Raw genomic sequence first — 225,895 nt, 5'->3', positions numbered from 1 at the left:
AGACACTGCTTGATCCAAAAAGAGCGGCTCCAGCGTTCGTCGGTTGACAGAAGAACAGCACCGTCAGTCTAATGAGGCGCAACCGAGCCGAGTGACCGTCCTTGTATGAAACGCCTCAGAATTGGAACTTCGGATCTACCGCGCGCATTCCGGCTTCTGTGTTTATCCACGATGATGTTGCTGGGAGCGGCTTCATGCGGCCGCCCGCCGGAATTGGTAGGGATCGATAATCCAAGACTTCCTGCATCTGAGGTAAAAGAGGCCAAGCGCCAAACAGTCTTCATTGCCACGACGCGTCAAGCGTCCGGTGCAGAAGGGGTCTTCTTTTCCGGTGACCGCGGTGAGGGTTTGGGCTTGGCTTCAGTAGTCGTCACCATCCCGCCAATTCACAAAGCAGGGAAAATTGAAAGAGCCAGCTCTCTGCCACCTATTGCCTCAAAGCACTTCACCATAGTTGAACCAAAAGTCTATGTTTCGGAAGCCGCCTTTGTTTCTGAAATTGACAATCAATTACTGAACCTCAGCGTTTCCGACAGAAACGTTCTGGTCTTTGTGCACGGCTACAACACGACCCTGAGCGATGCCATCCTTAGATTGGCACAGTTTGTCGAGGATACCGAGTATGACGGGATCCCCGTATTGATGTCATGGGCGTCTGCTGCAGAGACTCTGAAATACGTCTACGATATCAACAGCGCCCTCGCTGCCAGATCAGACTTTTTGAAAGCCGGTGAGATCATTTCGCGATCACAGGCTCAACAATTTGACATACTCGCGTTTTCGATGGGAGCGTTCCTTACGATGGAAGCCATCTCGCAAGCCGAAATTGCTGGCGAGTTCAATCCCAACAAGAAAATTCGAAACATAATTCTGGCAGCACCCGATATCGATTTGGCCGTATTCGAAAGCCAGCTCTCAACTATCACCCACGACAATCAGAAAATCTTTGTTCTCGTATCCTCGGACGACGGAGCCTTGAGTTTTTCGAAGTTCATTTCTGGCGGAGTCGACCGTGTTGGCGCAGCCGATGCAGCCGAACTCGCAAGGTCAGGAGTCACCGTTATTGATCTCAGCCAAGTCCAGGACTCTCAAAGCACAAGTCACTCGAAATTTGCTTCGTCCCCTGAGGTTGTTCGAATTGCTGGGGAAGCAATCCGCACAAGCAGACGGACCGGCAGGCGTTCCACTACAGAACTTCAGGACCTTATTGGCGAAGGTTCAGTGGAAGTTGTAGGCGAACCTTAATTTCTTGATTTCCCAAGCCTGTCGCCAGAACAGTGCCGATCGGCAAAACGCTACCGCGGGCTGCGTTTCGCCAGAATCCGCTGCAAGGTCCGGCGGTGCATGTTCAGGCGACGCGCTGTTTCCGAGACGTTTCGGTCGCACAGCTCATAGACCCGCTGGATATGCTCCCACCGCACGCGATCGGCGCTCATGGGGTTTTCTGGCGGCGGGGGCAGTTCGTCGCCCTTGGCCAGCAGCGCGTTGGTGATGTCGGTGGCGTCGGCGGGTTTCGACAGATAGTCGGTCGCGCCGATTTTCACCGCCGCCACGGCAGTCGCAATTGCACCGTATCCGGTCAGAACCACCACCCGGCTGTCGGGGCGCTTTTCCCGCAGCACCTCGACCACGTCCAGCCCGTTGCCGTCCTCGAGCCGCAGGTCCACCACGGCAAAGGCGGGCGGGCGGGCGGTGGCAATCGCGCGGCCGGCGGCGACGGAACCGGCGGTTTCCACCTCGAACCCGCGCTTTTCCATCGCCCTGGCGAGACGTCTCAGAAACGGCTCGTCATCATCCACCAAAAGCAGGGATTTGTCGGGGCCAATGTCAAGCTGGGCACTGTCTGCCATGGTGTGGTCTTTCTGCTATTTCATGCCGATAGGCTTTGAGATGAGTAATAGCAGCGCCACACCAAAGGTCAAACCGACGGTTACTCTGCCGCCTGGTCCACAAAGCAGGCAACAGTGTCGGCCATCTGCTCGGCCGTCGCGTCGCGTTTGAAAAACTCGAGGAACCCATCCTGCGGCGTAACGAGGTAGGTAAATGTCGAATGGTCGACGAGGTAGTACTCGTCGCTCTTGTCCTGGGCCTTGTAATAGGTCTTGTAGGCCTGGCTCGCGGCCTTGACCTGTTCCGGCGTACCGGTGAGGCCAATCATCTTTTCATGCAGGTTGTAGGCAAAATCACCCACAACGTCGGGGGTGTCCCGGTCCGGGTCCACCGAGATGAAGATCGGAGTGACCGAATAACCGCGCTCGGTCAGCAGGTCGACGGCCTCGGCATTGCGGGTGGTGTCCAGAGGACAGACATCGGGGCAGAAGGTGTAACCGAAATAGATCAGCGAGGGCTCGGTGATCACGTCCTTGTCCGTCACGGTTTCACCCTTGGAGTTGATCAACTCGAACGGGCCGCCGATGGTTGCGGTGCCGCCTGCAATCTGGCTGGACCGGCACTGGGCAAACTTGTCGTCCGAGCCGCCGCCGCGCGTCATCAGCCACATGGCGCCCAGGCCCACGGCCAGCACGACGGTTGCAAGAATGGCATAAAGGCGGGTCATGGCGAAATTCCTGACACATGGGGTTGTTGATCGGTTCGGCCGGGACACCTATCAAGTTGACCAGCGGACGCAACAGGACATAATCGCCCGATGACGGATTCCAACACCAGCCTCTGGCGCGGACAGGAACGCAGCAGCTGGATCCGGTTGCGCACGCTGATCCTGCTGCGTTGGGTCGCAATCATCGGCCAGATCACGGCCATCACCGTGGCCCAGCAGACCTATCACGTCCAGCTGGAGCTTGGGCTGTGCTACCTTGCCATCGGTGTTTCGGTCATGGGCAACCTGACCGCCATCCTGCTGTTCCCGCAGAACAAGCGCCTGTCGGAATTCGAAAACTTCCTCATGGTGATGTTCGACCTGCTGCAGCTAGCTTTCCTGCTGTATCTCACAGGCGGTCTGAACAACCCGTTTGCCCTGCTTTTGCTGGGCCCCGTGACGATTGCGGCCAACGTCATGAGCACCCGGTCGACCCTGATCATCGGAGGCGCCGCAATCGTGCTGGCGACGCTTCTGGCCCAGTTTCACCTGCCGCTGCGCACCGATCTCGGCCTTGTTCTGGACATCCCCGACATCCTGCTGTTCGGCAACTGGGCCGCTATCGTGATCGCGATCGTATTCATCGGTGCCTACTCGCACCGCATCAGCGCCGAAGTTCAGTCGATGTCCGAGGCGCTGGCCGCCACCCATATGGCTCTGGCGCGCGAGCAGAAGCTGACCGACCTCGGCGGCGTTGTCGCCGCCGCAGCGCACGAGTTGGGGACGCCACTGGCCACCATCAAGCTGACCAGCTCAGAACTGATCGAAGAATTGGACGACCGCCCGGACCTGAAGGAAGACGCCGCCCTGATCCGCGAGCAGGCCGACCGATGCCGGGACATTCTGCGCGACATGGGTCGGGCCGGCAAAGATGACCTGCACCTGCGCCAGGCACCTTTGTCCACCGTGATCCACGAGGCGGCCGAGCCCCACATACACAGGGGCAAACAGGTACATTTTGACGAAGGCCCGGGGCCTGACGGGGATGTCCAGCAGCCCTCGATCCTGCGCAAGCCCGAGATCATTCATGGCCTGCGAAACCTGATCCAGAACGCCGTGGACTTTGCTCGCGCACAAGTCTGGGTCGAGGCCGAATGGACGCCGGACCGGATCACCGTCAGCATCATGGATGACGGGCGCGGTTATCCGTCACACATCATCGGCCGTATCGGTGACCCGTTCATGCGCCGCAGACGCGCCGAAAGCGATCTGCGCACACGCCCCGAATACGAGGGTATGGGGTTGGGCCTATTCATCGCAAAAACGCTCTTGGAGCGCAGCGGCGCCGAGTTGAAATTTGCAAATGGGTCTGACCCTTACCAGGCGGTGACGGACCAGGCCGAGCGACGCGGTGCAATCGTGCTGGTGACATGGCCGCGCAAGCTGATCGATGCGCAGACAGGCGACAACCCGGTTCCGTCGGGCGTGAACGAACGGTTTCAGGTCTGAGTTAAGACACCGTTAACCATTTCAGCGCAAATTCGGGTCCGGTTTGTTTTTGGGGTAGGCGGCGCTGTGGCCGACTGGATCATACTTGCGGCGATCAGCCTGGTTTCGTCGGGCTTTGCCCTGCAGTGGCTCATGCCGCGCCGTCCGCGGCGCGGTGACAATTTCGGTTTGTCTGCGCCGGCTTCGTTGCTGGATGCGGTGTTTCTGTTCAACGGAAGCCGCCTGATCAGCCACTCCGACATCGCCCTGTCCGGGTTCGAGGCAGTGAATGACTGGGATGATCTCAGGCGCCTGCTGCAGCGCGACTTTCCGGCCTTCCCCGAGACTTACGAAACCGTCCGCCAGCAGGGCAATATCGTGGTTTCGGCCATAGATTGTACGGTCGAGCGCGAGGTTCGGTGTGAATGGATCGACGGCATCGTCCGGGTGCAGTTGCGTGATTTGACCGGCATCACCGAACCAGCAAGGAGGGATCCGAACGATCCGATCCGCCTGGCCATGGACCGCGCGCCCTACCCCGTGTGGCTTCTGGATCATGCCAACAAGATAAGATGGTGCAACGCCGCCTATGTCGCGCTGGCCCGCAAGGCGCGCGGGCCGGACACGGATCTGACCCAACCCATGTTCCCTGAACTGACCGAAGAAGCGCGGCCCGGCAAGAAGACCCGCGTCTCAATTCCGGTGAAGGATAGCAGCAACAAGCTGTGGTTCGATCTGACGCGTGTGGAACTGGACGAAGGTCACCTGCATTATGCGGTCGACGTAAACGCCATTGTCGAGGCCGAGACCGCCCAGCGCAAATTCGTCCAGACGATGACGAAAACCTTCGCGCAGCTGTCGATCGGCCTGGCAATCTTTGATCGAAACCGCCAGTTGGCACTGTTCAACCCCGCCTTGATCGACCTGACTGCTTTACCGCCCGATTTCCTCAGTTGCCGGCCGAATATCTCAAGCTTTTTTGACCGCCTTCGGGATCAGCACATGATGCCCGAACCTAAGAACTACCGCAGTTGGCGCCGGCAGATGAACGATCTTCTGGAGGCGGCCGAGGACGGAAACTACCAGGAAACCTGGTCACTGCCGTCGGGCTCAGTCTATTCGGTCAGCGGCCGCCCCCATCCCGACGGCGCCGTCGCCTTCCTGTTCGAGGACATTACCGCCGAGATCACCCTGACCCGCCGATTCCGGTCCGAGATGGACCTTATGCAGTCAATCCTCGACAAGCTTGCGGATGCGGTTGCCGTGTTTGCCGATGACGGGACGCTGGCCTTCACCAACTACGCCTACCAACTGCTGTGGGGAGACTCGGACGAGGTCGGCTTTGAACCAGCCACGGTTCTGGACGTCACCCGTCAGTGGCAGTCGCAATGTCAGGCCAATCCAATTCTGGGTGACATTCGGGACTTCGTGGAAATGCGCAACAACCGGGTCGAGTGGAGCTCTGATCTGTACAAGCGCGACGGCACCCGGCTCTTGTGCACGGTCAGCCCAATCCAGAACGGCGCAACCATCGTCCGGTTCACGATCGAACACGCGCTTGGAGAAACGCCGGATATGTTGCAGATCACCGCCTGAACCGGGTTGCAGAGGGTTCGGGCCCCGTTCATTGTGGCGCCATGAATTCGCCCGCTTCGATCACTCTGACATCACCGGAAGAAACCGCCGATCTGGCCAGCCGCCTGTCCGCCCATTTGGCGCCCGGCGACGTTATTTTGCTGGACGGCCCAATCGGCAGTGGCAAAACCCATTTTGCACGCAATCTGATCCAATCAGCACTGCCTGTGCCCGAAGATGTGCCATCGCCCACATTCACGCTGGTTCAGGTTTACGATGGCAAAGCCGGCGAAATCTGGCACTCCGATCTGTACCGGCTGACTTCGGTGGATGAGATCGAGGAATTGGGCCTGACCGAGGCCTTTGACACGGCGATCTGCCTGGTGGAATGGCCTGACAAGCTGGGTCCGCTACAGCCGGCCTCGGCCCTGTTGGTGCAGTTTCATGCCGACCCTGCTGCCGAAGAAACCCGACACCTGACCCTGACGTGGTCCGATCCCAAGTGGACCGACAAATTGAAGAGGATCGCATGACCAACCGCGCAGTTCTGGCCGAGGCGCTGATCGCACGGACCCCTTGGGCCAAAGCCTCTCGCGCACCGCTGGCCGGAGACGCCTCGAACCGCCGGTATGAACGTCTGACCGACCCGGACACGGGGCAAACCGCCGTTTTGATGGACGCGCCCTCGGATAAGGGGGAAGACGTGGAGCCCTTTGTCAGGGTGGCAAAATACCTGCAGTCCGTCGGTCTGAGCGCGCCCGAGATTCTTGCCGAGGACGCCGAGAACGGGTTCCTCCTGCTGGAGGATTTCGGCGACGATCTGTTTGCCCGCCTGATCGAGAAGCAACCGGAGGTCGAGCGTGAATTGTACGAGGCAGGAACCGACGTGCTGGTCCACCTGCACTCTGGGCCCCTGCCCTCGTTGGACAGCTATGACCCGTCCCTCATGGCGGAATTGTCGGCCCTTGCCTTCACCAAATATGCCCAAGGGATACAAGGCGCCTATGACGTAGACGCCCATGATCGTTTTCAGCATCGGTTCGCCGACATATTGCTGCAGGAAACCTCGGGCACGCGGGTGGTGACCCTAAGGGACTACCATGCCGAGAACCTGATCTGGCTGCCTGAGCGCGACGGGGTTCGCCGGGTCGGCCTGCTGGATTTTCAAAGCGCAATGCTGTGCCATCCCGCCTATGACCTGATGTCGTTGCTGCAGGATGTCCGCCGCACTGTCCCGGCCGCAATCGAGATGAGCATGGTCAACCGCTACATCACGGCAACAGGTGTGGATGACCACGATTTCCGCACGGCGTACAGTGTCCTCGGCGCCCAACGCAACCTCCGGATATTGGGCGGATTTGCCCGCCTCGCCACCGACTATGGCAAACCGCATTACGTGGATTTTATCCCGGCGGCCTGGGGTCATCTGATGCGCGATCTCGAGCATCCGGCGCTGGTCTCGGTCGCGGATCTGGTTCGGCAGGCGCTGCCATCCCCAACGCCCGAAAACCTTGCAAGGCTGAGGGCCGGATGACCGATACACCCGAGGCTATCATGCTGTTTGCCGCCGGTTTCGGCACCCGAATGGGCGCGTTGACCCGCACCCGGCCCAAGCCGCTGATCCCGGTGGCCGGGCGGCCGCTGATCGACCATGCGCTGGACCTAACGGATGCGGTGCGGCCGCGACGGGTGGTCGCGAACCTGCATTACCTTGCTGATCAGCTGGCGGATCATTTGGCGCCACGTGGTGTCCTGCTTTCACACGAACAGCCGGACATCCTGGAAACCGGCGGCGGATTGCGGGCGGCCTTGCCGCTGTTGGGTCCGGGTCCGGTTTTCACGATGAACACCGATGCGATCTGGTCCGGGCCCAACCCTTTGGAACTGCTGCAGGCGGCCTGGGACCCGGCGCGGATGGACGCGCTGTTGATCTGCGTGCCGATCGCACAGACGATCGGACATACAGGCCCCGGAGATTTCAGGATCGACCCCCAAGGCCGGCTTGCACGCGGGCCGGGTCACGTCTATGGCGGCATTCAGATCCTCAAGACCGACGGTTTGGCGGACATTCCGGAAAAAGCGTTCTCGCTCAATGTCTTGTGGGACCGGATGCACCGCGATAGCCGGCTGTTCGGTCTGCAATACCCCGGGCGCTGGTGCGATGTGGGCCGCCCCGAAGGCATCGCCCTGGCCGAGGAGATGCTGGCCGATGTTTGACCCCAGCGCCACCCCCCGGGTCTTTGCGGTGCCGCCCGGTGCGGATTTTCCGCAGGCACTGGTGCGTGGGCTGCGGGCGCGCTGCGTCGGCCGCCCGCCCGAGGCGCTGGCCCGCGTGCAACTGGTGCTGAACACCCGCCGCATGGCCCGCCGCGTGCGCGAGCTGTTCGATCAGGGTCCGCCCTGCCTCTTGCCCCGCATTTCGCTGGTCACCGATCTGGGCGAAAGCGTCGATCTTGATCGTGTACCGCCCGCCGTACCGCCCTTGCGTCGCCGGCTGGAACTGACGCAGCTGGTGGCGCGACTGCTGGACCAGCAACCGGACCTGGCCGCGCGGTCATCGCTGTTTGACCTGTCCGACAGCCTCGCCGCCCTGATCGAAGAGATGCAGGGAGAAGGCGTCCCGCCCGAGGCGATCCGGCAGCTGGACGTGACCGACCTGTCGGGCCATTGGGCACGGGCGCAGGCCTTCATCGGCATCGCCGACCAGTTTCTGAAGACCGAGGATGGCAGCCTGGACGTGCAGGCCCGCCAACGCCGCGTGGTCGAGAACCTGATCGCCCGCTGGCAGGACGCGCCGCCGCAACACCCGGTGATCCTGGCCGGGTCCACCGGCTCGCGCGGGACCACGCTGATGCTGATGCAGGCGGTGGCGCGGCTGCCGCAGGGGGCGCTGATCCTGCCGGGGTACGATTTCGACCAGCCCGCCCATGTCTGGGAGCGGCTGGATTCGGCAATGACCTCGGAGGATCATCCGCAATACCGGTTCCGCAAGCTGATGACCGAACTGGGGATCGGGCCGGCCCAGATTGCAACCTGGACCCCGGACCAGCCCCCCTCGCCCGCGCGCAACCGTCTGGTTTCATTGGCATTGCGCCCGGCCCCGATCACCGATGCCTGGATGAGCGAAGGCCCGCAGATGCGCGATCTCGATGCCGCGACTCGCGACATCACCTTGGTCGAAGCGCAATCGCCGCGGGCCGAGGCGCTGGCCATCGCCCTGCGCCTGCGGCAGGCGGTCGAGACCGGCCAGACCGCCGCCCTGATCACCCCCGATCGGATGCTGACCCGCCAGGTCAGCGCCGCGCTGGACCGCTGGAACATCCTGCCCGATGACAGCGCCGGCCTGCCGCTGCAACTGTCGCCACCGGGCCGGTTCCTGCGCCATGTGGCCGGGCTGTTCGCGCGCCGTCTGGATGCCGAGGCGCTGCTGACCCTGCTGAAACACCCCTTGTGTCACAGCGCCGGCGACCGCGGCGCGCATCTGTTGCACAGCCGCGATCTGGAACTGCGCCTGCGTCGCAATGGCCCGCCCTTCCCCGACAGCGCCAGCCTGACCGGCTTTGCCGTTGAAAAAGACATACCCGACGCGTGGGTCCAGTGGTTGATCCGCCATTTCTGCGACCAGCAGATCAGCGGCACTCTGCCCCTGACCGGCTGGGTGCAGCGCCTGCGCGATCTGGCCGAGGCGATTGCCGGTGCCGGAACCGACGGCGCAGGCGAGTTGTGGGAGAAAAACGCTGGCCAAACGGCGCTGGCGGTGATCTCGGGCCTTGCGGACGAGGCCGAGCACGGCGGCGAGATGACGGCGCTGGATTTCGCCGATCTGCTGGGTGCGCTGCTGGCCGGACAAGAGGTCCGCGACCGCGACGCCCCCCAGCCGCGGATCATGATCTGGGGCACGCTCGAAGCGCGGGTTCAGGGTGCCGACCTGCTGATTCTGGGTGGGTTGAACGAAGGCAGCTGGCCCGAGGCTCCCGCGCCAGACCCCTGGCTGAACCGCCAGATGCGCGACCGTGCCGGCCTGCTGCTGCCGGAACGACGCATCGGCCTGTCGGCGCATGATTTCCAGCAGGCCATCGGCGCGCCCGAGGTCTGGCTGACCCGCGCGGTCCGCTCGGATGATGCCGAAACCGTTCCGTCACGCTGGCTGAACCGGTTGACCAACCTGTTGCAGGGCCTGCCGGATCAGGGCGGCCGAGCTGCGCTTGAACAGATGCGCGACCGGGGCAAGACATGGCTGCGCTGGTCCGAGATGCTGGAACAGGCGCCCCGGATCGCCGCCGCACCGCGCCCCTCACCGCGCCCGCCGGTGGCCGCGCGCCCGCGCCGCCTGTCGGTGACCGAGATCAAGCGGCTGATCCGCGACCCCTATGCGATCTATGCCAAGCACGTTCTGCGCCTGAAACCGCTGGACGCGCTGGTACAGGCGCCCGACGCCCTGCTGCGCGGCATCGTGATCCACGAGATCCTGGAACATTTCGTCAAGGACAGCGTGCTGGACGGCGCGCTGCTGACCCGCGACAATTTCCTGAAACGGGCCGAGGCGTTGCTGGATGAGCATGTCGCCTGGCCCACCGCCCGGAAACTTTGGCTGGCGCGGCTCGAGCGGATCGTCGACGACTTTCTGCGCGCCGAGGTCAGCCGCCGCAGCGACGGCGGCCCGATCGCGTTCGAGGCCAAGATGCGCCTGACGCTGGAACCGATTGGGTTCACCCTGAATGGCCGCGCCGACCGGATCGACCGCAACAGCCGCGGCGCGCTGACCATCATCGACTACAAGACCGGCACGCCGCCCTCGGAATCGCAGCAGGCCAAGTTCGACAAACAGCTGCTGATCGAAGCCGCGATGGCCGAGCAGGGCGGGATCGACGGATTTGACCCGATGGCCGTGGCCAGCGCCGTGTTCATCGGTATGGGCGGCACCTACAAAGAGGTCCCGGCACCCTTGGACAAAGAGCCGCCCGACAGGGTTCTGGCCGAGCTGAAAGAGCTGATTTCTTTTTATTTAGAGCCTGATCAGGGGTTTTCGTCGCGCCGGATGATGCACAAGGACAGCGACGTGGGCGACTATGACCACCTGGCGCGGTTCGGCGAATGGGACCGCACCGCCGAAACCAAGCCCGAGGATCTGACATGACCCCGCGCGACGAAGCGACCGAACGGCAGGTTCAGGCGGCGCGGCCCGATGCGTCGACCTGGCTGGCGGCCAATGCGGGCTCGGGCAAGACGCGGGTTCTGACCGACCGCGTGGCGCGGCTGCTGCTGGACGGCGTTCAGCCGCAGCACATCCTGTGCCTGACCTACACCAAGGCCGCCGCCAGCGAGATGCAGAACCGCCTGTTCAAACGGCTGGGCGAGTGGGCGATGCTGGACGACGCCACGTTGCAGCGGCAACTGACCGAACTGGGCGTCGAAGGGGTGATCGACCCCGACCGCCTGGCCCGTGCCCGCACCCTGTTCGCGCGCGCGATCGAAACGCCGGGCGGTTTGAAGATCCAGACGATCCACTCGTTCTGCGCCTCGCTGCTACGGCGGTTCCCGCTCGAGGCCGGGGTCAGCCCGCAATTTTCCGAGATGGAAGACCGTGCCGCGGCCCTGCTGCGCGAGGAAATCGTCGAGGATTTCGCCGAAGGCCCGCAGGCCCGCCTGATCGAGGACGTGGCCCGACACATCACCGATACCGGCTTTGACAAGCTGACCGCCGCGATCGCCCAGAAGCGCACCCTGTTCACGCCCGCGCTGAAATGGCCCGACCTGCTGGCCCGTTTTGGCCTGCCCGAGGGGTTCGACGAGGACGCGCTGCTGGCGCAGGTGTTTCTGGGCGGCGAAGTCGAGCTGATCCGTTCGATCCTTCCGGCGCTGGCGGGCGGCGGCAAGACCGACGCCAAGGCGGCCGAGAAACTGTCGGGCTTCACTGAACCCGCCTTGGGTCAGTTGCCGGTGCTGGAAGATGTGTTCCTGACCGGCAAATCCGCCAAAGAGCCCTTTACCGCCAAGATCAACAGCTTTCCCACCAAGGCGCTACGCGAGGGGGTTCTGGCGGGGCAGATGGATCCGCTCGAGGCATTGATGCGGCGGGTCGAAGCTGCAAGGGAAGGGCGACTGGCGCTGGCAGCCGCACGCAAATCTCTGGTGCTGCACCGCTTCGCGGCGGCCTTCCTGCCGGAATACGAGCGCCGCAAGCAACTGCGCGGCTGGCTGGATTTCGACGACCTGATCCTGCGCGCGCGCCTGTTGCTGAACGATCCGGCGGTGGCCGCTTGGGTTCTGTACCGGCTGGATGGCGGCGTCGACCACATCCTTGTGGACGAGGCGCAGGACACCAGCCCCGATCAATGGGATGTGGTCGAGAAACTGGCGCAGGAATTCACCAGCGGCGAGGGCGCGCGGTCCGGGGTCGAGCGGACGATCTTCGTGGTTGGCGACAAGAAACAGTCGATCTATTCCTTCCAGGGGGCAGACCCGCAGGCCTTTGACCGGATGCAGGCCGAGTTTGGGCGGAAACTAAAGGAATCAGGCTCTAAACTGTGGGATTGGACGCTGGAATACTCGTTCCGCTCCTCCAGCGCCATCCTGTCGCTGGTCGATATCCTGTTCGAAAACCGCGCCGATGCGGGGTTTCAGAAAGAGTCCCAGCACCGCGCCTTCAAGGCCGATCTGCCCGGCCGGGTCGATCTGTGGCCGGTGGTGGAAAAGGTCGAGGACGCGGACGAGGGCGACTGGACCGACCCGGTCGATCGGCCCGCGGCGCAGCATCACACGGTGATCCTGGCCAACCAGATAGCCGCGCGCATCAAGGCCATGATCGACGCCGGCAAAACCATCCCCGAAGACGGCCCCACGCGCGGCACATTCGTGCGCCGCAAGGTGCGGCCGGGGGATTTCCTGATCCTGGTTCAGCGCCGCTCGGACCTGTTCGCCGAGATCATCCGCGCCTGCAAGGCCCAGGGTTTGCCGATCGCAGGGGCCGACAGGCTGAAGGTGGGCGCGGAACTGGCGGTCAAGGATCTGGCCGCGCTGCTGAGCTTTCTCGCCACGCCCGAGGATGACCTGTCACTGGCCACGGTGCTGAAATCGCCGCTGTTCGGCTGGTCCGAGCAGATGCTGTTCGACCTGGCTCATCGTCGGCAGGAAAGGTACCTGTGGGCGGCGCTGCGCCAACGAGCCGGGGATTTTCCCGAAACGCTGGCGGTACTGAACGATCTGCGCGGGCAGGTGGACTTTCTGCGCCCCTATGACCTGATCGAACGGGTGCTGACCCGACATGACGGACGCCGCAAACTTTTGGGCCGTCTGGGTGCCGAGGCCGAGGACGGCATCAACGCGTTGCTGTCGCAGGCACTGGCCTATGAGCGGTCGGACATTCCCAGCCTGACGGGCTTCCTGGTGTGGATGCAGACCGACGACCTTGAGATCAAGCGCCAGATGACCGGCGTGGGCGACATGATCCGGGTGATGACAGTGCATGGCTCGAAAGGGCTGGAGGCGCCGATCGTGATCCTGCCGGACACCGGCAAGCGGCAGCCGCCCCGCGATGCCGAGATCATGGTCGCCGACGGAACGCCGCTGTGGAAGGTGCCCGCCGACCTGTCGCCCGGCCTTGTGGCCCGCGCCCGCGAAGACGCGCGCCAACGCGAGGAGAACGAGCGGCTGCGGTTGCTGTACGTTGCGCTGACCCGGGCCGAGAAATGGCTGATCGTGGCGGCTGCCGGCGATCTGGGCAAGGACGGGTCCAGCTGGTACCAGCTGGTCGAAGAGGCGATGGGCCGGGCAGGGGCCACCGAGATCCCCGGCACCGGCGTCCGCCGTCTGGCGCATGGCGATTGGGAGGATCTGCCACTGGACCATCGCCCGACCCCGGAACCGGTGCAGGATACCCTGCCGGACCTGTTCCACCGGCCCGCGCCCGAGCCGACGCCCGATCCCGAGACGCTCAGCCCGTCCGATCTGGGCGGGGCCAAGGCCCTGCCGGGCGAGACCGGACTTGAGGAAGAGGCCGCCAAACTGCGCGGCACCCGCCTGCACCTTCTGCTCGAACATCTGGCCCAGGCGCCACGCGACCGGTGGGATCAGCTCTGCGCCCGGCTTCTGCCCGATATGCAGGACGGTGACCGCCGCGACCTTCTGGCCGAGGCGGCGGGCGTACTGACCGCGCCGGACCTGGCCCCCGTCTTTGCACCGGCCGCGCTGGCCGAGGTGCCCGTCTCGGCCACTCTGGACGGTCGTCGGATCCACGGGGTGATCGACCGGTTGATCGTGACGGATGACGTGGTGCAAGTCATTGATTTCAAATCGAACGCCACGATTCCCGATCGGGCCGAGACCTGCCCCGAGGGCCTGCTGCGCCAGATGGGCGCCTATGCCGCCGCGCTGTCGCAGATCTATCCTGGCCGCGAGATCCGCACCGCGATTTTGTGGACCCGGACGGCGCGCCTGATGTGGCTGCCACACGATCTTGTGACAGATGCGCTGGTGCGGGCCCAGATATCTTGACCTCCCCAATGGGCGCACCTACGTTCGACTCCCAACCGCATGTCATTCAGGAGACAGAATATGTCGACCGTAGCCGTAACCGACGAAACCTTTGACGCCGAAGTCAAGAACTCGGACGTCCCCGTCGTGGTGGATTTCTGGGCCGAGTGGTGCGGACCCTGCAAGCAGATCGGCCCCGCTCTGGAAGAGCTGGCGGCTGAATATGGCGGCAAGGTCAAGATCGCCAAGGTCGACGTGGACAGCAACCCAAACTCGGCCGCAGCCATGGGCGTACGCGGTATTCCCGCGCTGTTCATCTTCAAGGACGGTCAGGTGGTTTCGAACCGCGCAGGCGCTGCCCCGAAGGCCGCCCTGCAAAGCTGGATCGACGAATCCATCTGATACCGAACGGAACTCAACAAAAAAGGCGCTCCTCATCGGGCGCCTTTTTTTGTGCATGGTCTGCGCAAAAATAAAAAGCCGCCCGGAAATCCAAGCGGCCATTCGTCTTTAGTCGAATTCGGTCTGAATTCAGATCTTGGCGATATCTTCGCGGACCAGACCGATATCTTCCAGCTGGGCATCGCTCAGTTGCGACAGCAGCTTGCGGGTCTTGCGGGCGGTGTTCCATTCGGCGACAGCTTCGAAAGCGTGCGAGATGCCGTCCACTACACGCAGGATGGTAGCTGCTCCGAGCGGCGCATGGATGTTTGCGGTGGTTGCCATTTGCGCATTCCTTTTTTGAAACAGCCGACCCTGTGTCGGTTGTAAGCCTCATCTAGTCTTGCGACAGGCGACTCACAATTGCTGGTCCGACAACCCCGTGATGCACGGATTGCATATCTTTTGGGCAGTTTGAGAACGGGTTGCGCGGATCGCGCCTCCGGCCCATATAGGGCATCAACGGATACGGAGGCTTGAATGGTGGAGAACGACTTTCCCGGTTGGCACGGCACCACGATCATCGGCGTCAAGAAAGGCGGCCAGATCGTCATCGCGGGTGACGGGCAGGTCAGCCTGGGCCAGACCGTGATCAAGGGCACCGCCCGCAAGGTGCGGCGCCTGTCGCCCGGCGGGTTCGAGATCGTCGCCGGATTTGCCGGCTCCACTGCCGATGCCTTCACACTGCTGGAACGGCTGGAAGCCAAGCTGGAGGCCACGCCCGGTCAACTGGCTCGCGCCTCGGTCGAACTGGCCAAGGACTGGCGCACCGACAAGTACCTGCAGAAGCTTGAGGCGATGCTGATCGTCACCGACGGCCGTGACCTGTTCGTGATCACCGGGGCCGGGGACGTGCTCGAACCGGAACATGACGTGGCGGCGATCGGGTCGGGTGGCAACTTTGCCCTGGCAGCCGCGCGCGCGATGATGGACAGCGACAAGTCGGCCGAGGAGGTTGCCCGCGAGGCCATGGCAATTGCCGCCGACATCTGCGTCTACACCAACGGCAACCTGACGGTTGAGAGCATTTCGGGCTAGGGGTCAGGCCAGCAGGGCCGAAATCTCCTTGCCCTTCCACCGGCGGTGCATCCCGATCAGCCCCAGAATGGCCGAGGCGATCACGATGTAATAGGGCAGGCGGATATCGATGCTCATCAACCCGCCGCCGATCAGCGACATGATTCCACCCGCCAGGCAGAACACGGCCGTGGTTACGCCCATGACCCAGCCCTGATCCGCCTCGCTGACCGACGAGGAGAACAGGCCCAGAAGGGTCGGGTAGGCCACGCCGAACAGGAAATAGAACAGGAACACCGGCACGTAGCTGAGCACGCCGCTGGGGCTGAAGGCAAAGGCAAAGCCGCAGATCACCATGACGATCAGCGAAACATATATGATGTTGTGCTTGCTGAACCGTTCCTGCGCGGGTTTCACGAGAAACGTACTGGAGAAGGCCAGCGCCACACCAATGACGACCATGGCCATGCTGCCGCCGATCACGCCGTAACCAAAAGCGCTGGTCAAGAAATTGTCCACAAACACGTAGAAGGTGACGTTCGCGATCATGAAGAACGCGTAGACGGGCAGGATCTTCAGAACCATGGGGTGGCCACGTACGGCGACCAGGCTGTCGGTCACATCGCGGGGGCGAAAGACGAAGGGTTCGCGTTCGGTTCGGGTATCCTTGAAAAAGAACAGCACCAGCAGGATCGCGATAAGCACCAGGACAAACGCGCCGTAGAATGGGGTCTTAAGCGTGGCAACGCTGCCCAACAGCGCCGCATCCGACAGGACCGCTCCGATGATCGGGCCGCCGACCAGGCCAAAGCTGACCCCTGTCACGATATAACCCATGTTCCGGTCACGATCGGCCGCATCCGTGCTGCCGTCGATCATGGCCGCCTGCGCAATGGGTTGGTTTCCTGCCGTGAACCCGGTGATCGACCGGCCCACGATCAACAGGATCAGGCTGTTGAGATACAGCGCCGCAATGGTGATCGCATAGCCGGCCAGCGCGCCGCCCAGGCAGACCAGAAGTGCATTCTTGCGCCCGATGGAGTCCGAAACTTTCGAGACATAGACGACGCCCAGAAACCAGGACAGGAAGAAACACCCGATCACCAGACCGTAGTAGAAGTGACGGCTGCCCATGGACGTGCTTGCCGGCAGAAAGCCCGATTTCGTCTCCATGATCAGCGAGTTGATGATCGGAAAAACCAGCCCTTGGCCGATCAGGTCCACGAACACCACGAACAGCAGGGTAATCTTGGCAATCTTGGTCATTTCACGCTCCGGGTCCCGCGCACATTCCGCCAACCCTATCAGAGGACACCGAAATCTCCCAACACGGAGGTCAGGAAAGAATTGCATTGGCGCCGGGTCATTGTTAACCAACGCGGCCAAATGTGCGGTCTCGGTTGTTTTTGCCGACCCCGTGCTTACCTAAGCCGCAGCTGACTGCCGACCATCGAAAGGACTGCCCTGTGACCGACCTGACCCCGCGCGAGATCGTCTCGGAACTGGATCGTTTCATCATCGGGCAGAAGGATGCCAAGCGCGCTGTCGCCGTGGCCCTGCGCAACCGCTGGCGGCGCAAGCAGTTGGCGGATGACATCCGCGACGAGGTCTATCCCAAGAATATCCTGATGATCGGGCCCACCGGCGTGGGCAAAACCGAGATCAGCCGCCGCCTGGCCAAGCTGGCCCGCGCGCCTTTCATCAAGGTCGAAGCGACCAAATTCACCGAGGTCGGCTATGTTGGCCGCGATGTCGAACAGATTATCCGCGATCTGGCCGATGCCGCGATCATCCAGACCCGTGAATACATGCGCGAAGAGGTCAAAGCCAAGGCGCATCAGGCTGCCGAGGACCGCGTGATCGAGGCCATCGCCGGCTCGGACGCCCGCGAGAGCACCCGAGAGATGTTCCGCAAGAAGCTGAAATCCGGCGAGCTGGACGACACGGTGATCGAACTTGAATTGGCCGATACGTCCAACCCGATGCCGATGTTCGACATTCCCGGCCAGCCGGGTGGACAGATGGGCATGATGAACCTGGGCGACATTTTCGGCAAGGCATTCGGCGGGCGCACCGTCAAGCGCCGCATGAGCGTTGCCGAAAGCTATGACATCCTGATCGGGGAAGAGGCCGACAAGTTGCTGGATGACGAGGCCGTCACCCGCGCGGCGCTGGAATCGGTCGAGCAGAATGGCATCGTATTTTTGGACGAGATCGACAAGGTCTGCGCACGGGCAGAAACCCGCGGAGGGGATGTCAGCCGCGAAGGCGTGCAGCGCGACCTGCTGCCGCTGATCGAAGGCACCACCGTCTCCACCAAGCACGGCCCGGTCAAGACCGACCACATTCTGTTCATCGCCAGCGGCGCGTTCCATATCGCCAAGCCTTCGGACCTGTTGCCGGAACTGCAGGGGCGTCTGCCGATCCGGGTCGAGCTGCGTGCGCTGACCGAAGAGGATTTCGTTCGCATCCTGACCGAGACGGACAACGCGCTGACCCGCCAGTATACGGCTTTGATGGGCACCGAAAACGTTACCGTCAGCTTTACCGAGGACGGGATCGCCGCGCTAGCCCGGATCGCCGCCGAGGTGAACCAGAGCGTCGAGAATATCGGCGCCCGGCGCCTGTACACCGTGATGGAGCGCGTTTTCGAAGATCTGTCCTTTGTCGCGCCGGACCGTGCCGGCGCGGAAATCGTGGTCAACGCGGCCTTTGTGGATGAAAACCTTGGTGAGCTGACCAAATCCACGGACCTGAGCCGTTACGTTCTGTAACATGATCAGCCGGTTTTTGCCGGTTGGTCCTGCGCAATTATCTGGACGCGTCGGCAGGTTACGCTATGCGTAGCACGTAACTGTTGGTCTGGGATCGTTCCGTGCTGCGCTATCTGATCATTTTCGTCACGGTTTCCGTTTTGGGAGGCTGCGTTGACCGATCCATCTCGGTCACCTTGCCCGAAGCGTTGGACGTCGGCACCGCGCAGACCGTGTTCGCGGCGACCACCCGCGCACGCGAGGCCGATGGCTCTTACGGGTATCGTCGTGCTGACCGCCTGCAATTCCTCGAAACCACCGTCTCGATCCCGCCGAACCACCGCCCCGGGACGCTTGAGTTTTCCTATTCGGACCCGAACCCGAGCCGGCAGTTCGTTTTGGCCGGTGTGCGCGAATTTCCGTCCGAGCAGGATCTGAAAGCACGGCTGAACGGCGCCAAGGAAGTCACAATCTTTGTTCATGGCTACAACGCCACCCAGACCGAGACCGTTTTTCGCGCGGCTCAGTTGGCTCACGATATCGGCCTGCCTGGCAAGACGTTGGTCTATTCCTGGCCCAGCCGAGGGTCCGGATCGGGCTATGCCTATGATCTGGACAGCATGCTGTTTGCCCGCGACGGTCTGCAACAAACCATCTCTACGCTGAAATCCCTGGGCGTCCCGCGCGTGCTGATCGTTGCGCACTCGATGGGAGGCGCGCTGACCATGGAGATGATGCGCCAAGCCGAGCTGCGCGAGCCGGGCTGGTCGCGGCGCAATCTGGAAGGTGTGTTGCTGATCTCGCCCGATCTCGACGTTGACGTGTTCCGGTCGCAGATGGCGGTAATCAAATCTCCGCCCGAGCAATTTGTGATCATGGTCTCGCGCAAAGACAAGATCTTGAACGTGTCCGGACGCCTGCGCGGAACTGCCAAGGGTGAGCGGCTGGGCAACATCAGCTCGACCGAGAAGCTGGCGCAGTACCCGGTCAGCATCATTGACACCACGGCCTTCAACAAGGATGCGGAATCCTCGCATTTCGTAGCCGCCACATCTCCGGCACTTCTGTCGATTCTCAACGCGGCGGGCCGGGTCAGCAGGACCTTTGGCCGGGATCAGGGTGGTATTGATCTTCTTGTGCCGCCGGCCGTGCGAAACGATGCCGGCGCGACTGAGGTTGTTCTGACCGAAACCGGGCAGGTGCGGGTCAGCACTCCGTGATTGGGCGCGGGGTCCGCCTTTTCCTTGCGGACAATGCTCCGTGGTTGGGCGCGGGGGTCTTGCTGACCTTTATGTCCAGTTTCGGGCAGACCTTTTTCATTTCGATCTTCGCCGGTCAGATCCGGGCCGAGTTCGGCCTCAGCCACGGCGCATGGGGCGGTCTTTATTCGTTGGGCACGACTGTTTCTGCGATCGTCATGATCTGGGCCGGAGGGCTGACAGACATCTATCGTGTCCGAGTGCTGGGCCCGGCTGTCCTGGTTGGGCTTGCGTGCGCCGCGCTGGCGATGGCGGTCAATCACTGGGTGATCCTGTTGCCCGTAGTCATCTTTCTGCTGCGTCTGTTCGGCCAGGGCATGTGCAGTCACATTGCCATGGTTGCGATGGCCCGGTGGTTCACGGCCACGCGGGGCAGGGCGCTCTCTATCGCAACGCTGGGATTTGCCGTTGGCGAGGCCCTGCTGCCGGTGCTGTTCGTCGCCGCCATGGCCTTTGTCGACTGGCATTTTCTTTGGGCGCTCTCCGCCGCCATCGCGTTGTTGGGAATACCGGCGTTGATGCGAATGCTGCGTCAGGAACGGACACCACAAAGCCTAGCCCGGGAAACCAGCGCGACCGGGATGCTTGGGCGGCACTGGACCCGGCGCGAAACGCTATTGAACCCGCTTTTCTGGTTCATGATGCCGGCGCTCATGGGACCTTCGGCATTCATTACTGCGTTCTTCTTTCACCAGGTCCATCTGGCGCAGACCAAGGGCTGGGCCCACATCCAACTGGTTGCGTTGTTTCCGGTCTACACCGGAGTGTCGATCTTGGCGATGTTCGCCTCGGGCTGGGCGTTGGACAGATGGGGAACGGCGCGGATGATGCCGTTCTATCAGATTCCGATGGCTGCCGGGTTTGCCCTGTTTGCGTTTGTCCAGACAATCCCCGGCGCCGTAATCGGTTTGTCCTGTCTTGCCATTTCGGTCGGCGCCAACAGCACGCTGCCCGCCGCGTTCTGGGCCGAGTTCTACGGCACCCGTCACATCGGCGCGATAAAGGCGATGGCTGCCGCCGTCATGGTGCTGGGGTCTGCTGTCGGGCCCGGCCTGACTGGCGGGCTGATCGATCTGGGCGTGCCACTCAGCACGCAGTTCCTGTGGATCGCCTGGTTTTTCGTGGCAACGTGCGGCATAGTCTGGATCGGTATTCACAGGGCCCGGCGGCTGCTTTAGCGGACCCGCCTCAGATACACGTAGTAAGCCCCATCACCGCCATGGCTGATATGGGCGGGACTGACCTGAAGAACCGCTTGGGCCAGCGGTGGCAAATGCAGCCACTGAGGCACCTGGTTGCGCAGCACGCCGCGGGGCGTCGGGATCGGGCCGGGTTCGTCTCTGTCCTTGCCTTTGCCGGTGACCACCAGAACCAGTCGTTTTCCCGATGCCTGCGCCGACAGGATGAACCGGATCAGAGCAGGATGGGCCGTATCGACCCGCATTCCGTGCAGATCCAGCTTGCCTTCGGGCTTCAGCTTGCCGCGTTTCATCCGCGCAAAGGCCTTGCTGTCCATCTGTACGGGTGCGGCGCGCAGGCTGTCGCCGATTGCGGGCTTCAAGCTGTGGCCGCGCCCATTTGTCGGTGCATTCTGACCCAGTTCAAAGGCGTCTATCCGCGCTTTTGGGGTTTTTCGCGGCTTGGGTTTCGGCAAGGTCGATGGGTGCACGGATTGGGGAATCTCCGGGTGCAGCCGCTCGGTCTGCCGGGTTACCTTGTGCCACAATTCGATCTCGTCTTCGGTCAGCTTGCGGCGGGTCATCAGAACTCATCCGGCAGCATGGCATAGGCGCGCTGGATCGGCAGCAGAACGATCATGCGACCGGGATCCTTGAGCTGGCCCGCCGCCTGTCCCGCGGCGTCCCCGGTTCCGAAAAAGATGTCGGCCCGTTGTGCGCCCTTGATTGCCGAGCCGGTGTCCTGTGCGATCATCAAGCGCCTCAGCGGAGTCTTACCGTCTTTTTCGACCCAGACTGGCGCGCCCAACGGGGTATAGGCCGGGTCAACGGCGATGCTGCGCATTGCGGTGATCGACCGGTTCATTGCGCCCAAAGGACCGCGGTCTGCAGCCACCCGCGAAACCTCGCGGAAAAATACGTAGGACGGGTTGTGCATCAAAAGCTCGGCCCCAATCTCGGGGTTCTTGCGCACCCACGACTGGATCATCCGGGCGCTCACATCATGCGCACCCAGAATACCGCGCCGGACCAGTTCAACCCCAACCGACCGATAGGGGTGGCCGTTGGCCCCGCCATATCCGACACGCACCGAACTTCCATCCGGCAAACGGATGCGCCCCGAGCCTTGAATCTGCAGAAAAAACAACTCGACCGGGTCATCGACCCAGGCGATTTCCAAGCCGCGGCCCTTCATCACGTCACTGGTCAGCAACTCGCGTCGACTGAGCCATTGCCCAGCCGCCCGCGCCTCGGGCGGCATCTTGTAGACCGGGTATCTGTAGGTTTCAGTCCGCGTCCGCGAGCCGTTCAATTCCGGTTCAAAATATCCGGTGAACAGCGGGGCCTTTTCATCCTCGATCAGGATGGGCCGGAAGAACAGTTCGAAAAAGGCGCGCGCGGCATCGGGCTCGTATGTCCGTGCGGCTGCACACAACGAACGCCAGTCCGGATCGTCCAGATCCCCGCAAGTGTCCAGAAAAACGGACAAAGCCGCGCCGTGGTCATCCTCGGCCCAGCCATCAAGGTCAGCAAATGACAGGATGGATCGCGTCGCCTCAGCTCCGGCGGCATTGGCGGCGGTCAGAACCGCCACCAGCATCAGCGACCGGAGCGTTCCGATCATGCGTCCGTTGCGACAAGCAGCCAGTTCGGATCATCCGCGCCCATGACGCGGGCAAAGGTCCAGCTGTCCTTTTGGCGCTTGATCGTGTTGGGGCTGCCTTCGATGATGTCACCGCCCCGGTCACGCACGACCGACGTCAGCTCGCCGACGAACCGCACGGTGATCTCGGCGCGGTTTGAATCCTTATCGAATTGTGCATCCACCAGGCCCATCTCACGCACACCGATGAACTCGGCCTCGATCGTCAGGCCCTTGTCCTCGCGATCGGCGACAACCGAGACGAAGGTTTCGAACACTTCCTCGGACAGGAAGGGCTGGATTTCATCCAGGTTGCCCCGCTCGAACCCCATGACGATCAGCTCATAGGCGCCACGTGCGCCCTGCAGAAACTCGCTGACCGAAAAGCTCGGCTCGACACGCTTCATCGCAGCCAGCGTCTGCGCCAATTCGCTGTCTTCGGGAACATGGTCGGTAATGTCACGATCCGGACCGCCGTCGATCACTTCGAAATCACGACGCGACTTCCCGGTGTCGGGTTGCTGCGGCACCGGTGGTTTTTCAAAGCCTTCGCGCGTGCCCAGCACGCTTCTGAGACGCAGGATCAGGAAGATGGCTATGCCAGCCAGCACCAGAAGCTGGATCAGGGGTGAATTCATTTCGTCCTCTTTTCAGCACCGAGACTTTGTACACGCGGCCTCGTGCCACTATGTAGGTGACAGTTGGTGGCAAGTCCACAGCCCGGCCTATGGGAAAGGATAGCGCATATGTATCTGTTCTTGGCATTTTTATTGGTGCCGATCATCGAAATCGCCCTTTTTATCCAGGTCGGCGGTCTGATCGGCCTGTGGCCGACGCTGGCGATCGTGGTTTTGACCGCCGTTCTGGGTACTGCGATGGTGCGGACACAAGGTCGCATGGCGATGGGTCAGCTGCAGCGCGCCTTTTCCGAACTGGACGACCCGACCGAGCCGCTGGCCAATGGTGCAATGATCCTGCTGTCGGGCGTTCTGCTGATGACTCCTGGGTTCTTCACCGACGCAATCGGCTTTGCGCTGCTGGTTCCCGGGGTGCGGGCCGCGGTTTTTCGGTATCTCAAATCACGGGTCACGATTACCCAGTTCCAGATGGGCCCCGGCCCGCAATACGGGGCGGCGCGCGATCCGTTCGGTGGGGATGACATCATAGACGGAGAGTATTCGGAAGTGCGCACAAAACCCGCACAACCGTCGAAATGGGTGGAAGGGCCGCACCAGCATTGAGGTGCCCGGCCCAACTTGATAAGCAGTGGCGAATTTAAATTTTGGAGCGGATCCATGACCGAAGAAACCGCCGCCGGCACAACCCAGCCCCAGGCAGCCCCCCAAATCCAGATGCGCATTCTGGGACAGTTCATCCGGGACATGTCCTTTGAAAACGTGATGGCGCAAAAAGGCGTCTCGGGCGACGTGCAGCCCGAGATCTCGGTCCAGGTGAACCTGGATGCGAAAAAACGCTCGGCCGACCACCAATACGAGGTGTCGATCAAGCTGAACCTCAAGTCCAAGGCCAAGGGTCTGGAGGACATCCTGTTCCTGTGCGAGATCGATTATTGCGGCCTGTTCCACGTGGAAGGCGTGCCGAATGATCAGTTGCACCCGTTCCTGATGATCGAATGCCCGCGGATGCTGTTCCCTTATCTGCGCCGCATCGTCAGCGACATCACCCGCGACGGTGGCTACCCGCCGGTCAACCTGGACAACATCGATTTCGTCGGTCTGTACCGCAACGAGTTGATGCGCCGTCAGGCCGAGGCGTCCGACAAGGCCGAAGCGTAATCAGGCAACCCGCATCTGACCCGGGTCAGGTGCGGGACCACAGGGCGTTTTCGCCCAGCTTTTCGACAAATGCATCATGCGCAGCACGCTCATCCTCGGTAATCCGGGGCTGCAGTGGGCTGGGCCGTGGACCGGGGCGCCAAATGTCGCCACCGGTTGAGCTTTCGGCAGACGCCGAAGACAGGCCAAAATCTGGTTGGCGTCCGCCGATCAGCTCCAGATAGACTTCTGCCAGGATTTCCGAGTCGAGCAACGCACCGTGCAGAACCCGGTTCGAATTGTCGATGTTGAACCGCCGGCACAGCGCATCCAGCGAGGCGGGCGAGCCGGGAAACCGCTTGCGCGCGATCGCCAGCGTGTCCAGCGCCTGCTCCATCGGAATCGGGGGCAGGCCCATCCATCCCAACTCGGCATTGAGGAACTTCATGTCGAATGAAGCGTTGTGGATCACCAGCCGTGCATCCCCCACGAAATCGCGGAAGGCCTGCCCGACCTTCGCAAAGACAGGTTTGTCCTTCAGGGTGATCTGGCCCGGTTCGGCAGGTTGCGGCGGCTCCAGCAGGTCAGGGCCGATGCCGTGCACGCCGAAGGCCTCGGCCGGCATCGAGCGTTCGGGGTTGATGTAGACGTGATAGGTCTCGCCCGTGGCGACGTGGTTCCACAGCTCGATAGCCCCGATCTCGACGATCCGGTCGCCGCTTTCGGGATCGAATCCGGTGGTTTCCGTATCCAGTACGATTTCACGCATCTGCCAATCCTGCCCTGATCTGCCTGACCACATCCTGCACCTGTGCGCGGGCATGGTCCAGAGTGTCGGTGACGATCACGAACTCCGACCGCGCGCATTTTTCGTCATTCGGCATCTGCTTGGCGCGGATCTGCTCGAACTGCGCCTCGGTCATCGTGCCCCGCGCCATGACGCGGCGCTTCTGCTCGTCTGGGGGAATTGACACACAAGCCACCGCATCCATCTGCGCCTCGCCGCCAGTTTCGAAAAGCAGAGGAATATCAAAGACAAGGATGTCCGACTTGGCCGCCTGTCGAAACGCTTCCCGATCTTGGGCCACCAGCGGGTGGACGATGGATTCGATCCGTTTCAACGCGGTCGGATCGGCGCTGATGATCCGTTTCAGGGCGTCACGGCTGACGGCCCCATCCTCGATCGCGTCGGGAAATGCCGCGCGGATCGGCACGACCGCCGCGCCGCCTTCCGCATACAGCCGATGCACGGCGGCGTCTGCATCCCACACGGCGCAGCCTTCCTGTGCGAACAGGTCGGCGGTGGTGCTTTTGCCCATTCCGATCGACCCGGTCAGACCCAGAGAGAAACTCATGCCAGAACCGCTGCGCGGGTTTCTTCCGTAACCTCGGGGCGCAGGCCGAACCACCGCTCGAACCCGGGCACCGCCTGATGCAGCAACATGCCCAGCCCGTCGACGACCGTGCAGCCCGCAGCCTCGGCCTGTTCCAGAAGGTGGGTCTTCAATGGCGTATAGACCAGATCGGTCACCACCGTTCCCGGCTGCAACCCGTCCAGCGGGACGCGCAGCTCGGGCTGACCCTGCATGCCCAGTGACGTAGTGTTCACCACCAGCTCGGCGTTTTCGATCACGTTTCCGGCCTGGACCCAATCGACCACGGTGATGCGCTGACCAAATTCCTCTTTCAGGTGATCGGCGCGCGACCGCGTGCGGTTGGTCAGCAGGATCTCGGGCACGCCGGCCTCGGCCAGCGCCTGCAGCACCGCCCGCGCGGCCCCGCCCGCGCCGAACACCACCGCCGGGCCATCCTGCGGCACCCAATCCGGCGCGCCCGCGCGCAGGTTCTGCATGAACCCGTACCCGTCGGTATTGTCCGCGTGGATCGAGCCATCGGCCCGGAACATCAGCGTATTCGCCGCCCCGATCACCGAGGCGCGGTCCGACACATGATCCGCCAGACGCATCGCGGCCTCTTTGTGCGGAACGGTGACATTGGCCCCGACGAACCCGGCCTTGGGCAAGCTACGCAGGACCGTTTCAAGATCTGCGGGCGCAACATCCATCGGCACATAATGGCCCGGCAAACCATAGGTCTTCAGCCAATAGCCATGCAGGGCAGGCGATCGGGAATGGGCAATCGGGTGTCCGATGACTCCGGCCAGTGGAATGCGGTTTTCGGTCATTGTTCGATCACCCCTCGGACCGCAAGAAAATTGAGCAGCTCCAGCAGGGGCATACCCAAGACGTTAAAATAGTCGCCGTCAATGCTGGTGAACAGGCGCACGCCTTCTTCTTCCAGCTTGTAGGCCCCGACCGCGTGGCGGATGCTGTCCCAGTTGCGCGCGACATAGCCCTTCAGATAGGCATCCGAACTGGCACGCATCCGCAACCGGACCTGTCCGATATGGCGCCAGACTGGTTCGCCGTTCTGATAGATCACCGCCGCCGATAGCAGCATGTGACGCTTGCCGCGCATCGCCTTCAATTGCGACAGCGCTTCTTCGGGCGTTTCGGGCTTGGACAGCAGACGTCCGTCGAAATCGAGAACCTGGTCACAGCCCAGAACCATCGCGCCGGGCGTCTTGTCACTAACCTTGCGCGCCTTGAGCTCGGCCAGAGCATCGGCGATGTCGCGGGGCGGCGCGCCCTCAGCCAGAAGCGCGCGTTTGGCGGTATCCTCGTCCACGCGGGCGATCTGGACGGAAAACGGCACCCCGGCGTTCCGCAGCAACTGCGCGCGGATCTCGGACCCCGAGGCAAGAATGATGGGGACAGTCATGTGGAAAACCCCGTGGGCAAGTGGATCATTGGTCTTGAACGGTTTGTATGGTTTTCCGGTTGACACGCAAGCCCGCGATTTCGGCCTGAAACTTCCCTGAGTCGCTCAAAGACTGTCCGGTCGGGACAAGGATAACTCAGGATCTTGGGACTTCCTGTTCATCAAAAGATGTCCCTTGAGTTATCCCCAGTCCAGGTCCGCGATGTATAATCTAACTGTTTGTTTTTATTATGTAAAAAATGAAATCACCAGAATCACCCAGTTTTGGAATTTATTCATCCACCTGGGGAAAACTGGCGGACAAGACAATAATCCACGGATTTTGCCCACCCTACAAAACCATCATCCTTTCTCTTTTCTATTTTTTTTATTAGGGAGGGTCCGACCAGTGCCGGGAAACCCGATGACCGATCTTCTCTTCACGCTGTACCCTTGGGTGAAATCGCTGCACATCATGGCGGTGATCTCGTGGATGGCGGGTTTGTTCTATTTGCCTCGTCTGTTCGTCTATCACGTCGAAAAGGCGCAGACCGTCGACGGCGCGCCCGAGATCTTCTTTGAAATGGAAGAAAAGCTGCTGCGCGTGATCATGCGCCCGGCGATGATCGTGGCCTGGGTCTGCGGCCTCATCATGGTGTTCACTCCCGGCATCGTCGGGTGGGACTGGTCCTGGCCCTGGGTCAAGGGCGCCGCGGTGATCGGCATGACCTGGTTCCATCACTGGCTGATGGCCCGGCGCAAGGATTTCGTTGAAGGCCGCAATACGCTCACAGGGCGCCAGTACCGCATGATGAACGAGGTTCCGACCGTTTTGATGGTCATCATCGTTCTGGCGGTCATTCTGAAGTTCTGAGGGTCATTTCCGCACCGGTTTGACTCGGGCGGCGACCGGCCTTATGTAGGGATCAACCCATCCGTCCGGATGGAGCATCTTCCTGTTTGAAATTCAACGCTGTGCCGCACCCTTGCGGCCAAGGTCCGTATCATCATGACAACCGAATCCCTGAATCTGGCCGATCTGAAGGCCAAAAGCCCCAAAGACCTTCTGGCCATGGCCGAAGAGCTCGAGATCGAAAACGCCTCGACCATGCGCAAGGGCGAGATGATGTTCCAGATCCTGCGCGAACGCGCGGATGAGGGCTGGACCGTGGGCGGCGACGGTGTGCTTGAGGTGCTGCAGGACGGCTTCGGCTTTCTGCGCTCGCCCGAGGCGAACTATTTGCCCGGCCCGGACGACATCTATGTCTCGCCAGAGATGATCCGCCAGCACTCACTGCGCACCGGCGACACGGTCGAGGGCGAGATCAAGGCCCCCGAAGAGAACGAGCGATATTTCGCGCTGACGAAGGTGACCAAGATCAACTTCGAAGACCCGGAAAAGGCGAAACACAAGATCGCCTTTGACAACCTGACGCCGCTGTATCCGGACGAGCGGCTGAAGATGGAGATCGAGGACCCGACCATCAAGGACAAGTCGGCCCGGGTGATCGACCTGGTTGCGCCGATCGGTAAGGGCCAGCGGTCGCTGATCGTGGCACCGCCGCGGACCGGTAAAACGGTGATCCTGCAGAACATCGCGCACTCGATCGAGCGCAACCATCCGGAGTGCTACCTGATCGTCCTGCTGATCGACGAGCGCCCCGAAGAGGTGACCGACATGCAGCGCTCGGTGAAGGGCGAGGTGGTATCTTCGACCTTTGATGAACCGGCGACCCGCCACGTGGCCGTGTCCGAGATGGTGATCGAAAAAGCCAAGCGCCTGGTCGAACATAAACGAGATGTTGTTATTCTTCTCGACTCGATCACAAGACTTGGTAGGGCATTCAACACCGTGGTCCCGTCATCCGGCAAAGTTCTGACCGGTGGTGTGGACGCCAACGCACTGCAGCGGCCCAAACGGTTCTTTGGTGCAGCGCGCAACATCGAAGAGGGCGGTTCGCTGACCATCATCGCCACCGCGCTGATCGACACCGGCAGCCGGATGGACGAAGTGATCTTTGAAGAATTCAAGGGCACCGGCAACTCGGAGATCGTTCTGGATCGCAAGATCGCAGACAAGCGGGTGTTCCCGGCGATCGACATCCTCAAGTCCGGCACCCGCAAAGAGGACCTGCTGGTCGACAAGGGCGATCTGGCCAAAACCTTCGTTCTGCGCCGTATCCTCAACCCGATGGGCACAACCGACGCGATCGAGTTCCTGTTGTCCAAGCTGAAACAGACCAAGACCAATTCCGAGTTCTTCGACTCGATGAATACCTAATACGGTCTTGTAACCGACGCGAGGCCTTCGAATGGAAACGATATTCGCCTTGGCCAGCGCGCAAGGCAAGGCAGGGGTTGCTGTGATCCGCCTGTCAGGACCGCAGTCGCACCACGCGGCAAAGGTTCTGTCGGGTGGAGATTTGCCGTTGCGTGGCATGTGCCTGCGTGAGTTACGGGCACCTGACGGGTCGCGTCTGGATGACGGGGTGGTCCTGACCTTCCACGGTCCGTCCAGCTTTACCGGCGAAGATGTGGCCGAGTTGCAGATCCATGGCAGCACGGCTTCGGTCAACGCGGTTCTTCGTGTCCTGTCCGAAATGCCGGATCTGCGACTGGCTGAACCGGGTGAGTTCACCCGGCGAGCTCTTGAAAATGGGAAGATGGACCTTGCCCAGGTCGAAGGCCTGGCCGATCTGATCGACGCAGAGACCGAGGCACAGCGCAAGCAGGCCCAGACAATCCTCGCCGGCGAATTGGGCGACCTGGCGGAACGGTGGCGGCGGGATTTGATCCGGGCGGCCTCGTTGCTGGAGGCCGTCATCGATTTTGCAGATGAAGACGTGCCAACGGATGTGTCACCCGAGGTCCGATCGCTTGTAACTGCTGTCATGGCGGATCTAGAGCGGGAGGCGAAGGGCGTGAGGATTGCCGAGCGAATTCGCTCCGGCTTTGAAGTGGCTATCGTCGGCCCACCGAACGCGGGCAAGTCGACCTTGCTGAATGCGCTTGCGGGCCGAGAGGCGGCAATTACTTCGGAATATGCAGGCACCACCCGCGATATTATCGAGGTGCGGATGGACTTGGCAGGTCTGCCGGTCACGCTGTTAGATACGGCCGGGTTGCGCGAAACCGAGGATCACGTAGAGGGTCTTGGGATCGCTCTGGCTAGAAAGCGGGCGGAAAATGCCGACCTTCGCGTATTTCTGACCGAGGACCCGAAAGCTTTGGGAATCGATATGCAATCCGGCGACATCCAGGTTCTGCCGAAGTCCGACCTTCGTTTAGATGGGACAGAAGGCGTGTCCGGGAAGACAGGTCAGGGAATCGATCGCCTGATTCACAACATATCGGTAGTTTTGAGAGACAGAACCGCAAGTTCTGGTATTGCCACCCGGGAACGCCACCGTGTTGCAATGCTGAAATCCTCGGCCGCTCTCTCCGAAGCACTCAGGGTTCTGGATTCCGGCCCGGACCTGTACGATATTGCAGCAGAAGAGCTGCGGACCGCCATCCGCGCGTTGGGGTCTTTGGTCGGTCGAGTAGATGTGGAAAATCTTCTGGACGAAATATTCGCCAGCTTTTGTTTGGGTAAGTGAGGAGTGTTTCACGTGAAACATTCGGAGTTTGACGTCGTCGTTATCGGAGCGGGGCATGCGGGGGCAGAGGCGGCTCATGCCGCCGCGAGAATGGGCGCGAATACGGCGCTGGTCACGCTGTCCGAGACGGATATCGGCGTCATGTCCTGCAACCCGGCAATTGGAGGGCTGGGCAAGGGTCATCTGGTTCGTGAGATCGACGCGCTGGACGGCGTTATGGGGCGGGTCGCAGACCGGGCAGGTATCCAGTTTCGCCTGCTCAACCGCCGCAAGGGGCCGGCCGTTCAGGGGCCACGCGCTCAGGCTGACCGGGCATTGTACCGGGCCGCCATGCAGGCGGAAACGCGGAAGCGTCAAAACCTGACCGTCGTGACCGGCGAAGTCGTTGATTTTCGGATGGACGGAAAGCGTGTTGCCGGGGTTGTGCTGGGCGATGGTTCGGAGATTCCTGCGAAGGCGGTGATTCTGACGTCAGGTACGTTCCTTCGGGGGGTGATTCATATCGGCGATACCCAACGCCCTGGCGGACGCATGGGTGACCGGCCCTCGGTCAGGTTGGCCGAACGTCTTGACAGTTATGACCTTCCGATGGGCCGTTTGAAGACCGGAACCCCGCCGCGTCTGGATGGGCGTACAATTGACTGGAGTGGTCTGGAGCGCCAGGAAGGGGATGCCGATCCCACCTTGTTTTCTTTCCTGTCGAAGGCGGTAGAAGCGCCTCAGATCGCGTGCGGGATCACCCATACCAACAGCCGCACCCATGACATCATCGAGAAAAACCTGAAGCGCTCGGCCATGTATGGTGGTCATATCGAAGGCGTTGGCCCGCGCTACTGCCCTTCGATCGAAGACAAGATTGTTCGGTTTGCGGACAAGGACTCCCACCAGATTTTCCTGGAGCCTGAAGGGGTTAATGACCACACGGTGTATCCAAACGGGATTTCGACTTCGCTGCCTCAGGATGTACAAGTTGAGTATGTCCGATCCATCAAAGGCCTTGAGGCTGCAGAGATCCTGCAGCCGGGTTATGCTATCGAATACGACTATGTGGACCCACGTGCGTTGAACGCGTCCTTGGCCTTGCCGGAGATCCCAGGACTATATCTTGCGGGGCAGATCAACGGAACCACAGGGTATGAGGAAGCGGCCGCTCAGGGTCTGGTCGCGGGCCTGAATGCGGCGCTGGAAGTTCAGGGGCGAGACGTAATTCATTTTACCCGAGCCAATAGCTATATTGGTGTCATGATCGACGATCTGACCACACGGGGCGTAGCGGAACCTTATCGGATGTTCACCTCGCGCGCCGAGTTCCGTCTGTCCTTACGCGCCGACAATGCGGATCAACGCCTTACGCCGCAAGGCCTGGAAATTGGGTGTATATCGGATCATCGCCGCCTGGCTTTTGAAACAAAAATGGAAAAGCTGGGCGCTGCGAAGTCAGTACTAACCGAAAGGACTTATACCCCCAAGGAAATTCGCGCAGCTGGCATCGAAGTGAATCAGGATGGTAACCGCAGGGACGGAATGGCAATCTTGGCTTTTCCGAACGTGTGCTTCGAGGACCTTGTGCCGCTGATCCAGCAGCTGGAGGATGTCGACCAAGACACCCGTCGGCAGATCGAAAGGGACGCGCTATACACCAACTACATAGCTCGGCAACAACGAGATGTCGAAGCCATGAAGCGCGACGAAACCCATGCCATACCTGCGGATTTTGACTATTCCTCGCTCACAGGCCTTTCGAATGAGTTGAAGCAGAAGCTGTCAACCGCGCGACCAGCAAACATTGCCCAAGCGAGCCGCGTGGAGGGTGTTACACCTGCTGCTTTGACCTTGGTACTGGCGAAACTCAGAAGCAGTCAGAGAGCAAAAAAGGCATGAACGGCGACTCGTGCGCTTCGCCCGATGGCTTGAATGTTTCACGTGAAACATTCGAAAAGCTGTCAATCTTTGTCAATCTACTGCGAAAGTGGAATCCGAAGATAAACTTGGTTTCGCGCAGCACTCTGCCTGAGGTTTGGTCGCGGCACGTAAAGGACTCGATCCAGGTCTTTCATTTGGTTGAGCCAAAGAATCACTGGGTCGATCTGGGTAGCGGTGGCGGATTTCCCGGGCTGGTCTGCGCGATACTGGCCTCTGAAACATCGCCCGAGACGGAATTTACCCTGGTTGAGAGCGATCAGAGAAAATCGGCGTTTTTGCGGACCGTCATTCGAGAAACCAAGGCCAACTGCTCGGTGATTTCAAAGCGGATCGAGGTTGTGGATCCCTTGGGCGCTGATGTCCTGTCCGCAAGGGCGCTCGCGGACCTGACGACCTTATTGTCATTTTGTGACAGGCATTTAAAGGAAGATGGAGTGGCCGTGTTTCCCAAAGGCGCCACCTGGAAAAAAGAAATCGACGCGGCACAACGGGAATGGAGTTTTACCACGGAGCCGGCTAATAGTTTAACTGACCCCCAAGCTGTCATCCTGAAGATCAAAGGAGTCTCACGTGGTTGATCTGTCGCGCCCTGCAGGACCTCGTATCATGGCGGTTGCCAATCAGAAGGGTGGGGTCGGCAAGACTACGACAGCAATCAATCTGGCGGCGGGTTTGGCCGAGGCAGGATGCAAGGTTCTGGTCGTGGATCTGGACCCGCAGGGAAATGCGTCCACCGGGCTTGGGGTCGAGGATCGTGATTGGACCACGTATGATTTGATCCTGGACGAGGCGCCCTTGGAGGCCGTCGTGCAGGAAACCGAAATCGAAAACCTCAGTATCGTTCCGGCCACGGTTGACCTCAGCTCGGCCGATATTGAGCTGATCTCGAATGAAAAACGCAGCTACTTGCTGCACGACGCGCTCAGGCAACCGGCGATCGACAAGTTCGGTTTTGATTTCGTTCTGATCGACTGCCCGCCGTCCCTCAATCTGCTGACAGTCAACGCGATGGTGGCGGCGCACTCGGTGTTGGTTCCGTTGCAAAGCGAGTTCTTTGCGCTGGAAGGCCTGTCGCAACTGATGCTGACGATTCGAGAGGTTCGCCAGTCTGCGAATCCAGACCTCAGAATCGAAGGTATTGTGTTGACCATGTATGACAACCGCAACAACTTGTCCCGGCAGGTCGAAAAGGATGCGCGTGACAATCTGGGAGAGATGGTATTTAAAACCAAGATACCCAGAAATGTCCGGGTCAGCGAAGCGCCGTCATTTGCACTTCCGGTCCTTCAATATGACTCGGGGTCTCTGGGGGCGATGGCGTACCGGCATCTGGCACGCGAAATCATGCAAAAGAACAAAAAAGTGGCTGCCTGAGCGGCTGTCAGGAGGGCGAAGTGAGCGCCAGAAAAGGAAAACCTCGCGGATTGGGGCGCGGCTTGTCCGCCTTGATGGCGGATGTATCACAGGATCCTGAAGGCCGGGTCACAGCTGAACCACGTCGGCCAGACATGAAGGTTCCGATCGAGAAGCTGCGGGCAAACCCGAATCAGCCGCGCCGCACATTTTCACAGGATCAACTGGACGAGCTTGCTGCCTCGGTCAAAGAGAAAGGGATCATCCAGCCCCTGATCGTTCGCCCGGTCGGCGGCGGCGAATATGAAATCGTCGCGGGTGAGCGCCGCTGGCGCGCCGCGCAGATGGCACAGTTGCACGACATTCCGGTCGTCGTGCGCGAATTTGACGACACCGAAGTACTTGAAGTCGCCATCATCGAGAATATCCAGCGCGCTGATCTAAACGCAGTGGAGGAGGCCGCTGGCTACAAGCAGTTGATGGATCGGTTCGGTCACACCCAGGAAAAGCTGGCCGAAGCCCTGGGTAAGAGCCGCAGCCATATTGCCAACCTTCTGAGGCTGCTTTCACTGCCAAGTGACGTTCAAGCCCTTGTTATTGAAGGTAAAATTTCGGCCGGACACGCGCGCGCCCTTATCACGGCGGATAATCCGTCCGAACTGGCGAAAATTGTCGTGAAAGACGGCTTGTCAGTCCGCGCGACCGAGGCGCTGGTCAAGAAGCAACAACAGGGCGACAAGGATCGTCCCGCACCGCGGTCGCGGGACCTCAATGCAGGTAAGGACGCGGATACGCGGGCTTTGGAAAAAGACCTTTCTGCGATTCTGGCGATGAAGGTGGTCATCAACCACAAGCCCGGAACCGAGACCGGGCAGGTGGTGTTGACCTATGAAAACCTGGATCAACTGGATGATCTGTGTGCCAAGCTCAGCCGTTAGGGCGTGACCAGATAAAGATCATCACCGCGCCCAAGGTCACGGCCTGAATAATCAGGACATGGCTGGGCACAGAGACCAAAACCGACAAACCAAAGACGGCGGCAACCGACAGGGTCGCCGCCTTTTTTGCGGCTGGCCGGATAGCGCCCGAGGTTTGCCAATCAAGGATCAACGGGCCGAAGGTTCGGTGAGACATCAGCCAGTTGTGCAGCCGGGAAGAAGAGCGCGCGAAACAGAAGGCGGCCAGCAATAGGAACGGAACGGTGGGAAGCAGGGGCAGGGCAACACCGATCATGGCCAACGCAACGCAGAGCAATCCCAGTGTGGCCCACAAATAGTGCATGTCTAATCCAGCAACTCACGGATCACCGCATTGAGAACCGCGCGGCCGTCAGCAGTTGCGGAAACGCGGGGTCCGTCTTGGGCGATCATTCCGATGTCTTGCAGGTAGTCCAGTTTGGGTTGTGGCAAAGGGTGCCCGGACAGGCGATTGAAACGGTCCATATATAGACCTTCAGTCAAGCGAAGACACATCATGAGGTATTCATTCGCTTGTTCTTCGTCGGTCAGTGGGGTCCGCAGCTTCTCGCCATTTCCCTGCTCGGCGGCATTCAGCCACGCGTTCGGTGCCAGATGGGTTTCGGTTGCGATCCGTTGGCCATCTACTGTGATCCGTCCATGGGCGCCCGGTCCGATGCCGACATAATCGCCATAGCGCCAATAGATCAGGTTGTGCCGCGACTCGGCCCCGGGAACGGCGTGGTTCGACACCTCGTAGGCGGGCATGCCGTGGGCTTCGCAGACCTCTTGCGTGGCCACGTACATGTCGGCGGCGTTGTCGTCCTCGGGCAGGCCACGCAGCTTGCCGACCGAGTAGCGGTCGCCAAAGGCAGTGCCTGCCTCGATGGTCAGCTGGTACAGTGACAGATGGTCGATCGCCATCGACAGCGCCTCGGTCAGCTCGGCGCGCCAGGCTTCAAGCGTCTGGTACTGGCGGGCATAGATCAGGTCGAAGCTGACCCTGTCGAAACAGGTGCGGGCAATGTCGAAGGCGGCGCGTGCCTCGGCCACGCTATGGATGCGGCCCAGCCGCCTTAGATCTTCGTCATTCATCGCCTGAATGCCCATCGAGATCCGGTTCACGCCCGCATCGCGATAGGCGGCGAACCGTCCGGCTTCGACCGAGCCGGGATTGGCCTCGAGCGTGATTTCCATGTCATTGGCGGGTCGCCATAGGCTGCGGGCGGTGTCGATCACGGCGGCGACGGTTTCGGGCGCCATCAGCGATGGGGTGCCGCCGCCAAAGAAGATCGTGTTCAGAACCCGGTCGGGGGTTTCGGTGGCCGAGCGCTTCAGCTCGGACAGATATGCGTCAAGCCATTGTTTTTGATCAATATTTCTGGAAACATGGCTGTTGAAATCGCAATAGGGGCACTTGGCCTCGCAAAAGGGCCAATGCACGTACAGGCCAAAGCCCCCGTTGCGCCAATCATCCGCCAAAACAGCCTTTCACGAACAGCTCCACCGCGCGACCACGGTGGCTGATCTTGTTCTTTTCCCAGCGATCCATCTCGGCAAAGGTAATGTCGAATCCGTCAGGGACGAACATCGGATCATAGCCGAACCCGTCCTTGCCACGGATCGGCCAGACCAGATGACCGGGTGCGACGCCCTCGAACACCTCGTCATGGCCGTCGGGCCAGGCCAGAACCAACGTACAGCGGAACTGAGCGGTGCGTGGATGCGGAGCGTTGCGCGCCTCAAGCTCGGTGTGGGCGCGAGTCATGGCCATCAGGAAATCGCGACCATTTCCGGTTTCGGCCCAGTCGGCGGTGTACACGCCCGGCGCGCCATCCAGCGCATCGATGGTGATTCCGGAATCGTCGGACAGGGCCGGCAGGCCAGTGGCCAGTGCGGCCGCGTGGGCCTTGATGCGCGCGTTGCCGACGAACGTGTCCTCGGTCTCTTCGGGTTCGGGCAGGTTCATCTCGGCCGCGCCCACGACGGTCACGCCAAAGGGCTCGAGCAGATGGGCCATCTCCTCGAGCTTGCCTTTGTTGTGCGTGGCCACCAGCAGCCGATCACCTTCGAACCGGCGGGTCATGCGGTGGCGGCCTTTTGCGCGGCCACCAGCTCGGACACGCCTTTTTCTGCCAGTTCCATCAGCTGATCCATCTGCGCGCGGCTGAAGACCGAACCTTCGGCGCTCATCTGCACCTCGATCAGCTTGCCCGAGCCGGTCATGATGAAGTTTCCGTCAACGCCGGCCTCGCTGTCTTCGGGATAGTCCAGGTCCAGAACGGGCTGGCCGGCATAGATGCCGCACGATACGGCGGCGACCGGATCGACCAGCGGGTCCGTGATCACGTCGCCGGCCTTCATCAGCTTGTTCACCGCCAGCCGCAGCGCGACCCAGCCGCCGGTGATCGAGGCGCAGCGGGTGCCGCCATCGGCCTGCAGCACGTCACAATCGACGGTGATCTGGCGTTCGCCCAAGGCGACGCGGTCGACCCCGGCGCGCAGGGCGCGGCCGATCAGACGCTGGATCTCGACGGTCCGGCCACCCTGTTTGCCGCTGGCGGCCTCGCGCCGCATCCGGGTGTTCGTCGCGCGGGGTAGCATGCCGTATTCGGCGGTGACCCAGCCCAGGCCTGACCCCTTGATGAAAGGCGGCACACGATCCTCGATCGTGGCAGTGCACAGAACATGGGTGTCGCCGATCTTGATCAGGCAGGAACCTTCGGCGTGTTTGGTAAACCCGGTCTCGATTGAAACCGGGCGCATTTCGCTTAAATCTCGTCCAGAGGGTCGCATGAGATATCCTTTGTCTGCTGGCTTGGGGATAACGCCCGGCATGGCAGCGATGCAACCCCGATTGACCTTTCTGTTGGCAGCTATTTAATGGCCACCCAGCAAGGGAACCACCGATGAGTGAAGCGAGCAAAATTCTGGACGAGTTGAACGACCGGTCGCGGGAAGTGTTTCGCCTGATCGTCGAAAGCTATCTGGAAAGCGGTGAGCCTGTCGGCAGCCGCACCCTCAGCCGGTCGCTCAGCGAAAAAGTCAGTGCGGCAACGGTTCGCAATGTCATGCAGGATCTCGAATTTCTGGGCCTTTTGGGCAGTCCGCATGTCAGCGCCGGCCGGGTGCCCACACAGGTCGGGTTGCGCATGTTCGTCGACGGCCTGCTTGAAGTTGGCGACCTGGGCGAGGACGACCGCAAGAAGCTGGATGAAACACTGGGCAGCAATTCCGGTGATGTCAGCGGTATGCTGGATCGCGTCGGGGCTGCCTTGTCGAACGTCACGCATGGCGCGTCGCTGGTGCTGACACCCAAGCACGAATCCGAAATCAAGCATATCGAGTTCGTTTCCCTGGGTCATGACCGGGCCCTGGTGGTTTTGGTTTTCGCAGATGGCCATGTGGAGAACCGGCTGTTCACGCCACCTCCGGGTCAGACGCCCAGTTCGATGCGTGAGGCCGCCAATTTCCTGAACGCCCTGATCGAGGGACGGAAACTGTCTGATGTGCGCCGGATGATCCAGACCGAAATCGCAGCGCGCAGGCAAGAGATCGACGTGCTGGCCCGCGAGCTTGTGGAAAGCGGCCTTGCGGCCTGGGAGGGTGAGGCGTCGGACTCGGCGCGTCTGATCGTGCGCGGGCGGGCGAATCTGCTGGGCGAAACCGGTCAAGAAGAGGAGCTGGAGCGAATCCGGGTCTTGTTTGACGATCTGGAACGCAAGCGTGACATTGCCGAATTCCTCGAATTGACCGAGGAAGGCGAAGGTGTGCGCATTTTTATCGGTTCCGAGAACAAACTTTTCTCACTTTCGGGTTCCTCTTTGGTGGTGTCTCCTTATATGAACGCTGATCGAAAGATAATCGGCGCCGTTGGCGTGATCGGGCCGACCCGTCTGAACTATGGGCGGATCGTGCCGATCGTGGACTACACGGCGCAACTGGTTGGGAAGCTGATTTCCGATCGGAGCTAGAGGGTAAAAGATGGCAGAGCCGAAGAACGAAGACTTTCTGGACGACATTGCAACTGCCGAGGCGGAAGAACTGGCCGAGGAGATGGCCGAGATCAGCGAAGAAGCGCTGGAACTGGATGCCCTGAAGGCCGAGCGCGACGAGTTGCGCGACAAGTTCATGCGCGCCCTCGCGGATGCGGAAAACGCACGCAAGCGTGGCGACAGGGCCCGCCGCGAGGCCGAACAGTATGGTGGGTCCAAACTGGCGCGCGACATGCTGCCGGTCTACGACAACATGAAACGAGCGCTCGAGGCGGCTACGGACGAGCAGAAAGAGGTCGCAGCCGGCCTGATCGAAGGTGTCGAGCTGACCATGCGCGTGTTGAAGGACGTATTCCAGAAACACGGGATCGAGGTCATCACACCCGAGGTTGGCGACAAGTTCGACCCGAACCTGCACGAAGCCATGTTCGAAGCCCCGGTGCCGGGCACCAAGGCGGGCGAGATCATCCAGGTCTCGGCCGAAGGTTTCATGCTGCATGACCGCCTGCTGCGTCCGGCGCAGGTGGGGGTCAGCTCGACCCCGGCCAGCTGACGGGCCAGTGCTTCAGTGACAATTGAATGGGGCGGTCAGGATCTGGCCGCCTCTTTCAGTTTGTAGATCAGGTCCAGTGCTTCGCGGGGGGTCAGCTCGTCCGGCAGGATCTGGTCCAGCATGTCGGTGACCGGCGAGGCCTTCGCAACCGGTGGCGGCGGGGGCGGTGCGGCGGAAAACAGCGGCAGATCATCGATCAGCGCCTTTTGCTTGCCGCCCTCGCGCTCGGTCTTCTCCAACTGGTCCAGAACCACGCGTGCGCGCTCGACCACCGAGGCGGGCAGGCCGGCCAATTGCGCGACCTGCACGCCGTAAGAGCGGTCGGCCGCGCCCTTGTGAACCTCGTGCAGGAAGATCACTTCGCCCTCCCATTCCTTGACCGCGACGGTCGCATTTTCGACGCCCTCCAGCTTGCCGGCCAGCGCGGTCAGTTCGTGGTAATGCGTGGCGAACAACGCCCGGCAGCGGTTGGCGGCGTGCAGATGTTCCAGCGTGGCCCAGGCGATGGACAAGCCGTCATAGGTGGCGGTGCCGCGCCCGATTTCATCGAGGATCACCAGCGCCCGGTCATCGGCCTGGTTGAGGATCGCCGCGGTTTCGACCATCTCGACCATGAAGGTCGATCGCCCCCGCGCCAGATCGTCGGAGGCGCCCACGCGGCTGAACAGCTGGCTGACCAGCCCAATATGGGCGCGTTCGGCCGGAACGAAACTGCCCATCTGCGCCAGCAGCGCGATCAGTGCGTTCTGGCGCAGGAAGGTCGATTTACCGGCCATGTTGGGGCCGGTCAGCAGCCAGATGGCCGCACCGTCCTCGGCGCTGAGGTCGCAGTCATTGGCGATGAAGGCATCACCGGATTGCTGGCGCAGCGCATGTTCCACAACCGGATGACGCCCCGCAACGACATCAAAGGCGCGGGAGCCGTCCACCTGTGGGCGGCACCAGTTCTCGCCCCGCGCCAGATCGGCCAGCGCGGTGGTCAGGTCCAGTTCAGCCAACCCGCGCGCGGCCTGATTGATGCGGGCAGCCTGCGCCAGAATCTCGTCGGAAAGCCTTTGATAGAGCCGCTTTTCGACCTCAAGCGCCAGGTTGCCGGCGTTCAGGATGCGGGTTTCGATCTCGCTGAGCTCAACCGTGGTGAACCGCACCTGGTTGGCGGTGGTCTGGCGATGAATATAGGTCTCGCTGAAGGGCGGGTTCAGCATCTTTTCGGCATGGGTGGCCGTGGTCTCGATGAAATAGCCCAGCACGTTATTGTGCTTGATCTTCAGCGAAGCGATGCCGGTATGTTCCGCGTATTTTTGCTGAAACCCGGCAATGACCGAGCGGCCTTCGTCGCGCAGGGTGCGGGCCTCGTCCAGCTCGGCGTCGAAACCGGGGGCGATGAAGCCGCCATCGCGTGCCAGCAGCGGCGGATCGGCGACCAGCGCCTGATCCAGCAGGCCGAGCAGATCGTCGAAGCCCACGAGGTTCTGCACCGCGGTCGCCAGCAGCACCGGCAGATCCTGACCGGCACAGATTTCGGCAATCGCCTGCGCCTGCGCCAGCCCGTTGCGGATGGCAGCCAGATCGCGCGGACCGCCTCGCTCGAGCGACAGGCGCGACAGGGCGCGGTCCAGATCGGGCGTTTTGCGCAGCGCCTCGCGCAGATCGGCGGCGATCAGGCTGTCCTGGGCGGCAAAATCCACCGCATCCAGCCGGGCATGGATCACATCCAGATTGCGCGAGGGGCTGGACAGGCGTTGTTCCAACAGGCGCGCGCCGCCCGGGGTCACCGTCCGGTCCACCACCGACAGCAGCGATCCGGCCCGTCCGCCCGACAAGGACCGTGTGAGTTCCAGATTGCGGCGGGTGGCTGCGTCGATCTGCACGACGCGATCCTCGGATTCCTTCATCGGCGTCTGCAGCAGCGGCAATTTGCCCTTCTGCGTGATTTCCAGATAGTCGATCAGCGCGCCCATGGCGGAAATCTCGGCCCGCCCAAAGCTGCCGAACGCGTCCAGCGTGCCCACGTGAAACAAGCCGCAGATGCGTTTTTCTGCCGCAGTGCTGTCGAAACTGGCCCGCCCGATGGGGGTGAGCGCGATGCCCAGGTCTTGGACCGTGTCGCGCAGACTGGCCTCGGATCCATCGGCCACGATCAGCTCGGACGGGGCCAGCCGGGCCAGCTCGGGGCTGAGGCGGACCGAGGTCAGCGGCATCACGTGAAACGCCCCGGTCGAGATGTCGGCCCAGGCCAGCGCGGCCTCGTCGCGCACCTCGGCATAGGCGGCCAGAAAGTTGTGGCGGCGGGCCTCCAGCAGGGCGTCCTCGGTCAGGGTGCCGGGGGTGACAAGGCGCACGACATCGCGCTTTACCACCGATTTAGAGCCTCTTTTCTTAGCCTCGGCCGGGCTTTCCATCTGTTCGCAGACGGCGACGCGAAAGCCCTTGCGGATCAGCGTCAGCAGATAGCCCTCGGCCGAATGTACCGGCACGCCGCACATGGGGATATCTTCGCCATTGTGCTTGCCGCGCTTGGTGAGGGCGATGTCCAGCGCCTCGGCGGCGTTCACGGCATCCTCGAAGAACATCTCGTAGAAATCGCCCATGCGGTAAAACAGCAGGGCGTCTTTGTGGGCCTCTTTGATTTCCAGGTATTGCGCCATCATCGGCGTGACGTTGGACAAGGCTGCTCCCCTCTGGCGTATTCCGGCGCGACCTTACAAATCCCCCAACCGCGACGAAAGGTGAAATCGCATAGTCGTTGAGGCGCGCCCCCGGCTGCGGTATGAGGCGAAAAGCCCCCAAGTCATGGAACCGACCGTCACAATGCCCAAAGCGAAGATCACCAAAGAAGAGGCGCTGGCCTTTCACCTGGAACCCACCCCCGGCAAGTGGGAGGTGCAGGCCACCGTTCCCATGACCACGCAGCGCGATCTGTCGCTGGCCTACAGCCCCGGGGTGGCGGTTCCGTGTGAAGCCATCGCGGAAAACCCCGAGACCGCCTATGACTATACCAACAAGGGCAACCTGGTGGCCGTGATCTCGAACGGGACGGCGGTTCTGGGGCTGGGCAATCTGGGCGCACTGGGCAGCAAGCCGGTGATGGAGGGCAAATCCGTCCTGTTCAAACGCTTCGCCGACGTGAACTCGATCGACATCGAGCTGGACACCGAGGACCCCGACGAATTCTGCCGTGCAGTGCGGCTGATGGGGCCAACCTTCGGCGGCATCAACTTGGAAGACATCAAGGCGCCGGAATGTTTCATCATCGAGCAGCGCCTGAAGGAAGAGATGGACATCCCCGTCTTTCACGACGACCAGCACGGCACGGCGGTGATCTGCGCGGCGGGGCTGATCAACGCGCTGCACATCTCGGGCAAGAAGATCGAGGATGTGAAGATCGTCCTGAACGGGGCCGGAGCGGCGGGAATCGCCTGTATCGAACTGCTCAAGGCGATGGGTGCCCGGCATGAAAACTGCATCGTCTGCGACACCAAGGGCGTGATCTATCAGGGCCGGACCGAGGGCATGAACCAGTGGAAATCGGCCCACGCGATTTCGACCGAGCTGCGCACGCTGGAAGAGGCCATGAAGGGCGCCGACGTGTTCCTGGGCGTATCCGTCAAAGGCGCGGTCACGCAGGAGATGGTTGCCAGCATGGCCGACAATCCGGTGATCTTCGCCATGGCCAACCCCGATCCGGAAATCACCCCGGAAGAGGCGCACGAGGTGCGCGTTGACGCCATCGTGGCCACCGGACGCAGCGACTACCCCAACCAGGTCAACAACGTTCTGGGCTTTCCCTACCTGTTCCGCGGGGCGCTGGACATCCACGCCCGCGCCATCAACGACGAGATGAAGATCGCCTGCGCCCACGCGCTGGCCCGGTTGGCGCGCGAGGATGTGCCCGACGAGGTAGCACTGGCCTATGGCAAATCGCTGACCTTCGGGCGCGACTACATCATTCCCACGCCGTTCGATCCGCGTCTGATCCATCGGATTCCGCCCGCGGTTGCGAAGGCCGGGATGGACACAGGCGCGGCCCGGCGGCCGATCATCGACATGGAGGCCTATGAGCTGAGCCTCAAGTCGCGCATGGACCCGACCGCCAGCATTCTGCGCGGCCTGAACGCCCGGGCCCGTGCGGCACAAAACCGGATTGTCTTTGCGGAAGGTGACGACCCCCGCGTTTTGCGTGCGGCGGTGATGTATCAACGGTCAGGATTTGGCAAAGCCCTGGTGGTGGGCCGGCACGATGACGTGAAAGCCAAGCTCGAGGCCGCTGGTCTGGGTGACGCGGTGCGTGAATTGGAGGTGATCAACGCCGCCAACACACAGCACCTGCAAACCTACAAGGACTTTCTCTACAAACGCCTGCAGCGGCGCGGGTTCGATGGCAAGGACGTACATCGCCTCGCGGCCCGCGACAGGCATGTGTTTTCCGCGCTGATGCTGGCCCATGGGCACGCCGACGGGTTGGTGACAGGCGCAACACGGAAATCGGCGCATGTTCTGGACCAGATCAATCACGTATTCGACGCCGACGCTGCCCATGGCGCCGCCGGGATCACCGCGCTGTTGCACAAGGGCCGGATCGTGCTGATCGGCGACACGCTGGTGCATGAATGGCCCGACGAGAACGATCTGGCGACGGTTGCCGAACGCGCCGCCACGGTTGCCCGCCACATGGGACTGGAGCCTCGGGTGGCGTTTGTAAGCTTCTCGACCTTTGGCTATCCGGTGTCCGAACGGACCGAAAAGCTGTACAAGGCCCCGCAAGTGCTGGAAGCGCGCGGCGTCGATTTCGAATACGAAGGCGAGATGACCGTCGACGTGGCGCTGAACGCCCACCAGCAAGAGGCCTATCCCTTCTGCCGCCTGACCGGGCCGGCCAACATCCTGATCGTGCCCGCGCGGCACTCGGCCTCGATTTCCACCAAGCTGATGCAGGAAATGGCCGGAGCCACGGTGATCGGCCCGATCCTGACCGGCATCGACAAGCCGATCCAGATCTGTTCGACCGGCTCGACCGCGAATGACATCCTGAACATGGCCATCCTGGCCTCGTGCGACATGGCGTGATCCGATGGCAATCTGGAACCTGGGCTCGATCAATGCCGACATGGTCTATGCGCTGCCGCACCTGCCGGCGCCGGGTGAAACCCTGGCGGCCAGCGGGTTGCAGCGGTTTCTGGGCGGCAAGGGCGCGAACATGTCGGTTGCCGCGGCGCGGGCCGGGGCGCATGTGCGCCATGTCGGCGCCGTGGGGGCCGACGGGCTGTGGGCGCGTGATCGGTTGACCGAATACGGGGTCGACACGCGGCACATCGCGCAGGTCGACCAGCCCACAGGCCATGCGATCATCGCCGTGGATGCGCAGGGCGAAAACCTGATCATCCTGTACCCCGGCGCCAACCACGCAATCGGGGCCGATCAGGTTTCCGCCGCGCTGACAGACTCTGACACGGGCGATCTTCTGGTTTTCCAGAACGAGACCACCGCACAGGTCGAGGCCGCGAAGCTGGGCCGCGAGCGGGGTCTGACGGTGTGCTATGCAGCAGCCCCCTTCAGCGCGCCGGCGGTGCAGGCGGTGCTGCCCTATCTGGATTTCCTGATCCTGAACGAGGTCGAGGCCGCCCAGCTGCAACAGGCCACGGGGCTGGCCCCGGCCGATCTGCCGGTCCAGCATGTCATCGTCACGCTGGGGTCAAAAGGCGCCCGCTATCATCAACGCGGCCAGGCGGCGGCAGAGTTTCCCGCCCACAAGGTCAAGGCCGTGGACACGACCGGGGCCGGGGACACCTTTACCGGATATGTCCTGGCCGGAATGGACCGGGGGATGCCGATGGCGCAGGCCATCACCCAGGCCAACCGGGCCGCTGCGCTGATGGTGATGCGGCCTGGTACGGCAGACGTCATTCCCGATCTGAAAGAGGTGCGCGAGGCCGCGCTGGATTAAGATCCGGCAAACGGTGCGGCTTTGCCCCACAATTGTCGGACCCGCGCATCGCGGCCGCAGGCCTTGCGATAGGCCTTGTAGGCATTCAGCTGGCGTTTCGGCCCGAACCGGGTGAACACCAGCTTTTTGCCCTTGTAGTAATCCTGATGATAGTCCTCGGCCGGATAGAACGCCCCAAGCGGCAAGACCGGAGTCACGATGGCCCGACCCAGCGCACGCTGCGCATCGGCTTTGCTGCGCTCGGCCAAAGCTTTTTCGCCTGTGTTAGAGACGAAAATCGCGGTGCGGTAGCTGTCGCCCCGGTCACAGAACTGCCCGCCCGCATCGGTGGGATCGACCGAGCGGAAGAACAGGTTCAGCAGGGTTTCACGGGAAACACGGGCCGGATCGAAGGTGATCTGCACCGCCTCGTAATGACCGGTGCCGCCGCTCGTGACCTGGCTGTAGGTGGGGTTCGGAGTCGTGCCGCCGGTATAGCCCGAAACCGCCTCGATCACGCCGGGTACGGATTCGAAATCGGCTTCGACGCACCAGAAACAGCCGCCCGCCACGGTCAGCGTCTCGGTCCCGGCCGCAGGGGCCGGCTGAGCGCGCAGGATCAGCGCCAGCGCAATCAGTGCAAACAGAAGGGTCAGCTTGATCTGGTCGAGGCAACGGGTCATGGCGGACCTCCTTTCCGCCTCAGGCTGACGCGCAACGGGGCGGCTGGCAATCGGTTGAAACCGTTTGTCACGCGGTGGTGAGACGAGTTTATCGCCTAGCCCAGCAGCTGCCCCAGCTTCATCGCGACGCCCATGTCGCCCGAGATCTTGAGCTTGCCCATCATCACCCCTGTCATCGGGTTCAGCTTGCCGGTCAGCAGCTTGCCCAGGTTCTCGCGCGAGATGCGGATGGTGCAATCGGTCTCGCGGTCCTGGGTGGTGGCCGTGTTGTCGGCCAGCACGATCACGCCATCGGCGCCGCAATCGAATTTCAACGAGCCGTCAAAGCGCTTGTCGGCCAGTCCCTTCTGGATTCCCTCGGCGATCTCCTGCAGCATCCCTGCCTCCCTATTTCGCACTTGCGTTCGGGGTGACAGAGGGCAGGGGCCGGGGCAAGCGTGACCTTACGGGAAACCGCTCAGCCCAAGGCTTGTTGCGTGCGCGGGCAGGGCTGCCCGTCATAGAACGCATCCAGAACCGCCTGGAATTCGGGCGGAGCATCGGGCACGGCGGCGAACAGGGTCATGGACGACCGCAGCTTCTTGGCATCGACCTTGCCCAGAATCTCGGCCGGGTCCTTGCCTGCGTGGGTCAGCAGCAGCCGGGCCACCTCGGACAGGCGGCGGCGCAGTTCGGGGTGGGCAAGATAGGCGGCAGCCTCGCCCAGATCCTCGATCCCGTAGAGCTGCGCCATGTGCGACTGGCCCAACTCGGCCAGTTGCGGAAAGACGAACCACATCCAATGGCTGGTCTTCTGTCCCTGTTCCAGTTCGCGCAGGACATCGGACCAGACCGTGTCCTGCGCTTCGATGAACATTTCCAGTTCGTCGTCCAGGCCGTCATCCTCGGTCACTTGGACAACCGCTTGTCGCGTGCCGCCAGCAGCTTGAGCCGCAGTGCGTTCAGCTGGATGAAGCCGGCGGCGTCTTTCTGGTCATAGGCACCGGCGTCTTCCTCAAAAGTCACATGCGCCTCGGAATACAGCGAGTGATCCGACCAGCGGCCCACGGTCGAGGCCAGACCCTTGTACAGCTTCACGCGAACGGTGCCGGTGACGTGTTCCTGGCTTTTGTCGATGGCGGCCTGCAGCATCTCGCGCTCGGGGCTGTACCAGAAGCCGTTGTAGATCAGCTCGGCATATTGCGGCATCAGCTGGTCCTTCAGGTGCATCGCGCCGCGGTCCATGGTGATGGATTCGATGCCACGATGAGCTTCCAGCAGGATGGTGCCGCCCGGTGTTTCATAGATGCCGCGCGACTTCATGCCCACGAACCGGCCCTCGACAAGATCCAGACGACCGATGCCGTGCTTGCCGCCGTATTCGTTCAGCTTGGTCAGGATGGTGGCGGGGCTCATCGCCTCGCCATTGATGCTGACCGGGTCGCCTTTTTCAAAGCCGATCTCGATATATTCGGGCTCGTTCGGGGCGTCCTCGGGGTGGACGGTGCGCTGATAGACATAGTCGGGCGCCTGAACGGCGGGATCTTCCAGAACCTTGCCCTCGGACGAGGTGTGCAGCAGGTTTGCGTCCACCGAGAAGGGCGCCTCGCCGCGCTTGTCCTTGGCGATCGGGATCTGGTGCGCCTCGGCGAATTCCAGCAGCTTGGTGCGGCTGGTCAGGTCCCACTCGCGCCAGGGCGCGATCACCTTGATGTCGGGGTTCAGCGCATAGGCCGCCAGTTCGAACCGCACCTGGTCATTGCCCTTGCCGGTGGCGCCATGCGCCACCGCGTCAGCGCCGGTTTCCTTGGCGATCTCGATCAGGCGCTTGGAAATCAGCGGACGCGCGATCGAGGTACCCAGCAGGTACAGCCCTTCGTACTGCGCATTGGCGCGGAACATGGGGAAGACGAAATCGCGCACGAACTCCTCGCGGATGTCCTCGATATAGATGTTCTCGGGCTTGATCCCCAGCAGCTCGGCCTTCTGGCGGGCGGGCTCAAGCTCTTCGCCCTGACCCAGATCGGCGGTGAAGGTCACCACCTCGCAGCCATACTCGGTCTGCAGCCATTTCAGGATGATCGAGGTATCAAGGCCACCGGAATAGGCCAGAACAACTTTCTTGGGCGCGGACATCTGACTTCCCCTTATGCGTAAGACGATTGGCCCCTAGCGGGTTTTCGACGTGGGGGCAAGAAGCTGTGGATTGACCGGGCGGCGGAATTGCAGTCAAACGGTATCAACCGTGGATTGATTAAGGAAATTTCGGAATGCTCGGATGGAATATTTTTGCCCACTCGCTTCGGATGGTTTTTGGCAATCTCAAGCAGGTGGCGCAAATCGTTATCGGTCCGGCCGTAATTGGAACGGTTGCGATCATCGGCCTGTTCATGGTGTCCGGAATTCCACTCGAGGCATTCGATGACAATCCGAACGGGCTACCGCCGGGGGTGAATCCGGGGGCCCTTATTCTGTTCGCGTTTCTCCTATTCGTCGTGATGGTCCTCATCATGGGCTGGATCGCGGTGGCCTGGCACAGATACATTCTTCTGGAAGAGTATCCTTCCGGCGTGCTGCCTACCTTTCGGTTCGATCGCATTCTGGCCTATTTCGGACGCGGGCTGATGCTGGGGATCCTTATGGCATTTGCGTTCCTGCCGATGGGGATCCTGACAGGCATGCTCGGCGAAGGACTGATTGCCATTTCGATCATCCTGACCATCGGCTACCTGGTTTTCCTGGCTATTTGCTTCTATCGGCTGTCGATCATCCTGCCGGCTGCGGCAATCGGCCAGCCGATCACGTTGAGCGAGGCATGGAACAACACTCTGGGTACCGCTGGAACAATCGTCGTTCTTATCGTGGTCTCGTTCCTGTTTCAGTTCCTGGTTCAGCTGGCGATCGGAGTTTTGTCGATCATTCCGGTACTGGGTGTATTGATCGCCCTGTTTTTCGGGATCCTGATCCTGCCGATGATCAACGTCAGCATCCTGACCACGATGTACGGCGTGTTCATCGAAAAGCGCGAACTGGGCTGAGAACCCGTACACCGATGTATTCCTTGCCCTTGTCGGCCTGATGGGGCAGGGAATGCGGCATGAGTGATTTCATGACCCGCGCCCGCGCCGCCGAACAGGCGATGCGCACCGTGTTTCCTGCAACACCGTTGCAGCGCAATGCCCATCTGTCCGAGAAATACGACGCCGACATCTGGCTGAAACGCGAAGACCTCAGCCCGGTGCGGTCCTACAAGATCCGTGGTGCGTTCAACGCCATGCGCAAGCAGCAGGGACAGGACCTGTTCGTCTGCGCCAGCGCTGGCAACCACGCGCAGGGCGTGGCCTTTATGTGCAAGCACATGGGGGTCAAAGGCGTGATCTTCATGCCGGTGACGACACCTCAGCAAAAGATCCAGAAGACCCGAATCTTTGGTGGCGACAACGTCGAGATCCACCTGACCGGCGACTATTTCGACCACACGCTTGCCGCGGCTCAGGACTGGTGTGCGCAGCAGGGCGGGTATTTCCTGTCGCCGTTCGACGATGACGACGTGATCGAAGGGCAGGCCTCACTGGCCGTGGAGATCGAAGAACAGCTGGGCCGCCTGCCCGATCACGTGGTGCTGCCGGTGGGCGGGGGCGGCATGTCCTCGGGTGTGGCGACGTGGTTCGGCGACCGTACCCATTGCCTGTTCGTCGAACCCGCGGGCGGGGCCTGTTTGCGCGCGGCGCTGGCGGCGGGCCATCCGGTGGCGCTGGACAAGGTGGACAATTTCGTCGACGGCGCGGCGGTGGGCCGGATCGGCGACAAGCCGTTCCAGCTGTTGCGTGACCGGCACCTGTCGGACGTGATCGTTCTGTCCGAGGACCGCATTTGCACCACCATGATCGAGATGTTGAACGTCGAAGGCATCGTGCTGGAACCCGCCGGCGCTCTGGCGATCGAGGCGGTGGGCGACGTCCAGAGCTTTGTGCGCGGCAAGACGGTCGTCTGCGTCACCTCGGGCGGGAATTTCGATTTCGAGCGTCTTCCCGAGGTCAAAGAGCGGGCGCAGCGCTACTCGGGCGTCAAGAAGTACTTCATCCTGCGCCTGCCGCAGCGTCCCGGAGCACTGAAGGAATTTCTGAACATCCTCGGCCCCGAAGATGACATCGCCCGGTTTGAATACATGAAGAAATCAGCGCGCAATTTCGGTTCAGTCCTGATCGGGATCGAGACCAGCAAGCCGGACAATTTCCTGCGCCTGTTCGCGCATCTCGACGATGCCGGGTTCGTCTATACCGACATCACCGAGGACGAGACGCTGGCGCAGTTTGTGATCTGACCGATTACAGGTTGTCCTTTAAGCCGGACATGAATTCCGCGCGCGAGCGGTCAAAAGCCGCGATGACCGCGTCCAGATCGACTTCCGCCCCATGGCCCGCAGAAGCGCGCCGTTCGCCATCCTGACAGAGTTTGGACAGGCTCTCAAAACCAAGGCTCAATGCACTGCCCTTGAGGAAATGCAGGTTCTGCTCAAGCGCGGATCGGTCGGTGTCCGACGTCAAGCGGCCCATGACCTCACCGACTTCATCCAGAAAAATCCGGACGACCTCGTCGAACTCCTCGGACCCGACTTCATCACGCAGCTGGCGCACCCTTGGCCAGTGTATCATCACCGTCCTCCACCTTGACCGAAACCGTCTCTGAATACCGGTCCGGGGTAAAATCCGGGTTAAGCCACTGCGGTGAACAGCTTTCATCGGTTGTTAAGCCGAGCGCCGTAGCTTTGCCCCACCCCAGTTGGAAAATACGCAGAGGTTTCGCGTGCGAGTGTCCAGCCAAATTGAGGCCAAGGCTGACCTGGATTTTGGAGCCATCCGGACTGTGCTGGTGGTCGATGACAGCCGCCTGCAACGCCGTATTCTGGTGGCGTCGCTGAAGAAATGGGGATTCACGGTTGTCGAGGCCGACAGCGGTGAAGAAGCGATCGAGATCTGTAAAAAGGCCCTGCCTGATCTGGTGCTCAGTGACTGGGTGATGCCGGGCATGGGCGGGCTGGAATTCTGCCGCGCGTTTCGCGCGTTGGAGAACGACCAGTATACCTATTTCATCCTTCTGACCTCAAAAAGTGAGAAGCAGGAAGTCGCGCGCGGTCTGGATGCCGGTGCGGATGATTTCCTGATCAAACCGCTTGAAGCAGACGAGTTGCGGGCCCGCATTTCGGCAGGGGCCCGCATTCTTGATATGCAGCGCGAGCTTTCGGACAAGAACCGGTTGATCGAAACCGCATTGTCCGAACTGCGCCTTGCGCATGACGCCATCGACAAGGATCTGATCCAGGCGCGCAAGATACAGGAATCACTGGTGCCGGAACTCTATCGGGAATTTGGCAGGTCCCGGGTCAGCCTGCTGCTCAAACCCTGCGGCCACATCGGGGGTGACCTGGTGGGGATGTTTTCGCCGGGCGCGAACCGGATCGGGTTCTACAGCATCGATGTCTCCGGCCACGGTATCACGTCAGCAATGATGACGGCGCGGTTGGGCGGGTATTTGACCAGCCAGCATTTCGATCAGAACGTCGCAATGGAGAAGCGGTTCAACAAGTTCTACGCCTTGCTGCCACCCGAGCAGGTGGCCGCCATCCTGAATGCCCGCCTGATGGCCGACACGGGGATCGAGGAGTATTTCACCATGGTCTACGCCATCGTGGACCTGCGCAACGGCCACCTGAGGATGGTTCAGGCTGGGCACCCCCATCCACTGCTGTTGCGCCGGACCGGCCGGGCAGAGTTCCTTGGGGATGGCGGCCTGCCCATCGGATTGCTGCCCGATGTGGCGTTCCAGCAGACCGAAACCTATCTGCAGCGCGGTGACAAGCTGCTGTTGTACTCGGACGGCTTCACCGAATGCCGTGTCAAAAACGGTGATCTGCTCGATGAGGACGGGCTGCAACGGATGGCGCTGGAATGTCTTGGTGCGAACAGCGGGCCTGAGTTTCTGGACGACATGTTCTGGCGATTAACTCAGGGTATGCCGCCGGGTGCCGGGATGGAGGATGACGTTTCAGCCGTGTTTTTCGAGTACAACGGAAACTAAAGCCCAGATAGATGCAGCCGCGCGAAGTGCCGGTCGCCTGCATTGCCCAACATGTGAACCGCATCGCCGGTGTTCATCCAAACCGCCTCGTGAAAGGGTTCGGTCGGTGGTCCTTTGCGTTGAACCGGGCGAGCGCGGTAGATCAGACAGACCTTCTCGGCCCACAAATCATATTCGGGCATGTAGGTGAATCGCCGAAACGCACCAACCCGCCGCGGGTCCGCGATCGACCATCCGGTTTCTTCGAACACTTCGCGATGCAGGGCGACTATTGGCGACTCGCCGGGGTCGATCCCGCCACCGGGCAGCTGCAAGTCGGGTCCGGGTTCGGTCTGGCAGGTCAGCAGCAGGCTGGCCCCGCGCGGCAGCAGCGCATAGACGCCGACCCGGCGCGTGTATTTCCGTCCCGGTTCCGGGGTTTCGCCGAACCGTCTGATCATGTAAGGACCCTTTCAACCCCGAATGTACGACCTATATGGTGGCGATATGCCAACTTGCGGCGCTTAAGGAAACCCCATGTCTCTTGGAACGAAAATCGCGTGGGACGATACCGTCCTGCCCTTTCAACTTGATGTATCGGATATGCGTGGCCGCGTGGCCCGGCTGGACGGGGTGCTGGACGGCATCCTGAAGCAGCACAACTACCCCGCACAGGTCGAGGCGCTGGTGGCCGAGATGGCCTTGCTGACCGCGCTGATCGGCCAGACCGTCGCGCTGCGCTGGAAGCTGTCGCTGCAGGTTCAGTCCAAGGGGCCCGTGCGGATGATCGCCACCGACTATTACGCCCCGCGCGAAGAGGGTCAGCCCGCGCAGATCAGGGCCTATGCCAGCTTTGACCGCGACCGTCTGACCGAAGGTGCTCCCTTTGATCAGGTGGGCGAGGGATACTTTGCGATCCTGATCGACCAGGGCAAGGGGACGCAACCCTATCAGGGGATCACGCCGCTGGCCGGAGGATCGCTCAGCGCCTGTGCCGAGGCGTATTTCGCGCAGTCCGAACAGCTGCCGACCCGCTTCTCGCTCAGCTTTGGCCGGTCGACCGAGCCGGGTGTGGGCGAACGCTGGCGCGCCGGCGGCATCATGCTGCAGCACATGCCAAAGGCGTCTCCGTTTGTCGCCAGCGGCGAGGGTACGGGCGAAGTTCTGACAGCCGCCGATCTGGTCGATGGTCAGGAAGAAGAGAACTGGGGTCGGGTCAACATTCTTCTGGACACGGTCGAGGATCTGGAAATGATCGGACCATCCGTGGCGCCGACCGATCTGCTGGTGCGCCTGTTCCACGAGGAACAGCCCCGCGTGTACGAGGCCCAGTCGGTGCAGTTCGGCTGCACCTGCTCCGAGGACCGCGTGCGTCAAAGCCTGTCGATCTACTCGGCCCAGGACATCGAGAAGATGACCACGGATGAAGGCACCGTGACCGCCGACTGCCAGTTCTGCGGCGCGCATTACGTGCTGGATCCGAAATCCGTCGGGTTCGAGGCAGAAGATCCGGATGCCGGCTGACCTGATCCCGCGTCTGAGCGCGGCGCTGGCCCGTCCCGGTGACGGGTCCAGCGACTTCGACCTCAATCCCGGGACGGTTCTGCCTGCGGGGCGCAAGCTGCGCCCCGCGGGTGTTCTGATCGCCGTGGACCTGGCCCGCGACGATCCGCGCCTGATCCTGACCAAGCGGTCTTCGGCCCTGAAACACCATCCGGGGCAGATCGCCTTTCCGGGTGGCAAGCAGGATGACACCGATGCGGATGTGACCGCAACCGCCCTGCGCGAGGCGCAGGAGGAGATCGGCCTGCCGCCGGACCTGCCACGCATTCTGGGTACCTTGCCGGTGCATGAAACCGTCACGTCATTCGCCGTGACACCGGTGGTGGCGGTTCTGGAGCGCGGCTTTGACCCGGTGGCCGAACCGGGCGAGGTTGACGAAGTATTTTCGGTTCCTCTTGCGCATGTGCTGAACCCTGCGAATTATGTGGTTGAATCGCGCATCTGGCGCGGAACACGGCGGTATTACTTCGCGGTGCCCTTTGGCCCCTACTACATCTGGGGCGCCACGGCCCGCATGTTGCGCGGGCTGGCGGCACGGATGAGCGAATGATGCGGATCACCGAAGACTGGATCACCAACCCGGCCACGCAGAACGTGTGTGCGGCGCTGACCGAGGGCGGCGCGCTGGCGCTGTTCGTTGGGGGTTGCGTCCGCAATGCGCTGCTGGGGGCCCCGGTCTCGGATCTCGACATCGCCACCGATGCCCGCCCGCAACAGGTGATGGACCTGGCTGAACGGGCCGGGCTGAAGGCGATTCCGACGGGGATTGATCATGGCACCGTGACCGTGGTCAGCGACGGCAAACCACATGAGATCACAACCTTTCGCCGCGACGTCGAAACCGACGGGCGGCGCGCGGTCGTGGCCTTTTCGGACCAGGTGGAAGAGGACGCCGCCCGCCGCGATTTTACGATGAACGCGCTCTATTCCCGCCCCGACGGCACCATTCTGGATCCGCTGGGCGGCCTGCCCGACCTGCAGGCGCGGCGCGTGCGGTTCATCGGTGCGGCCCAAGATCGCATCCGCGAGGACTATCTGCGCTCGTTGCGGTATTTCCGGTTTCACGCCTGGTATGGCGATGCGCAGGCCGGGATGGACCCGGATGCTCTGGCGGCGATTGCGGCCGATCTGGACGGGCTCGACCGGCTGTCGCGCGAACGGGTCGGGGCCGAGATGCTGAAACTGCTGACCGCGCCCGACCCGGCCCCATCGGTGGCCGCCATGCGCAGCATCGGCGTTCTGGCCCATCTGCTGGCCGGCGCCGACGATCGGGCGCTGCCGATCCTGATCCATCTTGAATCGCAGGCCGGACTTGCCCCCGACGCGCTGCTCCGTCTGGCAGCCATCGCGGGGCCCGAGGTTGCCGGGACTCTTCGCCTCAGCAAGGCGCAACTGGCCCGCCTGACCCGGATCCGGGACGGCGCGCAGGGCGGTTCCGGGGCGGCCGAATTGGGTTATCGGCTGGGTCTGCAAGACGGGCAGGACGCGGCCCTGCTGCGCTGTGCCTTTCTGGAACAGCCCTGGACGGCTGAGACAGGCGCGGCCATTAAAAAAGGGGCCTCGGCGACATTCCCGGTCAAGGCCGCCGATCTGCTCGGGCGCTACTCCGGCCCTGCGCTGGGCGCGAAACTAACCGAACTGGAAAGCCGCTGGATCGCCTCGGACTTCACGCTGGACCGGGACGCGCTGCTGCAAGTTTGACGGGAAGTCTCAAAAGGGGATGACAAGCCTTTGGGTTTCCGGCTAGGGTGCGCCTGTCACATGGATGGAGGACTGCGAATGTATTACGGGATCTGGTTCGGCTAAAGCCAGAACACCTGACCCGTACGGGTGGTGTTTTGGCGCCATCTGCTTTCGCATTTTCAATTTTTCTGCTCAATCGGAGCACCTCCATGTTTCGCTTTTTCGAAAACCTTGTAGACCCTTTTGTTGCCTATGAAGAGGTCGACCGGCCGCCGACACGGCTGTGGCCCTTCATGCTGGATTATTCCCGCCCTTTTCGGCGTGTCTTCTTCTGGGCCGCGCTGATGTCGATCATCGTGGCCGCGGTCGAGATCGGGCTGATCTATTACATGGGCCGGGTCGTCGACCTGCTGGGCGGATCACCGTCCGAGGTCTGGCAGGCCCACGGGACCGAGCTGGTCCTGGTCGCGCTGTTCATCCTGTTCCTGCGACCTATCCTGCATGTGCTGGACGTGTTGCTGCTGAACAATGCGATCCTGCCCAATTTCGGCACGCTGATCCGCTGGCGGGCGCACAAGCACGTTCTTCGCCAGTCGGTCGGCTGGTTCGAGAATGACTTTGCCGGGCGCATCGCCAACCGCATCATGCAGACCCCGCCCGCCGCGGGCGAGGTGGTGTTCCAGGTGTTCGATGCGATTTCGTTCTCGCTGGCCTATCTGATCGGCGCCGCGATCCTGCTGGTGGCTGCTGATCCGCGCCTGCTGCTGCCGCTGCTGATCTGGTTCGCGCTTTATGCGCTGCTGGTGCGCTGGACGGTGCAGCGGGTGGGGCCGGCGTCGCAGGCCGCGTCCGATGCGCGGTCTACGGTGACGGGCCGGGTGGTGGACAGCTATACCAACATCCATTCGGTCAAGATGTTCGCCCATGCCCGGCAGGAACTCGATTATGCGCGCGAAGCGATCGAAGAGACCCGGCGCACCTTCCAGATCGAAATGCGCATCTTCACCATCATGGATGCCGTTCTGGTCGCGCTGAACGGCGTGCTGATCATCGGTGTGGTCGGCTGGGCCATTTACCTGTGGATGCAGGGCAGCGCCTCGGTCGGGGTGGTGGCGGCGGCCACTGCGCTGACGCTGCGGCTGAATGCCATGACCGGGTGGATCATGTGGGCGTTGACAAGCTTCTTCCGCCAGCTGGGCGTCGTGGCCGAGGGGATGGAGACCATCGCCCAGCCTGTCGACCTGCTGGATGCACCGGGCGCCAAGCCATTGCAACTGACCGATGGCCGGATCGAGATCCGCGACCTGTCGCACCACTATGGCCGCGAGACCGGCGGGCTGGATCATGTCAATCTGACCATCCAGCCGGGCGAAAAGGTCGGGTTGATCGGGCGCTCGGGGGCCGGGAAGTCGACCTTGGTCAAGCTGCTCTTGCGGTTCTACGACGTGGAAAGCGGCGCGATCCTGATCGACGGGCAGGACATCCGCATCGTTACCCAGGACAGCCTGCGCCGCAATATCGGCATGGTTCAGCAGGACGGTGCGCTGCTGCACCGCTCGGTGCGCGACAACATCCTGTATGGCCGCCCCGATGCCACCGAAGACCAGATGATCGCCGCCGCCAAACAGGCCGAGGCGCATGACTTCATCCTCGACCTGCAGGACCCGCAGGGCCGCACCGGCTATGACGCCCATGTGGGCGAGCGCGGCGTCAAGCTGAGCGGTGGACAGCGGCAGCGGGTGACGCTGGCGCGGGTGATCCTGAAGGACGCGCCGATCTTGTTGTTGGACGAGGCCACATCCGCCCTAGATTCCGAGGTCGAAGCCGCAATCCAGGAGACGCTGTACGGCATGATGCAGGGCAAGACCGTGATCGCCATTGCGCACCGCCTCAGCACCATCGCCCAGATGGACCGGATCCTTGTGATGGACGGAGGCCGGATCGTCGAGGAAGGCACCCATGCCGATCTTTTGGAGCAGGGCGGTCTTTACGCCCAGTTCTGGGCGCGCCAATCTGGTGGCTTCATGAACCCCGAGCCTGCGGAAGAGGCAGCAGAATGACGGTCGCAGACCTGATCAAACCATTTGAACCCACCCAGACGCCCCCGCCGCAAAGGCTGGGGGCGTTCATTCGCTGGTGCCTGACAGGTGCCTGGCCCATTTTGTTCGCCGCCGCGCTGTTTTCCGCGCTGGCAGGTGCAATGGAGGCCGGAACCGCCTGGATACTGGGCTGGGTGATCGACATGGCGACCGCCAGCGGACCCGAGAACTTTCTGACACCGCGAAACCTGTGGATGATCCTGGGCGCTGTGGCGTTCTTCATGCTGATCCGGCCGCTGCTGTTCGGGCTGTCCTCGGTTTCGAACAACTATATCGTCATGCCCAATATCCCGCCGCTGGTGCTGGCCAAGCTGAACCGCTGGACGCTGGGCCAGTCGGTCACCTATTTCGACGACGATTTTGCCGGTCGCATCGCCCAGAAACAGATGCAGACGGCCAATGCGCTGACCTCAGTCGTGTCCGAAACCATCAGCGCCATCGTCTTTGCCCTCGCCTCGCTTTTGGGGTCTTTGCTGTTGTTAGGGTCTATTCATCCTCTGGTCATGCTGCCCTTCGTGGCTTGGCTGGCGGTGTATTTCCTGCTGGTGCGCTGGTACCTGCCACGGATCCGCACACGCTCGGCCGCGCGGGCCGGGGCACGGGCGATGGTGTCGGGGCAGGTTGTTGACACGATCACCAACATCAAGACGGTCAAGCTGTTTGCCCATTCCGAATTCGAGGATCAGGCCGCCCGCGACTCGATGGTTGCGCTGCGCGACAAGTCGCTGGCCTTTGGCAAACTGTCGGCCAGTTTCCGGTTCATTTTGATGACACTGGCGGGGCTTCTGCCGGTTCTGCTGTTGGGCGCCACCTTGTGGCTGTGGCAGGCGGGGTCGGCGACCACCGGGGATATCGTGGCGGCGGGCGCCATTTCGATCCGCATCGCGCAGATGACGGGCTGGGTAAGCTTTACTCTGATGGGGATCTACGCCCATGTGGGCGAGATCGAGAACGGCATGAAAACCCTGGCGCGGCCTGACCGGGTCGAGGATGCGCCGGACGCCACCGAGTTGACGGTGCCCGAGGGCCGGATCGAGTTTCGCGATGTCAGCTTTGCCTATGGTCGCGACGTGGGCGGGGTCTCGGACCTGACACTGACGGTGCAGCCGGGCGAAAAACTGGGAATCGTCGGCGCCTCGGGGGCGGGAAAATCCACTCTGGTTTCGCTGCTTCTCAGGCTCTACGACAGGGAAAATGGGCAGATTCTGATCGACGGGCAGGACATTGCCCGCGTCACGCAGGACAGCCTGCGCCGCCAGATCGGCATGGTCACGCAGGAAACCGCGATGTTCAACCGCTCGGCCCGCGACAACATCCTGTACGGCCGGCCCGATGCCACCGAAGACCAGATGATCGCCGCGGCCAAAAAGGCCGAAGCGCATGATTTCATCCTCGATCTGCAGGACGGGCAGGGGCGCAAGGGCTATGACGCGCATCTGGGCGAGCGCGGCGTCAAGCTGAGCGGCGGTCAGCGTCAGCGCATCGCGCTGGCCCGCGCAATCCTGAAGGACGCGCCGATCCTTGTGCTGGACGAGGCGACCTCGGCGCTGGATTCCGAGGTCGAGGCCGCGATCCAGACCGCGCTGCACCGGGTGATGGAGGGCAAGACCGTTCTGGCCATCGCCCACCGCCTGTCCACGCTCAGCGAGATGGACCGGATCATCGTTCTGGATCACGGGCGCATCGTGGAGAGCGGGCCGCATGACACCCTGCTGGCGCAGGGCGGGCTGTATGCGCGGTTCTGGCACCGCCAGTCGGGCGGGTTCATCCAGACCGAGGCCGCCGAATAAGGGTTTTGTTGGCGCATCAGCCCGGCTATCAGGCAGGCCATGACGCAGGAATACACCATTCTCCGCCTCGGGCATCAGGGCGACGGCATCGCCGAGGGCCCGGTCTATGCCCCCCGAACGCTGCCTGGCGAGCGGGTCAGCGGCCTGCTGGACGGCTCGGAGCTGACCGATATCAAGGTGCTGACGCCGTCGGACGATCGGGTCAAACCGCCGTGCCGCCACTACAAAAGCTGCGGCGGCTGCCAGTTGCAGCACGCCTCGGACGCCTTCGTGGCCGATTGGAAGGTCGAGGTGGTGCGTACCGCGCTGGCTGCTCAGGGGCTGCAGGCCGAGATGCGCCCGATCCTGACGTCGCCGCCGCAGTCGCGTCGCCGCGCCACCATCGCGGTGCGCCGCACCAAGAAGGGCGCGCTGGCGGGGTTCCACGGCCGCGCCTCGGACGTGATCACCGAGATTCCTGATTGCCAGCTGCTGGATCCTGCGCTGACCGCCGTCATCCCCGTGGCCAAGGCGCTGGCCGAACTGGGCGGCAGCCGCAAGGGCGTGTTGTCTGTCACCCTGACCCTATCCGAAGCCGGGCTGGACGTGGCGGTGCAGGGCGGCAAACCTCTGGACGGCCCGCTGGAACTGGCGCTTGCGCAGGCGACCGAGCAGCACGGCTTGGCGCGGCTGGCCTGGGATGGCGAGGTGATCGCCATGCGCAACCCACCCGCACAGCGTTTTGGTCCGGCCACGGTGGTCCCGCCGCCGGGGGCTTTCCTCCAGGCCACAAAAGATGGAGAACAGGCTCTAACACTGGCAGTTTTGGAGATTGTCGGCCCGGCCAAACGGGTGGTTGATCTGTTCGCGGGCTGCGGCACGTTCTCGTTGCCGCTGGCGCAACGGGCCGAGGTTCATGCCGTTGAAGGCGCGGCCGACATGACCCGCGCGCTGGATCAGGGCTGGCGCAAGTCCACGGGATTGAAACAGGTCACGACCGAGGCGCGCGACCTGTTCCGCCGCCCCTTGATGCCGGACGAACTGCGCCGCTTTGACGCCGTGGTTCTGGACCCGCCGCGCGCCGGCGCCGAGGCCCAGGTGGCCGAGCTGGCTCAGGCCCGCCGTCCGGTCATCGCCTATGTGTCCTGCAACCCTGTGACCTTCGCGCGGGATGCAAAAAATCTTGTTCAGGCGGGCTATGCACTTGAATGGGTCCAAGTGGTTGACCAATTTCGATGGTCATCCCACAGCGAATTGGTGGGCGGCTTCAAACTGGCAGAGAATCCATGACCCGACAGGAGACCCTTCGCATGACGATCCGGCAGCGCCTGCAGGCCTTTGTCGAGAACCCGCGGTTTTCGCAATTCATCACCGGCGTCATCCTGGTGAACGCAGTTCTGCTGGGCATGGAAACCTCGGACGGCCTGATGGCGAAATTCGGGCCGGTGATCGTGCTGCTCGACACCATCTGCCTGACCATCTTCGTGGCCGAGATTGCGATGAAACTGGTCGCCAACGGGCGCCGTTTCTTCCTCAATGGCTGGAACATTTTCGATTTCGTGATCGTCGGCATCGCGTTGGTGCCCGGCGGTGCGGGTCTTTCGGTGTTGCGTGCGTTGCGGATCCTGCGGGTGCTGCGGGTGATCTCGGTCGCGCCGCGTCTGCGCCGGGTGGTCGAGGGTTTCATCCAGGCGTTGCCGGGCATGGGCAGCGTGTTCCTGCTGATGGCGATCCTGTTCTATATCGGCGCGGTGATCTCGACCAAACTGTTCTCGGACAGCTTTCCGGAGTGGTTCGGTGATCTGGGTCTGTCGGCCTATACCCTGTTCCAGATCATGACGTTGGAAAGCTGGTCGATGGGCATCGTGCGCCCCGTGATGGAGGTCTATCCCTACGCCTGGCTGTTCTTCGTGCCCTTCATCATGGTCACGACCTTCGCGGTCGTGAACCTGCTGGTCGGTCTGATCGTGAATTCGATGCAGGATGCCCACCACGCCGAGGATGAAGTCAAGACAGATGCCTATCGGGACGAGGTGCTGGACCGGCTTGAATCGATCGAACGCCGCCTGACCGAGCATATGAACAGCAAAAAGTGATTTCCGTTTCTGCCGGATTTTGGCATTATGCGAAAAAACGAGCAGGCAGTGAAATCATGGATCGTCGAGCATTTGGATTGGGTGCACTGGCAACACTGAGCCTTTCGGCTTGTGGAAGTGCGGGCCCCCGGTTTCTAACCTACAACGGACCCGAGGTGACATCCATCGTGGTGAACAAGGGCGCGCGCAAGATGTACCTGCTGCATCACGAGCAGATCTTGCGCGAATATGATGTCGAGCTTGGGTTCGCTCCAAGCGGCACAAAGGTCAAGCGCGGAGACGGTCGCACACCCGAAGGCAGTTACCTGATCGACCGCCGCAACCCTCGCAGCCGATATCACCTGTCGCTGGGGATTTCCTATCCCAACAGCCAGGATATCGCCAAGGCAAAGGCGATGGGCTTCGACCCGGGTGGAGACATTTTCATTCACGGCCAACCGAACCTGCGCAAGGAATTCAAGCGCGCGAAGAAGACGCCGGATTGGACCGCTGGCTGCATCGCCGTCAAGAACGAAGAGATCGAAGAGATCTATGCGATGGTGAACGAAGGGACGTTGATCACCGTGCGGCCCTGATAGGCCGCCATTTTCCGAATCCGAACTGCAGATAGTCGCGCTGATAGGCTTCCTCGGCCAGCGCCTCGAGCTTGTCATCGTAGATCTGATCCAACGAATAGGGCTGGTCCGGCGCGGGCACGCCGGGCTTCGGCGGGGCATTGTGCCCTAGGCCGCGGGCCAGATCCGGTAGCGCGGCGGCCATCTCTTCCTCGCGCAGTATGAGGTCGGGCAGGGCAAAGCCCGCGATCCCTTCCAACATGCGGGCTTGTGAACACCACAACCCGTCGACCCGGATCGGGGTCTGGCCAGAAAGATTCAGCTGCAGAAACTCAAGAAACGCCGAAAACGCCTGATAGTGCTGCTCGAGCGAATAGTTTCCGTCGCGCACCTGGCCCGGGATAGGCAACTTGAACCCGTTGCGCAGCCGGTTGCGGATTCCGGTATATGCGCCGGGCCCGGTGCCGAGGATCCGTTCGCAAAACACCGAATGCGCCCGCGCCAACGGGTGCCGCAGGACCGTGAATTTCCGGTGACCCGGATGCGCCTTCATCCAGCGGCGCACCTGTTTCTGGTTTCGGTCGGTGATCAGCTCGCCGCCATCCAGATCGGACATCCATTGGGCCACGATCTGTTCCGGTCCACCACGGATCGGCAGATACATCAACGGCGTTTCCGCGGCCGCGATATGACGCGAAACGGCCGGGCCCCGTCGTGGTTCGAAGTTCGGCGTTCGGTGCAGGTTGAACCGGTCCAGCGCCGCAAGGGCCGCATCCATGGCTTCGGGATTGGTCACTTTGGACAGGGCCGGTTCCGGGTTCTGAGGTTTGAGATCCGGGGCCAGTTGATCCAGACGCGCCTCAACCCCCAGCCATGCCGCCAGTCCGTTCAGAACATCCAGTTGGGTCAGATCCTCGTAACCGATGTAAAATGCGGTCTGGCCCGTTTTTTGCAGCTGGTTGACCAAACTCAGTTGAAACGCCTGCTGCTCCTCCACGTAGTCCCGGAACTCGTCCGCATCAAACGCAACCTTGGTGGCGCGCCTGCGTTTGACGTTGGTCAGCATCCACTGCTGGGTCTCCCGCGCAATCTTGAGCGAGATGTAGCTGTCCAACGGGTTGCGGTTGAGAATGATCTTTGCGCAGCGCGGATCGTTCAGCGCCATCGTCAGGGCCCGCGGGTCGTGCGAGTGAAAAAACCGGAACCCGTGCAGACCCTCCGGCGCGGAACGCATCGCTTCGATCAGGCGGTCCGGCGCAGCATCCCTGTCTTCCAGTGAAAATCCCAGCACTTCGGTTGCTTTCGGGTATCCGATGAAGTGCGGATTGAACGCCTCGCCATGACACTGCACGCCGTCCAACGCATTCAAATTTGCCTCCAGCAGGTTCGACCCGGTGCGCATTTCGGCAAGAATGATGAAATAGTCAAAGTCGGTCGGCATGCGGGGTCATTGCACCAGGTAGGGCTTGCGATACGGGCGGGTCTGATTACCGAATACATCGTCGGCAGGAAAGTCGCCCATCAGGTGAGGGTGCATTCCCTGGTTCTTGAGGTTTTGCAGGAACTTTCCAAACCCGGCCAGATCAACCATCGTCGGCGCCTCGATCAGATGGCTGGGCTGCGTCGCGCCCATCTCTTCAAGGACGGTTTGCAGGTGTTCCATCGGAGATTCGACGAATTCGGCCATTGACCAAACATGCACGCGCGCTTTGGTCCACACGGAATCCAGCACCTCAAGCTGTTCGGTCTCGATCTTTTGCAGGCGGGCCGCTTCGGCGCGGATGTCGGCGAAATTCATGTTCGACCGAAACAGCGGAACAGCCCAGGCACCGGTGACCACGCAGACCTGTGCGTTCTTGTCTCGCGCCAGAAACCAATTGATCTTCTGGGTGTCGGCGGGGCCGAATTGAAAACACTGGCGTTCGCCCCGGGTGTTCCAGATCAGGTTCGACAGAAACGCCGTCGGATTGTAGTCGCGCAAAATGGCGTTGTCGCTGAGGGACCCGTTCAGGATGGTCTCTCCTTCGGCGAATTCGGCGCGCTTGGGGTTGAAAAGATGCCCATGGACGCGGGCGCCTGACGCATTGCCCAGCCAGCTTTCAAAGCCCTCAAACAACTCGGAAAAACCCTGAAACACGGAGTAAGGAAACGCGGTCAGGCCATTTTCGCTGCCATGGCGGGGAAAACGGCTTTGCATGTACAGGCCGTCGCGGCCGCGGGTACGACGCTCGACCGCTTTGGAGAAAACGCGGTCGATCTTGCCGGGATTGGGCTCGGCGGGTTTTCCGGCGAGGGACCGATCGTTCAGAAACGCCTGATACAGCCGGTCGGCGCGCGGCCAGATCTTGCGGGCCACGAAACAATCGGATCGGCGCAGCAACTGCAGGTGATCGTCATAGAAGATGTGCGGGCGGCCCTGATAGTCGAATTTCGACAGGGTCAGCGATCGGCTTTCGATCTGGGTGGAATAGAGCCGCGCCAGCGTCTGGAAATAGCTTTCGTCGGGGATCCAGACATGCCGGAAATATCGATCATAGACCTCTCGCTTGGGGTCCTGCAGGATCGCGGTCAGGGTCTGCCGGGTCAGGCACCACCACTGGCTGCCCATATGCGGGATCAGCCCGTTGGGGATTGTCCGTCGATATCCGACCGCGCGCTGAAGCTTGACGAAGCGGTCAAACAGCTTGCGGTGTTTGCGCCACGAGAAGGGAAACCTCAGAGTAAAGCGTTCAAGGTCCAGCCCGCCCACGGTCCAGCTGACATCGGCGGTGGTGGCGCTTTCAATGAAATCCACGCGGGGCCGGTCGCTCAGGTAATCGATCAGATCCTGAACCGGGCGCAATGGCAGGCAAGAGCCGGATGACAGAAAGACATGGCGTATGTCGGGAAAGCGCTCCAGCATCAGTGTCGCGGCCGATTGCGAAGCGGCAACGATGCCCCAGCCGCCCCACTCGCAGATCTGGCGGTCGCAGAACAGGATCAGCGGATCATCCCCGCAGGTCGCGACAAAGTCTTTGAACACAGCCGGGTCGACCTTGCGGTCGACGTGGATGACCACCGGACAACCCGCCGCGGTCCAGTGCCGGGCAACCTGCTCAGCCCGGTCCAGCGCAGTGTGGACCAGCATCACGATGCCCAGGGTCCCGCTCATGCCCAGTTCCCTTTGGACATCAGACCCAGAATCTCAAGTTGGCGCCAGTTGATGTATTTCTCGGACCATTTGCACCAGAAAACCGGCTTGCTCTCCAACTGGTCGACATAGGCCCTGTATTCGCCGGACGCACGGTAGTGCTCACCGCGCTGTAGTTCTTCGCGGGCTTTGTCACCCAGCGTGTTGATCAGCTTGGCATGCAGCAATGCGCCGCTGGTTTTCTCGCCGCCCCACTCGTCATAGACCTGGTTCAGGCCGCGCGGCAGCAGCGCATGGGTCGAGCTGACATAGACATAGCGCCGATCCCACTTGACCAGAGGGATCTTGTTCAGCGCGGGCGCTTTCGCGGGCTTGTCCTGAAAGAAAACCCGTGCCCGTGGCCCACCCTGGATCCACAGGTTTCCATAGGCCGGGTTCTTGGTGATCATGTAGTTGCCCGAGTCGAACCATGCGGCAATCTCGAACGGGTCCTGCCCCTCGTGATAGGTGGCGTCCTGTATCGGCCCCTCGGGATACATGTCCAGCAGCATCGTCCCGAAACTGCGCACTCCGGTGCCGTCCAGCCAATCGGTCAGCGCGTCGATGGGACGTGTGTCGCAGAACGGATAGATCAGGAACTCGTCCGGATCTACGGTCAGGACCCAGTGTCCATGGGCGTATTTCCGCAGCAAGTAGTTGGACCAGTCGATCCCGAATGTAGAACGGCGATAGCTGGCATTCGTATACCAGACCGAGACATCGGGCTGCGCCTTGAGATAGTCCAGCGTGCCATCCGTGCTGTCATTGTCGACGAACAGGAAATGCCGGACGCCCAGCTTGCGGTAATAGTCCAGAAAATAGGGCAGGCGGATCTTTTCGTTGCGCACGACGCTCATCAGCAGAACATCACCGGACCGGATCCGCCGGGTGTTGTTGCGGACGGTGCGCAGATCGCGTCTTCGGCGGATGCAGCGCACAAGACGGCGCTTGCGCCGCAGTCTCATCCGGTAAGAATCCAAAAGGCTCACGCGCTGCCCAACCTTCTTGTAATACGCGAGCATGTCCGGGGTCCGCATTTGGCCAGACGGGAGCCGGACACTAACGTTTTATGACATTTTCGCACCTTGCGAAGCAATGTATTTAAAAGCCGTTAGCCAAGCACGGGTTTTTGGGGCACAGGATTCCCCGTTCACGTCCACCCGCCCGCTGACAGCAGTCCAAGGCTCTGCAGATGCGCCCAGCCTGAATACCGTTCTGATTGTGGAGTCCAAAGGTCGGGCCCGGCAATGATGCCATCATAGTATGGCCCGAATTGGTCGGGATCATGAAAATGCTGGCGCCTTTGTTTTTCGATGCGCGACTTCTCGACGACTTGCGGCAGGAATTTCGTGTGCAACAGGACGCCCGAGGGGGTTTGCCCGGAAGGCCCGTCATAGGCAAAATTCAGGTGTCGGGGCAGCGCCGAGTGGCAGGAGTTCACGAAGGCATAGCGACGGTCCCACTTCACCAGCGGAATCTTGTTCAGAGTTGGAGACCGGTCCGGGCAATCGGCAAAGAAGGCGCGTTCGCGAACGCCGCCTTGCACCCACAGGTTTCCCAGCGGCTCTTGCCGGCGCGCCCTGTAAGGGGCGGGATCGAACCAGTTCAAAGTTTCGGTCGGGTCGGTCTCGGGGTCATAGGGCGCCGTGCCCAACGGGCCTTTCGGGTATAGATCAAGCATCAGCGCGCCAAAGGCCGGCTGTCCGATTTGGTCCAGCCATCCCGTCAGATCGCGCAGGTCGCGGCTGTCGTGATGGGCATAGATCAGAAGTTCGTCGGCATCCACCATCAGGGTCCAGTGGCCGTGGCCATGCCGCATCTGCAACCAGGTCAGCCAGTCCAGCCCGAACCGCGCCTCGCGATAGCTGGCCTGCGTTTGCCACAGCGACACGTCCGGTTGGTTGAGCAGATAAGTGACCGAGCCGTCATCGCTGCCGTTGTCGACCATCAGGAAATGATCGACCCCCAGCCGGCGATAGTGGCGCAGGAACCAGGGCAGGCGCGCGATCTCGGTGCGCAGGGTGGTAAAGGCCAGAATGTCGGTGGGCGCGATCAGCCGGGTCTTGTCCGATACCGGCGTCACCGCGTGGCGGCTGCGGAAGGACCGCCACAACAGGCGCTTGCGTTTCAGGCGCAGGCGGTATCTGCGAATCCAGCCCGGGGCGTTTTCGTCGGTTTTCACAGCTGCGCCCATGGCACGATCACTTTTCGTAGTGGCCATTCTGATGCCAGCGCCAGGCATCGGCGATCATCACCTCCAGCCGCGAACGTTTCGGCCGCCAGCCCAGCTCGGCCACGGCCCGGGTCGAACCTGACACCAGCTTGGTGCAATCGCCCGTCCGGCGCGGACCGACATTGAAGGGCACTTCGCGGTTGGTCACGCTGTGCGATTGCGCGATCACCTCTTTCACCGAAAACCCGGTGCCGGTGCCCAGATTGAAAACCCGGCTGCCCTTGCCCTGTTCCAGCCAGTGCAGGCCCAGCACATGCGCATCCACCAGGTCGCAGACATGGACATAGTCGCGGATGCAGGTGCCGTCGGGCGTGTCGTAATCGGTGCCATAGACGGTCAGCGCGTCGCGCTTGCCGTCGATCGCGTCCAACAACAGCGGAACCAGATGGGTCTCGGGACGGTGGAACTCGCCCACGTCGCCGTCGGGGTCGGCACCGGCCACGTTGAAATAGCGAAAGATCACGTGGTTCAGCCCGTGCGCCTGTTCGAAATCGCGCAGGATGTCCTCGATCGCGCGTTTCGAGGCGCCGTAGGCGTTCAGCGGGTGCTGCGGCGTGGTTTCGTCCAGCACCACGTTGTCGTGGTCGCCATAGGTCGCGCAGGTGGACGAGAACACGAAATCCAGGCAACCGGCGGCCACGGCCGCCTCGATCAGGTTCAGTGATCCGGTGACGTTGTTGCGCCAGTACCGGCCCGGCTCGCTCATGGCTTCGCCGACCTGGCTGAGCGCGGCGAAATGCATCACCGCCGCCGGTTTGTACGTGGCAAAGACCTGATCCAGCCGCGCGCGGTCCAGCAGATCGCCCTGTTCGAACGGGCCGAATTTCACCGCATCCTGCCAGCCGGTGACGAGGTTGTCATAGGTCACGGGCACATAGCCCGCCCGCGCCAGTGCCTTGCAGGCATGAGATCCGATATATCCGGCGCCGCCGGTCACAAGTATATTGGTCATCCGTGGTCCTGCCGAATGTCTGCCGGTCATGGGTTAGCTGCCAGGCTGCCCGCGGGGAACGGGGAATTTGCGTCTATTCCAACCCCATCGCGGACATCATGCTTTCGATCTTGGTCACGTCCTGCGGATTGTTCAACTCCCAGAACTGGCGGCCTTTTGCCTCGACCTCGACACACAGAACCTTGCGCCCGTTTTCCATGAACCGCAGCTGTTCCAGCCCCTCGAGCTGCTCCAGCGGTCCGACCGGCCAGCTCGGATAGGCGGCCAGCGCGTCGGGGCGGTAAGCGTAGACGCCCACATGGTGGAACACCGGCGTCGGATCCGACCCGGCATAGGTTTCGGCGGTGAAGGGGATCACTTCCTTCGAGAAATAGAGCGCGCTGTGATCGGACGCGAAAACGGCGGTGGTGCCGCCCACCCGGCCATGCCTGCGGTCGTTCAGCAGCCCGTTCAGCGCCTCGCCGTCGCACCGCAGCACCGGCGTGGCCACGCCGGCCTCGGGCGCGGCGCGCAGGCCATTGACCAGATCCTCGATGAACCAATGCGGGGTCAGGGGGGCGTCGCCCTGCAGGTTGACCACGATCTCGTACCCGCCGCCCAGCCTGTCATGCGCCTCGGCGCAGCGCTCGGTGCCGTTGGCGCAGCTTTCCGAGGTCATCACCACCTCGGCGCCAAAGCCCTCGGCCGCAGCGCGGATGCGGTCGTCATCGGTGGCCACCACCACCCGGTCGACGCCCGAAACCGACATGGCCGCGCGCCAGGACCGCTCGATCAGGGTCATGGGCTTTCCTGTTGCGCCGGTCAGCGGCACCAGCGGTTTGCCCGGATAGCGGGTCGAGGCATAGCGGGCGGGGATCGCGATCAGAACCGACATCAGGCCTCCTTGAGTTCGACGCCCGGGGCATAGGCGATGAAGAACGGGTTGGCATAGCCTTCCTTGCCATAGGTCAGCGGTGCGTGGTCTTCGAAACGCACCACATGGCCCCCGGCACCGGCCAGCACCGCGTGGCCAGCGGCGGTGTCCCACTCCATCGTGCGGCCGACACGCGGGTAGAGGTCGGCCTCGCCCGTGGCCACAAGGCAGAATTTCAGCGACGAGCCCGCCGACTTGCTGTCTTTGACCTGGTATTTGTTGATGTAGTCATCCGTGGCCTGGTCGCGATGCGATTTCGAGGCCACCACCAAAAGCGCCGAATTGTCCGGATCAGAGACTGATATCGGCGTGACCTCGCCCGGTTTGTCCTTGTCCAGAGCGCCGATTTCTTCGACCGATCGGCCATCGGCCAGGGTATAGAACATGCGCCCGCGGGCCGGGGCATAGACCACGCCGCGGGTGGGCACGCCGTTTTCGACCAGCGCGATGTTCACGGTGAAATCGCCACGTCGGTTGATGAATTCCTTGGTGCCGTCCAGCGGATCGACGATCAGGAAAGTATCGCCCTGCTTGCTGTGCGACGCGGCCTGCTCCTCGGTCACCAGCAGGATGTCGGGAAAGGCGGCGCGCAGCCCGGCCGAGATCAGCGCATCGGCGGCTTCGTCGGCTTCGGTCACGGGGCTGGAATCGGATTTGACCTTCACGTCAAAATCATCGGCATCGTAGATCTCCATGATCTTGTCGCCCGCTTCCAGGGCCAGGCGTCTGATCACGGGGATGAGGTCGTCATAGGTCACAAAAATGCTCCGTTTCCATGGTTTGTTGATCCGAAAACCTGACGAACTTATGCTGTGCCGGATACGGAACGGCAAGGAATTCGTGCCACGCTGGCGGAACAAAACCGGGAAAGAGCGTTCGAGTGTTCTATTACAAGCGAAGCAGCAGCCTTGTGGGTGGGGCATTCAACCTTGCGGAACTGGTGTTTCATGCCGTGGTCCGCAACATCCGCTCGCAGCATTCCAACGCCGTAATCGCCATCATGATGAACATCGTCCAGGTCGTTTTGATGGCGACCGTGTTCTATTTCATCATGTCGTTTCTGGGCGGACGGGTTGCCAAGATACGGGGTGAGTTCATCCTGTACATCCTGTCCGGCATCTTTCTGTTCATGACGCATATCAAGTCCGTCGGTGCGATCGCGGGGCTTGGAGGCACCAACAATCCCATGATGCTGCATTCGCCGATGAACATGATGGTTCTGCTATTGGCCGCCGCCTTCGGGACCTTGTACACGCAGGTCGTTTCAATCCTGGTGATCCTGTTCGTCTACAGCGTCGCGGTCAATCCGATCGAGATGCAGGACCCGGGCGGCGCGTTCGCGATGCTGATCCTTGCGTGGTACACCGGCTGCGCGGTCGGTCTGGTCTTCATGGCGCTCAAGCCGTGGATGCCGCAGACCTCCACCATTCTCAGCAATGTCTATCGCCGGATGAACATGATCTTCTCGGGCAAGATGTTCGTGGGCAATGCGCTGGGCGGATGGATGCTGGCCATGTTCGCCTGGAACCCGTTGTTTCACGTGATCGATCAGTGCCGCGGTTTCGTGTTTCGCAACTACTTTCCGCGCAACTCCAGCTGGGAATATGCGCTGTGGGTCGGTATCGCCCTGATGATGATCGGGTTGCTGGGAGAGTTCTTTACCCGCAAGCACATCTCGAAAAGCTGGGATGCGCGCCGTTAGGTTGCCACGCGCAGCGTCAGGTTGATCCGGCCCCCTTTGGGCAGCAGGCGCGAAGACCCGAACCGGATCCGGTCGATGCCGTGATAGGCCAACCGAGCGGGACCGCCCATGACGACCACGTCGCCGGAACTCAGCCAGACGGACTCGGTCTTGCCGCCGCGGGTCGTGTTGCCGATCCGGAACAGGGCGTCATCGCCCAACGAAACCGACAGGACCGGCCACGAGAAATCGGCCTCGTCCTTGTCCTGGTGCATCCCCATCTTTGCGCCTTCGCCGTAATAGTTGATCAGACAGCAATCGGGATCTCGAGCGGTTCCGGCAAGGTCGCGCCATATCGACAGGATCGGGTCCGGAATGGCAGGCCACGCCATGCCCTTGGGGTGCGCGTCCTGGTACCGGTATCCGGCCCCGTCCGACACCCAGCCCAACGTTCCGGCCGACGTCATGCGAACCGACATCTTGCGCCCCGAAGCGGTGCTGGGATGAAACAGCGGAGCGGCTCTCAGAATCGGCCGCAAAAGCTCGATGATCTGCCGCTGAGCAGCGCCGTCCAGATGGCCTTTTCGGATGTCGAACCCCCGTAAATTCAGGCGCGTCATGACAGAAACCTCATTCCTTTCGAAATCCTTGCCAAAAAAGGCCCAAGATTCCCGAAAACCTGCATTTCACAACGCTTGCAGGCCTCAGGCCTCGCCCTTATATACGCCGGGACGCGCGATGGTGTAGACCTGTCGCGCCCAGCAGATCGGGGCAGGGATGCCGTAACGGGTTCCGGCCTCGGGACATCGCCTTGAAAAGAAAGGGATCGAAAAATGGGAAAAGTAATCGGGATTGACCTCGGGACCACCAACTCGTGCGTAGCCATCATGGACGGCGCGCAGCCGAAGGTCATCGAAAACGCGGAAGGGGCGCGGACCACGCCCTCGATCGTCGCCTTCACCGAAGACGAGCGACTGGTCGGGCAGCCGGCGAAACGCCAGGCGGTCACCAACCCCGACAACACGATTTTTGGCGTCAAGCGCCTGATCGGGCGTCGTGTGGATGACGCAGAAGTCCAGAAGGACAAGAAAATGGTGCCCTACGCCATCGTCGATGGCGGCAACGGCGACGCTTGGGTCGAGGCCCGCGGGCAGAAATACTCTCCAAGCCAGATCTCGGCCTTCATCCTCGGCAAGATGAAAGAAACCGCTGAAAGCTATCTGGGTGAAGAAGTCACGCAGGCCGTGATCACCGTTCCGGCCTATTTCAACGACGCCCAGCGTCAGGCCACCAAGGACGCCGGCAAGATCGCCGGTCTGGAAGTGCTGCGGATCATCAACGAACCGACTGCCGCCGCGCTGGCCTATGGCCTGGACAAGCAGGACAGCCAGACCATCGCGGTCTATGACCTTGGCGGTGGTACCTTCGACGTGACCATCCTGGAAATCGACGACGGCCTGTTCGAGGTCAAATCGACCAACGGTGATACCTTCTTGGGTGGTGAAGACTTTGACATGCGCATCGTCAACTACCTGGCGGACGAGTTCAAAAAAGAACACGGCGTCGACCTGAGCCAGGACAAGATGGCGCTGCAGCGTCTGAAAGAAGCCGCAGAGAAGGCCAAGATCGAGCTCAGCTCGACCACCCAGACCGAGATCAACCAGCCGTTCATCTCGATGGGCGCGAACGGCCAGCCGCTGCACATGGTCATGAAGCTGACCCGTGCCAAGCTGGAATCGCTGGTCGGCGACCTGATCAAGAAGTCGCTGAAGCCCTGCCAGGCCGCTCTGAAAGACGCCGGCATCTCGGCCAGCGATGTGGATGAGGTTGTTCTGGTCGGTGGTATGACCCGAATGCCGAAAGTCATCGAAGAGGTGACCAAGTTCTTCGGCAAAGAGCCGCACAAAGGCGTGAACCCGGACGAAGTCGTGGCCATGGGTGCTGCGATCCAGGCCGGTGTTCTGCAAGGCGACGTCAAGGACGTGGTTCTGCTGGACGTAACCCCGCTGTCGCTGGGTATCGAAACCCTGGGCGGCGTGTTTACCCGCCTGATCGATCGCAACACCACGATCCCGACCAAGAAGTCTCAGGTCTTCTCGACCGCCGAGGACAACCAGAACGCCGTGACCATCCGGGTGTTCCAGGGTGAGCGTGAAATGGCTGCGGACAACAAGATCCTGGGCCAGTTCAACCTTGAAGACATCCCGCCGGCCCCGCGCGGCATGCCTCAGATCGAGGTGACCTTCGACATCGACGCCAACGGCATTGTCTCGGTTTCGGCCAAGGACAAGGGCACCGGCAAGGAACAGAAGATCACGATCCAGGCCTCGGGCGGACTGTCGGAGGAAGACATCGAAAAGATGGTCAAGGACGCCGAAGAGAACGCCGAAGCCGACCGCAAGCGCAAGGAACTGGTCGAAGCCAAGAACCAGGCCGAAAGCCTGATCCACGCGACCGAGAAATCGCTCGAGGAGCATGGCGACAAGGTCGATCCGGCGACCGTCGAGGCGATCGAACTGGCCGTGGCCGCGCTCAAGGACGAATTGGAATCGGACAATGCCGACAAGATCAAGGCCGGCATCCAGAACGTGACCGAAGCGTCCATGAAACTGGGCGAGGCGATCTACAAGGCGCAGTCCGAAGAGGCCAGTGAAGAACCGGCAGCCGCGGATGCGGGGCCCGGCGATGACGACATCGTCGATGCCGAGTTCGAAGACCTGGACGATGACAAGCGCAACTAACGGGTAACCGGGCCAATTCGGGCCGGTCCGGATGCCGGGCCGGCCCGTTTACGTTGAGGCAGAAGGAAATACCGATGTCAAAACGCGACTATTACGAAGTGCTCGGCGTGTCCAAGGGTGCTTCGGCGGATGAGATCAAGAAAGCTTTTCGCCGGAAGGCGAAAGAGCTGCACCCCGATCGCAATAAAGACAACCCGGACGCCGAGGCCCTGTTCAAAGAGGCCAACGAGGCCTATGACGTTCTGCGCGACGCTGACAAAAAGGCCGCGTATGACCGGTTCGGCCATGCTGCGTTCGAGAATGGCATGGGCGGCGGCCAGCGTGGTGGCGGCTTTGGATCGGGCGATTTCTCCAGCGCGTTTTCTGATGTGTTCGATGACCTGTTCGGCGATTTCATGGGTGGACAGCGTGGCGGCGGCGGTCGCCGTGCCGCTCGCGGCTCGGACCTTCGTTACAACCTGAGGGTTTCGCTGGAAGAGGCCTATTCCGGCCTGCAGAAAACCATCAACGTCCCGACAGCCGTGGCCTGTTCGTCCTGCGAGGGCACCGGCGCCGAGGGCGGAGTTGAACCAACCACCTGCCCGACCTGTTCCGGCATGGGCAAGGTACGCGCACAACAGGGCTTTTTCACTGTCGAGCGCAGCTGCCCGACCTGTGCTGGTCTGGGACAAATCATCAAGAACCCCTGCAAATCCTGCCATGGCTCGGGCCGGGTCGAGAAGGAACGCGCGCTGTCGGTCAACATTCCGGCGGGCGTCGAAACTGGCACCCGTATCCGTTTGGCGGGCGAGGGCGAGGCCGGAATGCGCGGCGGTCCTCCGGGCGATCTCTACATCTTTGTCGAGGTGACTCCGCACAAACTGTTCGAGCGGGACGGCCCGAACCTGTATTGCCGCGTGCCTGTCAGCATGGCGAAGGCGGCGCTGGGCGGCTCGATCGAAGTGCCCACCATCGACGGTGGCCGTGGTCGGGTGCAGATTCCGGCCGGCAGCCAGTCGGGCCGGCAGATGCGTTTGCGTGCCAAGGGCATGCCTGCGCTGCGGGGCGGCGGTATCGGTGACATGTTCATCGAGCTTGCGGTCGAGACTCCGGTCAACCTGACCGCGCGGCAAAAAGAGCTGCTGCAGGAGTTCGACGATCTGGGAGAGGACAACCACCCGGAATCGAAAAGCTTTTTCTCGTCCGTCAAATCCTTCTGGGAAAGGATGCAAAGCTGATCCCAGCGTTCCAGACCCCGAAAGGCCGGCGTATCATCGCCGGCTTTTTTGTTTTCTAAGTCCAGTTTGGCCCGAAACTGCGCGGAATTGGCCCTTGATTCTCGGCCTCAGCCTTGAGAATGTCCGCGCCAACCGTTGGGGTGCCCCGGAACCGGGGCTGAGAGGCGCGAGCCAACCCATCGAACCTGATCCGGGCAATACCGGCGGAGGGAACGGTCTAAAACACTCAGACGTTTTCCATGCCCGCGTTGCCCCACATGCAAGAAGGGAGCGACATGGCGCATATCGCTTTGACCATCGCAGGATCCGACAGCGGCGGCGGGGCTGGCATTCAGGCCGATCTCAAAGCGATGTCGGCGCTGGGTGTGTTCGGTGCCAGTGTCATCACCGCGGTCACCGCCCAGAACACGCAGGCGGTCACCGCTGTGCATGGTATCCCGCTGGACGTGATCGCCGCGCAGATCGACGCGGTTCTGTCCGATCTGGACGTGCGCGCGGTCAAGATCGGCATGTTGGCCACGCCCGAGATCATCCAAACCGTCGCCGACGGCCTGTCCGGCTTTGCCGGGCCCATCGTGCTGGACCCGGTGATGATCGCCAAATCGGGCGATGCCCTGCTGGCGCGCGAGGCGGTGCAAACGTTGCGCAAGGTGCTGCTGCCCCGCGCCACCGTCCTGACCCCGAACCTGCCCGAGGCCGCCTGTCTACTGGACCGACTGGTCGCAGAAACGCCCGAGGAAATGGTGGCGCAGGGCCATGATCTGTGCACCCTGGGGGCTGGGGCCGTCCTGATGAAAGGCGGACACGGCAAGGGCGATACTTGCCATGATCTGCTGATCGACCAGAACGGCATCATCGGTGAATTTACCGCGCCCCGTCAGGACACGCGCAACACCCACGGCACCGGATGCACCCTGTCCTCGGCCGTCGCGGCCGGTCTGGCCAAGGGCTTGCCGCTGGTCGATGCGGTGGCGCAGGCGCATGACTACCTGCAAGGCGCAATCACCCGCGCGGATGAGCTGCAGGTCGGCTCGGGCCACGGGCCGGTGCATCACTTCCACCGGGTATGGCCGGCGTGACGGTCTGGTCGGTCATAGGTGCCGGGGTCGCCGGCCTGGCCGTGGCCTCGGAACTGGTCGCGCGGGGCGCGCAGGTACAGGTGTTCGATCCCGGCGGGCCTCCCGGTCCGCATGGCTGTTCCTGGTGGGCGGGCGGCATGCTGGCGCCGTGGTGCGAGTATGAAAATGCCGAGGAACCGGTGCTGAGGTTGGGGCGGCAGGCGATCGACTGGTGGGCGGCCCGCACCCCGGTCGCGCGGCAGGGAACGCTGGTCGTGGCCAACACGCGCGACCTACCCGACCTGCGCCGCTTTGCCCGCCGGACCGAGAGGTTCACGCAGGTTGATCAAGCGAAAATAGCTGAATTAGAGCTTGATCTGCACGGGTATTCCCAAGGCCTGTTCTTCACCGACGAGGCCCATCTGGACCCTCGCCGCGCGTTGCAGGACCTGTATCGCGGCCTGCAGGACAAGGGGGTCGAATTCCACCGCACGCTGGCCCCGTCGCGGCTGGAAAACGCCATCGACTGCCGGGGCTTGCACGCGCGCGACATCCTGCACGACCTGCGCGGCGTGAAGGGGGAAATGCTGGTGATCCGCTGCCCCGATGTGACGCTGACCCGGCCCGTACGCCTTCTGCATCCCCGGATGCCGCTCTATGTCGTGCCGCGCGGCGAGGGCATCTACATGCTGGGCGCCACGATGATCGAAACCGAGGACAGCAGCCGGATCACCGCGCGCTCGATGCTGGAACTGCTCAGCGCGGCTTATGCGCTGAACCCTGCCTTTGGCGAGGCCGAGGTGCTGGAGATCGGCGTCGATCTGCGCCCGGCCTTTCCCGACAACCTGCCGCGCATCCGCCGGCTGGGTCGGACGATCTATGCCAACGGCCTCTATCGTCACGGCTACCTGCTGGCCCCGGCCTTGGCCCAAGGCGTGGCCGATCTGGCGTTGAACAACACACATTCGGAGATGGTCGATGAAGATCGTGATTAATGGCGAGCCGCGCGAAGTGCGCGCCGAAACCCTTGGCGAGCTGCTGGCCGAATGCGGCTTTTCCGGCCGCGTCGCCACCGCGGTGAACGAGGAATTCGTGCCCTCCAGCCTGCGCATCGCGCACAAACTGGCCGAGGGCGACCGGGTTGAAGTCGTCGCACCGATGCAGGGGGGCTGAGGATGAAAACGTTTTACGGCACCGAACTGCCCAACCCGCTGATGTTGGGCACCGCGCAATATCCCAGCCCGGCGATCCTGGAACAGGCCTTCCGAGCCAGCGGCGCGGGCGTGGCCACGGTGTCATTGCGGCGCGAGGGCGCGGGCGGGGCGGGTCAGGCGTTCTGGTCGATGATCCGCGATCTGGGCGTGCTGATCCTGCCCAACACCGCCGGCTGTCACACGGTCAAAGAGGCCGTCACCACCGCCCACATGGCGCGCGAGGTGTTCGACACACCGTGGATCAAGCTGGAACTGATCGGCCACACCGACAGCCTGCAACCCGACGTGTTCCAACTGGTCGAAGCCGCGCGCATTCTGACCGACGAAGGGTTCCAGGTGTTTCCCTACACCACTGAAGACCTAATCGTGGCCGAACGTCTGCTGGCGGCCGGGTGCCAGGTGCTGATGCCCTGGGGCGCGCCGATCGGGTCGGGGCGGGGCCTGAACAACGAATACGCCCTGCGCGCGATGCGGGCGGAGTTTCCCGATGTGCCGCTGGTGGTGGATGCGGGCATCGGCCTGCCCAGCCACGCCGCCCACGCGATGGAGCTGGGCTATGACGCGGTTCTGCTGAACACCGCCGTTGCTCGGGCCGGCGATCCGGTGGCGATGGCGCAGGCCATGGCGCTGGCGGTGCAGGCCGGGCAACTGGCGCATCAGGCCGACCCGATCGAGCCGCGCGACATGGCCGAAGCCTCGACCCCGGTGATCGGAAAGGCCTTTCTGTCATGACGCTCGACCGCTTCTACCCGATCTTCGATCATGCCGATTGGCTGTGGCGGATGCTGCCCCTGGGCGTGAAACTGGTGCAACTGCGCATCAAGGATCAGCCCGACGCGGTGGTGCGCGCGGAGATCGCCACCGCCCAGGCCCTGTGCCGCGACCACGGTGCGGTGCTTGTGGTGAACGACTATTGGCAGGCCGCCATCGACGCGGGCTGCGACTGGATCCACCTGGGGCAGGAGGATTTGGACGCCGCCGACCTGCATGGCATCCGCAAGGCCGGCCTGAAACTGGGCGTTTCGACCCATGACGATGACGAGCTTGAGCGCGTGTTGGCGATGGACCCGGACTATGTGGCTTTGGGGCCGGTCTACCCGACCATCCTGAAAAAGATGAAATGGCACCAACAGGGCCTGCCGCGTGTGACCGAGTGGAAACGGCGCGTGGGCGACATCCCCCTGGTCGGCATCGGCGGCATGAGCGTCGAGCGCGCGCCGGGCGTGTTTCAGGCCGGGGCCGACATCGTCTCCGTCGTCACCGACATCACCCTGAACCCCGACCCCGAAGGCAGGGTGCGCCAGTGGATCGAGGTCACGCGATGAGCCGCTACGCCCGCCAGATGATCCTGCCCGAGGTCGGGGCCGAGGGGCAGAACCGCCTTGCCCGCGCGCGGGTTCTTGTTGTGGGCGCCGGGGGGCTGGCCGCGCCCGTGCTGCCGCTGCTGGCCGGGGCCGGGGTGGGGCATCTGACCATCGTCGATCCCGATACGGTGGACCTGTCGAACCTGCATCGCCAGACGCTGTTTGCCGAGTCCGATTGCGGCCGCCCCAAGGCCGAAGCGGCCGCCGAACGCTGTCGGGCGCTGAATGGTGAGATCACCGTTGAAGCGCGAAAACAGGGTCTAACACCGGCAATTGCTGCTGATCTGGTGGCCGAGGTCGACCTGGTTCTGGATTGCGCCGACAGCTACGCGGCCAGTTATACGCTTTCGGATACCTGCTTGGCGCAGGGCAAGCCGCTGATCACCGCCTCGGTTCTGGGCCTGTCCGGATATGTCGGCGGGTTTTGCGGCGGCGCGCCGTCCCTGCGCGCGGTGTTCCCCGACGCGCCCGACAGCGGGGCCAGTTGCGCCACCGCAGGCGTTCTGGGACCGGTCGTGGCGATGATCGGCGCGATGCAGGCGCAGATGGCGCTGGGCGTGATCCTGAGCCTCGATCCCTCGCCGCTGGGCCAGATGGTGCAGGTGGACGGGCGCAGTTGCACCAGCAGCGGTTTCCGCTTTGACACCGCGCCGGAACCCGACAGCCATTTTCCCTTTGTCGCGCCCGCGCAGCTGACTCCGGACGACCTGATCGTCGATCTGCGCAGCGTCGATGAGGCCCCCCAGCCGATCCACCCTAACTTCCGCCGCCTGACGGTCGACGCGCTGAAAACAGGCCCTAACAAAGACAAAACGCTGGCTCTCTGCTGTGCCACCGGGCTACGCGCCTGGCGCGCGGCCGAGGAACTCCACCCCCATTGGCGCGGCCGGATCGTTCTGGTCGCCGCCGCAACGTCGTGAAGCAAAAGGAAACGCAGACCATGAAGAAGCTGATCACCGCCATTGCCCTGGTGGCCGCCGCGCCTGCCTGGGCACAGGACAAGATGACCGTCCTGTTGGACTGGTTCGTGAACCCCGACCACGGCCCGATCATCGTGGCGCAGGAAAACGGCTATTTCGCCGAACAAGGGCTTGAGGTCGAAATCGTCCCGCCCGCCGATCCGTCGGCCCCGCCGCGCCTTGTGGCCGCCGGTCAGGCCGATCTGGCCGTGTCCTACCAGCCGCAGCTGCATCTGCAGATACACGAAGGCCTGCCGCTGAAACGGGTCGGGACGCTGGTCGCCACGCCGCTGAACTGCCTTCTGGTGCTTGAGGATGGCCCGATCAAATCTCTGGCCGACCTCAAGGGCAAGAAGGTCGGCTTTTCGGTCGCCGGTGTCGAAGAGGCGATCCTGACCGCGATGCTGAACGCGCATGGCGTGTCGCTGGACGATATCGAGATGATCAACGTCAACTTCTCGCTGTCGCCGTCGCTGATGACCGGACAGGTGGATGCCGTGATTGGTGCCTTCCGCAATTTCGAGCTGAACCAGATGGATATCGAAGGCGTTCCGGGCCGCTGCTTCTACATCGAGGAAGAAGGCGTGCCGCCTTATGACGAGCTTATCTATGTGGCCAACCCCGGAACGATGGACAAGGACATGATCGCCCGTTTCCTGGCCGCCACCGAGAAGGCCACGCAGTATATCGTGAACAACCCGGAAAAAAGCTGGGAGATTTTCGCTGCCACCTCGCCCGAGCTGCAGGACGAGCTGAACGCCCGCGCCTGGGTCGACACGCTGCCGCGTTTCGCGCTGCGCCCGGCGGGCTTTGATGCCGGCCGCTATGCCCGGTTCGAGGCCTTTCTGAAAGACTCCGGCATGATCGACAGCATCAACCCGGTCAGCGACATCACCATCGACGTGACCGCGCAATGAGCGACTATGGCAAAGCCTTCGCACTGATGCGCGATGCGGCGCAGGGGCCGTGGCGGGACTATACCCGCCACGCCTTTGTCGAGGGGCTGAAGGACGGCACCCTGCCGCGCGCGGCCTTTATGCATTACCTTCGGCAGGATTACGTGTTCCTGATCCATTTCTCGCGCGCCTGGGCGTTGGCGGTGGTGAAATCGGAAACCCATGCCGAGATGCTGGCCGCGTCGCGCACGGTGAACGGTCTGATCAGCGAAGAGATGAAGTTGCATATCGGCATTTGCGAGGCCGAGGGCATCAGCCAGGACGAGCTGTTCGCCACGCCCGAACGCCCCGAGAACCTGGCCTATACACGCTATGTACTCGAGGCCGGCTACAGCGGTGATCTGCTGGATCTGCTGGCGGCGCTGGCGCCCTGCGTAATGGGATACGGGGAAATCGGCACACGGCTGGCGGCCGAGGCCGCCTCGGACACCTACCGCGATTGGATCGACGCCTATTCCAGCAGTGAATATCAGGAAGCCTGTCAGGCTGTGGGTGAACTGCTGGATTCGGCCCTAATAAGGCGACTTGGGGCGGATTTCCGTACCACACCGCGTTGGGATCGCCTGTGCCAGACCTTCCGCACCGCGACTGAGCTCGAGGTGAATTTCTGGCAGATGGGTCTGACCCCATGACCCCGCCCCCCGATCTGACCATCAGCGGACAGGCTAGTATCGACGGCGCGCCTCTGTTCGCGCCGCTGACCCTGTCGCTGAAGGCCGGGCAGTGGACCTGTCTGCTGGGCGGATCGGGGGTCGGAAAGACCACGGTTTTGCGTCTGATCGCCGGGTTGGCGACCGGGGCCGAATTCACCGGCGAGATCCGCGCCAGCGACGGGCTGCCGGTGGCCGAGCGCGTGGCCTACATGGCGCAGGACGATCTGCTGCTGCCCTGGGCCACGGTCGCGCAGAACGTGGCGCTGGGCGCGCGGCTGCGCGGCGAACGGGTCGATCAGGACCGCCGCGCCCGCCTGATCGAACGGATGCGCTTACAGGACCACATGACCAAAAAGCCCTCGGAGTTGTCCGGCGGGCAGCGTCAGCGCGTGGCATTGGCCCGCACCCTGATGGAGGACAAGCCGATCATCCTGCTGGACGAGCCGTTCTCGGCGCTGGATGCGCGCACCCGCGCCGACATGCAGGATCTGGCCGCCGAGGCGTTGCAGGGCCGGACCGTTCTGCTGGTCACCCATGACCCTGCCGAGGCCGCGCGTCTGGGCCAGTCGATTATGGTGATGACGCGCCATGGCCTGACCCCGTGCCAGCCGCCCCATGCCCCAGTGCCGCGCCGGGTGGACGATCTGGAAACGTTGGAAACGCAGGGCGCGCTGCTGAAACTGCTGCGCGAGGAGGTGGCATGAAGACGCTCTCGGTCCTTGCCGCGACCCTGTTTGCGCTGGCCATCTGGCAGGCGATCGTCACCCTGACCGGCCTGCCGAAATTCATCCTGCCCGGCCCGGCATTGGTGGCAGAGACCTGGTGGCAGAACCGCTGGCTGATCGCCGAACACACCTGGATCACCGCCATCGAGGTGCTGATCGGTCTGGCCTGCGGCACTGTGCTGGGCGTCGTCACCGCGCTGCAACTGGCCAATTCCCGCGCCGCGCGGGTGCTGGTGCAGCCGATGCTGGTGTTCACCCAGGCACTGCCGGTTTTTGCGCTGGCGCCGCTGCTCACCCTGTGGCTGGGCTATGGGCTGTGGTCCAAGGTCGCGATGGCGGTGCTGATCATCTATTTCCCCATCACCTCGTCGTTTTTTGACGGGCTGATGCGCACGCCGCCCGGCTATCTGGACCTGGCCCGCACAATGCAGGCCAGCCCGCGCAGCGTGCTGTGGCATATCCGCATCCCGGCGGCGCTGCCCTCGCTGGCCTCGGGGATGCGGCTGGCGGCGGTCTATGCTCCGATCGGGGCCGTGATCGGTGAATGGGTCGGCTCGTCGCAGGGGCTGGGATACCTGATGCTGCTGGCCAATGGCCGCGCCAAGACCGACCTGATGTTTGCCGCGATGCTGACGCTGGGGGTGTTCTCGATCCTTCTGCACCTGGCAGTGCGCAGCGCCACGGCCCGCATGGCCGGTGAGGCGCGTTAACCATTCGGAAACCGATTCTGAGGCAATAATGGGTTTATGACCGATGACGCCTTTGCCGAAGCCCCATCGCTGTTCGAAAGTGACGAAGCACCGGTGACGCCGCTGCCCACGGGTCGGCTGCCCTCGTACATCAAGGACCACCGCCAACGCCTGCGCGAACGGTTCATGTCGGGCGGCGCGGGGGCGATGCCGGATTACGAGCTGCTGGAACTGGTCCTGTTCCGCTCGATCCCCCGGCAGGACGTGAAACCGCTGGCGCGGCTGCTGCTGGATACATTCGGCGATTTCAACCGGGTGCTGACCGCCCCTGTGGAACGCCTGCGTCAGATCAAGGGCGTGGGCGATACGGTCATCACCGACCTCAAGATCCTCGAGGCCTGCGCCCATCGCATGGCCCGCGCCCGGGTGATGCAGCGGCACGTGATTTCCAGCTGGGACGCGTTGCTGGATTATTGCCACACCACCATGGCGCATCGCGAGATCGAGCAGTTCCGCGTGTTCTTCCTGGACCGCAAGAACGTGCTCATCGCGGATGAGGAGCAGGCCAAGGGCACCGTCGATCACGTACCCGTCTACCCGCGCGAGGTCGCCAAACGCGCGCTGGAACTAAACGCCTCGGCGCTGATCCTGGTGCACAATCATCCGTCGGGTGATCCAACCCCGTCGCAGTCGGATATCGACATGACCAACCGCATCAACGATGCCTGCGCCGCACTGGGGCTGACCTTGCACGACCACCTGATCATCGGCAAATCGACCGAGCTGAGCTTCCGCTCGGAAGGTTATCTCTGACCGCTAGCGTACCCAGACTTCGACACGACGGTTGGCCTTGCGGCCCCATTCCGTGTCGTCGCAGGCCATGGGCATGGCTTCACCGAAACCTTCGACGGCGATCTCGACGGTTTCGGGGACGGCGGTTTCGATCGCGGCAAGGATCGCGTTCCGCACTGTCTGTGCGCGCCGCAAGGCGATGCGGGCATTGGTTTCCGCAGCACCGTCTCCGTCACTGAAACCGACGAAGACCAGTTTGCGACCGTCATACTGGCCCGATTCAAGCGCCTGCGCCATTTGCAGGATGTTCGATCGCGACTGCGCGTCTGGCCGCGACGATCCCGGCTCGAACCGGAAAGACACCGACAGGCGCGACAGCGGGCGCAGAGTTTCGATCATCCGTTGCAGTTCTTCCAGACCCACCTCGGACCCACCCGAGGTGATGGCGTTGGCCAACCGGTCGCCCTGAAGCCCAAGACGTACCAGTTCGTGGGACTGGTCGACGAAACCGGCTTGCCGGATGACCATCTGTGCCTCGGGGCTTTGGACATACGCCAGAAACTGGCGGGCGATCTTCGGGAGGCGCCGCTGTGGAAGATACAGGAACATCGGCAGGGTCAGCGGATAGTCCTCGGTCTTGATGGCGGCGCGCGTGGCGCGCAATGCGTGACCGCATCCGCCGGCCAGCGGCAGACTGCGCACGTTTTGCGGGTCAGCGTGGCTGACGATACCGAATGCGAACGGATCGCGCGCAACCGCTGCTGCCAGTTCCGCGCTGCGGGTGTGGCGGATCACGTCCTCATGCGCCTGCACACCGGCTGGCTGCATCACCTGGTCTTGCACGGCCTGACCAACACCGGTTGTCACATCCGGTAGATGAACGGCGATGGGGGCATCCGGGCCACCGAGCTGTGCCCAGTTGGCGACCTCGCCATTTATGACCCGCGCCAGGTCCGAAACCGAGATCTGCTGGATCGGATTGTCCAATGAGACCACCGGCACCAGTGCGCCAAGCGCCACCACCCGCGACCGGCGCGGTCGGGACAGGTCGCCCAGACCGTTTTCCTGCGCCGCCGCGGCCTCCTGCGGGCGGATTTCGCGCATCGCCAAAGCGATGTCTGCCTGATCGGCGGTCAGATCGGCAAAACCGCGGTCGGTGTCCGAAACGCGCAGGAAAAACCGCGCCAAAGGGGCGGTTCGATCCGGCTGACTCAGGGCAAAGACAAGCTGTGCAGGGTCCGTGCCTTCGCTTAGCACATTCAGGTTTTCTCGTTGCGCAAAGCCTTCGATCAACGCCGGAAGTAGGGATTCGGCCATCACCGATGCGCCAGAGAAGTGCACTTCGGCCACAAAGTCGATCAGGTTTGGGCAAGCCGGACCGTCGCAGGTGACGCCGGATCCATCCACCGTCAGTTCGCCGAACTGGGTGTCCACACGGTAGAACTCACCATCAAACCCCAACAGGTTCCCGGTGATCTCGACCTTGCCGTCATGCGAGGTCAGCGTGATGTCCTGAGCGAGGGCGCCTGAAGCGCCAGCCATCAACGACAACACCGTCATCGTCGCGCGAAGATACTTCATAAAGACCTGTTGACCTGCCTGCCGTTACTTTGCGGCGATTGTCAGGTCTTGGAACAGATTATTCAACACCAGAAAGTCCTGTCCGCTGTCGCAGGCCGGCAGGGTGATCGACAGCTCTCGCGACCGCAGCCCCTGATCGTCCAGCAACTCGAGCACTTGCAGATCCAGGTCTTGTCCACAATTCCGGGGGGTCACTTCGGCCTCGACGCTCAGGGCGACGGTGCCATTTGCGTCGGCTGCGTTGCGGGGGATCGAATAGATCTCGACATTGCGCTCGCCGGCCATGCCGAAGTGGACAACCTGCCCGGTGCCGGAGTTGCTGGCGTTCGACCAGACATGCCCGGCCTCGCCATAGGATGCACCGAACTCCAACGCGTGCAGTTGCAAATCGGTGTCCCCCGTCCATTGCAGCGCAACCCGGTCATAGTCTGAATAATCAGGAATGTGAGTGGTGGCGACAGTGCCGCGCTGGTTTTTGAACGAGATCAGGAAAATGGCATATTCCGACAGGGCGGGAATGGACAGGTCCAGACGGCCGTCCTTGTCGGTTCGGGCGCTGAACGTCATGCCGCTGTGGTGCAGCTCGACGGTTTCATCGGGATTGCAGGGGGCCTTCAGGGTCAAACGTGCTGTCGCGTTGGGAGCCGCCATTGCGCGGGCCCGGAGATCGCAGGTGACCTGCGCCTGAGGAACGGCAGGCTCAGCCCGGGGCGGAACCTTGGCCGAGGGTTCGGGGGCCGTGGACGCATTCGGCGTCGCCGAAGTCAGAACGATACCTTCCAACCCGGCAATCACGGTGCCTTCTCCAGACGGCTGGATCATCGCATGACGTGTTTCCTGCACGTCCGGCTGCGAGGCCGGTCCGTTCTGCATCAGGTAGCCGATGGCCAAGGCGCATGCGACCGTGCCACCTGTGGTCACGTAGTTCCGTATTACAAACAAGACACCCTCCCCAGTTGAAGGAGCGAGTCGGAGAGTGCTTAACAATCGCGGCCAATATGTGGCCGCGACGCGGACTCATTATGTCGGGAATCTGACCGGATCAGGCAAGCCGACCATGGCAGTGCTTGAACTTCTTGCCGGATCCGCAGGGGCAGGGATCGTTGCGCGACGGATTACCCCAGGTTGACGGGTCGTCCTCGACAAAGCCGGGCCGCGCATCGCCCGAGGCCTGCGCCTCGGCCACCGCTTCGGCCTGTTCGGCGGCTTTCTTGATCTGGGCCTGCTGCGCCTGCATCTGCGCCAGCATCTCGCGCTGCTCTTCTTCAGTCAGCGGGCGGACGCGGGCCAGTTGCTGGGTAACCGTTTCGCGCAGGCTGTCGAGCATGTTCTCGAACAGCTGGAAGCTTTCGGTCTTGTATTCGTTCAGCGGATCGCGCTGGGCGTAGCCGCGGAAGCCCACGACCGAGCGCAGATGTTCCAGGGTCAGCAAGTGCTCGCGCCACTTGCTGTCGATGGTCTGCAGCAGCACCTGCTTTTCGATGTTGCGCATGTTCTCGGGGCCGAAGGCGGCGGCCTTCTGGGCCATCATCTCGTCGGTGGCCTTGATCAGGCGCTCGCGAACCACGTCGTCGTCGACCCCATCCTCGGCTGCCCACTCTTGCACCGGAACATCAATGTTCAGCTTTTCCTTGAGGGTCGCGTGCAGCCCGTCGGTGTCCCACTGGTCGGCGTAGGTTTTGGGCGGCATGTACTGGTCGATCAGATCGTCGATGACCTGTTCGCGCATGTCCGAAACGATTTCGGACAGATCGTCGGTCGACATGATTTCGCGTCGCTGGTTGAAGATCACCTTGCGCTGATCGTTCATCACGTCGTCGAACTTGAGAACGTTCTTGCGCATGTCGAAGTTGCGGCCTTCGACCTTGGCCTGCGCACGTTCCAGCGATTTGTTCACCCACGGGTGGACGATCGCTTCGCCTTCTTTCATGCCCAGGGTGGTCAGAACCTTGTCCAGCCTTTCCGAGCCGAAGATGCGCATCAGGTCGTCTTCAAGGCTGAGGAAGAACACGGTGCGGCCCGGGTCGCCCTGACGGCCCGAACGGCCGCGCAGCTGGTTGTCGATGCGGCGGCTTTCATGGCGTTCCGAAGCCAGAACGAACAGGCCGCCGGCCTCCAGAACCTTCTGCTTTTCCTCGGCGTGGCGCGCCTCTTCCCGGGCGCGCAGTTCGGCCGGGTCGGCATCGGGGTTCTCGGCCAGCGCCTGCATGACGCTCATTTCCACGTTGCCGCCCAGCTGGATGTCGGTGCCGCGGCCGGCCATGTTGGTGGCGATGGTCACCGCGCCCAGACGCCCGGCCTCGGCCACGATCTGGGCTTCCTGCTCGTGCTGGCGGGCGTTCAGGACATTGTGCTTGATGCCTTCCTTGGTCAGCATCTCGCTGAGCATCTCGGACTTCTCGATCGAGGTCGTGCCCACCAGAACCGGCTGGCCTTTGGCGTTGGCCTTCTTGATCTCTTCGATCATGGCCGCGTATTTCTCGGCCGCGGTGCGATAGACCTGATCGTCCTCGTCGGCACGGGCGATCGGCTTGTTGGTCGGCACTTCGACTACGCCCAGGCCATAGATTTCGGCGAATTCCTCGGCCTCGGTCAGGGCGGTACCGGTCATGCCGGCCAGCTTGTCATAGAGGCGGAAATAGTTCTGGAAAGTCACGCTGGCCAAAGTCACGTTTTCGGGCTGGATCGGCGCGCCTTCCTTGGCTTCGATCGCCTGGTGCAGGCCTTCGGACAGCCGGCGACCCGGCATCATGCGCCCGGTGAATTCGTCGATCAGGACGACGTTGCCGTCGCGCACGATGTAGTCTTTGTCGCGCTGGAACAGCTTGTGCGCACGCAGGCCCTGGTTGACGTGGTGCACCACCGTGGTGCTTTCGGGGTCGTACAGCGACTGGCCCTCGGGCAGCAGACCACTGGCGTGCAGCTGCTCTTCAAGGAACTCGTTGCCTTCATCGGTGAAGGTCACACTGCGGGACTTCTCGTCGATCGTATAGTGATCGTCCTGCAGGGACGGGATCAGACTGTCGATGGCCGTGTAGAGATCGGACCGGTCCTGAGATGGACCCGAGATGATCAGTGGGGTCCGTGCCTCGTCGATCAGAATCGAGTCGACCTCGTCCACGATCGCGAAATTGTGGTGCTTTTGGTAGACCTCGTTCAGATCCGCCTTCATGTTGTCGCGCAGATAGTCGAAGCCCAGCTCGTTGTTGGTGGCATAGGTGATGTCACAGGCATAGGCCGCTTTTTTCTCGGCATCGGGCTGGCCCGACCAGATCACACCGGTGGTCATACCCAACGCGCCGAACACGTTGCTCATCCATTCGGCGTCACGCTTTGCCAGGTATTCGTTGACCGTGACGACATGCACGCCCTTGCCGGTCAGTGCGTTCAGATAGGCGGGGAAGGTGGCGACCAGGGTCTTGCCTTCGCCGGTCTTCATCTCGGCGATATTGCCCTGATGCAGGAAGATGCCGCCCATGAGCTGCACGTCAAAGGCCCGCAGACCCAGCGCGCGCTTGGCGCCTTCACGAACGTTGGCGAAGGCCTCGGGCAGCAGGTCGTCCAGGCTCTCGCCCTCATTGGCCCGCTTGCGCAGCTCTTCGGTCTTGGTTTTCAGATCGTCATCCGAGAGTTTTTCGAACTCCGGCTCCAGCGCGTTGATCTTTTCGACCAGCGGGCGGGTTGCCTTGATCTTGCGGTCGTTCGGTGTTCCGAACACCTTTTTGGCAAGCGTACCGAGTCCCAGCATGTTCACTCCAGCGGATCTTTTCTTGTCTTGGTTGCGACAGGCTTGCCCACCTTGCGCGCAACCCATAGATAGCTGGGAGGAAAAGATGGTCCTGTCAAAGGCTGCAAGCGATGTAAGCGGCAGGTTCCAGAGTGTCAACGCCACGCCCTGTCGCGGCCAGAATATAGGATGAATTCATGCCCAAAGGTCTCACTTTTCTGCCATCGCTGGCTCTTGCGGCCATGATGGCCCTGCCTGTCGCCGCTGAAACCGAACCCTCTGCCGATACGGTTGTGGCGCGCGTCAACGGCGACGAGATCACTTTGGGTCACGTGATTGCCACTGCGGCTGGCCTGCCGCCGCAATATCAGCAGTTGGAAGACGAGGTCCTGTACCAGTTCATCGTCGAGCAGCTGATCCAGCAACAATTGCTCAGCCAAGAGCAGAACGAGCTGACCCGCCTGAACGCGCTGATGCTGACCAACGAAGAGCGCTCGCTGAAAGCGGTGCAGACGGTGAACCAGATCACCGATACTCAAGTGACGGACGACGCGATCCAGGCCGCCTATGACGCGCAGTTTGCGGACTTCCAGGGCGAGGACGAGTTCAACGCCAGCCACATCCTTGTCGCGACCGAGGAAGAAGCCAAAGAGATCAAGGCGCAACTGGATGACGGCGCCGATTTTGCCGAGCTGGCCAAAGAGAAATCCACCGGCCCGTCCGGCCCCAACGGCGGCGCGCTGGGCTGGTTCGGAAAGGGTCAGATGGTGCCCGAATTCGAACAGGCCGTGATCGGGCTGGAAAAAGGTCAGGTCTCGGACCCGGTGCAGACCCAGTTCGGGTGGCATGTCGTGATCCTGAACGACAAACGCAAATCCGAAGCGCCCGAGTTTGCGGCGGTGCGGGATGAACTGGCCCAGTCCGTTCGTCAGGAGGCCATTCAGGCCAAGATCGACGAGCTGACCCAGGCGGGCAGCGTCGAGCGCCACGAGGTCGAGGGCCTGACCCCGGACGTGGTCCGCAAGCTGGACCTGGTTCAGGAGTAAACCCCAGTGGCCAAGATCACCAAGGTGTCTCCGCTGGCCCCTGCGGCCTTCCCTGATCTGCCGGTCATCGACGGTGTGCGGTTCGCCGCCGTCGCTGCCGGGGTGCGGTATCAGGGCCGCACCGACGTGATGCTGGCGGTGCTCGATCCGGGTACCGCGGTGGCGGGGGTGTTCACCCGCTCGGCCACCCGTGCGGCGCCCGTGCTGGATTGCCAAGACAAGATCGGCGGGCCCAGCGACGGGCCGGCGGCGATTCTGGTGAACTCGGGCAACGCCAATGCCTTTACCGGGCAGTACGGGCGGGCCTCGGTCGAGCAGATCACCGAAGCCGTGGCGCAAGCGACCGGCGTGGCGCAGAGCCGCGTGTTCACCTCGTCGACCGGGGTGATCGGCGAGCCGCTGCCGCATGACCGGATCGTGGCCCGGCTGGACGAACTGACCGCCGGCCTGCGCGCCGACGCGTTGGAACAGGCCGCGCGGGCGATCATGACCACCGACACCTTCCCCAAAGGCGCTAGCGCGCAGGTGGAGGTTGACGGCAAAACAGTCTCTATTGCGGGGATTGCCAAAGGGTCGGGTATGATCGCACCCGACATGGCGACGATGCTGGTCTATATCTTCACCGATGCGAAGATCGACCAATCGGCGCTGCAACGGATGCTGGCCGAGCAGACCGACCGGACTTTCAACTGTATCACCGTGGACAGCGACACCTCGACCTCGGACAGCCTGCTGCTGTGCGCGACCGGCGCTTCGGGCGTGGAGGCCACCGGCAATGCCGATTTCGCGCGGGCGCTGGAATCGGTGATGCTGGATCTGGCGCATCAGGTGGTGAAGGACGGCGAAGGCGCCACGAAGTTCGTCGAGATCGGCGTGACCGGCGCCGCCTCGGACGCCGATGCCAAGGTCCACGGGCTGGCCATCGCCAATTCACCGCTGGTCAAGACCGCCATCGCGGGCGAGGACCCGAATTGGGGCCGCGTCGTCATGGCGATTGGCAAATCCGGCGCGGCAGCTGACCGGGACACGCTCAGCATTTCCTTCGGCGATATTCTCGTGGCCGAAAAAGGTTGGGTCAGCCCCAGTTATCGCGAGGAAGACGCCGCCGCCTACATGAAAGGCCAGGAACTGGTGATCGCGGTCGATCTGGGGCTGGGCGAGGGCAAGTCCACCGTCTGGACCTGCGATCTGACCCACGGCTACATCGAGATCAACGCGGATTACCGGTCGTGACATCAGAGCAATTCCAGCAGAAGTGGAGCCCGGTTTTGTGTCCGGGATTGCGACCATGAAAACGGTTCTCGTCTCTGCCGTCGCCTTGATCGACGTGGATGGGCGGGTGCTGCTGGCGCAGCGCCCGGAGGGCAAGGCCATGGCTGGCTTGTGGGAATTTCCCGGCGGCAAGATCGAGCCGGGCGAAACCCCCGAGGCTGCCCTGATCCGCGAATTGCACGAGGAACTTGGCATCGACACCTGGGCCTCGTGCCTTGCACCGCTGACCTTTGCCAGCCACAGCTATGACGATTTCCATCTACTGATGCCGCTGTTTGCCTGCCGCAAGTGGCAGGGCATTCCGCAGTCGAAAGAGGGTCAGGCGCTGAAATGGGTGCGGGCGAACGAGCTGCGCAACTATCCGATGCCGGCGGCGGATGTTCCATTGATCCCGATTTTGCGGGACTGGCTGTAACAATTCGTAAGATTCCGGAAAACATCACGAAAAAGTTGACGCTGATCGTCCTCCTTGTCCTTAATCGGGGCAGCGGCGCGCGGGTCTGACCCGGCGACGTCGTTCCGGCCCAAACCGGGGCCGGATGGGGAGGAGAGATAGAATTGGCTCAGACGCAGTCGGGCGCCGAGGGGGTGCACTCCCTTCCGGCGCTGCTAAACCGCAATGCGGCGCAGTTCGGGGATGCCCCGGCCTACCGCGAAAAGGAATTCGGGATCTGGCAGTGCTGGACCTGGGCGGAAACGGCCACCGAGATCCGCGCGATGGCGCTGGGATTTCTGGAAATTGGCGTTGAAAAGGGCGACCATATCGCCGTGATCGGGCGCAACCGCCCGGCGCATTACTGGTCGATGGTCGCGGCCCAGATGGTGGGCGCGGTGCCGGTGCCGCTATATCAGGACTCGGTCGCTGAAGAGATGGCCTATGTGCTGGACCATTGCGGCGCGAAATACGTGGTCTGCGGCGATCAGGAGCAGGTCGACAAGGTCATCGAGATCCAGGGCAACCTGAACCAGATCAAGCACATCCTGTATACCGACAAGCGCGGCATGCGGAAATACGACCACAGCCAGATGAACGCGCTGAGCGACATCATGGCCGAGGGGCGCGCTGGGCATCACCGGCTCGACGCCGAGTTGGACCGCCGCATCGCCGAAATCACCTATGACGACACCTGCGTGATGCTATATACCTCGGGCACCACGGGCAAGCCCAAGGGCGTGGTTCTGTCGAACCGCAACGTGATCGAGAGCGCAAAGAACTCGGCCGAATTCGACCACCTGACCCGGAACGAGGATATCCTGTCCTATCTGCCGATGGCCTGGGTGGGCGATTTCATCTTTTCGGTCGGTCAGGCTTATTGGTGCGGGTTCTGCGTGAATTGCCCCGAAAGCGCTGACACGATGATGACCGACCTGCGTGAGATCGGTCCGACCTATTTCTTCGCCCCGCCGCGCGTGTTTGAGACCCAGCTGACCAACGTGATGATCCGGATGGAGGATGCCAGCCCGATGAAGCAGCGGATGTTCCGCTATTTCATGGATCACGCCAAAAAGGTCGGCGGCCGCATCCTGGACGGCCACCCGGTCGGACTAATGGATCGCCTGAAATACGCGATCGGAAATGTCCTGGTTTACGGACCGCTCAAAGACACGCTGGGCTATGGCCGGTTCCGTGTCGGGTACACAGCGGGCGAGGCGATCGGGCCCGAGATTTTCGATTTCTACCGCTCGCTGGGGATCAACCTGAAGCAGCTGTATGGTCAGACCGAGGCGACGGTGTTCATCACCGTCCAGCCCGACGGCGAGGTGCGCGCCGACACGGTGGGCGTTCCGGCCCCCGACGTCGAGCTGAAGATCGCCGAGAATGGCGAGATCTTCTATCGCTCGCCCGGCGTGTTTGTTGAATACTTCAAGAACCCCGAATCCACCGCCTCGACCAAGGACCCCGAAGGCTGGGTCGCCACGGGCGACGCGGGGTTCATCGAGGAAAGCAGCGGCCATCTGCGGATCATCGACCGCGCCAAGGACGTCGGCAAGATGGCCGACGGTTCGATGTTCGCGCCGAAATATGTCGAGAACAAGCTGAAGTTTTATCCCGACATCCTGGAGGCGGTGCTGTTCGGCAATGGGCGTGACCGCTGCGTGGCCTTCATCAACATCGACCTGACGGCGGTGGGCAACTGGGCCGAGCGCAACAACATCGCCTATGCCTCGTACCAGGAACTGGCGGGCCATCCGCGGGTGCTGGAGACGATCCGCAGCCATGTGGAAGAGGTCAACAAGTCGGTTGCCGCCGACGAGATGCTGTCAGGCTGCCAGGTGCACCGGTTCGTGGTGCTGCACAAGGAACTGGACCCCGACGATGGCGAGATCACCCGCACCCGAAAGGTGCGCCGCAAGTTCGTCGAGGACAAATACGCCGACATCATCGCCGCGCTCTATGACGGGTCCGAGACGGTCTCGACCACGACCGAGGTGACCTATGAGGACGGGCGCAAGGGATCGATCAGCGCCACGCTGCAGATCGTCGACGTGCCGGTCGTGCCGGTGTCGCATCAGAAGGTGGCTGCGGAATGAGTCCGGTCGTGCGCCGCTCGGCCTGCGGCCATCGCCCCGCCCGCCGTCCCGTTCACCCGCAGTTTGAGGAGTAGACGATGCTGGATGCATCCGACGACGGATATGTCACCGAGGATGGCCGCAAGATCGGCGGCGTGGTGATGGAGATGAAGAACATCACCCTGCGGTTCGGCGGCGTGGTGGCGATTAAGGACATCTCGTTCGACATCCGCCAGGGCGAGATCCGCGCGATCATCGGGCCCAACGGTGCCGGCAAGTCCTCGATGCTGAACGTGATTTCCGGCTTCTACATCCCGCAGGAGGGCGAGGTCTGGTTCCACGGGGCGAAACGCCCGCAGATGAAACCCTATGAGGTGGCCCGACAGGGCATCGCGCGGACCTTTCAGAACATCGCCCTGTTCGAAGGCATGAGCGTTCTGGACAACGTGATGACCGGCCGCCTGAACTTCATGAAGACAAACATTCTGCAGCAGGCGATCTGGCGCGGCAAGGCCGAGGCGGAAGAGGTGGAAAACCGCGAGGCGGTCGAGAAGATCATCGACTTTCTGGAAATCCAGCACATCCGCAAGACGCCTGTGGCGCGGCTGCCCTATGGCCTGAAGAAACGCGTCGAACTGGCCCGCGCGCTGGCCGCCGAACCCAAGCTGTTGCTGCTGGACGAGCCGATGGCCGGCATGAACGTCGAGGAAAAAGAGGACATGAGCCGATTCATCCTGGACGTGAACGACGAATTTGGCACGACCATCGCCCTGATCGAACATGACATGGGCGTGGTGATGGACCTGAGCGACCGCGTGGTCGTGATGGATTACGGCAAGAAGATCGGGGACGGCACGCCCGACGAGGTGCGCAACAACCAGGAAGTCATCGACGCCTATCTGGGGGTCAGCCATGACTGAGCACCGCACAGAATTGAGGGGAGGCGCAGATGCCTGATCAGTTGATTTTCGCGATGGAGGTCTTTCTGAACGGCCTCATGGCCGGGGTGCTGTATGCGCTGGTCGCGCTGGGCTTTGTGCTGATCTACAAGGCGTCGGGGATCTTCAATTATGCCCAGGGGGTTATGGCCCTGTTTGCGGCGATGACGCTGGTGGGGATCATGAACGGGCAAGTGCCGTTCTCCCATCTGATCAACGCGATCTTCGGTACGCATATTCATTACTTCGGCTGGAACGTGCCCGCGCTGCTAGCCATTCTGCTGACGATGGGCGTGATGGTCCTGCTGGCCTGGGCGGTGCAGCGCTTTGTCATGCGCCACCTCGTGGGACAGGAGCCGATCATCCTGTTCATGGCCACGATCGGCCTGGCCTATTTCCTGGAAGGCGTGGCTGACCTGATGTGGGGATCCGAGATCAAGACGCTGGACGTGGGTCTGCCGCAAGGCATCAACCTGTGGATCGACGAGACCACCTACAACATATTCGGCTACGGCTTCTTCATCGACAATCTGGACATAGTGGCGACGGTCATCGCGGCGCTTCTGGTGGCGGCACTGGTCGCGTTCAGCCAGTACACCAAGCAGGGCCGCGCCATGCGGGCCGTGGCTGACGACCATCAGGCCGCGCTGTCGGTCGGTATCTCGCTGAACTTCATCTGGATCATGGTCTGGTCGGTGGCCGGGTTCGTGGCGCTGGTCGCGGGCATCATGTGGGGCACCAAGTCGGGCGTGCAGTTCTCGCTGTCGCTGATCGCGCTCAAGGCGCTGCCGGTTCTGATGCTGGGCGGGTTCACTTCGATCCCCGGCGCCATCGTCGGCGGGCTGATCATCGGCGTGGGCGAGAAGCTGTTCGAGTTCGCCGTGGGCCCGCTGGTAGGCGGCGCGACCGAGAACTGGTTTGCCTATGTGCTGGCGCTGATCTTCCTGGTGTTCCGGCCGCAGGGCCTGTTCGGCGAGAAGATCATCGAGAGGGTGTAGGCCATGACCAAGCTGATCGCCATCATCAACGTGATCGCGTGGGCGGGGTTCTGGGCCTTTGGGTACATCGCCCTGACCTCGAACGATCTGACCGCCAATCAGCTGACCGTGGCCGCGCTTTTGGCCTTTGCCGGGCTGGTGATGGGTGTTCTGGCCTACATGAAACTGGTGCGCGCCTCGGAGGCGAGCGGATATGCCAAACGGTCCAACCAACTGGACGCCGAAGCCCGCAACCGGGCGCAGGAACAATGGGGAAAGTAAGACATGTTCTATCGTGAGGCCGGAGACTTCAAGACCTCCTACAGGGACGACAATCAGACTTTCCCGATCAAGTTCGACCGGTATCGCTACTATGTGGTGCTGGCCGTGGCGTTCGGGATCATCCCGTTCATCATCAACGACTATTGGGCCAACGCGCTGCTGCTGCCCTTCCTGATCTATGCGATTGCGGCGATCGGGCTGAACATTCTTGTGGGCTATTGCGGGCAGGTTTCCTTGGGCACCGGGGGTTTCATGGCCGTGGGCGCCTATGCCTGCTACAAGCTGATGACCGCCTTTCCCGACGTTTCGATGTTCATCCATGTGATCCTGGCCGGCGGCATCACCGCCATCGTGGGCGTGCTGTTCGGCCTGCCCAGCCTGCGGATCAAGGGGTTCTACCTGGCGGTGGCGACGCTGGCGGCGCAGTTCTTCCTGGTGTGGCTGTTCAACCGGGTGCCGTGGTTCTACAACTATTCGGCCTCGGGGCAGATCAACGCGCCCGAGCGCGACGTGTTCGGCATCATCATCACCGGCCCCAACGCGCCGGCCTGGGCGACCTATCTGTTCTGCCTGATCTTCCTGACCGCCTGCGCGATCATCGCCCGCAACCTGACCCGCGGCACCACCGGGCGCACCTGGATGGCAATCCGCGACATGGACATCGCCGCGGAAATCATCGGTGTGAACCCGCTGCGCGCCAAGCTCAGCGCCTTTGCCGTCAGCTCGTTCTTCGTGGGCGTGTCAGGCGCGCTATTCTTCGCCATCTACCTGGGCGCGGTCGAGGTGGGCGAGGCCTTCGGCATCCAGAAATCCTTCCTGGTGCTGTTCATGGTCATCATCGGCGGGCTGGGCTCGATCTTCGGATCCTTTGCCGGCGCGGCCTTCCTGGTCCTGCTGCCGGTGGTGCTCAAGGTCGTGGGCGCGGACATGCTGGGCTGGCCCACCGACATCGTGGCGCATCTGCAGCTGGTGATCGTGGGCGGGCTGATCATCCTGTTCCTGATCCTAGAACCGCACGGTCTGGCGCAGCTGTGGCGCGTCGCCAAGGAGAAACTGAGACTCTGGCCTTTCCCGCACTAGGGACCGGCCCAATCAAGAAGGGGGCGCAAAGCCCGAACCAACATCGGATAAACCAAGGGAGGAGACACCCGATGAACAAGAAACTGGCAACCATGGCGCTGGGTGCGCTGATGGCCGCGGGGCCGGCAATGGCCGACCTCGTGTTCCCGTCGCTCAGCTACCGCACCGGGCCTTACGCCGCGGGCGGCATCCCCTTCGCGGATGGCTACGCGGACTATTTCACTCTGCTCAATGAGCGGGACGGCGGCATCGGTGGTGTTCCGGCCAACGTCATCGAGTGCGAAACCGGTTACAACACCGAGAAGGGTGTCGAATGTTATGAATCGACCAAGGGCGAAGGTGCACTGGTGTATCAGCCGCTGTCGACCGGCATCACCTATCAGCTGATCCCGAAAACCACCGCTGACGACATCCCGATGCACACGATGGGATATGGCCGCACCTCGGCCAAGAACGGCAAGGTGTTCAGCCACACGTTCAACTATCCGGCCAACTACTGGGACGGTGCGTCGGGTGCGATCAACTATCTGCTCGAGGAAAACGGCGGTGATCTGAGCGGCAAGAAGATCGCGCTGGTCTACCACAACTCGGCCTACGGCAAGGAGCCGATCCGTACGCTGGAAGAGCTGTCCAAGAAGCACGGCTACGAACTGGTGGCCCTGCCGGTCGATCACCCGGGCCAGGAGCAGAAATCGCAGTGGCTGCAGATCCGCCGCGATCGTCCCGACTATGTCCTGATGTGGGGCTGGGGCGTGATGAACCAGGTGGCCATCCAGGAAGCCGCGAACATCCGGTTCCCGATGGAAAACTTCATCGGCATCTGGTGGTCGGGCGCTGAGCATGACGTGATGCCCGCCGGTGCGGCCGCGGATGGTTACAAGGCGCTGACCTTCCACAACGTCGGCTCGGACTATCCGCTGTATGACGACCTGCAGAAATACGTCATCGACGCTGGCAAGGCCGCCGGTGCTGGCGATCAGGTCGGTACGGTCCTGTACAACCGCGGTCTCTATGCTGCGATGCTGGCCGCTGAGGCCGCAAAGAAGGCACAGGAAATCTCGGGCAAGGCTGACATCACCTCGGGCGACATGCGCGACGGTATGGAAGCGCTTGAGATGACCGAAGCGAAGATGGCCGAACTGGGCCTGCCGAACTTTGGTCCGACCTTCTCGGTCAGCTGTGAAAACCACGGCGGGGATGCCCTTGTGGGCGTGACCCAGTGGGATGCAGACAGCAAGACCTGGACTCTGATCTCGGAGTTCAAGGCTACCGATACGGACGTGATCGGCCCGCTGATCGAGGAAGACTCGAGCGCATACGCGGCTGAAAACAACATCGAACCGGGCTGCAACTAAGCGGCACGAACACCGGGACGGCGGCTGACCGCCGTCCCGAACCGGACAAGCCCCGAAATGGGGCAGGCATGAGGACACGCGCTGATGCTGGATGCGGCACAAACCACTGACGTGCAGGCGGAAACCCTGCTTGAGGTCAACAATATCGAGGTGATCTACAACCATGTGATCCTCGTGCTGAAAGGCGTCAGCCTGACCGTGCCCAAGGGCGGGATCACCGCGCTGCTGGGCGGCAACGGGGCCGGCAAGACGACGACGCTCAAGGCGGTGTCGAACCTGCTGCATTCCGAACGCGGCGAGGTCACCAAGGGCTCGATCAAGTATCGCGGCCAGAACGTGCACGAGCGCGACCCGGCCGACCTGGTGCAGAAGGGCGTCATCCAGGTGATGGAAGGCCGCCACTGTTTCGAACATTTGACCGTCGAGGAAAACCTGCTGACCGGGGCCTATACCCGCAAGGACGGCAAGGCCGCCATCCAGCAGGATCTTGAACTGGTCTACAACTATTTCCCCCGCTTGAAAGAGCGGCGTCGGTCACAGGCAGGCTATACCTCGGGCGGGGAACAGCAGATGGTCGCCATGGGCCGCGCGCTGATGAGCCGCCCGGAGACGATCCTGCTGGACGAGCCCTCGATGGGCCTCGCACCGCAGCTGGTCGAGGAGATCTTCACCATCGTGAAGGACCTGAACGAACAGGAAGGTGTGTCCTTCCTGCTGGCCGAACAGAACACCAACGTGGCGCTGCGCTTTGCCCATTACGGATATATTCTGGAATCTGGGCGCGTGGTGATGGACGGCCCTGCCGCCGAACTGCGCGAGAACCCGGACGTCAAGGAATTCTACCTCGGCATGTCCGACGAAGGCCGCAAGAGTTTCCGCGATGTGCGGTCCTATCGTCGCCGCAAAAGGTGGCTGTGAGCGGATGGAGGATCTGGCGATGACATTCTACGATGCTCTGGAAACCCGTTCGGCCGATCAGCGCGCCGCCGAGCAATCGGCCGGTCTGCGCGAACAGCTGGCGCGGGCGAAATCCGCGCCCGGGTTCGCGGCCCATTTCGCCGATGTCGATCTGGACGCGGTCCAGACCATCGCGGATCTGCCCAGGCTGCCGGTTCTGCGCAAGTCCGACCTGACCAAGGCGCAGGGTCAGCACCCGCCCTTTGGCGGATTTACCGTCAAACCCGCCCATGGCTTTGCCCATGTGTTCCAGTCGCCGGGGCCGATCTATGAACCCGGCGGGGTCGATCACGACTGGTGGCGCATGGGCCGGTTCCTGCATGCGGCGGGCGTGGGCCTGGGCGATATCGTGCAGAACTGTTTTGGCTATCACCTGACACCCGCGGGCATGATCTTTGAAAACGGCGCGCGTGCCGTGGGCGCCGCCGTGCTGCCCGCGGGCACCGGCCAGACCGAACTTCAGGTCACCGCCGCGCGCGACGTGGGCTGCACCGCCTATGCCGGCACGCCCGATTACCTGAAGGTGATCCTGGACAAGGCCGACGAGATGGGCGTCGCTCTGAACTTCTCGAAGGCGGTCGTGGGCGGCGGGGCACTGTTCCCCAGCCTGCGCCAGGCCTATGCCGATCGCGGAATTTCCTGCCTGCAATGCTATGCCACGGCCGATCTGGGTAACATCGCCTATGAAAGCGCCGCGATGGAGGGCATGATCATCGACGAGCATGTCATCGTCGAAATCGTGACCCCCGGCACCGGAACACCGGTGGCGGAAGGCGAGGTCGGCGAGGTCGTGGTGACCTCCCTCAACCCCGACTATCCGCTGATCCGCTTTGCCACCGGTGATCTGTCGGCGGTGCTGCCCGGGCAGTCGCCCTGTGGCCGCACCAACCTCCGCATCAAGGGCTGGATGGGGCGCGCCGATCAGACCACCAAGATCAAGGGCATGTTCGTGCGCCCCGAACAGGTGGCCGCGCTGGTCGCCAAGCATGACGAGATCGTCAAGGCCCGCGTCATCGCTGCCCGGCAGGGCGAGATGGACACGATGACCGTGCAGATCGAAAGCCCCGGCGGCGATGACGGCACCTATGCCAAGTCGGTGGTCGAGGTTCTCAAGCTGAAGGGCACCGTTCAGGTGGTGCCACCCGGCACGCTGCCCAAGGACGGGCTGGTGATCGAGGATCAGCGCGTCTACGACTGATCCGGCCCGGGGTTCTGCGGCCAAATGCGCCGCAGAATCCTGTGCCTGCCCACTGGCGTTTCCGAGTTTTTTGGTCGATTAAAGGGGAACCGCAACCTTTGCCGACCCGAGGCCATGGCCCAGATCGAATTCTCAGAACATGGATCGCGCAACCGTGGGGCCTTGGGCACCCGGTTCGTCGGGGCCTTGGCCTATCTGGTTGCAGCAGCCTGCCTGTTGCCGATGGTCGCCGTGGTGCTGGCGGCCGTCACCGGCGGCACTGACACGATCCGGCATCTGCTGGACACGGTCCTGCCCGGCTATGCGGCCACCACGCTGATCCTGGTCTCATTGGTTTCGGTGGGGACTTTCGCCATCGGGGTCGGGGCCGCGTGGCTGGTCACCATGACCCGTTTTCCCGGCGTACGCCTGTTCGAGGTGGCATTGGTGCTGCCGCTGGCCTTTCCGGCCTATGTGCTGGCCTATGCCTATACCTTCATCCTCGATCATCCCGGCATCGTTCAGACCACGCTGCGCCAGGTGACCGGCTGGGGCCCGCGCGACTATTGGTTCCCCGAGATCCGCTCGACCGAGGGCGCGGCGGTGATGTTGATCCTGGTGCTGTACCCCTATGTCTATCTGTTGGCGCGCGCGGCCTTTCTGCAGCAAAGTGCCACCGCTTTTCTGGCGGCGCGGGCGCTGGGCAGCAGCCCGTGGTCGGCCTTTTGGCGGGTATCGCTGCCGATGGCGCGGCCCGCGATTGCCGGCGGTGTTCTACTGGCGGTGATGGAGACCATCGCTGATTTCGGTACGGTCGCCTATTTCGGGGTTCAGACCTTTGCCACCGGCATCTACACCAGCTGGTTTTCGATGGCCGACCGCGCGGCGGCGGCGCAGCTGGCGCTGTGCCTTCTGGCCTTTGCGCTGGTGATGGCCGTGACCGAGCGCACCCAGCGCGGCAAGGCCAAATACTACCAACCCGGCAAACGCCACGCGGCATTGCCCGCTGCACAGCTGAGCGGCTGGCAGGCTGTGGCGGCATGGGTTTTATGCGCCATTCCGGTTTTGTTCGGCTTTCTACTTCCGGTGATCGTGCTGACTCAGATGGGATTGGAGTCCGAGCAGAACCTGCTTTCGGCCCGCTATCTCGGGTTCATTCGGAACTCTCTGACTCTGGCAGGAACGGCGGCGGTGATCACCGTCTGCGCGGCGGTCTGCGTCGGTTTCTTCCAACGGCTGAGACCCGGGCGCGGTTCGGCCATGGCGGCTTATGCGGCGCGGTTGGGCTATGCCGTGCCAGGCGGCGTGATCGCGGTGGGGCTGATCGTGCCTTTTGCCGGGTTCGACAATGCGCTGGACGCCTGGATGCGGCAGACCTTCGGCGTGTCGACCGGGTTGCTGGTCACCGGCTCGATCTGGTTGTTGGTGGCGGCCTACATGGTGCGCTTCCTCGCGGCCGCGCTCAGCGCTTATGAAAGCGGTCAGAGCACCGTTCATGCAAATATGGATGCCGCTGCCCGCTCGCTGGGGCAGACGCCATTGGGCACGTTGCGTCGGGTGCATCTGCCGATCCTCACGCCCTCGCTGCTGACGGCGCTGCTGATCGTATTCGTGGACGTGATGAAGGAACTGCCGGCCACGCTGATCATGCGGCCCTTCAACTTTGACACGCTGGCGGTTCAGGCCTACCGGCTGGCCTCGGACGAACGGTTGGAGGGCGCTGCCGTTCCGTCGCTGGTGATCTTGGCCGTGGGCCTGCTGCCGGTGATCCTGATCTGCCGCCAGGTCGGGCGCCGGCACTGACGGGCGGTTCAAAAATACCACACCATGTCGTGACAGGCTTGATCTGATCGCATTTTCCGGCAAGGCTGAAGTCATGAACATGCAGCCTCCCAGCCGGAACCCTGCAAGCCCGGTCCAGATGCCGGTGGCCTTCAACCGGCAAGAGATGTCACAGATTCTTTCCGTCTATGGACGGATGGTCGCCGCCGGAGAATGGCGTGACTACGGAATATCAAATCTGCGCGACGTTGCCATATTCTCGATCTTCCGACGTACGGCCGAGCACCCGATCTATCGTGTTGAAAAACACCCCCGGCTGCGTTCAAAGCAGGGGATGTATTCGGTGGTGGGCATGGACGGGCGCATCCTGAAACGCGGGCACGACCTGCGCGCCGTCCTGCGGGTACTGGAACGCAAGCTGATCCGCTCGGTCGACCCGGATTAGAGCCGCTTGTGCGCCGTGACCGGCCCGTCGCCCTGGGCTTCGATCCGGGCAATGGCCTGATCCATCGGTTCAAATACCACCGCCATGTGATGGGCATTGGCATGCAGCAGCATGTTGTCGCCAGACACCCAAGCCACATGGCCTTTCCAGAACAACAGATCGCCACGCTGCGTCGGGGTACCTTGGGGCAGTGCGGTGCCAAGCTCCCGCTCCTGGTCGCCGCTGTCGCCGGGGCAGGCAACGCCGCAGGCCAGCAGCCCGGCCTGAATCAGGCCTGAACAATCCAGCCCCCACCGGCTGTTGCCGCCCCAAAGATAGGGGGTGCCCAGAAACAGTTCGGCCACGGCCACCGGGTCGTTCAGTAGGGTTCCGACCGGTTTGACATGCACTGCGGGGATGAACCCAAGCTCGGTCTCGACAAAGCGGTCCTGCTGCGACAACACCACGACCCGGCTGCCAAAGCTCAGGCTGACCCGGTCGGGGCTTTTGATGTCGGGTTGCGCATAGGCATGGGTCGCCGGGGCCCAGATCCAATGCGTGGCCGGGACGTCTGGGCCCAGCTGGTCCGCGCGCAGCCAGCCTTGATACCCATCCTTGTCGGAAACCACCCGGCACCAGCCGCCGGACTGTTCGGTGATGTCAAGGCCGTCGCCATACAGCAGCTGACGGTCGCGCGGGCCCTTCGGACTGCGCAGCAGGTCCACGACAGGGCGGATGATGCGCGCGCGGGTCACAGGCCCAGCATCCTGGGCAGGGCGGTCAGCAGGGCGCGCGGCCCTTGCCCCAACCCGCCTTTGCTGCGGCCGGGCTCTTTGGCCTTTTGCCAGGAATAGATGTCGAAATGCATGTACCGGCTGTTTTCCACGAACCGCCGCAGGAACAACGCTGCGGTGATCGACCCGGCAAACCCGCCCGCCGGCGCGTTGTCGAGATCGGCGATGCCCGGCTCGATCAACGTCTCATAGGGCGTGTGGAACGGCATCCGCCAGACCGGGTCAGCCGCCTGAACGGCGGCCTGCGACAAGGCCTGCGCGGCGGCATCGTCATCGGTATAGAACGGGGCCAGATCCGCCCCCACCGCCACCCGCGCCGCGCCGGTCAGCGTCGCCATCGAGATCACCAGATCCGGCGCGCCCTCATCCGCCAGCGCCAGCGCGTCGGCCAGAACCAGCCGCCCCTCGGCATCGGTGTTGTTGATCTCGACCGTCAGGCCCTTGCGTGAGGTCAGGATGTCGCCGGGCCGGAACGCGTTGCCCGCCACCGCGTTTTCCACAGCCGGAATCAGCACCCGCAACTGCAGCGGCAGATCCAGCGCCATGATCATACGCGCCAGTCCCAGCACGTTCGCCGCGCCGCCCATGTCCTTTTTCATCAACCCCATCGAGGCACCCGGCTTCAGGTTCAGTCCGCCGGTGTCAAAGCAGACGCCCTTGCCGACCAAGGTTAGCTTCGGACCGCTTGTGCCCCAGGTCATCTCGATCAGGCGCGGAGCCTGTTCAGCGGCCCGACCTACAGCGTGGATCATGGGAAAGTTCTGTTCCAACAAGGCGTCGCCAATGGTGACGGCACAACGAGCTCCGTACTCCTGCGCCAGCGTTTCAACGGCGTCTTGCAGGGCCTGAGGTCCCATGTCGGCCGTCGGAGTGTTGACCAGGTCACGGGTGAGAGCTTCGGCATTGGCCATGATCTCAACCCGCGGAGCATTCACACCGTCCGGCGCGACCAATCGGGCTTTTGCGCCGGACTGTTCGGCATATCGGACGAAACTGTACCCGGTCAGCAACCAGCCCAGGGCTTCGATTTCGGCTCTGTCAGTCGGCAAACCGGACGCAATCCGGTAAGTGCCCTCGGGCAGAACCTCGGCGGCGGCGGCAAGCGGAAAGCGTACCCGAGCGCGCCGGGTGTCTGTTCCATAGCCTGCCAGCGCGAATTGCGGCGCGCCCGTCGGTCTGGGAACCAGCAGAACCTGCCCGATTGCGCCGGTGAATCCGTTCGCGGCCACCCAGGCCTGTGTCTGATCGGGCTGAGACTTCAGCCATGGCTCGAGCCCGTCCTGCGCAAGAACATGCAGATCAATGGCAGGGGCATCGGAAGGTGCAAAAGACAGGGACATGGGCGCCTCGGACTGTTCTGGTGACGCCTACACTAGCCGCCTGTTGTTCGCCCGCAACCCGTCATATCGAAAGATCCTGTTGATCCCATACAGCGGTCAGCGACCGCTCGCCCACCCGGATCAGTCGGCTGAGCGTAGCTCCGGTCGCCACCGCATCGCCGGCATCTACCGTCCGGGCCACGTCGCCGGCGACCCGGGCCAGCGCCGTCATGCCGACCTGTTCGGATATCGCGACCAGAGACTTGGCGCATTTCCGCAGCCCCGCCCAGTCACGTTGACGCCAGAGCCGTTCACAATTCGACAGGCGTACTGCCAGTTCCTCGACCGTTCGGCACAGAACGTCGACCGCGTTCGTGTCACCCAATTGCCGATACAGCCCGTTCAGCCGGTCCGGATCCAGCCGCACGGATTCCTTCTGTTCAAGCGTGACGATCTTGTCCACCTCATTCACCCCAATCTTTCTGCCCCCACGGCATCTGCGAACCTGTCACAAAAGACCTTTGCAATTCCTTGCGGCCAATCGGGATAATGTCTCGAATTTTGTTCGAACTTGCGTTAGATCGGCGGTCGAACTGCAAATTTGGGAAAACGCGATGCACCACGCCAAACCTCTGCCGAGCTATCTGGTAAAACGGTACCACGGTTGGAAAGCCACGTCCTATTCCGAGAACCAGGCCTGGTACCGCCGGCTGGCGACCGAGGGTCAGCGTCCGCGTGCGATGGTGATTTCCTGCTGTGACAGCCGGGTCCATGTCACCTCGATTTTCGGGGCCGACCAGGGCGAGTTTTTTATCCACCGCAATATTGCCAACCTGGTGCCGCCCTACGAACCGGACGGCGAGCGCCACGGCACCAGTGCAACTATCGAATATGCAGTGACGGCATTGAAAGTGGCGCATCTGATCGTACTGGGGCATTCGCAATGCGGCGGGGTGCAGGGCTGTATCGACATGTGCAAAGGCGAAGCGCCGCAACTGGAAGCCAAAGAGAGCTTTGTCGGACGCTGGATGGACATCCTCAAACCGAAATTCGATCTGGTCTCCGATGTCGAGGACCCCGCCGAACAGGCGCGCCAGTTCGAGCGTCAGGCGGTTGTCGCGTCGCTCGAAAACCTGATGACCTTCCCGTTCGTGGCCGAAGCCGTACAGAACGGCTCGATATCGCTGCACGGCTTGTGGACCGACATCGGCGAAGGTGGTCTGGAGTATTATGATCCGTCAGGAAAAAAATTCCTGCCGGTTTAGTCTTTAAATCGGAGAAACGCACCCTAATTGAACGCTAGTTCAATTAGGGTGCGGTGACTGTATGGAAAACCTGTTGTCTCTGGCGGCCGACAATCTGGTCTCGCCGATCATTCTCAGTTTTGTGCTTGGTCTGTCAGCGGCATTGGCCCGATCTGACCTGACCATTCCCGAGGCCATCGCCAAGGCGATGTCGATCTATCTGCTGTTTGCGATCGGCTTCAAGGGTGGGGTCAGTGTTGCCGCACACGGGATCGACGCCACGCTTGGCTTGTCCCTCATTGCAGGTGTCATTCTGTCCGCACTGCTGCCGCTGGTGGCGTTTGGCCTGTTGCGGGTGCTGACAAACCTGGACCATGTCAACGCCGGAGCGGTCGCAGCGCATTACGGCTCAATCTCGATCGTCACATTTGTGGCCGGTACGTCGGTTCTGGAAAGTCAGGGCCTGATGTACGAGGGCTACATGGTGGCTGTTGCGGCGGCGATGGAAGCGCCGGCGATCTTGTCCGCTCTGTGGCTGATCTCCCGCGGCGGCGGAGCCCGCCGGATGGACTCGGACCTCTGGCGCGAGATTGCCCTCAATGGTTCGATCGTTCTGCTTGTCGGGTCGTTTGCAATCGGCTGGATCACGGGCGAGGACGGTCTGGCCGAAATCAGCAGCTTCGTGGTCGCACCGTTCAAGGGTGTCCTGTGCCTGTTCCTGCTGGACATGGGTATCGTCGCGGGGCGCGGGTTGCGTGCCGGGCGCGGGCTGATCACGATGGGTCTGCTTGGCTTCGGCGTGCTGATGCCGCTGATCGGGGCTGGTGCCGGGTTGGTGGCCGCGCTCCTGTTGGGTCTGTCCACCGGTGGAGCGGTGTTGCTGATGGTGTTGGGCGCCTCCGCCTCGTACATCGCGGTTCCTGCGGCGATGCGCGTGGCCGTGCCCGAGGCGAACCCGTCCATCTATCTGACCCTGTCTTTGGGCGTCACATTCCCATTCAACCTGGCGCTGGGCCTGCCGATCTACGTCTCGGTCGCCCGGGCCGTTACCGGAGGATAAGACGATGCAGACACATGAGGCCAAACGGGTCGAGATCACCATCGAAGCCATCGTGAAATCCCGTCTGACGGATGCTCTGGTCGATCAAGGTGTGACCGGGTTCACGATCCTGCCGGTGCTCGGCGGATCGGGACGATCGGGTGAATGGAGCCGTTCTGGCCAGGTCAGCCGCGCCAGCGGGATGGTTCAGGTCATCTGCATCATTCGCCCCGATCGCTTGGACGGGCTGCTGAGCGCGATTCTTCCCGTGCTTGATCGCCATATCGGGGTTGTAAGCGTCACCGACTGCCAGGTTCTGCGGGCCGAGCGTTTCTGACCCGGCGCGCTTGGGATCCGATGCGCGCCTAACCTCGGGAGTCATGGCGTGGACCCATGCACGATGTGCGGAGCGAACAGGCAAATCCCTGTTCGCAAAACCACACATTTTCCTTCAGAGCCGGCTGACTGACAAACATCGTTGATGGCAACCGGGACGGGCGCTAGCATTTCAGCCAGCATCTTGAGGTTGGCCGTTTTGAGCATCGCCTACAGAAGGGAAATTGACGGCCTTCGGGCAATAGCTGTGTTGCCAGTGGTCTTCTACCACGCCGGATTGTCATGGCTGTCCGGCGGGTTTCTGGGTGTTGATGTCTTTTTCGTCATCAGCGGCTACTTGATCACCTCGCTTCTGATCGGGGATATTCAACGCGGACAGTTGTCCATCGTCGATTTCTACGAAAGGCGAGCCAGGCGGATCCTTCCGGCCCTTTTCGTGGTTCTTGCCGTGACGACCTGCCTGGCGTGGATCTGGATGCTGCCGGCCGATCTCAGGGTCTATTCGCGAAGCCTGTCATCCGTCGCGGTATTCCTGTCGAACGTCTTCTTCTTCCGGAACAAGGACTATTTCGCGGATGAATTCGACATGCATCCGCTCCTCCACACCTGGAGCCTTGCGGTGGAAGAACAGTTCTACCTGCTGTTTCCGCTACTGCTGCTGTTTCTGTTTCGAAGAGGGACCCGGACCTGCATCATTGGCCTGACGGTGTTGCTTTTGGCGAGTCTCTTGCTGGCGCAGTGGACATCGGAAAACGAACCCAGAGCAGGGTTCTACCTCATCTATACCCGCGCGTGGGAGCTTTTGGCCGGCGCGATATGCGCCTTCGTTCCGCGGCAGGACAAGGGGCGTTTCTCGACTGTGCTACCCCTGCTGGGCATGGCCGGGCTGCTGGTGTCTTACGTGATGTTCGACCGGTACACGCCGCACCCGTCAATCCTTACGGCCGTGCCCGTTCTGGGAACCGTTCTGGTCATCCTTTTCGCCAGCCAACGGGACCCGGTGGGGGCGCTGTTGTCGTCTCGGATCATGGTCTGGATCGGCCTGATCAGCTACAGCCTTTACCTGTGGCACTACCCGTTGTTGGTCTTTGCCAAGATCCGGAGTGTTCCGGCCCCAACACCGCTGACCATCGCCAGCCTTGTCGTGCTGGCCTTTGTGCTCTCCGCCTTGACATGGCGCTTCGTCGAGCAACCCTTTCGCCGTCGCAGGGAAGGTCTGTTCAGCCGCCGGGGGATCTTCATCGGAAGCGCCGCGATATCGGCTTTGGTGTTCTCGGTTGGGGTGGCGATCTTCGCAACCGATGGTGCGCCCGATCGCAAGGCGCTGCGCGATCTCGATCTGCCGAGACTGACCGAAAGCCTGGCTCCGAACCGCGGTTTGAGCAATGAATGCAACGGTCGGATGCCGGTGCCGGACAGCTGTGCGACTTCCGAGTCTCCCAAGGTTGCGGTTTGGGGGGACAGTTTCGCCATGCATCTGGTGGTCGGCCTGACCGCGGCCTATCCCGAGCTTGGGGTCGTCCAGCTGACCAAGTCGCTCTGCGCGCCGATCGCCGGTATCGCCTTTGCCGATCGCGGCCGGACCGGAGAATCCCCGCAAGCCTGTCTGGATTTCAGCGACCAGGTGCTGGATTATGTCACTTCGACCGACAGCATTGACTATGTCATCGTCTCATCGCCGTTCTACTACCTGTTCGAGCCGGGCGGACTTGCTGCCGTTGACGGCGCAATGGACCCCGAAGGCCCGCAGAGCACGGTTCTGCGGAACCTGGAAAAAACGCTCGAACGGCTTGTGTCTGCCGATAAAACCCCGATCGTTGTGTCTCCGCCCCCCTCGAATGGCCAAAACCTGGGCTATTGCGTGGTGAATGCCGAACTCCGAGGCGCTGACCCGGATCTGTGCGACTATTCGCTCGAGGACATACAGCCGGAGCTTCTTGAGGTGGGTGAGATGCTGCACCAGCTCGAGGGCCGCCACAAGGTCGTCTGGCTGGATCGGATACTTTGCGATGCTGACGGCATGTGCCGCGCCAGCGACGGCACGACGGCATACTATCGGGATGGTCGCCATCTCTCGAAAGAAGGTTCGCGCGAACTTGGGTGCCGCACCGGTGGATGGTTCCTGTTCGGGGACGAACCTAATGGGCCAGCCGACACTGGCGCTGTGGGTCCTGCTAATGACCGTCCCTGCAGCCAGTTTCAACAGAACGCCGACCTGGCCCAGAGCGCGCCGACCGGGGAGTGATTCCTCAGCCCTGCATTGGTCTGCAGCCCGCGCGCCGCGGTACTGCAGCGCGTGGCACGGGTTACGTCATCAGGTAATTTTATTCGAATATCCAATTCCGTGATAGGCTGCCGTCGTTTCCGGAACCAACCGAATGGAAATGCCACACCTGGGAGGGATTTTATGACCAAGTCTTTCGCAATCGTTTCACAACGTCCCTTGTGGACATTGGCCTGTCTGGCCGCGCTGACCGCCACATCCGTGTCCGCGCAGGAATTCCAGACCGAGCAGGACAGCACGGACGTCGTATTGGCACCTGATGATTTCTCTCCCTATGCGGGGCGGAATTTTCCCCAACGGCCGCTGTGGGGAGACTCGCATCTGCATACTTCGGTTTCGGTTGATGCCGGCACGATGACCCGGCTGACCCAGGAACAGGCGTTTCGCTTTGCCCGCGGCGAAGAGGTCACGACAACCCACGGCCTTCGGGCCAAGCTGTCCCGTCCGCTTGATTGGCTGGTCGTCTCGGACCATGCCGAGATGTACGGGCTGATGCCGCAACTGCTGGCCGGAGACGCCGAGGTTCTGGCGACACCCCAGGGCAAGGCCTGGTACGAGGCGCTGACGGCGGGTGACAGCCAGCTTGCGTTTGACACGGCAATGGAGATCGTCGCCTCGTTGTCGGATGACGTCCCGCCCATCGACAACCCGAAGGCCATCAAGCATGCGTGGGAGGCGTACACGGCCCTCGCGGACAGCTTCAACGAGCCGGGAGTCTTTTCAGCCATCATCGGCTATGAATACACCACCGAGGGCGCCAACAACCTGCACCGGAACGTGCTGTTCCGCGATGGGCGCGACCAGGCCAACCAGACCCGCCCGTTCTCGCAATATGACAGCAAGAACCCCGAGGACCTGTGGGCCTTTCTGGCCGAATACGAGGAACGGACAGGCGGCGAGGTCCTGGCCATCGCGCATAACGGCAACCTGTCGAACGGGCGGATGTTCTCTCTGAACGCTTATGATGGATCCGCACTGACCCAAGAGATCGCAAGTCTGCGCGCCCGGTTCGAGCCGCTGTACGAACCGACGCAGATCAAGGGCGACGGTGAGGCGCATCCGTTCCTCAGCCCCGATGATGAGTTCGCAGATTTCGACACATGGGACGCGGCCAATCTGAACGGAACCGAGTTGAAGCAACCAGAGATGCTGGCCGGTGAGTATGCACGCGAGGCGTTGAAGCGCGGGCTCAAGATCGAACAGGAGCTGGGTGTGAACCCGTTCAAGTTCGGGATGGTCGGCGCGACGGATTCGCATACCGGTATGGCAACGGCCCAGGAAGACAACTTTTTCGGCAAACATTCCGGGGTCGAGCCCGGCCCGAACCGCTGGGAACACCTGGTAATCGAAGCACCCGATCCAGAGCTGTCGATCTATGGCTGGAAACAGGCCGCTGGTGGACTGGGTGCGGTCTGGGCGACGGAAAACACCCGCGAGGCGATCTTTGACGCGATGCAGCGCAGGGAGACCTACGCGACCACGGGGTCGCGTATGGGGGTTCGGTTTTTCGGCGGCTATGACTTCACCGATGAGGATGCCGCAAGCCGTGTTCCTGCGGATGCCGGCTACAAAAAAGGCGTACCGATGGGGGGCAACCTGCAGGCGTCTCCCGATGGACGGGCTCCGAATTTCCTTGTTTTTGCATTGAAGGACCCGATTTCCGGCAACCTGGATCGCATCCAGATCGTCAAGGGCTGGGTCGATGCTGACGGGGCCTTGCAGGAGAAAGTCTACAACGTCGTCTGGGCCGGCGATCGCCAGATGGACGAGAACGGCAAACTGCCCGAAGTCGGCAACACCGTCGACGTCGAAAACGCCACGTGGACCAACACCATCGGGGCAAGTGAGTTGATCACCACGTGGCAGGATCCGGATTTCGACCCCAACCTGTCTGCGTTCTACTATGCCCGTGTGATTGAGATCCCGACCCCCCGCTGGACCGCCTACGAGGCCAAACGGTTCGGGATCGAGATGCCGGACTATGTTCCGATGATCACGACCGAACGGGCCTATACGTCGCCGATCTGGTACACCCCGGGATAAACGGTCGTTCCGTTGAGCGAAGCCCCGCCTCGCGCAGGCGGGGCGGTCTTGTTCATTCGGCTGGGTTGGGATTGCCGGCCACCGGCCTGCGGTTGTCCGCGTCTGTCGCTCCGAAACCGTGACGCAGCAGGATGAACACGAACAGGACCATGGTCAGAACAGCCAGAAGCGATCCGATCTGAGCAAGGGTTTCGCCCCTTTCGGTGATTGCCAGCACGATTCCGGGAACGAGCACCAGCACTGTTGCCACGGACAGCCCATAGTGGAGTTTCGCCAGACCGCTGCGCGCCGCCTCGGGGGTCAGAGCGTAGTAGAATCCGAACACTGCCAGCGCAACGAACCCGATCAGGTTCAAGTGGCCATGTGCCGGAGACAGCGTGTGATCATGGCTGGCCGACATCTGGATACCCCACAACATGCCCAAAACGGCAAATATGGCTGCGGTGGTCAGAAAAAAGATGGGCAATCTGGTCATAACGGTCTCCTTTGAATATCCGATGAGCCGCACGGGGCGTTAAAATCGGATTTTGCCGGAAAAGGTGTGTTCTACCGCGGGCATCCGAACCACGCTGCCCAACCCGACCCGAACCGTCCGGAAGTGCGGCGCTGAGCACTGAAGGCCGGAAAAAATCTGCCTTGTCAGCGGTTCCAGAGCACGTGGGATCGCGCGGTGTCGAACCCCGGTTCCTGCGACAGGTTAGGCTCTGTTTGATCAATCATGGCTCGTTTCCCCTCGGCTGAGATTGAAACGAAGGCGCCTTCAATGGGCGGAAAAATACCAGCAGCTGCGAAACATGAAAAATTGATTATGTGAATAATAGCTATTCACCCGGCGAATTTACTTTTGCTTGCGTAGAACCTGCGGTGATGCCCGGCGCACCTTCCGTCTCGCATTGCCAAAAAATGAAAAAACCCCGCAGCCCATGCCGCGGGGTTTTCAGATGTCTGACTAGTTCGGTGTATCAGCCCTTTTTCAGGACCTCGCGGCCCAGCAGCTCGGCGATTTGCACTGCGTTCAGGGCCGCGCCCTTGCGCAGGTTGTCCGAGACGCACCACAGGTTCAGGCCGTTTTCCACGGTCGAGTCCTGACGGATCCGGCTGATGAAGGTGGCGAAATCGCCGACGCATTCAACCGGCGTGACATAGCCACCGGCCTCGCGCTTGTCGATCACCATCACGCCCGGGGCTTCGCGCAGGATGTCGCGGGCCTCGTCCTCGTCCAGGAATTCCTCGAATTCGATGTTCACCGACTCCGAATGTCCGACGAAAACCGGCACCCGCACACAGGTCGCGGTGACCTTGATCGACGGGTCGACGATCTTCTTGGTCTCGACGACCATCTTCCACTCTTCCTTGGTCGATCCGTCTTCCATGAAGACGTCGATATGCGGAATGACGTTGAAGGCGATCTGCTTCTGGAATTTCTTCGGGGCGACCTCGTTGATCGGGTTGTAGACGGCCTTGGTCTGATCCCAAAGCTCATCCATGCCCTCTTTGCCGGCGCCCGAGACCGACTGGTAGGTCGAGACCACGACGCGCTTGATCTTGGCGCGGTCATGCAGCGGCTTCAGCGCCACCACCATCTGCGCGGTCGAGCAGTTGGGGTTGGCGATGATGTTTTTGTTCTTGTAGTCGTGGATCGCCTGAGGGTTGCACTCGGGCACGATCAGCGGGATCTCGGGGTCGTAGCGATAGAGCGACGAGTTGTCGATCACCACGCAGCCGGCCGCTGCCGCTTTGGGGGCGTAATCCTTGGTCGCGGCGGACCCCACGGCGAACAGCGCCATGTCCCAGCCGGTGAAATCGAAAGTGTCCAGATCCTGGGTCTTGAGTGTCTTGTCGCCAAAGCTGACTTCGGTGCCCAGCGAACGACGGCTTGCCAGAACGGCAATTTCGTCCACGGGGAACTGGCGTTCAGCCAGGATGTTCAGCATTTCGCGGCCCACGTTACCCGTGGCGCCGACGACAACGACGCGATAGCCCATGTCTAGTCTCCTGAATTAAGGACGCGCGTTCATAGCCGCGTTGCAGAAAATAAAAAAGGGCCTTCGCGGCGGAATTGACCGAATGACGCAGTTTTGCGGCGACTCAGGCCTTCAGCAGCTGCTGATAGAGCGCAACAAGGGCCTGCGCCTCGCCGTTGATGTCGAAATTCCGTTCCACATGGGCGCGGGCGGCCCGGCCTGCGCGGGCCAGGGAATCACGGTCCGCCAGCATCTCGGCCGCGGCCGCGGCCAGCGCCGGAATGTCGCCCGGAGGCACCACCCGACCCAGCGTCGGGTCGGTCACGATCTCGGAGAATGCGCCCACATCGGTGGCCACCACCGGCACACCGCAGGCCATCGCTTCGAGGGGGGTCAGTCCGAACCCCTCCCAGCGTTGGGGGGCGATAAACAGATCCAGCACCTGGTACCATTGGGCGATCTTGTCCACGGTGACCTCGGGCTTGAACAGTATGCGGTCGGACAGGCCGGCTTGGGCCACCTTGTCCTTCAGTTCGGTCAGGAAAGCGCTGTGTTTCTCGGTCGCGCGGCCCATGACGATGCCATGCACGTCGGGGACTTGCCCGCACAGGTCGATCATCGCATCGACGAAGGCGTCGGTGCCCTTCTGGTGGCGGATGCGGCCATAGCAGCCCAGCAACAGCCCGTCGGGCAGGCCCATTTGTGTCCGCAGCCCCGCCTTGTCGGCGGGTGGCGTGAAATCTTGCAGGTTGATGCCGTGCATGATCACCTGCGCGTCGCGCTCGAGGTATCCGGCCGTCTTTCGCGAGGTGGCCACCACCGCGTCCATCTTGCCGATCAGCCACTTGGTATAGCCCGTGTGCGCCCGCTGCGAGGCGCTGGTGAACAGCAGTTTCAGCCGCAGCCGCAGCAGGTCGCGCAGGATCAGGCCCAGCAGCATCTCGGTGTTGCGGCGGGCGTGCCAGACCCGCAGCGTCTTGCGCGACAGAAAGGGCAGGCGGCCCAGCGGGATGTGCGGGATGTCCGAAGGCAGACCCGGACCGGTGGCTGCGATGTCGATCCACTGTGCCTGCAACGGCACCAGCCGCGCGATCGTGGCGGTCACGCCGGACAGGCGGCGTTTTAGGTTTGGGGCAATAACAACGGGGTCGTTCACGGCGCGCGCTCCTGCGGGTCTCACTCCATGCTGTCACGGCTGAACAGGTAGATCACGCAGCCGATCGTCAGCGTGACGGCAAAGAAGGCGAATATCGCTGTGTAGGGTGCGGTTGGCCCCATGTCCACCGTCGCCGCATGGATGCGGCCGGTGGCGAATTGCGCCAGCCCCACGCCGCCGATCCCAAACAGGTTCAGCAGGGTCACGCCGCGCCCCACCAGATGCGCCGGGATGAAGGCGCGCCCATGCGCCATGATCACCGGGAAGGATGCCCCCAGAAACCCGATCAGCGCCATCAGTAGAACCGACAGCCAGACGGCCTCGGCGACCCACAGCCCCAGCAGCCCCAGCGCCAGCACCGCCAGCGCGTTGCCGCCGAAGATCACCCATTTTCGGGTGTTCAGCAGCCGGTCCAGCGGGCCATAGGCAAAAGTGCCCGCGATCATCGCGGCGCCCATGACCAGCGTGGCCTGCCCGATCTGGGTGGCGCTCAGCCCGAACACGTCCAGCAGATAGGGGCCGGCCCACAGCCCCCGCAGCGCGGCCGAGGGTGCATAGGCCACCAGCATCAACGGCAAAATCGCCCACAGCGCAGGTTCGCGCAGCAGGTCCAGAACCGACCCTTTCTGCTCTGACACCACCCGCGCGGGGTCTTTGACCGTCACCCAGATGCCCACGGCCACGGCGCCCGAGATCGCGGCCAACCCCGCCAGCGTCGCGCGCCAGCCCATCAGCTCGACCGCCAGCGCCGTAGGGTACGAGGCCACGAGGTTGCCGACCGACCCCACGCCCAGCATCACCGCGGCCAGGGTCGCGAACTTCGCGGGCGGGTATTCGCGGGCAAAGATGAAATACGAGGCCATCAGAACCGGCGAACACCCGACCCCGATCAACGCCATCGCCACCGCCACATGCAGGGGCGTCGCGGCCAGCGCGAACACCGCGGCCCCACCCGCGCCGCCGATCAGTAGCAGAACCGCCGCCGTCTGCCGGGGGCCAACCCGGTCCAGCGCCCAGCCCACCGGGATCTGCATCGCCGCAAAGACCAGAAACCACAGACCCGAGGCCCAGGCCAGATCTTCGGGCGTGGCGCCGATGTCTCGCGCCAGATCGGCAGTCAGAACCGCAAGGAACGCGCGGAAGAACTGGCTGAGGACATAGGCCAGACACAAGATCACCAAACCTGCCTGCATGTCGGTCTCCTTGCCGTCCGCCTTGGTGGGATGCTTGGCACGTCCCGATGCCATGCACAAGCGCGTGTGATATGTTGCAGTATCGGGAAACGCCCCCGCACTACGCTATCATTGCGGCAAGCAAACGGGAGGGACAATGAAGACCGCCGATATCGGATTCTACGACCGCGTACCCATTACACGCGACTTTCTTGCGCTGTCGGATCCGGAACAATTCACCCCGGTCCCGGATGACTGGATCGTGGGCGTCGCCGATATCGTGGACTCGACCGGCGAAATCGCGCGTGGTCGCTACAAGACGGTGAACATGGTGGGCGCGGCGGTGATCTCAGGCATGATCAACGCGCTGAGCGGGCGAGTTTTTCCCTATGTATTTGGTGGCGACGGCGCCGGATTTGCCATCCCGAAGGACGATGCCGACATGGCGCGCGACACCTTGGCCGCGCTGCGCAGTTGGGCGGAAACCGAGTTCGGCATCGCGCTACGTGCGGCTTTGGTTCCTGTGTCCGACGTGCGTGGGGAGGGGCACGACTTGCGGGTAGCGCGCTATGCGCCGTCCTCGGGGGTGGATTATGCCATGTTCACCGGTGGCGGACTGGCCTGGGCCGAGGCGCAGATGAAAGCTGGCCGGTACGAGGTTCCGCCCGCCGGGTCAGACGCGCAGCCCGACCTGACCGGTCTGTCCTGCCGCTGGTCCAACAGCCCTGCGCGGCATGGGCAGATCGTGTCACTTGTCATCCAGCCCACTGCGCAGGCGACAGAACGCGATTTTGCTGATCTGGCGCAATCAGTTCTGTCCGCATCTGAGGCTCTGGAGCGCGCGGGCCATCCCGTGCCGGCCGGCGGCCCTCCGATCAAGTGGCCACCTCCGGGTCTTGCACTGGATGCCCATGTCTCGCGCGCTGGGCGCAATCTGGCCGTGCGCAAGGCCGCGCTGCTTGTGCAGAACCTGCTGATTTGGCTGCTGTTCAAATCAGGCAAGCAACTGGGCGAGTTTGAGCCGGGCCACTACAAGAACATGGTCAGCCGAAATGCGGATTTCCGCAAGTTTGATGACGGGTTGAAGATGACGCTGGATTGTGACGACGAGACCCTGTCGCGCATCGCCCGGACCCTGGAAGATGCGCGCGGACGCGGCAAAATCAGATACGGCATCCATTCCCAGCAAGAGGCGATGATGACCTGCTTCGTGCCCGCCGCCACGCGCGACGATCACGTACATTTCGTCGATGGTGCATCGGGCGGCTATGCGCAGGCCGCCGCCGAAATGCAGGGATGAGCCGCTCTCAGGGACGCCATTTCGCGGCCAGCCCGCGGGCGGCCTGAGCCAGCAGCATGACGTCGATACCGACCGCCAGGAACTGCGCGCCCATGTCCCGATACGCTTGAACCGCTTCATCATTGGTGCCCAGAATACCCGGCGCCTTGCCTGCTGCCCGGATCCGTTTCAAAGCATCCGCGATGGCGGTGCGGACCTCTGGCACCGTGCTGTCGCCTTTGTAACCCATGTCGGTGGACAGATCGGCCGGGCCGATGAAAACGCCGTCCACGCCCTCGACCTGAAGGATGTCGTCCAGCGCGGCCATGCCCGCAAGGTTTTCCACCTGAACCAGCAAACAGATCTCGGGGTCGGCCGTGGCCACGTAATCGGGGATCGTGCCGTACATTGTCGCCCGTGTTGCGGCGGCCCCGACACCCCGCACACCTCCGGGCGGGTACTGGCAGGCCCGAACCAGCTCGCGCGCCTGATCTGCGCTTTCGACCATCGGCACCAGAATCGTCTGAGCGCCGGCATCCAGCACGGTCTTGATCATCCAGGTCTCGCCGACGGGCAGCCGCACCACCGCGTGCGAAGGGCTGTTGGCCAGCGCAATCAGTTGATCGCGGATCGAACGGATGTCATTCGGCGCATGTTCGCCATCGATCACCAGCCAGTCGAAACCGGCGGTTCCCATGATTTCCGCGGTGATGGCTTCAGCAAAGCTCATCCAGCAGCCGATCTGCATTTCGCCCTTTGTCAGAGCCTGTTTGAACGGGTTTTTGGGGGCGGGCATCAGCGGTCCTCCTGCGGGGGTGTGGGCAAGGTGCGGGCGATTTCGGTGATCACGTCAAAGGCCATCCGGACGTCCTCCTCGGTGGTTTCGAACTGGCCGGCCTGAAAGCGGATGACGATGTCGCCATCGGCCCGGGTCTGGGTCAGATAGATTCGCCCGTCATCATTGATGGCGTTGACCAGCCGCAGGTTCAGGTCGTCCAGATCCGCAGCATCGGCCGGTTCATAGCGGAAGGTCCACAGGGACCACATAGGCGGGGTGACGATCCGAAAATCCGGCTCGGCCGCCAGTCGGTCATGCAGGTCGCGCGACCAGTTGACGTGGTTGCGCAGCCGCGCGCGCAGCCCTTCCAGCCCGTAGGCGCGGATCACGAACCACAGTTTCAGCGCCCGAAACCGGCGGCCCAGCGGCACCGACCATTCCGAAAAGTTGATGATCCCGTCCTGACCATGGGTTTTCAGATATTCGGGACTGATCGCCAGCGTCTGCACCAGATCGTCGGGGTTTTTCAGGAAATGCGCGCAGCAGTCGAACTGAACCCCCAACCATTTGTGCGGGTTGAAGACGATGCTGTCGGCTTGGTCGATCCCCGGCCAATAGTGGCGGTATTCGGGGCAGATCATCGCCGACCCGGCCCAGGCTGCATCCACATGCGTGTACAGCCCGTATTTCTGCGCGACTTCCAGACACTCATCCACCGGATCGGTCGCGCCGGTTCCGGTGCCGCCGACGCACAGGATCACTCCCGTGGGGTGAAGGCCGGCGTCCAGATCGGCCCGGATCGCGGCTTCGAGCGCTGCGGGGTCCATCCCGCGCCAGTCACCCTTGATCGGGACGCGCACCAGATTGTCCTGCCCGATCCCGGCTACCCAGATGGCGCGGTCGACCGATGTGTGCACCTCGGACGAGCAATAGACGCGCAAGGGTGTCTGCCCGAACAGGCCCTGACGGTTGCCCTGCCAGTTCAGCGCCTTTTCCCGCATGGTCAGAACGGCGGCCAGCGTGGCCGACGAGGCTGAGTCCTGGATTACCCCGGCAAAGCCTTCGGGCAGGTCCAGCGCCTGCCGCAGCCAGTCCATCATCCGGGTTTCCATCTCGGTCGCCGCGGGCGAGGTCTGCCACAACATGCATTGCGGCGCGATCGCGCTGGCCAGAAACTCGGCCAGCACGGACGGCGCCGAGGCGTTCGAGTTGAAATAGGCGAAGAAGCGCGGGTGCTGCCAGTGGGTGATGCCGGGCATCACGATCTGTTCGAAATCCTGGAAAATCCCTTCTATCGGTTCGCCTTGTTCCGGCGCCGTCGCGGGAAGCGCGTTCAGCACCTCGCCGGGCTCGGTCCGGGCGCGCACCGGGTGCTGGCCGACGGTTTGGTGATAATGTTGCGTCCACTCGGAAATGCGTTTGCCCCATTCCGAGAATTCATCCCATCTCATCTGCCCTGCCTTCCGCCTTCGCATCTTTCGCGGGCAAGTGATGGCGATGCAGGCGGGCAGGTCAATCAAATTCCGGACGACGAGGGCGCTGTGAGGTGGGACCGTGGCGCCCGTTCGATCCAAATTCAGGCTCTAATAAAGAAAAACGCACCGGTTGTGCGGATCGGAGAACCCCGCCGGAGAAACTAGGGGTCGACTCCGGCGGGGTGGCCAGACGGTGTCTGAAGTTATTTGCCTGGCCCGGGGCCGAAGAATCCCTGTGTTGAAGGGCTCCGGCCCTGAATCGGAGAATGTGAGGTGCCCAAATTGCACCCCGACAGCGCAGCCCAAGCACCCAGGGGGATGAGGCCAGAGCGGCGGTTCTCCGAAACCGTAATTTTTCCTTGGTATTCGTGATGGTGGCACGCTGATGAACAAAGCTTGATTGGCTGGGCGCGCCGACCGCCTGAAAGAAAACCTAGCGCACCTGACCGCGAAACCAAGTCGCAATAAAGTGACGCGGCCAGTGGGCCTGTTGCGCTGCCTTCGAATATCTGCCCGATATTTCCGTTCATGATGCGCGGCCTGTGCGGTTTATTAAACAGGGCGGTCCCAAGTTTCCCTGGAATAAAGACGGATAGTCTGCGCGGATGAAACTGGTTTGCGCCCAGGTCCGCGGCCTTGGCAACTTCGCGCCGAAACGTACAGGCGGGCCGGCAATAATCGGCGTGTTTGCCGGGTTGAACAGCGGAGTGTCTCCTTTAGTCTGCGCTGCAATATGAAGGAAAGGATGCAATATGGCCAAATCTCTGTTTTCCCTGCCGGATGTGGTGCAGATACCAGTAGTTGGAGAGGCCAACACCTATCCGGTGGGGCGCATCTTCTGCGTGGGACGGAACTATGCCGCCCATGCGGCCGAGATGGGAAACGAGGTTGACCGCGAGGCGCCGTTCTATTTCACCAAGTCCCCGCAGAATGCCATTCTGACCGGGCAAACCGTGCCTTACCCGCCGGGCACCGAGAATTATCATCACGAAATGGAACTGGCTCTGGCCATTGGTCGCCCGGTGTTTCAGGCGACGTCGCAGCAGGCTTGGGATGCCGTGTTCGGATATTGCTGCGCGCTGGACATGACCCGGCGCGACCTGCAGATCCGCGAGCGCAACAAGCAGCGCCCCTGGGATCTGGGCAAGGATGTGGAAAATGGCGCGGTGTTCGCGCCGCTGACCCGCGCCGCCGATTGGGCGCCGACCGATGACATCCGCATCCATCTGAGCGTGAACGGTGAGGTCCGGCAGGACGCCACCCTGTCCGAACTGATCTGGAAGATCGACGAGATCGTCACGCACCTGTCCCGGTTCTATCACCTGCGGCCCGGCGACCTGATCCTGACCGGAACGCCCGCCGGTGTCGGCCCGGTCGTCGCCGGAGATGTGCTGACCGGCGGTATCGACGGGTTGGATCCCATCCGCCTGACCCTCGGGCCGGCGGAATAGACCCTAAGAAGGGGCTTTCAGCCGCTCAAACAGGCGCGCGCAGCCAGTCTGTGGCAAAGGCGACCTGTTCCAGTCCTGCAAAACGGCGTACCCGGTCCAACTCGGCCTCGAGCCGCCGGGTGCGGGCGTGCGACCACTTGACCCCGCGCTCGGGCCACAGGGCGCGGACCCGCAAGATGCCTTCGTCGCGATGGGCCTTCATGTCGATCCGTCCGATCAGACGGTCTTTCTCGAGCAGCGGAAAGACGTAGTACCCATAGGTGCGCCTGGCCTCGGGCACGAAAACCTCGATCCGATAGTGGAAGCCGAACAGGCGCTGGGCGCGGTTGCGGTCGCGCAGCATCGGGTCGAACGGGCTGAGCACGCGGATTCGCCCCGGCGCGGGGGCAGGGTCGGCAGCCTGGTCAGCCAAGCCTGGTGGCGCGAACACGCGGCGCATTCGACCATCGGCACATTCCACCTCGATTTCCTGCAGATCACCCCGTGTCAAAGCCTGTTTGCACCACTCTTTCGCCTCGGCGGCGGTGACCGTGTCCCAAAAGGCGGCCAGTTCGCCCGAGGTGGCAAAGCCCAACCGGTCGAGCGCCGCGTGGCACAGCCAGTCCACCGTCGCTTGATGATCGCACTCCATCACGCCGGGGCATAGATGGGTATCGATCACGCGCTCGGTCAGGTCGTATTGCTTTTGAAACCCTCGGCGCCCTACCACCGTCAGCGCGCCCGAGCGCCACAGGTATTCCAGCGCCGTTTTTGAGGGATGCCAATCCCACCACCCGCTCGAGCCCTTTTTCTCATCCTGCCCCAGATCGGCCGAGCACACCGGGCCGTGGTCGCGGATGTGCCGCAGCACGGTTTCGAACTGCTGTTCGAACCCGTCGCGCCGCCAGTTGCGCCAGCGGGCCCGCAGCATCTCGGCGTCGCGCTGGAAGCGCAGGTGCCAATGCGGGTAGAATGCCATCGGGATCACGGCGGCGTCGTGGGTCCAGTGTTCGAACAGGCCGCGGTCGCGCTCGTACAGGCGCTTTAGGTCGTTCGGCCGATAAGACGGGCGGCGCGAGAACAGGATCATGTCATGGGCGCGCGCCACGGTGTTGATGCTGTCGAGCTGCACGAAACCCAGCCGGTGGATCAGATGCAGCAGATCGGGCCCTTTGGCCGGACCTGCGGGCTGTTCCGCCAGCGCATGACGATCCATGAACAACGCACGGGCGGTTCGGTTGTCGAGTTGTTGCAGCTTGCCCCGTTCAGCGCCGCTTGAGCGTGTCGCCATAGCTGATCTTGGGGGTCAAGGTTATGCGTGTTTCGATCTCGGTATTCGGGTCGGCCAGTTGGGCGGCGATGATTTCTGCGGCCTTGCGACCGATTTCAAGCCGGCAGGCGTCCATGGTGGCCAGCTTGCGCGGCAGACCCTGCAGCAGTTCGACGTTGTTGAATCCCGCAAGGCCGATCTGTCCGGGCACGTCGATACCCTGCTCAAGCAGGTACAGCAGCCCGCCCGCGCCGATCATGTCGTTGGAATAATACAGGAAATCCAACTCCGGAGAGCGGTCGAGCATGGCCTTTGTCATCTCGCGCCCCTTGGCCAGGGCCGAGCCGCCGGAATAAAACTCTCGGTCCTCGATCTCGATCCCGTGCTTGCCCAGAACTTCGGTGAAGCCCTCGAACCGTTTGCGCGCGCGGTGGTCCAGCGGCATCTTGGTCCCCATGAAGCCGATATGCTGATACCCGGCCTTCAGGATCGCCTGCGCCATCTCGCGCCCGGCCCGGCGGTGCGAAATGCCCACCATCGCGTCCACAGGCTTGCCGTCCGTATCCATGATCTCGACCACCGGAATGCCCGCCGAATCCAGCATGGCCCGCGCGGCCTCGGTGTGTTCCAGCCCGGCGATGATCACGCCGGAAGGCCGCCACGACAGCATCTCGTACAGGACCTTTTCCTCTTTTTCCGGCAGATAGTCGGTGACGCCGACCACGGGCTGCAGCTCGGTATCCTCAAGCACCTGGTTGATGCCGGTCAGCACCTCTGGGAAGACCATGTTCGACAGCGACGGGATGATCACCGCCACCAGGTTCACCCGGCTCGAGGCCAGTGCGCCGGCGATCTTGTTGGGCACATATCCCAGCTCTTTCGCGGCGGCCAGAACCCGGGTGCGGGTCGCGTCCGACACATCGCCCCGATTGCGCAGGACCCGGCTGACCGTCATTTCCGACACACCGGACGCTTCTGAGACATCACGGAGGGTAAGCGGGCGTTTCGTTTCTGTTGTCACCGGGGATACCTGCATTGTTGTTTCCCCGATGCTAGCGCGAACAGGGCAATCTGTTCAACTGTTGTGCAAAGGTCATGACAAGCCGAAAAAACCCGGCTACAGAAGGCGCCGCGCGGCCCCGTGGCTCAACTGGATAGAGCAGCCCCCTCCTAAGGGGCAGGTTGCAGGTTCGAATCCTGCCGGGGTCGCCAGCAACTCAGCGCGAGTCGGATTTCGGGTTCGGTTTCACCGCTCAACCGCGATGGCGCGCTTACTTCGTACATGCAGTCCTGGCGATCCTGTTTGCCGTGCATACACTTCTTTTGGTGCAGTCGCCCTGAGAGTTTCTGCCTCTCTCAAATCTGCATTCTGGTGCGGTTTTGGACCAGCCTCGGCTCGTCGTGCATTTGGTATTCCCAGTGCATTGCGCTCCACCGCAGGTTTTCGGCTGCCATTTTCGGTAGGAATCGTATGAGCGCCACCCCTCTGGGCATGCTCCGCCCGCGAACGCGCAAGCGGTCTTTCCCTTGATCGTGACGGTTTTTCCTCCCGCACCATTGCACTCTGCTGCCGTTGGGGCCGCACTTCCGGGAAGTGGCGATACCAACACCAAACACAGACCAACCAAAGATAGTATCTCAAGAACACGCATAGCGTTCTCCTTGCTGCGCGACAGGCAAGTCCAAGCTTACGTGACCGACAGACAATCCCAAAGGGTCAATCCCACGGTACCTTCGAGACGATGTATCGCGGGGATCATCTGCTCTTTGAAGCACCGCAGCATTGGCCCGCGGACAGTCAGTATTCCGCGTTTGACAGCTTGTTAAGGCAACGGCTGATCGGTGCGCCTTTGGGCAGGGCACAGTACACGTCCGACCGCATGTCGGCCGACGGGGATACACCTCCTCCAATCAAGATCACCAGGAACTCCTCAACCGGGGGCAACAGCGTATCGGCGTTCTCAATCGTCTCTTCGGTCGAGACTGTCCGGAATGCCTCAAACAGTGGAAGGGTGATTTCGCCTTCTACGCCGTCAGGATGTTCGTCCAGAAACTGGCGCGCGCCCCAGTCAGGGTCTGTGAAGAATCTGTGATAGTAGGTGCGGTCCAACCGATCTTTCTGGATTTCCAGACTTTCCGGGACAACGCCTCCGTCGCGGACGCCCTGATAGATTTCCATGATCTTGCCGTGGACCTCGGGCCATGCGCTGGCTTCGACGGTCGCGCTCAGCGCGATCACGGCCTTGTTCTTGCCCACGACCACAAAGTCCGCACGTGGATCGTAGGATGCGCGCATGGACTGGCGGATGACCCGAAACATCTCCGAGCCCTGATTGGCGCCGATGTAGTCAACAAGAAGGTTCGAGCCAAGCTGGTCCTGTGCGTTCGAAAACGCCTTTGCATTGGCAAGCAGGATCAACATTTCGGATGCGTAGGGATCGGCGAGATGCACGATACCTTTGGGCAGGGCAAAGGGCGCCCCGTTCGCGCCCGTCCACCCTTCGGCCCATTTGCTCAGGGCGCGCCCCAGCCGGAACCGCGCGCCCGGCAGCGAATTGATCAATCGGACGGTGCGGCGCGTTACCTCTTCTCCCTCTGATCTGAGGATGACCTGAGCAGGTCGTCCGAACTGAAAGTCGGTTTCAAGGGTTTCTTCGTCCGTGGCGGCAGGGTCGAATTCCAGATAATTGGTAATCTCGTTCAACACATCCGACGGCTGTCTGGTTCTGGTCGAGATAACTGGGCGAGACGTCTCAAGCTCTCGTGCGTACCAGTTTGGTGTGTATCGGGGTTCGAGCAATACGTTCTCGAGGTGCACCAGGACTTCCGGGAAGACGTCGCTTGGCGCCGAGACGGTGAGCGTCAGGTTCTTGCCGCTTCTGCCGATTTTCTGTTCGACACCTTTCAGCTTCAGGAACGAACTGACTTCGTAGGATGAGCGGGTCGAGGTCCCGCCTGTCACCACGCTCGCAATGGCGGCGGACATGGCGGCAGTGCGGTCCAGCGTCGGGTGGTCAATCGTCCAAACCAGGGTAAGCGCGGACGTGCCGTTCTCAAGCGGAGAGAGCTCGACCAGTTTTGTTTCGCCTGCAGTCGCAATCAATTCTGCCTGTGCCCGCTCACCTTGCAGCAAGGTAAGCGCCACAAAGAGAACTGTGAGAAGCCGGCCCTTGAAAACGCTCATGTCAGTCAGTTTTCTCTGCAAGAACGAAAGATGTCGCGGAAGGCTGCAAGACTTTTTCCGCAAAATCGATAACTTCCTGATCTGTGGTGTTGCTCAGTGTTTCGGCAAAGACCGACGGGCTGATGGGCGGGAATCCGTCCGCGGCGACGTTCTGCAGAAACCACAGAAAGGCCGAAGGACGGCGGGCCATGTTCTGGGACCAGACCACCTCCTTTTGACGGACCTGATGAATTTCGTATTTGCTGATCGGCTCGTCCAGCAAGCCAGCCAAGGTTTCGGTCAGCAGATCCTTGGCTTCATCAACGCTGAAGCCCGGCATGAGTTGTAGGTCGATCACCAGTTCGACATCGGCATTCTTTGCAAAATACCAGTTGACGCCATGGTTGAGTATCCGCGTGTCCTCGTGGCGCAGGACCTTGGCGATCCGTTCGTTCAGGATCCCGCTTCCGATGAAGAACGCGCCTTGCATGTCGATGCTCGTGGAGCGGTCTTCGAATTCCACGAATTTTGCGAACAGCACGGTGTCGCGTTGCAACCGATCCGACTGCAGGCGCACGACGGACTGTTTCTCGGGATCCGGCTTGTGATCCAACCACGGTTTTTTCGGAGCTACAGATGGTTCGGTGTCGCCAAACACCCGCGCCACCAGTTCTTCGGCCCGGGCTGGGTCAATGTTTCCGGAGACGATCAACGTCACGTTGGACGGCACGTAGTGTTCCTTGTGAAACTGATAGGCCTTTTCGAGGCTCAGCTTGGGCAGATCCTCGACGGTGTTGTCAGCCCGGCCGCGCAAAGTACCGTAGAGGTTTTGAAGTGCCATTCGACTGAGCCAGCGAAACGGATATTGCCGTTCACGCAGCAAGGTTTCCCGCTGGACGATAGCGACTTCGCTCTCCGCAAATTGCCTGGATACGGATGGCGTGTCCAGAACGGCGCGGGAAAGCCGCAACAACATCTCCGCCTCGGATGGCAGCCCGGAATTCGTGTACACGGTCGCGACATTGTGCGTGGTGGCGTAGATGTCGCGTTCACGCGGTTTTCTGAGAATGGTGGCGTCGGCCGAGAACGCGGCGAGATGCTCGGTCAGATGGGCTGTGCCGGACGGGTCCGGGTCGTCATAAGACCCCGAAAGAACGATCAACTGAACATCCACGCGGTCGAAGGTGTCCACTGGAACCACATATGCCGCGTGCAGCCCGCCCTTCTGGACAAGCGGAATGACGCTCTGAGCCTGAGCGGATCCGGAAAAAACCAAAAAGACGATCGACAAGAAAAATACGGCGGCGCGCATCAAAATCCTTTGAACTATTAGATTTTCGCAGAAACGCCGGTCAACCGACGCTCAACCAAAGGGGTAACGGTTGCGTAAATGCTTGCGGGGCGCGGAGTGTTTTTCAAGTCGTAATAGGCATCGCAAGTCGGGGTGTGCTTCTGGGGCTGCGGGCGGGGCTTGCTGGGGCGAACAACTGGATCACGTCAGACCAAGGTCTGTGGTGCGGTTTTCGATTGTGGGTCATAGTCGGGACCACAATGAGGACGAAAGTTGCTGAGCTGACGATTGGGAATTGGTCGTTGTCGCGAGTTTTTCTTGCGGCAAGCATCCTTGTGATGGGATCTGCAACCGCGATCGTCGGTGTATGGGTTTCAAATCGAATCCAGAACGCGGTTGTGCAGAACTCGGCCAATTCGGCGGCGCTGTATATGGAAAGCATCGTCTCACCTCTCAGCCAGGAACTGGCTTTGGGTGACCGCCTGTCCGAACAGGCGAGGCGGGCGCTGGACGAGATATTCATGACCCAGCCGATGCGCGATCGTATCGTATCATACAAGTTCTGGAAGCAGGGCGGTGTGGTCGTACACGCCTCGGACACAAGCATCATCGGTAACCGTTTCGAGCCGACGGGCGACCTTCAGCGCGCCTGGATCGGCGAAATCTCGGGCTCGTTCGAGGAACTGGATCATGATGAAAGCGCTGCCGAAGCGGCGTTGGGGATACCGCTGCTCGAGGTCTACAGCCCCATTCGTGAGCTGTGGTCCGGTGAAATCATTGCCGTGGCCGAGTTCTATGAAAGAGCCGATCAATTGGAGATGGATCTGGCAAAAGCCAGGCGCACAAGCTGGTTGGTGGTCGGTTCCGCCTTTCTGGCAAGCACGGTTGTCCTGTTTTGCATCGTTGCGATCGGGGACAACACCATCCGGCGGCAGGCGAGGCTATTGAAGAAACGGCTGGCGGAAAGCGAAAGGATGGCGGCGCAGAATGCGATGCTGCGGTCGCGGGTGGTCGAGGCCTCGGGGCGGTATGCCGCGCAGACGGACCGGTTTCTGAAGAAACTCGGCGCCGAACTTCATGACGGCCCGGCGCAGTACCTTTCACTTGCCGCCCTTCGGTTGGAGGCCGCGTTTTCGGACAAATCCCCAAAACCGAAGGAGGCCGAGGAAATCCAGCAGTCGCTGCAGAAGTCCTTGACCGAAATCCGCGCGCTGTCCCGGGGGCTGTCCGCACCCGATATCGACAACCTGACCTTGATTGATGTCGTGAAAAGAGCGGTCGAGGACCACGCGGAGCACAGCCCGTTGCGGCCTGAAATCTCGTTTCATGGCAGTGACATGCCGAATTTGTCGGTGTCTGACAAACTGTGCGTTTTCCGCTTTCTTCAGGAAACACTCTCGAATACCGCGCGATATGCCCCGCAGTCCCGCTGCAGCGTCACCTGCCATGTACGCGACGATTGCATTGTCATTCAGGTCAAGGACGATGGACCCGGCTTTGATCCTTTGGACGGTACTGTTCTGCGCGATGATGGCGGCCAGGGGCTGCTGGGGCTGCGCGATCGGGTCGAAAGCATCGGCGGCAGGTTTCAGGTCTCGTCCAGTCCCGGCCAGGGCACCACCGTCGAAATGACCCTGTTTCCCAACAAAACGAGCTCACCATGACCAAGACACTTGTCATAGCAGATGATCATCCGATTTTCCGGGATGGGCTGCGGCGGACCTTGGATGAAGCAGAAGGGTTCGAAGTTCTCGCGGCCGGATCCAGCGCCGACGAGGCTGTTGCGCTTGTCGCTCAGCACCAGCCCGACGTCGCAATTCTCGATCTCTCGATGCCCGGAGGTGGGATCAACGCGACACGCCGGATCGCCGCAATGAAAAAACCGCCCTGCATCGCGATTCTGACGGTTTCGGAGAACAGCAGCGATGTTGCCGATGCACTCGAGGCCGGAGCGATTGGATACATTGTCAAAGGCGTAACCGCGAGCGAACTGACCGCCTCCCTGCATAGCATCGCCGCGGGGGAGGGGTTCGTTTCGCCGGGGCTGGCTTCGCGGGTACTGCTTCAGATCAACAACGACGCAAGCCCTGCGAACAGCAGTGATGTCCTGGATGATCTCACGCATCGCGAAGAGGAGATACTCAGGCGCGTGGCCAAGGGTTTGAGCAATCGCGAGATCGCCGTGGAACTGGATCTTCAGGAAAAGACGGTGAAACACTATATGACGGCGATCCTGTCCAAGCTGCACGCGCGGAACCGGGTCGAGGCCGCACTTATCGCGCACGACGCGTGGGGCAAGAAAAACAAGCCCGCATAGCCTGTAAACGCCGAAACGGCCTCTCCGACCGAGAGACCGTCCGGGAAATTCGCGCTGTTCGTCAGTTCGCGACCGATTGCAGCCTCCGGATGTCTGCGGCCGTGGCTGTTCTTTCCACAACGGTCCGGTTGAAGGGGTCTTTCAGCTCGTAGCGCCCGAACTCGATCTCTTCTTTCCAGCCGTTGGCGTAGTTGACTTCGATGTTGTTGCCCTGACGTTCGATCTTTGTGGGGCGGCTTCCGGCCGCGCCACCTTGCCGGGATCCGCTTACATTCTTGATCGAAATGCCGTTCGCCAGGGAACGAAGCCTTGAGATATCGGCACCTGTGGCTGGCCGTTCCTCAACGGTCCGATTCTGAGCATTCTTTCTCTCGTATCTGCCGTTTTCGATTTCTTCCTTTGTTCCGTCCGCATAGCGAACTTCGATCCCGTTCGCAGTTGTCTCGACCTTGGTTATGCCGGCCGACCCGGTCGGGGTGGTTCCGGATTGCGACGATCCCTTTTTGCTGCCGCTGCGACTTGATCGATCGTCGTCATCGTCGTCGTCATCATCCCGATCATCATCGTCGTCGTCATCCCGGTCGTCGTCATCATCGTCCCGATCGTCATCGTCATCATCGTCGTCCCGACCGCTGCCACTCTTGCCTTTGCCGCTTTTCGCAAACGCGTAAGCGGGCTCAAGCTGTAAGCCGCCCTCGGTGCTGAACTTGGGAGTGTATGGCGCCGCCGAAATCAACGTCGCCAGTGCCACAGTGCTGAGAAGTTGTCCCAGTTTCCGGTTCGCAATCATTTCAGCCTCCTTTGCTGTTCGACAAATGTCTGGTTGTCGAAGGGAGGCTAAAGCGGATTGGATCCGTCCACATCGGGCTTTGGTCTGACGAATTTCCAACCAAAGGTCCGAAAGGTGAAGCGAAAAGGCCCAAGGTGCCAAGATCACGCCGCCAGACGAATCGCCAAGGCTTATAGGTTGCCGGGGGATGTGGGCGTCGGCTCAGTCTGTTGTGGCGTCGTTGGCCGGTACCGGAACAGCCTTGAGATATGCGGCAATCGCCAACCGGTCCTCATCGGACAGACGGGAAGTGTTCTCGATGACCTCGGCCATCTCTCCGCCGGCGCTGTCATAGTCCGGAGCGAAACCGGACTTCAGGTATTCGGAGATGTCGGCTTCGGACCAATCCAGGTGGTTGGTGGTCAGGCCGGGAATGCGCCCTTTTCCGCTGGGATTTGGCGCACCCGTCAGCCATTGATCCCGGCTCAAGCCGCCAAGGCCATCTCTGGGCGTGTGGCACTCGGCGCAATGGCCCAAGGCTTCGACCAGGTAGCGCCCGCGCTGCTGCTGCGCATCGAGATCACCGTCCACCACCCACCCTGGTTCAAGGTAGAGAAGCTTCCAGCCGCCCAAGCTTCGCCGGATGTTGAAGGGGAACCCGACCTCGTGCGCGCTGCTTTCCTGCGAGGCGGCCGGCAGGGTGCCGAGGAATGCGTGCAGCGACACGACATCCTCCGGCGTCATGTTCGTATAGGTCGTGTAAGGGAAGGCCGGGTAATAGTGCTGCCCGGCCGGCCCGGTTCCGTAGATCAGGGCATCCGCCAGTTCCAGCGCCGACCATGACCCAATTCCGGCTTCTGGGTCGCTGGATATGTTCGGAGCTATGAACGTACCGAAATCTGTTTCGAACCGACGTCCGCCCGCCAGCACCAGCTTTGCCTCACCCTCGGAGTTCGGCGCTGAATGGCACGAGGCGCATCCGGCCGCAAAGAACACGGTCTCGCCCCTGACAAGATCAGGGGCAATACCGTCCAACTCGGCCGGATCGACGTGTTGCGGTCGGGTTAGAACCAGACCGGTCAGCCCGGCCACGACCGCGACGCCCGCGGCAATCGTCAGAAGCCGCCGCACCGTCAGGGCCTTGTCAGTTCTTTGGGGCTCTGTATGCCTTGTGACATGCCGAACAGGCTCCACCCAATGGTCCCATCGCTGCTTTCAGCGCTTCGACATCTTGCCCGGCGGCGGCCTGCATCGCAACCGCGGCTTCAGCCATTGCCTGGCCCTTGGCGCTGACATCCGGGAAGTTCTCCCAGATCGCCGGAAGCGCACGAGAAGATGGGTCGGAGACATTGTCGGACCCGGCTGGCCACATGGCCGACTGATCGATCTGCGTCACGGCAACCAGGTTGTTTGCCGCGCGCGTCGCGGCCTCGGCGTTGTATTCCACCTCGCCCTTGGCCATGCCGCCAAGCGTGCCCAGATTAAACGCATACAGCTGCATGACGGCCTTCCGCGCCTTGACGGCCGGGTTTTCGCTTTCCTGGGCTACGGCCGTGCCAATAATGGCCGCAGAAAACAAACTCGCCGCAAGGATTGAGAATTTCTTGATCATGGTATCTCTCCCACATGAATGTGTCGAATGGTAACTTGATCGAAATTTCTTGTAATTGTTTATTTCTCTGCGTTTCTTGTTAACTTATGAACAATCAAAACTGGGATGACATCCGATACGCACTCGCCGTAAGCCGGCACGGCTCGTTGAATGCAGCGGCCACAGCGCTGGGCGTGACCCATGCAACGGTGCTGCGCAGGGTGGCGGCGTTTGAACGACGTCATGGGTGCGTGATCTTTCAAAAGAACCCGTCGGGTTACAGTGCGCTGCCCGAGGCCCGGGCCATTCTTTCGGCCATGGAAAATGTCGAGGATGCGGTGCTTTCGGTCGAACGGGCAATCGTGGGCGCAGACCGTTCGCCGACCGGGCGGGTGCGGATTGCCTCGACCGACAGTCTTTGCCAGCTTGTGCTGCCCGGGATACTGAACCGCATTTCTGCGCTTTATCCGGGTTTGGAACTGAGTCTGCTGAGCGGGAACAATCACCATGACCTGTCGCGGCTGACCGCTGACATTGCCGTGCGTCCATCAATACGCCTGGGCGAAGACTTGGTGGGCGAGCGGGCTGGCGCGTTGGCCTTCGGGGTCTACGACGATGGGTCCCCCAACCGAAAATGGATGCGGTTGGACGGGGCGCTGAGCGGTTCGGTCCCGGCCAGATGGATGGCCGAACATGTGCGGGATGAAGACACCACCATCGGCGCGGACAGTTTCCTTGTGCTCGAGCAGATGGCTGCGACAGGTGTCGGCAAGGCATTTTTGCCGACGTTCATCGGTGATGCGGACCCGCGGTTGCGGCGGGCGCCGGACATCGATCCGAAAATCGAGGTTCCTCTGTGGGTGGCCACGCTTGAAGAGATTGCGCGCACGCCGCGGTTTGCCGTCGTGCAGCGGGCCTTGGTGGAACACCTGCCCGAAGCACTGGGCCGGTAAGATCAAACCGAAACGGCCGCCCTGAGCTGCTGCTGACCAAGTTCGGATTTTGATCCTTTCAGGAATGGCGACCCGCGTTCCAGCACCAGAAAACTGTCGCCCAGAGAATACGCGAAATCAAAATACTGCTCGACCAGGACAATCGCCATCTCACCTTGATCGCGCAACAGGCGGATGACTTCGCCGATCTGCTTGATGATGTTGGGCTGGATGCCCTCGGTTGGTTCATCCAGCAAAAGCAGCCTGGGTTTCGTGATCAAGGCCCGCGCAATTGCGAGCTGCTGCTGCTGACCGCCTGACAGATCACCACCGCGCCGCGACAGGAACTCTTTGAGAATCGGGAACAGTTCGAAGATGTAATCAGGTATCCTGTGTTCGCTGCGGGGCAGGCAGGCAAAACCGGTTTCCAGGTTCTCGCGGACCGTCAGAAACGGAAAGATTTCTCGTCCTTGCGGAACATAGGCCACACCTTTTCGAGCCAGCTCATAGGATGTGGCCTTGCCGATCTGCTCGCCGCCAAGCCGGTATTCACCGCCGCTGCGGGGGTGCGTTCCGGAGATGGCTTTCAACAGGCTGGTCTTGCCGACGCCGTTGGTGCCCATCACGCAGGTGACCTGACCCTGACGTGCGGTGATGTCGATCCCGCTCAGGATCTGGCTGCCGCCGTAGTGCAGGGACAGGTCCGAGATTTCCAGAAGCTCAGCGGCCAAGATACACCTCAATCACTTTGTCATTATTGGTGACGTGGTCCAGCGACCCTTCGGCCAGAACTGACCCTTCGTGCAGCACCGTGACCTTGCAGTTCAGGCGGCGGACGAACTCCATGTCATGTTCAACCACCACCACGGCGCGGGTTTTGGCGGCCGCGACAAGAATGTCGGTTGTGTGCTCACGCTCGGCGGGGGTCATTCCGGCGGCCGGCTCATCAACCAGCAGCAACTGCGGATCCTGCGCCAGCAGCATGCCGATCTCAAGCCACTGCTTCTGCCCGTGGCTCAACTCACCCGCCTTGCGGTTCAAGGCATTCTGCAGTCCGATTTCCTCGGCCAGGTCAGCGACCTTCTGATGATCCGACTGTCCGGCCCGAAACCGCAGGACCGCCAGCGGGCCGCGTTTGTTCCTGAGGGCCAGCATCAGGTTCTCGCGAACGCTCTGGTCCTCGAAGACGGTGGGGCGCTGGAACTTTCGGCCGATGCCGGCCTGGGCAATCTGGCTTTCGCTCATCGACAGAAGCGACACGGATTTGTCGCCCCACAGAACATGGCCGTCATCCGGTTTGGTCTTGCCGGTAATGATGTCCATGAACGTCGTCTTGCCCGCCCCGTTCGGGCCGATGACCGCGCGCATTTCGGCTGGGCCAATCTGGAATGTCAGGTTGTTGATGGCTTTAAATCCGTCGAAGGTTACGGACACGCCGGAGACTTCAAGTAACGTACTCATTCGTCGGCCTCTTTTTCGCGCAGCGACCCAAGGTCCGGCCCCAGATCGGCGCCGTGGCGGTCCGGGGCGCGCCGTTCGGCAAACCTGTCGATCAGACCGCCGATGCCCCGAGGCGCAAACAGCGTGACCGCGACAAATGACAACCCAAGCAGGATGGTCCACCAGTCGACCCATTGGATCGCGTAGAATCCCAGCGAGATGTCGGGGGCCTGACCACCCGTGAACCAGGTGGACAGCAGAGAAACGAATGCTGCGCCGATCACCGCTCCGTACAGACGGCCCCGTCCGCCGATGGCCACCCAGACGGCCAGGTAGATTGATGCAATGGGCGCGATCTCGGCTGGATTGATGATGCCGGCTTGAGGGTAGTACAGGGCGCCCGCGATGCCGCAGATCACGGCGGTGAAGGTGAAGATGAACAGCTTGTAGGCTTCGACCGAATACCCAAGGAACCGAACCCGGCTTTCGTCGTCCCGGATGGCGCGAATGACCGATCCGAACTTGCCGGACACCATCCAGGCGCAGACCAGATAGCCCAGCCCCAGCGCCAGGGCCGACGCCCAGAAGAACAGGATCGAAACCGTCGATTGCGGCACCGAATCCAGACCCGGCAGATTCTGCAGACCCGACAGGCCGTTGTTCCCGCGCAGCCCGCTGTCGTTCTGAAACAGGTACAGAGACAGCGCCAGCGTCATCGCCTGTGTCAGGATCGACAGGTAGACCCCGGTCACGCGGCTGCGGAAGGCCAGCCACCCGAACACAAGGGCCAGCAAGCCGGGCACCAGTACGACCGCAGCCAGTTGCAAGGGCAGCGAATGCGCAACAGCCCAGATCGGTGGGAACTCGGATGCGCCGACGACTCCGAAGATCTGGGTGGCGATACCGTCAGAGATTTCCTGGGCCGTTGGTGGCAGGGCCGAGGACGCGAGGCTTTCGATCACGATGATCTCGGTCCGCGCATACATCAGCCACATGCCGATGGCGTATCCGCCGATACCGAAGAAGGCCATATGCCCCAGGGACAGGATGCCCGTGTAGCCCCACACCAGGTCCATCGCCAGGGCCGCAAGGCACAGGCAGAGGGTCTTGCCCAATGTCTTGACGAAGCTGGTGGATATCAGGCCGATCCCGAACCCTTCGCCCAGCACTGTTATGGTCGCCGTGAACAGCGCCAGGACGATCAGAAAGATCGCGACCGAGGGATAGCGCAGCACAAATGGCTTTCGCATCGGGCTGGCTGTGGATGTCATGTCAACCATATCACGCTTCCGCCGCCCGACCCTTGAGCGCGATGATGCCGCGCGGCCGGAATTGAATGAACAGGATGATGAACAGGATCATGTAGGTCTGCGCCGCCAGGGTATTGGACGGGTTGAACCATTCGATCCCCTTCTGCAGCGTGCCGACCATCGTGGCCCCCAGCAGCGTCCCCCAGATGTTGCCCACACCGCCCACGACCACTGTCATGAAGCTTTGCACGATATAGTCGGATCCCATCTCGGACGTGACCTTGGCGTAAAGTCCGATTGCCACGCCGGCAATGCCCGCGATGCCCGAGCCAAAGCCGAAGGTCAGCATGTTGATCCGGTCGGGATTGATACCCATCGAGGACGCCATGCGCGGGTTCTGCGTCACGGCGCGCACCTCAAGCCCCAGCCGGGTCCGGTTCATGACGATGAGGAAAAGCGCGAGGAACAGCAGCGCCAGAACAAAGATCGCGATGCGGATGTAACTGATGGAGACGATATCGTTCAGCACCATCGAACCGTCCAGCCAGGCCGGGGCGGTCAGGGGACGCGCCTGGGTTCCAAAGATGTTCTTGGCCAGTTGCTGCAGCGCGATGGAAACCCCGAAGGTCGCAAGCAGCGTCTCCAGCGGACGGTGATACAGCCAGCGAATGACCAGACGTTCCAGCAGAACACCGGCGCCGAAGGTCACCAGGAATGCGCAGGGAATGGCGACAATGATCGACAGGGTCAGGTCCGGAATGAACAGTTGAACCACATATCCGGTATAGGCGCCCATCATGATGAACTCACCATGCGCCATGTTGATGACGCCCATGACGCCGAAAGTGATGGCAAGGCCGATGGCGGCAAGGAAATAGATCGAGGCGAGCGACAGCGCATCCAGAACCAGATCCGCCGTCTGGTTGAGAGCGACTTGCGTCTCGATATTGTCCAGCACGGCCTGCGCCGCCAGCGCCACCGGCAACGGCGCCGAGGTGTAGACTCGGTAGAACTTGTACTGTTGCACAGCCTCTGCGATGTCGTCCTGCGTCACTAGCGGAGCGGCGAGCCCCTGATCGGCCAGCAGCTGGTATGCCGCTTGTCGTGCCGCATCTTCGTCCAGACTTGCCACCTGTACGCCTGCGACCCTGTCACCGTCGATATTCGAAATCAGGGTCTCTTTGATGGTGCTGTCGTCCACCAGGGCCGGTGCCAACCCGTTCTCGACCAACAGGTCATAGGCCTGTTTCTGTGTCAGTTCGTCCGACCCGGCCTCGATGGTCACAGCGCCATCCGGAGCCGTGTCGGACACCTTGATTTCAGATGCAACAAGGGGATTGAGCGTTGCGCGCACGTCAACGCCCAGATCGCCGGCGAAGCTGTCGATTGCAGCCAGCCTTGCGACCGCGTCATCATCAAACCGGATCGTCAACAGACGCTCGAGCCGGTCCTTGCGGGCCCGCAGATCCGCGTCCTGCTCTCCGGCAATGGCGCCGCGCAGGGCGGATAGGTGCGAGCGTTCCGCGTCCCGCTCGATCGCCGTCAGCGCTGCGCTTCGGTTCAGCGGGTCGGGGTCGTTCAATTGAAACTGCACCAGCGCCGAAGCGATCAACCCGCGAATGCCCGAGTTCGGCTTGAGTTGTTTGTACTTTTTCTTGTCGACGACACCGATCTCGGCCCCATCCGAGATGTCGAAAACCCGCAAACCGCCATCGGCTTTGGACGCAAAAACGAAAAGGCCCGTATCCCGGTTGAACCACATGTCCTTGGCCTGCCACCGCTCCAGGACGGTTTGTGCCTCGGGCAATCCACTCTGCGCCAGGGCGTCAATCGCAGGGCCGATCGTCTTGCGAGAGGATTTTTGAATGACCTCCGCATGGGCCTGCAAAAGCTTCTGGACCGGCGCGTCGGAGGATTGGGCTTGCAAAAGACCAGGGGCCACGAACAGCAGCAGGGCAAGCAAAGCCCGGCAAATCGAAAGCGTCATTTGGGGAGACCTCGGCATTGGGCCCCGGGGCACATGTGATGCGCCCCGAGGTATTCCGGTTCAGATCTTAGTAGTTCGATTTGATCTGTACGCAGCTTTTCGTTTCGGTGTTGTACATACCGCAACCCAGCTCTTTCCAATCCGAGATCAGAACCGCGGATTCGGGCAGGTAGTCCGTCCAGGCATCGCCCGGAACCTCTTCGGTCTGGCTGATGATGTCGAACTGACCGTCTTCCTGGATTTCGCCGATCAGAACCGGCTTGGCGAGGTGGTGGTTCGGCAGCATGACGGCCGTGCCGCCCGTCAGGTTCGGGAATTCCTGGCCGTACATGGCTGCGCGCACGGCATCGACATCCGTCGAGCCCGCCTCGGTCGCGGCGTTAACCCACATGTTGAAGCCGATGTAATGCGCTTCCATCGGATCGTTGGTCACCCGATCTTCGCCCATGCGGGCTTTCCAGGCGGCAACCCAGGCCTCGTTCGCTTCGCTCTCTGCCGACTGGAAGTAGTTCCACGCCGCCAGATGCCCGACAAGGTTGGTTGTGTCCAGACCGGCCAATTCTTCCTCGCCGACCGAGAAGGCAACTACTGGGATGTCATCCGCCGAGATACCTGCGGCGGCCAGTTCCTTGTAGAAGCCCACATTCGCGTCGCCGTTGATGGTCGAGATAACGCCGACTTTCTTGCCGTCCGCGCCCAGCGCAACGACATCCGCCACGATCTTGGACCAGTCGGAATGGCCAAAGGGGGTGTAGTTCACGAAGATGTCCTCTTCGGCGATCCCTTTCTGCTTCAGATAGCTTTCGAGGATGTTGTTCGTCGTGCGCGGATACACGTAGTCGGTGCCCAAAAGGGCGAATTTCTCGACCCCCAGTTCCTCAAGGAAGTAGTCCGTTGCGGGGATCGCCTGCTGGTTCGGTGCGGCACCGGTGTAGAAGACGTTCTTCGAGCTTTCTTCGCCTTCGTACTGAACCGGATAGAACAGCAAACCGTTGAGCTCTTCGATGACCGGCAACACGGATTTGCGGGAGACCGATGTCCAGTTGCCAAAGATCACGTCAACTTCGTGTACGGTCAGCAGTTCGCGCGCTTTCTCGGCAAACAGCGGCCAGTCCGAGGCGGGGTCGACAACTACGGCTTCCAGTTCGCAGCCCAGCAGGCCACCAGCTTCGTTCTGCTGTTCGACCAGCATCTCCATCGTGTCTTTCAGCGTGGTCTCGGAGATGGCCATCGTGCCGGACAATGAGTGCAGAACGCCCACTTTGATCGGGCAATCGGCCAGCGCGGGCAGGGCGGTTGCGAACAATACAGCAGCAGTAGTGTTGAGTAGTTTGGAGTGCATCAGCGTTTCCTTTTGTGCGATGCGCAGCAGGCTTGTCCGGAACGCCGAAACATCCCATATACCCCCCACGCTTAATTGCGGTGTGCGAGGGCGTCATCAGGTTCCTAGGCCGGGCACCTTCGCACATTTTCCAAGCCGTCTTTCGGCGCACCACATTGCTAGGTCAGCTTTTGCCGGGGCTCAGAGTCCGGTGGCGTGAGTTTTTGGATTGATTCAGCGTGTTGCCCAAATTTGCGGCGGTGCCGCATGGTTCGCCCAAAAATGCGGCGCTGCAGCGAAGAGTGGTCTTAGACGCCGCCCAGTATCAGCAGGCTGCACTGATCGAGAAGGTCGCTGGCCGTTTGCCGCGCGGCGCTGGCCGCCGTGATGTCCGAGCCAAAGGTTGCCGTATGGAGCAAGCGCGCATGGGCGTGTTTTGAGTTCACCCGGTGGCTCAGGACCAGTTCGGCCTCCTCTGCCGTCACGGTCGCCTCAAGCAAGGACACGAAGCCGCCGCGAAGCAACTCATAGTCCTGCGCCTTGGGGTCGTTCAGAAGCCAGGCATGCTCCATCTCGGCCGAAAAACGCCCGGCGCAGCCGGCAAACGATTTGACCATGTCGGTTTCAGCATGAAGCAATCCGATGGATGAGAAAGTGCATAGTGCTGAAACGAAAATAGTTTTCAAAGCGCCCATGTTTTGATCATTGCAACCGAAAAAGCGCCCGTCAAGGCAGCGCTTTGTGAACTGGCCTGCCCATTTCCCGACAGGCTTCGGTCGCACCGGGCCATGACGGAACCGGTTCCGCGCGGTTTTTGCGTCCCGGCCCTGCCGGGGCGCATTGAACACGGTTGAGGGCTGGCCGGACCAGACTAGCTATTGCCCAGATTTGGTTCGGAGAACGGTTTTGCAGATCGTCTGGTTCAAGCGGGATCTCAGGGTGCAGGACAATCGTGCCCTGGCTCAGGCGGCACAGCGGGGGGCGCTGGTGCCGCTTTACGTGGTTGAACCCGATCTTTGGCGTCAACCCGACATCTCCGCTCGCCAATGGGCGTTCATCCACGAAACCCTGGTCGAGCTGCGCAGGCAGCTTGCGGAACTGGGCCAGCCCCTGATCGTACGGACGGGCGAGATGCTGTCGGTCCTGGACGATCTTGCGCAAAGTTTCGACCTCACGGCCCTGTGGTCGCATGAAGAAACGGGAAACGACTGGACCTTTCAGCGGGACAAACGCGTGGCGTCCTGGTGCCGAACCCAGGGTATTCCCTGGCACCAGCCGCGCAATCACGGGGTTCGCCGCCGTCTGGCTTCGCGCGATGGCTGGGCCAAAGAGTGGGATCGCTTCATGAGCGAACCGATCACGCCCGCACCCATATTGCGGCCCATCCCGATGGACCCGGGTGGGATCCCGTCCAGCACGGAATTGGGGTTGCACCCGGACCCATGTCCACGGCGGCAGTCGGGCGGCCACACGGCGGCGTCGGACCGGTTGACCACATTCCTGAGCACGCGCGGCCGGACCTATCGCAGCGCGATGTCCTCACCTCAGCTGGGGGAACATGCGTGTTCGCGCCTGTCCCCGCATCTCGCATGGGGAACGCTGTCGATGCGCGAGGTGATGCAGGCCACATGGGCGCGGCAAAAAGCGCTGAGCCACACCTCCGACAAACAGTGGCGGGGGGCGATGTCCTCGTTCGAAGGCCGGCTGCTTTGGCACTGCCACTTTATCCAGAAACTGGAGGATGACCCCCGGATCGAGTTCCAGAACGTGCATCGCGCCTATGACGGGATCCGCCCCTCGGCCCCGGATTCGCATCGGCTGGAGGCCTGGGCCAACGGTGAGACCGGCCTGCCATTTGTTGACGCATGCATGCGGTACTTGCGGGCAACGGGGTGGCTCAACTTTCGAATGCGCGCGATGGTGATGGCGACGGCCAGCTATCACCTGTGGCTTGACTGGCGCGCACCCGGTGAGGTTCTCGCCCGCCTGTTCACCGATTACGAACCGGGCATCCACTGGAGCCAGGTGCAGATGCAGGCCGGCACCACGGGCATCAACGCGCTGAGGATCTACAACCCGGTGAAACAGGGCCATGATCAGGACCCGACCGGGACCTTTACACGCTGTTGGTTGCCGGAATTGGCTGATATCCCGGATCGCCATCTGCAAGAGCCGTGGAAGGCCGAGAACGCAGGTGCCGTGCTGGGCAAACGCTACCCGATGCCCATCGTCGATCACGTCGCGGCGGCCCGGTTCGCCCGGGATCGGATCTGGGCGGTGCGGCGCGGGGACGGTTTCCGGGACGAGGCTGCGAAGGTCTTGGCCCGGCATGGCAGTCGCAAAGGGCGTTTGCGGAAAGGAAACAGCCGTGCGGTCACCCGCAACCCGGCGCAATTGTCATTGGATCTGGGGGACTAGATGCGGATGCGGAAAAAGTCGGATCTTCCGACGAAAACCTGCGCTACATGCGGGCGCCCTTTCACCTGGCGGCGAAAATGGGCCAAGGTCTGGGACGAGGTCCGCCACTGCTCGCAGCGTTGCCGCCGAGCCCGATCATCTTCGACCGGCCAGAGTTAGAGGCTGTCGAGTATCTCGCGCGCGCTGTCGCGGTATTGGGCCTGTTTTTCGGGGTCCATCCGGTCCCAGGTTCGGTAGGCATGGCCCAATCTGGGATTGCCACGCAGCTTGTCGGCGTTGCGTGCCAGGAAATCCCAGTACAGTGGATTGAAAGGGCAGGCATTCGCACCGAACTTGCGTTTCACGTCATAGCGGCAATGCGAACAGTGATCCGACATCTTGTTGATGTAGTTTCCGCTTGCTGCGTAGGGTTTTGACCCAAGCAATCCGCCATCGGCGAATTGGCTCATTCCGATCACGTTGGGGGCCTCGACCCATTCATACGCATCGGCGTAAACCGCCAGGTACCACTCGTGGACTTCGTGCGGATCGACCCCGGCCAGCATCGCGAAATTGCCAGTCACCATCAGGCGCTGGATATGGTGGGCATAGGCGTGGTCGCGCGTCTGCCCGATTGCGGCCGCCATGCAGGCCATTTCCGTTTTGGCCGTCCAGTAGAAATCCGGCAGCGGGCGGGTTGCCCCGAAGTGGTTGCGCTCCGTGTACCCGGGCATGTTCAGCCAATAGAGGCCCCGAACATATTCTCGCCAGCCGATGATCTGACGGATAAAGCCCTCGACCGCATTCAAAGGCGCGCGGCCTTCATAGTAGGCACGCTCGACCTGCCGGCAGATCTCCATCGGCCCCAGCAGACCCGCGTTCAGGTAATGCGACAGGACCGAGTGATAGAGGAACGGCTCTGCCTGTAGCATTGCGTCCTGGTGGTCCCCGAACAGAGGCAGAGCGTGTTCCACGAAGTGGTCCAGCGCCCCGAGCGCGCCGGCGCGGGTCACTGCGAACCAGAACGGGCGCAGTTGTCCGAAGTTGTCGCCAAACTGGGTTTCGACAAGGCTCAGAACCTCGGTGGTGATGTCATCCGGGTCGGATCGGGGCGGTTGGGGCATAAACAGATCGGCAGTGGCGGGCTTGCGGTTTTCCGCATCAAAGTTCCAGCGCCCGCCTTCGGGTTGGTCGCCGTTCATCAACAGCCCCGTTTTGCGCCGCATCTCGCGATAGAAAAATTCCATCCGCAACTGCTTGCGTCCGTCCGCCCAATTGCGGAACTCTTGGTGCGTGGCGACAAACCGGTCATCTTCCAGCATATGTAGATCGGTTTGGCTCTGGTCCGCCCACTCAAGCAAGGCGGCTTTCAGCCGGTACTCGCCGGGCTCGGTCACCTGAACGCTCTCAATAGACAGATCCGCGGTGGCCCGCGCGATCTCGCCTGTGATGGAGCCGGTATTGTCAGGGTCATCCAGCCTGACATAACGAACCTGCCACCCCGCCGCACCGAGCTCATCTGCGAAATGGCGCATTGCCGAAAAGACAAACGCGATCTTCTTTTTGTGATGCGGAACATATCCCGCCTCGTCCGCGACTTCGGCCATCAACACCGTGTCGCGCGCCATCTTCGCCTGGCTCAAGGCGCTCAAGTCTTGGCTCAGTTGGTCGCCCAGCACCAGGATGAGCCGGCTGGGGGAGCGTTCGTTTGTCTGCGTCATTTCCGTCGAGTTAGGGCCGCCTCGCGGATGAGCAACCTAAACTTCTGGAAAGATTGAACGGCAGATAAATTGCGAAACCGAATCAACAGACGGGAAAACCGGCGGCGAAACACCGAAGTTTGTTCCGAGAAGCTATGGTGCCGCTGAAGGGACTCGAACCCCCGACCCCATCATTACGAATGACGTGCTCTACCAGCTGAGCTACAGCGGCCCATTCTTCCACGCGCACCCGCGCCCGTGGGGGCGTGGTATGCGGTGCGAAGGATCGTTTAAACCGTCCCACGGGCGTAGGCAAGACCGGTTGTTGACCCCAATGTGAGGTTTTCTTGGAGGGCGACTGGCCTTGTTCACCCGTCGTTCGACCCGAATGCCGCTCTGGCTGAGGGCAACCGACGATCCGGTCGGAATCAGGCGCGCTTTTCTCCGATTGATGCGATGCCCAGAACGGCAAGCACCTTGGCTTCGATCTGTTCGGCGTTCATACCCGCGACCGCGTACATGTCGGCGGGGCTGGCCTGGTCGATGAAAATGTCCGGCAGCACCATCGAGCGGTATTTCAGGCCACGATCGAACACGCCCTCATCCGCCAGCAGTTGTGCCACGTGGCTGCCGAACCCGCCGATGGCGCCTTCCTCGATGGTGATCAGCGCTTCGTGGTTGGCGGCCAGGTCCAGGATCAGGTCGCGGTCCAGCGGCTTGGCGAACCGGGCGTCGGCGATGGTCGGGGTGATACCGCGCGCGGCCAGAGATTCGCCGGCCTTCTGCACCTCGGCGAGGCGCGTGCCGAAAGACAGGAGCGCAACGCGTGCCCCCGACTGGATCAGGCGGCCCTTGCCGATTTCCAGAACCTGCCCGCGTTCGGGCAGATCGACGCCCACGCCCTCGCCTCGCGGATAGCGGAATGCGATGGGGCCGTCGTCATGGGCGGCGGCGGTGGCGACCATGTGCATCAGTTCGGCCTCGTCGGCGGCGGCCATCACAACCATGCCCGGCAGGTTGGACAGGTAGGCGATGTCGAACGACCCGGCATGGGTCGCGCCATCGGCGCCCACCAGCCCCGCGCGGTCGATGGCAAAGCGCACCGGCAGGCGCTGGATCGCCACGTCGTGCACCACCTGGTCATAGCCGCGCTGCAAAAACGTTGAATACATCGCGCAAAACGGTTTCAGCCCACCCGCCGCCAGCGCGGCCGAGAAAGTGACCCCGTGCTGCTCGGCAATCGCTACGTCAAAACAGCGCGACGGGTAGCGTTCGGCGAACAGGTTCAGCCCGGTACCGTCGGGCATCGCCGCGGTCACCGCCACGATCTTGTCGTCGCGGCTGGCCTCATCCACCAGGGTCTTGCCGAAGACCGAGGTGTAGGACGGTGCGTTCGACGGCGCCTTCTGCTGCTTGCCGGTGACCACGTCGAACTTGGCGGTGGCATGGCCCTTGTCGCGGGCCTGCTCGGCCGGGGCATAGCCCTTGCCCTTTTTGGTCAGCGCGTGGATCAGAATCGGCCCGGTCGCCCGCGCCTTGACCGTGCGCAGAACCGGCAGCAGCTGGTCCAGGTCATGCCCGTCGATCGGGCCGACATAGGAGAATCCCAGCTCTTCGAACAGCGTGCCGCCCACGGCCATGCCCTTGAGCATTTCCTTGGCGCGCTTGGCGCCTTCGCGGAACGGTTCGGGCAGCAGCGACACCGCCCCCTTGGCGGCGGCCTTCAGATCGTGGAACGGCTCTTCGGCATAGATGCGTGAAAGATAGTTCGACAGTGCACCCACGGGCGGGGCGATGCTCATCTCGTTGTCGTTCAGGATCACGATCAGGCGTTTTTTCAGGTGGCCAGCATTGTTCATCGCCTCGAAGGCCATGCCGGCCGACATCGACCCGTCGCCGATCACCGCGATCGCGTCGCCCAGCCCCTCGGGCGTGACCCCGCCCAGGTCGCGGGCCACGGCAAAGCCCAGCGCCGCGCTGATCGAGGTCGAGCTGTGCGCCGCGCCGAACGGGTCATAGGGGCTTTCGCTGCGCTTGGTGAACCCGCTCAGGCCGCCTTTCTGGCGCAGGGTGCGGATGCGGTCGCGCCGCTCGGTCAGGATCTTGTGGGGATAACACTGGTGCCCGACATCCCAGATGATCTTGTCGCGCGGCGTGTCGAACACCGCGTGCAGGGCCACGGTCAGCTCGACCACGCCCAGCCCCGCGCCCAGATGCCCGCCGGTCACCGATACGGCCGAGATCGTCTCGGCCCGCAACTCGTGTGCCAGCTGATGCAGCTGCACGTCCGAAAACTGCTTGAGATCCGCCGGGCGGTTCACAAGGTCCAGAAGCGGGGTGTTCGGACGGTCTGACATGGCATCCCTTACGGTTCAGCTTTCACGCGCAATAACGAAGCGGGCGGCGTCCTTCAAGGTTTCGGCCCGCGGTCCGTACGCGTCCAACGCGGCGCAGGCCTGCTCGACCAGCTCGGCAGCGCGCGCCTTCGCTGCATCCAGACCCAGCAGCGAAACGAAAGTTGCCTTGCCCGCCTGTGCGTCCTTCTGCAATCGTTTGCCCGCCTTTTCGCTGTCACCCTCCACATCAAGGATGTCGTCGGCGATCTGAAAGGCAAGACCCAGCGCACGGGCATATTGGCGCAATGGGGTCGGATCAGCCTCCGACAGAACAGCACCGGCGCACGCCGACCATTCGATCAACGCCCCGGTCTTGCCGGCCTGAAGATGCGTGATTTCCGGCAGGGTCAAAGGTTGTTCGGCAGTTTCGGCAGCGATGTCCAACGCCTGACCCAGAACCATGCCTTGCGCACCGCTGGCCCGGGCGAGGGTCAGCGCCAGTTCGGCCCGAACGCCTGCAGATCCGACCTCGGGCCGGGTGCAAAGTTCAAATGCCAGCGACTGCAAAGCGTCGCCAGCCAGAACCGCAATGCCGTCGTTCCATTGCTTGTGCACGGTGGGGCGACCGCGACGCAGATCGTCATCGTCCATGCAGGGCAGATCGTCATGCACCAGGCTGTAGGCGTGCAGCGCCTCGATCCCGGTCGCGGGCCAGATCGCGCAGGTCTCGTCCATTCCGTGCAGCCGGGCGCTTTCCAGCACCAGAAATCCGCGCAGCCTCTTGCCGCCCTGCGTGGCATAGGCCATCGCGCGGGTCACATCGACATCGTCCAGCGCGCCCAGAACCAGATCGAACTGCGCCTGGATCAGCGCAGCATCCTGCACCAGCCTTCCGGAAAACATTACAGGCCTTCGACAGGAGTCGTCCCGGTGGGCTGACCATCGGCATCCAGCGTGATGGCGGCTACTTTCTCCTCGGCGCGCTTCAGCTCGTCCTCGCAGCGTTTCTTCAGCTTGGCGCCGCGCTCGTACAGGGCGATCGACTGGTCCAACGCCACGTCTCCGCGCTCCAGTTGGCCGACCACGGCCTCCAGCTCTTTCATCGCCTGTTCGAATGTCATCTGTTCAACGGGGGTCTCGGTCATCGGGCTGCCTTCATCAGTTCTTCAACATGGGCGCGTGTGGCCTTGGCCAGTGCGTTCAGATCATACCCGCCTTCCAGAGTCGAGACGATACGGCCCCCACACAGCTCATCGGCGATCCGGCACAGCTGCGCGGTGATCCAGGCGAAATCGTCGGTGGACCAGTTCAGATTGGCCAGCGGATCGTCCTGATGGGCGTCGAACCCGGCCGAGATGATGATCAGCTCGGGCTTGAACGCGCGCAGCCGAGGAAAGGCCTGCGCCTCGTAGGCCGCGCGCATCTCGGCCCCGCCGGTGCCGGGGGCCAACGGGATGTTCACGATGGTGTCATGCGCACCGGTTTCATCCGGTCGCCCCGAGCCCGGCCACAGCGGCATCTGCTGGCTGGTGATCACCAGCGCCTGGGTCTCGTCCCACAGCAGATCCTGCGTGCCATTGCCGTGATGCACGTCAAAATCCACCACCGCGACCCGATCCAGCCCGTGATGATCCAGCGCATGCTTCGCTGCCAGAGCAGCGTTGCCGAATAGGCAGAACCCCATGGCGGTTTCCCGTTCGGCGTGATGGCCCGGCGGCCGAATGGCGCAGAACGCATTCGGCGCCTCACCGCCCAGCACCATGTCCACCGCCCGCACCACGGCCCCCGCCGCACGATAGGCCGCATCGACCGAGCCGGGCGACATGAACGTATCCCCGTCGATCTGGCGGAACCCCTCGGTCGGGCGGCTGTCACGGATTTCGCGGATGAAACTCTCGGGATGGATGCGCAGCAGATCATCGTCCGCCGCCAGCGGTGCGGTCACCCGCTGCAGGTCCAGCGGCTCAAGCGCATGCAGGATATGTTCCAGCCGGGCCACCCGCTCGGGGTGCCCCTCGGGGGTGACATGACCCAGACAATCGGCATGCGTCAAAACAGCGGTCTTCATGAAACTCCCCCACTTCATCTGGCCAACAATACCCTCGCCGAAGGCAAGAAAACGCCGCGCAGCGGCAAAATCAATCGGGCGCCAGCATATATCCCGCGCCCCGCACCGTCTGCAGATAGCGCGGCTGCTTGGGGTCCTGCTCGATCTTGCGGCGCAAGCGGGTGATCTGCACGTCCACCGCGCGTTCCTGCGCCTGCCCCTTGTCGCGCCCCAGATCTTCGACCAGCTTCGACCGGCTGATCGGCTCGCCCGGCTGGGCCGAGAAGATCTTCATCAACTGGCTTTCAGTGGCGGTCAGCCGCACCGGCTCTTCGCCCTGCCACATCTCGCCGCGTTCAATGTCATAGCGGATCGGCCCCAGATGCAGGATCTTGGCGGCCGTATCCTGCGCCGTGGTTTCCGGCATCCGCCGCAGGATGGCGTTGATCCGCAACAGCAGTTCCTTGGGCTCGAACGGCTTGGCCAGGTAATCGTCGGCCCCGGCTTCCAACCCGGCGATCCGGTGCTCGGTCTCGCCGCGTGCGGTCAGAAGAAGGATCGGCGTGTCGTGTGTCTCGCGCAGGGCTCGGGTCAGGCTGACGCCATCCTCACCCGGCATCATCACATCCATCACGATCAGGTCGAAATCCAGCCCCGACAGGACCCGTCGCGCATGGGCGGCATCACGCGCCGCCGTCACCAGAAATCCGCTGCGCATCAAGAACTTCTTGAGTAGATCGCGGATGCGTTCATCGTCATCGACGATCAGAAGGTGGGCGTCCACATCGCTCATGAAGTTGAATCCCGCAGTTTCACATAGGCTCGACGCATATCAGCATCCATCATCGCTTCAAGAACTTTGCGGAACCCGGCAACCGCCTCGGGGCCGGCATCCTTGTAGGCCGCGCGCATACGGGCGCGCTGGGCGTCCGACAGCTGCGACTCGAGCGCCTTGCCCTTTTCGGTCAGGTACAGATGGCGTTCGCGCTTGTCGACGGTGCCGACCCGGCTCTCGACCAGGCCATCGTCGATCAGCGTGCGCAGCACACGGTTCAGCGACTGCTTGGTCACCCCCAGGATCGCCAGCAGGTTGTTCACCGTGGTGCCCGGCGCGCGGTTGATGAAATGGATCGCCCGGTGATGCGCCCGCCCATAGGCCATTTCGCTTAAGATGCGGTCGGGGTCGGCGGTAAAGCCGCGATAGGCAAAGAACATCGCCTCGATCCCCTGCCGAAGCTGTTCATCTGTCAGAAACAACAGGCTTTCTCCGCCAAAGACCGGGGCGGGGCGGATCTCGGACATATCGGGCCTCATTCGTTACGCGCCCCGACTTTAAGTCAGCGTTATTGACATTCCAAGGGCGGACAGGTATCGAATCGCAGTTTTTGCGCAATTTTGTGTCCGGGCCGGACCTAAGTGGCGCAACAATCGGAAATGTAGCCCGGGTCAGGAGGTTTCGGATGGCGGGATATGACGATCGTGACGGTGTCATCTGGATGGATGGCGAATTTGTGCCCTGGCGCGATGCCAAGGTGCATGTCCTGACCCATGCGATGCACTATGCCAGCTCGGTCTTCGAGGGCGAGCGCGCCTATAACGGCAAGATCTTCAAAAGCCGCGAACATTCCGAGCGGTTGATCAAATCGGCCGAGGCGCTGGACATGCCGATGCCTTACACGGTTGATCAGATCGAGGCGGCCAAGGCCGAAACACTGGAAAAAAGCGGCCTCAAAGACGCTTACGTGCGCGCGCTGGTCTGGCGCGGCTCGGGCGAGGATATGGGCGTGGCCTCGGCGCGCAACCCGGTCCGCATGGCCATCGCGGTCTGGCCTTGGGGCGCCTATTACGGCGACGCCAAGATGCAGGGCGCCAAGCTGGACATTGCCGAGTGGAAGCGGCCCAGCCCGGAAACGATCCCGGTCCATGCCAAGGCGGCGGGGCTGTACATGATCTGCACCATCTCCAAGCACAAGGCCGAGGCCAAGGGCTGTTCGGATGCCTTGTTCATGGATTACCGCGGCTATGTGGCCGAGGCGACCGGTGCCAACGTATTCTTCGTCAAGGATGGCGAAGTGCATACGCCGCTGGCCGACTGCTTCCTGAACGGGATCACCCGCCAGACGGTGATTCAGATGCTGAAAGACAAGGGCATCACCGTACACGAACGCCACATCCTGCCCGAGGAGATGGCCGATTTCGAACAGTGCTGGCTGACCGGCACCGCGGCCGAGGTCACGCCGGTGGGCCAGATCGGCGAGTATACCTTCGAGGTCGGCGACCTGACCCGCGAGATCGCCAACGATTACGAGCAGCTGGTCCGCAGCTGATCCGACATCCGCGCGGGCGGTGGCCAACCGGCCTTGCCGCCCGTCCGGACCTTGTTGCAGATCGTCCGCAGCGCTGGACGGTCGGGTGCGAATCCGTATCCTTGGCGCATGTTGGACCTGCTCAGCGATATCCTGACGCGCCTTTCCCTGAGGGGCACCCTGTATTTCCGGACCTCGTTCACGCCGCCCTTCGGCGTGCAGGTACCTGCATTCGAAAACGTCGCCCGGTTTCACTTCGTCCAGCGCGGAGAGCTGAAGGTGCATGTGTCCACCACCGGCGAGACCCTGCGGTTGCGGCAGGGGGATCTGATCCTGATCCCGCACGGGGCCGCGCATGCGCTGCTGTGCAACGAGGTCCGGCCCGTGGATGCCCTGCCGCTGGAGCAGGTCCTGGACCGGGCCGGCTACAAGGGTGATGGTGTGCTGGTCTATGGCGGAGCCGAGCAGGACCGTGACACCCAACTGATCTGCGGGCATTTCTCGTTTGCCGGTCCGGCCGGGCGGCGCGGCACCGGGCACATGCTGATCGATCGCCTGCCGCCCTATATCCTGATCGAGAACTACGGCGAATCCGCCGGGGCCTGGATCGAGGCGACGCTGCGGATGATCGAATCCGAGGTTGCGGGCGCCCGGATCGGCGGTGACCTGATCGCGCTGAAACTGTCCGAGGTTCTGTTCGCCCAGGCGATCCGCGCCTATCTGGAACATCAAAGCCCCACCGATGCGGCCCTGTCGGGCTTCGCCGATCCACGTATATCACGCGCGCTGGGCGCCTTTCACCGCGACCCGGCCCGCGAGTGGAGCGTGGCATCGCTGGCGCGTGAAGCCGGCATGTCGCGCACGACATTCGCACAGCTGTTCACCCAGAAGATGGGCACCACGCCCATGCAATACCTGACCGACTGGCGTATGCAGATCGCCTGCCACGGACTGATCGAAAGCCGCTGGAACGTGGCCGACGCGGCGGCTCAGGTCGGCTATGCCTCCGCGGCGGCGTTTTCGCGGGTGTTCAAGAAGCAGATCGGTCTGTCTCCGGCCGCCTACAGGGCGATGCACTGATCCGGCGATTCGGCGGACGATCTGCAAGATATCCCAAACGATCTGGGCTGCTGCGTTCGAGTTGGCGAGCCTATCCTTGATCCGTCCTCAATCAAGGAAAGGAAACATCATGTCTCTGCGTTTTGTTACTCGCACCATTCATGCCTATCTGGACTACCCGGTGGCACTGGCCCTGATTGGGCTGCCTTTTGCCCTGGGACTGGGCGCGTCGAACCCGATTGCGCTGTGGCTGTCGGTGGCCACCGGCGTGGCGGCTTTCGTGTTGACGGCGCTGACGGATCATCACCTGGGTGTTTGGCGCGTGCTGCCCTACAGGTTTCACCTGGCCGTCGATCTGCTGGTGGGGCTCACCTTCCTGTTCGCGCCCAGCCTGTTCGGCTTCACCGGTCTGGATGCGGTCTACTACTGGCTGAATGGCGCCGCTGTGGTGGCCGTAGTCTCGCTCAGCGCGCCCGACCAGACAGCCACCGCCTGACCCCTTGCTCCGGCCATTTGGGCGGGGCGAATTTTGGTCTTGAAAAATCCGACAGAAATTGTCAGTTTTAGCCCAACGCCAGATACCCCGGTATCAAGCCTTTGATTCCGAGACGGCCTGCGCGCCAAGCCGAACACCTGCGAGGGCGCGCCACCGTCTCGGAAACGATTTCGGAAAGGCCACGCGATGCGCGACCCGATACTTGAACTTCTGTCCAGTTCAGACCTGCCCCTTGGCAGCGGGTGTTGCGCCGATGGCGACCTGGTGGCCTACCTGGACTGCAAGTGCCAGAACGGACGCTGTGATCGGGCGGCCGGGGTCGCGGACGCCCGGATTGCCACCGTCCCCCGGAAAACGCCGGCGGCACCGGCAAGTGGTGCTGTCCCGCGTTGACCGATCAGAAATCGACGCCGCGCTGGGCCTTGATGCCGGCCTGGAAGGGGTGCTTCTCCTCGGTCATTTCGGTGACCAGATCGGCATATTCGCGCAGCGCCTGCGGCGCGTCGCGCCCGGTCAGGAACACGCTGGTCCGGTCCGAGCGGGCCTTCAGCCCCTCGATCACCGCGTCCACCGACAGGTATTCATAGCGCAGGGCGATGTTGATCTCGTCCAGCACCACCAAGTCATAGTCGCCGCTGGCCATCAGGTCGCGCGCCTTGTCGAAGGCGGCGGTGGCGGCGGCGATGTCGCGGTCGCGGTCCTGGGTGTCCCAGGTGAAGCCTTCGCCCATCGTGTGCCAGGTGACCAGATCGCGTTCTTCGAAGAACCGCCGCTCGCCGGTCTTCCATTTGCCCTTGATGAACTGCACCACGGCGACCTTCTGGCCCCAGCCCAATGCGCGGATCACCACGCCGAAGGCGGCCGAGGATTTGCCCTTGCCCTTGCCGGTGTTGATCAGCACCAGCCCGCGGCCGGGATCTACGGCCTCGGACACTTTCTTGCGGTGCTGGGCCTGCACCTGTTGCATCTTCTGTTTGTGGTCCTGTGCGTCGCTCATGGCAAAACCTCGTTGATTGTTCGCGCCAACCTAGGCGATGGGCGCGAAAGGTAAAGTCAGGGTTTGTGATCGGTCAGTGACCGCGCTTTGCCGCGTTCCAGTCCCAGCTGGTGTTCGCGCCAGATCACCACTGCATTGCCGGCGATCACCAGCGCCGCCCCCAGCAGGATCGCCAGGGTCGGCAGCTCGTCAAACCAGACATAGCCGATGAAGATCGCAAACAGCATCGACGTGTAGTCATAGGGCGCCAGCATCGAGGCCTGCCCGAACCGGTAGGACGAGGTCACCAGAATCTGCGCGACGCCGCCGATCAGCCCCATCGTAATCAGGATCAGCAGCTGGTTCAGGGTCGGCATGGTCCAGCCCCAGAACACGGTCAGCGCTGACAGCAGCGTGGCGGTCATCGAGAAATAGAAGACGATTGCGGCGGGGTGATCGACCTGAACCAGTTGCCGGATGTGGATCTGCACGAAGCCACGGGCCACGGTCGCGCCCAGCACGCACAGCGCGCCGATCGTGGCGCCGGTACCCAGATCGGCCGAGCCCAGCCGGGGCCAGATCATGATCAGCACGCCCAAGAGCCCGATCGCCACTGCGCCGATGCGGATCAGGCGGATGCGCTCGCCCAGCAGCAGCGCGGCCAGGATCAGGGTGAAGATCGGAGTGGCATAGCCGATCGCCGTAACCTCGGGCAGCGGCAGAAGGCTGAGCCCGGTGAAGGTCAGGCCCATGGCGGTGGTGCCCAGCACCCCGCGCCAGAAATGGCCCATGGGTTTCCTGACGACAAAGCCCTGCGCCAGTTCCCCGCGCGAGATCAGCCAAGCCACGATCACCGGCACCGCGAAAAGCGAACGGAAAAACACCATCTGGCCTGGCGGGAAATCCGCCGACAGCGCCTTGACTAGCGCCGACATCGCCGTGAACAGGAACAGCGCGCTGAGTTTCAGCGTCACGGCCAGCACGGGGCGATGAGAGGTCAGGGATTGGGCCATCGGCGCGACCCTGCGCCTTTGCGCGGCAAAGATCAACGGGTCGGATTGGGGCGTGTCCAGCTGTCGGGCAGGGGGCTGCCGATCTCTTCGGCAAATTCGGTCAGAAACCGGATCATGCGCCGGACCCGTTGCTGAGCGATCTGCCGTCCGGCTTCGGTCAGCATGTCGTCGGGCAGGGCCAGCAGCTTCACCTTCCAGTGGTCGATGGAATAGTGCAGATCGTCCAGCGGCCGGTGCGATGCGAACGGATCGGCCGGATCATAGAGCGTCCGCCCCAAAGCGCCGGACACCGAGAAATTCCGTGCGATCCCGATGGCGCCCAGCGCATCCAATCGGTCGGCATCGCGCAGGATGCGCGCCTCGGGCGTCTCGGGCGGGATGTTGGCGGAAAAACTGTGCGCCTCGATCGCGTGGCGGGTGGCGGCGATCTGGGCATCGCTCAGGCCCAGGTCTCGCAGAACAGGCTCGGACTCCTCGGCCGACCGGCGCGAGGCCAGGTGTCGGTCGGGGTCGTTCTTGGGCAGGTTGACCAGATCGTGCAGATAGCAGGCCGCCAGCAGCACGGTCCTGTCGGTTTGCGCATCGGCGATGGCGCGGGCATTGACCCAGACACGGTCCAGATGGGCCAGGTCATGGGCCGGGTCGGTGATCATCCGCTGCGCGACGACCGCGCGTAGGCGGTCGCGCAGCTCAGCCAATCCGTCCACGGTTCTCACCGATCTGGCCCCGATGCAGCAGCAGGTGGTCCAGGATCACGCAGGCCATCATCGCCTCGCCCACCGGCACGGCGCGGATGCCGACGCAGGGGTCGTGGCGGCCCTTGGTGATGATCTCGGTCTCTTCGCCCGATTTGGTGATGGTCTTGCGCGTGGTCAGGATCGATGAGGTCGGTTTAACTGCAAAACGCACCACGATGTCCTGCCCGGTCGAGATACCGCCCAGAATGCCGCCTGCATGGTTCGAGCTGTATTGCGGGCCGTTCTGGCCCATGAAAATCTCGTCGGCATTGGCCTCGCCGGTCAGTTCGGCGGCGGCCATGCCTTCGCCAATCTCGACGCCCTTGACCGCGTTGATCGACATCATCGCCGCGGCCAGATCGGTGTCGAGCTTGCCATAGACCGGCGCGCCGAGGCCCGCTGGAACGCCGCGCGCCACCACTTCGACCACCGCGCCGACCGAGTTGCCGGATTTGCGCAGATCGTCCAGATAGGCCGCCCAGTCCTCGGCGGCTTGTGCATCCGGGGTCCAGAACGGGTTCTGTTCGATCTGCGCCCAGTCAAAGTTGGCCCGGTCGATCCGGTGCGGGCCGATCTGGGTCATGTAGCCGGTGATCTGGACATTGGGCGCGATCTGTTTGATCGCCTCGCGCGCCAGCCCGCCCGCGGCCACCCGCGCCGCCGTTTCCCGGGCCGAGCTGCGCCCGCCGCCGCGATAGTCGCGGATGCCGTATTTCTGCCAATAGGTAATGTCGGCATGGCCGGGGCGGAACTTGTCCATGATGTCCCCGTAGTCCTTCGAGCGTTGATCGGTGTTCTCGATCATCAGCTGGACCGGGGTGCCGGTTGTCTGGCCCTCGAACACGCCTGACAGGATCTCCACCTGATCGGGCTCGCGCCGCTGGGTGGTGAACTTGTTCTGGCCCGGTTTGCGCTTGTCCAGCCAGTGCTGGATCATACCCTCGTCGATTGGGACGCCGGGCGGGCAGCCATCCACCGTGGCGCCCAGCGCGGGGCCGTGGCTTTCACCCCAGGTGGTGACGCGGAAAAGGTGTCCAAAGCTGTTCATCGACATGGGGCGTGCTCCTTTGAGGGTCGTGATTAACGGCGAGAGCCTGCCGCCTCAAGCGGATTTGCGGTTGGGGCATCGCTGCCCCAACCCAGTGTGCTTAGACAGCACGGGTCAGTGCGGCGCGGGTTTCGACGATTTTCAGCGCCGCCCGAGCTGCCTCGCGCCCCTTTTCCACGAAATGCGCGCGGTAGATGGCGTTGTGATGGTCGGTTTCCTGGTACTGGTGCGGCGTCAGCGACACCGACAGGACCGGCACGCCGGTTTCCAGCCCCGCGCGCATCAGCCCGTCAACCACGGCCTGCGCCACGAAATCGTGCCGGTAGATGCCGCCATCGACGACAAAAGCCGCGCAGGCCACGGCGGCATAGCGGCCCGTCCGGGCCAGGTCGCGGGCCAGCAGGGGCATTTCGAACGCGCCCGGCACGTCAAACACATCGATCTGGCCGGCGGGGATCAGCTCCAGAAAACCGTCCAGCGCGCGGTCGACGATATCGGCATGCCAGTTGGCTTTGACGAAAGCATAGCGGGTGTGTGTCATCGTGATCTCCTTTCAGCTTGGTGGCCTGCTGGCGGGGGCAAACGGTTTCGCTGCCAGCGCGGCATGACACGTCACCCAAGGCGATCACGGACAGACGCGCCCTTGGCGGGGCGCGCTGCTCGTTCTCTTTCATCCGGACTTTGACCGTCGGCTCTGGCCTCTCACCAGATCTGCTGACACTCTGCCGGTTGGATGGCAGAGCCGCTCGCGGGCTGGCGGGCCTATGCCCGCATACCGCCGGTGGGGAATTCCGCCCCGCCCTGAGAACGGCGCGACCTTGCCAAGCGTGCGCGCGATCTGCAAGACCTGTCTGCAGGAGGACGGCCATGCACCCCAACCCAGTCTTTCGCGCCGAGGACCGCGCGCGCCATGTGGAGTTTGCCCGCAGCCGGGGGTTCGGCGTACTGGCGCTGTCGGTCGACGGCCCGCCATTGATCAGCCATGTGCCCTTTCTGCTGTCCGAGGATGGCGCGGTGGCCGAACTGCATCTGGTGCGGTCGAACCCGATCGTGCGGGCGCTGGCCGGCCCAAAGGAGGCGCGGATCGCGGTTCAGGGGCCCGACGGGTATGTCTCGCCCGATTGGTATGGCGTCGCGGATCAGGTCCCCACATGGAACTATGTGGCGGTCCACCTGACCGGCCGCCTGGAAGTGCAGCCCCAGGACCGGCTGCGCGATCTAGTTGATCGGCAATCGGCCTTTTTTGAAGAGCGGCTCCAGCCCAAGCCGCCCTGGCGCGCCGACAAGATGGACCCGGCGGCGCTGGAGCGCATGATGCGCATGATCGTGCCCTGCCGCATGCAGATCACCCAGATCGACGGCACCTGGAAACTGAACCAGAACAAGCCCGAGGCGGCGCGGCTGGCCGCGGCCGAGAATGTCGAGCAGTCCGGGATCGGCACCGAGCTTGGTCAACTGGCTGCTTTGATGCGGGACAGTTGACCGGCGCCGGGTTGGGTTCAGTCGGTGAACGTGGCCAGATAGGCGGCGATATCCTCGGCACCTTTCTTCAGCTTGACGCTCATGTTCGGGCGGGCGGTGTCGTCGTTGAGGAAGTCCTGGATGAACCCGATCGGGTCGCGGGCATAGGCGGCGATGTTCTCTTGCGTCCAGACCAGACCGTTTTCACCGGCGCGGATCATGTCATCGGTGAACATCCCGATGGGCAGCCGTTCACTGCCGTTCAGATAATCGTTTTCGGTTCCTGCGGTCCTGCCGACCACGCCATAGAGATTCGGGCCGGTGATGCCGCCTTTGATCAGAACCTCGTCATCCTTGATGATGGCGTGACAGGACGAGCAGCGGTTGTAGAGTTTCTCACCGCGCGCGGCGTCGCCTTCGGCAGCGGCCTGGTGTGCGGCGGTGAACGCGAGCAGCAGAATGGCGTTTTTTGACAAAGTCATTTGTGTCCTCATTCAGATCGGTCGCGCGCCCGCCGCCTTTGCTTGAAAAACCCCGGGGTCGCAACCGGGAAATTCACCACAAAGAAATCTAAAAAATGATTTCAAAATAGATGTTTACATGGTTTCCATGGGCCCGGAACCGCGCGGTCCGGTTGCTGTCGTGTGTGCCACGCGCCGGGCACCCGAGTGAACAGGTGCCCGGCCGGGCCGGGGGCGAAGGGTCAGAGAATCACCTGCGAAGTGATTCGCGCCTTCGAACGGCGTTTTTCGCAACACCCGAGGAAGTTCTTGAAAAATGACCCCTTCATTGTGACATGAATGCCCAGATGCGGCGTAGTGCGCGCCTATGACCGCTGGACGAACCGATTTCCGCCAGCTAGATACCCGCGATGAGACGCCGCTTTGATGCGGTGCTGATGCATGTTTGCCCGTAGCCGGGCGCTGGAATCGGAGAAAACCTCGTGTCCCACGCAGAAGACCACGAAGGCACCCGCAGAGATTTCCTCTACTACGCCGCCGGCGGCGCAGGTGTCGTTGCAACGGGAGCCGCCGTGTGGCCCCTGGTCAACCAAATGAACCCCTCGGCAGACGTTCAGGCGCTGTCCTCGATCCGCGTGGATGTCAGCGGCGTCGAGATCGGCACCCAGATCACGGTCAAGTGGCTGGGCAAGCCCGTCTTCATTCGTCGCCGTACCGAAGAAGAGATCAACTGGGGCCGCGAAGTGCCGCTGGAGGATCTGCCGGATCAGAACGACCGGAACGAAAACAAGCCGAACCTGCCCGCGACCGACGAAAACCGGACGCTGGACGAAGCCGGCGAATGGCTGGTGATGATGGGCGTCTGCACCCATCTGGGCTGTGTTCCTCTGGGCGACGGCGCTGGTGATTTCCACGGGTGGTTCTGCCCGTGCCACGGATCGCACTACGATACGGCGGGCCGTATCCGCAAAGGTCCCGCTCCGGAAAACCTGCATATCCCGGTCGCCGAGTTCCTCGACGAAACCACCATCAAGCTGGGTTAAGGAGACGCGCTCATGTCCGGTATCCCGCACGATCACTATGAACCGAAGACCAACGGCGAGAAGTGGCTGAACAGCCGTCTGCCCATTGTCGGTCTTCTATACGACACTTTGATGATCCCCACCCCGAAGAACCTGAACTGGATGTGGATCTGGGGCATCGTCCTGACCTTCTGCCTGGCGTTGCAAATCGTCACCGGCATCGTTCTGGTGATGCACTATACCCCGCATGTCGATCTGGCCTTTGCCAGCGTCGAGCACATCATGCGCAACGTAAACGGCGGCTACATGCTGCGGTACCTGCACATGAACGGCGCGTCGCTGTTCTTCGTGGCGGTCTATATCCACATCTTCCGCGGTCTGTTCTACGGATCGTACAAGGCGCCGCGCGAAGTGACCTGGATCATCGGCATGCTGATCTACCTGATGATGATGGGCACCGCCTTCATGGGCTATGTTCTGCCTTGGGGTCAGATGTCCTTCTGGGGCGCCACCGTGATCACCGGCCTGTTCGGCGCGATCCCCTTCGTGGGCGAAGCGATCCAGACCTGGCTGCTGGGCGGACCGGCCGTCGACAACGCGACGCTGAACCGCTTCTTCTCGCTGCACTATCTGCTGCCGTTCATCATCGCAGGGCTGGTCATCGTGCATATCTGGGCCTTCCACACCACCGGCAACAACAACCCCACGGGTGTTGAAGTTCGCCGCACGTCGAAAGCCGAGGCCGAGAAAGACACGCTGCCGTTCTGGCCCTATTTCGTGATCAAGGACCTGTTCGCGCTGGCCGTCATCCTGGTCGTGTTCTGGGCGATCGTCGGCTTCATGCCGAACTACCTGGGCCATCCGGACAACTACATCGAAGCCAACCCGCTGGTCACGCCCGCGCACATCGTGCCCGAATGGTACTTCCTGCCGTTCTACGCGATCCTGCGTGCCTTCACCAGCGAAGTCTGGGTCGTGCAGTTCGCCAGCTTCATCACCGGTGGCATCATCGACGCCAAGTTCTTTGGTGTTCTGGCGATGTTCGGTGCAATCCTGGCGATGGCGCTGGCGCCGTGGCTGGACACTTCGACCGTGCGTTCGGGCAAGTACCGCCCGATGTTCAAATGGTGGTTCTACCTTCTGGTCATCGACTTCTTTGCCCTGATGTGGCTGGGTGCGATGCCGGCGGAAGAGCCCTATGCGACCTTCTCGCTGATCGCGTCCGCCTACTGGTTCGCCTATTTCTTCGTGATCCTGCCGATCCTGGGTGTCATCGAAAAGCCCGATGCCCAGCCGGAAACCATCGAAGAAGACTTCAACGCGCATTATGGCAAGGCTGACGCCGACGCCACGCCGGCCGAGTAAGAAGAGGGACCGGAAACCATGTTCAAGAAACTTGCAATCGGTGCCGCGTTTGCCATCGCCCTTGCTCCTGCTGCGGTATCCGCAGCCGGGGGCGGCGAGCAGCATATCGAGGACTTCGACTTCTCGTTCGAAGGGCCCTTTGGCGCTTACGATCAGAGCCAGCTTCAGCGCGGCCTGCAGATCTATACTGAGGTTTGCGCCGCCTGCCACGGTCTGAAATACGTTCCGCTGCGCGACCTCACGGCGCTGGGCTACTCGGAAGAAGAAGTCATCGCTTATGCCGCCGGCACGTTCGAGGTGTTCGATCCCGAGCTGGACGATTTCCGTCCGGCAAGGCCGACCGATCACTTCCCGGCCAACGATGCCGTGGGCGCACCTGACCTGAGCCTGATGGCCAAGGCGCGTGCAGGCTTCCACGGCCCCTACGGTCTGGGGATCAACCAGCTGGTCAAAGGCATGGGTGGCGCTGAATACATCGCCTCGTTGCTGGACGGCTATACCGGCAAGGAAAAAGAAGAGGCCGGCACGATCCTGTACGAAAACACCGCTTTCCCGGGCGGCTGGATCTCGATGGGTCCGCCGTTGTCTGACGAACAGGTCGAGTTTGCCGACGGACACGAAAACACCGTCGAGGCCATGTCCCAGGACGTCGCTGCATTCCTGATGTGGGCCGCCGAACCGAAAATGATGGATCGCAAGGCCTCGGGCTTTGTCGGGGTACTGTTCCTGACCATCATGTCGGTGCTTCTCTACCTGGTGAACAAGCGTCTGTGGGCGCCGGTCAAAGGCAAAAAGTCGGTCTGACCTAAAGGTCACCTGCAATAGCAAGACAACCCCGCGCACGGCGCGGGGTTTTTTCTTTGTACGGTCGGAAACTCGCCGAACTGGGCATCAGCGCGGGCTTATTCACAGCTTTTAAGCGGAATGCGCATGGCATCGGCGGGGCCGGGCTGCTCAGGTTTTCGACAGCGTCAGGTGGTCTGACGCAGGATCGAAATCGAGGAGACCCGACATGAAACTACCCATACTTGCAGCCGCGTTGCTTGTGGCCACTCCCGTTCTGGCTCTGGATCTGGCGCCGGATACGGAACTGGGCAAGACAGAGACCGAGGTGCGCACCGCTCTGACCGAGCTTGGCTATGACGTGCGCAAGATCGAAATGGAGGACGGTGAAATCGAGGCCTATGTCGTGAAAGACGGACAGATGGCCGAGGTCTATGTGGATCCCGCGTCCGGCAAGATCCAAAAGATCGAGGACAAGTGACCGGCAATGTCTGAGTCAATCCAGCACCAGGGCGGGCGCGAGGGCGCCCGCACCATCCGGATCTGGGACCCTTTGGTCCGCCTGATCCACTGGTCGGTGGTTCTGGGCATTCTGCTCAACGTCGCTGTGACCGACGCCGAGGGGCTGTTGCATGGATATGTCGGTTATGCCGTTCTTGGGCTGGTTCTGCTGCGCCTGGCCTGGGGCGTCCTTGGGCCGGCACCGGCCAGGTTCTCGTCATTCCCGTTCAGCCCAAATGCTGCGGTCCGCCATGTGCGTGAGATCGTACGGGGCGACCGGTTGGTTCACCTGTCGCACAATCCACTGGGCGCGCTGATGGTCTACAACATCTGGATGACGTTGGGCGTCATCTGCGCCACAGGCATAATGATGGGTACCACGGCCTTCTTCGGGGTGGGTTGGGTCGAGGATGCGCACGAGCTGGCGTTCAACTGGCTGATGCTAAGCGTTGTTCTGCACGTGCTTGGCGTGCTTTTGGACCAACGTCGAACCGGTGTCGCACTGGTCAAAGCCATGGTATCAGGGGACAAGAATATTCCTGATGGCTGGTCGACCAAATGATCAAATGGATCACCGAAAACCTGCGGTCCGGCGACGCGGATGCACGCCGGGCCGTTCTGATGGCGGCGATGATCGTGGTTCAGGGTCTATGTGCCGCATTCTACATGGGCGACGCCATTCTGGACCTCGATGGCAGCGAGCCTCTGGCGCATCTCGTTTTGGAATCCCTGGTCGCGACCGTTCTTTGCCTTGGCATCCTGTTCTTCATGCTTGAGCTGCGCAGGTTGCTGGCGCGAATGGACCAGACAAAACAAGGCCTGCGCGCGGCGCAGGGAGAAATGAGCGCCGTGATCGACACTTTCTTTACCCGCTGGGGCCTGACCAGCGCCGAGCGCGAAGTGGGCCTGTTGATCCTCAAGGGCGTCGACAATGAGAATATCGCCCGGATCCGAGGCCGCGCCGTGGGTACCGTTCGCGCGCAATCGGCTTCGATCTATGGAAAAGCCGGCGTGGACGGGCGGGCCCAACTGATCAGTGTTTTCATGGAAGAGCTTCTGGCGACTGACGGGCCGGCCTGAGAGGCGTCAGGCCACCAGCTGCTGATCGCGAACCCCGGTGATGGCGGCAGTCACGATCTGCCCTTCGGGTTGCGCGTTCGCAAATGTCACTTCGGTGAACTGCTCGGTCCGGCCCATGTGAGAATTCTCCATCAGAATGTGATGGGTCTTGCCCAGTTGGGCCGCCAGGTGCCTTGCTACCTGCGTATCACCCGCCTCACGTAGCCTGGCCGCACGTTCCTTTGTGACCTTGCCGTTGACCTGCTGCGGAATGCGCGCCGCCGGCGTACCTTCTCGCTTGGAATAGGGAAAGACATGCAGCCAGGTCAGGTCGCAGTCGGTGACCAGTTTCAGCGAGTTCTCGAAATGCGCCTCGGTTTCCGTCGGAAAGCCCGCGATGATGTCGGCGCCAAAGGTGATCTCGGGGCGCAGCTTGCGGGCCTCTTCGGTAAAGCGGATGGCGTCGTCGCGCAGGTGGCGGCGCTTCATCCGTTTCAGGATCAGATCGTCACCATGCTGCAGCGACAGGTGCAGATGCGGCATCAGGCGTGGCTCGGTCGCGATGGCCTGCATCAGGTTCTCGTCCACCTCGATCGAATCGATCGAGCTGATGCGCAGGCGCGGCAGGTCCGGCACCAGTTTCAGGATGCGCATGACCAGATCGCCCAGCTTGGGGCTTGCCGGCAGGTCGGCGCCCCATGAGGTCAGGTCGACCCCGGTCAGCACCACCTCGTTATAGCCCCGGTCCACCAGCCGCTTGATCTGGTCCACCACCACGCCCGCCGGGACGCTGCGCGAGTTGCCGCGGCCATAGGGGATGATGCAGAAGGTGCAGCGATGGTCACAGCCGTTCTGGACCTGCACATAGGCGCGCGAGCGGGTGCCGAACCCGTCGATCAGATGACCCGCGGTTTCGGTGACAGACATGATGTCATCGACCTGCATCGCCTCGGTCTCGCCGATGAAATCGGCGGCCATGCCCTTCCAGGTTTCGGGGCGCATCTTCTCGGTGTTGCCGATCACCGCATCGACCTCTTCCATCTCGGCAAAGGTCTGGGGCTCGGTCTGGGCCGCGCAGCCGGTGACGATCAGCCGGGCATTGGGGTTCTCGCGGCGCAGCTTGCGGATCTCCTGCCGGGCCTTGCGCACGGCTTCGGCGGTGACGGCGCAAGTGTTCACGATCACCGCATCTGTCAGGCCGGCCTGCTGCGACAGCTCCTTCATCGCTTCGGTCTCGTAGGCGTTGAGCCGGCAGCCCAGCGTGGTGAATTTCGGCGGGTTCATCCCAGCGTCCTCAGGAATTCGGGCGTCAGCGTGCCCGAGAAGACATGGCAGGTGGGACCGGTCATCCAGACGCCGTCCTCGCGCCAGTCGATCCAGATGGTGCCGCCGTCCAGCTCGATCTGCACCTTGCGCCCGGTCAGGCCACGCCGGGCCGCGGCAACGGCGGTGGCGCAGGAGGACGAGCCCGAGGCCAGCGTGATGCCCACGCCGCGCTCCCACACCCGCATGCGGATGTGATCCGGGCCGATGATCTGGGCGATTTGCACATTGGTGCGCTGCGGATAGAGCGGGTGATGCTCATAGCGCGCGCCGAATTCCTCCAGCGGGATCGCCTCGGCATCCTCGACGAAGAAGGTGCAATGCGGGTTGCCCATGCCGGTGGCCACCGGTCCACCTTCGATCGGCAGTTCCAGCGTATCCACCTCTTCGGCCAATGGAATATCGGCCCAGTCCAGCTGCGGATGCCCCATGTTGACCGAGGTCAGCCCGTCGCCCGCGTCCCGCGCCTGCAGCGTGCCGTGGCTGGTGGTCAGCGTCAGTTCGGATTTGCCGCTTTCCTGCATCAGGAACCGGGCGATGCAGCGGGTGGCGTTGCCGCAGGTGGCCGAGACCGATCCGTCGGCATTGTAGAACACCAGGTGCACATCCGATTCGCCGTTTTCGATGACGGCCAGCTGGTCGAATCCGACCCCGAACTGCCGGTGTCCGATCCCGCGCGCCAGCGCTGGCGTGATCTGCACCGGATGCGCGCGCGCGTCCACAATGACGAAGTCATTGCCAAGCCCGTGCATCTTCATGAAGGGCAAACCGGTGTCGGATCGTTGTTGCATGGCGGGCATATAGCCTTGCCGCAGACATGAATCCAGCCCGGCGCGAAGATTCCTGAAAAAAGGGGTTGACCCCCCGCCGCCTCAACCCTAATTAGGCCGCCTATCGGGACGCCGGGAACACAATGATTTCAGGCGGAACGCGGTGCGAGAAAGGGCTTGTACCCGGTCGGGAAAATGCCTTAGACAGCGCCACGGATCGCAACGATCCGATGAAAAGAGTGGGCCGTTAGCTCAGTTGGTAGAGCAACTGACTTTTAATCAGTGGGTCGCAGGTTCGAATCCTGCACGGCTCACCACTGCAAACATCAGTAATATATGAAAAAAATCCCTGCATAGAGGGGTTTTCTGTCGTCTATCTGTGGTGCGCAAAGTGCGGGTTTGTGCGGGTTTCGGCACAACAATGCAGGCAAATCTGGAAAAAACCTGGAAGAACCTTTAGGTTTGCGTTGGGGCCAGCTGCTGGAACAGCTGACCCCGACATCGCCTAACTCTTGAGGAATCCCGGCAATGCCTGAGTCGAACCTATCAGCACGAGAGCGCGCTTCAAATCACATCCAAGCTGCTTTGGATACCGGTGTCCGCGGAGAATTGCGGGAAGCCCTTCGCAAGGCAGCCGCATTGGCCGCGGGTGACCGCGTAACGGATGTGTCCGATTTGGAGTACCGCCAGTTGGCAATAGGCGGCAAATTGGTGGACAAGGATCGACCGGGTCTGGTGATGCGTCATGGGAAACGCACCGGCAAAGTCTGGATCTACCGGTACGAAGACCCCGCCACAAAGAAACAAGTGGAACTCCATTTCGGGCGCTACCCGAAGATGTCTACGGCGGACGCTCGTGAAACGTGGCGCGACCTGCGTGCCCAACGGCTCGAAGGTAATGTGCCGACGCTAGCTACATCTAAATCTCCTAGTACCCTAACCATGGGCAATTTGATCAAGCGATACATCGCCGACTATGCGCGGGTGACCAAAGCCGCGTCTTCGTCGAGGGAGGATGAACGCCTCCTGGGCAAGTTTATTGTTCCATACTATGAGGATCTGCCGGCAACGGAATTTGATCATGAGGTGGCCAAGGCTGTCTTGTCCAACATCGTGAATGCTGGCGCATTGCGTGAAGCCGAAAAAGTTCGTTCGGTCCTTTCGACGATGTTCAACGTGGCCAGCGGCCGTACACGGAGAATCTCGACGCTCGATGGAACCTGGCTGCCGCCAGATCATCCTAATCCTGTCGGAGCGGTGACGCTACCCAAGCGTAACCCGCGTCAGCATACTCCGGGGACGCGCGAACTCCGCAACTACGTCCGCGGCCTCAATCAACTGGGGCAACATGGCGAGGTCCTTCGTATCCAGTTGGAGACTTTCTCCAGGATCGGCGAGGTCTCGTCCATGGAGTGGGCCGAAGTCGATTTGGAAGCCGGCACTTGGACGCTGCCTGCGGCGCGGTCGAAGAATGGGAAAGCGCATGTCGTGATGCTGGCACGCCAGACTATTGAGCGCCTTGAAGCCCGGGAGGCCGGGTCGACATCCCACTTGGTCTTTCCCTCGGTGCAAGACTCAACCCGGCCGACCGACAAGCATCTCGTGATCAGGACACTTGCGCGTAAACGGCAGGCGATTGGCATCTCGGAAGAGTTTACTTCCCACGCCACCCGCAGAGCGGCGCTTACTTGGGTTGCCGAGAATGGTGGGGGTCGTGATATTCGCGACCGCTTGTCGAACCACACACCGCCGTCTGACGGCGCTGACCATATCTATGTATCTGCGGAGCATAACGATGCTGCGCGCCGGTACACCCAAGCGTGGGTCGATCACCTGGCCGGCCTCGAGGCCGAGAACGTAACGTCGATCGGCGAGGCGCGAGCATGAGCCAAGTGTACGAGATCGGCGGCCTATATCTTAGGCGCAATAGCGATGGTTCATTTGTTGTAATCAATGACAATGAGCAGGCAGCCGCCCCGTTCGATTTTGACGACGAAGAAGCTGTCAAATGCGCACTGATATCGGTATCGATTGCGCTTCAAGAGTTGCGCTCTGAGAAAAACCACCTGGAGCAGCTGCGTCTTGAAGGCCTAATCTCTGAGTACAGTTTGCGACGTCGCCAGCGGAGGCTCGACGACGGAATAGAGAAAGCCAGGTCAAAAAACGAGATCAAAAGTGAAGCTGCTTGGGCCGAGGCCGCGAGGCTTTGGCCGAAGGCCTTATCTGACTCGGGGCATAACAAGGACCGTGCCCGCGGCCTACTAAAGTTGCGCCTCGATTCGTGGCAGACAGAAGATCTGGAAAACCGCAGAACGCTCGCTCTCAGCACTCTTTCAAAGAGATTCTGACACCAAACACTGCGTGATCTACCGGCAGGCTGTACAGCTTGTCCGACAGGCTGTGTAGCTTGTCATTGTTCGTTGATCGTCAACTACATGGCATGAAACCGTTGTTCCTGAACTCGCACTAATGCGGGCTGAAAGGAGCATCTATGACCACTACTGCACGTGAACCAGATCTTCGGATCAAGGAGGCGGCGGCTGAGATTGCCGTATCGCCCAGAACAGTTTGGGACCTGATCCGGGAGGGCGAACTTCGTTCCTACAAGATCGGTCCGCGCGGCCGACGCGTCACTCGTGAGAGCCTTGATGCGTTTCGGGAACGCCGTTTGGTTCGCCCCGGAGGCGTGGTATGAGAGGCGCGGCAGTTTACAGTTATCGCTGGTCCCGCCCCGGTGACGATGAAGTTGGGCGCTACTTCTGCGCCGTGTCAGAGGGGATGTGTCTGAAGGTCGATTATGACGGTAACCGCGCCATCGGCTGCAGCCTCTATGATGGGGGCGTCAAATGACAATCCACGATTCGACCTTCGACCGCCGCGAGAGCGACTACTACCCGACCCTCGATGCGCCACTCGTCGTGCCACTCCTCCTCGATCTGATCGATTTGGAGAGCGTCTGGGAACCCAGTAGCGGGCGCGGCCATATCGCCATCGAACTGAAGAAACGAGGCAAGTTGTTCTATGCCTCCGATCTTTACGATCATCCTCACAAGCTTTGTTCGATTTCGGCAGGCGTCGATTTCTTGAAGCAAGATGCCGGGCCGCCTGGGTTCAGAGATATCGTCATGAACCCGCCGTACTCAGAAGTTGACGCGCACGTAAGTCATGGCTTGGGACTCCTGCCGGAAGGCGGATACCTGGTGGCCCTGTTGCGGTCTGACTGGAGTCACGCTCGCTGCCGGCAGAGCCTCGTGACGAACGAGCGGTTCTTCATGGAGCTCAAGCTGACATGGCGGCTCCGGTGGATTGAGAATACGACAGTGAGCGGGAAGCATAATTATAGCCTCTACGTCTGGCGCAATGGTGAGCCTACGATCCCGACCGTCGCTTTCGGATACAAGCCCGAAAAGGTGGCGGCATGAGTGAGAGCAGCCTCCTGCAAAGCTCGCCCTACGAGGTCGATGAGGGGCAACTCATCGGTCGCGATCCGCGCGAAATCTCTTCTGATGCGTGGGAAAGCACCCCCTATCTGGTCGGCATGAAGGCTATCCGAGCCAAATGCCTCGAGTGCTGCAACGAAAGCGCCGCTGAAGTTCGAAAATGCGTCTGCACGACCTGCCCGCTTTGGCCGCTGCGCATGGGGGCCGTTCCCAAGGGCTTTCGCATCCACGGAGAGCAACAAAATCCGCATCATGAGACCTCCACAGCCGCAACTCGCTCTTATATGGGGGAGACCACCGGAGACGTAGAAGAGGGGTTGAAAAGCAGCTCAGGAGGCTCCGATGAATGACCGATGCAGTGTCTGCGGCAAGCGTGTCGACCATTCACTGATCGCCCTCCGTCAAGTCGAGGAAATCCTCGTCGCCGTGCTCCGTAGGTGAGCGATGGATCGACGCTCATGATTGATGTCAAAAAATTGGCCTTTGCTACAGGGCTGCCGACCTTCCCGATCCGGATCTACTGGGATACCAGTAAACACCTCGGCAAAGGCGGATGGAACAAGACGCCCCTAAAAGGCACACGAGGGCACAAGGATGCCCAATGGCCCCAGTTCATTGACCGCCTCGATTGGCACGGCGCTAATGGCTTCGGCATCCCGATGGGGGCAACGACGGGCCTCTACATGCTAGACGCTGATGATTACAAGGACGGCGGCGAAGCTGACCGATGGATGGACGAACGCAAGCTGCCGCCGACTCGCACGCACAAGACGGTCAGCGGCGGCCGCCATTTCATCTACGCCCTCTCAACCCGCTTCAAGACACTAAGGAGCCGTAACGACATCGTGCCCGGCCTGGACAGTCGCGGTGAGGGCGGCTGGGCTGCGTTTGGGCCTGGATACGAAGTCATTGACAGTCGAATGCCCGCGATCCTGCCGTCCGAGATTTGCGAGGAGTTAATGGCCGGGCACAGCGGCATTAAACAGTTCGTCGGCGTCAACTCTTACTCCCCACCCACCGATCCGACAGACATCGACCAAAGGCTGATGCGGATGTTGAAGCGGCAACCAGCTCTCGCGCGGCGATGGTCGGGAGATGACAGTGGGTTAGTATCGGGCCGGTCGAGCCTCGATCTGGCAGTGGCGCAACTCCTATCGATGGTCGGATTTAGCTACGATGAAATCGTCTGGCTGCTTATGCAGAGGTTCGAACACGGGCAGGCCCGGCACCTCGCGACCGGTGGGGAGAGGGCCGCCCAACGCTGCGCCCAACGCGCCATCGATACGCGCGAGGAGGAGCGCGCCACCGCTCGGGCGATCCTGAAGCGGCAGGAAACTCCATTGACCGAGAGTGAGAGAGCTAAGATGCGCGCGCTGGTGCGGGGTGCCCTTTGATGACCGATGAGGAGTTTAATTCAGAGGCGGAGCGCATTGCCGGGTTGCCAGACATCGACCGGCCTGGGCCAATCTACAACCTTTGGCAGAACATGAAGCCGAGACGGACCAAGAAGCAGGTTGAGGAAGCCGTGAAGGCCTATTCCCGCGCGGCTCGTGAGGCGAAGTTAGACAACACTATCAACCGGATCAACGAGGAGTGGTTTGTTCTTACCCCTGGTGGAAAAATCAGGATCGGTAGGTTCCGCGAAAACCGGTTGCAGTTGTCTCCGCGTCCGGACTTCGCGGCAATCGTTGGGAATATGACCGAACACGAGACGGGTGCCAACAGCGCCGGTGAACGCTGGCTTCGGTCCCCTGACAGACGGGAGTTTGACGGGATCATCTGTGACCCCCGCCATCCACCCGGAAGCGCCGTCGGGAACAAGATCAACATCTGGCAAGGGCTGGGCGTCGAACCCAAAGCGGGCGATCCCAAGCCATTTCTGGATGTCGTGCGGCTGGTTTTGACAGACCCTGTTGTTGCTGAATACTACTTTAACTGGGCGGCATGGACGGTCCAAAACCCCACCAAACCCACCGGCACCGTGATCCTGCTCACAGGTCCACCGGGAACAGGCAAGACGACGCTCTTCCGCGTGCTGCGTATGATATTCGGACCTGTGCACGGGTATGTTTGCTATGATAGTAATCAGCTCTACCAGAAGCATACTGGATGGCAGGAAAGGGCGATGTTCGTGCAGGCGGATGAAGTCACGTTCCGCCATGCCCGAGGGGGCGCAGCAATTCTCAAAGCCAAGATCAATGGCGACAGGCTCCATATCGAACCCAAGGGTGTCGACGGATACGAGGTGGACAACATGCTCACCTTCGGCATGACCTCGAACGAAGAACACGCGGCACCCATTGATGCCTCGGATCGTCGATATGTCATTGAAGACACAACTTTAGCATCGGTCATGCAAATTGATTACTGGGAAAAATTCAATGCATGGCTCGACAATGGTGGCCTCGCAATTGTCTACCACTACCTCCTCAATCGCGATGTTTCTAAATGGAACGCCCAAAGGGACCGGCCACTGACTGAAGCGTATCTGCGCCACCGTCAGCAAAGCCTTGTCGGCGTCTTTCGTTGGTGGAAGGAATGCATCGAAAGCGAGGAGATCCTCTACGGTCAAAGGCTCGATAACAAGCCGATTCCCGATATGAATGGGACATACGACAAAATTGAAGTCTTCCGCGCCTATTGCGGGTGGCTGGAGCAGAAGAGCCGCGATGAAGCAGCACCGGATCAGACACGGTTCTGGATGAGCATACGCGAGATGGGAGCCGTGCAAGAAGACCGTCGCCCAAGCGGCGGAGGACGCAGAGTCAAACTAGTCGATTGGAGTGAGGCTCGGGAGAGCCTGCGGGCCGCTTTAGGGTTCTGAAGTGCTGGATTGGTTGGATCAGAAGGCAGCGATCCGACCAAACCGCCCAAAGTGGCTACATCATTTCTTAACACACAGCTCTCACTTTCCCAAAAGAGAGCCCGCCATACGAGAATGATTTGCCTAGTTAGGTTGGATTGGTTGGATTGGTTGGATTGGAAAATCATGCTGTATTTGGCTGCGGCAGAATGATTGAGCCGATATTTCCAAGTGCGAGAGGTCAGCGGCTCGACCAAGGCCAAGCTCTCTGCCGCCGCCGGCCCGGCCGCCATCCGCGTGGACCAATTTAGCCAGCACCTGGATGCGCAAAAGGGTGTTCAAAAGAAGCGGTCTGTGGAATTTTGCACATATGGAAATTGCAATCGAGCAAACTAATGGTCGCTACTGACCCGAAAGTCCGAGCCAAGCAATTGGCCAACCTGCGTCCGGTCAGCCGTGACCCGGCACTGGCTCGCGAGATGGCTCGCAAGAATGGCTTCGGAAGCGGCAAACACAAGCGGTGCAACGCGATTAAGCGGGACGGCACACCCTGCCGAGGTTGGGCCATGTACGGCACGCCAAGGTGCATTAAGCACGGGGCGCGGAGACTGGCGGGAAGGCCGAGCCCCAACCGCGCAGCGCGCGCAGCACGCGAATGGCTCGTCGAGAACCGACCACCGCCAGACCTGACCCGAACGACTGAATGGCTGGAAACTGACACCATTGGAGTAACGAACGGCTTACTTCGGAAAGCTGCTCTGGTGGCTGCTTGGTCCAAGGCCGAGAACGGCGATTGGACGGCATGGCGTAAGCTGTCACGAGCGTAAGTATAGCTTGGCAGCGGACCTCTGGCCGCACTGGCCAAGACAATGTAGCGCGGATGGAAATTATCACAGGCTGCTTTGTCGCACCGGTTGCCAACAACTCGGCGATGGCTCCAAGTCTAGCGCCAAGCATCGCTGATTTTCCAAGTTTCACCACTATGAGCCCGAAGGATAACAGTGGTGAAACTTGGGTATCATTTGCTCCGACATAAGCTAATCAAACTCTAGCGTTGCCAACGAACCGCCGTTAAGTTCTGCGATATGGACGAACTAACGATTTCCGACTGCCAGATCGACGCAAAGTACTCCTGGCGTCCAGAGTTTGAGGACAATGAGCCTAGACTGAGAGTCGCCGTGTTTGATGATCGGATTACGGTGACCTCATTTGATGATGCAAGCGAAGGTGTCACCGAGGCAACCACGCTGTTTGCCGGTCCCGCATCTTCAAATTGGCGCGATATTGTCCGTTCAATTCTAAAGAGCGAGAGTTTTCATTCGGCGAACCCATGTTGGCCCGAGAGTTTTTCTATCGTTGTCCCCTCGGACCTGCACTTCTCATCCCCACCGAACACTGCTCAAAAGTTGGTAGCGCTAGTCTGGTTGGGCTCTGAATGGACGCAAGCGGTTGAGTATTTGCTTGATTTTGCCGACGATCAAATTGTCCAGCTCGATAAGAGGGCGGATTTGTTATCATTCATGCAGACAGCCAGTAGTGAGACAAGCGTTGCATTTATGACGCCTTCAGTGGACTTGTCAGCAGAAGAATTCTTCCATTTCCTCATTGGCGCGGCGGTATCTGGCGAACCGCTACAAGATACGGCTCAAAGGCTGATTGCAGAACACTGGGAGTGAATTGGATTAGTTTGTCCCGAGATCTCACCGACATGGGTCGGCGCTCCGCTAGGCTGTCGCATTCTTCCCAAAACGTAATGGGTCGTAGCAGTAAGCCAAGAGTCAATGTAATTGGACAAGGTCGATCTGCGAAAGGAGCCGCGTTTTGACCACTGACGAGATAGCCTTTGCCGTCAAAAGACTGATTGACTGTGCCAGCTTGCCGGCCAAAGCACCGCGGTCAAAGGATGTCGAACTTGTCCTTAAAGAACTGCAGGGGCGTCACGACTTTCTGTTCAATTCCGTAGTCGAGATCACAACGCTGTTGGATTCCTTCGATTTGGATGACGATCTGATCAAAGAGGAAATCGAGGAAGATATTGTAGATGACAAAGACAGGCTCGGCTATATCGACCGGTCCATAAATCGGTTCTTCGAGGATCCTATAGGTGCAGGCGAAGATATTTCCCGAGCGGTTGTATTCTACCAACTGACGGATCGTCTCGGCCGAGCAGCAAACGTCGTCACATTCCATGGTGGTGCTATTTCTTGGGAGTTTAGTGAAGAGTTCTTCGGAGTATTTCGTAGTACCGATGAGGTAAAGAGTGCGCTTATTGAGCAGGGGTTTGCGACCGAAGCGCATGATATTTCTGATCAAACCAGGTATGAGTTTCTGCACAACGCGCGGCAAGCTTAGATCACACACGCGGTAGATTAGTGATCACGTGTTTTGGACCGTTGAGCTCAAGACGATACCGTCGGATAGTTGAATTGTGCAAAGGAAAGAGCTTGGATTTGCGATGTTCCTCACCTTGGTTCATCGCGCTGCGCGGCCTAAGAGCACTTTCAAGATGAATTCACACCCACAAGATTTGTTGTAAGAGCTCCCCAGCTGCCAAACATCGAAAGAAAACTGATAAATTCTTCAATAACAGCATGAAAAACAACAACTAAAAACGGAATTCAGATCAGTTGCGCAATAATGTAGTGATTGAGGTCGTGTGCCCAAGTGCGGCCGCCACTCCCCAGCGCGGCAGGTAAATGATAGAGCATGTGTTACAGATTGGCATCGGCCCACCTCCTGGCACCCCCTTAGCTGGTCGTACGCATTCATGCGAGGCATCCGCATCACCTGGGGCATGACTTTTTCAAATTCCACCCTCCCTAAGGGGGGGGTCCTACCGTCGTCAGGTCTCGAGCCCACAGGGTATTGCCGACGTTGGCGTGTCGGGATGTTCGAGAATTGCGATACATCGGCCCAGCTCACTTACGTAGTTTTAGTCCATTACCATATCTGCCGTCATGCGCGTGGCGATTAGGGCTTCTGGTGCTGCTTACAAGTGAGCCAGCAGGCGGCAGCGGATTTCGAAGCGGTCGAGCTCGTTCAGGTTGTAATCCGTCCGGATGGCAGCGAACTGCAGAATCCGGTCGAACGTTGTATCCGTGCCTGTAGTCTCCGTGTCATAGCGGACGTAGCCCATTCGCCTCTTCCTCTGTGGGTGGCGCCAGGAAAGTGCACCACTCTGTTGAACATTGATGCACGCATGCGTAGTGTTAAGCAACGACGGGAGCTTCAATGGCCGATCGACCCCTGAAAGCAACCAGGCTGTCCGTTAGCTTGGAGGAGCGCGATCATAATATTTTGGCTGAAATCGCAGCCGAAAATGACGCTTCGATTTCTTGGGTCATCCGGAAAGCAATCCGTCAGTTCGTCGACGAATATCAAGCTGGCCATCCACATGTAGAGCCAGCAAAGCGCGGCGAATAACGAAATTGAAAAGAGAGCAGTATGGAAGACGGACTCGGCGCCTGGTTCAACGAAAACAAGACAGAACAACAGCTCTCTACTTTTGGATTTCGCACGTCTGGTGGCGGTGCACACCAATCCAAGACAATGATGCTCCCCGAAGTCGAAAGCCTGCTTTCGTCTGGTATTACAAGCGCCGAAAGCCTCAAGATCGCGGCAATTGATGACAACATCATGGGCAAGTCGACCGCGAATACCCGGCGTCTAACCTATCGCCATCTATGCTCCCTCTACGGCTTCAACGACCAGCCCCCCATAACGAAGGTATTGATGGGTTTGTGGCCCCTCGATCGCGAGCGGCACGCCCTACTCACGCTCCTGGTCGCTTTGGCCCGAGACCCCTTGCTGCGAGACACAGCCAAAGTTGTTCTTGAAACCCCGGTTGGTCAAACATTGGAAAGACCCAACTTCGAGGACGCGCTGTCTTCCGCTCATCCTGATCGCTTCAGCTACAAAATGGTCCGTTCCATGGCGCAGAACTGCGCTTCGACATGGACGCACAGCGGCCACCTCAGCGGCCGGGCGAAGAAGACCCGCCAGCGTGTCAGCGCGACACCACACGCAACTACGCTTGCAGCCCTTTGCGCTACTGCAGCTGGCTATGGTGGACCTGCAATCCTCGGGTCAGTTTGGATGAAGGTCCTCGATCTTTCGCCAGAACAAGCCTTGGATCACATGCGACGAGCCGAAAGCCTTGGTCTAGCCCGAGTCCGGTCTGCCGGAGACGTGACGGAGATCTCGCTTCGTCAGCCATTGTCTTCAACTCTGGGAGTGTCAGAGCTTGAACACGTTTGACGAAATCCTTGCCGCCTACACAAAGCAGGTGAACCTTCCGTGGGCTTCAGACACACCGCCCGCCGGTCGGGTTTGGATCGTTTGGTTCGACAAATCCATGCAACGCCGCTTCTCCGGAAGGATTGGGGAATTCGAGCACGCGACGCAAAAGGCCGGACACGGCTGGAAGCTCTTGGACTTGGCTCCATGGTTCGGAAACTGGATCGCAAAGCATGAGCTGTTTGAAGGTCTGGTTGAGCAACCAAATGAAATTCGTGGCTTGCTTCCCGACATCGAAGATGCCCTGGTGGAAGAGATCGGGAGGGCCCTAGCCGAATGCTCGTCAAACGACGTGCTCGCGGTTGATGGTTGCGGAGCTCTCTTCGGCGTTGCACGTGTTTCAGTTTTGATAAGCCGGGTTGCAAATTCTGTGCCTGGCCGCCTGCTAATCGGGTTCCCAGGAAAACACTCTGCGAATACTTACCGGCTTCTCGATGCTAGGGACGGCTGGAACTACCGTGCCGTTCCAATACCAGCAAACCCAACATTCTAAGGCGCAGGAATGCTAAACAAAGAAACGTTCTTTAACGACCCGACCACTTATCAACTAGCGAACCAAGGGACGGCCTCGATCATCTACCCGCCCACTAGAGAGGCCATGCAGACAATTCGAGGCGAGTTGGAGACATTTGTTTGCGATGGAGCTTACGCCGATGGTCTAACCAGAATCTTGGAAAACTTCGTTTCGTCCGTTGATAGTGGGCACGATGGCAAGGCTGTTTGGATTTCTGGATTCTATGGCTCCGGCAAATCGCATCTGGCAAGTATGCTTGCCGCTCTATGGACAAATATTCAGTTCGAAGACGGCGCGAAAGCGGAAGGTTTAGTTCAGGACATGCCAAGTGGGGTTGCCGCGGCGCTAAGGGAGCTTCAGACCTTAGCAAAGCGAACCGGTGGTCTGGTTGCAGCAGGTAATGTGATAGGAACTGGACCGTCTTCCCCAGCGGAAGCGGTTTTAAGTATTATCCTTCGAGCTGCTGGTCTGCCAAGTGACGTAAGAGCGGCCAAGGTGGCTTTGTGGCTCAATAGTCTCGGAATACTCGATCAAGTTCGGAATGAGCTTGGGTCCAATTTCGATGGGGACATTCGAAACTTTGTGCTTTCCAAGAGATTTGCGCCGGCCGTACTAAAAGCCGATCCAAGTATCGCGAGCTCCGTTGAAAAACTTAGGGAGTTGTTAGCTGCGCAGTTTCCCGAACCTTCAGAAATCACCGTTGATGACCTGGAAAATATAACTCGCCAGGCACTCATGATTGGACGTACAGAGTTTCCGCTTACCTTGATTGTACTGGATGAGGTCCAAGAGTATCTAAAGCAAGAGCCTGGTGATACGCTAAAGATTCAGGAAATTGCAAAAAGGCTTTCGAGCCGATTTGACGGCCGAGTTTTGCTAGTCGCCACGGGGCAGCAAGCGCTTACAGATGTTGCCAACCTTCAGAAGCTGATGGGTAGATTCCAAGTTCAAATCGCATTGGGTGATGCAGATTTCGACTCCGTGCTACGCAAGACCGTGCTTCGAAAAAAGTCTGGAGCCGTCGGCGAAATTAACAAAATGCTAAGTGCAAACGCTGGAGAAATTAGCCGCCAGCTACATGGAAGTCGCTTAGCTCATTCTGTCGGCGATGAAGAAAATGCTATCTTGGATTGGCCCCTTCTTCCTTCTCGCCGACGTGTTTGGGATTTGATTCTCCACGAGCTGGACCGAACTGGCCTGGTTGGCAACCTGCGCGGCAAACTTGGCACAACGCTCGATGCGGCGAAAGCGTACGGCGATAAGCCTCTGGGACATGCAGTACCGGCAGATTTCTTGTATCGACGCCTATCTACAGAAGCGTACAACACTGGCCTCATCCCAAGTGAAACTTGGAACCGTATTGAGAGACTGGAGTCAAGCAATGAGCAAGATAGGCTTAAAGCGCGTATTTTGATGCTCGTATACATGCTCGGCCGGATTTCCGTTAATGCGGAAAACCACGGAGTTCGTCCTCAGGCGGAAACAATTGCGGATCTATTGATCGTTGATCTCGCCGCTGACGATTATTTGCGCAAAGAAGTCCCTAAACTTCTTGAAGCCTTACACGGCGAGGGTGCCGTAATCGAAGTTGGAGGAGAGTGGCGTTTACAAACCAAGGAAAGCGCTGACTGGGATGCAGCTTATAGGACTGAGGAGAAGGCTCTCTTAGCTGATCAGTCTTCGTTAAGTCGTACCCGCCGGGAACTGCTGGGAGATGCTATTGATGCAACGCTGATGGGTGCCGCTACTGTTTCCCATGGCGCCAGCAAGGAGACCAGACGAATCCATCGCCTACAACCGGGTGACAAGGACCCGACTGACGGGATCGCGCTGAGACTCCACAATGGCTGGAGCGAGGACCTTACGCAGATCGAAAAGGAAATCGCAGCAGCCCCAACTTCAGACCCTACGGTTCACTTGCTGATTTCGCGACATCCTTCACGCGACGGCGAACTGACGAACGCGCTTACGACGTGGAAGGCGGCAGAGCACGTCCTCCAATTGCGGGGTGTCCCCCAAACTGATGCTGGCCGTGAAGCCCAGTCGGCCATGCAATCGCGAGCAAACAAAGCTCAGAATGCAGCAACGGAAATCATTGCTGAGGCAGTAGCGCAAGCGCGGGTCATTCAAGCTGGCGGGAAGGTTGTGACAGGAGCGCCTGCTGATGCGGTCAAGGCAGCAGCGACCAATGCCCTTGCGCGTCTCTATCCGCAGTTTCCGGACGGCGATCATGCCGGATGGGGCAAATTGCGCGACAGGGCGGTTCGAAAAGACCCTGACGCTATGAAGGCAGTGGATCATTCAGGTGCCCCCGAAAGCCACCCGGTTTGCAAAGCAATCATCGCTGATCTGGGGCCGGGTCGAAAGGGCTCCGATCTTCGAACAAAGTTCACTGGTGCGCCATACGGTTGGTCTCAAGATGCTGTGGACGGCGCCCTGATTGTCTTGGCAAACGCTGGCCTGCTTCGCGTGACCGGCGATGATGGCAAGCCTGCATCCTTACCAGACATCCCGCGCCAAAAAATCGGCACTTGCACGTTCCGGTCTGAGACGACCGTGATCACGATCCACCAGCGGATGGCTGTACGAGGCCTGCTAAACGACACAGGCATCCCGTATGAGAATAACCAGGAGCAGCTTGCACTCTCAGCACTTCTTGACCGGCTTCAAACGGCCGCCACGGAGTCTGGGAGCGATGCACCAGCCCCAGAAGCGGACACCGTTCCAAACCTTGCTTCATACAAAAGCCTGTCGGGCAACGACCTTCTAGCTGCCCTGGCAACAGACGCCACCGATCTGCGCGAAAAGCTGAAGGACTGGAAGAAGGCCAAGCAGGTTATTTCGGAGAGAATGCCTAATTGGCGTCTCGCAGAACGCCTTGTTGGCATGGGTGCTAAAGATCAGGAAAGCGATCTTGAAAGTATTCGCACGGGTCGCCGTCTATTGGCCGACCCCGATCCGGTTCCGCCGTTGATTTCCGCCGCTGCGGACACACTGCGAGCTAGGCTCAATGCCATCTATCAGGCTTGGGAAAAAGCTTGGGACAGCGGTGAGGAACGGCTTGCGAACGATCCAACGTGGAAGAAGCTGTCTCCTGAACAGAAGCGAGCTATCCGAGAAGAAAACGGCCTACTCCAAGCGACAAAACCGGCTGTCGACACGCCGCAGGCCATTTCGGAAGCTTTGAGCGGTAGAGGGCTTTCCGAATGGGAAAGCATGGTGAAGGCGCTGCCAACCCGTATCGACGATGCGTTGGCCTCTGCGGCTGCTGAACTTGAACCCAAAGCCCACACTGTTCTGCTGCCCGGCGCTTTGGTGAAGTCGGAAGCCGACTTGGATGAGTGGCTCCAAAAGGTCCGCGAAAAGGTTGCTGAAGGTCTGCAGAACGGCCCAGTGATTCCAAAGGTTTGACTCATGAGCGAACGTTATCTGCCATCCACTCTTCGACGCACGCTGGAGCGGGTAATCAAGGACGCCCGCATAGTTGCGGAGGAAGGCGCACGAGATGCAATCCGGCGCTTGGGCGTCGCCGAAGGCAAGGCCCCGTCCTACCTTTCCGAAGAGGAGAAGGAGCTTCGGCGACGTCTGCGTGCACATGCGCGCGCACTTGGTGATGCTTTCGACCGCACCAACGATACCCAAGAGACCAAGCATCTGATCGAAGCCACCGCCTATGCACATTGGCATCGAATGCTTTTCGCACGGTTTCTGGCGGAACGTGGCCTGTTACGAAACCCCGAGTACGATGTCCCCGTGACCTTGGAAGACTGCCGGGAACTGGCCGAGGCAGAGGGGCTGACCGACCCTTGGATGATTGCCGAGAGCTACGCAGCGCAGATGCTACCTGCTGTCTTCCGGGTTGATGATCCAGTTCTCGCGTTGGAAATCGATCCGGTTCATACGCAGAAGCTTCAGAAGCTTGTGATGGGCCTGGATGCCGAAGTCTTCGAGGCAGAGGATAGCCTCGGCTGGACCTACCAGTTCTGGCGAGCCGCAGAGAAGGATGCCGTAAATGCATCGGGTGTAAAGATCGGTGCTGACGAGCTACCGGCGGTCACCCAGCTGTTCACTGAGCCCTACATGGTGCGCTTCTTGCTGCACAACACACTCGGTGCCTGGTGGGCAGGAAAGGTTTTGGCCAGTAATCCGACTTTGGCTGAGACCGCTGCGGACGAGGATGAGCTCCGAGCTGCCTGCGCATTGCCTTACTATCGCTTTGACATGCTGCGGTTCGTTCGTGACGGAGATAATGGCCCCTGGAGGCCAGCAGCTGGTACTTTCCCGGGTTGGCCCAAAGAAGCCAAGCAGATCACTTTTCTCGACCCTTGCTGTGGGTCGGGCCATTTCTTGACTGAGGCATTGGCGATCCTAGCCGCCCTTCGCCGGACCGAAGAACATCTGTCGCCCGCCGATGCAGTATCAGCAGTACTTCGAGACAATCTGCATGGATTGGAGATCGATGGTCGATGTGTCCAGATTGCGGCGTTCGCAGTGGCGCTTAGCGCTTGGCGTATTGGGGGATGGCAAGCACTACCATCTCTCAAAATATCATGGGTTGGCGCTCCGCCACCACTGCCGAAGCGTGATTTTGTATCGCTGGCGGATGGCGACAATGATCTGGAGGCAGCGCTCGCAGAGCTACATGATCTATTCGAACAAGCCCCGTATCTTGGAACACTAATTGAACCAATCGGCGGCGATCTCCTTGACTCACGACGTATGGCGCGGGTCGGGGAGCTTATGGAAAGGCTTGTCGAAAAAGCAAGAAGAGCCGTTCCCGAGATTCGCGAGGGAACCATCGCGGCACGCGGCATGGCGGATGCCGCGAATGCACTTGGCAAAAGCTACGTACTTCAAGTTACAAACGTCCCATTTCTAGGCCGTGGCAAGCAGGCTTCTAGCCTAGCTAACTATATTGGCACCTACTTTCCAAACTCCAAGCCAGACTTGGCCGCTGCAATGACAGAAAGGATGTCTAATCTTGCTGGACGTGGAGGGACAGTAGCCACGATCTATCCGCAAACTCTCTACTTCTTGAGTTCTTATCTCAAATTCCGGAAGCAGATTACGGCTCTTTGCGATGTAGATCTAGCCGTTGGCTTGGGTGCGAATGCATTTGAAACCATAAGTGGCGAAGTTGTTAATGTTGCACTGACAGTCATCAGCCGACCAGAAGATGCTAGGCGAGATACCTATCAAGCCATTGACCTCAATGAGGTTGGGAATGCGGAGTTAAAATCAAGACACTTAATTGAAGGTGACATCCAGAGTGTGCGCTCACAGACCATCAACAAAAGTTCCGGGTATCGAATTTCGACAACTCCGCCCACAGAAGGCGATCTTCTGAGTAAGTATGCGACCTATCACAATGGTTTGGTCAGTGGTGACTCAAACCGCTTTGTATCATGTTTCTGGGAGATTGCTTATGAACTTGAGTCACCGTGGATCTTCCATCAATCCGCGCCAACCGGCCTTGGGGTGTGGTCGTCGATGTCGAACATTATCCGATGGGGCGATGGCCAACTATTAACATACATCGACGAAAGACTAGAAGGAAATACTAGTGCTTGGGTTAGGGGAACAGATATTTGGGGAAGAAGAGGAGTTTGCGTTGCCGGCATGAGCCTAAACGCGAGTCTCTATGAGGGCACAGCATTCGATAACAACTTATCTGTAATCATTCCAAAAGATGAAGATCTACTGGGCGCTATCTGGTGTTATTGTTCAAGTGCAGATTATAAAAGGGAGGTGCGCCGGCTTAATCAAAAGGTAAGCGTAACGGATGACAGCTTCGTTCGTGTGCCATTTGATCACGAGAAGTGGAACAGCCTTTTCCAGGAAAAATACAATCGCCGACTGGATCTTCCTTTCACTAATGAACCAACCCAATGGGTCTTCCACGGGCATCCTGCCCGAGCACATGATGGAACCGCATTGCACGTCGCACTTGCCCGGGTTTGTGGTTACAAATGGCCCGCCGAACTTGACCCCAGTAGCCGCCTTTCGCAAGAAGCGCGAGACTGGATTGAATTGACTCGTCACTTACCGACTGGCGACAATGACGGCCTTCTTGGCGTGCCTGCAGTGGCTGGCGAGAAGCCGCTTGCTGACCGGCTCAGAGCTTACCTCGCTGCAGCGTTTGGCGCAGATTGGTCCGATGCCCTTGAGCGCCGTTTGGTAGCCGAAGCAGATGAGGCCTTGGACAAAAAAGCGGCCCGCGATGGCTCACTTGAGGCTTGGGTCCGCGACCGTGCCTTCCGTCAACATTGCGCGCTTTTTGCTCAACGGCCTTTCATTTGGCACATATCGGACGGGCTGAAGGACGGTTTTTCGGTATTCGTACATTACCATCGCTTTGACCAAGCCAACCTGCGCAAGCTCACATACACCCTACTTGGTGACTGGCTAGCCCGAGCCAAAGCGGAGGGGAACACACTCCGATTTGAAAAGGGTCGTGAACTGCAGCAAAAGCTGGAAGCGATCCTGGAAGGCGAAAAGCCCTACGATATCTTCGTGCGTTGGAAATCTCTTGCCCAGCAACCGCTTGGTTGGGACCCCGATCTGGACGATGGTGTCCGGCAAAACATCCGTCCCTTCATTTTAGCGGGTGTCCTTACACACAAGCTCGACAAGATCCTCAAGGACAAGGACCGAGGAAAGGATGTTTCATCCGCGCCCTGGTATGATGTTTTCAAAGGTGAACGTCGGAACGATCATCACACTACGCTTGCCGAGAAGCGGGCTGCGCGAGAAGCCGCAGCGAACCGAACGGAGGCGTCCAAGTGACAACTCCGCTAGACGCGCTTGTCGCCGCCCTCCACGAGGCAGCGAGCTACAACGCCTCGGCAGAGGCGGCGCCAGTTGCGGTTGTTTGGTGTGATGCGGGCAAGGATTTCTTGCCGCTGATCCCTGCTTTGAGGGAGCGTCTTCCGGAACTGCTGACGTTTGGTGACTTTGAACCCGAGGCGCGCACCGGGCCAGCAGTGTGGCTTCGTGCAGCTACCGTGGGTGCGGTCGAAGGCGTCGGTTGGCCAGAGGGCACCACGCCGATCATCTACATACCGGGGGTCGCGCGCGAGACCCTCAAAGGCGCAGAAGACTGTCCACAACTCCTCCAGCCACTGGTTTGGTACACCGTTGCGGGTTCGTACTTTGGTCATGTGAACGGCAAGGACTGGACGCTTCGGGGATTCCTGTCCGCAGAACGCGGGCCATTGAAACTCGAAATACCCGATGACTCCGCGACGCGCGCGGCACTGTCACATGCAGCTGTTCGCCTCTGCACCAGGTCGACCGAAGAACTTCGCGGAAAGCGCTGGGATGCAGATCAGTTGAATGCGCTCCTCGCCCCCGACCTGGCCGCCGACATGCTGGATTGGATTGATGGTTCATTGTCGGATGAGGTCGACGCAGCACGGTTCAATGCATTTGCCAGTATCGCGAAGAAAGAGCTGAAGTTTGACCCTTCCAAGCTCTCTAAACAGGATGCAGTGAAGCGCCTGGCGAAACGTGAAGGCAAGTGGGCGCAAGTTTGGACCCGTTTCGAAGGGTCGACAGGGTATGCTCAAGTGGTCGACTACTTGGGCTTCGAAGAACCCGCCTCGCTCTTTGACCATTCGGGCAACCGAGAGGTCTACCCAAAGCTAAACGCGAAGGGAGAGAAGGAACTTAGAGACGCGCTCCAAAGCCTGTCCGAACTCTCGTTTGATGAGGCCCGCGCAAAGGTTCAGGGTCTTGAGGAAGAACACGCCTGGCGACGCAGTACGGTCTGGGCGCGTCGTGGAGAAGCACCATTAGCAAATGCCTTAGAACATCTCGCAGCTTTGGCGAAAGCGGCCTCTTTGCCCACACATGATGGCAGAGCACTTGCAGAGGCATATGCCACTACCGGATGGACTGTCGATTGTTCGGCGATGTCCGCAATTGCGAGCGCCCCAAGAGAGCTGGATCGCATAGCTGTCGCTAACGCTCTGCGGGCCATATATCTGCCCTGGCTCGACGAGAGCGCTTTTGCGCTCCAGGAACTCGTGCGCAATGGCAATGTGAAGTTCTCGCAGCCGGAGACAATAGACGCAGGTGTGACGACTGTCCTATTCGTCGATGGTCTCCGGATGGACGTTGCCCAACAGCTTGTCCAAATGCTTCAAAAAGACGGGTTAAAGCCGGAACTAGATTGGATCTGGTCAGGCTTTCCGACAGTCACAGCAACCTGCAAGCCGCTCGTAACGCCGGTCGCCGAGGTGCTTAAAGGTCCGGCCAGCACAAACGACGTCTTACCAATCACGCCAGATGACAAACCGGCAAACAAGCCGAACTTGTTCAAGCTCTTGAATGCAAACGGTTGGGAGACGGACACAGCGCTTCTACCTGACCAAAGGCTTTGGACGGAGACTGGTCGGTTCGATGAGGAAGGGCATGCGCTTGGGGCGAGGTTGGCCGAGCGACTGGGACAGAGTGTGAGGGACGTTGCGGACGCGGTTTCCAGCCTAGTCAGATCAGGACGGGACGTCCGAATCGTTACGGATCACGGCTGGCTCTTGATGCCGGGGAACTTACCGCACGCCGCTCTAGACCCTGGTCTAGTAGAACCAAGCGGAAAACGCACGCGTTGTGCGCTAGTCAAACCAAAGGCGACTACATCCTACATGCAGGTCCCATGGACCTGGAACTCGGATATTTCAATCGCAGCCGCCACCGGGGCTCGGGTCTTCTACGCCGGATGCGAATATGCACATGGCGGGATTAGTCCGCAGGAATGCATCCTGCCGGTCATCCTGGTCACCGGAAACAAAGTACGCAGTGAGGTCTCAATTTCGAAGGCGCAGTGGGAGGGTTTCCGTCTGAGGCTAGAGGTAGCAGGCGGTGCCGACCTGGAAGCTGACCTTAGACTCGGCTCTGAGACGAGTGGCCCGAGCTTGATCAAGGGTGGCCGCGTCTTGGATGACAACGGGCGGACCTCGTTTCTCGTAAGTGACGAACACGAGGGCGAAACGGCCTGCTTGGTAATCCTTGATGCCAACGGAAATGTCGTAAGCCAACGCGTTACGACAGTGGGAGGGGAATAGGGTGGTGACGATGGATACACTTGACCGCAAGGCGGCCGAAGCCTTCCCAGCCCACATTGTGCGAAAGGACCTCGTCAGGCGATTTCGCGGGCAGTTTCCCATCCCAACGTACGTGGTCGAATTCATGCTGGGCCGCTACTGCGCGAGTACTGACCCGACCGAGATCGAAGAAGGCATTCAGATGGTGCAAGCACAACTGTCTGATAGAACCGTTCGAGCTGGCGAGGAGGAACTCTTCAAAGCTCGCGCCAGAGATCGTGGCTCAGTCCGGATTATTGACATCATTACAGCTAGGTTGGACGCGAAGACTGACAGCTATCTGGTGTCTCTCCCCAGTCTTCGACTGAACGACGTCAGAGTCGCCGACAAGGTCGTTCAAGATCACGAACGTATGCTGACTGGTGGCTTCTATGCCGAAGTCGAGCTTGGCTACGATGCCAGCATTGCTCAAGAGAAAGGGGGCCGACCCTTTGAGATACTGAGCCTTCGGGAAATTCAACTCTCGACCCGAGACATACTGGACAAGATTGCATCCGGACGCGCGTCACTCTCAACCGAAGAGTGGAAAGCGTGTCTATTAAGAAGCGTTGGACTTGAGCCAGACAAGCTTAACGAGAGAGCAAGGGATGCGATGTTCCTTCGAATGGTTCCCTTCGTTGAGGCCAACTATAACATGGTTGAACTGGGGCCGCGCGGGACTGGCAAGAGCCACCTCTATCAGCAGGTTTCGCCCTACGCGCATCTAGTGTCCGGCGGCAAAGCCACTGTCGCACGCATGTTCGTAAACATGTCGAATGGCCAACGTGGTCTTGTTTGCCAGTACGACGTTGTCTGTTTTGACGAGGTCTCTGGCATTTCCTTCGATCAGAAGGACGGCGTCAACATCATGAAAGGCTACATGGAGTCGGGTGAGTTCTCTCGAGGCCGTGAAAGCATCCGCGCCGAAGGCAGTATCGTCATGGTCGGCAACTTCGATGTCGACGTTCAACACCAGCAAAGAGTCGGACATCTGTTTGGTCCAATGCCTCCAGAGATGCGCAATGATACGGCATTCATGGATCGCATTCACTGCTACCTACCAGGTTGGGACGTTCCCAAGGTGAGTAAGGAACTATTTACCGACCACTTTGGGCTGGTCAGTGATGTCTTGGCAGAGTGTTTTTCGCGCCTGAGGGCTCAGAGTAGAGTGGACAAGCTCTCAGGCCGTGTGCACTTCGGAGGTGCGTTGTCCGGTCGCGATCAAAATGCTGTCAACAAGACCGTGTCTGGTCTTCTTAAGCTGCTCTATCCTGACCCGGCTTCACCAATCCCTGATGAGGACTTGGAGTGGGCTGTTCGGCTTGCTCTTGAGGTGCGCCGCCGTGTGAAAGAGCAGCAGAAGCGCATAGGATCTGCGGAGTTCCGAAATACACAATTCAGCTATGTTATGGGCTTGGATGGAGTAGAGAAATTTGTCTCTACTCCTGAGCTTCAGAGCGAAAATAGCATCGGTGCTGACCCGCTCCCTGCAGGCCAGGTTTGGACGATCAGTCCAGGTGGACAAGATGAAGGGACAGGCCTCTTCCGTATAGAGGTCAACGAAACCTCTGGCAGCGGGGTCAAGATTCTAAACCAATCACCGCCGGGGCCATTCAAGGAAAGCGTTCGAATCGCAGAACAGAACCTTTACGCCCATGCACGCGAACTGGTGGGCGAGCGGAATCCACGCGAGCACGAGTTCTCCATCCAGTTGCGAGCCTTCGATGCGGCAAGGAACGGTTCGGATGTCGGCATCCCAGTACTGATGGGGCTCTGCTCGGCGCTTCTCGGCAAGCCGATAAAGGGCGGGTTGGTAATCTCTGGAGGAATCACCCTGGGTGGCTCTTTGGAGCCAGTCCATAATCCAATTGATCTCGTAGAGCTCGCAATGGAGAAGGGAGCCGAGGCGGTCCTCCTGCCAGTCTCTAGCCGCCGTGCACTGATTGATTTGTCAGACGATGTAGCAACCAAGGTGCAGGTATTGTTCTTCGCCGATGCAGCAGACGCACTACGCAAGTGCGTTCACGACTAAGGGCCTTCGCTCGCACCCGCGCTTTCCGCGATCTAACAAGTGCCTGGGTTCTTCGAGAAGGATGGTGCCGGTGAAGGGACTCGAACCCCCGACCCCGTCATTACGAATGACGTGCTCTACCAGCTGAGCTACAGCGGCTACCTAGAGCCTACTGCGAGCCACGTCTTCAAACAGCTTCGCGTATAGCTGCTCTTGCGGGAATGGCACAATTAACCGGCTTAAACATTGGCACAGGCTGGAATAATTTCCAATAACACGTTGTATTGAAATTATAGTTTAAGGTCTTTTAATCAGTGGGTCGCAGGTTCGAATCCTGCACGGCTCACCACTTTTTCAAAGACTCAGAGAGGCGATCTCGTGCCAGGCGCTCCTTTCAGGTAAGCACAGGGTAAGCGACTGAGCCCATATTTCCCTTTACATTCGCCCGAGGGTTGCATGCCTTTGCAGGCAAGGGAAGAGCTGATGGGACACATCAGGCTTGGCACGTTGCCTCGGTCCAAGAAGTGGCGCGAGGTCGTTGATTTGATCGCAACCGATACGTCGGTCGAAGAGATCGCCGAGGCCGCAGCGGATGCATCTGAGAGCGATCTCGCACTGGCGAGTCGTGACCCCAGGTTTCAGTTTGTAAGTGATCTCCTCGTGAGGCTGCCTTTGCTTGCAAGGGCTCCGGGCTTCGAAGACGCTTTGGCTGATTTGGGCATTGCGACGTCGGAACTCAGTTACAGTGACCGGCTTGCTGGCCGGTTTGGATCGTGCCGTTGATCGCAACAGCTTCGATCTCCGAGGATCTTCCGATGTAGGAGAATTGGCGAAGGTCGCGCTGCGGGAAACCCTGTCCATTCAGCTGCGCGACCGGTTGCCAACCCTGTTTGAACCGACACCGCAGGAAATCCGTAGGACACTTGCGAGTTTTGCCTCGAGAGATGAATTTGCGAGGCTCGCGCGGGATTTCTTTGCCCGGCTAACTTACCGCTCTCTGGACTACTACCATAGCCGGGAACTCGCCAATCATACCGGCGAAGATCGACGCTTTTCTACCGACGCACAGCGTGTTGCTTTCCAGCAGGCGCTCTCCCAGCACACCTTTGAAGTTTCAAAATTGTCGAAGAGTATGCGGGCGGTTGGTACGGCAAGACCGTCTGGCAGAAACAAGCACTTGATCGTGATAAAATAGACAAGTTCACAGCTTACGCATTCAAAAAGATGCGCTCGGAATTTGGGCGTCGTCGCGCAAGTCGTCGTGCTCTCATCCGCGTTCAGCGAGGCTGGAACACAAGCCACCGTTGGTGTCGGAGAGGGTCGGGCTCCGTGGAATTGTATCGCCTACAGTGATGGCACGACAGCCGGTATCGAGTTCCCGGGCGACGAAGGCGCATTGTGACCTTTCAGGTGTGTATCCGGAAAGCACCAACCATGATCAAACTTGAATAGCGTCAAGTTCACACATGCGCACGTCGTAATAAGATTGGGCTTGAACATGCCCGATTTCCGTAAGGTTATAAAAAATGCACGTATTCAGCTCGGTTGTATTTGCGATCATTTGCACTGTTATAGCCGTCGTATCAGTTCCAAAATACGGCATTGCCCAAACTTGGGACATCGCATCCCGGCACTCCGTCAGCGGCGTAACGGTATATGATGCGGATGAGTTGCTAACTTATGCCGGCCAATTGGCCTTCAATCGGTCAGGTCGCATCACGGCGGACGGGGTCGCATCAACGATCACTCAAATCTACCGAGAAGACGGTTATTTCTTGGCTGAGGCCTGGCCTGGACCCGATGGGCAGAGCATAGTTGTGGATGAAGGGCGCATTCAAACCATCGAAATTGAAGGTGTAGATACGCGCACGTTCCAAACCCTGGAGAAGATCTTTCGCCCACTCACCACCGCATACCCGATAACTCTCAAACAATTTGAGCGGGCGGTCATGTTAGCCGAGGACATACCCGACTTGGACGTGTCGACCGAACTTGATTACCCGGATCAGGCTGGCGCTCGGTTGAGGGTACTGGGCGAACCTCTGCGCAAACAAGCCGGTAGTGCGACACTCGACAACCCTCCGCGTGAGCTGGGAGAAGCGCTCAGCTTCTATGTCGTACAAGAGTTTTATTCGACGCTGACCGTCGGGGATTTGCTGCGATTTGAGGGGTCTGGCAACTACAATTGGGACAAAGACGACGAACACTCTTTGTGGGGTGCTGTTACCTATCGCACGCCGCTGAACAGCGATGGTCTGTACGGTGAGGTTTTCTACGGAAACATAAACGCAAAACGTGATCTCTCGGGGGAGTTTGCAAGGACAGATGTTGATGGCGAGAACTTCACCGTCGCGTTGGGCTACCCGGTGATCCGCGATGTGGCCCGTTATGGATATCTTCTGCTGGATTATCGCCTTTCCGAAGCGGACTCAGTCAGTGGCGGCGTGCCATTATCCAGTGACGCAGGTGTCGTCGGCCTAACGTATCTCTATGGGCAAAACTATTCAAAAGGGCAAACTTTGGAGGCGGGATTAACCTTATCGTTTGGCAACAATAATACGACGGACGCGAATTTTGACGACGGCGACTCCTCGTTCTGGCATCTACGGGGCGGCATTGGATACGAAAGCCCGCTTACGGGCATATCGCCCAACACAGCGTGGCGCACTGAGATCTGGGGCCAGTTCACAACCGACCGGCTGCCCTCGGTAGAGGAGTACTTCCTTGGTGATCGTTATGCTTTGCGCGGATATCGTTTTGACGAGGTAGATGGTGATTCTGGGATCTCCGCGATTTTCGAAGTGTCTCATTCCTACTTCCCTAGGTCCCAGAGCATACATCGCTTGACGCCCTTTGCTTTTTTCGACGTGGGGTACATCTCGAACAATGACCCTGCGAGTTTTGAAGTTGAGAATGCTACACTGGCATCGACAGGTCTGGGTTTGGACATTGAGTTTAAGCAAAACCTATTCTTGTCCGGATATGTCGGTGTTCCTTTGAGGGACGGTCCTTTGACCGACTCTGGCGATCCTGGCGCGTATCTTGCTCTGACAACAAGTTGGTGAGGATGTTATGAAACGGAACCGCATTGCTTTACTTTCCGCAGCTTGTTTGATTGCTGGACTGGCCGCTACGCAGGTCTTTGCCCGCGGAAACCAATACGGTTGGTGCCGCGGTGTAGGGAACCCACACCAGTCCGGCCAAGGATGCGGGCAGACCGGTGGGCAAGGGCCAGGCAATCAAATTACCGGCCCAACGCAGCCGGTGGCTAATCAATTGCCACCTCGGGGAACGCCGCAAACGCCCACGTCCGTTACAGTGCCGGTCCTTGCACCGGGCGCGGTCCCGAACGCAATTCCCGGTAGGGTTCCTATCGCGACGCCAATAGCGATACCCGGTCAGGTGCCAACGCCGATCGTAGCGCCGACACTAGCTCCGCCATTGGTGCCAAACCCGACACCAAACCGGGTTCCGACAGCCGTTCCCAATCAGGTTCCGCCGTTGGCTACCGGACCGACTGCCGTGCCGCCGCAAGTTCCGACTGCGACTCCCAATCAAGTTCCGATAGCTGTCCCAGGCCAGGTTCCGCCTCAACCCAATGTGCCGCCCCTGGTGCCGACAGCAACACCCAACCAAATACCAGTCGCGGTTCCTGGTCAGGTTCCGCCTCAACCTAACGGTCAAACTGCTGTGCCACCGCTCGTCCCAACCGCGACTCCCAACCAGGTTCCCATAGCGGTTCCTGGTCAAGTTCCACAGTTGACGCCAAAACCTACGGCAACTCATGTGGCCGTCCCAGGACATCCGAAACCACAAGGCGTAGTGACAGTTATGCGCCCAAAGCCAAGGCCGACGACCGGTACTGTGCAGCCAACTGGCACAACACAAGTGACCCACCATTTGACCCATCAAAGCAATTCAAAGAAACACGACCATGTCGCAGCAACACCTGGACGGCACGACCCGCACGACTTACCCAGGTTCCGCAACGCAGCGGCCAAGGAAAACTGGGAATGCGTTGCCAGCGGATTTGGACAGCGCCGTTACGACGCAGGGCGTGGTGTATTGCTGAACAGCGGAGCGTTGCGGCACCTAGGAAACGTGGACGCTATGGCGCGGGATGTACCAGCACGGCATCCAAAACACTCTGGGTGCATTATTTCGGTTAAACGAAAACAGCGCTGAAGCTTGTCTGGTAGCTATTGCTCGGACAAAGAGGTCAATCGACCAATATCGTCTGGTTTGGTGGAGTTTGTATTGCCCTTATTCCCCTAGCACTAACGTTGGCTGACGTAGCCCAACAATGCTCAGTACCTAAGTTTTGTCAAAATAGGCCAACAATCTAAAGCGCCGCACTTCCAAGAGGGGTCTCCGGCTATTTGGGCCGGTCTGGTTAGGCGAGCAAAAGCTTGAACGGCACCTTTGCAAAGTCAGATTTCAGCGCATTTCTGTAATTAGGGAGCCACGCGGCATCAATCAATCGGGCTCAAAGCGGTCGTTCGCTACAGTCCCCACGAACGACCGTTATGCGGACGGAACGGGCCTTCGCTGTGCCCTATTCGAATGGCAGTATTCCACTGAGAATTCATAAGAGCGGTTTGAACCAGCAAGGTGTACTACAGTCCTGTGCCGCCGCTCAGAACAGGCTGTGAGGTAGGATCAACAGCGAGTACTATAAATGAAAGCTTGGAAAATTAAATGGAGCTGGGTAGGGAGCCACGCAGCCGTCAAGCAACCGCATGTCGGTATCCTCAGTGCACGGACGTCGGCAGCAAAAGTTCGCGAGTATGTGGAGGTACTGTACCAGGTTCAAAAATACAATCTGTGCGAGCAACTTGATCAAGCTCGGTACAACAAACCAATGCTCAATCCTTATCCGGCCGCGATTGTTGGCTCATGGGAAGGCAGCATCACATGCGGGCATAATCTGTTTCTTGAAGCATTCTTAGCACAAGAAATCACTGTTGAGATTGACGAGGCTGGTCAAGAAGTGCTGTCGTACAAACGAATAGTGTTCGGCGACTTGTCTCAGAATACGTAGGCAATCGGAACGGTTGCCCAAGATCGCGGCACAAAGATTGAGGTTGGTGCAATGTGGCGCCTTGCGGCTTTATTGACAGAAAATATGAAGCTCCTATCGGCATCCTTTTTGCTTGGCTTAAGCCCGACCACGTCGTTCGGCCAAGATTGGGTATCAGTTTGTGTTTCAAATAACTCGGTTATTGTGAGAACCGAGAGGCAAGCTCGTCCTTTGGTTGTGGGTGTACATGGCGATATCTTGGCCGATAGCGCTTACGATTGTGCCGGGGATGTTTGCAGCTCTCCGGGCGTAGAAAACACAACTAGGTTTATGCAGTTCTTCCCGTCGGGCAGTGGTAGAGTTGGCGATTATCGGTCGATGACCTCAACTGTTACGATTAACGGGAACCAACTAAAGTCTAGTAGAGACCTGAGTTGCACGGTTTCGAGAGTGCAGTACTAGGTCCTATCAAGCCGCAAAGAGTCTTTAGCCAGAAATGCTCGGCAAAACTACGTTTGGATTGCCACTTGTTGAGTCGATCAATCAAAACCGACATTCGACACAACGTGCAGCATCGTTCAAGATGGGCTCTGAGCGGAAGATGAACCGGAGAATTCGAATGTCTGCTTGGGAGCAGCGAGCGGGAGATCCCGCCCGCCTATTTCGTTAAAGATCGATACGTTCGGCAATACTCAGCGCGTCTTCAAGCTCGACACCAAGGTAACGCGCCGTACTGTCCACTTTGCTGTGACCGAGCAGAAGTTGAACGGCACCTACGTTCCCGGTCTTTCTGTATATCATAGCCGCTTTGGTGCACCTAAGCGAATGCGTGCCGTAGCTGGACGGATCGAGACCAATCGCTGACACCCATTCCCGGACAAGCCTAGCGTATTGCCGGGTCGAAAGATGCGGTAAAGCATGCATACGACTCGGAAATAGATACCGTTGTCCATGCATGTATTGAGAAGAGACCCATTGCGACACGACTTCACGTGTATTCTCTGTCACTTCAAATTGCGCCGGCTTTGCAGTTTCGCTTTGAACAACGGAAACCCGATCGCGAACAGTGTTGCCAACGGCAAGATCGTTAACCCTCAGGCGGACCAGATCGCACCCGCGCAACTTGCTATCGATGGCAAGGTTGGACAATGTCAGGTCTCTCAGCTTGTTTGCAAGTTCGAGTCGAGCGCGAATGGCCCAAACTTGCTTTGGCTGCAATGGCCGCTTTTGTCCAGCTAGTCTGCCATTGTTCCAAGGCGGACGACGCGTTGTGACAACGGGAAGTAGAGATTTGGACACCTTAGATCTCCGTCCATTCCTTTCCGCCCCGAACATCGACACTGTGCCGACAGCTGCAGTCTAATTGTCGCTCGTGAGTCTTCAGCACAGGAAAGTTCTCAGGTTTCAGGAACTGCCACCGCTGATCTTCTTACCCATCACATCCGCTGTCTGCCGCAATGGGTCATCTGCGAGGTGCGCATGGCGTTGCGTGGTGGACGGGTTCGTGTGTCCAAGTAACCGACCGACTATAGGCAGACTCAGACCGCTGGAAACCAGATGCGACGCATGTGTATGCCGATTTTCGTGGATACGGTAGTCTTGAAGACCTGCAGATGTGGTGACCGAGCTCCAAAGTTTCTTCAGATCCTTGTACGGTTGGTCCGGAGAGCGTCCCGGAAACAACCAACGACTTTCAGGAGATGCCCCTGCTTTCATTGCCGCAAGCAAATCACAGGTTGCTGACGAAATCGGCAGGTGCTTTTGTCGCTTTTGCTTTGTGTGGTGCGACGGCTTTGTCCACACCGCGCGGTCCAAATCGAAGTCTTCCCATTTTGCCTTCAGCACTTCGCCGATCCGTGCGCCTGTCAGAAGTTGCAGGCGTATAGCGTTGGCTGCAACCTGATTTGGATGCTCTGACAGAGCCACCAAAAGCCTTTGCAGCTCATCGTCTGACAGCCAGCGGTCCCGCTTTTCCTCGGGAAACTTTTCTATAGCGCGCGCCGGATTGTCAGAACGCTGACCCCAGCGTACAGACAGTTCAAACATTTTCGACATGAGGGCCAGAGTGCGATTGGCTTGATATGGTGTATCGCGCATTTGATTGTGAAGCTTTTGAACATGCTGACGCGTCACTTCAATGCCTTTAAAATCCCCAAGCTCGGGGAGAATGTATCGGTCCAGCATCGGCCGATCATTCCGAACACTACCGGGACGTTTCTTTGGCTCCGCATGTTCGGTCATGTATCGCTGCAAGTGAGTTCACCGTTGGTGAATGCCTGAGCGTTTGAGCATCCGCGACAGGATCTCCGCCGCGCACCACGTCAGCAAGAAGCGCGCGTGCCATTTCGCGGGCGGCGCCCAAAGACAAGGTCGGCCCATATCGCCCAAGTGTCTTGCGTTTCGACCGTCCGGTTTGTTGCTGAAATGCGATCGACACTTGATTTTGTTAGTCTGGCATTGGGCGTATTGCATCCAGATGACTTAGGTAGCATAGGGTAAGCAAAATGCGGGGAGTTGGGGAGAGCCTTGTAGCAACCACAGCGCGTGAATACTCCGATTTTGCAGGGGAGTACGCCACTCAATCGAACTGCCCATAATGCTGTCGAAAAAAGAGAAATAAGACTCTTAATCAGTGGGTTGCAAGTTCGAATCCTGCACGGCTCACCACTTTTTCCAAAGATTGATCAGGACGCGGCGCGGCGCGTTCACTTCTTTTCGAAGAACAGCACGACTTCGCCCAGCCGTATGCCAAAGCGCGAGACATAGGCGCGGTTCAGCAGGCGGTCGTCGTCCAGCAGCCACATCCAGTCGTCGAAATCGACGCGCATCGTTCCGTCTTTCACCGGCAGGTCGATGCGGTATTTCCAGTTGAACGTGTCGCCGCGCTCGGTTCCCGACGCGGTGCCCAGAACGCCGGGCGCGGTGCCGGTCCAGGTATCCTCGCCGGTTTTGGTCAGGGTCCAGATGCGCTGTTCCGTGGCGCCGTCATCATAGACGAAATCCTCGACCAGGGTCAGCGTCTGGCCGGCCCATGTCCCGTTGATGTCGACCGTGAACCGGCGCGGGATGTTGCCCAGAACGTCCTGGAACTGCCCATAGGCCACGGTGTGGCCCTCAAAGAACTCTTCGAGGTTCAGCTGGCGGTCCGACAGAAAAGTGGTCGGAACTTTTGGTTTGAAGGCACAGGCCGCCGTCAGCAGCAGGCACGCGAAGGCCAGTCGTTTGATGAGATGGGTCATTGCAGGGCCCTCGGGTCGGCGGTGCGGTCATGACCGTTTGCACCGGGCACATGCGCGGCCTTTTCCGGCGGGGCGGGGCGCATCGTGGCGACAAGCTCAGCCACCTTCAGGCCGAACTTGCGCATCTCCGAGCGGTTCATGATCGCCCCGCTCTCGGTCAGGTACATCCAGTCTGTCACATCCAGGGTATGGCCCCCGGCGTCTTCGGGCAGAACGATGCGATAGGTCAGCTTGACCGTCGCGCCCGAGATCACGCCGCGGCCTTCGCCGACGATGTCGTCGGCGGTTGCGGTAAAGCTGTTGCCTGTGCCCATGGTCAGGTACCATTTGCGGGTCATCTGCTTGCCGTTCGAATAGGTGAAATACTCGGTCAGGGTGCCGGAATTGCCGTTCCATTCCCCGATCATCCGCGCAACGAAGCTGTTCGACATCTTGCCGGTCGGGCCATAGATCAGCCCTTCGGACAGGATTTCTCCGTTCAGATTATCCTTCAACGAGAAATCGGGGCCGGTTCCGGCATAGTCCGACGGCGATTGCGCGCGAAAGCTGAGAAGGCGGGTTTTGACCGCGATCAGGGCCAATACGGCCAGTGCGGCAATCAGAAGGAATGTCATTTTGCGGGTACCTCTGTAGGCAGCGTCAGGACCATTCCGAACGCGCCGAGTTTCAGGATGCAGGGCAGCACGGCATAGGCCAGGTTGAGCGTTTCCAACGCCTGCGCCGAATTCGTCTGACCGGGCACGAAGCCGCTGCGCTCCAGCAGCGGAAGGGTGAAGAATGCGGCCAAAGCCAGCCCCAGTTTGCCGGCGAATGACCAGATGCCGAAGGCCGCCGAGGCATTCAGCCCCGCGCGTGTCAGCACCACCGAGAACATGGCCGGCAGAACCACCATGTCCGCCCCCAGCGCCGCTCCCGACGCCAGGCAGATCACCGCGAACCCGACCAGATTGCCGGGCGCCAGCATGGCCGCCCCGACAAAGCCCAGAATGGCCAGCGGCATCGCGATGATCAGAGTCTGTTTCGGGCCAATCCGGTTGCTGAGCCGCGCCCAGAGCGGCACTGTGGCCCCGGCGTTGAGGAAGAACAGGATCAGCAGCGGCCCGGCCTTGCCCGGCAATTGCAGCCGGTCCTCGACGAAGAACAGGAACAGCGTCGAGGTGATCGCAACCGGCAGGCTGTTGACGAGCGCCAGCGCCAGCAGACGCAGGGCCCCGGCCTGACCCAGCCCGTCGAACGACAACCCCTGACCGGTGATGGGCGCGCGCCGCCAGATCGGCAATGTCAGCACCATGGTGACCACCGCCAGCGCGCCCAGAAACAGCCCGAAGGCCGGATAGCCCTGCGCGCCCGCGCCCAAGGCGACGAACAGCGCCGGTGCGCTGGCGGCCAGGACCACGCCGGCCAGTTGTCCGCCCTCACGAAAGGCGGCGAGCGTCATCAACTCGCGCGGGGTGGCCTGTTTCGCCAGCGTCGCGCTGCGACCATAAAGCAGGATTGTGCCCAGGCTGTAGGCGGAAAACAGCAGGATCAGGATCGTCACGAGGGCGCCGACGCTCGCCCCCTGCGGCAGTGAGAACAACAGCGGAAAACCCACTGCCAGACCCCCTGCGGCCAAGACGGCAAAGCCCATCTGCCCGCCGGGCCAGCGGTCAATGGCCCAACCGATCAGCGGGTCTTGCACCAGATCCACCAGCCGGATCAGCAGCAGAACCGTACCGATCACGCCCAGGCCGATCCCGAGGTTCACCGCCGCGAAACGCGGCAGATGGATGTAGAGCGGGATACCCGCCGCAGCAAGCATCAGCGCATAGAGGCTGACACGCGGATACAACATCACTGACCCCGCAGCTGGCGCGTAAAGGCGGCGGACCGGGTGTTGTTTCCCAGAAAGATCGACATGAAACTGCGCTTGATCCCCGGATAGGACAGGGTGCAGGTCTTGCGACCGTTGCGCCAGAACTCGATCGCGTTGGGGCCTTTGGTGACGGCCAGATAGCTGTCCCCGGCACCAACCGCCTGATAACAGGTTTTCAACTGCGCCTCGATCGGGGCGCTGTTGCCCTGCCGGGCCATCTCGTCCAGCGTGGATTCGATCAGCGCCTTCTGCTTCAACGATTTCCGATAGGTCAGCTTCAGGCCGAAATCCTGCGACCAGCTGAGCGGGCCGCCGCCTTTGGTGAACAGCTGCGCGTCGTAGATCGGCAGACCGAGGAACCGGAAGGTGGCAGTGCCGCGCAGCTCGGCATCGGGCAGCAGGTTGGTGACGGGGGTGGCCGCCAGCCCGGCAGGGGCCAGCAGAACCAGGCTCAGGATCGCTGCGTTACGGGCTGGCCGTAACCGGGACAGCGACGCTTGGATCACGTATCGCATTTTCAGCTCCGTTGGTTTGCGGATCGCCGGTCAACAGCCCGACCACGTGCATCGCGCTGGCGATTCCGTCTTCGTGGAACCCGTGCCGGTTGTAGGCGCCGGCGAACCAGGTCCGGTTGCGGCCCTGCATTTCCCGGATCTGGCCCTGCGCTTTCAGCGCGGCCTTGTCGAACACCGGATGGGCAAATTCCACCTCGTCATAGATCTTGTCGGGCGCGATGTCGGAGGACGGGTTCAGGGTGACGAACAGGGGGTCGCTTTCGGGGATGTTCTGCAACCGGTTCATCCAGTAGGTCACGCCCACGTTGCCCGCCTGCGAGCGGTAGGTCCAGCTGGACCAGCAGGCGCGGCGGCGCGGCATTTGGCTGGGGTCGCAGTGCAGAACCGCGCGGTTCGGCTGATAGCGGATCGCGCCCAGGGCCGCTGTCTCGTCGGCGGTGGCGCTCTGACCCAGAATGGCCAGCGTCTGGTCGGAATGGGTGGCCAGGATGATCTCGTCATATTGATCCGAGCGGCCCTGCGCCTGCACGGTCACGCCTAAGGCGTCGCGGTCGACGCTCGAGACCGGCGCGCCGAGGCGGATGTCGCAACCCCGGCCGCGCAGAGCGGATTCGATCCGGCGGACATATTCGATGCTGCCACCCATTACGGTCCACCACTGGTGCTGGGCGCCGCGTTTGCTGGACAGCAAGGCGTGGTTGCGGAAGAACTGCACCAGCGACCGCGCCGGGAACTGATCGACGAACTCTACCGGAGTGGACCAGATCGCGCCGCACATCGGCATCAGATAGTTGTTGCGGAACCAGTGGCCCAACCGCATCTGGTCAACCAGTTCACCAATCGTGGTGTCATCATCCCGAGCGGCCTCGGGCGCTTCTTTGCCAAAGCGCAGGATGTCGGCGATCATCTTGTAATAGGAGGGCCGCACGAGGTTGCGCTTCTGCGCGGTGATCGTGCGCAGGTTGTTCAGACCATATTCGATGCGCCCATTGTCGATTGTGGCGCCAAAGCTCATCTCGCTTTTGATGACCGGCACATCCAACTCACCGAACAGCTTGGTCAGATAGGGATAGGTGGCATAGTTGAAGACGATGAACCCGGTATCGACCGGTTGGTCGCCGTTGCGCCCGGCCATCACCGTGCGCGCATGTCCGCCCAAACGGGGTTCGGCCTCGTACAGGGTGACGTCGTGACTCTCTGACAGGTAATAAGCCGCTGATAATCCTGAGATGCCTGCGCCTACAATTGCGATTTTTTTCCGTACGCCCCGGGTTTCGTCGAACATGCCATCCTCTTTATGCGACATTTTACAATAAGATACGCAGGGTAGGCCGGAGCGGATCAAATCCGCGCCATGTTTTTCCCTGTTTCCCGCTGATCGGCGGGCAGTGCGTCAGGATTGCATCAATCGCGGTTGCTGGTGATCCGAGGTCCGCCCGTCCGCGTAATGAAAGATGTTATGATCGAGACAACCCAACCCAAGACCGCGGCTGTTCACGCTTCGGCAAATGCGAACCGCCCTGCATGAGCAGTTTTGACGGAAAAACCTATTGGATCATCGGCGCCAGCGAAGGTCTGGGCCGGATGCTTGCCGAAGCCTTGGGCGGTCAGGGCGCGCACCTAGTGCTGTCCGCGCGCAATGCCGAGCGGCTGGAGCAGATCTGCGCTGCGCTGCCTCATGCCCGTGCGGTGCCGCTGGACGTGACCGATCTGGCGCAGGTGCGCCGCGCCGTGGCCGAGGTCGGCCCGGTGGACGGTCTGGTCTACAACGCCGGGGCCTATGAGCCGATGCGCGCGCAGGACTGGAAGACCGAAGCCGCGCTGGCCGTCAGCGACGTGAACTATTCAGGCGCGCTGCGGGTTCTGGGGGAAACCGTGCCGGCCATGGTGCAGGCGGGACGTGGCGACATTACCCTGATCGGGTCGCTGGCGGGCTATCACGGACTGCCTGCGGCGATCGGGTACGGGTCCAGCAAGGCGGCGCTGGTCTCGCTGGCCGAAACGATGCGGCATGACCTGGCGGGAACCGGGGTGACGGTGCGCATCGTCAATCCGGGGTTCATCAAGACCCGGCTGACCGACAAGAACAGCTTCAAGATGCCGATGCTGATGGAGCCCGAAGACGCCGCGCAGCGCGTGCTGCGCGCAATGGCGCGCCGGCGCTTCCGTACCGACTTTCCGGCGCCGTTCTCGTGGGTCATCCGGCTGATCGATTACCTTCCTGATCTTCTGGTCTATCGCGGAAAATAGACTCTAACCAAAGCGTCCTTGGCAGAACCAGCCCGCCGACATGGTGCCGCCATGGCCGTAGAACAGCCATAGCCGCTCGCCCTGTTCGGTCACCACCACCCAGTAATCGCGCACGCCGCTGCGCCAGTTGGGGTCATCCAGCCACCATTCCGGGGCGATCCGTTCCGGGCCGGTGGCCTGCGCCAGGTGCCAGTCGCGCCCGCGCCAGCGGAAATTGGCGGGCACATCGGGGCGGTCGGGGGCCATCACCGGCTCGGGCCGCCACATCAGCAGGGGGCGCGGGCGCGGCGGGGCGGGCCAGTCGCGCGCCGGTTCCGACCAGGCCGCCGCCAGCGTCTGGGCGGTTTTCTCGGGGATGTGCGAGGCCGCCGGGTGCTGCCGCGTGATCGCCTCGAGCCCCACCCGCGCGCCCAGTTTGCCGATCAGGTCGTCCAGCGCGGTGTTCCCCTCCAGCCGGTTGCGGACGGCGCGGCTGGCTTCGGCATGGCCGGTCAGGGTGCGGGCATGCACCGGCTCGGTCTGCACCGCCGCAAGGCGCAGCATGTCGATTCCATAGCCCGCGTCGATCTGGTCGATTTTCATCTCTAACAAAGGGCGAATGCGGTGTTTGTCATGGCTCGGGCGGGCCAGCCCGATCTCGACGATCTCGGCCGCCTGATCGGTGCGGTGCGCCTCGAGCCGCAGAGTCCGCGCCCCGCGCGCCTTTTCTTCCAGCCGCGCGCACAGGGTCGGCAGCATCCGGTCGATGGCGGCCATCACGTCCTCGGCCAGACCGATCGGGTTGGGCAGGGTCATCCGCACCGCAAAGTGATGCGGGGGCCGCGCGGGCGAGACCGGCTCGGGTGCGCTGCCCATCGCCTGATCCAGCCGCAGCACCAGCCCGCGCCCGAACCGGCGGGCAAGGGACGCGCGCGGCTGGCCCAGCAGGTCGCCGATCCGCCGCAGGCCCAGCCGGTTCAGCTGCGCCACGGTCTGGTCGTCCAGCCGCAGCGCGGCGATGGGCAGGGGGGCAAGCGCGCCATAGGCCTGCCCCGGCGGCGCGATCCTGGCTCCGCCGCCCACGGTCACCACCTGCGGCGCGGCGCCGCCCTTGGTCCAGTGCCGCCGCTTGCCAGCCCGGGCGCGGGTGGCGCGGGCCTCTTGGGAAATGGCGTCGCCATTGCGGTCGGACGTGGCCTCTTGCCCGGCATAGCGCGCCAGCGCCCAGGCCGCGCCCAGCGTGTCGGCGATGCCCATCTGCACGCTCAGCCCCATTTCGGCGCAGTCGGTCTCGATCACGTCCAGCAGCGCCTCTTCGCCGCCGAACAGATGGGCGCAGCCCGACAGATCGACGATCAGGCCATCGGGGGCCTCTTCGGCCACCCAGGGGCTGAACTTGCCCGCCCAGCGGCGCAGCGCGGTCAGAAATGCGGCCTCGGCCGGGGCGTTGCGGGGGCGGGTGACAAGGGCCGCGCACATGGCATGGGCATCGCGCACCGGCTGGCCCACGCGCAGACCGGCAGCCTGTGCATCAGTGTTCAGCGAGGTGATGACCTGCATGTTCGACTGTTCGGCCACCACCGCCAGCGGGCCAGAGTGCAGGCCCCGCGCGGCGCGGATCAGCCGTTCGGCCCCCAGACGGGGGAACCACAGCGAGAGTATTCGGCGTTTGGGCATCGGGCAGACATCAAGGCGTTCTCATTTTGTTCTTATCTGAGAATCATGCCCCGAGTCGAGTCCGCCCTTATCCGCAGGTCAGCCGCTGAATGACCCCGGCTCCGTTCACATAGACGTTCAGCCGGTCGATGCGGTAATCCTGCGTGGCGATGTCATCAGGGCCCAGAACGCGGCTCCGTTCCGGCAGGCTGGTCTGAATGGTCGAGACCGGTTGCCCCACGGACTGGGCAAAGGGTTCGCCCTTGCAGAAGGCCAGATCCACCGGGGCGGCATCCAGCTCGGCAGAGCCCGGTTCGGGCAGGTCGGTTTCGGCGCAGGCGGCCAGGACGATCAGGATCGGGATGAACCGGTACATTGGCGCTCCTCTTTTCGGCAATGTCGTTTCTGAAATATCAAAAGCTTACAGAGACTGCCATGAAAGCGCAGTTGAAAACACCCTGTATTTGACGCAGGGTCGGGTCAAACAAGACAGGGAGACAAGCAACATGCGAACCCGTGCCGCCGTCGCCGTTCAGGCGGGCAAGCCCTTGGAAGTGATGGACGTGAACCTCGAAGGCCCCAAGGCGGGCGAGGTTCTGGTCGAGATCAAGGCCACCGGCATCTGCCATACCGACGAATTCACCCTGTCGGGCGCCGACCCCGAAGGCCTGTTTCCGGCCATTCTGGGCCACGAGGGCGCGGGCGTCGTGGTCGAGGTCGGCCCCGGCGTGACCAGCCTGAAGCCGGGCGATCACGTGATCCCGCTCTACACCCCCGAATGTCGCGAGTGCGAATACTGCCTGCACCCCAAGACCAACCTGTGCCAGGCCATCCGCGAGACGCAGGGCAAGGGTTTGATGCCCGACGGCACCTCGCGTTTCTCGACGCTGGATGGGGATCCGATCCTGCATTACATGGGATGCTCGACTTTCTCGAACCACACGGTTCTGCCCGAGATTGCACTGGCCAAGGTGCGCGAGGACGCGCCGTTCGACAAGATCTGCTATATCGGCTGTGGCGTGACCACCGGCATCGGCGCGGTGATCAACACCGCCAAGGTGGAAATCGGCAGCCGCGCCATCGTGTTCGGCCTGGGCGGCATCGGACTGAACGTGATTCAGGGCCTGCGTCTGGCCGGGGCTGATCAGATCGTCGGCGTCGACCTGAACCCCGCCAAGGTCGAGATGGCCAAAAAGTTCGGCATGACCGATTTCGTGAACCCGTCCGAGGTCGAGGGCGATCTTGTCCCCTATCTGGTGAACCTGACAAAGGGCGGAGCGGATTACACCTTTGACGCCACCGGCAACGTGCAGGTGATGCGCGCGGCGCTGGAATCGGCGCACAAGGGCTGGGGCGAATCCATCATCATCGGCGTGGCGCCCGCAGGGGCCGAGATCTCGACCCGTCCGTTCCAGCTGGTCACCGGTCGGTCGTGGCGCGGCACCGCCTTCGGCGGCGCGCGTGGGCGCACGGACGTGCCCAAGATCGTCGACTGGTATATGGAAGGAAAGATCGAGATCGACCCGATGATCACCCACACCATGGGTCTGGACGGCATCAACACCGGCTTCGACCTGATGCACAAGGGTGAAAGCATCCGGTCGGTGGTGATTTACTGAGGCCGGAAATTGCAAGGGCGGGGTTACACCCGCCCGCTTTTCCTCCTATGTTCAGTTCAGAATTTTACGTCTGAATTGAGAGACCAAGTTGACCAACACCACCACAGAACGACTTGCCGTTCTGATTGACGCCGAGAATGTTCCGGCAAAACACGTCGCCGAAATCTTCGAAGAAGTTGCCACACTGGGCGAGGCCAGTCTGCGCCGGATCTACGGCGATTTTTCCGGCGGTATCCCGCAGGGCTGGAGCGCCGATAAACTGGCGGAATACGCCATCGTACCGCACCAGCAATTTGCCAACACAACCGGCAAGAACGCGGGAGACATCGCCTTGGTGATCGACGCGATGGACATTCTGCACTCGGGCCGCTTCGACGGGTTCGTTCTGGTGTCATCCGACAGCGATTTCACCCGCCTGGCCAGCCGCATCCGCGAGCAGGGTTTGAGCGTGTTCGGGATCGGCGAGGAAAAGACGCCCAGCGCCTTCAAAAACGCCTGCAACCGCTTCATTCGCATTGAGAACATCAAAAAGGAAGAAACGAATGGCGGCGAGAGGGCAAAGACAGCTCAGCTCAAAAAAGAGATAAATCATGCATTCCAGTTAATCCGGAATGTCGTGCTCAAATCCGAGGAACCGGACGGATGGGCGGGCCTTGGCTGGGTAGGCAGTCAGCTGAGCATGAACTATCCGGATTTTGATACGCGAACCTATGGCTTCAAGCGGCTGAGCGACTTGGTACGAGCCACCGGGAAATTCGAGGAAACAGGTGAAAACGGCGGCCTGAAGATCAGGCTTAAAGATCAGTAGCAGCCGCACTACGACCCTGGCCGCGCCGAGGCGCCGGTGTCAGAGCGCGGCGAGCGGACGCGCAAAACCGGCTTGTTCGGCGATACATTTGCCCGGCTTTCGCGCCAGACGACGAAGATGCCCGATGCGATGATGATCGCGGCCCCCACGGCCACCCATTTGTCGGGCTTTTCCCCAAAGAACACTGCGCCGAAGATCGTGGCCCAGATGATCTGGCTGTACTGGCTGGGCGCGACCACGCCAGCGGGCGCCGCGCGATAGGCCAGGATGATCAGGTGCTGGGCGATCACCGAGAACACGCCGACCAAGGCCATCATCGCCAGATGGATCAGCGAAGGTGGCTGATAGACCGCCGGTTGCGCCAGGCTCATGACCGCGATCGCCAGCAGCATCGGATATAGAATCAGCACCGCCGAGCGTTCCTCGTTTCCGATCTTGCGCACCAGTACGGATGCGAAGGCGCTGCAGAAGGCGGCCGTCAGGGCGGCAAGGTGGCCCAGGGTGATCTCGGTCGCGCCGGGCCGCAGGACGATCAGCACCCCGATCAGACCCACGCCCACCGCGGCCCAGCGTTGGGCGCGCACGACCTCGCCCAGTATCGGGATCGACAGGACGGTGACGATCAGCGGAAAGGAAAACAGCAGCGAATAGACCTCGGCCAGGGGCAGGACTGAGAAGGCGTAGAATGCGCAGGACATACCCGTGACCATCAGCCCCGAGCGCAGCATGACCAACCATGGATGGCGGGGCAGGAAGTTTCCGGTGGCCTTGTCCGCCAGAATCGTGACCGCCATCGGCACAAAGGAAAACAGCGTGGCGAAAAAGATGATCTGCAGCACGGAATAGGTGCCGCCCAGCGTCTTGATCAGTGCGTCATGGGTGGCAAAGACGGCAAACCCGAGAAAGGCAAAGCCAAGTCCCTGCAGGGTCGAGTTCTGTGTGCTCATCTGGCTGGTCTCGGGCGGTTGGATGCTGTGGCAGGTGTCTGAGGTCTGATTAAACCCAATCGGCAGAGTCGGATAGTCCAAACTTTACCGCTAACATCCCCGCGGGGCCGGCCGTTCAGCGCAGGATCGGCGGAGCCCCGGCCGGTTGGCGGGCGGCCGCGACACCGGCCTGCATCCCCGCGCCGATGCGTCGGGCCAGCGCCACCCAGGGCGTGGCCGTTTCCGGGGGCAGGGTGCCGTGGGCGACCTCTTCGAACAGGTCCAGCCAATGGGCAAACATTTCGGGTTTCACGTCCGGACGCTCGATATGCACACGCTGCGGATTGCCGCTGTAGCCGCGCTCGTACAGGATGGCGTTGCGCCAGAAGGCGGCGATCCGGTCCTCATGCGCGGGCCAGTCGGTGACGTGGCGGTTGAAGATCGGGCCCAGCAGGGCGTCCTGCCGGACGCGGGCGTAGAATGCGGTGACCTGCGCGCGGATCTGGTCGGGCGTGGCGGGAAAACGTGGGGGCAGCACGGGCCGGGTCATGGTCGAGGCTTTCGATTCAGGCTCTGTTCAGGGCAGATACCGCGTTTTCCGGCCCGGATGCAGGGGCGGAATTGTCGCGCTGCCCCGGCGTCAGCAGGTGCCGCAACAGGGCCACCGGGTGTGCCCGCAGGCTCAGGCGGGTGGCGACGTAATCCTCGACCACCTGCTCGCCCAGCGACATCTGCGGCAGATGGGCGGCGGGTTCGTCCAGCGCCTCGCCTTCCAGATCCTGCGCGAACAGGGGCAGGGGTTTGGCGGTGGCGATCGCCTTGGCCTGCCACAGCGCCTCGCGCCGGGTCAGGCCGCAGGCGGCAAAGGCATCGGCCTCGGCCAGACGCTCGATCACCGAGGGGCCAAGGCCCGCGCGGCGCCAGACGTCGTCAACCTGGTGGTAGCCGTTGCCGCGCGCGGCGGTCAGCCAACTGGCGTCCTCTTCGCTCAGGCCCTTGATCTGGCGAAAGCCCAGCCGCAGGGCCAGCCCGCCATGGCCGTCTGGCTCCATCACGTTGTCCCAGAAGCTGGCATTGATGCAGACCGGACGCACTTGCACGCCATGCTCGCGCGCATCGCGCACGATCTGGGCGGGGGCATAGAACCCCATTGGTTGCGAATTCAGCAGCGCGCAGGCAAAAATCCCCGGATGGTGGCACTTGATCCAGGCGCTGGCATAGACCAGCAGCGCAAAGCTGGCCGCATGGCTTTCGGGGAAGCCGTAGGAGCCGAACCCCTCGATCTGCGAGAAACAGCGCTCGGCAAATTCGGCGTCATAGCCGTTGCGCTGCATCCCGCGCAGGAACAGGGTGCGGAATTCGCTGACATTGCCGTGCTTCTTGAAGGTCGCCAGCGACCGCCGCAGCCGGTCGGCCTGTTCGGGGGTGAAGCCCGCGCCGACGATGGCGATCTGCATCGCCTGTTCCTGAAACAGCGGCACGCCCAGCGTCTTGCCCAGCACCTCGCCCAGCGCGTCCGAGGGGAAGCTGACCTCCTCCTCGCCGTTCCGACGCCGGATATAGGGATGCACCATGTCGCCCTGGATGGGGCCGGGGCGGATGATGGCGACCTCGATCACCAGGTCATAGAAATTGCGCGGCCGCATCCGGGGCAAGAAGTTCATCTGCGCACGTGATTCCACCTGGAACACGCCGACCGAATCCGCGCGGCACAGCATGTCATAGACCGCCGGGTCCTCGGGCGGCAGGGTGGCGAGCGTGTAACTCGTCTGATGGTGCTGGGCGATCAGGTCGAAGGCCTTGCGGATGCAGGTCAGCATGCCAAGGCTCAGGACATCGACCTTGAGGATGCCCAGACTGTCGATGTCGTCCTTGTCCCAGCAGATGACCGTGCGGTCCTCCATCGTGGCGTTCTCGATGGGCACCAGCTCGTCCAGACGGCCCTCGGTGATGATGAACCCGCCCACATGCTGGGACAGGTGGCGGGGGAAGCCGTTGATCTGATGCACCAGTGTCAGAGTCTGTTTCAGGCGGCGGTCCTCGGGGTCGAGGCCGATTTCGCGCATCCGTTCCGCCTCGAGCCCTGCGGTCGAGAAGAACCCCCACAGCTGCGAGGACAGGGCGGAAATCGTGTCCTCGGTCAGGCCCATGGCGCGGCCCACCTCGCGGATGGCGCGCTTGCCGCGATAGTGGATCACCGTGGCGCACAGCCCCGCGCGGTGGCGGCCATAGCGTTCATAGATGTGCTGGATCACCTCTTCGCGGCGTTCATGTTCGAAATCCACGTCGATGTCGGGCGGCTCGTCCCGCGCCTCGGAGACGAAGCGTTCGAACACCATGGTGCCCATCTCGGGGCTGACCGAGGTGACGCCCAGGCAGTAGCAGACCACCGAATTGGCCGCCGAGCCGCGCCCCTGGCACAGGATCCCGCGACCGCGGGCGAAGTGCACGATGTCGCGGACGGTCAGGAAATAGGGCTCGTATTTCAGCTTGCCGATCAGGGTCAGCTCATGCGCCAGCATCGCCTTGACCTTTTCGGGCGCGCCGGCGGGATAGCGCCAGGCCAGCCCCTCATGCGCCAGACGGTGCAGGCGCTGGGCGGGGGTTTCGGTGCCGCTGACCTCGCTTGGGTATTCATAGCGCAGCTCGTCCAACGAGAAGGTGAGGTCCTGGCTGAGCGCATACGCACGGGCCACAGCGCCTTCATGCCCCTTGAAGATGCGCAGCATCTCGGGTTCCGAGCGCAGGCGCTGTTCGCCATTGGCCAGCGCGTGACGGCCCAGATCGTCCACCTTGCGGCGCAGCCGGATCGCGGTCAGCACATCGGCCAGCCGGCGGCGCGAGCCGTGATGCATCATCGGCGCGGCGCTGGCGATGGTGAGCACGCCCAGATGGCGCGATTCAGTCTCTAACAAATGGAAAAACATCGAATCCGCCCCGTCATAGCGCGGATGCATCAGCAAATGCATGCGCCCGGCAAAGCGGCGCGTCAGCTGTTGCGCCTGTGTCCGCCATCCGCTCGCGCCGCCGGTCGGACGGCCCGCCTGTGGCCAGAGCAGCAGGTGGAGGCCGTCGGAAAACTCCAGCAGGTCGGACAGGTGCAGGATGCAGTCGCCCTTGGCCGCGCGCAGCCGTCCGGTGGACAGAAGGCGGCACAGGCTGGCCCAGCCCTGCCGGTTGAGGGGCAGGGCGGTGACGGGCGGGGCGTCGGTAAAGATCAGCCGCACCGCCGGGATCAGGCGCGGCACCGCATGCACCGGGAACGAGGGCGGTTTCGGGATGTGATCGGGGCAGGGCGGGCCGATGGGCGTGTTCTGTTCTTCCCACGCGCGGCGTTCGCGCACCTTGCGGGCGATCTCGCGCGCTTGGGTGTGGGCGCGGACGATGCCCGCCACCGAGTTGTCATCGGCGATGGCGATGGCGGGCAGGCCCAGGGTGACGGCGCGCTCCATGTACTCCTCGGGGTGCGAGGCCCCGGTGAGGAAGGTGAAGTTCGACGTGATCGACAGCTCGGCATACATGGCGATTCCACATTATATTCACGTTTTGTTCTTTTTCGAGTCCCTGTCTGCATTGCGCAGGAAACGGGTCGTCTGCCCGCGTGTGGCAGGCGCATTGTCAGGGCAACAAAAGGAGACTCGAGATGTTCAAGATCACCGCCCTGCCCACCGACGAAGTACGCGCCTTTCAGGCAGGCGCGCCCGATGCCTACGGACACGCGCCTGAACGCGCGGTATCAACCGGAACCGGAAATCCGTGCCGCCATTGCTTGCAGCACATTCCCGAAGGTGCAGAAATGCTGATTCTGGCCCATCGGCCTTTTGCAGAGACACATCCTTATGCCGAAACGGGGCCGATCTTTCTGTGTGCAAGCCCTTGTGAACGGTATGAAGGGACTGATCTGCCAGAGGTTCTGACCTCATCGCCCGATTATCTGATCAAGGGCTATGGCCGCGATGACCGGATTGTCTACGGTACCGGCGTCGTGACACCCACCGGACGGATCAGCGCGGCGGTGGATGCAATACTTGCCCGCCCCGAGGTGGCCTATATCCATGTACGCTCGGCCCGGAACAACTGCTATCAGGCGCGGATCGACCGGGTCACAGCTTGACCCGGTGCAGACCCCGGCGCGGCTGGTCCTGATCGTCGGCCGGGGCATCGTCGGCGCGCGAGGAGGTGAGGGCAAGGAACACGTCCTCGAGATCGGCCTCTTCGGTGCGCACGTCGCGGATGCGGATGCCGGCCTGACGGACCGCTTCGAGCACCTGCTCGGCGCTGGTTTCCGGGCTGCGGTAGTGCAGCGCCAGGCTGCCGTCGTCGCGCAGGCTGGCCTGAACGCCGGGGGCGGCGGGCAGGGCGGTCACGGGGGCCTCGGGGGTGATGACCATGGTGCGGCCGTCCATGCGGCCCAGCAGGTTGGCGGTGCTGTCCTGTGCCACCTTCTCGCCGTGGTTGATGATGGCGATCTCGTCGCACATCTCCTGCGCTTCTTCCAGGTAATGGGTGGTCAGGATGATGGTCATGCCCTGCTGGTTCAGCTTGCGAACATTGGCCCACAGCATCTGGCGCAGTTCGATGTCCACGCCGGCGGTGGGTTCGTCCAGCACCAGGATTTTGGGGTGGTGCACCAGTGCCTTGGCCAGCAGCAGCCGCCGCCGCATCCCGCCCGACAGCGTGCGGGCATAGGCCTCGGCCTTGTCGCTGAGGCCGACCAGTTCGAGGATCTCGTCGCTGCGACGTTGCGATTTCGGGACGCCATAGAGCCCGGCCTGCACCTCGAGCGCGCCACGGGGGGTGAAGAACGGGTCGAGGTTCAGCTCCTGCGGCATCACGCCGATGGCGGCGCGGGCCTGGCGCGGGTTGCGGTCCTGGTCATGGCCCCAGATCGTCACCTGGCCTGCGGTCTTGATCACCAGCCCTGCCAGGATGTTGATCAGGGTCGATTTGCCGGCCCCGTTCGGCCCCAGCAGGCCAAAGACCGATCCGCGCGGGATCTCCAGATCGATGCCCTTCAGCGCATGTTTCTCGGGCTGGCCCTTGCCGCCGCGATAGGTTTTGCGCAGGCCGCGAAGGCTGATCGCTGCATCGGTCATTGCTGGCTCTTGCCCCCGGTTTCCTGATCCCTCATAAACGCACCTAATGCATGCCCGCGAGGCCGACAACCAGTGAAGGATCGCACGCCGTGACAATCGAAGCTCCGGAAACCAAGATCGTCGAGACAAGCCGTGTCGCCTGTGATGGCGGCGAGGGCGCGCTGGGCCATCCGCGCGTTTGGTTGCAGATCCCCGAAGATCAGGGCTGGGTCGAGTGCCCCTATTGCGATTGCAAATACGTGCTGAAGGGGCACGAAGCAGCGGCCTGACCACCCATGGCCTGTCGGGTCGGAAGAATTTGACCGAACACAGCAGACGGCCACGCGTGACGGGTGGCCCTGACGGCGCGCCCATGCCATGAGTTGGGTTGGCGAAGACGAGGGAAAGGGCGCGCGATGACAACGGGATTCGGCAAAGGCTGCCATCTGCATCTGATCGACGGATCGGCCTTCATCTTTCGCGCCTATCACGCCCTTCCGCCGCTAACGCGGAAATCGGACGGGTTGCCGATTGGCGCCGTTTCGGGCTTTTGCAACATGCTGCAGCGTTACGTGGATGGCGACCACGGCCCCGATGCGCCGACCCATCTGGCAGTGATCTTCGACAAGGGCTCGCACACCTTCCGCAATGACATGTACGACCTCTACAAGGCCAACCGCGAGGCGATGCCCGAGGACCTGCGCCCGCAGATCCCGCTGACCCGGCAGGCGACCGAGGCCTTCAACATCGCCTGCAAAGAGCTGGAGGGGTACGAGGCCGACGACATCATCGCCACGCTGGCCTGCCAGGCGCGCCAGGCCGGGGGGCGGGTAACCATCGTCAGTTCCGACAAGGACCTGATGCAGCTGGTGGGCGACGGTGTCGAGATGCTGGATGCCATGAAGAACAAGCGCATCGACCGCGAGGGAGTGTTCGAGAAATTCGGCGTCTATCCTGAGCGTGTCGTCGATGTGCAGGCGCTGGCCGGTGACAGCGTCGACAACGTGCCGGGTGCGCCGGGGATCGGGATCAAGACGGCGGCGCTGCTGATCAACGAGTTCGGCGATCTGGAGACGCTGCTGGACCGCGCCGAGGAGATCAAGCAACCCAAGCGCCGCGAAACCCTGATCGAGAAACGAGATCAGATCGAGTTGTCGAAAAGGCTGGTGCAGCTGGATTGCGAAACACCGCTGGACTTCACGCTGGATGATCTGGAGCTGCGCGATCCCGATCCGGACAAGCTGATGGAGTTTCTGGCCGAGATGGAGTTCCGCACTCTGACCAAGCGGATCGCCGACAAGCTGGGCGTCGAACCGCCGGTGATCGCGGATACTCCGGCGCCGGCGGCAGATGAGCCGCAGGCCGAAGACATTCCGTTCGATTCCAGCAAATACGAATGCGTGCGCGATGCGGCCGCGCTGCGGAAATGGAACGATCAGGCCTATGAGCGCGGCTGGCTGGCCGTGGACACCGAGACCACGGGCCTAAACGAAATGATCGCCGATCTGGTCGGCATCTCGCTCTGCATCGAGCCGGGCGAGGCCTGTTATATCCCGCTGACCCACCGCGACGGGGCCAGCGACGACCTGTTCGGCTCGGACGCGCTGGCCGAGGGGCAGATGCCGCTGGATGAGGCGCTGCAGATGCTCAAGCCGGTGCTCGAGGATCCGTCGATCCTGAAGATCGGGCAGAACATGAAATACGACGCCAAGATCTTTGCGCGCTACGGCGTGGATGTGGCCCCGATCGACGACACGATGCTGATGTCCTATGCCATGCATGCGGGCGAGCATGGGCACGGCATGGACACCCTGTCCGAACGCTATCTGGGCCACACGCCGATCCCGATCAAACCGCTGCTGGGCTCGGGCAAATCGGCGATCACCTTCGACAAGGTGCCGATCGACGAGGCGACCGCCTATGCCGCCGAGGATGCCGACATCACCCTGCGCCTGTGGAAGCTGTTCAAGCCGCAGTTGCACCGGGCTCAGGTGACCACCGTCTATGAAACGCTTGAACGCCCTCTGGTGCCGGTTCTGGCCGAGATGGAGATGCATGGCATCAAGGTCGATCGCGATGTGCTGAGCCGCATGTCGAACGCCTTTGCCCAGAAAATGGCCGGGTTAGAGGCTGAAATCCACGAGCTGGCCGGAGAAACCTTCAACGTCGGCTCGCCCGCGCAGTTGGGCGAGATCCTGTTCGACAAGATGGGTCTTGAGGGCGGCAAGAAGGGCAAGACCGGAAAGTATTCGACCGGCGCCGACGTGCTGGAAGATCTTGCGACCGAGCATGAGCTGCCGCGCCGGGTGCTGGACTGGCGGCAGCTGTCCAAGCTGAAATCGACCTATACCGACGCGCTGCAGACCCATATCAACCCCGATACGGGCCGGGTGCATACGTCTTATGCCATCACCGGGGCGAACACGGGGCGTCTGGCCTCGACCGATCCGAACCTGCAGAACATCCCGGTGCGCACCGAAGAAGGCCGCCGCATCCGCGAGGCCTTCATTGCCGAGCCGGGCAACGTGCTGGTGTCGCTCGACTATTCACAGATCGAGCTGCGCATCCTCGCGCATATCGCCGATATTCCGGCCTTGAAACAGGCCTTTGCCGACGGGCTGGACATTCACGCCATGACCGCGTCGGAAATGTTCGACGTGCCGCTGGACGAGATGACGCCCGAGATCCGCCGCAAGGCCAAGGCGATCAATTTCGGCGTGATCTACGGCATTTCGGGCTTTGGTCTGGCGCGCAACCTGCGCATTCCGCGGGCCGAGGCGCAGGGCTTCATCGACCGATATTTCGAACGCTTCCCGGGCATCCGGCGCTATATGGATGACACCATCGCGTTTGCCAAAGAGCATGGCTATGTGCAGACCCTGTTCGGGCGCAAGATCCACACGACAGAAATCAATGCCAAGGGGCCGCATGCGGGGTTTGCCCGCCGGGCGGCGATCAACGCGCCGATCCAGGGCACAGCGGCGGACGTGATCCGCCGGGCGATGGTGCGGATGCCCGAGGCGATCGACGGGCTGCCGGCCAAGATGCTGCTGCAGGTGCACGACGAACTGCTGTTCGAGGTGGCCGAAGACGCGGTGGATCAGACCATCGAGACTGCCCGAGACGTGATGGAAAACGCGCCCGATCCGGCGGTGAAGCTGGACGTGAAACTGACGGTGGATGCGGGCAAAGGCGCCAACTGGGCCGAGGCGCATTAGGCAAGCGCCGTGCCGCTCATCAGGCCCAGCGGGCCATCTTCGCGGCAGGTCAGGCCTCGGGCCTGACCAACAGCGCGACCAGCCGCCGGGTCAGCGGGGCCATGACCAGAACCACCGCAAAGGCCACCGGCCAGCTGATGCTCCACGCGCCCATCCAGCTGGCAAAGGTCTCGGGGCCAAGCCCGATCTCTTTGACCGTTGCGATGCAGGTCACGATGCAGGACATCAGCCCCGACAGGATCAATCCGAACAGGACGGGGGCAAAGCGGGCGGGGATCATGCGGCTGTTCCTCTACTGAATTGCCGCTTCGTATGCGATATCCAAGATGTGATTTCCAGTGCGCAGGTGCACAGGCCTATCGCATCCAGTGCAGAGAGGCGTCGGTGCGCCGCGTCGAGGGCGTGTATTCGGCGCTGACCCAGCCGTCATAGCCGCTGTCGTCGATCGCTGCGAACAACGCGGGGAAATCGGTCTCATCCCGGCCGGGTTCCGACCGGTCGGGGGCCGATCCGATCTGAACATGTACGATCCGGTCGCGGAATCTGTCCCAGATGGCCTGTGCATCGCCATGGATCATCCGGGCATGAAAGCTGTCGAACTGCAGGCCCACATTCGGACGGTCGATCCGGTCCAGGCACGCGGCGGCCAGATCATAGTCATTCAGGAAGTATCCCGGTTGCGAGACGGGGTTCAGCGGTTCGATCGTGAACCGTTGATGCGGCGCAAAATCCGCGGCCCATTGCAGGTTGTGCACAAAACAGTCCCGTGCGTCCGCCCCCGAGGCATAGCCCGCCATCACATGGATCAGGCCGGGCTTCAGCGCCTCGGCATAGCGCAGGACGCGGCGGATGTCGGACTGGAACCGCCCCTCGCCCCCCGGAACGGCCGCATAGCCGGGCTGGCCGCCGGTATAGTTGGGCGGCGGCGCGTTGATCAGCACCAGGTCCAGACCGTTGGTCATCATCGCGCGGCGGGTTTCCTTGGCCGCGATATCGTAGGGGAACAGGATTTCGACCGCCTTGAACCCAGCATCCGCAGCCGCCTTGAATCGGTCGAGATAGGGCAGCTCGGCAAAGAGCAGCGAGATATTGGCGGCAAATCGGGGCATTGTCCTCTCGGTCCGATGGCATGCTGACCTTAGTCGCGGGCGGTGCGCAGAGAAAGGGTTTGAAAACGACAATATGTCGAAAATCGGCCAGACCGGCGCGGGCCGAATGTGAAGGGTCGGGGTATTGCAGCGAATCATTTTCGTGGCGCTGCACCAACAAAAGGATTGAAACCGATGGCGATGAGTCCGGACCCCGTTCGCGGGCCCAGTTTCGCTGTGCCCGGTGCGCGGCAATCCGCCTTGTCCGGAAACGGGCTGGCGGTGGCGTCGATGCTAACCTGGGCGGCCGGATTCCCGGCGGCCGAAATCCTGCTGCAGACCTGGCCGCCGGTTGCCTTGCTGGCTGCGCGGCTGATGCTGGCGGTGGCCGTGATGATCCCGATCTGGCTGTGGATCGATGGCGCGGACGCGGTTCTGCGGGCGCGTTGGGCCCATGCGATGCGAGTGGGCGGGTTTGGCCTTGGCTTGGGCATGTTCCTGATCATCCTGGCGCAGAAACTGACCGATCCTGTTACCGTTGCCATCATCGCGTCCTGCGCGCCTTTGGTTGCGACACTGCTCGAGCTGGCTGCCGGAACGCGCAGATTGCGCTGGAACTTCGCGCTGGGCGTTGCTGTTTCGATCATCGGCGGCCTGATCGCAACCAGCGCGGTGGCGCCGGCCCAGCTGGGGTTGGGTGCGCTCTGCGCCATCGCCTCGACCGCGCTTTTCTGTTGGGCCAGCATGGCGACCGCGCGGGACTTCCCGGACCTCAGCCAAACCGGACGTACCACGATCACGCTGATCGGCGGCACGTTCATGGCCGGCGCGCTCTTCTATCTGTCGAGCGTCCTCGGGTTCGAAGTCTGGCCATCGTCGCCGATCGACCCGCAGCAGGCAGGAATGCTGGCGATCTACGCCGTGATCTCTCTAGGCCTCAGCCAGGTCCTGTTCATCGCTTCGATCGGCCGGCTGGGTGTTGCTCTGGCGTCATTCCACATCAATGTGGCACCGTTCTACGTGATGCTCATCATGGTGGTTCTGGGTTCGGAGTGGAACTGGACCCGGGCGCTGGGCGCCGGAGTCGTGGCGCTGGCGGTTGTCCTTGCGCAAGACCGTCCCGCACGACGGGTTGCCTAAGGCGCTTCTTCGGCGCGACCCAAGACAAAGAACTGCCCGCCGGACCAGACCCCGACCTGCCCGGCGCGTTCCGTGGCAATGTCCACAAGGCGGTAGAAACTCTTGCGGTCGATCCGCGCCTCAAGGTTCGATCGCACCAATATGTAGGGTCTTGGCTCGTTTGTTTCCGGGTCAATGGCAACCCGTATCGGGTGATCCGGACCTACCGTCACAGTATCGCCGACATGGGTGGTAAAGGTCAGAATCTGATCCTCGTCCGCGCCGGTCCGGTCGAAATCGACCGCCACAAACGGTGCGTCTTCGACGATGATGCCGACCTTTTCGACAGGGGTGACCAGAAAATAGGCGTCCCCTTCTTTCTTAAGAATTGAGGAAAAAAGCTTCACAAGCTCGAACCGGGTGATGGGCGACCCTAGGTAATACCAGGTGCCATCGTGCGCGATGCGCATGTCCAGATCGCCGCAGAACGGAGGATTCCAGCTGTCGACAGGGGGCAGACCCCGCGGTTTGGCCGCCTTGATCGAGGCCGCCAGACCCTCAGGGGACGGTTTCACAGGATTTTGTCCGCTCATTGTTTTTGCCATTTCCTCTCAGCGCGATACACTTCAACCATAATAAGTCCACGGAAGGGAAAGTCATGACCGAACCTGCCGACCTCGTCTCCGAGATCGAAGCGCTGGAAGAGAAACTGCAACAGGCCAAATCCTCGATCACCCGCCGCTTCATCGGGCAGGAGAGGGTCGTTGACCTGACGCTGACCTCGCTGCTGTGTGGCGGTCATGCCCTGCTGATCGGGCTGCCGGGCCTGGGCAAGACGCGGCTGGTGGAAACCCTGTCCACCGTCATGGGCCTGCATGGCAACCGCATCCAGTTCACGCCCGACCTGATGCCGGCGGACATTCTGGGGTCCGAGGTTCTGGACACCGCCGAGGATGGCAGCCGCCATTTCCGATTCATTCCCGGCCCGATCTTCTGTGAACTGTTGATGGCGGACGAGATCAACCGCGCCAGCCCGCGCACCCAGTCGGCGCTGCTGCAGGCGATGCAGGAACGCACGGTGACCGTCGCAGGCGAAGACCGCGCGCTGGGCGTGCCGTTCCACGTTCTGGCCACGCAGAACCCGATCGAACAGGAAGGCACCTATCCGCTGCCCGAGGCCCAGCTTGACCGTTTTCTGGTGCAGATCGACGTGAACTATCCCGACCGCCAGACCGAGCGTGACATCCTGCTGGCCACCACCGGCGCGGCCGAGGAGGAGGCGCATCAGATCTTCACCAAAGAAGAACTGCTGGCCGCGCAGGTTCTGCTGCGCCGGATGCCGGTGGGCGAGTCGGTGGTCGAACTGATCCTCGATCTGGTGCGCGCGTTCCGCCCCGAGGAACCCGGCGTGTCCGAGCGCGTGTCCGAGACGGTCGCCTGGGGTCCAGGTCCGCGCGCGGCGCAGGCGCTGATGATGACGGTGCGGGCGCGGGCGATGCTGCAGGGCCGGCTGGCCCCAAATGCCGAAGACGTGCTGGACATGGCGCGCCCGGTGCTCAGCCACCGGATGGCACTGAACTTCGCCGCGCGGGCACGCGGTGACAGCTTGGCCGACCTGATCGAAACCACCGCGGCCGGGCTTGTCCGGGCCGAGGCGGCGGCGTGAACGCGGCCCGCACCCTTCGCGAAAGATCCGAGGCCGAGGCGTCCCGGCTGCCGCCCTTGTTGGCGCGGGCCGAACACCTGGCCGGAACCGTGCTGCTGGGCGATCACGGCCGGCGGCGTTCGGGGCTGGGCGATGATTTCTGGCAATACCGGCCGGCCCAGATCGGCGACAGCCGGCGGATGATCGACCACCGGCGCTCGGCCCGCGGCGATCAGCAATATGTGCGCGAACGCGAATGGCAGATTGCGCAGTCGATCATGCTGTGGGTCGATCAGGGCGCCTCGATGCGCTTTGCGTCCGACAAATCTCTGCCCACCAAGGCCGACCGGGCCCGCCTTCTGGGGTTGGCCACGGCGATCCTTCTGGTGCGCGGGGGCGAGCGTGTGGGCCTGACCGGAACAACCCTGCCGCCCCGGCGCGGCAATGCCCAGATCATCCGGCTGGCGCAGGCCCTGTCCGAAGATATCGAGGCCGATTATGCCCCGCCCGAGCACCGCGCCATGATCCCCCATGCCCGCGCCGTGTTCATCTCTGACTTCCTCGGCCCTCTGGACGAGGTCGAACTGGCCCTGACCAAGGCCGCCGACCGCGGCGTGCGCGGTGTGCTGCTGCAGGTTCTGGACCCGGGTGAGGAGAACTTCCCCTATCGCGGGCGCACCATCTTCGAAAGCGTCGGTGGCACGGTCCGGCACGAGACACTGAAGGCGGGCGACCTGCGCGAGCGCTATCTGGCGCGGCTGGCGCGGCGCAAGGATGACCTGACCCGCCTGTGCCGGGTGACCGGTTGGCAGCTGGGTCTGAACCATACGGGCGACAGCGCGCAGGCGGCCCTGTTGTGGCTCTATCGTGCGCTGGACGGAGGGGCGCGATGACGGTTCTGGCGGGCATCGGCTTTACCGCACCATGGGTGCTGCTGGGTCTGCTGACGCTGCCGATCCTGTGGCTGATCCTGCGCGCCGTGCCGCCCGCGCCGATCCGCCGGCTGTTCCCCGCGGTGACCCTGTTGCTGGGCCTGAAGGACGACGAGAGCGTATCTGACCGCACCCCGTGGTGGCTGTTGCTGCTGCGGATGCTGGCGGCGGCGGCGATCATCATTGGGCTGGCCGGCCCGGTACTGAACCCGTCGCGCGATGAGTCCGGATCGGGGCCATTGCTGCTGGTTCTGGATGCCAGCTGGGCCGGGGCCACGCGCTGGCCCGCCACGCTGGATCAGATCGACGCGCAGCTGACCGAAGCCGGACGGGCCGGGCGCCCCGTGTCGATCCTGCGCCTGACCGAGCCGGAACCGCCGGTCTTCCAGGCCGCCGAAGCCTGGCGCAATCGCCTGCCCGGGCTGGTTCCGCAGCCGTGGCAGCCGGACGCGGCGCAGATCGAACAGGCCCTGGCCGACCTGTCGGCGGTCGAGGGCGGGTTCGATACGCACTGGTTCACGGACAAGCTGGACTATCCGGGCCGTGAAAGCCTGCTGTCCGCGCTGCAGGCGCGGGGCGCGGTCACGGTCTATCGCGCGGCGGCGCCGATCCTGGCGCTGCTGCCGGCCACCTATCAGGACGGGGCTATCCGACTCACCGCGGTGCGCGCCACGCCCGGACCGGCGCAGACCGTCACCATCAATGCGCAGGGGCGCGACCCGGCGGGTGTGATGCGCCTTCTGCAATCGGTCGAGGTCAGCTTCGACAGCGGCGCGACCCAGGCGCAGGCCGATCTGGCGTTGCCGTCCGAACTGCGGGCCCGCATCACGCGGTTCGAGCTGCAGGGCCAGCGGTCGGCCGGGGCGGTGTCGCTGACCGATGACAGCCTGCGCCGGCGCGAGGTTGCCCTGATCGCCGGAACCGTCAACCGCGAGGGGTTGGAGCTGCTGTCGCCGCTTCACTATCTGACGCAGGTGCTGATCCCCACCGCCGATTTCGTCGAGGGCGGGCTGGCCGAGGTTCTGCCCGCCAACCCGGATGTGATCGTGCTGGCCGATGTGGCCAAGCTGACCCCCGCCGAACAGGCCGGATTGGTCGAATGGGTCGAGCAGGGCGGGCTGTTGCTGCGCTTTGCCGGTCCGCACATGGCGGCCAGCGATCTGGGCCGCGATGCCGAAGACGCCCTTTTGCCGGTGCGGCTGCGCAGCGGTGGCCGCTCGGTCGGCGGCGCGATGAGCTGGGGCGAGGCCAAGGGGCTGGCGCCTTTCCAGGAAGGTTCGCCCTTCTACGGGTTGCGCATCCCCGACGATGTGACCGTCAGCACCCAGGTGATGGCGCAGCCCGACCCGAACCTGGCCGACCGGGTGATCGCCGCGCTGTCGGACGGCACCCCGCTGGTGACGCGCAAGCCGCTGGGCCTGGGTCAGGTGGTGCTGTTCCATGTCACCGCCGATGCCGAATGGTCGACCCTACCGCTGTCGGGCCTGTTCGTCGAAATGCTCGACAGGCTGGCCGTGGCCTCGGCGGCCAAGACGCGGCAGGTCGAACAGCTGCAAGGCACCACGTGGGAGCCGATTCAGGTGATGGACGGGTTCGGAACCCTGTCCGATGCGGGCAATCTGGCCGGTGTCGATGGCCCGGCGCTGGTGTCCGGCGCCCCGGGGCCCGACCTGCGCCCGGGTCTGTATGAAAGCGGCAAGCAGAAGCTGGCCCTGAACGTGTTGAACGAGGATAGCACGCTGCGCCCGATCAGCTGGCCTGCGGATGTTCCCATCAAGGGGCAGGAGGTCAGCGCCGAAACTCCTATCGGGGGCCTGCTGCTGAGCCTGGCCCTGATCCTGCTGACGGTTGACGTCGTGGCCTCGCTGGCGCTGTCGGGGCGTCTGGGGCTGGCGCGGGCGGCGGCGGTCGCGCTGGGCGCGGTTCTGATCGCACCGCAAGCGCAGGCGCAGACGCCCGAGGAGACCGAATTCGCGCTGCAGGCAACCAAGGAATTGGTGCTGGCACATGTACTGACCGGCAATGCCCAGATTGACGACGTCGCCCATGCCGGGCTACGCGGCCTGTCGCAAACCCTGTTTTACCGCACGTCCGTCGAACCGGCCGAGCCCATGGGCGTGGACCTCGAACGTGACGAACTGGCCCTCTTCCCGCTGCTCTACTGGCCGATCACACCGAATCAGCCCCAGCCTTCGGCCGAGGCCTATGCCAAGCTGAACGCCTATCTGCGGTCCGGCGGGATGATCCTGTTTGACACGCGGGACGCCAACATCGCCGGGTTCGGCGCCTCGAGCCCTAATGGGCGCAAGCTGCAGCAACTGGCTGCGCCGCTGAATATCCCTGCGTTAGAGCCTGTTCCCCGCGATCACGTCCTGACCCGTGCGTTCTACCTGTTGCAGGATTTCCCCGGCCGCTTTGCCGGAACCGAGGTCTGGGTCGAAGCCGCGCCCCTGGACGCTGAACAGATCGAAGGCATGCCCTTCCGCAACCTAAACGATAACGTCACCCCGGTGGTGATCGGTGGCAACGACTGGGCCGGGGCCTGGGCAATCGACCGAAACGGGCAGGCGCTGCTGCCGGTCGGGCGCGGCTATGCCGGAGAACGCCAGCGCGAGTTGGCCAACCGGTTCGGCGTCAACCTGGTCATGCACGTGCTGACCGGGAACTACAAATCCGATCAGGTGCACGTGCCTGCTCTGCTTGACAGGTTGGGCCAATGACCGGTTCCGTCATCTTTGACCCGCTGATCCCATGGCCCGTTCTGGCGGTTGTCGGGGCGATCGCCCTGGCCGCGACGGTTCTGGCGCTGTGGCGCGGTTTGTCGGGTTGGGCGTTGCGCGGGTTGGCGGCATTGGTGCTGCTGGCGGCTCTGTCCGGCCCGGTCTACCAGATCGAGGACCGCGCTCCGCTGACCGACATCGTGTTGATGATCGAGGATGAAAGCGCCAGCCAAACCCTGTCGGACCGCGCCGAACAGACCGCGCAGACCGCCGAGGCCCTGGCCGCCGAGATCGAGGCCCGCGACAACACCGAACTGCGCCGCATCACCGTGGGCGACGGTGACGGAGACGAAGGCACCCAGGTGATGGCGGCGCTGAATGCCGCGCTGGCCGAGGAACCGCGCGCCCGGATCGCCGGAATTCTGGTCTTGTCGGACGGCATCGTGCATGACGTCGATCAGGCCCCAGACCTGCCCGCGCCGATGCACCTGTTGCAGACCGGTCGCGCGCAGGACTGGGACCGCCGCCTGATCGTGCGCAACGCGCCGGCCTTTGCAATCATCGATGAGCCCGTCACTCTGACCTTGCGGGTCGAGGACAGTGGCGCGGTGCCCGCCGGTCCGGCGTCCGCCCCACTCGAGATCGCGGTGGACGGGGGCGAGCCGCAGCAGTTCAGCATCCCGATCGGTGTGGATGTCGAGCTGCCAGTGACCCTGCCCCATGGCGGGCGCAACGTCATCCAGTTCACGGTTCCGCAGGCCGATGGCGAACTGACCGACCGCAACAACACCGCCTTGATCCAGATGAACGGCGTGCGCGATCGGCTTCGGGTTCTGTTGGTCTCGGGCGAGCCGCATCCGGGCGGGCGAACCTGGCGCAATCTGCTGAAATCCGACAGCTCGGTCGACCTGGTGCATTTCACCATCCTGCGCCCGCCCGAGAAACAGGACGGGGTTCCGGTGGACGAACTGTCGCTGATTGCATTCCCCACGCGCGAGCTGTTTCTGGAGAAGATCAACGATTTCGACCTGATCATCTTTGACCGCTACAAGCGGCGCGGCATCCTGCCGGCGATCTATCTGGACAACGTGACCAACTACATCAATGACGGAGGTGCGGTGCTGATTGCGGCCGGACCCGACTTTGCCACCGCCGACAGCATCTTCCGCTCGCCCCTGTCTGCGATCCTGCCGGCGCAGCCCTCGGCCCGGGTCATCGAAGAACGCTACGTGCCCACGGTGACAGACCTGGGCCAGCGTCATCCGGTGACCGCCGATCTGGGTGAGACGGGCGATTGGGGCGCATGGCTGCGCCAGATCGACGTAAAACAGCGCTCGGGCGAGCTGCTGATGACCGGCGTCGAAGATCGACCTCTGCTGGTGTTGGACCGGGTGGGGGAAGGACGCGTGGCGCTGCTGGCTTCGGACCACGCCTGGCTGTGGAGCCGCGGCTACGAGGGCGGTGGCCCGCAGTTGGAACTGCTGCGCCGCCTTGCCCACTGGATGATGAAGGAACCCGAGCTTGAAGAAGAGGCGCTGTGGGCCGAGGCCAACGGGCAGTCAATGCGCATCATCCGCCAGACCCTGAACGAAGAGGTGGGCCCTGTCACGGTCACCCGACCCAATGGCGACACGCTTGAAGTGCCCTTGCGCGAATTGTCCCCCGGCCGGTTCGAGGCGCAGTATTTCGGGCCTGAAATTGGGCTCTATCGCCTGCAGGAAGGTGAGCTGTCCTCGGTCATCGGCCTTGGCCCTGCGGCGCCGCGGGAATTCGAACGCACCATCGCAACAGCTGAAATCCTTGAACCGGTCATGGCCGGGATGCGCGGCGGGGTAATCCGGGTCGAGGATGGGCTGCCGGCAATCCGCAACGTACGCGCCGGGCGCCCTGCGGCCGGGCGTGGCTGGATCGGTCTGACCCCGCGCGAGGCATATGAAACCCGTGACGTGACCCAAGCCGGACTGTTGCCGCCCTGGCTGGTGCTGCTGTTGGCGGGTGGCTTCCTGCTGGCGGGCTGGTTGCGCGAAGGACGGCGCTGATCGACCTTTGGCCTTAAACAGATTTTCACGGTCTGCGGGAATGCTGATCCCGAACCGACCGGGAAGATGACCATGAGTGTTGCAGAAAAACTGGCACAGGAACGGCGGGCGCGTCTGGCCGCCGAACGCATGCTTGCACTCAAGCAGAGTGAACTGTCCGAGGCCAATCGCAAACTGGGTGAATACGCGATGGCCCTGACCAAGCGTATTGGCGAGACTGAGGCCGAGGTCGAAACCGTGCGTGGCGAGAATGAAAAGGTCAAATCGGACCTGACCGTTGCAAATGCCAAGATCGAAGTGGCCGAACGCCGCCTCTGGCACTCGATCCAGACGATCCAGGACGGTTTCGCCTTCTTCGACGGCAGTGATCGGTTGATCAGCGCAAATACAGCCTATCTGAGCGTGTTCGAAGGACTGGATGAGGTCGCGCCCGGGATATCCTATCCCCGCATTCTTGATCTGCTTACCACCGAGGGCATCATCGATATCGGGTCGGAACCGGTCGAGGCATGGAAAACCCGCATGATGCGCCGCTGGACCCGGATCAACCCGCCGCCCGAAGTGATCCAGCTGTGGAATGGGCAATATATCAAGCTGATCGACCAGCGCGGGCAGGGCGGCGATGTGGTCAGTCTGGCCCTGAACATCACGGCCTCGGTCCAGCATGAGGCGCAACTGCAGGCCGCGCGCGAGAAGGCCGAGGCTGCCAACCGGGCCAAGTCGGCTTTCCTTGCCAATATGAGCCATGAGATCCGGACCCCGATGAATGGCATCGTCGGGATGACCGACCTGCTGTCGGAAACGCCTCTGAATGAGGAGCAGAGGCTTTATGTAGAGACGATCCGCAATTCGGGGGACGCGCTGCTGGTCATCATCAATGACGTTCTGGACTATTCCAAGATCGAAGCGGACAAGCTTGTGCTGCATCCCGAGGATTTCGATCTTGAACGTTGCATTCTCGAAGTTGCGATGCTGCTGCAGCCCACGGTGCGCGACAAGGGGCTGACCTTGCTGGTCGACTATGACCTGTTCCTGCCGACGCTGTTCGTGGGTGATCCGGGCCGGGTGCGTCAGGTGCTGACCAATCTGGTGGGCAACGCGGTCAAATTCACCGCCCAAGGCCATGTTCTGATCCGGGTCACCGGAGTACCGCATGCCGATCAGAAGACCTGCGACATCCACATTGCGATCGAAGACACCGGAATCGGCATCGAAGCGGACAAGATCGAGCACATATTTGGCGAGTTCAATCAGGTCGAAAACGAAAAGACCCGCGCCTTTGACGGCACTGGCCTTGGTCTGGCCATCACCAAACGCCTGATTACCTTGATGGGTGGCTCGATCTGGGTCGAGAGCGAGGCCGGCAAGGGGTCGTGCTTTGGGTTCCGCATCACACTGCCCACCGCCGAAGGCCCTCAACCGGCACCGCCTGCCTTGGCGGACAGGCTGAAACATGTCCTCGTGGTCGAGGATTTGGCCGTCAATCGGGCCATTCTGAACAAGCAGCTGCGGCGTTTGGGGGCCGAGGTGACGGTTTGCGCCACAGGCACCGAAGCGCTGAGGGCGGTGGATGCGTCGGTCGACCTGATCCTTTGCGATCACGATCTGCCTGACATGGACGGGCTGGATTTGGCGGAAACTCTGCGCAAGCGAAGCTGGTCCGACGTTCCGATCGTGCTGATGTCCGCAAACCCGGCCATCGTACACGCCGATCCGAACCATCGGCTGATACAAGGGGTGGTTCAGAAACCGATCCCTCGGGCCGAGCTGTTCTCGCGGCTTCAGGCGCTGGGCGCGGCTGTGTTGCCGGCGCCTGTTTCCCCGCCCTGCCGCGCAGAGCCGGCCCAATCGTCCGGCGGAAACACGAAGCTGCGCAAGATGCGCGTTCTGGCAGCCGAGGACAATCGCACCAACCAGTTGATCCTGAGCAAGATGACCAAGGATCTGAACATAGACCTCAAGCTGGTGGCCAACGGGCTTGAGGCTGTCGAAGCCTTTGCGAAATTTGCCCCTGACCTGATCCTTATGGACATCTCGATGCCCAAGATGGACGGAAAGCAGGCCACGAGTGAGATTCGCCGACGCGAAATCGGCACAGGGCAGCATGTGCCGATCGTGGCGCTGACCGCTCATGCCTTGGCCGATGACGAGCACAGCATCCTTGGGGCCGGGCTGGATCACTACCTGACGAAACCGCTTCAGAAGAAGCTGATTTGCGAGATGATCCAGTCCAACTGCCCGACGGATGCGCAACCTGTCATTGTCGAGCCGGCTGGTGCGGTCTAGGCTGACGCCATGTCACAGGAACGAGGTTTTCGCCCCCGCGCTTTGGGTGAAATCGCAATACGCTGCGCCGACATGGCAGCAATGGTTGATTTCTATGAAAACGTCATCGGGCTGACCCGCCTGCATGGCGGCCATAACAGCGCCATCACATTCTTTCGGATTGCGGATGGGTTCGAAGGACACACACAGGTTCTGGCGCTTTTTCACCATGGGGCAGCGCCGCGGCCGGGTTTGCACCCCACCGGTGCCGACAAACCCGTGACCGGGGCGCAATCGTCGCTGCACCATGTCGCCTTGTCTCTTCCCTTTGCGGAACAGGAGGCCGTCATGCGCTGGTATGACCAAATCGGCCAGCCCTATCGTGTCGAACGGTTCGGCTGGATCGGTTGGCGCGGAGTATTTACCACGGACCCCGAGGGCAACACGGTCGAACTGGTGGCGTATGATGCCTCGATGCTGGATCAGGCCTGATAGGGGCGCACGAATACCGGTTTGTCCGGTTCCGACAAATCAGACCGATACGCATAGCCGCCGGTGTCGAAATCCCGGAGGCCCGCAGGGTCGGTCAGCCGGTGCTGGATGATGTACCGCGCCATTGAGCCGCGAGCTTTTTTGGCAAAGAAGCTGACGATCTTCGGTGCGCCGCCCTTGTCCTCCATAAAGACAGGGGTGATGACCCGCAGTTTCAGCGCCTTGGGGGCCACCGCGCCAAAATATTCCTGGCTGGCGCAGTTCACCAGCGTATCGGTGCCGATCTCCTCGGCCTGCGCGTTCAGCGCCTTGCTCAGCTGGTCGCGCCAGTAGTCATACAGGGTCTTGCCGCGCCGGGTCTTCAACCGGCTACCCATTTCCAGCCGATAGGGCTGAATGGCGTCCAGCGGGCGCAGCAGGCCGTAAAGCCCCGACAGGATGCGCAGATGATCCTGCGCCCAGGCCAGTTCGTCGGCGTCCAGCGAGGCGGCCTCGAGCCCCTGATAGGTGTCGCCGGCAAAGGCCAACGCGGCCGGGCGGGTGGTCTCGGGCGGCGGGGTATCGGCAAAGGTGCGGAACCGGTCGCGGTTCAGCCGGGCCAGATCGTCGCTGAGGCTCATCAGCTTTTTTAGTTCTCCCAGCGTCAGGTTGCGCGCGGTTTTCGCCAGCCGGATCGCGTCGTCCTGAAAATCGGGCTGGGTCGGCGTCGCGTCCCGTTCTGCCCAGTCCAGCCGTTTGGCCGGAGAGATCACCACCAGCATATCTACCCCCTTGTACGTGCCTGCCCGCCGATACCTAGCCCGCCGCGCGCAGCACGTCCAGAAAGGCGGCCGCGAAACGTTCGGCGCGGCGGTCGCCCAGAATTTGCTCCAGCGCGCGGTCGTCGTCGGGCCGCATCTGCGCAACCTTCGCCAGTTGCGCGGCCGAACAGCTCAATGGTTTGTCGATCCCGTCCGGGCCTCGGGCCAGCTGTGCCTGCACCTCGAGCAGACGGTCGTAGATATTTCCCTGTTCACGCCCGGCCAGCTTGCGGCGCGCCGGGTGGACCGCCTGCGCCTCGCCCGCGATTACTTCGAGGAAGGTGTCGCCATAGCGGTCCAGTTTTTTTGCGCCCACGCCGCCGATCCGGGCCATCTCGTCCAGGGTCATGGGGCGTTTTTCCGCCATCTCGATCAGCGTGCGGTCGGGGAAGATGACATAGGCGGGCACACGGGCGGCCTCGGCCAGGGCGCGGCGCTTGGCCTTGAGCGCCGACAGCAGGGGCGCATCCTCATCCGAGACCATCATCTTGACCGCGGGCCGCCGGGTGGCCTTGCGCAGCGTGTCCTTGCGTAGGGTGATCTGCGCCTCGCCCTTCAGGATCGGCTTGGCGGCCTCGGTCATGCGCAGGGCGCCGTGGCGTTCAGGGTCGGGGCGGACCAGGTCATGGCCCATCATCTGCCGGAAGATCGCCTGCCATTGCGGGCGCGACCAGTCCTTGCCGATGCCGTAGGTGGGCAATTCGTCATGCCGCCGGGCGCGGATCTTGTCGGTGTCATTGCCCAGCAGGATGTCGATCAGGTGGCCCGAACCGAACCATTCCTCGGTGCGCAGGATCGCCGACAGGGCCATGCGCACCGGGGTGGTGCCGTCGAACAGCTCGGGCGGGCTGTCGCACAGGTCGCATTTGCCGCAGGGCTCGGCCTGTTCCCCGAAATAGCCCAGCAGGGTCTGGCGGCGGCAGTGCAGCGCCTCGGCCAGACCCAGCAGCGCGTTCAGGCGGGCATGATCTGCGGCGCGGCGTTCAGGCGGGGCCAACCCCTCGTCGATCTGGCTGCGGCGCAGGCGGATGTCGTCGGGGCCGAACAGGGTCAGGGTTTCGGCCGGCCCACCGTCGCGGCCGGCGCGGCCGATTTCCTGGTAATAGGCCTCGATCGATTTCGGCAGGTCCGCATGGGCGACCCAGCGGATGTCGGGCTTGTCGATACCCATGCCAAAGGCCACGGTGGCCACCACGAGCAGCCCGTCCTCGCGCGCGAAGCGGGTTTCGACGATGCGGCGGTCTTCGGCTTCCATCCCGCCGTGATAGTGGCAGGCGCTGTGGCCCTGTTCGCGCAGGGCCTGCGCCAGCACTTCGGTCTTGTTGCGGGTGCCGCAATAGACGATGCCCGACTGGCCCCGGCGGGCGTCGGCGAAATCAAGGATCTGCTTGCGCGGGCTGTCCTTCGCGGCAAAGGCCAGGTGGATGTTCGGCCGGTCGAAGCCACGCAGGAACTTGCGCGGAGGCGTGCCGTCGAACAGTTTCTCGACGATCTCGTCCTGGGTTTCCGCATCCGCCGTGGCGGTGAAAGCGGCCAAGGGCACGTTCAGCGCGCGGCGCAGCTCTCCGATCCGCAGATAGTCGGGCCGGAAATCATGGCCCCACTGGCTGACGCAATGCGCCTCGTCCACGGCGATCAGGCTGACATTGATCCGCCGCAGCATGCCCAGCGCCGAGCCCGCCGCCAGCCGTTCGGGCGCCATATACAGCAGTTTCAGCCGCCCGGCCTCGAGCGCCTCCCATACGGCATCGGTTTCCTCGGGCGTGTTGCCCGAGGTCAGCGCTCCGGCCTCGACCCCGGCTTCTTGCAGCCCCCGCACCTGGTCGCGCATCAGGGCGATCAGCGGCGAGACCACAACGGTGACGCCGTCGCGCAGCA

Annotated in this window: 210 protein-coding genes, 4 tRNA genes and 2 riboswitches (1 of these 216 cut by a window edge); of the genes, 122 read left to right on the top strand and 92 right to left on the bottom strand. The window is 61.6% G+C overall.

The genetic code is table 11. From position 1 onward, the window contains the following. Nucleotides 1–105 precede the first annotated feature (105 nt). Nucleotides 106–1,245: an alpha/beta hydrolase gene (locus ACR0FC_RS13600; RefSeq protein WP_217355917.1), complete on the top strand. Its 1,140-nt coding sequence runs from the start codon at nt 106–108 to the stop codon at nt 1,243–1,245. Nucleotides 1,246–1,295: 50 nt separating this feature from the next. Here ACR0FC_RS13600 and ACR0FC_RS13595 read toward each other — a convergent pair whose 3' ends face one another. Both ACR0FC_RS13595 and ACR0FC_RS13590 read right to left on the bottom strand, forming a co-directional pair. Next, nucleotides 1,296–1,850 (bottom strand): ActR/PrrA/RegA family redox response regulator transcription factor, encoded by a 555-nt coding sequence (locus ACR0FC_RS13595; RefSeq protein WP_093963867.1) that lies wholly within the window; start codon nt 1,848–1,850, stop codon nt 1,296–1,298. A gap of 80 nt (nt 1,851–1,930) precedes the next feature. Then, on the bottom strand, nt 1,931–2,557 hold the full coding sequence (locus ACR0FC_RS13590) for an SCO family protein (RefSeq protein ID WP_170340640.1): 627 nt from the start codon (nt 2,555–2,557) through the stop codon (nt 1,931–1,933). A gap of 90 nt (nt 2,558–2,647) precedes the next feature. On the opposite strand from ACR0FC_RS13590, the gene regB reads away from it, so the two are divergent. The 8 genes from regB to trxA all read left to right on the top strand — a co-directional run bounded on the left by regB (nt 2,648) and on the right by trxA (nt 14,473). Continuing rightward, nucleotides 2,648–4,045, top strand: a complete 1,398-nt coding sequence (gene regB, locus ACR0FC_RS13585; RefSeq protein ID WP_170340642.1) for a sensor histidine kinase RegB — start codon at nt 2,648–2,650, stop codon at nt 4,043–4,045. Between the two features lie 66 nt (nt 4,046–4,111). After that, entirely contained in the window at nt 4,112–5,620 is a 1,509-nt protein-coding gene (locus tag ACR0FC_RS13580; protein WP_170340644.1) for a PAS-domain containing protein, read from the top strand. Between the two features lie 41 nt (nt 5,621–5,661). Further along, nucleotides 5,662–6,132: a tRNA (adenosine(37)-N6)-threonylcarbamoyltransferase complex ATPase subunit type 1 TsaE gene (gene tsaE, locus ACR0FC_RS13575; RefSeq protein ID WP_170340647.1), complete on the top strand. Its 471-nt coding sequence runs from the start codon at nt 5,662–5,664 to the stop codon at nt 6,130–6,132. Further along, nucleotides 6,129–7,133, top strand: a complete 1,005-nt coding sequence (locus tag ACR0FC_RS13570) for an aminoglycoside phosphotransferase family protein (protein WP_170340648.1) — start codon at nt 6,129–6,131, stop codon at nt 7,131–7,133. The genes tsaE and ACR0FC_RS13570 overlap by 4 nt, the downstream gene beginning before the upstream one ends. Further along, nucleotides 7,130–7,816: a nucleotidyltransferase family protein gene (locus ACR0FC_RS13565; protein WP_170340649.1), complete on the top strand. Its 687-nt coding sequence runs from the start codon at nt 7,130–7,132 to the stop codon at nt 7,814–7,816. The genes ACR0FC_RS13570 and ACR0FC_RS13565 overlap by 4 nt, the downstream gene beginning before the upstream one ends. Continuing rightward, entirely contained in the window at nt 7,809–10,736 is a 2,928-nt protein-coding gene (gene addB, locus ACR0FC_RS13560; RefSeq protein WP_170340650.1) for a double-strand break repair protein AddB, read from the top strand. The genes ACR0FC_RS13565 and addB overlap by 8 nt, the downstream gene beginning before the upstream one ends. After that, nucleotides 10,733–14,092 carry a double-strand break repair helicase AddA gene (gene addA / locus ACR0FC_RS13555; RefSeq protein ID WP_170340651.1) on the top strand — a complete coding sequence of 1,120 codons (3,360 nt, stop codon included), beginning with the start codon at nt 10,733–10,735 and terminating at the stop codon, nt 14,090–14,092. Before addB ends, addA begins: the two co-directional genes overlap by 4 nt. Nucleotides 14,093–14,152: 60 nt before the next feature. Then, nucleotides 14,153–14,473: a thioredoxin gene (gene trxA, locus ACR0FC_RS13550; protein ID WP_093963876.1), complete on the top strand. Its 321-nt coding sequence runs from the start codon at nt 14,153–14,155 to the stop codon at nt 14,471–14,473. Between the two features lie 129 nt (nt 14,474–14,602). Here the strand turns inward: trxA and ACR0FC_RS13545 are convergent, their stop codons facing one another. After that, nucleotides 14,603–14,797, bottom strand: a complete 195-nt coding sequence (locus ACR0FC_RS13545) for a DUF1127 domain-containing protein (protein ID WP_093963877.1) — start codon at nt 14,795–14,797, stop codon at nt 14,603–14,605. 195 nt (nt 14,798–14,992) lie between these two features. Here ACR0FC_RS13545 and hslV point away from each other — a divergent pair, with 195 nt between their 5' ends. Beyond that, entirely contained in the window at nt 14,993–15,550 is a 558-nt protein-coding gene (gene hslV / locus ACR0FC_RS13540) for an ATP-dependent protease subunit HslV (RefSeq protein ID WP_170340653.1), read from the top strand. 3 nt (nt 15,551–15,553) lie between these two features. Here the strand turns inward: hslV and ACR0FC_RS13535 are convergent, their stop codons facing one another. Next, on the bottom strand, nt 15,554–16,795 hold the full coding sequence (locus ACR0FC_RS13535; protein ID WP_170340655.1) for an MFS transporter: 1,242 nt from the start codon (nt 16,793–16,795) through the stop codon (nt 15,554–15,556). A gap of 200 nt (nt 16,796–16,995) precedes the next feature. Here ACR0FC_RS13535 and hslU point away from each other — a divergent pair, with 200 nt between their 5' ends. The 3 genes from hslU to ACR0FC_RS13520 all read left to right on the top strand — a co-directional run bounded on the left by hslU (nt 16,996) and on the right by ACR0FC_RS13520 (nt 20,719). After that, a complete protein-coding gene (gene hslU, locus ACR0FC_RS13530) occupies nt 16,996–18,303 on the top strand; it encodes an ATP-dependent protease ATPase subunit HslU (protein ID WP_170340657.1) in 1,308 nt (435 codons plus the stop codon). A gap of 101 nt (nt 18,304–18,404) precedes the next feature. Next, complete coding sequence (locus tag ACR0FC_RS13525; RefSeq protein ID WP_170340659.1) at nt 18,405–19,502, top strand: alpha/beta hydrolase; 1,098 nt, start codon at nt 18,405–18,407, stop codon at nt 19,500–19,502. 71 nt (nt 19,503–19,573) lie between these two features. Continuing rightward, nucleotides 19,574–20,719 (top strand): MFS transporter, encoded by a 1,146-nt coding sequence (locus ACR0FC_RS13520; RefSeq protein ID WP_217358626.1) that lies wholly within the window; start codon nt 19,574–19,576, stop codon nt 20,717–20,719. On the opposite strand, the gene ACR0FC_RS13515 is transcribed toward ACR0FC_RS13520, so the two are convergent. From ACR0FC_RS13515 to ACR0FC_RS13505, 3 genes are read right to left on the bottom strand one after another with little or no spacing between them, the layout of a single operon-like run. Continuing rightward, a complete protein-coding gene (locus ACR0FC_RS13515) occupies nt 20,716–21,303 on the bottom strand; it encodes a Smr/MutS family protein (RefSeq protein WP_170340663.1) in 588 nt (195 codons plus the stop codon). The genes ACR0FC_RS13520 and ACR0FC_RS13515 overlap by 4 nt on opposite strands. Continuing rightward, nucleotides 21,303–22,343: a murein transglycosylase A gene (gene mltA / locus ACR0FC_RS13510; protein WP_170340665.1), complete on the bottom strand. Its 1,041-nt coding sequence runs from the start codon at nt 22,341–22,343 to the stop codon at nt 21,303–21,305. The genes ACR0FC_RS13515 and mltA overlap by 1 nt, the downstream gene beginning before the upstream one ends. After that, nucleotides 22,340–22,999 carry a Tim44/TimA family putative adaptor protein gene (locus tag ACR0FC_RS13505; protein ID WP_170340666.1) on the bottom strand — a complete coding sequence of 220 codons (660 nt, stop codon included), beginning with the start codon at nt 22,997–22,999 and terminating at the stop codon, nt 22,340–22,342. Before ACR0FC_RS13505 ends, mltA begins: the two co-directional genes overlap by 4 nt. 108 nt (nt 23,000–23,107) lie before the next feature. Between ACR0FC_RS13505 and ACR0FC_RS13500 the strand changes: the two genes are divergently transcribed. Together ACR0FC_RS13500 and secB are read left to right on the top strand one after the other, a co-directional pair. Next, nucleotides 23,108–23,602, top strand: a complete 495-nt coding sequence (locus ACR0FC_RS13500; RefSeq protein WP_170340668.1) for an FxsA family protein — start codon at nt 23,108–23,110, stop codon at nt 23,600–23,602. A 54-nt stretch (nt 23,603–23,656) separates the two neighbouring features. After that, a complete protein-coding gene (gene secB, locus ACR0FC_RS13495; RefSeq protein WP_170340670.1) occupies nt 23,657–24,157 on the top strand; it encodes a protein-export chaperone SecB in 501 nt (166 codons plus the stop codon). 25 nt (nt 24,158–24,182) lie between these two features. Here the strand turns inward: secB and dnaQ are convergent, their stop codons facing one another. Genes dnaQ through ACR0FC_RS13475 form a run of 4 tightly spaced genes read right to left on the bottom strand, consistent with a single transcriptional unit; the run spans nt 24,183 to nt 26,917 of the window. Beyond that, entirely contained in the window at nt 24,183–24,905 is a 723-nt protein-coding gene (dnaQ, locus tag ACR0FC_RS13490; RefSeq protein ID WP_170340672.1) for a DNA polymerase III subunit epsilon, read from the bottom strand. After that, nucleotides 24,898–25,491, bottom strand: a complete 594-nt coding sequence (gene coaE / locus ACR0FC_RS13485; protein ID WP_170340675.1) for a dephospho-CoA kinase — start codon at nt 25,489–25,491, stop codon at nt 24,898–24,900. Before coaE ends, dnaQ begins: the two co-directional genes overlap by 8 nt. Then, nucleotides 25,488–26,321: a shikimate dehydrogenase gene (locus ACR0FC_RS13480; RefSeq protein ID WP_170340676.1), complete on the bottom strand. Its 834-nt coding sequence runs from the start codon at nt 26,319–26,321 to the stop codon at nt 25,488–25,490. Before ACR0FC_RS13480 ends, coaE begins: the two co-directional genes overlap by 4 nt. Further along, the gene (locus tag ACR0FC_RS13475; RefSeq protein WP_170340677.1) at nt 26,318–26,917 is read right to left on the bottom strand and encodes a Maf family protein; all 600 of its coding nucleotides are present in this window, start codon (nt 26,915–26,917) and stop codon (nt 26,318–26,320) included. Before ACR0FC_RS13475 ends, ACR0FC_RS13480 begins: the two co-directional genes overlap by 4 nt. Before the next feature lie 403 nt (nt 26,918–27,320). On the opposite strand from ACR0FC_RS13475, the gene ACR0FC_RS13470 reads away from it, so the two are divergent. The 7 genes from ACR0FC_RS13470 to ACR0FC_RS13440 all read left to right on the top strand — a co-directional run bounded on the left by ACR0FC_RS13470 (nt 27,321) and on the right by ACR0FC_RS13440 (nt 34,709). After that, a complete protein-coding gene (locus tag ACR0FC_RS13470; protein ID WP_170340679.1) occupies nt 27,321–27,770 on the top strand; it encodes a CopD family protein in 450 nt (149 codons plus the stop codon). A 135-nt stretch (nt 27,771–27,905) separates the two neighbouring features. Beyond that, nucleotides 27,906–29,177, top strand: coding sequence for a transcription termination factor Rho (gene rho / locus ACR0FC_RS13465; RefSeq protein WP_093963893.1), 1,272 nt, complete (start codon nt 27,906–27,908; stop codon nt 29,175–29,177). Between the two features lie 31 nt (nt 29,178–29,208). Then, on the top strand, nt 29,209–30,495 hold the full coding sequence (gene mnmE / locus ACR0FC_RS13460; RefSeq protein ID WP_170340681.1) for a tRNA uridine-5-carboxymethylaminomethyl(34) synthesis GTPase MnmE: 1,287 nt from the start codon (nt 29,209–29,211) through the stop codon (nt 30,493–30,495). Between the two features lie 12 nt (nt 30,496–30,507). After that, entirely contained in the window at nt 30,508–32,376 is a 1,869-nt protein-coding gene (gene mnmG, locus ACR0FC_RS13455) for a tRNA uridine-5-carboxymethylaminomethyl(34) synthesis enzyme MnmG (RefSeq protein ID WP_170341446.1), read from the top strand. Further along, a complete protein-coding gene (rsmG, locus tag ACR0FC_RS13450; protein ID WP_170340683.1) occupies nt 32,373–32,996 on the top strand; it encodes a 16S rRNA (guanine(527)-N(7))-methyltransferase RsmG in 624 nt (207 codons plus the stop codon). Before mnmG ends, rsmG begins: the two co-directional genes overlap by 4 nt. Then, nucleotides 32,989–33,792, top strand: a complete 804-nt coding sequence (locus ACR0FC_RS13445; RefSeq protein ID WP_315901682.1) for a ParA family protein — start codon at nt 32,989–32,991, stop codon at nt 33,790–33,792. The genes rsmG and ACR0FC_RS13445 overlap by 8 nt, the downstream gene beginning before the upstream one ends. Before the next feature lie 20 nt (nt 33,793–33,812). Beyond that, entirely contained in the window at nt 33,813–34,709 is an 897-nt protein-coding gene (locus ACR0FC_RS13440; protein ID WP_170340687.1) for a ParB/RepB/Spo0J family partition protein, read from the top strand. On the opposite strand, the gene ACR0FC_RS13435 is transcribed toward ACR0FC_RS13440, so the two are convergent. Genes ACR0FC_RS13435 through rph form a run of 4 tightly spaced genes read right to left on the bottom strand, consistent with a single transcriptional unit; the run spans nt 34,699 to nt 37,523 of the window. Continuing rightward, nucleotides 34,699–35,052, bottom strand: a complete 354-nt coding sequence (locus ACR0FC_RS13435; RefSeq protein WP_093963898.1) for a YbaN family protein — start codon at nt 35,050–35,052, stop codon at nt 34,699–34,701. The genes ACR0FC_RS13440 and ACR0FC_RS13435 overlap by 11 nt on opposite strands. Before the next feature lie 2 nt (nt 35,053–35,054). Continuing rightward, nucleotides 35,055–36,209 carry a radical SAM family heme chaperone HemW gene (gene hemW, locus ACR0FC_RS13430; RefSeq protein ID WP_170340689.1) on the bottom strand — a complete coding sequence of 385 codons (1,155 nt, stop codon included), beginning with the start codon at nt 36,207–36,209 and terminating at the stop codon, nt 35,055–35,057. Beyond that, nucleotides 36,199–36,813 (bottom strand): RdgB/HAM1 family non-canonical purine NTP pyrophosphatase, encoded by a 615-nt coding sequence (rdgB, locus tag ACR0FC_RS13425; RefSeq protein ID WP_170340690.1) that lies wholly within the window; start codon nt 36,811–36,813, stop codon nt 36,199–36,201. Before rdgB ends, hemW begins: the two co-directional genes overlap by 11 nt. Beyond that, nucleotides 36,810–37,523, bottom strand: coding sequence for a ribonuclease PH (gene rph, locus ACR0FC_RS13420; RefSeq protein ID WP_005979825.1), 714 nt, complete (start codon nt 37,521–37,523; stop codon nt 36,810–36,812). Before rph ends, rdgB begins: the two co-directional genes overlap by 4 nt. A 113-nt stretch (nt 37,524–37,636) precedes the next feature. Here rph and hrcA point away from each other — a divergent pair, with 113 nt between their 5' ends. Together hrcA and ACR0FC_RS13410 are read left to right on the top strand one after the other, a co-directional pair. After that, nucleotides 37,637–38,701, top strand: coding sequence for a heat-inducible transcriptional repressor HrcA (gene hrcA, locus ACR0FC_RS13415; RefSeq protein WP_093963901.1), 1,065 nt, complete (start codon nt 37,637–37,639; stop codon nt 38,699–38,701). A gap of 10 nt (nt 38,702–38,711) precedes the next feature. After that, a complete protein-coding gene (locus ACR0FC_RS13410; RefSeq protein ID WP_093963902.1) occupies nt 38,712–39,275 on the top strand; it encodes a nucleotide exchange factor GrpE in 564 nt (187 codons plus the stop codon). Nucleotides 39,276–39,310: 35 nt separating this feature from the next. On the opposite strand, the gene mutS is transcribed toward ACR0FC_RS13410, so the two are convergent. After that, on the bottom strand, nt 39,311–41,926 hold the full coding sequence (mutS, locus tag ACR0FC_RS13405; RefSeq protein WP_170341447.1) for a DNA mismatch repair protein MutS: 2,616 nt from the start codon (nt 41,924–41,926) through the stop codon (nt 39,311–39,313). A gap of 160 nt (nt 41,927–42,086) precedes the next feature. Between mutS and ACR0FC_RS13400 the strand changes: the two genes are divergently transcribed. Next, the gene (locus ACR0FC_RS13400; protein ID WP_170340692.1) at nt 42,087–44,342 is read left to right on the top strand and encodes an NADP-dependent malic enzyme; all 2,256 of its coding nucleotides are present in this window, start codon (nt 42,087–42,089) and stop codon (nt 44,340–44,342) included. Nucleotides 44,343–44,346: 4 nt separating this feature from the next. Continuing rightward, nucleotides 44,347–45,219, top strand: coding sequence for a ribokinase (locus tag ACR0FC_RS13395; protein ID WP_170340694.1), 873 nt, complete (start codon nt 44,347–44,349; stop codon nt 45,217–45,219). On the opposite strand, the gene msrA is transcribed toward ACR0FC_RS13395, so the two are convergent. The 4 genes from msrA to ACR0FC_RS13375 all read right to left on the bottom strand — a co-directional run bounded on the left by msrA (nt 45,216) and on the right by ACR0FC_RS13375 (nt 47,996). Next, the gene (gene msrA, locus ACR0FC_RS13390; protein WP_170340696.1) at nt 45,216–45,881 is read right to left on the bottom strand and encodes a peptide-methionine (S)-S-oxide reductase MsrA; all 666 of its coding nucleotides are present in this window, start codon (nt 45,879–45,881) and stop codon (nt 45,216–45,218) included. The two genes, ACR0FC_RS13395 and msrA, sit on opposite strands and share 4 nt — an antisense overlap. Nucleotides 45,882–45,976: 95 nt before the next feature. Continuing rightward, on the bottom strand, nt 45,977–46,258 hold the full coding sequence (locus tag ACR0FC_RS13385) for an SCP2 sterol-binding domain-containing protein (protein WP_005979840.1): 282 nt from the start codon (nt 46,256–46,258) through the stop codon (nt 45,977–45,979). Nucleotides 46,259–46,338: 80 nt separating this feature from the next. Beyond that, nucleotides 46,339–46,737, bottom strand: a complete 399-nt coding sequence (locus ACR0FC_RS13380) for a DUF1810 domain-containing protein (protein ID WP_170341448.1) — start codon at nt 46,735–46,737, stop codon at nt 46,339–46,341. Between the two features lie 32 nt (nt 46,738–46,769). Continuing rightward, nucleotides 46,770–47,996 carry an argininosuccinate synthase gene (locus ACR0FC_RS13375; RefSeq protein WP_093963907.1) on the bottom strand — a complete coding sequence of 409 codons (1,227 nt, stop codon included), beginning with the start codon at nt 47,994–47,996 and terminating at the stop codon, nt 46,770–46,772. Nucleotides 47,997–48,130: 134 nt separating this feature from the next. On the opposite strand from ACR0FC_RS13375, the gene ACR0FC_RS13370 reads away from it, so the two are divergent. Further along, nucleotides 48,131–48,898 (top strand): hypothetical protein, encoded by a 768-nt coding sequence (locus tag ACR0FC_RS13370; RefSeq protein WP_170340697.1) that lies wholly within the window; start codon nt 48,131–48,133, stop codon nt 48,896–48,898. Nucleotides 48,899–48,957: 59 nt separating this feature from the next. After that, on the top strand, nt 48,958–50,184 hold the full coding sequence (gene ilvA / locus ACR0FC_RS13365) for a threonine ammonia-lyase IlvA (protein ID WP_170340699.1): 1,227 nt from the start codon (nt 48,958–48,960) through the stop codon (nt 50,182–50,184). Between the two features lie 4 nt (nt 50,185–50,188). Here the strand turns inward: ilvA and ACR0FC_RS13360 are convergent, their stop codons facing one another. Then, entirely contained in the window at nt 50,189–50,515 is a 327-nt protein-coding gene (locus ACR0FC_RS13360) for an Hpt domain-containing protein (RefSeq protein WP_170340701.1), read from the bottom strand. A gap of 157 nt (nt 50,516–50,672) precedes the next feature. Between ACR0FC_RS13360 and ACR0FC_RS13355 the strand changes: the two genes are divergently transcribed. After that, the gene (locus tag ACR0FC_RS13355) at nt 50,673–51,938 is read left to right on the top strand and encodes a PP2C family protein-serine/threonine phosphatase (protein WP_170340703.1); all 1,266 of its coding nucleotides are present in this window, start codon (nt 50,673–50,675) and stop codon (nt 51,936–51,938) included. Here the strand turns inward: ACR0FC_RS13355 and ACR0FC_RS13350 are convergent. After that, entirely contained in the window at nt 51,935–52,378 is a 444-nt protein-coding gene (locus tag ACR0FC_RS13350; RefSeq protein WP_170340705.1) for an NUDIX hydrolase, read from the bottom strand. The genes ACR0FC_RS13355 and ACR0FC_RS13350 overlap by 4 nt on opposite strands. 76 nt (nt 52,379–52,454) lie before the next feature. Between ACR0FC_RS13350 and hslO the strand changes: the two genes are divergently transcribed. The 8 genes from hslO to ACR0FC_RS13310 all read left to right on the top strand — a co-directional run bounded on the left by hslO (nt 52,455) and on the right by ACR0FC_RS13310 (nt 61,702). Further along, nucleotides 52,455–53,441: an Hsp33 family molecular chaperone HslO gene (hslO, locus tag ACR0FC_RS13345; RefSeq protein WP_093963913.1), complete on the top strand. Its 987-nt coding sequence runs from the start codon at nt 52,455–52,457 to the stop codon at nt 53,439–53,441. Then, nucleotides 53,431–54,030 (top strand): CoA pyrophosphatase, encoded by a 600-nt coding sequence (locus ACR0FC_RS13340; RefSeq protein ID WP_170340707.1) that lies wholly within the window; start codon nt 53,431–53,433, stop codon nt 54,028–54,030. The genes hslO and ACR0FC_RS13340 overlap by 11 nt, the downstream gene beginning before the upstream one ends. Continuing rightward, nucleotides 54,027–55,181, top strand: coding sequence for a CCA tRNA nucleotidyltransferase (locus ACR0FC_RS13335; RefSeq protein WP_170340709.1), 1,155 nt, complete (start codon nt 54,027–54,029; stop codon nt 55,179–55,181). Before ACR0FC_RS13340 ends, ACR0FC_RS13335 begins: the two co-directional genes overlap by 4 nt. A 191-nt stretch (nt 55,182–55,372) precedes the next feature. After that, nucleotides 55,373–57,223: an ABC transporter ATP-binding protein gene (locus ACR0FC_RS13330; protein ID WP_170340711.1), complete on the top strand. Its 1,851-nt coding sequence runs from the start codon at nt 55,373–55,375 to the stop codon at nt 57,221–57,223. Continuing rightward, nucleotides 57,220–59,052, top strand: coding sequence for an ABC transporter ATP-binding protein (locus tag ACR0FC_RS13325; protein WP_170340712.1), 1,833 nt, complete (start codon nt 57,220–57,222; stop codon nt 59,050–59,052). Before ACR0FC_RS13330 ends, ACR0FC_RS13325 begins: the two co-directional genes overlap by 4 nt. A 39-nt stretch (nt 59,053–59,091) precedes the next feature. Beyond that, a complete protein-coding gene (locus tag ACR0FC_RS13320; protein ID WP_170340714.1) occupies nt 59,092–60,321 on the top strand; it encodes a class I SAM-dependent RNA methyltransferase in 1,230 nt (409 codons plus the stop codon). Between the two features lie 20 nt (nt 60,322–60,341). After that, the gene (locus ACR0FC_RS13315) at nt 60,342–61,127 is read left to right on the top strand and encodes an ion transporter (RefSeq protein WP_170341449.1); all 786 of its coding nucleotides are present in this window, start codon (nt 60,342–60,344) and stop codon (nt 61,125–61,127) included. A 56-nt stretch (nt 61,128–61,183) separates the two neighbouring features. Continuing rightward, entirely contained in the window at nt 61,184–61,702 is a 519-nt protein-coding gene (locus ACR0FC_RS13310) for a L,D-transpeptidase family protein (protein WP_170340715.1), read from the top strand. Here ACR0FC_RS13310 and ACR0FC_RS13305 read toward each other — a convergent pair. From ACR0FC_RS13305 to cysQ, 7 genes are all read right to left on the bottom strand, one after another. Further along, nucleotides 61,686–63,122 (bottom strand): nodulation protein NodH, encoded by a 1,437-nt coding sequence (locus ACR0FC_RS13305; RefSeq protein ID WP_170340716.1) that lies wholly within the window; start codon nt 63,120–63,122, stop codon nt 61,686–61,688. The genes ACR0FC_RS13310 and ACR0FC_RS13305 overlap by 17 nt on opposite strands. Before the next feature lie 6 nt (nt 63,123–63,128). Then, nucleotides 63,129–64,832, bottom strand: coding sequence for a DUF5927 domain-containing protein (locus ACR0FC_RS13300; protein ID WP_170340718.1), 1,704 nt, complete (start codon nt 64,830–64,832; stop codon nt 63,129–63,131). Beyond that, nucleotides 64,829–65,815 (bottom strand): glycosyltransferase family 2 protein, encoded by a 987-nt coding sequence (locus ACR0FC_RS13295; protein WP_170340720.1) that lies wholly within the window; start codon nt 65,813–65,815, stop codon nt 64,829–64,831. Before ACR0FC_RS13295 ends, ACR0FC_RS13300 begins: the two co-directional genes overlap by 4 nt. Before the next feature lie 185 nt (nt 65,816–66,000). Then, nucleotides 66,001–67,044 carry a glycosyltransferase family 2 protein gene (locus tag ACR0FC_RS13290; protein ID WP_170340722.1) on the bottom strand — a complete coding sequence of 348 codons (1,044 nt, stop codon included), beginning with the start codon at nt 67,042–67,044 and terminating at the stop codon, nt 66,001–66,003. 7 nt (nt 67,045–67,051) lie between these two features. Continuing rightward, the gene (gene galE / locus ACR0FC_RS13285) at nt 67,052–68,035 is read right to left on the bottom strand and encodes a UDP-glucose 4-epimerase GalE (protein ID WP_170340723.1); all 984 of its coding nucleotides are present in this window, start codon (nt 68,033–68,035) and stop codon (nt 67,052–67,054) included. A 73-nt stretch (nt 68,036–68,108) separates the two neighbouring features. Further along, complete coding sequence (locus ACR0FC_RS13280; protein ID WP_170340725.1) at nt 68,109–68,909, bottom strand: 3-deoxy-manno-octulosonate cytidylyltransferase family protein; 801 nt, start codon at nt 68,907–68,909, stop codon at nt 68,109–68,111. Next, on the bottom strand, nt 68,909–69,706 hold the full coding sequence (cysQ, locus tag ACR0FC_RS13275; protein ID WP_170340727.1) for a 3'(2'),5'-bisphosphate nucleotidase CysQ: 798 nt from the start codon (nt 69,704–69,706) through the stop codon (nt 68,909–68,911). Before cysQ ends, ACR0FC_RS13280 begins: the two co-directional genes overlap by 1 nt. A gap of 122 nt (nt 69,707–69,828) precedes the next feature. Between cysQ and ACR0FC_RS13270 the strand changes: the two genes are divergently transcribed. Beyond that, complete coding sequence (locus ACR0FC_RS13270; protein ID WP_093963926.1) at nt 69,829–70,650, top strand: ABC transporter permease; 822 nt, start codon at nt 69,829–69,831, stop codon at nt 70,648–70,650. Here the strand turns inward: ACR0FC_RS13270 and ACR0FC_RS13265 are convergent. Then, the gene (locus ACR0FC_RS13265) at nt 70,647–71,249 is read right to left on the bottom strand and encodes an alpha-ketoglutarate-dependent dioxygenase AlkB family protein (RefSeq protein WP_170340728.1); all 603 of its coding nucleotides are present in this window, start codon (nt 71,247–71,249) and stop codon (nt 70,647–70,649) included. The two genes, ACR0FC_RS13270 and ACR0FC_RS13265, sit on opposite strands and share 4 nt — an antisense overlap. Nucleotides 71,250–71,462: 213 nt before the next feature. Between ACR0FC_RS13265 and dnaK the strand changes: the two genes are divergently transcribed. The 13 genes from dnaK (at nt 71,463) to radC (ending at nt 83,018) form a co-directional block, all read left to right on the top strand. After that, nucleotides 71,463–73,370: a molecular chaperone DnaK gene (gene dnaK, locus ACR0FC_RS13260; RefSeq protein WP_170340730.1), complete on the top strand. Its 1,908-nt coding sequence runs from the start codon at nt 71,463–71,465 to the stop codon at nt 73,368–73,370. Between the two features lie 74 nt (nt 73,371–73,444). Next, entirely contained in the window at nt 73,445–74,587 is a 1,143-nt protein-coding gene (gene dnaJ, locus ACR0FC_RS13255) for a molecular chaperone DnaJ (protein WP_170340732.1), read from the top strand. Nucleotides 74,588–74,713: 126 nt separating this feature from the next. Then, nucleotides 74,714–74,816: riboswitch (TPP riboswitch) on the top strand. Nucleotides 74,817–74,862: 46 nt separating this feature from the next. Next, nucleotides 74,863–75,666, top strand: a complete 804-nt coding sequence (gene thiD, locus ACR0FC_RS13250) for a bifunctional hydroxymethylpyrimidine kinase/phosphomethylpyrimidine kinase (RefSeq protein WP_170340734.1) — start codon at nt 74,863–74,865, stop codon at nt 75,664–75,666. Continuing rightward, the gene (locus ACR0FC_RS13245) at nt 75,663–76,640 is read left to right on the top strand and encodes an FAD-dependent oxidoreductase (protein WP_170340736.1); all 978 of its coding nucleotides are present in this window, start codon (nt 75,663–75,665) and stop codon (nt 76,638–76,640) included. Before thiD ends, ACR0FC_RS13245 begins: the two co-directional genes overlap by 4 nt. After that, nucleotides 76,624–76,818: a sulfur carrier protein ThiS gene (gene thiS / locus ACR0FC_RS13240; protein WP_170340738.1), complete on the top strand. Its 195-nt coding sequence runs from the start codon at nt 76,624–76,626 to the stop codon at nt 76,816–76,818. Before ACR0FC_RS13245 ends, thiS begins: the two co-directional genes overlap by 17 nt. A 2-nt stretch (nt 76,819–76,820) precedes the next feature. Then, nucleotides 76,821–77,591, top strand: a complete 771-nt coding sequence (locus ACR0FC_RS13235; protein ID WP_170340740.1) for a thiazole synthase — start codon at nt 76,821–76,823, stop codon at nt 77,589–77,591. After that, nucleotides 77,588–78,184, top strand: coding sequence for a thiamine phosphate synthase (locus tag ACR0FC_RS13230; protein ID WP_170340742.1), 597 nt, complete (start codon nt 77,588–77,590; stop codon nt 78,182–78,184). Before ACR0FC_RS13235 ends, ACR0FC_RS13230 begins: the two co-directional genes overlap by 4 nt. Beyond that, on the top strand, nt 78,181–79,143 hold the full coding sequence (locus ACR0FC_RS13225) for a ThiF family adenylyltransferase (protein WP_170340744.1): 963 nt from the start codon (nt 78,181–78,183) through the stop codon (nt 79,141–79,143). The genes ACR0FC_RS13230 and ACR0FC_RS13225 overlap by 4 nt, the downstream gene beginning before the upstream one ends. 20 nt (nt 79,144–79,163) lie before the next feature. Then, complete coding sequence (locus tag ACR0FC_RS13220; RefSeq protein ID WP_170340746.1) at nt 79,164–80,099, top strand: ABC transporter substrate-binding protein; 936 nt, start codon at nt 79,164–79,166, stop codon at nt 80,097–80,099. Continuing rightward, complete coding sequence (tenA, locus tag ACR0FC_RS13215; protein ID WP_170340748.1) at nt 80,096–80,770, top strand: thiaminase II; 675 nt, start codon at nt 80,096–80,098, stop codon at nt 80,768–80,770. Before ACR0FC_RS13220 ends, tenA begins: the two co-directional genes overlap by 4 nt. Then, the gene (locus ACR0FC_RS13210; RefSeq protein ID WP_170340749.1) at nt 80,767–81,495 is read left to right on the top strand and encodes an ABC transporter ATP-binding protein; all 729 of its coding nucleotides are present in this window, start codon (nt 80,767–80,769) and stop codon (nt 81,493–81,495) included. The genes tenA and ACR0FC_RS13210 overlap by 4 nt, the downstream gene beginning before the upstream one ends. Continuing rightward, complete coding sequence (locus ACR0FC_RS13205) at nt 81,492–82,226, top strand: ABC transporter permease (protein ID WP_170340751.1); 735 nt, start codon at nt 81,492–81,494, stop codon at nt 82,224–82,226. The genes ACR0FC_RS13210 and ACR0FC_RS13205 overlap by 4 nt, the downstream gene beginning before the upstream one ends. Before the next feature lie 36 nt (nt 82,227–82,262). Further along, nucleotides 82,263–83,018, top strand: a complete 756-nt coding sequence (gene radC / locus ACR0FC_RS13200) for a RadC family protein (RefSeq protein ID WP_170340753.1) — start codon at nt 82,263–82,265, stop codon at nt 83,016–83,018. A 3-nt stretch (nt 83,019–83,021) separates the two neighbouring features. Here radC and ACR0FC_RS13195 read toward each other — a convergent pair whose 3' ends face one another. From ACR0FC_RS13195 to secA, 3 genes are all read right to left on the bottom strand, one after another. Then, nucleotides 83,022–84,578 carry a phosphate ABC transporter substrate-binding/OmpA family protein gene (locus ACR0FC_RS13195; protein ID WP_170340755.1) on the bottom strand — a complete coding sequence of 519 codons (1,557 nt, stop codon included), beginning with the start codon at nt 84,576–84,578 and terminating at the stop codon, nt 83,022–83,024. A 24-nt stretch (nt 84,579–84,602) separates the two neighbouring features. Next, the gene (locus tag ACR0FC_RS13190) at nt 84,603–85,520 is read right to left on the bottom strand and encodes a hypothetical protein (RefSeq protein WP_170340756.1); all 918 of its coding nucleotides are present in this window, start codon (nt 85,518–85,520) and stop codon (nt 84,603–84,605) included. A 100-nt stretch (nt 85,521–85,620) separates the two neighbouring features. After that, on the bottom strand, nt 85,621–88,326 hold the full coding sequence (secA, locus tag ACR0FC_RS13185; RefSeq protein ID WP_170340758.1) for a preprotein translocase subunit SecA: 2,706 nt from the start codon (nt 88,324–88,326) through the stop codon (nt 85,621–85,623). 176 nt (nt 88,327–88,502) lie between these two features. Here secA and ACR0FC_RS13180 point away from each other — a divergent pair, with 176 nt between their 5' ends. The 13 genes from ACR0FC_RS13180 to ACR0FC_RS13120 all read left to right on the top strand — a co-directional run bounded on the left by ACR0FC_RS13180 (nt 88,503) and on the right by ACR0FC_RS13120 (nt 102,127). Then, complete coding sequence (locus tag ACR0FC_RS13180) at nt 88,503–89,351, top strand: peptidylprolyl isomerase (RefSeq protein WP_170340759.1); 849 nt, start codon at nt 88,503–88,505, stop codon at nt 89,349–89,351. A gap of 6 nt (nt 89,352–89,357) precedes the next feature. Continuing rightward, the gene (argJ, locus tag ACR0FC_RS13175) at nt 89,358–90,584 is read left to right on the top strand and encodes a bifunctional glutamate N-acetyltransferase/amino-acid acetyltransferase ArgJ (protein ID WP_170340761.1); all 1,227 of its coding nucleotides are present in this window, start codon (nt 89,358–89,360) and stop codon (nt 90,582–90,584) included. Nucleotides 90,585–90,639: 55 nt separating this feature from the next. Next, entirely contained in the window at nt 90,640–91,038 is a 399-nt protein-coding gene (gene mutT, locus ACR0FC_RS13170) for an 8-oxo-dGTP diphosphatase MutT (RefSeq protein ID WP_170340762.1), read from the top strand. A gap of 143 nt (nt 91,039–91,181) precedes the next feature. After that, nucleotides 91,182–93,155 carry an AMP-binding protein gene (locus tag ACR0FC_RS13165; RefSeq protein ID WP_170340764.1) on the top strand — a complete coding sequence of 658 codons (1,974 nt, stop codon included), beginning with the start codon at nt 91,182–91,184 and terminating at the stop codon, nt 93,153–93,155. 77 nt (nt 93,156–93,232) lie between these two features. Beyond that, on the top strand, nt 93,233–94,054 hold the full coding sequence (locus tag ACR0FC_RS13160) for an ABC transporter ATP-binding protein (RefSeq protein WP_093963943.1): 822 nt from the start codon (nt 93,233–93,235) through the stop codon (nt 94,052–94,054). Between the two features lie 29 nt (nt 94,055–94,083). After that, nucleotides 94,084–95,070: a branched-chain amino acid ABC transporter permease gene (locus ACR0FC_RS13155; RefSeq protein ID WP_170340766.1), complete on the top strand. Its 987-nt coding sequence runs from the start codon at nt 94,084–94,086 to the stop codon at nt 95,068–95,070. 3 nt (nt 95,071–95,073) lie between these two features. Further along, the gene (locus ACR0FC_RS13150; protein ID WP_170340767.1) at nt 95,074–95,331 is read left to right on the top strand and encodes a hypothetical protein; all 258 of its coding nucleotides are present in this window, start codon (nt 95,074–95,076) and stop codon (nt 95,329–95,331) included. Between the two features lie 3 nt (nt 95,332–95,334). Continuing rightward, nucleotides 95,335–96,411, top strand: coding sequence for a branched-chain amino acid ABC transporter permease (locus ACR0FC_RS13145; protein WP_005979938.1), 1,077 nt, complete (start codon nt 95,335–95,337; stop codon nt 96,409–96,411). A gap of 71 nt (nt 96,412–96,482) precedes the next feature. After that, on the top strand, nt 96,483–97,766 hold the full coding sequence (locus ACR0FC_RS13140) for an ABC transporter substrate-binding protein (protein ID WP_093963947.1): 1,284 nt from the start codon (nt 96,483–96,485) through the stop codon (nt 97,764–97,766). Nucleotides 97,767–97,850: 84 nt separating this feature from the next. Further along, on the top strand, nt 97,851–98,684 hold the full coding sequence (locus ACR0FC_RS13135; RefSeq protein ID WP_093963948.1) for an ABC transporter ATP-binding protein: 834 nt from the start codon (nt 97,851–97,853) through the stop codon (nt 98,682–98,684). Between the two features lie 19 nt (nt 98,685–98,703). After that, on the top strand, nt 98,704–99,921 hold the full coding sequence (locus ACR0FC_RS13130; protein WP_170340769.1) for a phenylacetate--CoA ligase family protein: 1,218 nt from the start codon (nt 98,704–98,706) through the stop codon (nt 99,919–99,921). A 114-nt stretch (nt 99,922–100,035) separates the two neighbouring features. Next, complete coding sequence (locus tag ACR0FC_RS13125; protein WP_093963949.1) at nt 100,036–101,703, top strand: ABC transporter permease; 1,668 nt, start codon at nt 100,036–100,038, stop codon at nt 101,701–101,703. A 73-nt stretch (nt 101,704–101,776) separates the two neighbouring features. Beyond that, on the top strand, nt 101,777–102,127 hold the full coding sequence (locus tag ACR0FC_RS13120) for a DUF2794 domain-containing protein (protein ID WP_093963950.1): 351 nt from the start codon (nt 101,777–101,779) through the stop codon (nt 102,125–102,127). Here the strand turns inward: ACR0FC_RS13120 and ACR0FC_RS13115 are convergent. From ACR0FC_RS13115 to ACR0FC_RS13105, 3 genes are all read right to left on the bottom strand, one after another. After that, on the bottom strand, nt 102,124–102,861 hold the full coding sequence (locus ACR0FC_RS13115) for a C40 family peptidase (protein WP_170340770.1): 738 nt from the start codon (nt 102,859–102,861) through the stop codon (nt 102,124–102,126). The genes ACR0FC_RS13120 and ACR0FC_RS13115 overlap by 4 nt on opposite strands. Then, nucleotides 102,858–104,240 (bottom strand): leucyl aminopeptidase family protein, encoded by a 1,383-nt coding sequence (locus ACR0FC_RS13110; RefSeq protein WP_170340772.1) that lies wholly within the window; start codon nt 104,238–104,240, stop codon nt 102,858–102,860. Before ACR0FC_RS13110 ends, ACR0FC_RS13115 begins: the two co-directional genes overlap by 4 nt. Nucleotides 104,241–104,301: 61 nt before the next feature. Then, nucleotides 104,302–104,691, bottom strand: a complete 390-nt coding sequence (locus tag ACR0FC_RS13105) for a hypothetical protein (RefSeq protein WP_170340773.1) — start codon at nt 104,689–104,691, stop codon at nt 104,302–104,304. Nucleotides 104,692–104,833: 142 nt separating this feature from the next. Here ACR0FC_RS13105 and ACR0FC_RS13100 point away from each other — a divergent pair, with 142 nt between their 5' ends. The 5 genes from ACR0FC_RS13100 to ACR0FC_RS13080 all read left to right on the top strand — a co-directional run bounded on the left by ACR0FC_RS13100 (nt 104,834) and on the right by ACR0FC_RS13080 (nt 111,165). Next, nucleotides 104,834–105,484, top strand: coding sequence for a carbonic anhydrase (locus ACR0FC_RS13100; RefSeq protein ID WP_093963954.1), 651 nt, complete (start codon nt 104,834–104,836; stop codon nt 105,482–105,484). Between the two features lie 61 nt (nt 105,485–105,545). Then, the gene (locus tag ACR0FC_RS13095) at nt 105,546–106,523 is read left to right on the top strand and encodes a sodium-dependent bicarbonate transport family permease (protein WP_170340783.1); all 978 of its coding nucleotides are present in this window, start codon (nt 105,546–105,548) and stop codon (nt 106,521–106,523) included. Nucleotides 106,524–106,527: 4 nt separating this feature from the next. Next, nucleotides 106,528–106,839 carry a P-II family nitrogen regulator gene (locus ACR0FC_RS13090; RefSeq protein ID WP_170340785.1) on the top strand — a complete coding sequence of 104 codons (312 nt, stop codon included), beginning with the start codon at nt 106,528–106,530 and terminating at the stop codon, nt 106,837–106,839. Nucleotides 106,840–106,983: 144 nt separating this feature from the next. Next, the gene (locus ACR0FC_RS13085; RefSeq protein ID WP_254437804.1) at nt 106,984–109,083 is read left to right on the top strand and encodes an acyltransferase family protein; all 2,100 of its coding nucleotides are present in this window, start codon (nt 106,984–106,986) and stop codon (nt 109,081–109,083) included. A gap of 162 nt (nt 109,084–109,245) precedes the next feature. Beyond that, complete coding sequence (locus ACR0FC_RS13080; RefSeq protein WP_170340789.1) at nt 109,246–111,165, top strand: DUF3604 domain-containing protein; 1,920 nt, start codon at nt 109,246–109,248, stop codon at nt 111,163–111,165. Nucleotides 111,166–111,217: 52 nt separating this feature from the next. Here ACR0FC_RS13080 and ACR0FC_RS13075 read toward each other — a convergent pair whose 3' ends face one another. The 4 genes from ACR0FC_RS13075 to ACR0FC_RS13060 all read right to left on the bottom strand — a co-directional run bounded on the left by ACR0FC_RS13075 (nt 111,218) and on the right by ACR0FC_RS13060 (nt 115,478). Further along, on the bottom strand, nt 111,218–111,640 hold the full coding sequence (locus tag ACR0FC_RS13075; RefSeq protein ID WP_170340791.1) for a hypothetical protein: 423 nt from the start codon (nt 111,638–111,640) through the stop codon (nt 111,218–111,220). Between the two features lie 487 nt (nt 111,641–112,127). Further along, a complete protein-coding gene (locus ACR0FC_RS13070; protein WP_170340798.1) occupies nt 112,128–113,150 on the bottom strand; it encodes an aspartate-semialdehyde dehydrogenase in 1,023 nt (340 codons plus the stop codon). A gap of 103 nt (nt 113,151–113,253) precedes the next feature. Then, the gene (locus ACR0FC_RS13065; protein WP_170340800.1) at nt 113,254–114,285 is read right to left on the bottom strand and encodes a glycosyltransferase family 4 protein; all 1,032 of its coding nucleotides are present in this window, start codon (nt 114,283–114,285) and stop codon (nt 113,254–113,256) included. A 20-nt stretch (nt 114,286–114,305) separates the two neighbouring features. After that, nucleotides 114,306–115,478 (bottom strand): MFS transporter, encoded by a 1,173-nt coding sequence (locus ACR0FC_RS13060; protein ID WP_170341450.1) that lies wholly within the window; start codon nt 115,476–115,478, stop codon nt 114,306–114,308. Between the two features lie 136 nt (nt 115,479–115,614). On the opposite strand from ACR0FC_RS13060, the gene ACR0FC_RS13055 reads away from it, so the two are divergent. Then, nucleotides 115,615–116,757: a DUF3095 domain-containing protein gene (locus tag ACR0FC_RS13055; RefSeq protein ID WP_170340802.1), complete on the top strand. Its 1,143-nt coding sequence runs from the start codon at nt 115,615–115,617 to the stop codon at nt 116,755–116,757. Between the two features lie 7 nt (nt 116,758–116,764). Here the strand turns inward: ACR0FC_RS13055 and ACR0FC_RS13050 are convergent, their stop codons facing one another. Together ACR0FC_RS13050 and ACR0FC_RS13045 are read right to left on the bottom strand one after the other, a co-directional pair. After that, complete coding sequence (locus ACR0FC_RS13050; RefSeq protein ID WP_170340803.1) at nt 116,765–117,532, bottom strand: HpcH/HpaI aldolase family protein; 768 nt, start codon at nt 117,530–117,532, stop codon at nt 116,765–116,767. Further along, nucleotides 117,532–118,965, bottom strand: a complete 1,434-nt coding sequence (locus tag ACR0FC_RS13045; RefSeq protein WP_170340804.1) for a pyridoxal phosphate-dependent decarboxylase family protein — start codon at nt 118,963–118,965, stop codon at nt 117,532–117,534. The genes ACR0FC_RS13050 and ACR0FC_RS13045 overlap by 1 nt, the downstream gene beginning before the upstream one ends. A gap of 776 nt (nt 118,966–119,741) precedes the next feature. On the opposite strand from ACR0FC_RS13045, the gene ACR0FC_RS13040 reads away from it, so the two are divergent. After that, nucleotides 119,742–120,440 (top strand): fumarylacetoacetate hydrolase family protein, encoded by a 699-nt coding sequence (locus tag ACR0FC_RS13040; RefSeq protein ID WP_170340805.1) that lies wholly within the window; start codon nt 119,742–119,744, stop codon nt 120,438–120,440. Between the two features lie 25 nt (nt 120,441–120,465). Here ACR0FC_RS13040 and ACR0FC_RS13035 read toward each other — a convergent pair whose 3' ends face one another. Both ACR0FC_RS13035 and ACR0FC_RS13030 read right to left on the bottom strand, forming a co-directional pair. Further along, nucleotides 120,466–121,710, bottom strand: coding sequence for a winged helix-turn-helix domain-containing protein (locus tag ACR0FC_RS13035; RefSeq protein ID WP_170340807.1), 1,245 nt, complete (start codon nt 121,708–121,710; stop codon nt 120,466–120,468). Then, complete coding sequence (locus ACR0FC_RS13030; RefSeq protein ID WP_170340809.1) at nt 121,685–122,710, bottom strand: LacI family DNA-binding transcriptional regulator; 1,026 nt, start codon at nt 122,708–122,710, stop codon at nt 121,685–121,687. The genes ACR0FC_RS13035 and ACR0FC_RS13030 overlap by 26 nt, the downstream gene beginning before the upstream one ends. A 114-nt stretch (nt 122,711–122,824) precedes the next feature. Between ACR0FC_RS13030 and ACR0FC_RS13025 the strand changes: the two genes are divergently transcribed. After that, nucleotides 122,825–122,901: transfer RNA gene (locus ACR0FC_RS13025), tRNA-Arg, on the top strand. A 586-nt stretch (nt 122,902–123,487) separates the two neighbouring features. On the opposite strand, the gene ACR0FC_RS13020 is transcribed toward ACR0FC_RS13025, so the two are convergent. Both ACR0FC_RS13020 and ACR0FC_RS13015 read right to left on the bottom strand, forming a co-directional pair. Next, nucleotides 123,488–124,873 carry a hypothetical protein gene (locus ACR0FC_RS13020; protein ID WP_170340811.1) on the bottom strand — a complete coding sequence of 462 codons (1,386 nt, stop codon included), beginning with the start codon at nt 124,871–124,873 and terminating at the stop codon, nt 123,488–123,490. Nucleotide 124,874: 1 nt separating this feature from the next. Further along, nucleotides 124,875–126,164, bottom strand: a complete 1,290-nt coding sequence (locus ACR0FC_RS13015; RefSeq protein ID WP_170340813.1) for a M16 family metallopeptidase — start codon at nt 126,162–126,164, stop codon at nt 124,875–124,877. A 317-nt stretch (nt 126,165–126,481) separates the two neighbouring features. On the opposite strand from ACR0FC_RS13015, the gene ACR0FC_RS13010 reads away from it, so the two are divergent. Together ACR0FC_RS13010 and ACR0FC_RS13005 are read left to right on the top strand one after the other, a co-directional pair. Continuing rightward, nucleotides 126,482–127,807 carry a sensor histidine kinase gene (locus ACR0FC_RS13010; RefSeq protein WP_170340815.1) on the top strand — a complete coding sequence of 442 codons (1,326 nt, stop codon included), beginning with the start codon at nt 126,482–126,484 and terminating at the stop codon, nt 127,805–127,807. Then, complete coding sequence (locus tag ACR0FC_RS13005; protein WP_170340816.1) at nt 127,804–128,460, top strand: response regulator; 657 nt, start codon at nt 127,804–127,806, stop codon at nt 128,458–128,460. The genes ACR0FC_RS13010 and ACR0FC_RS13005 overlap by 4 nt, the downstream gene beginning before the upstream one ends. Before the next feature lie 61 nt (nt 128,461–128,521). Here ACR0FC_RS13005 and ACR0FC_RS13000 read toward each other — a convergent pair whose 3' ends face one another. The 3 genes from ACR0FC_RS13000 to ACR0FC_RS12990 all read right to left on the bottom strand — a co-directional run bounded on the left by ACR0FC_RS13000 (nt 128,522) and on the right by ACR0FC_RS12990 (nt 130,841). Further along, nucleotides 128,522–129,349: a hypothetical protein gene (locus ACR0FC_RS13000; RefSeq protein ID WP_217358629.1), complete on the bottom strand. Its 828-nt coding sequence runs from the start codon at nt 129,347–129,349 to the stop codon at nt 128,522–128,524. A 102-nt stretch (nt 129,350–129,451) separates the two neighbouring features. After that, complete coding sequence (locus ACR0FC_RS12995; RefSeq protein WP_170340819.1) at nt 129,452–130,360, bottom strand: c-type cytochrome; 909 nt, start codon at nt 130,358–130,360, stop codon at nt 129,452–129,454. A 13-nt stretch (nt 130,361–130,373) separates the two neighbouring features. Then, nucleotides 130,374–130,841 carry a c-type cytochrome gene (locus ACR0FC_RS12990; protein WP_170340820.1) on the bottom strand — a complete coding sequence of 156 codons (468 nt, stop codon included), beginning with the start codon at nt 130,839–130,841 and terminating at the stop codon, nt 130,374–130,376. Nucleotides 130,842–130,927: 86 nt separating this feature from the next. Here ACR0FC_RS12990 and ACR0FC_RS12985 point away from each other — a divergent pair, with 86 nt between their 5' ends. Next, the gene (locus ACR0FC_RS12985) at nt 130,928–131,773 is read left to right on the top strand and encodes a LysR family transcriptional regulator (RefSeq protein ID WP_170340823.1); all 846 of its coding nucleotides are present in this window, start codon (nt 130,928–130,930) and stop codon (nt 131,771–131,773) included. A gap of 2 nt (nt 131,774–131,775) precedes the next feature. Here the strand turns inward: ACR0FC_RS12985 and urtE are convergent, their stop codons facing one another. From urtE to ACR0FC_RS12955, 6 genes are all read right to left on the bottom strand, one after another. After that, complete coding sequence (gene urtE, locus ACR0FC_RS12980) at nt 131,776–132,483, bottom strand: urea ABC transporter ATP-binding subunit UrtE (protein WP_170340825.1); 708 nt, start codon at nt 132,481–132,483, stop codon at nt 131,776–131,778. Next, nucleotides 132,473–133,213, bottom strand: a complete 741-nt coding sequence (gene urtD, locus ACR0FC_RS12975; protein WP_170340827.1) for an urea ABC transporter ATP-binding protein UrtD — start codon at nt 133,211–133,213, stop codon at nt 132,473–132,475. Before urtD ends, urtE begins: the two co-directional genes overlap by 11 nt. Then, nucleotides 133,210–134,463 (bottom strand): urea ABC transporter permease subunit UrtC, encoded by a 1,254-nt coding sequence (gene urtC, locus ACR0FC_RS12970; RefSeq protein WP_480656824.1) that lies wholly within the window; start codon nt 134,461–134,463, stop codon nt 133,210–133,212. Before urtC ends, urtD begins: the two co-directional genes overlap by 4 nt. A 10-nt stretch (nt 134,464–134,473) precedes the next feature. Then, the gene (gene urtB / locus ACR0FC_RS12965; protein ID WP_170340829.1) at nt 134,474–136,429 is read right to left on the bottom strand and encodes an urea ABC transporter permease subunit UrtB; all 1,956 of its coding nucleotides are present in this window, start codon (nt 136,427–136,429) and stop codon (nt 134,474–134,476) included. Between the two features lie 67 nt (nt 136,430–136,496). Further along, a complete protein-coding gene (urtA, locus tag ACR0FC_RS12960) occupies nt 136,497–137,771 on the bottom strand; it encodes an urea ABC transporter substrate-binding protein (protein WP_170340831.1) in 1,275 nt (424 codons plus the stop codon). A 287-nt stretch (nt 137,772–138,058) separates the two neighbouring features. Further along, a complete protein-coding gene (locus ACR0FC_RS12955; RefSeq protein ID WP_170340832.1) occupies nt 138,059–138,367 on the bottom strand; it encodes a hypothetical protein in 309 nt (102 codons plus the stop codon). Nucleotides 138,368–138,656: 289 nt separating this feature from the next. Between ACR0FC_RS12955 and ACR0FC_RS12950 the strand changes: the two genes are divergently transcribed. Together ACR0FC_RS12950 and ACR0FC_RS12945 are read left to right on the top strand one after the other, a co-directional pair. Then, nucleotides 138,657–140,168 (top strand): FAD-binding domain-containing protein, encoded by a 1,512-nt coding sequence (locus ACR0FC_RS12950; RefSeq protein WP_170340834.1) that lies wholly within the window; start codon nt 138,657–138,659, stop codon nt 140,166–140,168. Nucleotides 140,169–140,174: 6 nt separating this feature from the next. Next, nucleotides 140,175–140,327 carry a DUF2256 domain-containing protein gene (locus tag ACR0FC_RS12945; RefSeq protein ID WP_217354938.1) on the top strand — a complete coding sequence of 51 codons (153 nt, stop codon included), beginning with the start codon at nt 140,175–140,177 and terminating at the stop codon, nt 140,325–140,327. Here ACR0FC_RS12945 and ACR0FC_RS12940 read toward each other — a convergent pair. The 8 genes from ACR0FC_RS12940 to ACR0FC_RS12905 all read right to left on the bottom strand — a co-directional run bounded on the left by ACR0FC_RS12940 (nt 140,324) and on the right by ACR0FC_RS12905 (nt 147,532). Next, entirely contained in the window at nt 140,324–141,868 is a 1,545-nt protein-coding gene (locus ACR0FC_RS12940) for a cryptochrome/photolyase family protein (protein WP_170340837.1), read from the bottom strand. The genes ACR0FC_RS12945 and ACR0FC_RS12940 overlap by 4 nt on opposite strands. Before the next feature lie 135 nt (nt 141,869–142,003). Beyond that, nucleotides 142,004–142,079, bottom strand: a tRNA-Thr gene (locus ACR0FC_RS12935). Between the two features lie 196 nt (nt 142,080–142,275). After that, nucleotides 142,276–144,204 (bottom strand): 1-deoxy-D-xylulose-5-phosphate synthase, encoded by a 1,929-nt coding sequence (gene dxs / locus ACR0FC_RS12930; RefSeq protein WP_170340839.1) that lies wholly within the window; start codon nt 144,202–144,204, stop codon nt 142,276–142,278. A gap of 15 nt (nt 144,205–144,219) precedes the next feature. Continuing rightward, on the bottom strand, nt 144,220–145,086 hold the full coding sequence (locus tag ACR0FC_RS12925) for a polyprenyl synthetase family protein (RefSeq protein WP_170340841.1): 867 nt from the start codon (nt 145,084–145,086) through the stop codon (nt 144,220–144,222). Further along, complete coding sequence (locus ACR0FC_RS12920) at nt 145,086–145,328, bottom strand: exodeoxyribonuclease VII small subunit (protein ID WP_005979588.1); 243 nt, start codon at nt 145,326–145,328, stop codon at nt 145,086–145,088. The genes ACR0FC_RS12925 and ACR0FC_RS12920 overlap by 1 nt, the downstream gene beginning before the upstream one ends. Further along, on the bottom strand, nt 145,325–146,251 hold the full coding sequence (locus ACR0FC_RS12915; RefSeq protein WP_170340843.1) for a histone deacetylase family protein: 927 nt from the start codon (nt 146,249–146,251) through the stop codon (nt 145,325–145,327). The genes ACR0FC_RS12920 and ACR0FC_RS12915 overlap by 4 nt, the downstream gene beginning before the upstream one ends. Before the next feature lie 70 nt (nt 146,252–146,321). After that, nucleotides 146,322–147,023, bottom strand: coding sequence for a response regulator (locus ACR0FC_RS12910; protein ID WP_093964013.1), 702 nt, complete (start codon nt 147,021–147,023; stop codon nt 146,322–146,324). Beyond that, nucleotides 147,020–147,532 (bottom strand): MarR family winged helix-turn-helix transcriptional regulator, encoded by a 513-nt coding sequence (locus tag ACR0FC_RS12905; RefSeq protein ID WP_093964014.1) that lies wholly within the window; start codon nt 147,530–147,532, stop codon nt 147,020–147,022. The genes ACR0FC_RS12910 and ACR0FC_RS12905 overlap by 4 nt, the downstream gene beginning before the upstream one ends. 158 nt (nt 147,533–147,690) lie before the next feature. On the opposite strand from ACR0FC_RS12905, the gene ACR0FC_RS12900 reads away from it, so the two are divergent. From ACR0FC_RS12900 to ACR0FC_RS12890, 3 genes are all read left to right on the top strand, one after another. Continuing rightward, on the top strand, nt 147,691–148,557 hold the full coding sequence (locus ACR0FC_RS12900) for a branched-chain amino acid aminotransferase (protein ID WP_170340845.1): 867 nt from the start codon (nt 147,691–147,693) through the stop codon (nt 148,555–148,557). A gap of 108 nt (nt 148,558–148,665) precedes the next feature. Then, nucleotides 148,666–149,616 carry an AraC family transcriptional regulator gene (locus ACR0FC_RS12895; RefSeq protein WP_170340847.1) on the top strand — a complete coding sequence of 317 codons (951 nt, stop codon included), beginning with the start codon at nt 148,666–148,668 and terminating at the stop codon, nt 149,614–149,616. A gap of 109 nt (nt 149,617–149,725) precedes the next feature. Beyond that, complete coding sequence (locus ACR0FC_RS12890) at nt 149,726–150,091, top strand: hypothetical protein (protein WP_170340849.1); 366 nt, start codon at nt 149,726–149,728, stop codon at nt 150,089–150,091. Between the two features lie 397 nt (nt 150,092–150,488). On the opposite strand, the gene cobO is transcribed toward ACR0FC_RS12890, so the two are convergent. The 5 genes from cobO to ACR0FC_RS12865 all read right to left on the bottom strand — a co-directional run bounded on the left by cobO (nt 150,489) and on the right by ACR0FC_RS12865 (nt 154,406). After that, the gene (gene cobO / locus ACR0FC_RS12885; protein ID WP_170340851.1) at nt 150,489–151,088 is read right to left on the bottom strand and encodes a cob(I)yrinic acid a,c-diamide adenosyltransferase; all 600 of its coding nucleotides are present in this window, start codon (nt 151,086–151,088) and stop codon (nt 150,489–150,491) included. 56 nt (nt 151,089–151,144) lie between these two features. After that, on the bottom strand, nt 151,145–152,080 hold the full coding sequence (locus tag ACR0FC_RS12880; protein ID WP_149774168.1) for a DMT family transporter: 936 nt from the start codon (nt 152,078–152,080) through the stop codon (nt 151,145–151,147). 32 nt (nt 152,081–152,112) lie between these two features. After that, nucleotides 152,113–152,787: an HD domain-containing protein gene (locus ACR0FC_RS12875; protein ID WP_170340853.1), complete on the bottom strand. Its 675-nt coding sequence runs from the start codon at nt 152,785–152,787 to the stop codon at nt 152,113–152,115. Continuing rightward, the gene (gene aroC, locus ACR0FC_RS12870) at nt 152,771–153,871 is read right to left on the bottom strand and encodes a chorismate synthase (protein ID WP_170340855.1); all 1,101 of its coding nucleotides are present in this window, start codon (nt 153,869–153,871) and stop codon (nt 152,771–152,773) included. Before aroC ends, ACR0FC_RS12875 begins: the two co-directional genes overlap by 17 nt. A 94-nt stretch (nt 153,872–153,965) precedes the next feature. Then, a complete protein-coding gene (locus ACR0FC_RS12865) occupies nt 153,966–154,406 on the bottom strand; it encodes a 6,7-dimethyl-8-ribityllumazine synthase (protein ID WP_170340857.1) in 441 nt (146 codons plus the stop codon). A gap of 117 nt (nt 154,407–154,523) precedes the next feature. Further along, nucleotides 154,524–154,678, bottom strand: a riboswitch (FMN riboswitch). Between the two features lie 54 nt (nt 154,679–154,732). On the opposite strand from ACR0FC_RS12865, the gene ACR0FC_RS12860 reads away from it, so the two are divergent. Then, nucleotides 154,733–155,347, top strand: coding sequence for an FMN-binding negative transcriptional regulator (locus tag ACR0FC_RS12860; protein ID WP_170340858.1), 615 nt, complete (start codon nt 154,733–154,735; stop codon nt 155,345–155,347). A 17-nt stretch (nt 155,348–155,364) separates the two neighbouring features. Here ACR0FC_RS12860 and ACR0FC_RS12855 read toward each other — a convergent pair whose 3' ends face one another. After that, nucleotides 155,365–155,808, bottom strand: coding sequence for a c-type cytochrome (locus ACR0FC_RS12855; RefSeq protein WP_170340860.1), 444 nt, complete (start codon nt 155,806–155,808; stop codon nt 155,365–155,367). 461 nt (nt 155,809–156,269) lie between these two features. Here ACR0FC_RS12855 and petA point away from each other — a divergent pair, with 461 nt between their 5' ends. From petA to ACR0FC_RS12825, 6 genes are all read left to right on the top strand, one after another. Then, complete coding sequence (petA, locus tag ACR0FC_RS12850) at nt 156,270–156,830, top strand: ubiquinol-cytochrome c reductase iron-sulfur subunit (protein WP_093964025.1); 561 nt, start codon at nt 156,270–156,272, stop codon at nt 156,828–156,830. Between the two features lie 12 nt (nt 156,831–156,842). Further along, nucleotides 156,843–158,174 (top strand): cytochrome b, encoded by a 1,332-nt coding sequence (gene petB, locus ACR0FC_RS12845; protein ID WP_093964026.1) that lies wholly within the window; start codon nt 156,843–156,845, stop codon nt 158,172–158,174. Between the two features lie 18 nt (nt 158,175–158,192). Then, the gene (locus ACR0FC_RS12840) at nt 158,193–158,978 is read left to right on the top strand and encodes a cytochrome c1 (RefSeq protein ID WP_170340862.1); all 786 of its coding nucleotides are present in this window, start codon (nt 158,193–158,195) and stop codon (nt 158,976–158,978) included. A 208-nt stretch (nt 158,979–159,186) separates the two neighbouring features. Continuing rightward, on the top strand, nt 159,187–159,438 hold the full coding sequence (locus ACR0FC_RS12835) for a PepSY domain-containing protein (RefSeq protein ID WP_170340864.1): 252 nt from the start codon (nt 159,187–159,189) through the stop codon (nt 159,436–159,438). Nucleotides 159,439–159,444: 6 nt separating this feature from the next. Next, entirely contained in the window at nt 159,445–160,020 is a 576-nt protein-coding gene (locus tag ACR0FC_RS12830) for a cytochrome b/b6 domain-containing protein (protein ID WP_170340865.1), read from the top strand. Continuing rightward, entirely contained in the window at nt 160,017–160,538 is a 522-nt protein-coding gene (locus ACR0FC_RS12825) for a helix-turn-helix transcriptional regulator (protein ID WP_170340867.1), read from the top strand. Before ACR0FC_RS12830 ends, ACR0FC_RS12825 begins: the two co-directional genes overlap by 4 nt. Before the next feature lie 6 nt (nt 160,539–160,544). Here the strand turns inward: ACR0FC_RS12825 and mtaB are convergent, their stop codons facing one another. Together mtaB and dapF are read right to left on the bottom strand one after the other, a co-directional pair. Continuing rightward, nucleotides 160,545–161,801 (bottom strand): tRNA (N(6)-L-threonylcarbamoyladenosine(37)-C(2))-methylthiotransferase MtaB, encoded by a 1,257-nt coding sequence (gene mtaB, locus ACR0FC_RS12820; RefSeq protein WP_170340869.1) that lies wholly within the window; start codon nt 161,799–161,801, stop codon nt 160,545–160,547. Beyond that, complete coding sequence (gene dapF / locus ACR0FC_RS12815; RefSeq protein ID WP_170340871.1) at nt 161,798–162,640, bottom strand: diaminopimelate epimerase; 843 nt, start codon at nt 162,638–162,640, stop codon at nt 161,798–161,800. The genes mtaB and dapF overlap by 4 nt, the downstream gene beginning before the upstream one ends. Nucleotides 162,641–162,851: 211 nt before the next feature. Here dapF and ACR0FC_RS12810 point away from each other — a divergent pair. From ACR0FC_RS12810 to ACR0FC_RS12760, 11 genes are all read left to right on the top strand, one after another. After that, nucleotides 162,852–162,927: transfer RNA gene (locus tag ACR0FC_RS12810), tRNA-Lys, on the top strand. A gap of 211 nt (nt 162,928–163,138) precedes the next feature. Further along, entirely contained in the window at nt 163,139–164,497 is a 1,359-nt protein-coding gene (locus tag ACR0FC_RS12805) for a tyrosine-type recombinase/integrase (protein WP_170340872.1), read from the top strand. Next, entirely contained in the window at nt 164,494–164,958 is a 465-nt protein-coding gene (locus ACR0FC_RS12800; protein ID WP_170340874.1) for a hypothetical protein, read from the top strand. Before ACR0FC_RS12805 ends, ACR0FC_RS12800 begins: the two co-directional genes overlap by 4 nt. A 143-nt stretch (nt 164,959–165,101) precedes the next feature. Next, on the top strand, nt 165,102–165,305 hold the full coding sequence (locus tag ACR0FC_RS12795; RefSeq protein ID WP_170340876.1) for a helix-turn-helix domain-containing protein: 204 nt from the start codon (nt 165,102–165,104) through the stop codon (nt 165,303–165,305). Further along, nucleotides 165,302–165,460 (top strand): hypothetical protein, encoded by a 159-nt coding sequence (locus ACR0FC_RS12790; protein ID WP_170340878.1) that lies wholly within the window; start codon nt 165,302–165,304, stop codon nt 165,458–165,460. The genes ACR0FC_RS12795 and ACR0FC_RS12790 overlap by 4 nt, the downstream gene beginning before the upstream one ends. Beyond that, nucleotides 165,457–166,032 carry a hypothetical protein gene (locus ACR0FC_RS12785; RefSeq protein ID WP_170340880.1) on the top strand — a complete coding sequence of 192 codons (576 nt, stop codon included), beginning with the start codon at nt 165,457–165,459 and terminating at the stop codon, nt 166,030–166,032. The genes ACR0FC_RS12790 and ACR0FC_RS12785 overlap by 4 nt, the downstream gene beginning before the upstream one ends. Continuing rightward, nucleotides 166,029–166,400 (top strand): hypothetical protein, encoded by a 372-nt coding sequence (locus tag ACR0FC_RS12780; protein WP_170340882.1) that lies wholly within the window; start codon nt 166,029–166,031, stop codon nt 166,398–166,400. The genes ACR0FC_RS12785 and ACR0FC_RS12780 overlap by 4 nt, the downstream gene beginning before the upstream one ends. Before the next feature lie 108 nt (nt 166,401–166,508). Next, nucleotides 166,509–167,444, top strand: a complete 936-nt coding sequence (locus ACR0FC_RS12775) for a bifunctional DNA primase/polymerase (protein WP_170340884.1) — start codon at nt 166,509–166,511, stop codon at nt 167,442–167,444. Continuing rightward, on the top strand, nt 167,444–168,874 hold the full coding sequence (locus tag ACR0FC_RS12770; protein ID WP_170340886.1) for a primase-helicase family protein: 1,431 nt from the start codon (nt 167,444–167,446) through the stop codon (nt 168,872–168,874). Before ACR0FC_RS12775 ends, ACR0FC_RS12770 begins: the two co-directional genes overlap by 1 nt. A 1,064-nt stretch (nt 168,875–169,938) precedes the next feature. Continuing rightward, the gene (locus ACR0FC_RS12765; RefSeq protein ID WP_170340888.1) at nt 169,939–170,529 is read left to right on the top strand and encodes a hypothetical protein; all 591 of its coding nucleotides are present in this window, start codon (nt 169,939–169,941) and stop codon (nt 170,527–170,529) included. Between the two features lie 145 nt (nt 170,530–170,674). Next, a complete protein-coding gene (locus ACR0FC_RS12760; protein WP_170340890.1) occupies nt 170,675–171,205 on the top strand; it encodes a hypothetical protein in 531 nt (176 codons plus the stop codon). A 637-nt stretch (nt 171,206–171,842) separates the two neighbouring features. Here the strand turns inward: ACR0FC_RS12760 and ACR0FC_RS12755 are convergent. After that, nucleotides 171,843–171,989, bottom strand: coding sequence for an exonuclease domain-containing protein (locus tag ACR0FC_RS12755; protein ID WP_170340892.1), 147 nt, complete (start codon nt 171,987–171,989; stop codon nt 171,843–171,845). 95 nt (nt 171,990–172,084) lie between these two features. Here ACR0FC_RS12755 and ACR0FC_RS12750 point away from each other — a divergent pair, with 95 nt between their 5' ends. The 7 genes from ACR0FC_RS12750 to brxL are packed head-to-tail and all read left to right on the top strand — an operon-like array spanning nt 172,085 to nt 184,778. Then, nucleotides 172,085–172,276, top strand: a complete 192-nt coding sequence (locus ACR0FC_RS12750) for a ribbon-helix-helix protein, CopG family (RefSeq protein ID WP_170340894.1) — start codon at nt 172,085–172,087, stop codon at nt 172,274–172,276. Between the two features lie 21 nt (nt 172,277–172,297). Beyond that, on the top strand, nt 172,298–173,110 hold the full coding sequence (locus ACR0FC_RS12745; RefSeq protein ID WP_170340896.1) for a hypothetical protein: 813 nt from the start codon (nt 172,298–172,300) through the stop codon (nt 173,108–173,110). Then, on the top strand, nt 173,097–173,642 hold the full coding sequence (locus tag ACR0FC_RS12740; protein ID WP_170340898.1) for a DUF1788 domain-containing protein: 546 nt from the start codon (nt 173,097–173,099) through the stop codon (nt 173,640–173,642). Before ACR0FC_RS12745 ends, ACR0FC_RS12740 begins: the two co-directional genes overlap by 14 nt. Before the next feature lie 9 nt (nt 173,643–173,651). Beyond that, on the top strand, nt 173,652–177,074 hold the full coding sequence (brxC, locus tag ACR0FC_RS12735) for a BREX system P-loop protein BrxC (protein ID WP_170340900.1): 3,423 nt from the start codon (nt 173,652–173,654) through the stop codon (nt 177,072–177,074). A gap of 3 nt (nt 177,075–177,077) precedes the next feature. Further along, nucleotides 177,078–180,449 carry a BREX-1 system adenine-specific DNA-methyltransferase PglX gene (locus tag ACR0FC_RS12730; RefSeq protein ID WP_170340902.1) on the top strand — a complete coding sequence of 1,124 codons (3,372 nt, stop codon included), beginning with the start codon at nt 177,078–177,080 and terminating at the stop codon, nt 180,447–180,449. Next, nucleotides 180,446–182,728, top strand: coding sequence for a BREX-1 system phosphatase PglZ type B (gene pglZ, locus ACR0FC_RS12725; protein ID WP_170340903.1), 2,283 nt, complete (start codon nt 180,446–180,448; stop codon nt 182,726–182,728). The genes ACR0FC_RS12730 and pglZ overlap by 4 nt, the downstream gene beginning before the upstream one ends. A 10-nt stretch (nt 182,729–182,738) precedes the next feature. Next, on the top strand, nt 182,739–184,778 hold the full coding sequence (gene brxL / locus ACR0FC_RS12720) for a protease Lon-related BREX system protein BrxL (RefSeq protein WP_217358630.1): 2,040 nt from the start codon (nt 182,739–182,741) through the stop codon (nt 184,776–184,778). Between the two features lie 62 nt (nt 184,779–184,840). Here the strand turns inward: brxL and ACR0FC_RS12715 are convergent. Next, nucleotides 184,841–184,916: transfer RNA gene (locus ACR0FC_RS12715), tRNA-Thr, on the bottom strand. A 297-nt stretch (nt 184,917–185,213) separates the two neighbouring features. On the opposite strand from ACR0FC_RS12715, the gene ACR0FC_RS12710 reads away from it, so the two are divergent. From ACR0FC_RS12710 to ACR0FC_RS12695, 4 genes are all read left to right on the top strand, one after another. Continuing rightward, nucleotides 185,214–185,540: a hypothetical protein gene (locus ACR0FC_RS12710; RefSeq protein ID WP_480656816.1), complete on the top strand. Its 327-nt coding sequence runs from the start codon at nt 185,214–185,216 to the stop codon at nt 185,538–185,540. After that, nucleotides 185,503–185,952, top strand: coding sequence for a hypothetical protein (locus ACR0FC_RS12705; protein ID WP_174825053.1), 450 nt, complete (start codon nt 185,503–185,505; stop codon nt 185,950–185,952). Before ACR0FC_RS12710 ends, ACR0FC_RS12705 begins: the two co-directional genes overlap by 38 nt. 331 nt (nt 185,953–186,283) lie before the next feature. After that, nucleotides 186,284–187,822 carry a ShlB/FhaC/HecB family hemolysin secretion/activation protein gene (locus ACR0FC_RS12700; RefSeq protein WP_170340907.1) on the top strand — a complete coding sequence of 513 codons (1,539 nt, stop codon included), beginning with the start codon at nt 186,284–186,286 and terminating at the stop codon, nt 187,820–187,822. 1,613 nt (nt 187,823–189,435) lie between these two features. Beyond that, complete coding sequence (locus tag ACR0FC_RS12695; RefSeq protein WP_170340909.1) at nt 189,436–189,798, top strand: hypothetical protein; 363 nt, start codon at nt 189,436–189,438, stop codon at nt 189,796–189,798. 645 nt (nt 189,799–190,443) lie between these two features. On the opposite strand, the gene ACR0FC_RS12690 is transcribed toward ACR0FC_RS12695, so the two are convergent. The 8 genes from ACR0FC_RS12690 to ACR0FC_RS12655 form a co-directional block, all read right to left on the bottom strand. Further along, the gene (locus ACR0FC_RS12690) at nt 190,444–191,112 is read right to left on the bottom strand and encodes a tyrosine-type recombinase/integrase (RefSeq protein WP_170340911.1); all 669 of its coding nucleotides are present in this window, start codon (nt 191,110–191,112) and stop codon (nt 190,444–190,446) included. A 69-nt stretch (nt 191,113–191,181) separates the two neighbouring features. Continuing rightward, a complete protein-coding gene (locus ACR0FC_RS12685) occupies nt 191,182–191,961 on the bottom strand; it encodes a tyrosine-type recombinase/integrase (protein ID WP_480656815.1) in 780 nt (259 codons plus the stop codon). A gap of 19 nt (nt 191,962–191,980) precedes the next feature. Further along, a complete protein-coding gene (locus tag ACR0FC_RS12680) occupies nt 191,981–192,214 on the bottom strand; it encodes an integrase arm-type DNA-binding domain-containing protein (protein ID WP_367646656.1) in 234 nt (77 codons plus the stop codon). 268 nt (nt 192,215–192,482) lie between these two features. After that, entirely contained in the window at nt 192,483–193,016 is a 534-nt protein-coding gene (locus tag ACR0FC_RS12675; protein ID WP_170340913.1) for a DUF3833 family protein, read from the bottom strand. Then, the gene (locus ACR0FC_RS12670) at nt 193,013–193,630 is read right to left on the bottom strand and encodes a DUF3833 domain-containing protein (protein ID WP_093964038.1); all 618 of its coding nucleotides are present in this window, start codon (nt 193,628–193,630) and stop codon (nt 193,013–193,015) included. The genes ACR0FC_RS12675 and ACR0FC_RS12670 overlap by 4 nt, the downstream gene beginning before the upstream one ends. Next, nucleotides 193,627–194,850 carry an MFS transporter gene (locus ACR0FC_RS12665; protein ID WP_170340915.1) on the bottom strand — a complete coding sequence of 408 codons (1,224 nt, stop codon included), beginning with the start codon at nt 194,848–194,850 and terminating at the stop codon, nt 193,627–193,629. Before ACR0FC_RS12665 ends, ACR0FC_RS12670 begins: the two co-directional genes overlap by 4 nt. Beyond that, a complete protein-coding gene (locus ACR0FC_RS12660; RefSeq protein ID WP_170340917.1) occupies nt 194,850–195,386 on the bottom strand; it encodes a hypothetical protein in 537 nt (178 codons plus the stop codon). Before ACR0FC_RS12660 ends, ACR0FC_RS12665 begins: the two co-directional genes overlap by 1 nt. Next, the gene (locus ACR0FC_RS12655; protein WP_170340919.1) at nt 195,337–196,671 is read right to left on the bottom strand and encodes an NAD(P)/FAD-dependent oxidoreductase; all 1,335 of its coding nucleotides are present in this window, start codon (nt 196,669–196,671) and stop codon (nt 195,337–195,339) included. Before ACR0FC_RS12655 ends, ACR0FC_RS12660 begins: the two co-directional genes overlap by 50 nt. Nucleotides 196,672–196,910: 239 nt before the next feature. On the opposite strand from ACR0FC_RS12655, the gene ACR0FC_RS12650 reads away from it, so the two are divergent. Continuing rightward, nucleotides 196,911–197,636, top strand: a complete 726-nt coding sequence (locus tag ACR0FC_RS12650; RefSeq protein ID WP_170340920.1) for an SDR family NAD(P)-dependent oxidoreductase — start codon at nt 196,911–196,913, stop codon at nt 197,634–197,636. Between the two features lie 3 nt (nt 197,637–197,639). On the opposite strand, the gene ACR0FC_RS12645 is transcribed toward ACR0FC_RS12650, so the two are convergent. Both ACR0FC_RS12645 and ACR0FC_RS12640 read right to left on the bottom strand, forming a co-directional pair. Continuing rightward, on the bottom strand, nt 197,640–199,292 hold the full coding sequence (locus tag ACR0FC_RS12645) for a Y-family DNA polymerase (protein ID WP_170340922.1): 1,653 nt from the start codon (nt 199,290–199,292) through the stop codon (nt 197,640–197,642). 67 nt (nt 199,293–199,359) lie between these two features. Further along, nucleotides 199,360–199,647: an I78 family peptidase inhibitor gene (locus ACR0FC_RS12640; protein ID WP_170340924.1), complete on the bottom strand. Its 288-nt coding sequence runs from the start codon at nt 199,645–199,647 to the stop codon at nt 199,360–199,362. Between the two features lie 130 nt (nt 199,648–199,777). Here ACR0FC_RS12640 and ACR0FC_RS12635 point away from each other — a divergent pair, with 130 nt between their 5' ends. After that, nucleotides 199,778–200,890, top strand: coding sequence for an S-(hydroxymethyl)glutathione dehydrogenase/class III alcohol dehydrogenase (locus ACR0FC_RS12635; RefSeq protein ID WP_170340932.1), 1,113 nt, complete (start codon nt 199,778–199,780; stop codon nt 200,888–200,890). Nucleotides 200,891–200,978: 88 nt separating this feature from the next. Next, a complete protein-coding gene (locus ACR0FC_RS12630) occupies nt 200,979–201,698 on the top strand; it encodes an NYN domain-containing protein (protein ID WP_170340934.1) in 720 nt (239 codons plus the stop codon). Between the two features lie 8 nt (nt 201,699–201,706). Here ACR0FC_RS12630 and ACR0FC_RS12625 read toward each other — a convergent pair whose 3' ends face one another. The 3 genes from ACR0FC_RS12625 to ACR0FC_RS12615 all read right to left on the bottom strand — a co-directional run bounded on the left by ACR0FC_RS12625 (nt 201,707) and on the right by ACR0FC_RS12615 (nt 206,145). After that, nucleotides 201,707–202,645, bottom strand: coding sequence for a DMT family transporter (locus ACR0FC_RS12625; RefSeq protein ID WP_170340936.1), 939 nt, complete (start codon nt 202,643–202,645; stop codon nt 201,707–201,709). Nucleotides 202,646–202,760: 115 nt separating this feature from the next. Then, entirely contained in the window at nt 202,761–203,174 is a 414-nt protein-coding gene (locus ACR0FC_RS12620) for a group III truncated hemoglobin (RefSeq protein WP_170340938.1), read from the bottom strand. A 16-nt stretch (nt 203,175–203,190) separates the two neighbouring features. Continuing rightward, nucleotides 203,191–206,145, bottom strand: coding sequence for an error-prone DNA polymerase (locus ACR0FC_RS12615; protein ID WP_170340940.1), 2,955 nt, complete (start codon nt 206,143–206,145; stop codon nt 203,191–203,193). Nucleotides 206,146–206,267: 122 nt separating this feature from the next. Here ACR0FC_RS12615 and ACR0FC_RS12610 point away from each other — a divergent pair, with 122 nt between their 5' ends. Next, nucleotides 206,268–206,738 carry a DUF1203 domain-containing protein gene (locus tag ACR0FC_RS12610; protein WP_170340942.1) on the top strand — a complete coding sequence of 157 codons (471 nt, stop codon included), beginning with the start codon at nt 206,268–206,270 and terminating at the stop codon, nt 206,736–206,738. Here ACR0FC_RS12610 and ACR0FC_RS12605 read toward each other — a convergent pair. Next, the gene (locus ACR0FC_RS12605) at nt 206,728–207,720 is read right to left on the bottom strand and encodes an ABC transporter ATP-binding protein (protein WP_170340944.1); all 993 of its coding nucleotides are present in this window, start codon (nt 207,718–207,720) and stop codon (nt 206,728–206,730) included. The genes ACR0FC_RS12610 and ACR0FC_RS12605 overlap by 11 nt on opposite strands. A gap of 89 nt (nt 207,721–207,809) precedes the next feature. Here ACR0FC_RS12605 and ACR0FC_RS12600 point away from each other — a divergent pair, with 89 nt between their 5' ends. Together ACR0FC_RS12600 and polA are read left to right on the top strand one after the other, a co-directional pair. Next, nucleotides 207,810–207,989 carry a zinc-finger domain-containing protein gene (locus ACR0FC_RS12600; RefSeq protein ID WP_093964387.1) on the top strand — a complete coding sequence of 60 codons (180 nt, stop codon included), beginning with the start codon at nt 207,810–207,812 and terminating at the stop codon, nt 207,987–207,989. A gap of 126 nt (nt 207,990–208,115) precedes the next feature. Next, complete coding sequence (polA, locus tag ACR0FC_RS12595) at nt 208,116–210,917, top strand: DNA polymerase I (RefSeq protein WP_170340946.1); 2,802 nt, start codon at nt 208,116–208,118, stop codon at nt 210,915–210,917. A 49-nt stretch (nt 210,918–210,966) separates the two neighbouring features. Here polA and ACR0FC_RS12590 read toward each other — a convergent pair whose 3' ends face one another. Beyond that, nucleotides 210,967–211,197: a DUF2798 domain-containing protein gene (locus tag ACR0FC_RS12590; protein ID WP_170340948.1), complete on the bottom strand. Its 231-nt coding sequence runs from the start codon at nt 211,195–211,197 to the stop codon at nt 210,967–210,969. Between the two features lie 76 nt (nt 211,198–211,273). Beyond that, entirely contained in the window at nt 211,274–212,026 is a 753-nt protein-coding gene (locus ACR0FC_RS12585) for a hydroxypyruvate isomerase family protein (protein ID WP_170340950.1), read from the bottom strand. 174 nt (nt 212,027–212,200) lie between these two features. Between ACR0FC_RS12585 and ACR0FC_RS12580 the strand changes: the two genes are divergently transcribed. Beyond that, on the top strand, nt 212,201–213,145 hold the full coding sequence (locus tag ACR0FC_RS12580; RefSeq protein WP_254432929.1) for a DMT family transporter: 945 nt from the start codon (nt 212,201–212,203) through the stop codon (nt 213,143–213,145). Here ACR0FC_RS12580 and ACR0FC_RS12575 read toward each other — a convergent pair. Then, a complete protein-coding gene (locus ACR0FC_RS12575) occupies nt 213,142–213,717 on the bottom strand; it encodes a DUF1285 domain-containing protein (RefSeq protein ID WP_170340952.1) in 576 nt (191 codons plus the stop codon). The genes ACR0FC_RS12580 and ACR0FC_RS12575 overlap by 4 nt on opposite strands. Nucleotides 213,718–213,782: 65 nt before the next feature. On the opposite strand from ACR0FC_RS12575, the gene ACR0FC_RS12570 reads away from it, so the two are divergent. The 6 genes from ACR0FC_RS12570 (at nt 213,783) to ACR0FC_RS12545 (ending at nt 223,217) form a co-directional block, all read left to right on the top strand. After that, entirely contained in the window at nt 213,783–214,790 is a 1,008-nt protein-coding gene (locus ACR0FC_RS12570; protein ID WP_170340954.1) for an AAA family ATPase, read from the top strand. Then, nucleotides 214,787–215,662: a DUF58 domain-containing protein gene (locus tag ACR0FC_RS12565; RefSeq protein WP_170340956.1), complete on the top strand. Its 876-nt coding sequence runs from the start codon at nt 214,787–214,789 to the stop codon at nt 215,660–215,662. The genes ACR0FC_RS12570 and ACR0FC_RS12565 overlap by 4 nt, the downstream gene beginning before the upstream one ends. Beyond that, nucleotides 215,659–218,421, top strand: coding sequence for a DUF4159 domain-containing protein (locus ACR0FC_RS12560; protein WP_170340958.1), 2,763 nt, complete (start codon nt 215,659–215,661; stop codon nt 218,419–218,421). Before ACR0FC_RS12565 ends, ACR0FC_RS12560 begins: the two co-directional genes overlap by 4 nt. After that, a complete protein-coding gene (locus tag ACR0FC_RS12555) occupies nt 218,418–220,460 on the top strand; it encodes a hypothetical protein (RefSeq protein ID WP_170340960.1) in 2,043 nt (680 codons plus the stop codon). Before ACR0FC_RS12560 ends, ACR0FC_RS12555 begins: the two co-directional genes overlap by 4 nt. A 72-nt stretch (nt 220,461–220,532) precedes the next feature. After that, nucleotides 220,533–222,746, top strand: coding sequence for a response regulator (locus tag ACR0FC_RS12550; RefSeq protein WP_170340962.1), 2,214 nt, complete (start codon nt 220,533–220,535; stop codon nt 222,744–222,746). A gap of 9 nt (nt 222,747–222,755) precedes the next feature. Next, nucleotides 222,756–223,217: a VOC family protein gene (locus ACR0FC_RS12545; RefSeq protein ID WP_170340964.1), complete on the top strand. Its 462-nt coding sequence runs from the start codon at nt 222,756–222,758 to the stop codon at nt 223,215–223,217. Here the strand turns inward: ACR0FC_RS12545 and yaaA are convergent. Next, the gene (gene yaaA / locus ACR0FC_RS12540; protein WP_170340967.1) at nt 223,208–223,978 is read right to left on the bottom strand and encodes a peroxide stress protein YaaA; all 771 of its coding nucleotides are present in this window, start codon (nt 223,976–223,978) and stop codon (nt 223,208–223,210) included. The two genes, ACR0FC_RS12545 and yaaA, sit on opposite strands and share 10 nt — an antisense overlap. Before the next feature lie 34 nt (nt 223,979–224,012). Further along, a protein-coding gene (recQ, locus tag ACR0FC_RS12535) for a DNA helicase RecQ (protein WP_170340968.1) crosses the window boundary here: on the bottom strand, nt 224,013–225,895 show its 3' portion. 157 nt of this gene lie beyond the right edge of the window; 1,883 of the gene's 2,040 nt are visible here — the last part of the coding sequence; its start codon lies off the right edge, out of view; its stop codon occupies nt 224,013–224,015.

The organism is Ruegeria sp. BB9, assembly GCF_056539345.1.
The sequence above is the reverse complement of the archived record's forward strand: the minus strand, read 5'-3'. Positions and strand labels throughout refer to the sequence as shown.

Bases quoted from the DNA above. Each gene is read 5' to 3' on its own strand.
- ACR0FC_RS13325 (WP_170340712.1), top strand. From the start codon at position 57,220: ATGACGGTCGCAGACCTGATCAAACCATTTGAACCCACCCAGACGCCC.
- ACR0FC_RS13280 (WP_170340725.1), bottom strand. From the start codon at position 68,909: ATGTCGGTTCTGATCGCGATCCCCGCCCGCTATGCCTCGACCCGCTAT.
- ACR0FC_RS13320 (WP_170340714.1), top strand. From the start codon at position 59,092: ATGACGCAGGAATACACCATTCTCCGCCTCGGGCATCAGGGCGACGGC.
- ACR0FC_RS12640 (WP_170340924.1), bottom strand. From the start codon at position 199,647: ATGTACCGGTTCATCCCGATCCTGATCGTCCTGGCCGCCTGCGCCGAA.
- ACR0FC_RS12555 (WP_170340960.1), top strand. From the start codon at position 218,418: ATGACCGGTTCCGTCATCTTTGACCCGCTGATCCCATGGCCCGTTCTG.
- ACR0FC_RS12685 (WP_480656815.1), bottom strand. From the start codon at position 191,961: ATGCTGGACCGATACATTCTCCCCGAGCTTGGGGATTTTAAAGGCATT.
- dnaK (WP_170340730.1), top strand. From the start codon at position 71,463: ATGGGAAAAGTAATCGGGATTGACCTCGGGACCACCAACTCGTGCGTA.
- ACR0FC_RS12775 (WP_170340884.1), top strand. From the start codon at position 166,509: ATGATTGATGTCAAAAAATTGGCCTTTGCTACAGGGCTGCCGACCTTC.
- ACR0FC_RS12745 (WP_170340896.1), top strand. From the start codon at position 172,298: ATGGAAGACGGACTCGGCGCCTGGTTCAACGAAAACAAGACAGAACAA.
- ACR0FC_RS13015 (WP_170340813.1), bottom strand. From the start codon at position 126,164: ATGCGCGCCGCCGTATTTTTCTTGTCGATCGTCTTTTTGGTTTTTTCC.
- ACR0FC_RS12560 (WP_170340958.1), top strand. From the start codon at position 215,659: ATGACGGTTCTGGCGGGCATCGGCTTTACCGCACCATGGGTGCTGCTG.
- coaE (WP_170340675.1), bottom strand. From the start codon at position 25,491: ATGAGTTTCTCTCTGGGTCTGACCGGGTCGATCGGAATGGGCAAAAGC.
- ACR0FC_RS13095 (WP_170340783.1), top strand. From the start codon at position 105,546: ATGGAAAACCTGTTGTCTCTGGCGGCCGACAATCTGGTCTCGCCGATC.
- ACR0FC_RS13505 (WP_170340666.1), bottom strand. From the start codon at position 22,999: ATGAATTCACCCCTGATCCAGCTTCTGGTGCTGGCTGGCATAGCCATC.
- ACR0FC_RS13475 (WP_170340677.1), bottom strand. From the start codon at position 26,917: ATGACTGTCCCCATCATTCTTGCCTCGGGGTCCGAGATCCGCGCGCAG.
- ACR0FC_RS12910 (WP_093964013.1), bottom strand. From the start codon at position 147,023: ATGAGCGATGTGGACGCCCACCTTCTGATCGTCGATGACGATGAACGC.
- ACR0FC_RS12545 (WP_170340964.1), top strand. From the start codon at position 222,756: ATGTCACAGGAACGAGGTTTTCGCCCCCGCGCTTTGGGTGAAATCGCA.
- ACR0FC_RS12650 (WP_170340920.1), top strand. From the start codon at position 196,911: ATGAGCAGTTTTGACGGAAAAACCTATTGGATCATCGGCGCCAGCGAA.
- ACR0FC_RS12710 (WP_480656816.1), top strand. From the start codon at position 185,214: ATGCCTTTGCAGGCAAGGGAAGAGCTGATGGGACACATCAGGCTTGGC.
- ACR0FC_RS13180 (WP_170340759.1), top strand. From the start codon at position 88,503: ATGCCCAAAGGTCTCACTTTTCTGCCATCGCTGGCTCTTGCGGCCATG.
- ACR0FC_RS12770 (WP_170340886.1), top strand. From the start codon at position 167,444: ATGACCGATGAGGAGTTTAATTCAGAGGCGGAGCGCATTGCCGGGTTG.
- ACR0FC_RS13010 (WP_170340815.1), top strand. From the start codon at position 126,482: ATGGGATCTGCAACCGCGATCGTCGGTGTATGGGTTTCAAATCGAATC.
- ACR0FC_RS13340 (WP_170340707.1), top strand. From the start codon at position 53,431: ATGCCGGCTGACCTGATCCCGCGTCTGAGCGCGGCGCTGGCCCGTCCC.
- ACR0FC_RS12855 (WP_170340860.1), bottom strand. From the start codon at position 155,808: ATGACTTTGTCAAAAAACGCCATTCTGCTGCTCGCGTTCACCGCCGCA.
- ACR0FC_RS13045 (WP_170340804.1), bottom strand. From the start codon at position 118,965: ATGAGATGGGATGAATTCTCGGAATGGGGCAAACGCATTTCCGAGTGG.
- ACR0FC_RS13145 (WP_005979938.1), top strand. From the start codon at position 95,335: ATGTTCTATCGTGAGGCCGGAGACTTCAAGACCTCCTACAGGGACGAC.
- ACR0FC_RS13230 (WP_170340742.1), top strand. From the start codon at position 77,588: ATGACGCTCGACCGCTTCTACCCGATCTTCGATCATGCCGATTGGCTG.
- ACR0FC_RS12615 (WP_170340940.1), bottom strand. From the start codon at position 206,145: ATGTATGCCGAGCTGTCGATCACGTCGAACTTCACCTTCCTCACCGGG.
- brxC (WP_170340900.1), top strand. From the start codon at position 173,652: ATGCTAAACAAAGAAACGTTCTTTAACGACCCGACCACTTATCAACTA.
- ACR0FC_RS12800 (WP_170340874.1), top strand. From the start codon at position 164,494: ATGAGCCAAGTGTACGAGATCGGCGGCCTATATCTTAGGCGCAATAGC.
- ACR0FC_RS13150 (WP_170340767.1), top strand. From the start codon at position 95,074: ATGACCAAGCTGATCGCCATCATCAACGTGATCGCGTGGGCGGGGTTC.
- ACR0FC_RS12805 (WP_170340872.1), top strand. From the start codon at position 163,139: ATGCCTGAGTCGAACCTATCAGCACGAGAGCGCGCTTCAAATCACATC.
- ACR0FC_RS13350 (WP_170340705.1), bottom strand. From the start codon at position 52,378: ATGATCAGACGGTTCGGCGAAACCCCGGAACCGGGACGGAAATACACG.
- ACR0FC_RS13120 (WP_093963950.1), top strand. From the start codon at position 101,777: ATGAACATGCAGCCTCCCAGCCGGAACCCTGCAAGCCCGGTCCAGATG.
- ACR0FC_RS12840 (WP_170340862.1), top strand. From the start codon at position 158,193: ATGTTCAAGAAACTTGCAATCGGTGCCGCGTTTGCCATCGCCCTTGCT.
- tenA (WP_170340748.1), top strand. From the start codon at position 80,096: ATGAGCGACTATGGCAAAGCCTTCGCACTGATGCGCGATGCGGCGCAG.
- ACR0FC_RS12780 (WP_170340882.1), top strand. From the start codon at position 166,029: ATGAGTGAGAGCAGCCTCCTGCAAAGCTCGCCCTACGAGGTCGATGAG.
- ACR0FC_RS12665 (WP_170340915.1), bottom strand. From the start codon at position 194,850: ATGTTGTATCCGCGTGTCAGCCTCTATGCGCTGATGCTTGCTGCGGCG.
- ACR0FC_RS13160 (WP_093963943.1), top strand. From the start codon at position 93,233: ATGCTGGATGCATCCGACGACGGATATGTCACCGAGGATGGCCGCAAG.
- yaaA (WP_170340967.1), bottom strand. From the start codon at position 223,978: ATGCTGGTGGTGATCTCTCCGGCCAAACGGCTGGACTGGGCAGAACGG.
- tsaE (WP_170340647.1), top strand. From the start codon at position 5,662: ATGAATTCGCCCGCTTCGATCACTCTGACATCACCGGAAGAAACCGCC.
- addB (WP_170340650.1), top strand. From the start codon at position 7,809: ATGTTTGACCCCAGCGCCACCCCCCGGGTCTTTGCGGTGCCGCCCGGT.
- ACR0FC_RS12570 (WP_170340954.1), top strand. From the start codon at position 213,783: ATGACCGAACCTGCCGACCTCGTCTCCGAGATCGAAGCGCTGGAAGAG.
- ACR0FC_RS13570 (WP_170340648.1), top strand. From the start codon at position 6,129: ATGACCAACCGCGCAGTTCTGGCCGAGGCGCTGATCGCACGGACCCCT.
- ACR0FC_RS13535 (WP_170340655.1), bottom strand. From the start codon at position 16,795: ATGACCAAGATTGCCAAGATTACCCTGCTGTTCGTGGTGTTCGTGGAC.
- mnmE (WP_170340681.1), top strand. From the start codon at position 29,209: ATGGAAACGATATTCGCCTTGGCCAGCGCGCAAGGCAAGGCAGGGGTT.
- ACR0FC_RS12985 (WP_170340823.1), top strand. From the start codon at position 130,928: ATGAACAATCAAAACTGGGATGACATCCGATACGCACTCGCCGTAAGC.
- ACR0FC_RS13075 (WP_170340791.1), bottom strand. From the start codon at position 111,640: ATGACCAGATTGCCCATCTTTTTTCTGACCACCGCAGCCATATTTGCC.
- ACR0FC_RS12690 (WP_170340911.1), bottom strand. From the start codon at position 191,112: ATGTTCGGGGCGGAAAGGAATGGACGGAGATCTAAGGTGTCCAAATCT.
- ACR0FC_RS13020 (WP_170340811.1), bottom strand. From the start codon at position 124,873: ATGAGCGTTTTCAAGGGCCGGCTTCTCACAGTTCTCTTTGTGGCGCTT.
- ACR0FC_RS12670 (WP_093964038.1), bottom strand. From the start codon at position 193,630: ATGACATTCCTTCTGATTGCCGCACTGGCCGTATTGGCCCTGATCGCG.
- ACR0FC_RS12675 (WP_170340913.1), bottom strand. From the start codon at position 193,016: ATGACCCATCTCATCAAACGACTGGCCTTCGCGTGCCTGCTGCTGACG.
- polA (WP_170340946.1), top strand. From the start codon at position 208,116: ATGACAACGGGATTCGGCAAAGGCTGCCATCTGCATCTGATCGACGGA.
- aroC (WP_170340855.1), bottom strand. From the start codon at position 153,871: ATGTCGATGAACAGCTTTGGACACCTTTTCCGCGTCACCACCTGGGGT.
- ACR0FC_RS12635 (WP_170340932.1), top strand. From the start codon at position 199,778: ATGCGAACCCGTGCCGCCGTCGCCGTTCAGGCGGGCAAGCCCTTGGAA.
- trxA (WP_093963876.1), top strand. From the start codon at position 14,153: ATGTCGACCGTAGCCGTAACCGACGAAACCTTTGACGCCGAAGTCAAG.
- ACR0FC_RS13265 (WP_170340728.1), bottom strand. From the start codon at position 71,249: ATGACGCGCCTGAATTTACGGGGGTTCGACATCCGAAAAGGCCATCTG.
- rsmG (WP_170340683.1), top strand. From the start codon at position 32,373: ATGAACGGCGACTCGTGCGCTTCGCCCGATGGCTTGAATGTTTCACGT.
- ACR0FC_RS12890 (WP_170340849.1), top strand. From the start codon at position 149,726: ATGTCTCTGCGTTTTGTTACTCGCACCATTCATGCCTATCTGGACTAC.
- radC (WP_170340753.1), top strand. From the start codon at position 82,263: ATGACCGATGACGCCTTTGCCGAAGCCCCATCGCTGTTCGAAAGTGAC.
- ACR0FC_RS13335 (WP_170340709.1), top strand. From the start codon at position 54,027: ATGATGCGGATCACCGAAGACTGGATCACCAACCCGGCCACGCAGAAC.
- ACR0FC_RS13135 (WP_093963948.1), top strand. From the start codon at position 97,851: ATGCTGGATGCGGCACAAACCACTGACGTGCAGGCGGAAACCCTGCTT.
- ACR0FC_RS12750 (WP_170340894.1), top strand. From the start codon at position 172,085: ATGGCCGATCGACCCCTGAAAGCAACCAGGCTGTCCGTTAGCTTGGAG.
- ACR0FC_RS13315 (WP_170341449.1), top strand. From the start codon at position 60,342: ATGACGATCCGGCAGCGCCTGCAGGCCTTTGTCGAGAACCCGCGGTTT.
- ACR0FC_RS12550 (WP_170340962.1), top strand. From the start codon at position 220,533: ATGAGTGTTGCAGAAAAACTGGCACAGGAACGGCGGGCGCGTCTGGCC.
- ACR0FC_RS13035 (WP_170340807.1), bottom strand. From the start codon at position 121,710: ATGGCGACACGCTCAAGCGGCGCTGAACGGGGCAAGCTGCAACAACTC.
- ACR0FC_RS12655 (WP_170340919.1), bottom strand. From the start codon at position 196,671: ATGTTCGACGAAACCCGGGGCGTACGGAAAAAAATCGCAATTGTAGGC.
- addA (WP_170340651.1), top strand. From the start codon at position 10,733: ATGACCCCGCGCGACGAAGCGACCGAACGGCAGGTTCAGGCGGCGCGG.
- ACR0FC_RS13480 (WP_170340676.1), bottom strand. From the start codon at position 26,321: ATGACCGAAAACCGCATTCCACTGGCCGGAGTCATCGGACACCCGATT.
- ACR0FC_RS13130 (WP_170340769.1), top strand. From the start codon at position 98,704: ATGACATTCTACGATGCTCTGGAAACCCGTTCGGCCGATCAGCGCGCC.
- urtA (WP_170340831.1), bottom strand. From the start codon at position 137,771: ATGCACTCCAAACTACTCAACACTACTGCTGCTGTATTGTTCGCAACC.
- thiS (WP_170340738.1), top strand. From the start codon at position 76,624: ATGAAGATCGTGATTAATGGCGAGCCGCGCGAAGTGCGCGCCGAAACC.
- ACR0FC_RS13595 (WP_093963867.1), bottom strand. From the start codon at position 1,850: ATGGCAGACAGTGCCCAGCTTGACATTGGCCCCGACAAATCCCTGCTT.
- ACR0FC_RS12915 (WP_170340843.1), bottom strand. From the start codon at position 146,251: ATGAAGACCGCTGTTTTGACGCATGCCGATTGTCTGGGTCATGTCACC.
- ACR0FC_RS13220 (WP_170340746.1), top strand. From the start codon at position 79,164: ATGAAGAAGCTGATCACCGCCATTGCCCTGGTGGCCGCCGCGCCTGCC.
- ACR0FC_RS12790 (WP_170340878.1), top strand. From the start codon at position 165,302: ATGAGAGGCGCGGCAGTTTACAGTTATCGCTGGTCCCGCCCCGGTGAC.
- ACR0FC_RS12605 (WP_170340944.1), bottom strand. From the start codon at position 207,720: ATGACCGATGCAGCGATCAGCCTTCGCGGCCTGCGCAAAACCTATCGC.
- ACR0FC_RS13080 (WP_170340789.1), top strand. From the start codon at position 109,246: ATGACCAAGTCTTTCGCAATCGTTTCACAACGTCCCTTGTGGACATTG.
- ACR0FC_RS13600 (WP_217355917.1), top strand. From the start codon at position 106: ATGAAACGCCTCAGAATTGGAACTTCGGATCTACCGCGCGCATTCCGG.
- dapF (WP_170340871.1), bottom strand. From the start codon at position 162,640: ATGCCCGCCATGCAACAACGATCCGACACCGGTTTGCCCTTCATGAAG.
- dnaJ (WP_170340732.1), top strand. From the start codon at position 73,445: ATGTCAAAACGCGACTATTACGAAGTGCTCGGCGTGTCCAAGGGTGCT.
- cobO (WP_170340851.1), bottom strand. From the start codon at position 151,088: ATGAGCGACGCACAGGACCACAAACAGAAGATGCAACAGGTGCAGGCC.
- ACR0FC_RS12825 (WP_170340867.1), top strand. From the start codon at position 160,017: ATGATCAAATGGATCACCGAAAACCTGCGGTCCGGCGACGCGGATGCA.
- petB (WP_093964026.1), top strand. From the start codon at position 156,843: ATGTCCGGTATCCCGCACGATCACTATGAACCGAAGACCAACGGCGAG.
- mtaB (WP_170340869.1), bottom strand. From the start codon at position 161,801: ATGAACCCGCCGAAATTCACCACGCTGGGCTGCCGGCTCAACGCCTAC.
- ACR0FC_RS13295 (WP_170340720.1), bottom strand. From the start codon at position 65,815: ATGAGACTGCGGCGCAAGCGCCGTCTTGTGCGCTGCATCCGCCGAAGA.
- ACR0FC_RS12765 (WP_170340888.1), top strand. From the start codon at position 169,939: ATGGACGAACTAACGATTTCCGACTGCCAGATCGACGCAAAGTACTCC.
- ACR0FC_RS12925 (WP_170340841.1), bottom strand. From the start codon at position 145,086: ATGTTTTCCGGAAGGCTGGTGCAGGATGCTGCGCTGATCCAGGCGCAG.
- ACR0FC_RS13040 (WP_170340805.1), top strand. From the start codon at position 119,742: ATGGCCAAATCTCTGTTTTCCCTGCCGGATGTGGTGCAGATACCAGTA.
- ACR0FC_RS13400 (WP_170340692.1), top strand. From the start codon at position 42,087: ATGCCCAAAGCGAAGATCACCAAAGAAGAGGCGCTGGCCTTTCACCTG.
- ACR0FC_RS12955 (WP_170340832.1), bottom strand. From the start codon at position 138,367: ATGGTCAAATCGTTTGCCGGCTGCGCCGGGCGTTTTTCGGCCGAGATG.
- ACR0FC_RS12620 (WP_170340938.1), bottom strand. From the start codon at position 203,174: ATGACCCGGCCCGTGCTGCCCCCACGTTTTCCCGCCACGCCCGACCAG.
- ACR0FC_RS12575 (WP_170340952.1), bottom strand. From the start codon at position 213,717: ATGAGCGGACAAAATCCTGTGAAACCGTCCCCTGAGGGTCTGGCGGCC.
- ACR0FC_RS13235 (WP_170340740.1), top strand. From the start codon at position 76,821: ATGAAAACGTTTTACGGCACCGAACTGCCCAACCCGCTGATGTTGGGC.
- ACR0FC_RS13310 (WP_170340715.1), top strand. From the start codon at position 61,184: ATGGATCGTCGAGCATTTGGATTGGGTGCACTGGCAACACTGAGCCTT.
- ACR0FC_RS12940 (WP_170340837.1), bottom strand. From the start codon at position 141,868: ATGACGCAGACAAACGAACGCTCCCCCAGCCGGCTCATCCTGGTGCTG.
- rdgB (WP_170340690.1), bottom strand. From the start codon at position 36,813: ATGACCCGCCGGTTCGAAGGTGATCGGCTGCTGGTGGCCACGCACAAC.
- mutT (WP_170340762.1), top strand. From the start codon at position 90,640: ATGAAAACGGTTCTCGTCTCTGCCGTCGCCTTGATCGACGTGGATGGG.
- ACR0FC_RS13070 (WP_170340798.1), bottom strand. From the start codon at position 113,150: ATGGGCTATCGCGTCGTTGTCGTCGGCGCCACGGGTAACGTGGGCCGC.
- ACR0FC_RS12830 (WP_170340865.1), top strand. From the start codon at position 159,445: ATGTCTGAGTCAATCCAGCACCAGGGCGGGCGCGAGGGCGCCCGCACC.
- ACR0FC_RS12895 (WP_170340847.1), top strand. From the start codon at position 148,666: ATGTTGGACCTGCTCAGCGATATCCTGACGCGCCTTTCCCTGAGGGGC.
- hslV (WP_170340653.1), top strand. From the start codon at position 14,993: ATGGTGGAGAACGACTTTCCCGGTTGGCACGGCACCACGATCATCGGC.
- rph (WP_005979825.1), bottom strand. From the start codon at position 37,523: ATGCGACCCTCTGGACGAGATTTAAGCGAAATGCGCCCGGTTTCAATC.
- ACR0FC_RS13435 (WP_093963898.1), bottom strand. From the start codon at position 35,052: ATGCACTATTTGTGGGCCACACTGGGATTGCTCTGCGTTGCGTTGGCC.
- secA (WP_170340758.1), bottom strand. From the start codon at position 88,326: ATGCTGGGACTCGGTACGCTTGCCAAAAAGGTGTTCGGAACACCGAAC.
- ACR0FC_RS13545 (WP_093963877.1), bottom strand. From the start codon at position 14,797: ATGGCAACCACCGCAAACATCCATGCGCCGCTCGGAGCAGCTACCATC.
- ACR0FC_RS13380 (WP_170341448.1), bottom strand. From the start codon at position 46,737: ATGTTCATCGAAGCGCAGGACACGGTCTGGTCCGATGTCCTGCGCGAA.
- ACR0FC_RS12625 (WP_170340936.1), bottom strand. From the start codon at position 202,645: ATGAGCACACAGAACTCGACCCTGCAGGGACTTGGCTTTGCCTTTCTC.
- ACR0FC_RS12900 (WP_170340845.1), top strand. From the start codon at position 147,691: ATGGCGGGATATGACGATCGTGACGGTGTCATCTGGATGGATGGCGAA.
- ACR0FC_RS13395 (WP_170340694.1), top strand. From the start codon at position 44,347: ATGGCAATCTGGAACCTGGGCTCGATCAATGCCGACATGGTCTATGCG.
- urtD (WP_170340827.1), bottom strand. From the start codon at position 133,213: ATGAGTACGTTACTTGAAGTCTCCGGCGTGTCCGTAACCTTCGACGGA.
- ACR0FC_RS13385 (WP_005979840.1), bottom strand. From the start codon at position 46,258: ATGCTGCAGGAGATCGCCGAGGGAATCCAGAAGGGACTGGCCGACAAG.
- mltA (WP_170340665.1), bottom strand. From the start codon at position 22,343: ATGATCGGAACGCTCCGGTCGCTGATGCTGGTGGCGGTTCTGACCGCC.
- brxL (WP_217358630.1), top strand. From the start codon at position 182,739: ATGGATACACTTGACCGCAAGGCGGCCGAAGCCTTCCCAGCCCACATT.
- ACR0FC_RS13090 (WP_170340785.1), top strand. From the start codon at position 106,528: ATGCAGACACATGAGGCCAAACGGGTCGAGATCACCATCGAAGCCATC.
- ACR0FC_RS12585 (WP_170340950.1), bottom strand. From the start codon at position 212,026: ATGCCCCGATTTGCCGCCAATATCTCGCTGCTCTTTGCCGAGCTGCCC.
- hrcA (WP_093963901.1), top strand. From the start codon at position 37,637: ATGAGTGAAGCGAGCAAAATTCTGGACGAGTTGAACGACCGGTCGCGG.
- ACR0FC_RS13060 (WP_170341450.1), bottom strand. From the start codon at position 115,478: ATGCAGGCAGGTTTGGTGATCTTGTGTCTGGCCTATGTCCTCAGCCAG.
- ACR0FC_RS13500 (WP_170340668.1), top strand. From the start codon at position 23,108: ATGTATCTGTTCTTGGCATTTTTATTGGTGCCGATCATCGAAATCGCC.
- ACR0FC_RS12590 (WP_170340948.1), bottom strand. From the start codon at position 211,197: ATGATCCCCGCCCGCTTTGCCCCCGTCCTGTTCGGATTGATCCTGTCG.
- rho (WP_093963893.1), top strand. From the start codon at position 27,906: ATGACAACCGAATCCCTGAATCTGGCCGATCTGAAGGCCAAAAGCCCC.
- ACR0FC_RS12700 (WP_170340907.1), top strand. From the start codon at position 186,284: ATGCACGTATTCAGCTCGGTTGTATTTGCGATCATTTGCACTGTTATA.
- ACR0FC_RS13195 (WP_170340755.1), bottom strand. From the start codon at position 84,578: ATGAAGTATCTTCGCGCGACGATGACGGTGTTGTCGTTGATGGCTGGC.
- dxs (WP_170340839.1), bottom strand. From the start codon at position 144,204: ATGTCAGACCGTCCGAACACCCCGCTTCTGGACCTTGTGAACCGCCCG.
- regB (WP_170340642.1), top strand. From the start codon at position 2,648: ATGACGGATTCCAACACCAGCCTCTGGCGCGGACAGGAACGCAGCAGC.
- ACR0FC_RS13305 (WP_170340716.1), bottom strand. From the start codon at position 63,122: ATGCCGACCGACTTTGACTATTTCATCATTCTTGCCGAAATGCGCACC.
- ACR0FC_RS13085 (WP_254437804.1), top strand. From the start codon at position 106,984: ATGGCAACCGGGACGGGCGCTAGCATTTCAGCCAGCATCTTGAGGTTG.
- ACR0FC_RS12580 (WP_254432929.1), top strand. From the start codon at position 212,201: ATGGCGATGAGTCCGGACCCCGTTCGCGGGCCCAGTTTCGCTGTGCCC.
- ACR0FC_RS13565 (WP_170340649.1), top strand. From the start codon at position 7,130: ATGACCGATACACCCGAGGCTATCATGCTGTTTGCCGCCGGTTTCGGC.
- ACR0FC_RS12610 (WP_170340942.1), top strand. From the start codon at position 206,268: ATGTTCAAGATCACCGCCCTGCCCACCGACGAAGTACGCGCCTTTCAG.
- ACR0FC_RS13515 (WP_170340663.1), bottom strand. From the start codon at position 21,303: ATGACCCGCCGCAAGCTGACCGAAGACGAGATCGAATTGTGGCACAAG.
- ACR0FC_RS13375 (WP_093963907.1), bottom strand. From the start codon at position 47,996: ATGTCCGCGCCCAAGAAAGTTGTTCTGGCCTATTCCGGTGGCCTTGAT.
- ACR0FC_RS13155 (WP_170340766.1), top strand. From the start codon at position 94,084: ATGCCTGATCAGTTGATTTTCGCGATGGAGGTCTTTCTGAACGGCCTC.
- ACR0FC_RS12755 (WP_170340892.1), bottom strand. From the start codon at position 171,989: ATGGGCTACGTCCGCTATGACACGGAGACTACAGGCACGGATACAACG.
- ACR0FC_RS13055 (WP_170340802.1), top strand. From the start codon at position 115,615: ATGAAGACCGCCGATATCGGATTCTACGACCGCGTACCCATTACACGC.
- msrA (WP_170340696.1), bottom strand. From the start codon at position 45,881: ATGACCCGTTGCCTCGACCAGATCAAGCTGACCCTTCTGTTTGCACTG.
- ACR0FC_RS12660 (WP_170340917.1), bottom strand. From the start codon at position 195,386: ATGCGATACGTGATCCAAGCGTCGCTGTCCCGGTTACGGCCAGCCCGT.
- ACR0FC_RS13100 (WP_093963954.1), top strand. From the start codon at position 104,834: ATGCACCACGCCAAACCTCTGCCGAGCTATCTGGTAAAACGGTACCAC.
- ACR0FC_RS12920 (WP_005979588.1), bottom strand. From the start codon at position 145,328: ATGACCGAGACCCCCGTTGAACAGATGACATTCGAACAGGCGATGAAA.
- thiD (WP_170340734.1), top strand. From the start codon at position 74,863: ATGGCGCATATCGCTTTGACCATCGCAGGATCCGACAGCGGCGGCGGG.
- mutS (WP_170341447.1), bottom strand. From the start codon at position 41,926: ATGATGGCGCAATACCTGGAAATCAAAGAGGCCCACAAAGACGCCCTG.
- ACR0FC_RS12645 (WP_170340922.1), bottom strand. From the start codon at position 199,292: ATGCCCAAACGCCGAATACTCTCGCTGTGGTTCCCCCGTCTGGGGGCC.
- ACR0FC_RS13110 (WP_170340772.1), bottom strand. From the start codon at position 104,240: ATGTCCCTGTCTTTTGCACCTTCCGATGCCCCTGCCATTGATCTGCAT.
- galE (WP_170340723.1), bottom strand. From the start codon at position 68,035: ATGACCAATATACTTGTGACCGGCGGCGCCGGATATATCGGATCTCAT.
- ACR0FC_RS12785 (WP_170340880.1), top strand. From the start codon at position 165,457: ATGACAATCCACGATTCGACCTTCGACCGCCGCGAGAGCGACTACTAC.
- ACR0FC_RS12695 (WP_170340909.1), top strand. From the start codon at position 189,436: ATGAAAGCTTGGAAAATTAAATGGAGCTGGGTAGGGAGCCACGCAGCC.
- urtB (WP_170340829.1), bottom strand. From the start codon at position 136,429: ATGACGCTTTCGATTTGCCGGGCTTTGCTTGCCCTGCTGCTGTTCGTG.
- ACR0FC_RS12730 (WP_170340902.1), top strand. From the start codon at position 177,078: ATGAGCGAACGTTATCTGCCATCCACTCTTCGACGCACGCTGGAGCGG.
- ACR0FC_RS13330 (WP_170340711.1), top strand. From the start codon at position 55,373: ATGTTTCGCTTTTTCGAAAACCTTGTAGACCCTTTTGTTGCCTATGAA.
- ACR0FC_RS13290 (WP_170340722.1), bottom strand. From the start codon at position 67,044: ATGGGCGCAGCTGTGAAAACCGACGAAAACGCCCCGGGCTGGATTCGC.
- secB (WP_170340670.1), top strand. From the start codon at position 23,657: ATGACCGAAGAAACCGCCGCCGGCACAACCCAGCCCCAGGCAGCCCCC.
- dnaQ (WP_170340672.1), bottom strand. From the start codon at position 24,905: ATGCGTGAAATCGTACTGGATACGGAAACCACCGGATTCGATCCCGAA.
- ACR0FC_RS12905 (WP_093964014.1), bottom strand. From the start codon at position 147,532: ATGTCCGAGATCCGCCCCGCCCCGGTCTTTGGCGGAGAAAGCCTGTTG.
- ACR0FC_RS13360 (WP_170340701.1), bottom strand. From the start codon at position 50,515: ATGATACACTGGCCAAGGGTGCGCCAGCTGCGTGATGAAGTCGGGTCC.
- ACR0FC_RS12865 (WP_170340857.1), bottom strand. From the start codon at position 154,406: ATGACACACACCCGCTATGCTTTCGTCAAAGCCAACTGGCATGCCGAT.
- ACR0FC_RS13410 (WP_093963902.1), top strand. From the start codon at position 38,712: ATGGCAGAGCCGAAGAACGAAGACTTTCTGGACGACATTGCAACTGCC.
- ACR0FC_RS13520 (WP_217358626.1), top strand. From the start codon at position 19,574: ATGTCCAGTTTCGGGCAGACCTTTTTCATTTCGATCTTCGCCGGTCAG.
- ACR0FC_RS12795 (WP_170340876.1), top strand. From the start codon at position 165,102: ATGACCACTACTGCACGTGAACCAGATCTTCGGATCAAGGAGGCGGCG.
- ACR0FC_RS12860 (WP_170340858.1), top strand. From the start codon at position 154,733: ATGCACCCCAACCCAGTCTTTCGCGCCGAGGACCGCGCGCGCCATGTG.
- urtC (WP_480656824.1), bottom strand. From the start codon at position 134,463: ATGACATCCACAGCCAGCCCGATGCGAAAGCCATTTGTGCTGCGCTAT.
- ACR0FC_RS12945 (WP_217354938.1), top strand. From the start codon at position 140,175: ATGCGGAAAAAGTCGGATCTTCCGACGAAAACCTGCGCTACATGCGGG.
- ACR0FC_RS13005 (WP_170340816.1), top strand. From the start codon at position 127,804: ATGACCAAGACACTTGTCATAGCAGATGATCATCCGATTTTCCGGGAT.
- hslO (WP_093963913.1), top strand. From the start codon at position 52,455: ATGTCTCTTGGAACGAAAATCGCGTGGGACGATACCGTCCTGCCCTTT.
- ilvA (WP_170340699.1), top strand. From the start codon at position 48,958: ATGAGTGATTTCATGACCCGCGCCCGCGCCGCCGAACAGGCGATGCGC.
- ACR0FC_RS13300 (WP_170340718.1), bottom strand. From the start codon at position 64,832: ATGAGCGGGACCCTGGGCATCGTGATGCTGGTCCACACTGCGCTGGAC.
- ACR0FC_RS13205 (WP_170340751.1), top strand. From the start codon at position 81,492: ATGAAGACGCTCTCGGTCCTTGCCGCGACCCTGTTTGCGCTGGCCATC.
- ACR0FC_RS13470 (WP_170340679.1), top strand. From the start codon at position 27,321: ATGACCGATCTTCTCTTCACGCTGTACCCTTGGGTGAAATCGCTGCAC.
- ACR0FC_RS13370 (WP_170340697.1), top strand. From the start codon at position 48,131: ATGCTCGGATGGAATATTTTTGCCCACTCGCTTCGGATGGTTTTTGGC.
- ACR0FC_RS13050 (WP_170340803.1), bottom strand. From the start codon at position 117,532: ATGCCCGCCCCCAAAAACCCGTTCAAACAGGCTCTGACAAAGGGCGAA.
- ACR0FC_RS13225 (WP_170340744.1), top strand. From the start codon at position 78,181: ATGAGCCGCTACGCCCGCCAGATGATCCTGCCCGAGGTCGGGGCCGAG.
- ACR0FC_RS13140 (WP_093963947.1), top strand. From the start codon at position 96,483: ATGAACAAGAAACTGGCAACCATGGCGCTGGGTGCGCTGATGGCCGCG.
- ACR0FC_RS13590 (WP_170340640.1), bottom strand. From the start codon at position 2,557: ATGACCCGCCTTTATGCCATTCTTGCAACCGTCGTGCTGGCCGTGGGC.
- ACR0FC_RS13125 (WP_093963949.1), top strand. From the start codon at position 100,036: ATGGCCCAGATCGAATTCTCAGAACATGGATCGCGCAACCGTGGGGCC.
- ACR0FC_RS13210 (WP_170340749.1), top strand. From the start codon at position 80,767: ATGACCCCGCCCCCCGATCTGACCATCAGCGGACAGGCTAGTATCGAC.
- ACR0FC_RS12880 (WP_149774168.1), bottom strand. From the start codon at position 152,080: ATGGCCCAATCCCTGACCTCTCATCGCCCCGTGCTGGCCGTGACGCTG.
- ACR0FC_RS12835 (WP_170340864.1), top strand. From the start codon at position 159,187: ATGAAACTACCCATACTTGCAGCCGCGTTGCTTGTGGCCACTCCCGTT.
- ACR0FC_RS12990 (WP_170340820.1), bottom strand. From the start codon at position 130,841: ATGATCAAGAAATTCTCAATCCTTGCGGCGAGTTTGTTTTCTGCGGCC.